Below are 227,234 nucleotides of genomic sequence, written 5' to 3'. Positions count from 1 at the left end.
TTTTGATGCCGTCCTGGTGCATTTCGCTCCAGTGTGCAATCCAGCCGACCGTACGCGCCATGGCGAAAATGACGGTGAACATGGAAGACGGGATACCCATCGCTTTCAGGATAATGCCTGAATAGAAATCGACGTTCGGGTAGAGTTTTTTCTCGATGAAATACGGGTCATTCAGCGCGATGTGTTCCAGCTCCATCGCCACTTCCAGCAGGTTGTCTTTCAGATCCAGCTCTTTCAGCACTTCATGACAGGTTTCACGCATCACGGTGGCGCGCGGGTCGTAGTTTTTGTAAACACGGTGACCGAAGCCCATCAGGCGGAATGAATCATTTTTGTCTTTTGCACGTTTCACAAATTCTGGAATGTGATCAACGCTGCTGATTTCTTCCAGCATTTTCAGTGCGGCTTCGTTGGCACCGCCGTGAGCAGGCCCCCACAGCGACGCGATACCGGCGGCGATACAGGCAAACGGGTTAGCGCCAGAAGAACCGGCGGTACGCACGGTCGAGGTTGAGGCGTTCTGTTCGTGGTCAGCGTGCAGGATCAGAATGCGGTCCATGGCACGTTCCAGAATCGGGTTCACTTTGTATTCTTCACATGGCGTAGAGAACATCATGTGCAGGAAATTCCCGGCGTAAGAGAGGTCGTTGCGCGGGTAGACGAAAGGCTGGCCGATGGAATATTTGTAGCACATTGCGGCCACGGTCGGCATTTTGGACAGCAGACGGTAGGCGGCGATTTCGCGGTGACGTTCGTTTTCGACGTCAATGGAATCGTGATAGAACGCTGCCAGCGCGCCGGTCACACCGCACAGGACGGCCATCGGGTGAGAATCACGACGGAAACCGTGGAACAGACGGGTGATCTGCTCGTGCACCATAGTGTGACGGGTCACATTGGTTTTGAATTCTTCGAATTGCTTCGGCGTTGGGGTTTCACCGTTTAGCAGCAGGTAGCTGACTTCGAGGAAGTTGGACTCTTTTGCCAACTGATCAATCGGGAAGCCACGGTGCAGCAAAATCCCTTCGTCACCATCAATGTAGGTGATTTTGGATTCGCAGGATGCGGTAGACGTAAAACCGGGATCATAGGTAAAAAGGCCTTTTGAACCGAGGGTGCGGATATCAATTTCATCCTGGCCCAGCGTGCCGGACAGCACATCCAGTTCAATCGGGTCGTGACCTTGTAGGGTAAGTGTCGCTTTCTTATCAGCCATTTACAGTCTCCTTAGCGCCTTATTTTTAAAAATCGATAACAACAGAAATGCCTGGAAGCGACGCCTTGTAAGGTCATTATTATTATCAGCCTTAACTCTGCGATCGTATGGGAAGGGAACGTAGAGCTGAGTCGAATCGCAGTCTCAGACTGCTCTGTGACAAACAAGCGGCGTTTCATCGTTGTTAAAGATTCGGTAAATCATTACTGTTCTGTCGCTCAGTACCTGTGAAGAGTATGAGGATTTACACAATCACCACTTTTGCATAACTTGGCCCGACAGGGAAGACCCCGTCTTACGATTGTGTGATCCACTGATTCTCTTAATACTTTCCCCTTTTTGGTGCGTCAGGGTAACGCCGGTATGTGCTCAGTATCACAGTCCTTCAGGGATGGGACATATGTAATGGAAATGTTGATCAAATGTCAAACTCGATAATTTATTTTGTGCGATTTGTTGAATTTGGGAGCTAACTCACTGTTTCGCAGAAATGTGAATAAAGCATTTGTAGGGCAATTGTAATGGGAATGTGATCAACCTATACTTCAACGAGGTCTCCGGGCAAACCCTGAAGTAGGAGCACCCAGCGTTGTTTTCTGAGCATTTTACGTTTCCCAAACGCAAAACTTTGAAAATGCATCACGCGCCGTTTAAGCACATTGGATGTCGTTGTTTGAGCGCGAGGGATGAAGGCTAAACAGTCTTAATGCTGTCTGACACTGCTCCAGACCGGAGGAAGTAAAATAATAAGAGCTGTGTGGGCAAAACCGTGAAAAAACAAAGACCTGTCAATCTGGATCTGCAAACGATCCGGTTTCCCGTTACTGCGATAGCGTCCATCTTACACCGAGTCTCTGGCGTAATAACCTTCGTCGCCGTCGGTATCCTCCTCTGGCTGTTAGGCCTGTCTCTCTCTTCTCCTGAAGGGTTTGCGCAAGCGGCTGCCATCATGAATAGCTACGTCGTCAAATTCATCTTTTGGGGAATACTTACTGCGCTGGCCTATCACGTCTGCGGTGGCATCCGCCACTTGCTGATGGATTTTGGCTATATCGAAGAGAGTTTGGCTGCCGGTACCCGTTCTGCCCAGGTGGCAATCGGTCTGACCGTCGTGCTGTCAATTCTGGCTGGAGTCCTCGTATGGTAAGCAACGTTTCTGCATTAGGACGCAATGGTGTGCACGACTGGTTGTTGCTGCGTGCTTCCGCGATCATCCTCACCCTTTACATCCTTTATATTCTGGGCTTCGTGGTTCTGGCTCAGGAACTGACTTTTGATGTCTGGCATGGCTTCTTCTCTTCCTCCATCACCAAAGTATTCACACTGCTGGCGCTGTTGTCGATTTTGATTCACGCGTGGATCGGCATGTGGCAGGTGTTAACGGACTATGTCAAACCGGTAGCTGTTCGGCTTGTGCTGCAACTGGCCATTGTCGTGACGTTAGTGGTTTACCTACTTTACGGAACAATTGTTGTTTGGGGAGCGTAGTAAATGAATCTGCCAGTCAGAGAGTTTGATGCTGTGGTGATCGGTGCAGGTGGCGCCGGTATGCGTGCAGCATTACAGATTTCACAAACGGGCCAGTCCTGTGCCCTGATTTCCAAAGTCTTCCCGACCCGCTCGCATACGGTGTCAGCGCAGGGCGGTATTACCGTTGCGCTGGGTAACACCCATGAGGACGACTGGGAATGGCATATGTACGACACCGTAAAAGGTTCCGACTACATCGGTGATCAGGACGCCATTGAATATATGTGTAAAACCGGGCCAGAAGCGATTCTGGAACTTGAGCACATGGGGCTGCCTTTCTCCCGTCTTGAAGACGGTCGTATTTATCAGCGTCCGTTTGGCGGCCAGTCGAAAAACTTCGGCGGCGAACAAGCGGCACGTACTGCGGCAGCGGCCGACCGTACCGGTCACGCATTGCTGCACACGCTGTATCAGCAAAACCTGAAAAACGGCACCACGATTTTCTCCGAATGGTATTCACTGGATCTGGTGAAAAATCAGGACGGCGCGATCGTCGGCTGTACCGCCATCTGCATCGAAACCGGTGAAGTGGTGTATTTCAAAGCCAAAGCGACCGTGCTGGCGACCGGCGGCGCGGGCCGTATTTACCAGTCCACCACGAACGCCCATATCAATACCGGTGACGGTGTGGGTATGGCGCTGCGCGCAGGCGTGCCGGTGCAGGATATGGAAATGTGGCAGTTCCACCCGACCGGCATCGCCGGCGCGGGCGTTCTGGTCACAGAAGGCTGCCGTGGTGAAGGCGGTTATCTGCTCAATAAAGACGGCGAACGTTTCATGGAACGTTATGCGCCGAATGCGAAAGACCTGGCCGGTCGTGACGTGGTGGCGCGTTCCATCATGATCGAAATCCGCGAAGGTCGTGGCTGCGAAGGTCCGTGGGGCCCGCATGTCAAACTGAAACTCGATCATCTGGGTCGTGAAGTGCTGGAATCCCGCCTGCCGGGTATTCTGGAACTGTCCCGCACCTTTGCTCACGTTGATCCAATCAAAGAGCCGATTCCTGTTCTGCCAACCTGCCATTACATGATGGGCGGTATTCCGACCAAAGTGACCGGTCAGGCGCTGCGTGTGAACGAGAAGGGCGAAGACGTGGTGATCCCAGGTTTGTTTGCGGTCGGCGAAATTGCCTGTGTTTCCGTACACGGCGCAAACCGTCTGGGTGGCAACTCACTGCTGGATCTGGTGGTGTTTGGTCGCGCCGCTGGCATGCACTTGCAGGAATCGATTGCCGAACAGGGCGACAGCCGCGATGCGTCTCAGGACGATATCGATGTCTCTCTGGAACGCCTGAACCGCTGGAACAACACCCGTTCAGGTGAAGATCCGGTGGCGATCCGCAAAGATCTGCAAGCCTGTATGCAGAATAACTTCTCGGTCTTCCGCGAAGGCGATGCGATGGCAGAAGGGCTGGAACAGCTGAAAGTGATCCGTGAGCGCCTGAAAACGGCCCGTCTGGACGATACTTCAACAGAATTCAACACGCAGCGCGTGGAATGTCTGGAGCTGGATAACCTGATGGAAACCGCGTTTTCAACGGCTGTCTCCGCCAACTACCGCACCGAAAGCCGTGGCGCACACAGCCGCTTTGACTTCCCGGATCGTGATGATGCGAACTGGTTGTGTCATACGCTGTATCAGCCGGAAACCGAGAGCATGACACGCCGTGAGGTGAACATGCAGCCTAAGCTTCGCGCGGCGTTCCCGCCGAAAGCGCGTACTTACTAGGGCGTGAGCTGGGACATTATATGAAACTCGAATTTTCGATTTATCGCTATAACCCGGACGTCGATGACGTGCCGTACATGAAAGACTATGTGCTGGAAGCTCAGGAAGGGCGCGACATGATGTTGCTGGACGCGCTGATTTTGCTGAAAGAGCAGGATCCGACGCTGGCCTTCCGCCGTTCGTGCCGTGAAGGCGTGTGCGGATCTGACGGTCTGAACATGAACGGGAAAAACGGTCTGGCCTGTATCACGCCTATATCGACCTTGCGTCATGGCAGCAAGAAAATTGTTATCCGTCCGTTGCCCGGCTTACCGGTTGTCCGTGACCTGGTGGTGGACATGGGGCAATTCTATAAGCAGTATGAGAAGATTAAGCCTTACTTGTTGAATGATGGGAAAAATCCTCCGGCGCGTGAACATTTGCAGATGCCGGAAGAGCGCGAAAAGCTGGACGGATTGTACGAATGTATTCTCTGCGCCTGCTGCTCGACGTCATGCCCTTCCTTCTGGTGGAACCCGGACAAGTTTGTCGGTCCGGCAGGTCTTCTGGCCGCTTACCGTTTCCTCATCGACAGCCGCGACACTGAAACACAACCGCGTCTTGACGATCTGAACGATGCTTTCAGCGTATTCCGCTGCCACAGCATCATGAACTGTGTGAGTGTGTGTCCGAAGGGGCTGAATCCGACCAAAGCCATCGGTCATATCAAGTCGATGCTGCTACAACGCGGTGCCTGATGAGATAAGCCACGCGACAGCGGGAACTCAGGTTCCCGCTTTCTTTAGTTACAAATGCAGTAACTGAGGCGCTGATAGCAAATAAGTAAATTTTTAATAACAAAGTAGCAACAAGTGCAACAAAGTTGCGCCTGACTGGAGTAAGATAGTCGGGTAAAAATCAGGGGCATCAATCTCAGGCGTATTTGCACTAAGAAGGAGGAAAGACAGCAGGGCAACTTCACAAGTCAGTCACGCGCATGGCGGATTTTTGAAGGTTCCTTGAAGAGCCAAACGCTCAACCAACGAACTGTTTTAGTAAGGAAAACCGTTTTACCGCGGTGTATCACGGTCATTATTATTAACCACGGCGAAAACTAAAGCTTCAAAGCTTAAGGGATCACGATGCAGAACGGCGCAATGAAGGCCTGGCTGGATTCCTCCTATCTGGCGGGTGCAAACCAGTCTTACATAGAACAACTCTATGAAGACTACTTAACCGATCCTGGTTCCGTTGACGATAGCTGGCGTTCAATTTTTAAACAGCTACCAACAGTGGGTGTGAAACCAGAGCAACTCCATTCTCAAACACGGGACTACTTCCGCCGTCTGGCGAAAGACGCGTCACGTTATAACTCCTCCATCAGCGATCCTGAAACGGATGCCAAGCAAGTTAAGGTGTTGCAGTTAATCAATGCCTTCCGCTTCCGTGGCCATCAGAACGCAAACCTTGATCCGCTCGGCCTGTGGAAACTGGACGATGTGCCTGATCTGGACCCTGCGTTCCACCATCTGACTGAAGCTGATTTCCAGGAAACCTTCAACGTCGGTTCTTTTGCCATTGGCAAGGAAACCATGCAGCTCGGCGAGCTGTATAAAGCCCTGAAGCAAACCTATTGTGGCTCCATCGGTGTGGAATATATGCACATCACCAACACCGAAGAGAAACGCTGGATCCAACAGCGTGTCGAATCCGTGGCCGGTCGTGCGAATTTCACTGATGAAGAGAAGAAAACGTTCCTGAAAGAGCTGACCGCAGCAGAAGGTCTGGAACGTTATCTGGGCGCGAAATTCCCCGGTGCCAAACGCTTCTCGCTGGAAGGCGGCGATGCTCTGGTGCCGATGCTGAAAGACATGATCCGTCACGCGGGCAAAAATGGGACGCGTGAAGTGGTGCTGGGTATGGCGCACCGTGGTCGTCTGAACGTGCTGATTAACGTGCTGGGGAAAAAACCTCAGGACCTGTTTGACGAGTTCTCGGGCAAACATAAAGAACACCTGGGTACCGGTGACGTGAAATACCACATGGGCTATTCGTCTGATGTGGAAACCGAAGGCGGAATGGTTCACCTGGCGCTGGCGTTTAACCCGTCGCACCTGGAAATCGTCAGCCCGGTGGTTATCGGTTCCGTTCGTGCACGACGTGACCGTCTGGACGAAGCGCGCAGTAACATGGTTCTGCCTATCACCATTCACGGTGACGCGGCAATTACCGGCCAGGGTGTGGTTCAGGAAACGCTGAACATGTCACTGGCTCGTGGTTATGAAGTGGGCGGTACCGTGCGTATCGTCATTAATAACCAGGTGGGCTTTACCACCTCGAATCCAAAAGATGCGCGTTCTACTGATTACTGTACTGATATCGCGAAAATGGTGCAGGCGCCGATTTTCCACGTCAATGCGGATGATCCGGAAGCCGTGGCTTTCGTCACCCGTCTGGCGCTGGATTTCCGCAACACCTTTAAACGTGACGTCATGATCGATCTGGTTTGCTACCGTCGCCACGGCCATAACGAGGCCGACGAACCAAGCGCAACCCAGCCGCTGATGTACAACAAGATCAAGAAGCACCCGACCCCGCGCAAAATCTATGCCGATATCCTGACTGAGCAGAATGTTGCGAGCCTCGAAGACGCCACGGAAATGGTCAATCTGTACCGTGATGCGCTGGATGCCGGTGAGTGTGTGGTGGAAGAGTGGCGTCAGAACGATATGCACACTTTCACCTGGTCGCCGTATCTGAACCATGAGTGGGACGAAGCTTATCCGAACAAGGTTGAGTTTAAACGTCTGCAGGAACTGGCGCGTCGCGTCAGCCATGTGCCGGATGCGATCGAAATGCAGTCACGCGTTGCCAAGATTTACGGCGACCGTAACGAGATGGCCGAAGGGAATAAGAAGTTTGACTGGGGCGGTGCCGAGAACCTGGCGTACGCCACACTGGTTGACGAAGGCATTCCTATCCGTCTGTCCGGTGAAGACACCGGCCGCGGCACCTTCTTCCACCGCCATGCGGTGATCCATAACCAGAAAAACGGTTCGGTGTATGTGCCGTTGTCGAACATTCATAACAGCCAGGGCGAATTCAACGTCTGGGACTCCGTGCTTTCCGAAGAAGCGGTGCTGGCATTTGAATACGGTTATGCCACGGCTGAACCGCGCACCCTGACCATCTGGGAAGCGCAGTTCGGTGACTTCGCCAACGGTGCGCAGGTAGTGATCGACCAGTTCATCAGCTCCGGCGAACAGAAATGGGGCCGTATGTGTGGCCTGGTGATGCTGCTGCCGCACGGCTACGAAGGGCAGGGCCCGGAGCACTCCTCCGCGCGTCTGGAACGTTATCTGCAACTTTGCGCTGAGCAAAACATGCAGGTGTGTATCCCGTCGACCCCGGCACAGGTTTACCACATGATCCGCCGTCAGGCTCTGCGCGGTATGCGCCGTCCGCTGATCGTGATGTCACCGAAGTCTCTGTTACGTCATCCGCTGGCGGTTTCCACGCTGGACGAACTGGCTAACGGCAGCTTCCTGCCGGCGATTGGTGAAGTGGACGAACTGGATCCGAAAGAGGTTAAGCGCGTCGTGATGTGTTCAGGTAAGGTCTACTATGACCTGCTGGAACAACGTCGTAAGAACGAAAAAACCGACGTCGCGATCGTCCGTATCGAGCAGCTGTATCCGTTCCCGCACAAGGCAATTCAGGAAGTGCTTGAGAAATTCTCACACGTTCATGATTTCGTCTGGTGTCAGGAAGAGCCGCTGAACCAGGGCGCGTGGTATTGCAGCCAGCACAATTTCCGTGAAGTGATTCCTTTCGGGGCTTCTTTACGTTACGCAGGACGCCCGGCCTCTGCCTCTCCGGCAGTCGGCTACATGTCCGTTCACCAGAAGCAGCAGCAAGATCTGGTTAACGATGCGCTGAACGTTAAATAACCGCGTTGGCGTCAGTTAACTAAATGGAACATAAGAAGGATTGATAATGAGTAGCGTAGATATTCTGGTCCCTGACCTTCCTGAATCCGTTGCGGATGCGACGGTTGCCACCTGGCACAAAAAACCGGGCGACAGTGTTGAGCGTGACGATGTACTGGTAGAAATCGAAACCGATAAAGTGGTTCTGGAAGTCCCGGCGAGCGAAGCGGGTATTCTGGACAGCATCATCGAAGACGAAGGCGCAACGGTCATTTCCCGTCAGATTCTGGCGCGCATTCGTCCGGGTAACAGCTCTGGCAAACCAAGCACCGAGAAAAGCTCCGATAAAGAAGCGACTCCTGCTGCACGCCACACAGCTGCGCTGGAAGAAGAGAGCAACGACGCCCTCAGCCCGGCTATCCGCCGCCTGATTGCCGAACATTCTCTTGATGCCAATGCCATCAAAGGCAGCGGTGTGGGCGGACGTCTGACCCGTGAAGACGTTGAGCAACATCTGGCAAAAGCTAAAGAGGCAAAACCTGCCGCCGCACCGGCCTCCGCGCCTGCTGCTGGCAACGATGCTCCGGCACCGGCTTTGGGTTCACGCAGCGAAAAACGCGTACCGATGACCCGCCTGCGTAAACGCGTGGCCGAGCGTCTGCTTGAAGCGAAAAACAGCACTGCGATGCTGACAACCTTCAACGAAATCAACATGAAACCCATCATGGATCTGCGTAAGCAGTACGGTGATGGTTTCGAAAAACGTCACGGCGTGCGTCTGGGCTTCATGTCCTTCTATCTGAAAGCCGTGGTTGAAGCACTGAAACGCTATCCGGAAGTGAATGCTTCTATTGATGGCGAAGACGTGGTTTACCACAACTACTTCGACGTGAGCATTGCGGTATCGACGCCGCGTGGTCTGGTTACGCCGGTTCTGCGTGATGTGGATACGCTGGGCATGGCTGACATCGAGAAGAAAATCAAAGAGCTGGCGATCAAAGGTCGTGACGGCAAATTGAAAGTGGAAGAGCTGACCGGCGGTAACTTTACCGTGACTAACGGCGGCGTCTTCGGCTCCCTGATGTCTACCCCGATCATCAACCCACCGCAGAGCGCGATCCTGGGTATGCACGCCATTAAAGATCGTCCGATGGCAGTCAATGGTCAGGTGGTGATTTTGCCAATGATGTATCTGGCACTGTCCTACGATCACCGTCTGGTGGATGGCCGCGAATCCGTCGGCTTCCTGGTGACCATTAAAGAGATGCTGGAAGATCCGGCTCGTCTGCTGCTGGACGTTTAGTCCCCGGTTGCGGTAAGTAAAAGAGATCTCGACCCTCAGTGGCGCGGTTCGCCGTGTCACTGATAAAGCCCTCCTACTGAATAAGAATGGATAGAACATCATGAATTTACATGAGTATCAGGCGAAACAGCTTTTCCTGCGCTACGGCCTGCCAGCACCATCAGGCTTCGCCTGTTCCACCCCGCGTGAAGCGGAAGAGGCTGCATCGAAAATCGGTGCCGGTCCGTGGGTGGTAAAATGTCAGGTTCATGCCGGTGGTCGCGGTAAAGCGGGCGGCGTGAAAGTCGTGAAAAGCAAAGAAGAAATTCGTGCTTTCGCAGAACACTGGCTGGGCAAACGCCTGGTCACTTACCAGACAGACGCACAGGGCCAGCCGGTTAACCAGATCCTGGTTGAAGCAGCCACTGACATCGATAAAGAACTGTACCTCGGTGCGGTAGTCGATCGCAGCTCCCGTCGCGTGGTGTTCATGGCGTCTACTGAAGGCGGCGTGGAAATTGAGAAGGTGGCGGAAGAAACCCCACACCTGATCCACAAAGTGGCACTGGATCCGCTGGCAGGTCCGCAGCCGTATCAGGGCCGCGAACTGGCATTCAAACTGGGTCTGACCGGTAAGCAGGTTCAGCAGTTCACCAAAATCTTCATGGGTCTGGCGAACATCTTCCTTGAGCGCGATCTGGCGCTGATCGAAATCAACCCGCTGGTGGTCACTACCGCGGGTGACCTGATCTGCCTCGACGGCAAACTGGGTGCAGACGGCAACGCCTTGTTCCGTCAGCCAGAACTGCGCGAAATGCGCGACCACAGTCAGGAAGATGCCCGCGAAGCGCAGGCTGCGCAGTGGGAACTGAACTACGTTGCGCTCGACGGTAATATCGGTTGCATGGTCAACGGTGCCGGCCTGGCAATGGGTACCATGGACATCGTGAAACTGCACGGCGGCGAACCGGCTAACTTCCTGGATGTTGGCGGCGGCGCGACCAAAGAGCGCGTGACCGAAGCCTTCAAAATCATCTTGTCAGATGAAAAAGTGAAAGCTGTCTTCGTCAACATCTTCGGCGGTATCGTTCGTTGCGACCTGATCGCCGACGGTATCATCGGTGCGGTGGAAGAAGTGGGCGTCAGCGTGCCGGTTGTGGTACGTCTTGAAGGTAACAATGCCGAGCTGGGTGCCAAAAAACTGGCAGACAGCGGTTTGAACATCATTGCAGCGACCAGCCTGACAAATGCGGCTCAACAAGTAGTCGCGGCAGTGGAGGGGAAATAATGTCCATTTTAATCAACAAGAACACCAAAGTTATCTGCCAGGGTTTCACCGGTAGCCAGGGGACTTTCCACTCCGAACAAGCCATCGCTTACGGAACAAAAATGGTCGGCGGCGTAACGCCGGGCAAAGGCGGCACTGAGCATCTGGGTCTGCCGGTGTTCAACACCGTGCGCGAAGCCGTAGAAACCACCGGCGCGACGGCGTCTGTGATTTATGTTCCGGCTCCGTTCTGCAAAGACTCCATCCTGGAAGCGCTGGATGCAGGTATCAAACTGATCATCTGTATCACTGAAGGCATCCCGACGCTGGATATGCTGGTCGTGAAGATGAAGCTGGATCAAAGCGACGCGGTGATGATCGGGCCAAACTGTCCGGGCGTTATCACTCCTGGCGAATGCAAAATCGGCATCATGCCGGGACACATTCATCTGCCGGGCAAAGTGGGCATCGTTTCCCGCTCTGGTACGTTGACCTATGAAGCGGTTAAGCAGACCACGGACTACGGCTACGGCCAGTCAACGTGTGTCGGTATCGGCGGTGACCCGATCCCTGGTTCTAACTTCATCGATATCCTGAAATTGTTCCAGGAAGATCCACAGACTGAAGTGATCGTGATGATCGGTGAAATTGGTGGTAATGCGGAAGAAGAAGCGGCTGCATACATCAAGGCACACGTGACTAAACCGGTTGTGGGTTATATCGCGGGTGTGACTGCGCCAAAAGGCAAACGTATGGGCCACGCTGGCGCCATCATTGCCGGTGGTAAAGGCACTGCGGACGATAAATTCGCCGCGCTTGAAGCCGCTGGCGTGAAAACCGTTCGCAGCCTGGCTGATATCGGCGAAGCGGTGAAATCACTGCTGCCACAGTAGGAAAAATGCTCTCCGCGGGTAAAAATCCTGGCGGATGAGGCAAAACAACGTTTCGACATGTTGGTCACCTTCGGGTGACCTTTTTTATTGCTGCTATAATGTTTAACAATAACTGATTTCAGTCATTTTTATTAACAACGCACGATAGGTTCATTGAGAATAAAAGGTTAATAAATAGGATTGCTAAAGTAGCAATTTGGATATTATCGCCAACCATACAAACACAATTAATTAACAATAAAGTCATCAATAAAGACTATTGAAACTCACAAGTAACATCCTGAAATATTTTTTCGAAATTTGCTGCCACTAATATAGAAATAAACAATGAGATAGGCTTAAATTGCGTCAGATCAATTTCAGCGCATGAAGCAGATCTGCACGCTAATTGACCTGTACGCGTAAATCCGCTTTGGGTCACTAAAAAACCTATTTATTGTGTGGAATTAGTGGCGTAACATATTGGCTCTGTAACATCAGTTTTTTGTATGTTTACTTTCCCCGAAATTTCTCCCGTCCGCCAGGCCCGGTTCGAGGCTTAAAGGCGAGTTTTTTTCCGGGGTTCAGAATGCCTGCGAGAGGGCGTATCCGCCTGATTTTCGGTATGTCTGTTCTGCACACATTTGATTTGAATTCTGGTAGTCATGAGGCGCAACGGGCAACCGTTTCGTCAGAGATCGCAAGTTGGGGTCTTCCTCCGAGGAGCAAGGGGTCAAGATGTTTGATATCGTTGAACTGTCGCGTTTACAGTTTGCTTTAACAGCCATGTACCATTTCCTATTTGTCCCATTAACGCTGGGTATGGCGTTTTTACTGGCAATTATGGAAACGGTTTATGTGCTTTCGGGCAAACAAATCTATAAAGATATGACCAAATTCTGGGGCAAACTCTTTGCAATTAACTTTGCATTGGGCGTTGCCACCGGGTTAACCATGGAATTCCAGTTCGGGACTAACTGGTCATATTTCTCACATTACGTCGGTGATATCTTTGGTGCGCCTCTGGCGATTGAAGGTTTAATGGCGTTCTTCCTTGAATCTACATTAGTTGGCCTGTTCTTCTTCGGTTGGGATCGACTTTCAAAAGTTCAGCACATGACCGTGACCTGGTTTGTCGCGCTCGGTTCGAACTTATCCGCTCTGTGGATCCTGGTGGCGAACGGCTGGATGCAAAACCCGATTGCATCGACCTTCAACTACGAAACCATGCGTATGGAAATGGTCAGCTTCTCCGAGCTGGTGCTGAACCCGGTTGCGCAGGTTAAATTCGTTCACACCGTAGCGTCAGGTTATGTGACGGGTGCGATGTTCATTCTGGCTATCAGCTCTTACTACCTGTTAAAAGGCCGTGACATCGGTTTTGCGAAGCGTTCATTCGCCATCGCAGCCAGTTTCGGTCTGGCTGCCGTGCTCTCCGTTATCGTGCTGGGTGATGAATCCGGTTATGAAATGGGTGACGTGCAGAAAACCAAACTCGCCGCTATCGAAGCCGAGTGGGATACCCAGCCTGCACCTGCCAGCTTCACGCTGTTCGGTATGCCGAATCAGGATAAAATGGAAAATGAATATTCTATTCAGATCCCCTACCTGCTTGGCCTTATCGCGACGCGTTCTGTGGACACGCCGGTCACCGGTCTGAAAGACCTGATGGCGCAACACGAAGTGCGCATCCGTAACGGGATGAAAGCCTACACCCTGCTGGAAGAACTGCGTTCAGGTAACACCGACCCGAAAGTGCGCAGCGACTTCGAAAACGCTAAGCAGGATCTGGGCTACGGTATGTTGCTTAAACGCTATACCGACAATGTGGCTGATGCGACCGACGTCCAGATTCAGAAAGCGACCAAAGATTCTATCCCACGCGTCCTGCCGTTGTACTTCGCCTTCCGTATCATGGTTGCCTGCGGCATCCTGATGCTGGTGCTGATTGGTCTGTCCTTCCTGGCCGTTGTTCGCGGCAAGATTGGTCAGAAACGTTGGTTGCACCGCGCGGTGTTCCTCGGCCTGCCATTACCGTGGATTGCAGTGGAAGCGGGTTGGTTTGTGGCGGAATACGGTCGTCAGCCTTGGGCGATTGGTGAAGTGTTACCGACTGCGGTTGCACACTCTTCGCTGACGGTAGGTGATGTGCTGACCTCAATGATTCTGATTTGTGGCCTGTACACCCTGTTCCTGATCGCTGAAATGTTCCTGATGTTCAAATATGCACGCCTGGGCCCAAGCAGCCTGAAAACGGGCCGCTATCATTTTGAACAAACTCCAGCGCCACTTGAGCAAACTCGGTAAAAGGGAGTCGAATTATGTTTGATTATGAATCGCTAAGGTTCATCTGGTGGGTGCTGATTGGCGTGCTGTTTATCGGCTTCGCAGTCACCGATGGGTTTGATATGGGCGTGGGCATCCTGGTGCGGATTATCGGTAAAACCGATACTGACCGCCGGGTCATGATTAACGCCATCGCCCCGCACTGGGACGGCAACCAGGTTTGGTTGATCACCGCAGGCGGCGCGTTGTTTGCCGCCTGGCCGATGGTCTACGCTGCTGCATTCTCCGGCTTCTATGCCGCGATGGTGCTGGTGCTGTGTGCTTTGTTCTTCCGTCCGCTGGGCTTTGACTATCGTTCAAAACTGGACAGCGCGCGCTGGCGTGGCATGTGGGACTGGGGCATCTTCATCGGTAGCTTCGTGCCTGCATTAGTGTTCGGTGTGGCATTCGGTAACCTGCTGTTGGGTGTGCCGTTCCATATCGACAACGATCTGCGTCTGTTCTATACCGGCAATCTGTTTGGCCTGCTGAACCCGTACGGTATTCTGGCCGGTCTGGTCAGCCTGACCATGCTGATCACCCAGGGCGCAACCTATCTGCAAATGCGTACCGTGGGCGAGCTGCACCTGCGTACCCGCACTGCCTCGCAGATTTCTGCGCTGGTGATGATGGTGTGCTTCCTGCTGGCAGGGATCTGGTTAGTAAAAGGTATTGATGGTTTCACCGTGACATCCGTAATGGATCACGCGGGCCCGTCTAACCCGCTGCGCAAAACGGTTTCTCATGAAGCAGGCGCATGGCTGGCTAACTACAATAAGATGCCAGGCCTGTGGGCTATTCCGGCTCTTGGCGTGATTCTGCCACTGCTGACTATCCTGTTCTCACGCATCAATAAAGGTGCACTGGCGTTTATCAGTAACTCACTGACCATCGCCTGTGTGATCCTGACGGCGGGTATCACGATGTTCCCGTTCGTGATGCCATCCATCACTGAGCCAAATGCCAGTCTGACCATGTGGGATGCGACATCCACACTGCTGACGCTGAGAGTGATGACCGTTGTAGCCTGTATCTTTGTGCCTCTCATCCTGATTTACACCTCATGGGCGTATTACAAGATGTTCGGTCGCCTCGATAAACACTACATCGAGAACAACAAGCATTCGTTGTATTAAGGAGAACACCATGTGGTATTTTGCCTGGATCCTCGGCACCTTACTGGCTTGCTCGTTTGGTATCATTACCGCGCTGGCGTTTGAGCACAGCGAAGCCAATAAAGCTGCGAAAGAAGAGAAGTAATGAGTGTGATCGCGGATAAGCTCTACGCCGTCACCGACAAGGGCCCCTTGCGGGCCCTTTCACTGGTGATGTCACTGCTGCTTGCCGGCTGCGTTTTCTGGAAGCCGGGCATGTTTGCCTCGTCGACCAGCCAGCTGGAAGTCTGGCATGGGATCATTCTGATTTGGGCCGTGTGCAGCGGCGTTATCCACGGTGTCGGGTTTCGCCCGCACAAGTCGTTGTGGAAAGCGTTCTTTTGCCCTCTGCTGGCCATGATTGCGTTGGCTGCCGGTCTGTTTTACTTCTTTAGCTGACTTTTATTGTCGATTAAATACACAGATTTACAGTAAAACTCCTATGGGCCGTTCTGGCCCATAATTATTTTCATTCCAGCAATGCAACCCATTCCCAACCCCAGTCCTCTTGAGTATAGTAGTGCCGTCAAATTGCATTACGGGATGTAGAGTGAGTAATTCGTTGTTCCGATGGCCGGTTCGTGTCTACTATGAGGACACAGACGCGGGAGGTGTGGTCTACCATGCCCGATACGTCGCCTTTTATGAAAGGGCTCGCACAGAGATGTTGCGCCAACGCAATTTTCACCAGCAGCAGTTGCTGGGAGAACACGTCGCTTTTGCTGTCCGCCGCATGACGGTCGAATACTTTGCACCAGCTCGTTTAGATGACATGCTGGATGTTCAGAGTGAGATTACGTCCATTCGCGGAGCTTCTCTTACTTTTGCACAACGAATTCTTGATTCGCATGGAAACCTTCTGAGTTCTGCAGAAGTGTTAATTGCGTGCATTGATCCACACCAAATGAAGCCACGTGCGCTTCCTAAGTCTATTGTCGCGGAGTTTAAGCAGTGACTGACATGAACATGCTTGATTTATTTTTAAAGGCCAGCATCCTGGTTAAGCTGATTATGCTTATCCTGGTGTGCTTCTCTGTCGCGTCTTGGGCGATCATCATTCAACGTACGAAGGTACTGAATGCCGCCACCCGTGAGGCAGAAGCGTTTGAAGATAAATTCTGGTCCGGTATTGAGCTTTCCCGTTTGTATCAGGAAAGCCAGGGCCGTCGCGAAACCCTGAGCGGGGCAGAGCAAATCTTCCATTCCGGTTTTAAAGAGTTTGCGCGTCTTCATCGTGCGAACAGCCATGCGCCTGAGTCTGTGATTGAAGGCTCTTCACGCGCGATGCGTATTTCCTTTAACCGTGAACTCGAATCCCTTGAAATGCACATTCCTTTCCTCGGTACCGTCGGTTCAATCAGCCCGTATATCGGCCTGTTTGGTACGGTCTGGGGGATCATGCACGCCTTTATCGGTTTAGGTTCTGTGAAACAAGCCACCTTGCAAATGGTTGCACCGGGTATTGCAGAAGCACTGATTGCCACCGCAATTGGTTTGTTTGCTGCTATCCCGGCGGTTATGGCGTATAACCGCCTCAACCAACGCGTAAACAAGCTTGAGCAAAACTACGATAACTTCATGGAAGAATTTACGGCCATCCTGCACCGTCAGGCTTTCTCTCGCGAAACCAGCAGTAACTAAAGGGGGAGAGTATGGCTCGTTCACGAGGTCGTCGTAACCGTCGCGAAGGTAAGTCGGAGATCAACATTGTTCCGCTGCTGGACGTACTGCTGGTTCTGTTACTGATTTTTATGGCAACAGCCCCCATCATTACCCAGAGCGTGGAAGTGGATCTGCCAGACGCGACGGATTCCAAAACGGTATCCAGCGATGATAACCCGCCAGTGATTGTTGAAGTCTCTGGCGTGGGGCAATACACCATTGTGGTGGATCATCAGCGTATGGAACAGTTGCCTGAACAGCAGGTTATCGCGGAAGCGACCAGCCGAATTCAGGCCAATCCGAAGACAGTCTTTCTGATCGGCGGTGCAAAAGACGTGCCTTATGATGAAATCATCAAGGCGCTGAATATGTTGCATCAGGCCGGTGTGAAATCTGTCGGATTGATGACACAACCTATCTGAGGATAGGTAATTTGTAACACTTATTTGAAACCCGGCTTTCCCTGCACTGTTAAAAAAGACGACAGGCAACGAAGGAACCCGGGTTTTTAGTAATCCTGTCTTGGGAAATCTATTTTGGTAAAGGCAACTGCAACTGAACAAAACGATAAGCTCAAACGCGCCGTTATTGTTTCGGTCGTTCTGCATATCATCATTATAGGCCTGCTGATTTTGGGATCGCTGGACGAAGATACCAGCATGAGTGGCGGCGGTGGCGGTAGTGATATTTCCGCTGTGATGGTCGATCCGAGTGCCGTGGTTGATCAGTACAATCGTCAACAGCAGCAACAGGCTGATTCCCAACGTGCTGCACAAGCGCGTCAGAAAAAATCAGAACAGCAGGCTGAAGAGTTACAGCAGAAACAGGCCGCAGAACAGCAGCGCCTGAAAGAGCTCGAAAAAGAACGTCTGCAAGCGCAGGAAAATGCGAAACAGCAGGCGCAGGAACAGGCCCAGCAGCAAAAGCAGTCCGAACAAGCTGCTGAGCAAGCGAAAGAACAACAGAAACAAGCAGAGGCTGCTGCCGCACAAGCGAAAGCTGAAGCCGCCAAAGCAGCCGCACAGGCGAAAGCGGATGCCGCGAAAGAGGCGGCTAAAGCACAAGCTGACGCGCAGAAAAAAGCCGCTGCGGATGCTAAAAAAGAAGCAGAGGCTGAAGCTTCTGCCGCCGCCGCTGCCGCGAAGAAACAAGCCGAAGCAGATGCGAAGAAAGAAGCAGCTGCCGAAGCTAAAAAAGCCGCGGCTGCCGAAGCCAAAGCTCAGGCTGCTGCGGATGCGAAGGCACAAGCTGACGCTGATGCAAAAGCTGCCGCTGATGCCAAAGCGTCGGCTGCTGCGGAGAAAAAAGCGGAAGCTGCCGCTGCAGCCAAGAAAGCTGCAGCCGATAAAAAGGCTGCTGCTGCAGCAGCTGCCAAAGAGGCGGCTGATGCGAATAATTTATTTGATGGCCTCGCCGACTCTAAAAATGCACCGAAAGGGGCAACGGGGGGCGGTGCTTCTGCTCCGGCAGGGAAGGGCACTCAGAAAAAGGCAGGCGCATCAGGTGCAGATATTGCGAACTATGGTAGCCAGATTAAGGCCGCCATTGAGAGCAGATTCTATGACGCGTCATCCTATGCAGGTAAAACCTGTTCGTTGCGCGTTAAAATGAATCCGGATGGCTCGCTTATCAGCGTGTCGGCGGAAGGTGGGGATCCTGCACTTTGTCAGGCAGCGCTTGCCGCGGCCCGACAGGCGAAGTTCCCGAAACCGCCTTCTGAAGCAGTCTATGAAGTCTTTAAAAATGCTCCGATAGATTTTAAACCGTAGAAAGACGAAAATAATTTCTTTTCAGATTTTTACGATAGATTGCAGGGTGTAATTCTAGTTTTGTATGCGTTGGTTTGTTAAAATTCTGCTAAATTATCGCGGGCAGATACGTCCAGATAAGGGAGATACAATGAAGCAGGCATTTCGAGTAGCGTTCGGCCTTTTAATGATGTGGGCATCTGTAGCACATGCAGAAGTTCGTATCGAAATCACCCAGGGTGTGGATTCGGCTCGCCCGATTGGCGTTGTGCCATTCAAATGGGTTGGTCCAGGTACACCACCTGAAGACGTTGGTGGCATTGTTGCTGCTGACTTACGTAACAGCGGCAAGTTTAACCCTATTGATGCATCTCGTATGCCACAGCAGCCGTCCACCGCAGCAGAAGTCACGCCTGCCGCCTGGACCGCCCTGGGTATTGATGCGGTGGTTATCGGTCAGGTTCAACCTGCTGCCGATGGCAACTATGTAGTGTCTTATCAGTTAGTTGACACCTCTGGCGCACCTGGCACCGTTCTGGCACAAAACCAGTACAAAGTGACCAAGCAATGGCTGCGTTATTCTGCCCATACGGCCAGCGATGAGGTATTTGAAAAACTCACTGGCGTGAAAGGCGCATTCCGTACCCGTATTGCTTACATCGTTCAGACTAACGGCGGCAAGTTCCCGTATGAACTGCGCGTTGCTGACTACGACGGTTACAACCAGTTCGTTGTTCATCGTTCACCAGAACCATTAATGTCACCGGCCTGGTCCCCAGACGGCAGCAAACTGGCTTATGTGACCTTCGAAAGTGGCCGTTCTGCCCTGGTTGTGCAGACGCTGGCTAATAGCAATATTAGACAAATTGCCTCCTTCCCACGTCACAACGGTGCACCTGCGTTCTCTCCGGATGGCAGCAAACTGGCTTTCGCCCTGTCTAAAGACGGTAGCCTGAACCTGTACGTAATGAATCTTGGCTCTGGTCAAATCAGCCAGGTGACTAACGGTCGCAGCAACAACACCGAACCAACCTGGTTCCCGGACAGCCAGAACCTGGCGTTTACTTCGGATCAGGGCGGTCGACCACAAGTTTATAAAGTGAATATTAATGGCGGTGCGCCACAACGTCTGACCTGGGAAGGTGCTCAAAATCAGGACTCTGACGTCAGTGCAGATGGCAAGTTCCTGGTAATGGTAAGCAGCGCCAGCGGTACACAGCACATCGCTAAACAAGATCTGGCAACGGGAGCCGTTCAAACATTGACGGACACGTTCCTGGATGAAACGCCTAGCCTCGCACCAAATGGCACCATGGTTATTTACAGCTCTTCACAGGGTCTGGGTTCCGTGTTGCAGTTGGTATCGACTGATGGACGTTTCAAAGCGCGTCTTCCGGCAACTGATGGACAGGTCAAATTTCCTGCCTGGTCGCCGTATCTGTGATGCATATACAACTATGTATGGCAAAAAATTATAAAAGGATCGAATAGATGCAACTGAACAAAGTTCTGAAAGGGCTGATGCTGGCATTGCCTGTACTGGCAGTCGCTGCTTGTAGTTCTCACAAGAACGCAGACAACGACCAATCAGGTATGGGTCTGAACACCGGCGCTGGCACTGAAAACGCAAACATGTCTTCAGAAGAGCAAGCACGTCTGCAGATGCAAGAATTGCAGAAAAACAACATCGTTTACTTCGGCCTGGACAAGTACGATGTGTCTTCTGAATTCGCTCAGATGCTGGATGCACACGCAGCTTTCCTGCGTAGCAACCCATCTTACAAAGTGACCGTAGAAGGCCATGCTGACGAACGTGGTACTCCTGAGTACAACATCGCGCTGGGCGAACGTCGTGCTACTGCAGTTAAAATGTACCTGCAAGGCAAAGGCGTTTCTGCAGACCAAATCTCTATCGTTTCTTACGGTAAAGAAAAACCAGCTGTACTGGGCCATGACGAAGCGGCATACGCCAAAAACCGTCGTGCCGTACTGGTTTACTAAGAGAATAGTATGAGCAGTAACTTCAGAACTCACTTGTTGAGTCTGTCGTTACTGGTTGGCGTAGCGGTCCCATGGGCCGCTACTGCCCAAGCGCCAATCAGTAATGTCGGCTCAGGCTCGATTGAAGATCGGGTCACCTCTCTGGAGCGTATTTCTAACGCTCACAGCCAGCTATTAACTCAACTCCAGCAACAACTTTCTGATTCCCAACGTGATATGGATACTCTTCGTGGTCAAATCCAGGAGAACCAGTATCAGTTGAGTCAGCTTGCTGATCGCCAGAAGCAGATCTTTAACCAGATGGACAGCTTAAGCCAGGGTAATGCCGGAGCCGCCAGTACGGGCGCTGCTGCAGCCACAGGTGATGCGTCTGGGTCTGCTGCTGCAACGCCGGATGCGGGGGCTGCACAAGCGCCTGCAAGCACCGGTGACGTGAACAGCGATTACAATGCTGCGGTTTCACTGGCGCTGGAAAAGAAACAGTATGATGAAGCCATTGCGGCTTTTCAGAGTTTCGTCAAAAAATATCCTGATTCGACTTATCAGCCTAACGCCAACTACTGGTTAGGACAGTTGTATTACAACAAGGGTAAAAAAGACGACGCTGCATATTATTTTGCAGTCGTGGTCAAAAACTATCCTAAGTCTCCAAAAAGTTCTGACGCAATGTTCAAGGTTGGGGTGATCATGCAGGAGAAAGGTCAGGCTGATAAAGCCAAAGCCGTCTTCGCACAGGTCGTGAAACAGTACCCAAATACCGATGCGGCAAAACAAGCTCAAAAACGTTTATCTGCAAACTAGTTCTTCATTCAGGTCTGGAAAATGTACATATCGTGCATTTTCTGGGCTTGAGTGTGTGAAACGCCATCAGTTAGCACTCTTTCTGAAAATTAAAGTTGCACTGAAAAGTTAAATAAGTAATATATGCCGCCGTTGCCCAGACAACTCCAAACGGCTAACGCTGTCAGAGATTTAGGCAATATGCAGTAGGTTTAGAGGGGCCGTTAGCTCAGTTGGTAGAGCAGTTGACTTTTAATCAATTGGTCGCTGGTTCGAATCCAGCACGGCCCACCACTTTCAAAGTGGACACAGTAGTGAAGTAGTGCAGGATGAGAACCATGGGTTCGAGCCGAGCGAAGCGAGACGACAACGCGCAAGCGTTGCCCGCAGGGCGAGGTGAAACCGAGTCAATCCAGCACGGCCCACCAAATCTAAACCATTATTGCATGTGGCTTGCACACCAACTGCAAGACACGAAGGCAGACGAAAGTATTCAGGAAGGGCCGTTAGCTCAGTTGGTAGAGCAGTTGACTTTTAATCAATTGGTCGCTGGTTCGAATCCAGCACGGCCCACCACTTTTATAGTGGAAACTGTAGTGAAGCAGTGCAGGATGAGAACCATGGGTTCGAGCCGAGCGAAGCGAGTCGACAACGCGCAAGCGTTGCCCGCAGGGCGAGGTGAAACCGAGTCAATCCAGCACGGCCCACCACTTTTAGGTGTAACCCCTGAAGATTTTGAAAGCCATTAGTAAATCAGTACCCAGCATTTAGATGGGCCGTTAGCTCAGTTGGTAGAGCAGTTGACTTTTAATCAATTGGTCGCTGGTTCGAATCCAGCACGGCCCACCACTTTTGAAGTGGATAATGTAGTGAAGCAGTGCAGGATGAGAACCATGTGTTCGAGCCGAGCGAAGCGAGACGACAACGCGTAAGCGTTGCCCGCAGGGCGAGGTGAAACCGAGTCAATCCAGCACGGTCCAACCCTCTAAATTGCAGAATTCAGAAAAAAGCGCCTTTTGGCGCTTTTTTCGCATCTGACGCCCGAAACTTCCTTCCATCGCGGTCTTCGTTTTTCCTGTAATTTGCTCAAACCTCGTCTCTTTTAAGTCCAGTAAACATTTTAAGCTCTACGTCTATAATTTGGACGACTTCACTCGTGTTTTACGGTATTTTGTTTAGCATACAAAACTACTCTGCTTCATCATGAACCAGAGAGTGGCTTCCCGCCTTCAGGCATATGGCCTGACTGAATGAGATGACGAGTATGAGCGAAACATTGGATCTGAATGCGACGGTTTATCCTTTCCCCCCGAAACCCGCCGTTCTGAATGCAGATGAAAAGACTTTCTATAAAGAGAAGATCAGAAAACTGCTAAAAGAACGTGATGCCGTGATGGTGGCGCATTATTACACCGATCCTGAGATTCAGGCGCTGGCCGAGGAAACTGGCGGTATCGTCGCGGACTCTTTAGAAATGGCGCGTTTTGGCAGTCAGCATCCCGCTTCCACGCTGCTGGTAGCCGGCGTGCGCTTTATGGGCGAAACGGCCAAAATCCTTAGCCCTGAGAAAACGGTGCTGATGCCGACGCTCAATGCCGAGTGCTCGTTGGATCTCGGTTGTCCGGAGCAGGCGTTCTCAGATTTTTGTGACCAGCATCCTGACCGCACCGTGGTGGTCTACGCTAATACCTCTGCGGCGGTAAAAGCACGCGCCGACTGGGTGGTGACATCCAGCATCGCGGTTGAACTTATTGAGCATCTGGACAGTCTGGGTGAAAAAATCATTTGGGCGCCGGACCGTCATCTCGGAAATTACGTACGTAAACAAACGGGTGCCGACGTGTTGTGCTGGCAGGGGGCCTGTATCGTCCATGACGAGTTCAAAACACAGGCCCTGACCCGAATGAAAGGTTTGTACCCGAATGCCGCTGTGCTGGTGCATCCGGAGTCTCCACAGGCGATCGTAGACATGGCTGACGCCGTCGGTTCTACAAGCCAGCTGATTCAGGCAGCCAGGACGTTGCCAAACAAGCAGCTGATTGTGGCGACCGATCGTGGAATTTTCTACAAAATGCAGCAAGCATGCCCGGACAAAGAATTGTTCGAAGCCCCGACGGCGGGCGAGGGCGCAAGCTGCCGCACCTGTGCGCATTGTCCGTGGATGGCGATGAATGGCCTGAAAGCCATTGCAGACGGGCTTGAGTCCGGCGGTGCACAACATGCTATAGAAGTAGATGAAGCGCTGCGGGTGAAATCGCTGATACCGCTGAACCGTATGCTGGCGTTTGCGGCGGAACTGAAATTACGCCCTCAGACGAAAGCGCTCTAAGCCACAGCTTTGTAACTGTCGAAAAGGAAATGTGCAATGATGGATTTTTTAAGTACCAGCAATATCCTGGTGCATATTCCGCTGGGAAAAGGCGGATATGACCTGTCATGGATCGAAGCTGTCGGTACACTCTTTGGCTTATTGTGCATCTGGTATGCCAGCAAAGAGAAACTGATCAACTACCCGTTTGGCCTTATTAACGTCACGCTGTTTGCGATCATCTTCTTCCAGATCCAGCTTTACGCAAGCCTTTTGCTTCAGGTGTTTTTCTTCGGTGCCAATATTTACGGCTGGTACGCCTGGAGCCGTCAGACGGCAGATCAACAGGCAGAGCTGCAAATTCGCTGGCTGCCACGTGGAAAGGCGGTGGTGTGGGGCGTGGTTTGCCTCGCGGGTATTTTACTGATGACGTTCAACATTGACCGTGTATTTGCTGCGCTCACGTTGCTGGCCGTCAATCTGATGCAGGCGTTAGGGCTGAATGTTCAGATGCCGGAATTGCAGCCGGATGCTTTCCCGTTCTGGGATTCCTCCATGATGGTGCTGTCGATAGTAGCGATGTTGTTGATGACCCGAAAATACGTCGAGAACTGGCTGCTGTGGGTGGTGATAGACGTGATAAGCGTGGCGATATTCGCCTATCAGGGCGTGTATGCCATGGCGCTTGAATATGTGCTGCTCACGCTGATCGCGCTGAACGGTTCATGGTTGTGGATCAAAAGCGCGAAGCAAAACGGTTCACTGCCGCTGCAAACGACCTGAGTTCCTTGCATTAGAAAAACGCCTCCGGGCGGAGGCGTTTTTCTTTATGAAACAACTGACAGTCAGTGATGATGTGCGTGGCTATGACCGTGATGATCGTGTCCCGCGCTGGCGGCAGGCACTTCGTTAATCACACAATCTGGCGTTTCACATGTACCGTACTCCATCTGTATCGTTGCATGGCCAATGCGACATTTTTCCAGTAAGTGATGCTGAATACGGTCAAGTAGTGCGTCGTGGTCATGTGGCGGAACGACCTGAACATGCAATGTCATCAGCCGCTGCTCGCCAATCTGCCAGACGTGAACGTGATGCACATTGCGCACTTCGGGAATGCTCTGCGACAGGTCCCTGCGCAGTTGCTCGATATCGATTTCCTCCGGCGTCCCTTCCAGTAACTCGTGGAAACTCTCGCGCAGTAACCGCCACGCATTACTCAGCACTAAACAAGACACCAGCACAGACAGAATCGGGTCAATCGGCGTCCAGCCGGTATACATGATGATGAGCGCTGCACCGACCGCACCAATCGATCCGAGCAAATCTCCCAGTACGTGCAGCGCGGCAGCACGCACATTGATATTGGCTTTTTCTTCACCCTGATGCAGAAGCCAGAATGCCAAAATATTGGCAAAAAGCCCGGCAATGGCGATCACCAACATCGTAGTGCCCATCACCGGCTGCGGATTGAAGAAACGGGCAATCGCCTCCCAGACAATCAGCACGACAATCACCAGCAGCGCTGCCGCATTCACGAAAGCCGCCATGGTGGTCAGGCGCAGATAACCAAAGGTATGTCGCGAGTTAGGCTTACGTTTAGCGAAACGTACCGCCATCAGCGCTACAAGCAGTGCAGCGGCGTCGGTCAGCATGTGTCCCGCGTCGGCCAGCAGCGCCAGCGAGCCGGAAATTAAACCGCCGATCACTTCCGCCACCATAAAGGTGACGGTGATTAAAAACGCCAGCAACAGACGGCGGCTGTTTTTATCCTGAGGTAAAAAAGAAGACATAGTTGTATTCACAAAGATGATGAATAGAGGGGATTACAATAACGTAATCTTGAGGTGTTGCAAGAAGGGGAAAGGGCAAAAAAAGAGGAACCGAAGTTCCTCCTGTTCAGCATTGCCGGGGCGGGAATTAGTTACCCGTGGCTTTAGACTGGTTAGTGCCTGGGACCTGATCCGGACAACGGCCGTCCTTACACATGGCTTTTTTATGGTCGACTGTTTTCTTACTCATGTTGTGAGTTTTGTCAGTCGTTTTGTGCGTTTTTTTATGGACTTCATCAACGGGTTTATTGGTTTCGTTGATTTTGCTGTTATCGACACCTTTAGGTGCGATTTTCTGAATTGAACCCGGGCTGTCTGACTGATTTGCTGCGCCGTTATTTGAACCAGCGTCTGTGCCTTCTGCAAGCGCGGCACCTGAAGTCAGGGCCAGAGCTGCGGTAAAAAATGCGATTGCGAACTTATTCATATTGTCATCTCCATTATTCCAGAAGGATCCGTCGTCGTTTTTTGTGAACTCTTAAAGCCTAGCTAATGAATTCATGTCCTGAATCAAAATGAGACTATTCGTAAGTGTAAAAGTAGATTTACACCGTCACCCAATACGGCTAGATTGAACGCGGTCAGCGTTTCGCTTCGTCTCTTATGAATACCCGAATGGAACAGTTATGAATTATCAAAACGACGATTTACGTATTAAAGAAATTAAGGAACTTTTGCCACCTGTCGCCTTGCTGGAAAAATTTCCTGCGACAGATAAAGCGGCGAAAACAGTCTCTCAGGCACGCAATGCCATTCATAAGATTCTGAAAGGAAACGATGATCGTCTTCTGGTTGTGATCGGTCCCTGTTCCATCAATGATCCCAAAGCCGCCAAAGAATACGCCGCCCGCCTGATGAAAATGCGTGAAGAACTGCAGGGCGAGCTGGAAGTCGTGATGCGTGTTTACTTCGAAAAACCGCGCACGACCGTTGGCTGGAAAGGTCTGATTAACGACCCGCATATGAACAACAGTTACCAGATTAATGATGGTTTGCGCATAGCACGCAAATTGTTACTGGATATTAATGATACCGGCCTGCCTGCGGCGGGTGAGTTCCTGGACATGATCACCCCGCAATATCTGGCCGATCTGATGAGCTGGGGCGCAATTGGCGCGCGTACCACCGAGTCTCAGGTTCACCGCGAGCTGTCCTCCGGGTTGTCCTGTCCGGTCGGTTTCAAAAATGGTACCGACGGCACCATTAAAGTGGCGATCGATGCGATCAACGCCGCGGGCGCACCGCACTGCTTCCTGTCGGTCACCAAATGGGGTCACTCCGCCATTGTGAATACCAGCGGAAATAACGACTGCCATATCATTCTGCGCGGCGGCAAAAAACCAAACTACAGCGCGCAGGATGTGCAGGAAGTGAAAGAAGGCCTGAAAAAAGGCGGTCTTCCGGCGCGTATCATGATCGATTTCAGCCATGCCAACAGCAGCAAACAGTTCAAAAAGCAGATGGAAGTCTGTGAAGATGTTTGTGCGCAGGTCGCTGGCGGCGAGCAGGCTGTCATGGGCGTGATGGTCGAAAGCCATCTGGTAGAAGGTAATCAGAATCTCGACAGCGGCGAGCCGCTGGTTTACGGCCAGAGCGTAACGGATGCCTGCATCGGCTGGGAAGATACCGAAGTGCTGCTGCGCAGCCTGGCTGACGCGGTAAAAGCGCGCCGCGGTTAATTCCACTCTCTGAATTGCCTTTACAAGCCCCGTCTGTTTTGCGGGGCTTTTTATTATCAGAACGCGCCTTACAGCTCGCAGCGCATATCCATGCAACGCAAATCAGCCTTCGCCATCTCAGAGCGGTACAGACTCTCTTTTACCAGACTGAACCCGTTCTTCTTATAGAATTCAAAAGCATTGGGCGTGGAAGCCAGCGTCAGCGCTCTGAACCCCCTGGATTTCGCCTCGGCTTTTATGGCCTCAAGGATTTGCGTGGCGAGGCCTTTCCCTTCGAATTCCGGCAACGTAAAAATCGCTTCAACACTGCCATTTTTCAGATCGAGAAAACCGGTTGCCGCGGGCGTATCTTGCCCGTGCGCGTACGCGACGAAAAACGGGTTTTCCTCAATCGCTTTCCGGTAGCCGGGAGGCATTTGATCCGGCGTCCACGCCATGACAACCCCGGCATCATAAGTATTGTGACATCCGTGGCGGATAGCCCGGTTACGGATGCCCCACAGTGTTTCTGCTTCATCGGGTGACGCGAGTCTGACGGGCATAGGTTTCCTCCTGCGGGTGCACAGACAAAAAAGGCACGCTTTCGCGTGCCTCTGTCAGTTTTTCTGCGTGACGCAGAAAACGCGAAATTACTTCGCTTTACCCTGGTTTGCCACGGCCGCTGCTTTCGCTGCGATTTCGTCGGCATTGCCCAGATAGTAATGTTTAACAGGTTTGAAGTTTTCGTCGAATTCGTAAACCAAAGGAACACCAGTAGGGATGTTCAGTTCCAGAATTTCGTCTTCACCCAGATCATCCAGGTATTTCACCAGAGCACGCAGGGAGTTACCGTGTGCTGCGATGATCACGCGCTCGCCGCTTTCGATGCGTGGTTTGATCACTTCAGTCCAGTAAGGGATCACGCGTTCGATGGTCAGCGCCAGGCTTTCAGTGGTCGGCAGCTCTTCCGGTTTCAGTTTTGCGTAACGTGGATCGTGGCCTGGGAAACGCTCGTCGCTTTTTTCCAGTTCTGGTGGTGTCACGGCAAAGCCACGACGCCATTGTTTAACTTGCTCGTCACCGTATTTTTTCGCGGTTTCAGCTTTATCCAGACCCTGCAACGCACCGTAGTGACGTTCGTTCAGTTTCCAGGATTTCTCAACCGGCAGCCATGGCTGATCCAGTTCGTCCAAAACGCTCCACAGGGTATGGATGGCACGTTTCAGCACAGAGGTGTAGGCGAAGTCAAAGTGGAAGCCTTCGTCTTTCAGCAGTTGACCGGCCGCTTTTGCTTCGGTACGGCCCTTCTCGGACAGTTCAACATCATGCCAGCCGGTAAAACGGTTTTCTTTGTTCCACTCACTTTCACCGTGTCTTACCAGTACCAGTTTGGTTACAGCCATAGCTAAACTCCTCAGTTAACTGAATTTTCAATGATAACAATTATCATTATAGGGTCTTGGTATCCTCATCGGCAATCTGTATGTACGCTGATTGGCGGTGTGTCATACCGTTTGAGGTTAAACATAACGAATTTGCTGCGGGGATGTAAAACAAAACGCGCAGACGGTTGCCCGAACCGCGCATTTTGTCTAAAAGTGCAGCGTAATTAGCTGGCTTTTTTGAGGCAGGTACTCATGAACGTTTTACGCGCGTCGCCTTTAAGGTCTTGCTTCGCCGCATCGGCATTACAGGTTTTCATCTTCTTCTGCTGAGGATTCATTTTATCGTCAGTTTTAGCCTCTGCTTTCAGGCAATTACTCATGAATTTTTTGCGGTCTTCACCCTTGAGTGACTGCGTGGTGGCCTGCGAATTACAATCTGTCATCTTTTGACGTTGCGCAGTCTGTGCCGCAGAAGGGGTTTTGACCGGGTCGGCCGCCAGAGCTGAACCGGCGGTGCACAAGGTAGCCAGCAGGGTGAATAAAACAGGTAAGCGCATAACGAACTCCTTAATGAACGTCCTTTTCGCAGGACACCCCTTAAGCGTAGATGCGGCGGAAGTCTTTAGCTGAAAATGTGCTGATGCAGATGCGGGATGAGTCACAAAAAGGACAGGATCGGGCGATCCTGTCCCTGGGAATTACAGCGCGAAGAACTGATAAGTCGTGGCCGACTTATAGGGCTGCCCCGGTTTTATCCAGCAACTTGGCTGCGGCCAGGTGGCGTGATTGGGGCTGTCTGGCAGAAATTCACTTTCAAGCGCCACACCGCTGTAGCTGGCATATTCACCGCCGCTGCGGTTTGGCGTTCCGCCAAGGAAGTTGCCGCTGTAGAGCTGCAATGCCGGGGCTGAGGTGAAAACGCTCATCTGAACTTTACCGTCAGCGGACCATAAATGCGCCGCCGGGAATTCACCGGAATTGCAGGTACGGTTGAGCAAATACGCATGATCGTAGCCTTTCACACGTTGCTGATCGCGGTCGCTGAGGAAATCTTTCGCCAGTGTTTTCGGTGCATTGAAGTTCATGCCGGTGTTTTCCACCGTCGTCGGATCAGCACACGGAATCCCGTCGCTGTCGACCGGCAGGAAGCGATCGGCAAACAGCTGTAACTTGTGCTGGCGCGCATCGGTGCCTTCGCCATCAAGGTTGAAATAGGCGTGATTGGTCAGATTGACCGGACATAGTTTATCCACGGTGGCTTCGTAGCGGATTTCCAGACGGTTATCGTCGGTCAGCTGATAATGCACCGTGGCGGTCATATTGCCAGGGAATCCTTGATCGCCGTCGGCGGAAAACAGCTGGAAACTGATTTTCTGTGCGGTCCGGGAAAGGATCTTCCAGCGGCGCGCATGAAAACCTTCCGGCCCGCCGTGCAGCTGATGAACGCCCTGGTTGGCGACCACCAGATGCGGTTTACCGTCGATCTCAAACTGAGAACGGGCGATGCGGTTGGCATAACGTCCCACGGTCGCGCCAAGGTATGCGCTCTGGTTCATGTAGTCATGTGGCGACTCACAGCCGAGCAACAGTTCTCGTGTGGAACCGTCCGCCAGTGGCAGCGTGAAAGAAAGCCAGGTTGCGCCCCAGTCCATGAATGTGGCGGTGGCACCCGCCGAATTCTGTAGCGTTACCTGTTCAAACGGCTGGCCATCTGGGGCCAGCTGTGTGTTTTCAGGTTTTAACATACGCCTGCTCCTTGTGAAGCGGTGCAGACGTAGAAGGTTTCTTTCAGGCCGCTGTGCGCCTGATATTGCTGTTCAACCGCGTAACGGACTTTTTCCACCATGTCTTCCGGCACCAGCGCCACGATGCAGCCACCGAAGCCGCCGCCGGTCATGCGCACACCGCCTTTATCGCCGATCACTTCTTTGACGATGTCCACCAGCTTGTCGATTTGCGGTACGGTGATTTCGAAATCATCGCGCATGGAGGCGTGAGATTCCGCCATCAGTTCGCCCATACGTTTCAGGTCACCGCTGGCCAGTGCGTCAGCCGCTGCCAGCGTGCGGTCGTTTTCAGTGATAACGTGACGCGCACGGCGGGCCACCACCGGATCCAGCTCGTCCTGAATGGAGAAGAACAGGGCAGGGTCTACGTCACGCAGCGCTTTCACGCCGAAGAAGCGGGCCGCCACTTCGCACTGTTCGCGACGGGCGTTGTATTCGCTGTCCACCAGGCCGCGTTTCACGTTGGAGTTGATGATGACGACGGCTGCATTTTTCGGCATAGACACCGCGCGGGTTTCCAGCGAGCGACAGTCTATCAGCAGGGAGTGATTTTCCTTGCCGAGGGCGGAAATCAGCTGATCCATGATGCCGCAGTTACAGCCGACAAACTGGTTCTCCGCTTCCTGGCCGTTCAGCGCCAGCGCCACACCGTCCAGCGGCAGGTCGTACAAGGATTTCAGCGCCTGCCCCACCGCCACTTCCAAAGATGCCGATGAACTCAGGCCCGCGCCCTGTGGCACGTTACCGCTGATCACCATGTCTGCGCCGGAGAAATCTTTATTCCGCAGCATCAGATGTTTCACCACGCCGCGCACGTAGTTGGCCCACGGGTGCGTGTCGGAGTGCAGAATAGGTTCGTCGAGAGAGAAGCTGTCTTCATCGTTGTCATAATCGGCGGCGATCACGCGGATCGTGCGGTCATTACGCTGCGCGCAGGCGATCACTGTTTCATAGTCGATGGCACACGGCAGCACGAAGCCGTCGTTGTAATCGGTATGTTCGCCAATCAGATTCACGCGGCCCGGCGCCTTGATGGTGATGGTCGCAGGGTAGCCGAATTTATCAGCAAAGATTTCAAGGGTTTTAGTTTTCAGATTCATTGTTTTTCTCCGGCCTCACGATAATGGACATCACTCACCGCCCGCAGACGTTCAGCGGCTTGTTCCGCCGTCAGGTCGCGTTGGGTTTCAGCCAGCATTTCGTAGCCGACCATGAATTTGCGTACCGTGGCTGAACGCAGCAACGGCGGATAGAAGTGGGCATGTAACTGCCAGTGTTGGTGGTCGCCTTCGGTAAACGGCGCGCCGTGCCAGCCCATCGAATACGGGAAAGAACACTGGAACAGATTGTCGTAGCGGCTGGTCAGCTTTTTCAGGGCCAGGGCTAAATCACTGAGCTGTGCGTCGGTTAAATCAGTGATGCGCAGAATGTGTGCTTTCGGCAGCAGCAGTGTTTCGAATGGCCACGCCGCCCAGTAAGGCACCACCGCCAGCCAGTGTTCGGTTTCCACCACCGTACGGCTGCCGTCGGCCAGCTCACGCTGAGCATAATCGACCAGCATCGGCGAACCCTGTTGTTCGAGATAGGCACGTTGCAGGCGGTCTTCACGTTCAGCTTCGTTTGGCAGGAAACTGTTGGCCCAGATCTGGCCGTGCGGATGCGGGTTGGAGCAGCCCATTGCCGCGCCTTTGTTCTCGAAAACTTGCACCCATGGGTAGGATTTACCCAGATCAGCGCTCTGTTCCTGCCAGGTTTTCACCACATCGGTCAGCGCTTCTACGGAAAGTTGCGGAAGCGTTTTGCTGTGATCGGGTGAAAAGCAAATCACCCGGCTGGTGCCGCGCGCACTTTCCAGACGCATCAGCGGATCGGTACTTTGTGGCGCAAACGGTGTGTCTGGCATCAGTGCGGCAAAATCGTTGGTGAACACATGGGTGCTGGTGTACTGCGGATTCACATCACCGGTGACGCGGGTATTCCCCGGACACAGGAAGCAGTCAGGATCGTGCGCCGGCAGAACCTCATCCGAAACGGCTTCCTGCTGCCCTTGCCACGGGCGCTTGGCGCGGTGCGGGCTGACTAAAATCCACTGATCGGTCAGCGGATTGTAGCGACGATGTGGGTGATCAATTGGGTTAAACGTGGTCATAAAGATTCCTTAGTCCGCCTTAGTCTGGGTAACCTTGCGGGTTTTTCGACTGCCACAGCCAGGTGTCATTCGCCATATCTTCCAGCGTACGGGTGACTTTCCAGTTGAGCTCTTTTTCGGCTTTGGCCGGGTCTGCCCAGTAGGCCGGTAAGTCGCCGTCACGGCGTGGTGCAAAGGTGTATTTCACCGGTTTGCCGCAGGCTTTGCTGAAGGCGTTGATCACTTCCAGCACGCTTTGGCCGAAACCCGCGCCGAGGTTGTAAATGTGAACGCCGGATTTATTGTGCAGGGTTTTCATCGCCGCCAGATGGCCGTCAGCCAGATCGACAACGTGGATGTAATCACGCACGCCGGTACCGTCTTTGGTCGGATAATCATTGCCAAATACGGCAACGGACTCACGGCGCCCGACAGCCACCTGCGCGATAAACGGCATCAGGTTATTCGGCACGCCCTGCGGATCTTCACCCATCAGGCCTGACGGATGTGCGCCGACCGGGTTGAAATAGCGCAGCAGCGTCATGCTCCACTCCGGCTCAGCGCGCTGAACGTCTTCCAGAATTTGCTCGACCATCAGTTTGCTGCGGCCATAAGGGCTGGAAGGGTTACCGGTCGGGAAGTCCTCAACGTAAGGTGTTTTTGGCTGATCGCCATACACGGTCGCCGAGGAGCTGAAAATCAGGTTTTTGACGCCCGCATCGCGCATGGCTTCAAGAAGGACCAGCGTACCGGTGACGTTATTGTCGTAATACGCCAGCGGTTTGGCGACGGATTCGCCCACGGCTTTCCAGCCTGCGAAGTGAATCACCGAATGAATCTGGTTTTCGCTGAAAATTTTATCGAGGATCGCGCGGTCACGGATATCGCCTTCGTAGAACAGCGGCGTTTTGCCGGTGAGCGTGTTGATACGTTCAAGCACGCTGACTTTACTGTTGTGAAGGTTGTCCAGAATGACGGGTGTGTAACCCGCTTCAATCAACTGCACGCAAGTATGACTGCCGATGTAACCGCTACCACCTGTGACTAAGACGTACATAATCGCTCCCCGATGAGTATCAATGTTGCAACGATATCACGCTGCTAGGCTGAAAAAGGTGATCCATCCCCAATAAAATGGAATCGCTTACACAAACAGTTTATCACCTTTCCACGGCGCTAAACAGGTGATACCGGCGATATCGAAAGCGGAGTGTAAATCATCTCGCCCCACAACAGGCGGCTTGTGTAATCGATTACACTGATTGTTCAGCAGGGTTTGAAAACAGTTTCAGGGGAGAAAAAAGCAGGATGTCGTCAGAAAAGCGGCCTTCCGCAGCAGGAAGGCCGTGAGGGATTACAGCTGTTCTGTCTGATACCGGTAGATATCGCCGTCAGGTATAAAACTCAGGCGGTGAGTAATGCACTCAGGCGCATCTTCAGCGTGATGCGAAACAAACAGCAACTGGGTGTCACCTTCGCCAATCAGAATATCGACAAAGCGGCGCACCAGCTGACGGTTGATCGGATCCAGACCCTGTAACGGTTCATCGAGGATCAGCAGCGCAGGGTGTTTCACCAGCGCGCGGGCAATCAGGGCCAGCCGCTGTTGCCCCCATGACAAACTGTGAAAAGGCGTATCTCCGGCGCTGCCGCCGAGGCCGAGGAGAGTCAGCCACTGCGATGTGAGCAGGCGCTGCCGGTCAGAAACGGCCTGATAAATCCCGATGGAATCGAAGAAACCCGACGTAATGACGTTGCGCACGCTGCTGCTGACGCGGTAGTCGAGATGCAGGCTGCTGCTGACGTAACCGATATGGCGTTTGATGTCCCAGATGGTTTCACCGCTGCCACGACGGCGGCCAAAAAGCGTCAGATCGTTGCTGTAGCCCTGCGCGTGATCGCCGGTAATCAGGCTGAGCAGGGTGGATTTACCCGCTCCGTTTTGCCCGGTGATTTGCCAGTGCTGACCGGGGTCAACCTGCCAGCTAAGGTGATGCAGGATAGGTTTATCGTCGTATTGCACCACACCGTCGCGCAAAACGATCAGCGGGCAGTCTGCCGGCGGGCTCACGCGCATCGTCGGGTCTTCGGCTTCCGGTACCGCCATGCCGCTCAGGCTTTCACTGTGCGCCAGCTGCGCCACCAGGGCGTCGGCCATCACCTGTTCACGCGGGCCGAATGACGCCAGCGTGCAATCGGCCAGCACGCCGACGTGTTGAACGAACGGCGGAATATCGTCAAAGCGGTTCAGCACCAGCACCATGGTCTGCCCGTGTTCTGCCAGCGTGGCGAGCAACTGCGCCAGCTGGGCGCGGGCGTTGACGTCCAGACCGTCGAAGGGTTCGTCGAGCACCAGCAAATCGGGTTGTTGCATCAACACCTGACACAGCAGTGTTTTGCGGGTTTCGCCGGTAGAAAGGTATTTGAAGCGGCGATCGAGGAGTTTCTCAATGCCAAATTGGGCGGCGAGGGCGGCACAGCGCGCCGGATCTTTCACCTCTTCCTGAATGATGTCAGCGGTGGTGCGGCCGGTATCGTCCTCGCCTTCGCTGAGCAAATCGGTGTTGTTGCGCTGCCATTCATCGGCCACCAGTTTTTGCAGCTGCTCGAAAGAAAGCCTGACGATATGCGCAAAACTGGTCTCGCGCGTGCCTTTGAGAAGCGTCAAGTCACCGGCAAGCGCACGCGCCAGCGCGGATTTTCCGCTGCCGTTGGAGCCAACGAAGGCCCAGGTGTCACTCTGCTGCAGGGTCAGATCGGAAAGTGTGAGGGTTCGGGTATCGCTCAGGCGGAAAATACCTTGCGAGATGTGCAACGACGGCATGATTTATCCCTTTTTATGCAGGCATGTTATGTAAGAAGGGATAAGCGCTGCCGCCGTGCAAGTCAATTGACAATTCTGCAAAGTGTTAACGCTGATTCTGCAAGGATATGATTAACAGAGCATTTTTAGCACAGCGTGGCAAGAATCACTTTATCGTCATCAAACTGAGCAAACACAGACTGACCGGTCGCCAGCCGCAGACTGTCGGTATCCTGGTTCGGCACGGTGGCGCACAACGTCTCGCCGCCGGTGAGTTTCAGCAGCACCTCGCTGTTCAGTTCGCCGCGCTGAATATGGGTCACTTCGCCCGGTAATGCGTTATGCGGATTTTCTGCGCTGAGCCCGAGGGTGATCCACGGCGCTTTGATCAGCACCAGCACTTCTTTGCCGGGCGTCAGCGCCAGCCGGTCAGCACTTTGTTCGGTGATGGCGGCGCGGATCCGGGTTTTGCCATCAGCCAGCACCACATCAATATGCTGTTGTACCGTTTCGTGGCTGCGTTCCACCACGTTGCCGAAGAACTGATTGCGCGCGCTGGTCTGCAGGGAGAAGCGCGAAATGGCGGCCAGCAGGCTGTCGAGGGGCAGGGAATCTTCTTTAAGCACATCAAAAGCTTTTTGCTGGATGTGCGCCAGCAGTTCGTACAGTTGGATCAGCCGCTCACCGTAAGGCGTGAGGATCGCGCCACCGCCGCCTTTACCGCCGGTACTGCGCTCGACCAGGGTATCATCCGCCAGCTGGTTCATCTCGTTGATGGCGTCCCACGCGCTTTTATAACTGATACCCGCCAGCTTCGCGCCCTGGCTGATTGAACCGGTATGGCGTATCTGGCGCAGTAATTCCATACGACGCGGGTCAGCGAACAACCGCTCCCGCAGCTTGAGGGTTAACAGGATTTCAGCTTGCATGTCAGCTTCCTTAATGGACGAAGGGGCATTGTCGCCGTTAAACCGGTCTGCAGGCAAGTTGGCGAAATGCTAAAGTAATTGCAGCCCCGTGCTGTTATTATCCGTCACAGTCTGTAATTCAGTTTATGAACATCGCCGTGTTGTGCGATTCAGCCAGTCAAGTGAGGCTATCATGTTAGAATTAATCGAAAGTTTGGTATTCGCTGCCATCATGGTGCCGATCTTCATCGCGGTGATCCTGGGCCTGATCTGGGGACTGGGCGAAGTTTTCAACATCATTTCGGTCGTCGGCCACTCTAAAGAGTCCCGCAATAAGCCTCATTACTGATACCTGCAGTATTGATTCGAATAACCCGGCCCCTGTGCCGGGTTTTCTTTTTTCTAAGTGCAGTGAAGCAGACAGCCCTTGGAAAACTCTTCAGCGAAGCCAGATCAACAAACATCAAGTTCCTGCCATTTCCGCCGATAAATCAGATGACACTCCTTTTTCCTGCGCTATATTGTTGCGTACATAACGCATCTTCAAAAGCATGAATAACCCATAACAGGCGAGGAAAAATGATGAAAACTTCTTGGGCGAAATTATTAACGGCGACCGTGCTGGTAGCAGGTCTGAACGTTCAGGCGCAGGCCGCAGAGAAAATCACGGTGTTTGCCGCCGCGTCGCTGACTAACGCCCTGCAGGATATCGCCACGCAGTATCAGAAAGAAAAAGGCGTGCAGGTGGTGTCTTCTTTCGCGTCGTCATCCACTCTGGCACGCCAGATAGAGCAGGGTGCACCGGCTGATCTGTTCATTTCTGCCGATCAGCAATGGATGGATTACGCCATCGGCAAGCAACAAATTGTCGATAACACCCGTTATACTCTGCTCGGCAATGAGCTGGTGCTGATCTCGGCTAAAACCAGCAAAATCGATAAAGTCGATATCTCTGAAAAAACAGAATGGCTGAAACTGATTGGCGACAGCCGCTTAGCGGTAGGCGATCCGGATCACGTCCCGGCGGGCATTTATGCCAAAGAGGCGCTGCAAAAACTGGGTGCCTGGACCACGCTGGAACCGAAACTGGCGCGCGCCAGCGACGTGCGTGCCGCGATGGCGCTGGTAGAGCGTGAAGAAGCGCCGCTGGGTATCGTGTACGGCTCTGATGCCATCGCCAGCAAAAAAGTGAAGGTTGTCGGTATCTTCCCGGCTGCAAGCCATAAGCCGGTTGAATATCCGATGGCTATTGTTAAAGGCCATGAAAATCCGACGGTCAGCGCGTTTTACGATTATCTGAAAACGCCTGCTGCCGCTGAGATCTTCACCCATTATGGATTTACGCCACGCAAATGATGTTGAGTGAATATGAGTGGCAGGCGGTATTTCTCAGTCTGAAAGTATCGAGCCTGTCCGTAGTTTGCAGTCTGCCACTTGGTATTCTGATGGCGTGGATTTTGGTCCGCTGCCGTTTTCCCGGCAAATCCCTGCTCGACAGCATTATCCATCTGCCACTGGTGTTACCGCCGGTGGTGATTGGCTATTTGCTGCTGGTGGTGATGGGAAGGCGCGGCGTGGTGGGCGAGTGGTTGTACGCGTGGTTCGGATTCAGCTTCAGCTTCAGCTGGCACGGCGCGGTACTGGCTTCTGCCGTCGTTGCCTTCCCGCTGATGGTACGTGCCATCCGCCAGTCGCTGGAAGCCGTTGACCCCAAGCTGGAACTCGCCGCCCGGACGCTCGGCGCCTCACCGTGGCGGGTGTTTTTCACCATTACCCTGCCGCTGTCCGTTCCTGGCGTGATTGTCGGCGTGGTGCTGGCATTTGCCCGCTCGCTGGGAGAATTTGGCGCAACCATTACCTTCGTCTCCAACATCCCTGGTGAAACCCGCACCATTCCGCTGGCGATGTACACTTTGATTGAAACCCCCGGCGCAGAGGGCGCCGCCGCGCGGCTTTGCGTGCTGGCTATCCTGTTGTCACTGGCGGCATTACTGATTTCTGACTGGCTGGCAAAGCGCAGCCGAACGCGGCTGGGAGGCTGACATGCTGGAACTGGATTTCAGTCAGCAACTGGGTGAGCTGAATTTACAGGTCACACAAACCTTACCGGCGCAGGGCATTACTGCCATTTTCGGGTTATCCGGCGCAGGGAAAACCTCGCTTATTAACGCCATCGGAGGGCTGACAAAACCCGACAGCGGCCATATTTCCCTGAATGGCCGTCTGCTGTCAGATGTGCAGGGCAAGATTTTTCTGCCGCCGGAAAAGCGGCGTGTCGGTTATGTGTTTCAGGATGCGCGGCTGTTCCCGCACTATCGGGTGAAGGGAAATCTGCAATACGGCATGGCGGCGTCGATGCGCGGCCAGTTCGACAGTATTGTCCGTTTGCTGGGCATTGAAGCTTTGCTCGACCGTTTTCCGCTCACACTTTCCGGCGGAGAAAAGCAGCGCGTCGCCATTGGCCGTGCGTTACTCACCGCACCGGAAATTTTGCTGATGGATGAACCGCTGGCTGCGCTGGATCTTCCGCGTAAACGCGAACTCATGCCTTATCTCGAACGGCTGGCGCAGGAAGTCAGTATTCCGATTTTATACGTGACGCACAGCCTGGATGAAATTCTGCGGCTGGCGGAAAAAGTCCTGGTGCTGGATGCCGGTAAGGTATTAGCGATGGGCACTCTGGAAGAGGTCTGGGCGAGCAACGTGATGCGCCCGTGGCTGCCGAAGGAAGAACAAAGCAGCGTGCTGAACGTCAGCGTGCTGGAGCACCATCCGCGTTACGAAATGACCGCGCTGGCGATCGGCGATCAGCGTTTGTGGATAAGCAAAGTGGACGAAGAACCGGGCACGCCGTTGCGGGTGCGGGTCAATGCCACCGACGTTTCGCTGGTGCTGCAACCGACCGCCAATAACAGCAGCATTCGCAACGTACTGCCCGCGCAGGTGCTGGAATGTCTGGAGGTCGGCAATCAGGTGGAAGTGAAACTGGCGATGGCCGGACACGTCATCTGGGCGCGTATCACGCCGTGGGCGCGGGACGAGCTGATGATCCGCGCAGGCCAGTGGCTGTATGCGCAGATTAAAAGCGTGTCGGTCAACCGTTAATCTTTTGGCGTATTGAAGTTTTCATACAGGCTCAGAACCTGCTCGGCGAAATCGTCGTCAATAATATAGAAATAGCATTCCGGTACGTTCAGCACGCGCGCGAAATGGCACAAGGTGTCGAAGTTCGGGCTGTACGTACCGCTCTCATATTGCGATACCCGCGAACGCGCGGTGCTTTCATCAATGCCTCCTAACACACCCAGTTTCTCCTGCGTGAGTTTGGCTTTCTTCCGTGCTGATTTCAGTCTGTGCGGGATCATAGTCAATAACCATATAAACTGTATTGACGTTATGTTAAGCATCCCTTAACATATTGTTGTTTAGAGTTACTGAACGACGTAACGAGAAAGTGTAGACCACATTTCAACGGCTGAACCTACAACAAAAGGAAGAACGATGAAAAAGGAAAGTGACTGGCATCCGGCGGATATCATTGCCGGACTGCGTAAACGGAAAACGTCGCTGGCCGCGGTATCCCGCGAAGCCGGATTAGGGTCTTCGACGCTGGCAAATGCACTGGCGCGCCCCTGGGCGAAAGGCGAAATGATCATTGCGAAAGCGCTGGGGGTGCCTCCGGCGACGATCTGGCCAAGCCGCTATTTCGATGAAGATCACCAGTTAATTCAGCGCCGCGTCCGGCCTGAAAAGCATAAGACGGAATGCTGATGTTCCGCCCGGCATGACATAAAAAAAGCCTTCCTCGTGGCGGAGGAAGGCTTTAACGGTGTCTATGTTGACAGGTGTGAACGCGGGATCAGTTCAGGACTTTACTGCGGATAACCTCCGCGATGCCCGGCGTTTCATGGTCGCCAATCACCAGCGCGGCTCGCTCTTTAATGGCATCGACCGCATTGCCCATCGCGACGCCCAGCCCAACGTTTTCCAGCATGCTGAGATCGTTAAAGTTATCCCCGAAGGCCACCACATCCTGCATGCTCATGCCCTGAGATTCGACCCACTCCTGCAAACGACGGCCTTTGCTGTTCCCGCCTTTGGCGACGTCCACCTGATCGTGCCATGACCACTCGCAGGCCAGGCCCAGTTCATTTTCTGCCTGAGCGGCAAAAGTGTGCAGCGCATCCAAATCCTGATGTGAGGTGGCGAATTTCCACACGGACTGCGCTTCATCGGCCGCGTCCCGCAGGCTGTTGACGTGAACGATGTTCGGGCGCTGGCCTTCCGGCAGGGTTTCACCCCAGGCGATAGAACGGCTGACGTGGCCGCTCGGCTGCTGATAAAGCATGGCATCATCCACATACAGCAGGCCATGAATGCCGTGATATTCCAGCAGGTCGACCACTTTTTTGGCTTTCACTTTATCCATCGGGTCGGAGGTCAGAACCTTACGTGCCTGATAATCATACAGATAGGTACCGTTACAGCAGATAGCCGGTGTATCCAGCTGTAAGGCCTGGTAAAACGGATGAATCGCGACGTGATGGCGTCCGGTGACGATGACCACTTTGATTCCCTGTGCGCGGGCGTCGGCCAGCGCAGACAAAGATTCCGGCAGAATACGTTTTTGACGGTCGAGCAACGTACCGTCGAGATCAAGTGCGATGATGCGATAAGTCATGGGCAGTCCATCATAAAGTGAGAGGATCGAAGAAATTATCATCATGTTACCGTGTTAAGCCTGCTAATTAAACCTGCAAACCCGCCATACTTGTGCAGTGAATGCCCTGCCGGACGGCCAACAGATTTAGGGCATGGCTGCTGCCGGGTTGTTGGGTTATCCTGAACTACGCTTTCAAATCTAATGAGATTTAATAAGGAGTTGTGATGAAGCAAGTTGTCTACGTTGCCAGCCCTGATAGCCAGCAAATCCACGCTTTTCGTTTAGAGGACAAGGGTGAACTGAGCCTGCTGCAAACCGTGGAAGTGCCGGGGCAAGTACAGCCGATGGTGATCCATCCTGACGGTCACCGTCTGTATGTGGGTGTGCGTCCTGCATTTGGCGTGCTCACTTACCGTATCGATCACGAAGGCAAACTCGAAGAAGCATCGATGGCCCCGCTGCCGGGCAGCCCGACGCATCTGGGTATCGATCTGCAAGGGCGCTTTGTGTTCTCCGCCTCCTACAGCTTCAACAACGTCAGCATTCATCCGCTGGATGAGCAGGGCCACGCGCTGGCACCGACGCAGGTTCTGGAAAATATTCAGGCTCCGCACTCTGCCAATATCGATCCGACCAACCAGTTGCTGATGATCCCGGCGCTGAAAGAAGACCGCATCCGTCAGTTTGATTTCAGCCAGCAGGGCGAGGCGACGCCGCATGAATCCGCCGAACTGCGCACGGTGGAAGGTGCCGGTCCGCGCCACATGGCTTTCCATCCGAACCACCATTTCGCCTACTGTGTGAACGAACTCAACAGCAGCGTGGATGTGTATCAGAAAGACGTGACCAGCGGCGAATACCGTCAGGTGCAGACGCTGGGCATTATGCCTGCTGATTTCACCGGCACCTGCTGGGCAGCAGACTTGCACATTACGCCGGACGGCAAATTCCTGTATGCCTCTGACCGCACGGCCAGCCTCATCTCGGTGATGACCGTATCAGAAGACGGCAGCGAACTGACGCTGGCGGGGCATCACGCGACACAAACACAGCCGCGCGGTTTCAACATCGATCACAGCGGTCAGTTTGTGATCACTGCCGGTCAGAAATCCGACGCTATTGAAGTGGCGAAAATTGATCCGGCAAACGGCCAGCTGACCACGCTGAAAACTTACCCGGTGGGCAAAGGCCCGATGTGGGTCAGTATTCTGGACATTCGTGGCTGAGACTGAAGGCTAAACAAACCTCAATCAATGCGTCAGGCTTATGATTCATTTTGTGCAGGTGAATAATACCGTCAGGTAATAATGATCAAGCCCCTGTATTAAGGGGCTTTTTTATCCCTGAGCTTCCCGTGCTATTGTTAAGACTTATTTTCATCTCCCTCTAAATATTGTGCCTATCAGGTCGATAACTCTCCCGCTATTCACTCATTCTGTGCTGGCCTTGCCACCTCAGAGTCAGTCCTTTTGGTCAATCAGGGAGAAGAAAATGAATGTACTTTCAGGGATCGCTGGCCCCGTTCGCCACGCCACTATCGCTAATAAACTGGGAGCCGGTTTCGCACTGGTGTTGCTTCTGGGCTCGCTCGTAGCGGTATCCGGGATTTACCATCTGACCCGTATCAATGAGCGGGCAGAAAAAGTGACGCTGCTCAAAACCGTCAATGATCTGCTGAGCAGCGCGAAATTTTCCCGCCTGTCCTACATGGCGACCAAAGATCCGAAGTTTGTCGAAGAGAACGCTCAGGCGCTGGATAAACTGGAGGCCAGACTGGCCGAGGTCGCCGCCTATACGTGGGACGAACAGGATCAGCCTCTGGAAGAGGCGATGCCGGAAAACATCCGTCGTTACCGGGAAAGCTGGCAACATACGCTGAATCCTCCGGCCGGAAGCGACGCGCAAGACATCGCCGCGCAACTCGCCGCCGCCGGGCTGGCGCTGACCTCAGCATCCAACACGATGCTCGATCATGAAATTGCCAACACCCATCATGAAGTCAGCCAGACCATCACAGAAATGGTGGGCATTGTCATCGCCACCATCATTGCAGGGGCGTTGATTTCATGGCGGATGACCCGCCAGCTGACCCTGCCGTTGCGCCGGACGCTGGCGACGGCGGAGCGCATTGCGGCCGGTGATTTGACTATGCACAACGCCAGCCACAGTTTTGATGAAGTCGGGCAACTGAGCCGCGCCATCGAAGGCATGAACAAGAATCTGCACGGGATCATCGGCAATATCCGCGAAGGCGTGACGCAGGTGTCGCGTGCATCCGGTGAAATTGCTGCCGGAAATATCGATCTGTCGGCGCGCACCGAAGAGCAGGCGGCGGCATTAGGGCAGACCGCGGCCAGCATGGAAGAGCTGACTTCTACGGTAAAACAAAATGCCGATAACGCCACGCAGGCCAGCCAGCTCGCATCCGACGCCGCAGACACCGCTGCACGCGGGGGCAAGCTGGTGAGTGATGTGGTGGGTGTCATGAAAGAGATTGCCGTCAGCTCGAAGCAGATTTCCGAGATAACCACCGTGATCAACGGCATTGCTTTCCAGACCAACATTCTGGCGCTGAATGCGGCGGTTGAAGCGGCGAGAGCCGGTGAGCAGGGGCGGGGCTTTGCGGTTGTCGCCAGCGAGGTGCGCAGCCTGGCACAGCGCAGCGGGCAGGCGGCGAAAGAGATTGAAGGGCTGATCCAGAAGTCCGTCGCCAACGTGAATAACGGGTCGCAACTGGTCGCTAAAGCGGGTGACACCATGGAAGAGATTGTCGGATCTGTCCGTCACGTTACGCAGATTATTCATGAAATTGCATCGGCGTCGGATGAGCAAAGCAGGGGGATCAGCCAGATTGCGTTGGCCGTAGCGGAAATGGATACCGTCACCCAGCAAAACTCGGCGCTGGTGCAGCAGTCAGCCAGCGCGGCGGCATCACTGGACGAACAGGCGGTGACGCTGGAACGAACGGTGTCCGTCTTCCGTCTGGGTAACGAAGCGCAGTAAGGTCATCTCTGAACGAAAAAAAACCGCCGGAGGCAACCCCGGCGGTTTTTTCATCGCATCAGACTGAATTACTTCGCAGGCTGAGTCAGCACGTTGTTGTACTGCCACAGGCGGTTGAAGTTTGTGTCGTTCAGGTTGCGCTGCTGTTTTTCATCTTTCGGCACATTGCCCGCGAACGGACGGCCTGAGAATGCTGCTGCGCCCCAAGGGTTCATCTGGTCGTAGCTGTTGTCGAAGCTGCTGTCGCGGATAACCAGCTGGCTGCTGGCACCGTCCACATCCCACGCACGGCCCATTTTCGCTTTCGCTGCCTGCTCGAAACCACGGTCGCCGGTCAGATTACTGTCGATGACCAGGAAGCCATAAGGCGCATTGGCCGGAGTATTCGGGGCGAAGACAGACGCTTCTTTCACGCCACGGCTGCTGACGGTGTGGAATTCCACATGGTCAAACACCGCAAGGGCACGGCCAAACACGTAATCCACATCACCCACGATCAGGCTGTTGTGCACGTAAGCGCGGCTGTAACGGTTGTTGTCCGTTTCATTATGGATGTTGGCGGTATTGACCATATAGGTGTTCTGACGGCCAATCAGGCGCACGTTATCGATCACCACATTGTCGCCATCGGCGCGCAGCGCCACGGCGGAATGATCGCCTGCGTCAACGGTGTCGAGGGTGGCATTACCGATCGTCAGGTTTTGCAGTTGCAGGCCGTTGCTTTGTGACCAGACGGTGGCAGAACAGCCGGTGCCGATAGTGTCGGTGGTCAGCGTTGCGCAGTTTTTATACATGTAGAATGCACGATCGCCTGGCAGGAACTGGCCGTTAGGGCTGACGGTTGCACGGTAAGTTGCCGGTGTGCTGGCCGCTTCCAGACCCTGAGACAGGGTGACGTCAGAAGGGCTGGTGCCTGCACCGAATAAGGTGACTGGCGGAGAACCTGCCGGAATGTAAACCGCGCCGTTATAGGTGCCTGGCAGGATCTTGATGAAGATGCGTTCACCGTGGTTACGCACGGCCAGCGCTGCGTTCACCGCCAGCTGTACGTTAGTGTATGCCGCGCCGTCGGTACCCAATTGCGGGCCGACCACGAAGTCTGTTTTTACGCCATCCGTGCTGGCCAGTTTAGGGAACCAACCCTGTTTCTGAACCTGCAAAGAAGGGCCGCCAAAGGCCAGATAATTTTTTGTTGTGAAGTTGGCCGCTTCGTCCGCAGATAACACGGGCAGGGACGCGGTGCCCGGAGCAACCTGGCTCGATAAGCCTTCGTGGCTGCTGCTACATGCCGCCAGGAACAGGCTGGCTGACAACACAGCGCACGCGCGCGACAGGGTGGAAATATTCACTGTGACTGACTCCTTGATGAAGAACATTATTCTTTTTTTAAAAGTTGCGGTGAAAGCCGCAATAAAAAACGGTGGTCAGCAAAACTGACCACCTTTTCTGGTTCTTTTATACCACAGGAATCAGCTGTATATCACTGTCAGTGATGCTTTGCCGAGCGTATGGAAGTGCACGTTGAAACCGAGGTAGGCACCGCTGGCCTCTTCGTTGACGTCGAGGTGTTCCACATCGAGGGCATACACGGTGAAATGGTAGTGGTGATGCTCGCCCTGCGGAGGTGCTGCGCCGCCGTATCCGGCCTTGCCGAAGTCCGTACGGGTTTGCACGGCACCGGCAGGCAGACCGCCTTTGCCGGAACCTGCGCCCTGCGGCAACTCGCTGACGTCAGCCGGAATATTGGCGACGCCCCAGTGCCACCAACCGGATCCGGTAGGCGCGTCCGGGTCATAGCAGGTGATCACAAAACTTTTGGTGCCTTCCGGTGCGCCGGACCAGGCCAGATGCGGTGACAGATTGTCGCCGGTGTAGCCCATACCGTTGAAGACCTGCGTTTCCGGCATTTTCTCGCCGTCGCGCAGATCGTTACTGGTCAGTGTAAATGCCATAAAACCCTCATCTGATAGTGTGTCGTTGTTCGTCAGATTACTTGCCAGCTGCCTCAGCGCCCAGCATTTTCAACAATGCCTTAGCAACGGCGGTTGAAGAGGCCGGGTTCTGGCCGGTGATCAGTTTTCCGTCGGTCACGGCATAAGAATGCCAGTCGGCCGCTTTACTGTAATCCCCGCCATTTTTTTTCAGCTCATCTTCTACCAGGAACGGCACGATGTCGGTGAGGCCCACGCCATCTTCCTCGCTGTTACTGAACCCGGTGACGCGCTTGTCCTTCACCAGCGGCGTGCCGTCTTCCAGCAGAACATTGCGCAAAACGCCCGGCGCATGGCAGACGGTGGAAACCGGTTTGCCCGCTTTCCAGAATGCCTGAATTAACGCGATGGAATGCGCATCTTCTGCCAGATCCCACAACGGGCCGTGACCGCCCGGATAAAACACCGCATCAAAGTCTGCGGCGCTGACGTCGGCGAGTTTCACCGTCGTGGCCAGTGCGTGCTGCGCCTCTTTATCCTGCCGGAATCGGTCGGTGGTTTCTGTCTGGGCGTCCGGCTCATCGCTTTTCGGATCCAGCGGCGGCTGACCGCCTTTCGGTGAAGCCAGCGTCAGCGTGGCACCCGCATCCAGAAATTCATAATAAGGCGCGGTGAATTCTTCCAGCCAGAAACCGGTTCTCTTGCCGGTTTCGCCGAGTTTATCGTGCGATGTCAATACAATCAGTAATTTCATGTTACCTCCTGTGGACGTCAGCAGGGATTAATCCTGCCCGACACGGACAACCAGTTTGCCAAAGTTTTTCCCCTCAAGCAGCCCGAAGAATGCCTGCGGTGCGTTTTCCAGACCTTCCACGATATCCTCGCGGAATTTCACTTTACCGGCCTCAAACCATTCGCTCATTTGCGCCGCGAATTCATGATAACGGTGGCCGTAATCATCAAAAATAATGAAACCCTGCATACGCAGGCGTTTCTTAAGGATAGTCCCGGTCAGCAGCGACAGACGATCCTGCCCCTCATTCAGGCCGGTGGCGTTGTACTGTGAAACCAGCCCGCAGACCGGAATACGCGCTTTGGTGTTGAGCAATGGCAGTACAGCATCAAACACCTCGCCGCCGACGTTTTCAAAGTACACGTCGATACCGTCCGGGCAGGCGGCTTTCAGGCGCTTATCCAGATCGGGTGCGCGGTGATCCAGACATTCGTCGAAACCGAAATGCTCAACGGCGTAACGACATTTCTCTTCACCCCCGGCAATACCGACCACGCGGCAGCCTTTGATCTTGCCGATCTGCCCGACCAGCGAACCGACCGGGCCGGTCGCCGCAGCCACAACCAGCGTTTCGCCTGGCTTAGGTTCGCCGATATCCAGCAGGCCCATAAAGGCGGTAAAGCCCGGCATACCCAGCACACCCAGCGCCAGGGAAGGTTGTTTCAGCGCCGCGGCTTCCAGTTTCTTCACGGTTTTGGCGTCTGCCACCGCGTAATCCTGCCAGCCGGTGCTGCCGACCACCAGATCGCCGGTTTTGAAATCCGGGCTGTGAGATTCGACCACGCGGGAAACGGCGCCGCCGGTCATCACTTCACCGATTTGTACGGGCGCAGCATAAGAAGGCGCATCGCTCATACGGCCGCGCATGTACGGGTCAAGTGAAAGCCACACGGTGCGCAGTAATAACTGACCGTCTTTGGCCTGCGGTAAAGGGGCTTTTTCGAGGCGGAAATTTTCGTCAACGGGTTTACCGTGAGGGCGTGAAGCCAGCACGATGCGGCGGTTTTCGGACTGTAATTGAGGCATACCTGTTCCTTTCCGTTTGCGTATAAGAGCGTTAAAAATTCAAACAATAGGGAATAAGTATAGGACGCGAAGTCATTTGCGCATAAAGCGGTTGATGCTGTACCTGGCTAAGTCAGACGATTCTGCATCAAAGTGTGATCATCATCTTTTCCTATGATACCCGCCGGGAAATCCCTTTGCCCGGGAGAGGTACACAGGTATGTTTGGTAAGATTTTTGACCAATTGCTCCATCTTATCTTCAAGATTAATAAGCATAAAAAAGGGATCACGATGCGTAAAACAACACTGGCACTCAGTGCCGTTTGCCTGATGCTCAGCCTGAATCACTCTGCGGTTGCCAAAGAGTCCGCTCCTGCGCCGCTCTATCCGGGCGTCAACGTGGCGCAACTTGCGCAGCAGTCGCCGGTACACTGGGTATCCGTCGCACAAATTGAAAACAGCCTGCAAGGGCGCGGGCCGGTGGCGGTCGGGTTTGATATTGATGATACGGTGCTGTTCTCTTCGCCGGGCTTTTATCGCGGGCAACTCGAGTTCTCGCCGGGCAAACAGGATTATCTGAAAAACCCGCAATTTTGGGAAAAGATGAACAACGGTTGGGATGAGTTCAGCATGCCGAAAGAAGTGGCGAAAGGTCTGATTGCCATGCACATCAAACGCGGTGACAGCATTTATTTCGTCACCGGCCGCAGCGAAACCAAAACCGAGACGGTCACCAAAACCTTGCAGGAAGATTTCCAGATCCCACAAGACAAAGTGAATCCGGTGATTTTCGCCGGTGATAAAGCAGGGCAGAACACCAAAACGCAGTGGCTGAAAGACAAGCAGATCAAGATTTTCTACGGCGATTCAGACAACGACATCACCGCAGCGCAAGCCGCAGGTGCCAGGGGCATCCGTGTTCTGCGTGCGTCTAACTCAAGCTATAAACCGCTGCCGCAAGCCGGCGCCTATGGCGAAGAAGTGGTGGTGAATTCGGAATACTGACGGGCAGTAAAGCCGCAACACAAAGCGTCAGCAGATAATGCCAGTTGATCATGTCAACTGGCATTGGCTCGAAAATTTACTTCACGCTCACATCAATATCGCCGAAATATTTCTTCGACAGCGTTTGCACGGTGCCTTCCTGCTTCACTTTGGCGATGGCTTTGTCGAGTTTCTCTTTGGTGGGGGTATCGCCTTTACGCAGACCGAACGCAATGCCGCTGCCGAGGATCTTATCGTCACGCACGGCGTCACCGACAAATCCGTAATCTTTTCCGTCCGGACGGGACAGGAAACCGGTCTGACCGGCAGGAGCCAGCACTAATGTGCCGTCAAGCCGGCCCGAGGAAAGATCCAGATAAACCTGGTTCTGATCCTGATATGACACCACATCCACGCCTTCAGGTGCCCAGTGCGCCTTCGCATAACTTTCCTGAATCGAACCCTGTAACACGCCGATGTGTTTCCCTTTCAGCGAGTCAACGACAGGCAGCAGGCCGGAGTCTTTTTTAGCGATCAGTTTGCTGGGTACGCGGTAAATGACGTCCGTGAAATCAATGGCCTGACGGCGTTTTTCGGTGACGTTCATTGCGGAGTTAATGGCGTCAAATTTTCGTGACTGCAGGGCGGCAATCAGGCCATCGAAAGAGGTGTCGTACCATTCGCATTTTACGCTGGCGGCAGCGCAGACGGCGTTGCCCAGATCGATATCAAAACCCTGTAATTCGCCGGTGGCGCTTTTAGATTCGAACGGCGGATATTGCGCTTCCAGGCCAAATTTCAGCGTGGAACCGTCAGCCAGTGCGGAGAAAGACGCCACGGCGCAACCTAACAGTAATGCGATGTTCAATTTTTTCATTATTCACAATTCCCCAGCGTGATGCAGATAAATACAAAGGCTCAGACGCGACACAGGCGGCGTGCGCCTTCATACAACGTGTCGTTATCTTTGGCGAAACTCAGGCGGATAAGCCCGGTGGGTTTGTTATTGCTGTAAAACGCCGACAGCGGAATCGTCGCAATCTGATGATCACGGATCAAACTCAGCACAAATTCGTCGTCGGAGAGCGGGCTGAAATGGCTAAAACGCGCCAGCATAAAGAAACTGCCACGGCTGGGCAGTAATTCAAAGCGGGATTCACTGAGCGCGTCAGCCAGCAAATCACGCTTTTGCTGATAGAAATCTGCCAGCCCGAGATAACTTTGCGGATCCGCCATCGCTTCGGCGAAGGCGACCTGCATCGGCGTGTCGGCGGAGAACATCATAAACTGATGCACTTTGCGGATCTCATTCATCAGTTCTTCAGGCGCCAGGCAGTAACCGACGCGCCAGCCGGTGACGTGATACGTTTTGCCGAACGACGACACAATGACGCTGCGCTCCGCCAGTGGCGGGTGGCAGGCCATGCTCTCGTGGCGTTCGCCATCAAACACCACGTGTTCGTAAACTTCATCGGACAAAATGATGATGTCGGTGTTTTCCGTCAGCGCGGTCAGGCGTTCAATGTCGAAATCGGAAAAGATGGCGCCGGTCGGGTTGTGCGGGCTGTTGATGATGATCATTCGCGTGCGGCTGTTGATTGCACTCGCCACCTGATCCCAGTCGATGCTGAAATCTTCCATCGACAGACTGATAGCGACCGGTTTTGCCCCCTGCAATCGCACAATCGGCGCGTAACTGTCGAACGAGGGTTCGAAGTAAATCACCTCATCGCCCGGATGCACCAGCGCGCTGATGGCGGAGTAAAGCCCTTCGCTGGCGCTGGCCATGACCGTGACTTCCGCATCCGCGTCATACTGGCAGCCGTAAAGTGCCTCGACCTTCGCCGACAACGCATGGCGCAATGCCGACACGCCGCTCATCGGGGCATATTGGTTATGACCTTCACGCATGGCTTTGGTCACGCTGTCGATAAGCGACGGCTGACAGGAGAAATTCGGTGCGCCCTGCGACAGATTAAGGGCATTGTGCTCGGCGCTCAGCTGACCAATCACCGTAAAAATGGTGGTGCCGACGTCCGGTAATTTTGACTGCGGTAACAGTGCGCTTTTCATGGCAGACTTCCCAAAAATTCAGGCCAGACGGCCATCAGTAGGTCAAAACAGGTGTTCAACGATTAAGCAACAGTTCCCCTGTGCCGACAATAGAAAATTTGTCATACTCGCTATGAGTTTTCGTCATGGCTTATTGCAGTTTTAACGAGGTATGTGTGGCCCTTTCTCCTGAACTGTCGCATCTCAATGCGCTGAATTTACCCTCGCTCAATGTGCTGAAAACCTTTGCCGTCGTGGCGCAGACGCTGAATCTGACTCACGCCGCCACCCTGCTGCACATCACGCAGGGCGCGGTCAGCCGTCAGATTACCGGGCTGGAAGTGGCGCTGGGCTATCCGTTATTTTTACGTCAGGCGCGCGGATTAACGCTGACCCCGCGCGGCGCACAGCTGTTGCCACCGGTACAGCAGGCGCTGGCACTGATGGGGGATGCCCTGAAACGTGTCGGTTCTCATCCCGATACCTTACGCATCAAATGCCCGACCTGTTCCATGCGCTGGCTGTTGCCGCGGGTGATCCAGCTGCAAAACGACCGGCCTGATATGCGTATTGAGCTGACGGCGTCGATTGCTCACGGTGTGGATTTCAGCAATGAACATTTTGACGCGGCGGTCATTTTTGGCCGCCCGCCGGAGTCACCGCGCCGCGCACATCATCTGTTTGATGAAGTGCTGACGCCGGTGTGCACGCCAGATTTTTTACCGCGTCACAACGGGCATACCGAAGTCGCCGATCTGGCCGATAAAACCCTGCTGCATCCGACACGCGATCGTCGCGACTGGCTGATGTGGCTGCGGGAAGAGGGGGTGCAGAGCCTGCCGTCAGGCAAATCTCAGCATTTTGATACGCTGGATCTGGCGATCAATTCGGCGTTACAGGGGTATGGCGTGGCGATCGGGGATCTGACGCTGATCGAAGATGATTTGCAGGCGGGCAGGGTGATAGCACCTTTCCCGCTGTGTGTCGCAAGCGGCGCAGCTTACACCCTGTTGTATCCGGAAAATCCTACGCCCGCGCTGACCGTGGCGATAGAGTTTCTGACCGAAGAAGCGCGGCTCAGCCGTGAGAAACTGAGCGCGCTGCTTTCCACCTCTCATCGCCTGGTCAGCGCTTTGTAGCGTTGCTTTCGCAGGCGTTAATACAGCGCCGCCAGCGCACCGGCAATCGCGCCGGTAAGCCGGGTCAGTTCGGCGGATGAGATGATGTAAGGCGGCATCAGATAAATCAGTTTGCCAAACGGACGGATCCACACGCCTTCGGCCACGAAGTGTTTTTGCAACTGCGCCATGTTCACCGGCTGATGCATCTCCACGACGCCGATCGCGCCAAGTACGCGCACATCCGCCACCGCCGGGTGTTCAGCCAGCGGCTGCAATTCGGCACTCAGTTGTTTTTCGATGCTGAATACCTGCGCCTGCCAGCGGTTTTCCGACAACAAGTGCAGGCTCGCATTGGCGACCGCGCAGGCCAGCGGGTTGCCCATAAACGTCGGGCCATGCATAAAGCATCCGGCCTCGCCGTTACTGATCACATCGGCCACATGACGGGTCGTCAGCGTGGCGGAAAGCGTCATGTAACCGCCGGTCAGGGCTTTGCCGAGACACAAAATGTCCGGCGAAATCCCCGCGTGATCGCAGGCGAACAGCTTGCCGGTGCGGCCAAATCCGGTAGCGATTTCATCGGCAATCAGCAGCACGCCGTACTCATCGCACAAGTGGCGCACGCGTTTGAGATACAGAGGATGATAAATCCGCATCCCGCCTGCGCCCTGTACCACCGGCTCTAAAATGACCGCCGCGATCTTGCGGTGATTCTCTTCCAGCATTCTGGCGAACGGTGCGATATCCGCCTCGTCCCACTCCCCGCCAAAACGGCTTTGTGGCGCATCGGCAAACAGATGCTGCGGCAGGTATCCCTGATACAAACTGTGCATCGAATTTTGCGGATCGCACACCGACATCGCGCCAAACGTATCGCCATGATAGCCGTTACGCAGCGTCAGCAAGGTCTGGCGTTTTTCACCGCGCGCCTGCCAGTATTGCATCGCCATTTTCAGCGCCACTTCGACCGCCACAGAACCGGAATCCGCCAGAAAAACGCATTCCAGCCCGGCCGGCGTCATCTCAACCAGGCGGCGCGACAGGGCCACCGCCGAAGGATGGGTGATCCCGCCAAACATCACGTGGGACATTTTGCCGATTTGTTCGATCGCCGCCTGATTCAGCTGCGGGTGATTATAACCGTGGATCGCCGCCCACCAGGACGACATGCCGTCCACCAGCTCGCGGCCATCGGCGAGATGCAACATGACGCCCGAGGCAGATTCGACCGGATAGGCAGGCAGCGGTTTGGTCATAGACGTATAAGGATGCCAGATGTGGCGCTGGTCGAACTCGAGATCGGCGGGGTTCATAAAAGAGTCCTGCGGTGAATAAGTTGTAAACCAAAAAATATAATTATCGTTGACCGTAAACTAAAACGAATCGAGAATGGTTGACAGTATACCGACCATAAAAACGTTCACGAAACATTTATTTTGGAGTTGTCGCGATGACCACCCGCACCCAATGGACGCTTGAGAAGACTCAGGCACTGTTTAACAAACCTTTTCTGGAGCTGATGTTTGAAGCTCAGCAGATCCACCGTCAGCACTTTGATCCGCGCCAGGTGCAGGTCAGCACCTTGCTGTCGATCAAAACCGGCGCCTGCCCGGAAGACTGTAAATATTGCCCGCAGAGTTCCCGTTACAAAACCGGGCTGGAATCAGAGCGTCTGATGGAAGTCGAGCAGGTGCTGGAATCGGCGCGTCAGGCGAAAGCCGCCGGTTCCACCCGATTCTGCATGGGCGCCGCGTGGAAAAACCCGCACGACCGCGATATGCCCTACCTTGAACAAATGGTGCAGGGCGTGAAAGAGATGGGGATGGAAACCTGCATGACGCTCGGATCGCTCAATACCACACAGGCGCAACGTCTGGCGCACGCCGGGCTCGATTTTTACAACCATAACCTGGATACCTCGCCGGAATTTTACGGCAGCATCATCACCACCCGCAGTTATCAGGAACGTCTGGACACGCTGGCGGAAGTGCGCGGTGCCGGCATTAAAGTCTGTTCCGGCGGGATTGTGGGTTTGGGTGAAACGGTGAAAGACCGGGCCGGTTTGCTGATGCAGCTGGCGAACCTGCCGGTGCCACCGGAAAGCGTCCCGATCAACATGCTGGTGAAGGTCAAAGGCACGCCGCTGGCGGATAACGACGACGTCGATCCGTTCGATTTTATCCGTACCATTGCTATCGCGCGCATCATGATGCCGCAATCTTACGTGCGCCTTTCCGCAGGCCGTGAACAGATGAGCGAGCAGACGCAGGCGATGTGCTTTATGGCCGGTGCCAACTCCATCTTCTATGGCTGCAAATTGCTGACCACGCCAAACCCGGCGGAAGACAAAGATTTAATTCTGTTTGGCAAACTGGGGCTGAACCCGCAGACCTTCGAAACCGAGATGGGCGATAACCAGCAGCAGGCCGCGCTGGCTGAACAGCTGGTTCATGCGGATACGCCACAGTTTTATAACGCTGCCGTCTGACCCATGAGCTGGCAAACGCGGATCGACGCCGCGATTTTGGCCCGTCAGCAGGCCGCCGCTTTCCGAGTGCGGCAGCCAAACCGGGGCGGCAGCGCGCGCTATCTGACACAGGGCGACCGCCGCTATCTGAACTTCTCAGGTAATGATTATCTGGGGTTGAGTCAGGACGCTGAGGTGATCGCCGCCTGGCAGCAGGGCGCGGCGAAATATGGCGTCGGCAGTGGCGGTTCCGGGCACGTCACCGGCTACAGCGATGCGCACGCAGAGTTTGAGCAGCAACTGGCAGCCTGGCAGGGCTATCCGCGCGCGCTGCTGTTCATCTCCGGTTTTGCTGCCAACCAGGCGATTCTGGCGGCGCTGATGCAAAGTGAGGATCGCGTGCTGGCCGACAAACTCAGCCATGCTTCCTTGCTGGAAGCCGCCGCCCATGCGCCTTCGCAACTGCGTCGTTTTCATCACAATCAGCCGGGATCCTTACAGCGCTTGCTGGAAAAACCGGTGAGCGGGGAAACGCTGGTGGTGACCGAAGGCGTGTTCAGCATGGACGGCGATGCCGCACCGCTGGCAGATCTGCATAAGCTGTCCCAGGCGCATGGCAGCTGGATGATGGTCGATGATGCGCACGGGGTGGGCGTTATCGGCGAGGAAGGGCGGGGAAGTTGCTGGCAGCAGGGCATTCGGCCGGAACTGCTGGTGGTCACCTTCGGTAAAGCGTTCGGCTGCAGCGGAGCGGCGGTATTGTGTGATGATGCGACCGCAGATTACCTGTTGCAGTTCGCCCGTCATCTGATTTACAGCACCGCAATGCCCGCCGCACAGGTGTGTGCGTTACAGGCATCGCTGGCGCGGATCCAGCAAGACGACGGCCTGCGTGATAAACTGGCCGCCAATATTGCCCGTTTTCGTTCAGGTGCCGCCGGATTGCCTTATAAGCTGACCGGCTCGCAGACCGCGATCCAGCCCGTTATTGTGGGCGAAAATCAGCCCGCGCTGGATCTGGCCGCCAGGCTGCGCGAGCGCGGGTTGTGGGTCAGCGCCATCCGTCCACCGACGGTACCGCCGGGCAGTGCGCGGTTGCGTATCACGCTGACGGCGGCGCACGGACCTGAAGATATCGATTTTTTGCTGGAGTCCCTTCATGGGTGCAGTCACTGAATTAGTGAATAAACAAGCGGTGGCCGACGCGTTCAGTCGTGCCGCCATCAGTTATGAAAACGCCGCACAACTGCAGCGTGACGTGGGGGAGGAATTGCTGTCTCTCGCCGCGCCTTATCTGAAAATGTACGGTCTGGACGGGACAGGGAATACCGTCGTGGATGCAGGTTGCGGCACCGGTTATTTCAGCCGCTTCTGGAAAGCGCAGGGGCAGAATGTCATTGCGCTGGATCTCTCCGAAGGCATGTTAAACCGCGCCAGGGAACTGGATTCGGCTCAACAGTATGTGCCAGGCGATATCGAGCGTCTGCCGTTTGCGGATAACTCTGTCGATATCTGTTTCAGCAATCTGGCCGTGCAGTGGTGCAATGCATTGCCCCGTGCGCTGGAAGAGATGCACCGCGTGACCCGCAACGGCGGGCTGGTGCTGTTTTCGACGCTGGCGGAAGGTTCGCTCAATGAGCTGGCCGCTGCCTGGATGAAAGTAGACGGACGTCGTCACGTGAACAAATTTCTCACGCCGGACAAAATTGCCGAGGCCTGCGCGCCGTATCGCCATGAAGTCACCTTCAGCGATCACATTGCAGAATTCCCGGACGTGATGTCGCTGATGCGCTCACTAAAAGGCATCGGCGCGACGCACATTAAAAATGGCCGCATCGGCGGGCTGGGTGGCCGGGAGCGCCTGCAATTGCTGGAAAAACACTACGTTCGCCGCGACGGCATCCTGCCCCTCAACTACCGGCTGGTCTACGGTATTTTGCAGGTCGAAGAACTGATCCCACGCTGATCAACTCCTCCCCTGTGAAGGGGAGAGAGCTAAACCCACATCAGATTTTTAGCAGAATAAATCATGACAAAATACTTCATCACCGGTACCGACACTGAAGTCGGTAAAACCGTCGCAACTACCGCATTTTTACAGGCCGCAGCGCGTGCCGGACACACCACCGCCGGGTACAAACCGGTGGCTTCTGGCAGTGAAATGACGCCGGAAGGAGCGCGCAACAGTGACGCGCTGGCGCTGCAGGCGTTCAGCACTGTGGGTTTACGTTATGACGAAGTGAATCCGTGCACCTTTATCGAACCGACCTCGCCGCACATCGTCAGCGAAATTGAAAAGCGTCCGATCGATCCGGCGGTGTTATCGCAAGGGTTGCGTCACCTCGAACCGCTGGCTGACTGGGTGGTAGTGGAAGGCGCAGGCGGCTGGTTTACGCCGCTCACCGCCAGTTATACCTTTGCCGACTGGGTGAAGGCTGAACAGTTACCGGTTGTGCTGGTGGTCGGTATGCGCCTGGGGTGTATCAACCATGCCGTGCTGACCGCGCAGGCCATCGCACACAGCGGTTTACAGCTTGCGGGATGGATAGCCAACGATATACAGGAAACGGGGAAGCATCATCAGGCATATATCGATACGCTCACGCGTATGCTGCCTGCGCCACTGCTGGGCGAGATCCCGTACCTGTTAACCGGGCCTGACGGTAATCTGGGGCAATATCTCGATCTGACCCGCCTCGGCCACACTGAGCGTTAAAACCGGCAGTCAGAAGGTCAGATAGTCTTTGACCAGCGTATCGTCGAGCTGTGCCAGCGTGCCCTGCGCGACGTTACGCCCGCCATCAACCAGACAGAACCGGTCAGCGACGGTGCGGATAAAGGGCAGCTTATGGCCCACCAGCAGCAGCGTCAGGCCGAGATCACGGTTAAGACGGTGAATGATATTCCCCATATTCGCTGCCATCGCCGCGCTGGTGTGCTCGGTCGGTTCGTCGAGGATCAGCAGTTCCGGCTGCTGAACCAGCGCGCGGCTGATCGCCAGTTGCTGTTGCTGGCTCTCATCCAGCTCTCCCGCCTTGCGTGCTCCCATCTCCTTAAGTACCGGAAACAGGTCGTACACCTGCTCAGGCACGCGACGCGTCTTATTCCGGCTGGACATCATGGCAATTTGCAGATTTTCATCGACGCTCATCTGCGAAAAAATCTGCCGCCCCTGCGGCACGTAGCCAATGCCCATCTGCGCCCGGCTTTCTACCGGCAAATTCAGCAAACTTTGCGGTTCTTCATTGGCTGATTGCCAGAAAATCGCGCCGCTTTTCACCGGCAGATGCCCCATGATGCAGTTAATCAGCGTGGTTTTCCCCACGCCGTTTCTGCCGATAAGCCCGGTACATTGCCCGCGATAAAGCTCGAGATTGATATCCCAGAGAATGTGTTTTTGACCGTAATACTGATTAACTGATTTTACACTTAACATCAGACCTCCCTCGCTCACGGAGCTTTCCGCTGAACATCACTTTGACGGCCACTGTCATTTTTCTGACATTTTTATTCCACTGTTTGCACCTTACGCAGCGGAATGCTTCATAAAATCTCTCACAGCAGGGAATTTGCAACTCTCAGGCCAAGTTTCTTGTGGTGACAATAAAAAGAGAAGTTACCGGGCTGTTAACGCGGCAGCGGGCAGGGATTTCGGATTATTCATAAGCGTTGCTCAGGTTTTGATGTGGTTCACAGTGCATATGGAGAATAGCGCTGCACTTTGCCAGTGCCGGGTTCACTGATTTTGGTGCAAGAGGGCGGGGCATATTTTGTTCAGCCGTCCTTCAGAGTTGGGGTTTTGGTTTTTGCAAGAAACTTACGCCCTGAAATTCAGTCAAAATAGGCATAAATAAGGTGATAAAAAAGATAAAAAATAACTAAAAAAGACCACTCAGGGGTCCCGGATGCCTAAATGAGGTTTTTTACTAACTCCCGCTGTATGCGGCGCGCTGTGACTTATCCACTATTCCTGTGGATAACCTTGTGCATGAGAGTGAGAAAAGATGCTACAGGCGAGACGGGACGCGGGTTGCGCTCGGTTTGCCCGTATTCGCAGCTTTTTCATGAAGTGATTTATTATCAACAGGTTAGTTAAAAGCAATACGGTCACAATTCTGTCGTCTTTACTGTGTCAGTTTTCGTCAACCTGTTGTCAGTAAGTTATCAGATGATAAATTTTGAGGATAAATGTCATCTGATGGTGAAAAGAGGGGATTGTCATCACCTAAAAAAGTGCAGGTAAGGCAACCGGTTAAGCCTTGTGTGAAGAATAGTCATTGGAGGCTGGTTTTATATACAGTATTATAGCGGCGGTAAAAATCAAGAGTGGCAAAAAGCGCGGAGTCTTCCATACTCATTCACCGCCCACGGTCTTGTTCTTTTAGAATGGTCTTGTGCGTTTTCTTCTTCAGTCAGGTAGCCCGTCATGAGTAAAGTGTTCAAACTGCATTCCGAATTTAAACCATCAGGCGATCAGCCCGACGCGATACGTCGTCTCGAAGAGGGGCTGGAGAACGGCCTGGCCCATCAGACGCTGCTCGGTGTAACCGGCTCCGGCAAAACCTTTACCGTGGCGAATGTGATCGCCGATCTGAACCGCCCGACGATGGTGCTGGCGCCCAACAAAACGCTGGCCGCACAGCTCTACGGCGAAATGAAAGAGTTCTTCCCGGACAACGCCGTCGAATATTTTGTCTCTTACTACGATTACTATCAGCCCGAGGCGTATGTCCCGAGCTCTGACACTTTTATCGAAAAAGATGCCTCGGTAAACGAACACATTGAGCAGATGCGTCTTTCGGCCACGAAAGCACTGCTGGAGCGTCGCGACGTGATCGTGGTGGCGTCAGTGTCGGCGATTTATGGTCTGGGCGATCCGGATCTGTATCTCAAAATGATGCTGCATCTGACCAAGGGCATGATTATCGATCAGCGCTCTATCCTGCGCCGTCTGGCCGAACTGCAATACGCCCGCAACGACCAGGCGTTTCAGCGCAGTACCTTCCGCGTGCGCGGCGAAGTGATTGACGTCTTCCCGGCGGAGTCAGACGATCTGGCGGTGCGCATTGAGCTGTTTGATCAGGAAGTTGAGCGGCTGTCGCTGTTTGATCCCCTGACCGGTCAGGTTCAGCATGAAGTGCCGCGTTTCACCATCTACCCTAAAACGCACTACGTGACGCCACGCGAGCGTATTGTGCAGGCGATGGAAGACATCAAAATCGAACTGGCCGACCGGCGCAAAGTGCTGCTGGACAACAACAAGCTGCTGGAAGAGCAACGTATCAGCCAGCGCACGCAGTTTGATCTCGAAATGATGAATGAACTGGGCTATTGCTCCGGTATCGAAAACTACTCGCGCTATCTTTCTGGCCGCGGGCCGGGCGAGCCGCCACCGACGCTGTTTGACTATCTGCCCGCCGATGGCCTGCTGATTGTCGATGAATCCCACGTCACCATTCCGCAAATCGGCGGCATGTACAAAGGCGACCGTTCGCGTAAAGAAACCCTGGTGGAATACGGATTCCGTCTGCCGTCCGCGCTGGATAACCGCCCGATGCGCTTTGAGGAATTCGAAGCCGCCGCCCCGCAAAGTATCTACGTCTCGGCGACGCCGGGCACCTATGAGATGGAAAAATCCGGTGGCGATGTGGTGGAACAGGTGGTGCGTCCGACCGGTCTGCTCGACCCGCTGATTGAAGTGCGCCCGGTAACGACTCAGGTTGATGACCTGCTGTCTGAAATTCGCAAACGTGTTGCCATCAATGAGCGTGTGCTGGTCACTACGCTGACCAAACGTATGGCGGAGGATTTGACCGAGTATCTGGAAGAACACGGCGAGAAGGTGCGTTACCTGCACTCTGACATCGATACCGTGGAGCGCGTGGAGATCATCCGTGACCTGCGTCTGGGCGAATTTGACGTGCTGGTCGGCATCAACTTACTGCGTGAAGGGCTGGATATGCCGGAAGTGTCGCTGGTGGCGATACTCGATGCGGACAAAGAAGGCTTCCTGCGTTCGGAACGATCGCTTATCCAGACCATTGGTCGCGCGGCGCGTAACCTTAACGGTAAAGCCATTTTGTACGGCGACCGCATTACCAAATCGATGGCAAAAGCTATCGAAGAAACAGAGCGACGCCGCGCCAAACAGGAGCAGTACAACCTGGAAAACGGCATCACGCCGATGGGCCTGAACAAAAAGATTTCCGACATTCTGCAACTCGGTCAGCCAAAGACCAAAAAGAACAAAGACAAGCGGGATGCCGAAGCGGCGCAAACCTTCAAGTCACTTACGCCAAAAGCGCTGGAGCAGCGCATCAAAGAGCTGGAAAGCAAGATGTATGCGCATGCCCAAAATCTGGAGTTCGAAGAGGCAGCCAATACGCGCGACGAACTGCATGCCCTGCGCGAACAGTTTATCGCCGTTTCGTAAACTCCGCCGCGCGCAGTGCCGGCAACGAACAAAAGTGCTAGACTGCGCGCCCTGAATTTTGTTGAGTGAGCTTGCTGATGACTGATACACCACAAAACCCCGGTGCGGCGAAAGATCCGCTGCACGGCGTCACGCTGGAAAAACTGCTGACAACGCTGGTGGATAACTTCGGCTGGCCGGCGCTGGCTTCGCAGGTGAATATCAACTGCTTTAAAAGCGACCCAAGTGTGAAATCCAGCCTGAAATTCCTGCGTCGTACCCCCTGGGCGCGCAAGGAAGTCGAAACGCTGTATCTGGATTTTATCGAAGGCCACTTGCGTCCTGACATGACCCGCAGCAAACGCCGCACACCACTGTCTGCGCAGGCGCCGCAAAAACCTAAAGTCAGCACCGCCAGCCCCGCGGCTGACAGCCCGTGGAATAACCATCCGCTGGTGAAAAAGTAATTCAGGTTTTTCTTTTGAGGGGAAAAGATTGTGGCAGAGCAAAATGTACTGATTGTCGTGGACATGCAAAATGGCGTTTTTGCCTCTGAACGGAGGGATCGTGCCGGACGTGTTGAGCAGATTAACCGTCTGATTGACCAGGCCGGTCGCGTTATCTTTATCCAGCACGCTGAAGGCGACATGAGCGAGGGCAGTGCGCTGTGGGATCTGCTGCCGGAACTGCATCGCCCGGATGACGCGATTTCCGTAACCAAGACGGCCTGCGACTCGTTTTACCGCACCGGGCTGGAGGCGGTTCTCAAAGACCTGCAGGCCACGCGCTTTACGGTGTGCGGTTGCGCGACCGATTATTGCGTTGATACCACCATCAAAGTCGCGGCCAGCAAAGGCTATGCGGTTACCGTCGCTTCGGATGCCCACACTACCGGCGACCGGACGCACGTGACGGCGAAGCAACTGATCGCCCAGCACAATGAGGTGTGGCAAGAACTGTCGGTACCGGGCAATCCGGTGACGGTGAAAACCACGGCGCAGATCATCGCAGACTGGCAGTAACGCATTCCCCCGATTCTGATATGACAAAGGCCGCATTGCGCGGCCTTTGTGTTTTTGATGGGGCTGGGTTTTATTGCATCTTTTGCAGCGCTTCTTCCAGCGCCATTCGCAGCATTTCGCGATCATGGCGATACGGAATATCGCTGGCTTCCAGCGGGCTTTGAATAACCAGATGCTCAGTGGCGCAGTGGCCTATCTGCACTTTGGGTCCGACAATCGCGGCATCGGCGCGGCGGCCAATACGTTTCTCAATCATCTCCAGTTTATCGTCAAGCGTCAGGGATGCGGCGGCGACGCTCAGTTCTTTGCCCAGATTACCGATATACACAATGTGCGCGCGGCTGCGCCGCAGGGCCGAGGTGAGATCGTTCATCAGTAACAGCGGCATCAGGCTGGTGTAAAAACTGCCCGGCCCGATCAGGATCAAATTGGCTTCGGCAATCGCAAGTAATGCTTCACGCGTGGCCGGAACCTGCGGTTCAAGGCGCAGTTCGCGCGGTGTCTGCTGAAGTTTATCAACATTCACCTCGCCATGAACCGTTTCACCGTCGGCGTCGATGGCCGTCAGATCCACCGGATGCTCTGACATCGGGATCAGCTCCGCATCAACTTTGAGCAGGCTGCGCACCAGATTGATGGCTTCCAGCGGGCGCACGGTCAGATGATCCAGCGCGCGCAGCATCAGATTGCCGAGATTGTGGCCGTCCAGCTCGCCCTGACCGCTGAAGCGGTATTCAAACATCGCCGATGCCAGGCTCGGTTCAGTGATCAGCTGATTCAGACAATTGCGCATGTCGCCCCAGGCGATACCGCCCACCGAGCGGCGGATACGGCCGGTCGACCCGCCGTTATCCGTGGTGGTTACAATGCCCGTCAGGCGTGGCCCAAGGGCGGAAAGCGAAGACATCACGCGGCCAAGCCCGTGGCCTCCGCCTAATGCCACCACCCGGTCGAGATCGGCTAAAGTTCTGTTGCGCATAATTTCCTTCTGAAGCGGGTGAGGGAGTCTGTTTCCTGCTGCGGATTTTACATAATTTTGCAACAAGATGTTATCACTTCACCGTTGTCTCACTGTATTCAAAAACCAGTGCTTTTGGCGTTGAAAATGCGGCTTTTTGTAGTGAAAAAACGTTATATATCAAAATACATAACGAAAAACCATCTTGGTGATCCGGACTTTGCGGCGTTAGAATATGCGCCGTTACCCGAGTTCATGGCTTCTGCAAAGAATGCAATGAATCAACTCCTAGCCTTTGTTCCTAAGTTGCTTTCTGACGATTTTCCCACAGAAACAATATGGTGCGCTGGCCGTGACGAACGTCACCAGGGTGCATGGCAGAAATGCCCGCATCTCCCGTATTTGGAAAGGTGTTTAAGGTGCTTCAACTTACTGATGCTTTTGCCCGCAAGTTTTATTACTTGCGGCTGTCGATCACCGACGTGTGCAATTTCCGTTGCACCTACTGTCTGCCGGACGGTTACAAGCCGCACGGACACAGCAATAAAAGTTTTCTCTCGCTCGATGAAATTCGTCGGGTCAGCCGCGCGTTCGCCAATCTGGGAACGGAAAAAGTGCGCCTGACCGGGGGCGAACCGTCGCTGCGCCGCGACTTCTGCGAAATCATTGCCGCCGTGCGCGAAAACCCCTCTATCAAAACCCTTGCGGTGACCACTAACGGTTATCGCATGGCGCGTGACATCAGCAAATGGCGTGATGCTGGGCTGACCAACATCAACGTGAGCGTTGACAGCCTCGATGCCCGCCAGTTTCACGCCATCACCGGCCAGGATAAATTCCGCGAGGTGATGGACGGCATTGACGCTGCCTTTGATGCCGGTTTCAGCAAGGTGAAAGTCAATACTGTGCTGATGCGCGATGTGAATCACGCCAGTCTCGGTACCTTCCTCGACTGGATAAAAACCCGCCCGATTCAGCTGCGTTTCATTGAACTGATGGAAACCGGCGACGGCGGAGATTTATTCCGTAAACACCACGTCTCCGGCGAAGTGCTGCGCGAGCAACTGGTGCGTCAGGGCTGGCAGTTACAGATCCGCTCCCGCAGCGACGGCCCTGCGCAGGTCTTCAGCCACCCGGATTACCTCGGTGAAATCGGTCTGATCATGCCGTATGAAAAAGACTTCTGCGCCAGCTGTAACCGCCTGCGCGTATCTGCCACCGGTAATCTGCATTTGTGTCTGTTCGGCGAGCAGGGTATTGCGCTGCGCGATTTACTGGCCGACGACATGCAGCAGGACGACCTGATGGACCGCATTCAGGGCGGCCTCAGCCGTAAAAAACAGACTCACTTCCTGCATGAAGGCAATACCGGCATTACCCAGAATCTGTCGTTTATCGGCGGCTGAATCCGGTACTAATCGTTTAAGGAGCAAACTGATGAGCAAAGCCAGTAAAGATTTTTTGCCTTTATCTGTCGCGATCATGACGGTGTCTGACCGCCGCACCGATGCTGAAGACACGTCCGGGCATTACCTGAAAGAAGCCGTGACCGAAAGCGGTCACCACGTCGTCGCACAGCACATCGTCAAAGAGAATATTTACAGCATCCGCGCGGTGGTTTCCGCATGGATTGCGGATGAAAAAACCCAGGCGATTCTGATCAACGGCGGTACCGGTTTTAATGCCGGAAATAACACCCCGGAAGCGCTGAAACCGCTGTTTGACCGCGAAATCGAAGGCTTCGGCGAGCTGTTCCGCATGGTGTCATTCGAAGATATCGGCACCTCGACCATTCAGTCACGGGCCATTGCGGGCATAGCCAATCAGACCGTGATTTTCGCCATGCCGGGCTCCCCCCGCGCCTGCCAGACTGCCTGGGATAACATCATTGAAGCCCAGCTCGACGCCCGTCAGGGCCCGTGCAATTTCACTCCACATTTGAAGAAATAAGCATGTCAGAACTCACACACATTAACGCTTCCGGCGACGCCCACATGGTGGATGTCTCCGGTAAAGCTGAAACCGTACGCGAAGCCCGCGCGGAAGCCTTTGTTGAGATGGCGGAAAGCACGCTGGCTATGATCATCAGCGGCAATCACCATAAAGGTGACGTGTTCGCCACGGCGCGTATCGCCGGCATTCAGGCGGCAAAAAAAACCTGGGATCTGATCCCGCTGTGCCATCCGCTGTTGCTGACCAAAGTAGAAGTGAATCTGGAAGCGCAGCCGGAACATAACCGCGTGCGCATCGAATCCCGCTGCCGTCTGAGCGGTAAAACCGGTGTGGAAATGGAAGCGCTGACGGCGGCTTCTGTGGCCGCGCTGACCATCTATGACATGTGTAAAGCGGTTCAGAAAGACATGGTTATCGGCCCGATCCGCCTGCTGGAAAAAACCGGCGGCAAATCCGGGGATTTTAAGGCGGAAACTCAGGCAGAAGGTAAGGCGGAGCTATGATCGACATTTTATTTTTCGCCCAGGTGCGCGAACTGATCGGCACTTCTGCGCTGCAACTGCCGGCGGAATTTCCGACCGTAAATGATTTACGTCAGTCACTTGCCGGGCGGGACGACCGCTGGGCACTGGCGCTGGAATCGGGAAAACTGCTGGTGGCGGTCAATCAGACGCTGACCGACATGGCGCATCCGCTGAAAGCCGGTGATGAAGTGGCATTCTTTCCGCCGGTGACCGGAGGCTGAGATGGAGCAGACCAAAATTATCGTCGATGCTGCCCGGTTTAACGTCGGCGACGAGTACAACTGGCTGGCGCAATCTGACGCTGATGGCGCTGTGGTGACCTTTACAGGCAAAGTGCGTAATCACAATCTGGGTAATCACGTCAGCGCGTTAACGCTGGAGCATTATCCTGGCATGACCGAAAAAGCGCTGGCTGAGATTGTCGCCGAAGCCCGCAGCCGCTGGCCGCTGCAACGGGTGTCTGTTTATCACCGCATCGGCCCGATGTTTCCGGGCGATGAAATCGTGTTCGTCGGCGTGACCAGCGCGCATCGCAGTATGGCGTTTGAAGCCACTGAATTTATTATGGATCACCTGAAAACGCGTGCGCCGTTCTGGAAGCGTGAAGCGACGGAAGAGGGCGACCGCTGGGTGGATGCCCGTGACAGCGATAAAGACGCTGCCGCGCGCTGGTAAATCGCGCCTCAACCGCATGCAGACCGTCCATGCATTTCTGTCTATCTGTGATACGCTTTAAAAATCGGGAGGCTGATTCAGCCTCATTTTCGTCCTCCATGCAAAAGGGTAATCATCATGGATCGATATCCACGCAGTAACGGTTCAATTGTTGAACGCGCGAATACCGGCATTCAGGCTTATATGGCGCAAGTCTATGGCTGGATGTTCTGTGGTTTGCTGCTGACCGCATTTGTGGCCTGGTATGCTTCCGGTTCTGAAAAAATAATGAGTTTTGTTTTCTCAAGCCAGATTACTTTCTTCGGTCTGATCATCGCGCAGCTGGCGCTGGTCTTCGTGATTTCCGGCATGGTGAATCGCCTGAGCGGCACGGTCGCGACCGGCCTGTTCATGCTGTATTCGGCGCTGACCGGCCTGACGCTTTCCAGTATTTTCCTGGTTTACACCGGCGACTCTATTTTCGGCACCTTCATTGTGGCAGCCGGGATGTTCGGCGCGATGAGTGCGTACGGTTACGTGACTAAGCGCGACCTGACCGGTATCGGCAGCATGTTGTTCATGGCGCTGATTGGTCTGGTTCTGGCGTCACTGGTGAACATGTGGCTGAAAAGCTCTGGCCTTGCCAACATCATCTCTTACGCCGGTGTGCTGATCTTCGTGGGTCTGACCGCCTATGACACTCAGAAGCTGAAAAATATGGGCGCGCAGCTGTCCGCAGACGACCGCGATAACTTCCGCAAATATTCGATTGTTGGCGCGCTGACGCTGTATCTGGATTTCATCAACCTGTTCCTGATGCTGCTGCGTATTTTCGGCAACCGTCGTTAAGGTTTTTGATTGAAAATAAAAAGGGACACTGAGAAGTGTCCCTTTTTTTATGCCTATGGCCGTGGCATGGGCGGCTTTGAACACTTTTAGAAAGCTGAAAATTTTTAAATCAACAAGTTACCCCCTTTCCCAATGACCTAACCCGCCCCGGATACCCGGTTACGGTATTCTGATCCGCCCCGTCGGTACCTGCCGAAAACTCCACCACACCTGAACCGTATTAAACAGCACCAGAATCGCTGTGACGATAAACACCCAGCGGAATCCGAGCAGCGCCGAGGCGCTCGAACCAATCAGCGGGCCTATGACATTACCGAGGTACATGAACGACTGGTTGTAACCGAATATCCGGCCGGTCACCTGATCGCTGCTGTATTTCACCAGCAACGCCTGCACGGCGGGCATCAGTGCGCCATCGCCGAAACCCAGCATGAAACGCAGGATGCCCAGCTGCGTCGGCGTATTAATCAGCGCCATCAGACAAAACAGAATGAAACAGAAGACCAGGGCGGCGATCAGAATACGGTGCGCGCCGATGCGGTCGCCGAGCTTGCCGAGCTTAGGTGCGGCCATCAGGGCGGAAACGCCCGGCACGGCGGCAATCACGCCGCTGATAAAGGCGATGTTACTGGTGTCCGAGGAGAGTTCGCGGATAAACAGGGTGAGGATCGGGCTGATGGACCCGTTGGCTAACTGGATCATCATGGTGGTCACGAACAGGCTGACAATCAGCCACGGATAGGGCAGCGTGGTGAAGACGGCTTTGCCGCTGAGCCGGTTGGCTTTGGTGACCGGTACCACGCGCTCTTTAATCAAAAACAGCGTGATCAGAAAACTGATAAACAGCATGCCACTGGTGACGAAAAACACCGTGCGCAAACCGAGATGATCCGCCATAAAACCGCCCAGCAACGGGCCGATGATCACCCCGGAAACCTGGCCGGTTGAGAGTGTTCCCAGCGCCCAGCCACTTTTATCGCGTGGCACCTGCGAGGCGACCAGCGCCATGGCGTTGGGAATGTAGCCGGACGTCAGCCCCATCAGCGTGCGCAGGATGAACAACTGCCAGACGTTGGTGGCGAAACCCTGCAACATCATCACGATAGCCATGCCGAGTGCCGCACGCAGCAGCATCAGCTTGCGGCCTTTGCGGTCGGCAAGGCTGCCCCATAACGGCGCGACAATCGCCGAAACCAGAAAGGTTCCGCTAAAGACCAGACCCGACCATAAACTCAGAGATTCGTGAGAAGTGACGCCCAGCTGTTCGATATAAAGCGGTAAAAAAGGCAGGATTTGACTCATCGCCATGCCGGTGAAAAAACACCCCAGCCAGACGGAGATTAAATTTATTTTCCAGGTTTCCATGGTGCTGCGGTGCGGCCTTAAGCAGAGAAAGGGAACTCTCAGCAGCATAGCAAGCTAATCCCCACTGCGGAGTTCAAAAAGTGGGAACGTATTGATAAGGTGAATAATTGATTATCCTGTATCAAAGTTTCTGGATATATCGGTAGAAAATCCGGTCACATAATTTCACCTGCGTCTGTGACTGACATCACTGGTTACAGCCAAAAGGAGATTATTTCACGCGAAGCGGCGTTCTGTGCTATTATCGCCCCAACTGGCGCACTGCAGTTTGTGCCGAATCCTCGTGGTAATGCCTCATTTGCCTCGTCTGATCATCCACTCTTGAAACTGCACCGAACCCCGTTCGGGTTAGAGTGGACTGGAGCTTTTCCTTATATGTCATTTGATTCCCTCGGCTTAAGTGCCGAAATTTTGCGTGCTGTTGAAGAACAGGGCTATCGCGAACCTACGCCTATCCAGCGTCAGGCTATTCCTGTTGTGTTGCAGGGTCGTGACCTGATGGCCAGCGCGCAGACCGGTACCGGTAAAACCGCTGGTTTTACTCTGCCGCTGCTCAATATGCTGAGCCATACCAATGCGCAATTCAAAGGACGTCGCCCGGTTCGTGCGCTGATCCTGACCCCGACCCGTGAACTCGCGGCGCAGATCGGTGAAAACGTCCAGGCTTACAGCAAATACCTGACCTTGCGTTCGATGGTGGTATTTGGTGGTGTGAGCATCAACCCGCAGATGCTGAAACTGCGCGGTGGTGTGGATGTGCTGATCGCAACGCCGGGCCGTTTACTGGATCTGGAACATCAGCGTGCTGTTGATTTATCTCAGGTTGAAATTCTGGTGCTCGATGAAGCCGACCGCATGCTGGACATGGGCTTTATTCACGACATCCGTCGCGTGCTGGCCAAACTGCCTGCCAAGCGTCAGAACCTGCTGTTCTCCGCCACTTTCTCTGATGAGATCAAAGGGCTGGCGAGCAAACTGCTGACCAACCCGGCCTCTGTCGAAGTGGCACGCCGTAATACCGCGTCAGAGCAAATTGATCAAACGGTTCACTTTGTTGATAAAAAACGCAAAAGAGAACTGCTGTCACAGATGATCGGTGAAGGCGACTGGAAACAGGTGCTGGTGTTCAACCGTACTAAACACGGTGCTAACCATCTGGCCGAACAGCTGAATAAAGACGGCATCACTGCCGCGGCGATTCACGGCAACAAAAGTCAGGGCGCCCGTACCCGCGCACTGGCCGATTTCAAAGCCGGCTCAGTACGCGTACTGGTTGCGACGGATATCGCGGCACGTGGCCTGGATATCGATATGCTGCCGCACGTCGTGAACTATGAACTGCCAAACGTACCGGAAGATTACGTTCACCGTATCGGCCGTACAGGCCGTGCAGAAGCCACCGGTGAAGCGGTGTCTCTGGTGTGCGTAGACGAACATAAACTGCTGCGTGACATCGAGCGTCTGCTCAAGCGTGAAATTCCGCGTGTCGCACTGCCAGGTTATGAACCAGACCCAAGCATCAAAGCTGAGCCGATCATCAATGGTCGTCAGGGCAGTGGCGGCGGCGGCGGTCGTGGCGCACCACGTCAGGGCCAGCGTCCGGGCGCACCGCGCTCCGGTGCTCCACGTTCTGGCGCTCCGCGTCCGGGCGGCAGCAGCGCGCGCAGCGGTACTTCTGAAAACCGTGGCTCCGGTGAAAACCGTCCGGCCCGTGCGCGTCCTGCACATGCAGGCCAGCGTCGCAGCGGTCCTGCGGGCAGCGGCAACAAGTAACGCTCCCCGACAGTCCGATGCTAAACCGCCTTCCATGAAGGCGGTTTTTTTTTGCCTGTTTTTCGTTAAGCGCCTGCCGTCAGGGGGTGATCACATACGCACAACGGCGTGCACCCTGCAAAATATGCTCGGTGCGTTCGACGCTGGCGCAAAGCACGTTGCTGAATACGTCACGTTCGGCCCGGCAGAATCCCTGACAGGTCGCGGCCGCGGCACAAATCGGACAGTGGTTTTCGACAAACAGATAACTGCCGTCATCCTGCAGCGTCCAGTCCGCCATATACCCTTCACGGGTGCGGATCTCCGTCAGCCTTTGCAGTCTTTCCTCCAGTGAATTCGCCCCGTTCATCGCCAGCTGGTAATTATCCTGCGTCAGATTTTCCCGCGAGGTGATCAACTGATCCAGCGCAGAATCACCCAAAGAAGTGCGGATAAGCTGTAACAGTTGTACAGTCAGATCGGCGTGTGCATCGGGGAAATGTGCATGTCCCTGTGCGGTAAGTTGCCAGAACTGTGCCGGACGCCCGACGCCCTGCGAGACAGATTTAGCTTCCACCAGACCTTCTTTCGCCAGTTTGACAAACTGCTGCCTCGCCGCTTCGCCGCTGGTGCCTAACAGATGACCGGCGTCGCTGGCCTGTAATTCCCCGCGGGTTTTGAGCAACGTCAGGATGCGTTCAGCCACGCTGTGCCTGACCAGATTGTTATTTTCCAAGTCACTGCTTGACATATTACCTCGCCGGGTTCTAGATTACGTAAAACATATTCCAAGTGATTTCTTGTTTTAATCATACCATAACCACAACATGCTTCAATGCGTGGACAGCACAAACCAAAGGGATGCAGAGAAATGTCGGAAAGTCAGAGCGGATGGTCGGATTTATTCAGCGCGGAAAACCGGGGAAGTGCCATTACCCTGAGCGCCGGAGTCGCGCTTTACGCCACCAACAGTTACATCGTGATCACGATTTTACCGTCCGTCGTGCAGGATATCGGCGGGCTGGCGTGGTATGCGTGGAATACCACGCTGTATGTGGTGTGTTCGATCCTCGGCTCCGCGTTATCTGCCCGGCTGATGCGCACCGCCGGGCCACGCGGCAGCTATCTCACCGCCACCGCGATTTTTATCGCCGGAGCGGCCATTTGTACGGTGGCGCCGAGCATGCCGGTGCTGCTGCTGGGGCGGGCGTTACAGGGGCTCGGAGGCGGATTCCTGTTCGCGCTTTCCTACGCGATGATCAATCTTCTGTTTAAGGAATCCCTCTGGCCGCGCGCGATGGCGCTGATTTCCGCGATGTGGGGGATTGCCACGCTGGTGGGCCCGGCGATTGGCGGGATTTTTGCGGAGCTGCACGCCTGGCGCTGGGCATTTGGTTTGCTGCTGCCGCTGACATCGTTGTTCGGTTTTTGGGTCTGGCGGCTTTTACCAAAATCTCAGCGGGTGAAACAACCGCAAGAACCGCTGCCGCTGATGCAACTGGCGTTGCTGACTGGCGCGGTGCTGGTGGTGTCTGCGGGTAGTTTGTCCACGCACGGCCTGGTTAATCTTCTCGGATTTGGGGTTGCGGTCCTGATGATGCTGATTCTGCGTCACCGGGAATTTACCGCCGATGTCCGGTTGTTACCGCGTGATGCGCTGCGTACTTCATCGCCGCTGTACGGTTTATATCTGGTGATGACGTTACTGATTATCGGTCTTGGCTGCGAACTCTTCGTGCCTTATTTGCTGCAACATCTGCACGGCCAGACGCCGCTGGCCGCCGGGTACATTACTGCCGCCGCCGCCGCGGGCTGGACGCTCAGTGAAGTGGCCAGCTCAGGCTGGACGGGGCGTCGCGCCGATAACGCCATTATCTCGGGGCCGCTGATTCTGGCCGCCGGTTTGCTGTTATTGCTGTTCACGGTGCCGGTGGCTTTCGGGATGCCGTGGCTGAATATCAGCGGTGTGGTGCTTGGCCTGACGCTGGCCGGATTCGGGATCGGTCTGGGCTGGCCGCATCTGCTGACCCGCGTGCTGCAACAGGCTCCTGAAGAGGATCGCGAAAAAGCCGGTGCATCGATAACCGTGGTGCAGTCGTTCGCCGCCGCGCTGGGGGCCGCACTGGCGGGCACCGTGGCGAACTTTGCCGGGGTGAATCAGGGCGATGCCGGTGCGTCCAGCGCCGCGTTCTGGATGTTCCTGCTGTTCGCTGTTCCCGCTTTGCTGGCCGTGTGGATTGCCTGGCGTTCGGTGAAGGCGCGGCAGGTGCAGAGTGCCACGCAGACGCACCTTGACCGCGATTTATCACAGGGGTAATTGCCGGAAGACGGGCCTTGCGTTACTCTTGCGCGTCATTTTTAAGGGTTGAACTGCAATGCGCGTATTACTGGCTCCGATGGAAGGTGTACTTGATCCCCTGGTTCGTGAACTTCTCACCGAAGTGAACGACTACGATTTGTGCATCACTGAGTTTGTGCGTGTGGTTGATCAACTGCTGCCCGCCAAAGTCTTCCATCGTCTGTGCCCCGAATTACATCACGACAGCCGCACGCCTTCCGGTACACGGGTTCGCGTGCAGCTGCTCGGCCAATATCCTGAATGGCTGGCAGAAAATGCCGCGCGTGCCGTAGAACTTGGATCATACGGCGTCGATCTCAACTGCGGTTGTCCGTCGAAAATGGTCAACGGCAGCGGCGGCGGGGCGACCTTGCTCAAAGATCCGGAGCTGATTTACCAGGGCGCGAAAGCCATGCGCGCGGCGGTTCCCGCGCACCTGCCGGTCACCGTGAAAGTGCGGCTGGGTTGGGATTCTCTGGACCGCAGCTTCGAAATCGCCGATGCGGTGCAACAGGCGGGCGCGACCGAACTGGCCGTGCACGGGCGCACCAAAGAAGACGGCTATAAAGCGGAGCGTATCAACTGGCAGGCGATCGGCGAAATTCGTCAGCGGCTGAGTATTCCTGTTATCGCCAACGGCGAAATCTGGGATTACGCCAGCGCTCAGGCCTGTATGCAAACCACCGGTTGCGATGCGGTGATGCTGGGGCGCGGCGCACTGAATCTTCCCAATCTCAGCCGGATGGTGAAATACAACGAACCGCGTATGCCGTGGCCGGATGTGATGACGCTGTTGCAAAAATATACCCGTCTTGAAAAGCAGGGCGATACCGGGTTGTATCACGTGGCGCGCATCAAACAGTGGCTGGGATATTTGCGAAAAGAGTACGACGAAGCCTCGGAGTTATTTACTGAAGTGCGCGTGCTGAAGACGTCGAAGGACATTGCCGAACGCATTAACCGGTAGTGTCACTCCATGACTTCTCCGCGCGACAACGCTTAAACAGGGAGAAGTATCATGGAAAACAACGATATCGGTCTGAGTCACATTGCTTTTGCGGTGAAAGATCTTGATGCCAGCATCAGGTTCTACCAACAGTTTGCCGACATGAAAGTCGTCCACCGGCGCACGGATGCCAGACCCGTGGCATGGCTCAGCGATATGACCCGCCATTTTGCCATCGTGCTGGCCGAAGACCCTGAAAACACCGACACCCGACTCGGCCCGTTCGGTCACCTCGGTGTCGCCTGTGCTTCCAGAGAAGCGATGGATGCCAGACTGGCCGAGGCACGCACTGCGGGCGTTCTGCGTCAGGAGCCAACGGATTCCGGCGCACCGGTCGGCTACTGGGCATTTCTCGATGACCCCGATGGCAATACGCTTGAACTCTCTTACGGGCAGGAAATCGGTTATCTGATTGAATCTAAACCGACCTTGTAATGACCTCTCCAGGTTAATCATTGAAATAAACGAACAGGATAGCGAATTACGCAGCCGGATTAACAGGCTGCGTAATTCGTTCAATGATGAATATCCAATGCATTGTTTGTAAACATAATCAATATAGTAATTTAGCGCGGTGACTTTTTTAAAGGCGAAATTATTTATCATATCCAAGGGTTATTATTTATAAACTCGAATGGTATTCTTTTCTGGTGAATCAAGGTTTTAAATTCAGATGGTGAATTTAAATAGATCATCTATATATAAATATTGATTTATTAAGCATGCGACAGACGAAGGACTGATAATTAAAAAGGAGTGACTTGTGAAAAGACCATTAAAAATATTACCACTAAAAATTATTAAAACGCATGAGCAGCCGCAGTATCTGAAAATGTTATCTCATGGCGTCTGCTATGTTCATGGATCCCACAGCGGGAGCTTCGCCGGTCTGGTGCGCTTCCGGGCTTTGCTGAGTATGGAAGAGATCGATGGCACCGGCTGGTTTGCCCATCACTCACTGACGTCAGGAGAAAGAGGCTATTCTGTCGAGAATATTTATAAGAACCAGCCCATTTCTAAAGGCGTAAGTATGAATTATTTGCAGAATTATTTGGAAAGCGCAGGTAATTATTCATCAATGGGGTTAACCGGTCAGAATTTCCCTGTGTTGTATGGGTTAAATCAGGCGGTGGCTGTTCATCCTACGTTTATTGACCATCCCGTCAGTCAGGGGGGCATTAATATTGATTTTATTGCGGCGATATACGTACCCGAAGTGAATGTCATTGACGCAAAAAACCAGCTGACGAATATCCCGCGCCTGCAAAAATTGGTCTATCCCCTTCTGTAACCGATTTTCCCTTCCGCAACGTTCACCCCGTACGTCTGTGACTTCTGTGGCGAGTGTTCACTTACTCGCCAATCCACGGTTTGCGGGGAGGGGTGACAGACTTTGTGACAAATAGATTTGCAAATTGCGAGTGCTAAGACTATTCGCCTAACTTATAATTCGGCGGCTGTTTCGACATGATTTTATGACAACTTTCTTAAATACAGAGCAATGCATGTGAAAATCCGTCTTCTGGTTCTGAGCTTATTCGCCTTAAATACAGGCATGTTGTCTGCCCCAGCCGCGCTCGCTGCAAAGCACGAGCAGGCCGTCGCCCCGATGGTTCAAATTGCTTCAGGCAGTGCCATGGTGGTTGATCTTAAAAGCCACGAAGTGATTTACTCGCGAAATCCGGATGAGGTGAGGCCGATTGCCTCCCTGACCAAACTGATGACCGCCATGGTGACGCTGGATGCGAAACTTCCGCTCGACGAAGTCATCAATATTGATATCAGCAATACCCCTGAAATGCGTGGCGTCTTCTCCCGCGTGAAACTCAACAGTGAAATTACCCGCCGTCAGATGATTCAGCTGGCGCTGATGTCTTCAGAAAACCGCGCGGCCGCCAGTCTCGCGGCGCACTATCCGGGCGGTTACAGCGCTTTTATTAAAGCAATGAATGCCAAAGCCAAATCGCTGGGCATGACGCATACCCGTTACGCCGAACCGACCGGCTTATCGCCGCGTAACGTCTCCACCGCGCGCGATCTGACCCGTTTGTTGCTGGCTTCGCAACGTTATCCGCTGATTGGCGAACTGAGCACGACCTCTGAAAAAACCGCCGTGTTCAGCCATCCGTCTTATGCACTGCCTTTTCGGAATACTAACCATCTGATCATGAACCCGTCCTGGAGCATTCAGCTGACCAAGACAGGTTATACCGATGACGCCGGGCACTGTCTGGCGATGCGCACTACCATCAATGGCAAACCGGTGACGCTGGTGGTGATGGATGCCTTCGGGAAATTCACCGCCTTCGCCGATGCCAACCGTCTGCGCACCTGGATGGAAACCGGTAAAACGGTGCCTGTTCCGCAGATTGCGAAAAACTACCGTAAACAGAAAGATCAGCAGAAGTCGCAGCCGAGCGTGGAAGAGGCTCAGGACTGATTTACGCGTCAGCCTGAGTCGCGCAAAAGCGCGTTGATGAGCAGAAATCAGATGAAAAAAGTCCGGCGCAGTGGCCGGACTTTTTCTTTTGTGCGCAGAAACGTTCAGACGTGCCGATCAGAAGATCAGTTTAAATACCCCTGTCAGGGTCAGTAAGCCGACGATAAAGATAATGGCGATAATCCACAGAATAATTTTCATATTTTTTCCTTAATCTACTCTTAGTCTTCACCGGCCTGATGTGCTAAGCCAATGATATTTCACCTTGAGTATAGCCACTCTTTCGGTTTTCGCCTTTTTGTTGCCTGTTACTGAGACACGGCGGCCCGCAGGCCACAAACCGGTGCGGTGAGCGGCGTCCCGATCTGTGTCAGTTCTGCCGCACCGGTCATCGAAGCCTGAGCCAGCGCCACGCAGGCAGCGCCTTGCCGGTAAGCGGTGTCGGCGGCAGCGGCAATCGTTTGCAGATAGCCCGCCAGATTTCCCTGCTTAAATTTCTCCCATGCTCCCGGTACCAGCCGGACCTCCAGCACTGCCAGCGGATGCTTTTCTGCCTGTTCAAACAGCCGCCGGGTGGTCTCCAGGGTAGTTTCCACCGCGCAAAGCACCACCACGTTTCCCGGCGTTTTCATCGCCTGCTCTGCCAGCGCCTTATCCACGCGAAAAACCGGTGCCGGGCTGCTTTCGTTTGCCAGCGTGGCCGCAGCCCCGAGCGTTGAGCAGGTCAGCAGCACACGGTCTGCATGGGTGGCAAGGCTGCGCAGGAGTTGTGCAGTTTGATGTTGCAAATCCGCCGTCATGCCGCCAGTGCTTTCCGCCGCAGCCAGTAAATCTGGCCGGGAGAGATGCGTTATTTCATGATGATCAAGCCCAAGCTGGCGGGCGGCGTTATCGAAAACGGCAATATTACTGTCGGCGGTGTGTAAGCAGGTGATGCGCATAGCGGCCTCCTTGAGAGATTCAGCCTTTACGTTAACGGTTTGTGGGGGGAATGGGGAGTGGCTGGCGGCGGTTAAAACGCGTTACCGGGTGTTCTGGCTGCCCATAAAAATCATAATGCATTGATAAGAAATAACTATTTTATTCAGCACTCCGTCTTTCCCGCGGGCATAAACGGGGTCAACAATAACTGGCGACGGGATCGAGATGCAGGGCGGATATGCTGCGAAGTCGGTTATAGCGGTTAAGTTTGTTTTCGTGTAACTCACCACCGTTACCGCCACGCGTAACATGCTAATTTATCTGGAGTTATTTCTTTGCTCAATGCAACGACCTCAAACATAGATACATTAAAATCGGTGTGTTAAACGAGCAATAAATTGATTTGAGGTGGTTATTTATACAGTGCACACTGGTTGCAGATTAAGGATATCTGAACAGGGAAACGCATGTGAGGGATAACCAACTATGTATCAGCTCAGCACAATGGATATATCGCCCGTCAACCCGACGCTCTATTTCCCAGGCGCACCAGCCTGGCCGGAAGCACCCAAGGAGAAATCGCTGATGGAAAAGCTTTTGCAAAATCAGATCAACAGTATTGAAAAGCAGGGAATTAAAACCGGTGAGGAACTTGCCGGACTGAATTTGCGTGTGGGGAAGGTGGAACAGCAGGTCAGTCAACTGACCGACATGGTCACGGATACTCACCTCCGTGTCGGCAAGCTGGAACACCAGATGGTCACGCTCACTGAAACCGTGACAGATATGGGGGTGCGTCTCGGGAGAACCGAGCAGAGCGTCGCCCGCATCGACGGACACCTGCTGAGGATTGACGATCATCTGGTCCGAATCGATAACCAGTTTGAGCGTGTAGATGAGCGTTTTGACAAAATCGATCAACGGTTTGAAAAGGTAGACGAACGCTTTGTAAAAATTGAAGCTTCCCTGAGCGGGATGCAGGCCATGTTTTATGATCTGATGATTCAACAGACCCGTTGGATTATCAGCATGATGCTGGTGCTGGTTGGCTTGACCTTTAGCGCGGCACGCTTTATTCATTAAAGGCGACCCAAGGCGGCCGATGATCCTTCATGCAGAATTGGCCGCCTCTGCAAAATCAACAATAACGGCTATAATTTAGACAGGTCGCCACCTTCCTTGTGCCTCAGTGAAACGGGCATTCCCGAAGGTTTATCACCGCACGCCGCTGGCGGCTTTCGGCGTACAAGGGGGTGTTTCATGGTAAATCATGTCTGGGGACTGTTGTCCCATCCAGGTCCCGAACTGCAACAAATCCAGCGTGAACGGGAAACCGTTTCACATGTGTATTCTCATCATGTTCTTCTGATGGCGCTTATTCCGGTTGTCTGTTCCTTTATCGGAACCACGCAGCTTGGCTGGAATTTCGGTGACGGGCAGAAACTGCTGGTTTCCATGTTCACCGCGTCCTACATCGCCGTTATTTTTTATGTTCTGATGCTCGGTGCTGTCGCCCTGATGGGGCGAATTATCTACTGGATGGCGCGTCGCTATGACAGTCGTCCGACACTCAACAACTGCATCGTGTTTGCCGGTTACGTCGCCACACCGATGTTCCTCAGCGGGATCGTCGCGTTATATCCGATGGTCTGGCTATGCCTGTTCGTCGGTATTATTGGTTTGTGCTATAGCGGATATCTGCTGTATCTCGGTATTCCGAACTTCCTGAATATCGACCGCCGCGAAGGCTTCCTGTTCTCCAGTTCAACTCTGGCCATGGGTGTTCTGGTTCTTGAGCTGCTGCTCGCGCTGACGGTGATAATGTGGGGTTACGGAACTCAGCTATTTTGATCTGCACTGCTCCCTCTCACTGCGAAGGGGAGGGAGCAACAAACTAATCCCGCATAATCCATGCACCAGGATTTGTTATTCCTGCCAGTTTTTCAACTTACTGGTTTTTCCTATTCCCGGATTGAAGCTGTTGGTGGGATCGGCCTGTTGGTAGAAGGCTTTCAGGTGCGGTTTCGCCATATACAGATGCCCGACGTTATGCTCGGCCGGGTACTCCGCGCCTTTGGCGTCGAGAAGCTCAAGCATCCTATGTTTCAGCGCCTTGCTGTTCGCGCCTTTTTTGACGATGTAATCCTGATGGAAAACGTGGCACATGAAATGGCCGTAATACAGTTTTGCCACCAGCTGGTTATCGATATCCTCCGGCAGGGTTTCAAACCATTCACGGTCATTGCGTCGCAGCGCGATGTCCAGTGCCAGAATGTCCTCCACCTCTTTTTCATGCACTGCGTGATAACGCACCGCGGCACCCGCTGCGGCGAAGCGATGCAGGAAAGCTTTTTTACCTTCATCGGCAGAACAAATAAAGAAATCGCCCTGACCGTCACTGAAGAATCGGGTCAGGAAGTTTCTGGCCTCATCAATGCCCTGACCTGACATTTTCAGCAGCAGATGATGTTCAAAACGATCGCGGTATTGTTTCATCCGTGGAGGCAGATGATTGGGCAGGGCTTTGCTCAGGCATTGCATGACGCGGTCGCTGAAGTTTTTCGGCAGAAAAGGCACTTTGCTGGCGTGGGCATCGAATTTACCTTTGGCGGTAAACATATCCGGCATTTTATCGGTGCCAAGTTTGTCGATCATCATGAAGGTGTCTTTGCCATAGACTTCGGTGATATCGAAAATGTCACGATGCATGTATTCGCCCGCAACAGGCAGATGAGTGAAGTCACGCAGGATCTGACGGCGCAGTTCAGTGAGGACGGCGGTGTCATTGGTGCCGATGTAAAACACCTGCTGCTGGGTTTCTGCCGGGAAAGTGTCGAGGCGTACCGCAAATACCGCCAGCTTTCCGGCACAACCTGAGGCCTCAAACAACCGGCGCTGATCGGCGTTAAAGCGTGACGGCGTATCTGCATCCACTTCACGAACGCGTGAGGCGTATTCGTTATCGGAGGCCAGCCGCTTATCGTGCAGGATATCGGTTTCAAGATATTCCGCTTTTTCCAGACGCGTCAGGATCTCCTCAGGCGTATCACCGAGGTTGATGCCCAGATGATTAATCAGCTTCAGCTCTCCCTGCTCATCTATCTGTGCGTAGAGTGCCATTTCGGTATAGGCCGGGCCGCGTTTGACCAGCGAACCGCCGGAGTTATTGCAGATCCCGCCGACAACGGAGGCACCGATGCAGGATGATCCGATCACCGAGTGAGGTTCCCGGTTGTATGGCTTGAGCATTTTCTCCAGCTTATAGAGTGTGCTGCCGGGAAAGCCTATCACCTGATGGCCGCCGTCGAGCAACTGGATCTTATCCAGCTTCAGCGTACTGAAAATCACAATGTCGCGGTCGTAATCGTCCCCGCTGGGCGTCGAGCCTTCGGTCAGGCCGGTATTGGCAGCCTGCATGATGACGATTTTATCGGCCGCGATGCACACTTTCAGCAGTTGCCACTGTTGCAGCAATGTCTGCGGGAATACGACCGCCAGCGCTTTGCCTCCGCCGGAGCGAAACCCTTTACGGTAGCGCTCGGTGTTGCTGTCACCGGTCAGAACATGGCGGATGCCGGCAATCTCTTTCAATGCGGCGATGAGTGTCTGATTATCCATTTCATCTTCCTTTTTTGACGTGATGCGCATTTGGCACCCCTACAATCATAGACTTATTCCCGCGCTTTTTTGTCATGCGCTGTCCATTAAATCGTCATTGATGTGTCATAAAACTCGCGCTTAATGAACGCCAGATAATGAAAGCAACCGAGAGACAGCATCATGGCGCAAGCACAACTTAAGCTGGCACAGGCTGAATATCCTCAGGCCGGGACACAGCATCTGAACAAAGTACTCGACGTCAAAGGCCTGGTGAAATCCTACAAATCCGGCCAGCGGGTTCTTGATGACATTAATTTTGATCTGCACGCCGGTGAGTTTGTCGCGGTGATTGGCCGCTCCGGTGCAGGGAAATCTACGCTGCTGCACGTTCTCAATGGCACCATTCCGTTAACCGACGGCAGCGTGGTGTGTCATTACGAAAATGGTGAACAGCAGGAGCTTGCCGGGCTGACCGGCAAAGCGTTGCGCCGCTGGCGTTCCGGTTGTGGCATGATTTTTCAGGATTTTTGCCTGGTACCGCGTCTGGATGTACTGACTAACGTGTTGCTCGGGCGTCTGAGCCATACTTCAACGTTCAAATCATTCTTTAACCAGTTTAACGACGAAGACCGCGCCCGGGCGATTTCCCTGCTGGAATGGCTGCACATGTTGCCGCATGCGTTACAACGCGCCGAAAATCTTTCCGGCGGGCAGATGCAGCGGGTGGCGATATGTCGCGCACTGATGCAAAACCCCAAAATTTTGCTGGCCGATGAACCCGTTGCTTCTCTCGATCCAAAAAATACCCTGCGCATCATGAATGCACTGAAAAAAGTCAGCGAAGAAAATATCGCAGTGATGGTGAATTTGCATTCCGTCGAACTGGTGAAAGATTATTGCACCCGTGTTATTGGCATTGCGAAAGGGCAAATTATATTTGATGGTCATCCTGATCAGTTAACTGACGGGATCCTGCATCAGTTATACGGTGAGGAACATGAAGCCGTAGCGGTTTAATTATAAGACTCAATTTTGGCACGCTTTATTTCTACTTTCTCTCAATCTACACAAGGTTACCATTACATGAAGAAGTTATTACGTCTGGCAGTCTTTGTTGCAGGTTCCTTTACCGCAATGCACGGCATGGCAGAAGATGCGCCTAAAGAACTGAACTTAGGTATTTTGGGCGGGCAGAATGCGACTCAGCAAATCGGGGATAATCAGTGCGTCAAAGATTTCTTCGATAAAGAATTAAATGTGGATACTAAACTGCGTAATTCCTCCGATTATTCAGGTGTTATTCAGGGTTTATTAGGCAAGAAAGTCGACATGGTATTAAGTATGTCTCCGTCGTCTTTCGCGTCGGTTTATATTAATAACCCGAAAGCAGTGGATCTGGTGGGTATTGTGATCGACGATACTGACAAATCCCGCGGCTATCACTCGGTTGTCGTGGTCAAAGCCGACAGCCCGTACCAGAAAATTTCTGATCTGAAAGGTAAATCCTTTGGCTTCGCTGACCCGGATTCCACCTCCGGTTACCTGATCCCGAATCAGGCGTTCAAGAAAGAGTTTGGCGGCACAACGGATAATAAATACAACAACTTCTTCTCCAGCGTTACCTTCTCCGGCGGCCATGAGCAGGACATTCTTGGCGTGCTGAACGGCCAGTTCGAAGGCGCGGTGACCTGGGCTTCAATGATTGGTGACCGTGAAACCGGTTATACCTCAGGGGCATTCAACCGAATGATCCGTATGGACCATCCGGATCTGATGAAGAAAATCCGTATCATCTGGGAATCTCCGCTGATCCCTAACGGCCCGATTTTAGTGCGCAGCGATTTGCCACCGGCATTTAAAGCCAAGCTGGTTTCTGCCATCAAGAAACTGGATAAAGAAGACCACGCCTGCTTCGTGAAAGCCGTCGGCGGTAAACAACACATCGGTGAAACGTCGCTGGCGGAATATCAGCAGATAATCGATATGAAGCGCGAGCTGACTAAAGGCGGTCGTTAATCCGTAGTTTCCTCCTCCTTTTCAGGGGGAGGAATTATTATTATCTGTAAACCGGAAATATTATTTTGAATAAAGATTTCAATCGTTATTATCAGCAGGTGCGCGGGAAACAAAAGCGTGAAGCGCTGATCTGGTCAGGATTGATGCTGGTTTTATATCTTTGGTCAGGCAATGTTTCCGAGCTAAATCTGAAGACCATTATTGTTTCCGCGCCGAGTTTTTTTGATTATATCGGTGAAACGGTGCCGGTATTGCACTGGCCGTTGTTATTTGCTGATGGTCATACTGAAGGATCTTTTGCTTACTGGGGTTACCGGCTTAATATTCAGTTGCCGCTGATCTGGGAAACTATTCAGCTGGCACTTTCGTCGACGATTTTATCCACCGCGCTGGCCATTATTCTGGCATTTCTTGCCGCCAATAATACCGATTCGCCAAAATGGATAAAATTCAGTATCCGCACGTTTGTCGCTTTCTTACGCACCATGCCGGAACTGGCCTGGGCGGTGATGTGCGTCATGGCTTTTGGCGTGGGGGCAATCCCCGGTTTTATCGCGCTGACATTACATACCGTTGGCAGCCTGACCAAATTGTTTTACGAATCCATTGAAACCGCCTCGGATAAACCGGTGCGTGGCCTGCGTGCCTGCGGCGCAGGGCGCCTGCAGCGCATGCGTTTCGCCATGTGGCCGCAGGTGAAACCGATTTTCCTGTCTTACAGTTTTATGCGCCTTGAGATCAACTTCCGTCAGTCCACCATTCTCGGGCTGGTCGGTGCCGGTGGCATCGGGCAGGAACTGATGACCTCAATCAAACTCGACCGTTATGATCAGGTCAGCATGACCTTACTGCTGATTATCTTGGTGGTATCGATAATGGATTATCTCTCAGGAAAACTGCGCAAAAGCGTTGTGGAGGGCACTTTCTGATGTTAACCGATGCGCTTGAACCTCATGTTGTCAGCAGCCTGAAACAACAGCACGGACATTTGTTTGCTGCGCAGCGCCGCTATCTGCGCTACCTCGCGATACTGGCCGTGGTGATTACGCTGTATTACGTCTACTTTTTCAGTTACTTCGGCATTCCGTGGAGCGAAGTGATGCGCGGCAGCCGTGAAGTCGGGCGCTATTTCCTGCGCATGTTCGTCTGGCACAACGTCTCCGAATGGCCGTTTATGTACTATTTTTCGCAAATTGGCATCACGCTGGCGATAGTCTTTGCCGGCACGATCACCGCCTCTTTCCTGGCATTGCCGTTGTCATTTCTGGCTGCGCGAAACGTGATGAACACTCCCTTGCTCAGACCTGTTTCGCTGATCGTTCGCCGGCTTCTTGACGTGCTGCGCGGGCTGGATATGGCGATCTGGGGGCTGATTTTCGTTCGCGCCGTTGGTATGGGGCCGCTGGCAGGCGTGCTGGCGATAGTGATGCAGGATTTAGGGTTACTGGGCAAATTATTCGCCGAAGGGCATGAAGCCGTGGAACGCTCGCCAAGCCGTGGCCTGCGGGCGCTGGGCGCTTCACCGCTGCAAACCCACCGCTTTGGTATCTTTACCCAGTCGTTCCCGACCTTCCTTGCACTGTCGCTGTATCAGATTGAATCCAACACCCGTTCTGCCGCGGTGCTCGGCTTTGTCGGGGCAGGGGGGATTGGCCTGGTGTATGCGGAAAATATGCGGCTGTGGAACTGGGATGTGGTGATGTTTATCACGCTTATTCTGGTGGCTATCGTCATGATCATGGACAAGATTTCCGCGATGCTGCGGGCGAAATATATTCAGGGTGAAGAGATAGCGCTGTTTGAGCCTGAAGTGCGGAGATCGAAAACGCCGGTCGAGCTTTACCGGCCATAAAAAGCGGAATAAAAAAGGCGGCGTCCTGTTGGATGCCGCCTTTTTCGTTTCAACCGCGTCAGTTTTTACTCGTCAAAAAACCAGTAACCCTGATTCACCAGATCGGTGAGTACAGCGATAAACTCCGGATCCTGTACCGCGTTCCCCAGCTCATTTTTACTGATGCAGGTGTAACGGCACAACGCATCGGCCGCCTTCACGTTATCGGTTTCCAGCGCTTCGCTGTTCACGAAGAAACGCCCACCCACATTCAGCACGCGCAGGCCGCTGAGACGGGTCAGGCTGTCGCCCTGCGTCAGGGCATCGACAATTTCGTGAGCTTCAAACGGCGGTTCAGCGGGAGCGATGTCCAGTTCATGGCGAGGCGTGGTGGCGAAGCGTCCGAACCATTGTTTAAAGGATTCCGGCTCATTGATAAGCTCGTGCATCATATTGCGCACACGATCCAGTTCGTATTCTTCAACTTTGCCCACATGCTCGCGCAGTGTCAGATCCGGGTCGCTGTAGTGGTTGCCACCGAGATCGTTTTCCAGCGCATAGTCCGCAAAGCTGCTGATGAAATCACGGGTGTTCGGGCCACGAAAACCGACGGAATAATTCAGCGCCGTTTCATGGGTGAAACCGTCATGCGGGAAGCCTGGCGGAATATACAGAATGTCGCCAGGTTCCAGATCTTCATCAATGATTGGCGTGAAAGGATCGACGTGTAATAACGCCGGATGCGGGCAAAACTGGCGCATCGGCAAAGCATCTCCCACACGCCAGCGGCGGCTGCCCATGCCCTGAATGATAAATACGTCATATTGATCGATATGCGGGCCGACACCGCCGCCCGGCACGGAATAGGAGATCATCAGATCGTCGAGACGCCAGTCAGGCAGTACCCGGAACGGGCGAACCAGTTCGGCAGAAGGCGCGTGCCAGTGGTTAACCGCCTGCGCCAGCAATGACCAGCCGGTTTCACCCAAATTATCGAAATGTTCGAAAGGCCCGTTGCTCGCCTGCCATTGCCCGTTCTTATGGCTGACCAGGCGGCTGTCCACCTCAGGTTCCATCGCAAGGCCGGCTAACTCATCCGGAGTGATCGGATCGACAAAGTTTGTGAACGCTTTTTTGATAATAACAGGTTGTTTTTGCCAGTATTTTTCTAAAAACTCTGGCCAGTCGAGATTGAGTTCATACGCCATGTGATTCACCAGTGGAAAGACAAACAGCCCCGATTATAGAGAGGCTGTATGCAATACCGCTTTGTCGTGGGTCAAGGCTACCCGTCATAATTCAAACCGCAGGGGCGTTGGCGACATTCAGTCACCCGAATCACTGGCATCAGTCAGCTCATCGGGTTTCCTTCGCTTGCGGCCTTCCTGCCGCCTGAATTATTTTGGGTACAGAACTCTGGTTGAAATAGTTACGATTTCGCAGCCAGCACGACCAGTTTCTGGTTCACAAATTCTTTGATCCCCAGATCTGACAGCTCGCGACCAAAACCTGAGCGCTTAACCCCACCAAATGGCAGTTCAGCGGCGGTGTCTGTCGGTGAGTTGACATATACCATGCCGGTTTCAATCTGGCTTGCCAGCTTACGGGCACGGTCCATGTCTTTGGTGAAGACCGAACCGCCGAGGCCGTAGTGCGAGTCATTGGCAAGTTTCACCAGTTCCTCATCATTTTTCACCACATACACCTGGGCGACCGGGCCAAAGAACTCTTCAAAATATGCCGGATTGTCGCGGGTAATGTGCGTCAGAATCGTTGGCTCGAAGAAATTACCCGGATTGTCTGTCACCTTTTTACCGCCAAAGTGCAGTTTCGCCCCGTGTTTTACGGCGTCATCCACCTGCTTGCTCAGCGTTTTCACCGCATCGGCAGAGGACAACGGGCCCAGCGTGGTGGATTTATCCAGCGGATCGCCCATCTTCAGCGCTTTAAAGTGATCGGTGAATTTTTTCAGGAATTCATCGGCGACTTTTTCATGAATGATGAAACGTTTGGCCGCGGTACACACCTGACCTGCGTTGGAGATACGTGCCTGCGCACCGGCTTTAGCCGCTTTATCGATATCCGCATCGTCGAGCACGGCAAACACGTCGTTCCCGCCCAGCTCCAGCGTGGATTTTTTCAGCTTACCGGCAGCACGGGCTGCGACCACGGCACCGGCTTTTTCCGAACCGGTCAGCGCCACGCCCTGAACTCGGTCATCGTCAATGATTGACGCGACCTGATCCTGCGAAATAAACAGGTTGGTATAAGCACCTTTAGGCGCACCGGCTTCGGTCACCAGTTTTTCAAAGGTTTCCGCACAGTGCGGCACAATGCTGGCGTGTTTCACAATCACGCTGTTACCGGAAGCCAGGTTCGGTGCCAGAACACGCATCAGCTGGTAGAACGGGAAGTTCCACGGTTCGACGGCCATGATCACGCCGATAGGATGGTGCTCTACCCAGGCTTCACCCAGGTCTGACTTATAAGGCACAGGTTTGAGGAATTCTTCCGCTTTTTCGGCATAGAATTTCGCAATGTCTGCGCAAATTTGCACTTCGCCACGGCTTTGCTCAATAAGCTTGCCCATCTCGACGCTGACAATTTTGGCCAGTTCATCGACGCGCGATGACATGATTTCCGACAGCTTATGCAGGACTTTCACACGTTGCTGGATATCGCCCTGTGCCCAGTCGGATTTGTACAACGCATGGGCGGTGGCCAGCGTTTCCTCGACCTGCTTATCGTTGTGCGTCTGGTATTCTTTGATGAGTTTGTTGTTGAACGGATTTATCGTTTGATATGGCATGTGGTGCTCCTTGTTTTGTGGCGCGCCGCTTTAAAAATCAGCCGCGCGTTGGAATTGAGGTGCGTACGCCTTTCTGCGTTATGTTTCCGCTGTCTCATTCGAACAATAAGCATAGTCGATAAAACGTGAAGTCTGTCGCACAGACACCTCCGGCAACACAGTCTTTTCACCGTATTTTGGCTGCCTGCTTACAGGCCACAGCCCGCGAGGGCTGCGGGCTGTCTCTGAGATTAATCGTCTTTACGTAACTTTTCTTCCAAAGCCGGTTTTGTCTCCCGTGGTTTTGTTTTAGCAAGCGATTGATAAATTAAGCGCTCACTTTTATGCTGGCTTTCCTTGTTTTCCGACACTGAGAAATTCATGAAGCTTGATGCGATTCCGTTTTGCACCACCGACTGGCGCGAGGTCACGCCGACTCAGCATCCGGGCGATGTGGGGATGGCGCTGTGGCGCACCCAGAAATTTGGCGATATACGCGTTCGCATTGTGGAATATTCCGCCGGTTATGAAGCAGATCACTGGTGCAGCAAGGGCCACGTTCTGTTTTGTCTGGAAGGTGAATTGCACACGCGCCTGGAGGATGGCCGCACGTTTACGCTTTCTCCGGGGATGAGTTATCAGGTGGCGGACAATGCAGAGGCGCATCGTTCATCGACGCCGGTTGGCGCGAAATTATTTGTGGTTGACTAGTTTTAAGCCAAAACGTTAACAGAAAAATTCGCTGCCAGCCCTCACGCTGGCAGCAAGGAGCAGCAGGTGAGTAAATTACGGGTAGGCATCATTTTTGGTGGTAAATCGGCAGAACATGAAGTGTCATTGCAGTCGGCGAAAAACATAGTCGATGCCATTGATAAAAAACGTTTTGATGTGACGTTATTGGGTATTGATAAGAAAGGCGAATGGCATATTAATGATGCCAGCAACTACCTGATCAACGCTGAAAACCCCTCGCTGATTGCCCTTAACCGCTCGAATAATCAGGTCGCGCTGATCCCCGGTCAGACCGAAAATCAGTTAATCGAAACCCACAGCGCCAGTGCGTTGTCGCAGGTGGATGTGATCTTCCCGATTGTCCACGGTACGCTGGGGGAAGACGGCTCTTTGCAGGGTTTACTGCGCATGGCGAATATCGCGTTTGTCGGCTCCGGCGTTTTAGGGTCGGCAGTCAGCATGGACAAAGACGTGACCAAGCGTTTGCTGCGCGATGCCGGGCTTTCCGTCGCACCATTCGTCTGTCTGACCCGCGCGAATCGTCAGAAAAACACCTTTGCCAGTGTTTCGCAGCAACTCGGTTTGCCGTTATTTATCAAACCGGCGAATCAGGGATCATCGGTCGGTGTGAGTAAAATCAGCGATGAGGCCGGTTACCTTCGTGCTCTGGATGACGCGTTCAGCTTCGACCATAAAGTATTGGTGGAGTCGGCAATCAAAGGCCGCGAAATTGAATGCGCGGTATTAGGCAACGATCATCCGCAGGCCAGCGTGTGCGGCGAAGTGATCCTGCATGACGACTTCTACTCTTACGATACCAAATATATCAATGAGTCCGGCGCATCCATCGCTGTTCCCGCGGATTTGCCACCGGAAACACACGACCGCATTCGTGCAATCGCATTACAGGCATTTCAGGTACTGGAATGTCGCGGCATGGCGCGGGTCGATGTCTTCCTGACGGAGCAGGGTGATGTGGTGATCAACGAGATCAATACCTTGCCGGGCTTCACCAATATCAGCATGTACCCGAAACTCTGGGCAGCCAGTGGTTTAGGTTACACTGACCTGATCACCCGCCTGATTGAACTGGCGCTGGAGCAACATCAGCAGGACAACCAGCTCAAAAGCTCGGCTAACTGACCGGCGGGTTTTACGGGAGTATGAAGAAGGCAGGGAGATCTCTGCCTTTTGTGTTTTGTGATGCTAATTACGCCCGGTAGCGCCAGAGCAGAAGGGCGACACCGGCCAGACTGGTGAGTGAAACGCTATAAAGTGCTGTCGCGGCCCCGGTATTTTCTGCCAGATATCCGGCAATGCCGGTAGCGATAGCGGCAATGAACACCTGTCCGCGCCAGGCGAGGGCGCTGGCCCGCGCAACATCCGCGTCCTGAAAATGTCTCAGTACGCCGAAAGTCCCCAATGCAAACACCACGTTTGAGGCCAGATGCGCAATGAAGATGAGCGCCAGTGCGGCAAGCGGCCATAAGGCAACGTGCGGTAACAGAAAATATCCGCCCAGAAACAGCGTCAGACATAACAAAAGCCGCAGATTGCTGGCGCCGTAATGCCGCAGTTTATCTGCATTGAGCAGCAGCGGGCCGCAAAGTTGCCCCAGACTGCGCGCAAACAACAACGGCAGTGCCAGGCTGGCCGTATCCTGCGGTTGCATTTGTTGCGCCAGAGCCGGTAACAATGCCATCGCCGGAGAACCCACCGCCGCGAGTGCCGGTAGCAGCAAGACGCTTCGTTTTTGCAAAGGCGTAAACGTTTTCCAGTGTAGGAACGGTTTTGCATCGGTGTCAGGCGGGGCAGCAGTGGGGGAACACGTTTTGAAGAGGGCTAATGATCCGGCCAGCAGAGCCGCAGAGGCTGCAAAACTCAGCGCATCCAGGGCCAGCAGGCTAAGCGGTGAAAACAGATCAAACAGTAAAATGCCCAATCCTGTGCCAAGCAATACCTGCGCCGAAAAAATCAGTGTTTCAAGCGCCGTGGCCGCCGGCAGTTCTTCAGTGCTAAGTCCGCGTTTGAACAACAGCGTCAGCGCCGGATAACTCATGCCGCTAAATAAAGCCTCCGCAGACTGAACGGCCAGCAGTGCCGGGATATTATGCGTAAGCACACCATACAGCGGCATTATCAGGGCCAGCATACCGAGTAATTCACACAGGATCAGAATGCGCAGCGGTGACATTTTCCGGCAAAGTCTTTCGCCCCAGACACTGCCGAAAAAACCGGGCAGCGTTGCGAGCATATACGCGAGTGTCAGTGTCGCGGGCGAAGCCTGCCAGCGCAGCAGCTGACCAAAAACCACTACCTGCGTCAGACCATTTCCGAGCGAGGATAAAATAAAGGCACAACCCAGCAGACGCAGCCAGCGGTGACTGCGTAATGCGCGTATCAGCGCATGCAATAGCGAATTCATGAATGAGATTCTCATCTGAAATAACAGAAACCCCCGTATTGCCTGGAGGCAACAGGGATATAAAAACTGTCAGCGATGAGAATTCGTTACATTGGAATGAAGAACCTGAATGGAAACGTAAGACAAAAATGTAGCACAAAAAGAAGGGGATGAAAGCGTGTGAAGTGATTTGTCGGATCGCAGGCACGAAAAAGGCGGCAAACGCCGCCTCTTCTGCTTACTGCCTGCTTATACCATCAGACTTATTTGTACAGTTCAGCTGTACCGTACAGATGATTGTCGCCTGACGCACCGATGATGCGGTAAGAACTTGCACCGGCTTCGCTGGCTTTAGCACTCAGTTTGTTCTGCAGGCTGGTCAGGCTGTTACCTGCTGTTGCGCTGACAACACCGATTGCTTGCTGATCTGCTGGTGCAGACTGAACTTCAGTTGCTGCCAGCGTTGAGAATGAAGCGGTAGCCAGTGCGAGAGCGGCAAGAGTCATAGTGATGTTTTTCATAATATTTTCCTCAATTCGTTTTTTAAGCTTTGCCCGGCGTTGTTACCAACGTTCATTTATTGTGCAAAGCTGTCTTCTGTCCGATTTAGCATTTAAGTTATTAATGGATAATTTAAATGCTGATTACCCTGGTGCTAAGGTCCTGCGTGCTTATTTATACAGCTCAGCAGTACCGTAAAGATGGTTGTCACCGGAAGCACCAATGATGCGGTAAGAACTTGCACCGGCTTCGCTGGCTTTCGCGTTCAGCTTGTTCTGCAGGCTGGTCAGGCTGTTACCGGACGTGGCGCTAACCACACCAATGGCTTGCTGACCTGCCGGAGCAGACTGAACTTCAGTCGCGGCCAGGGTGGAGAAAGAAGCGGTAGCCAGTGCGAGAGCGGCGAGAGTCATAGTGATGTTTTTCATGATGTCTTCCTTTTGATTCTGTTTATCAGCAGATGATTATTCAGTCCGACGTTATTAATTAACGTTCGATAAGTAAATCTTAGACCTGGATCACATTCTGCGCAACTTATTTATTTATTAATCGTTAACTAATTGTGCGGAACAATCTGCTAACGCGTTCATCATTCTTATTTGTAGATCTCAGCAGTGCCGTACAGATGGTTGTCACCGGAAGCACCGATGATGCGGTATGAACTTGCACCGGCTTCAGTGGCTTTTGCATTCAGTTTTGACTGCAGGGTACTCAGGTCACCATTAGATGAGGCACTGATGGTACCGACGACTTGCTGGGAAGCGGGTGCTGACTGAACTTCTGTTGCTGCCAGTGTTGAGAAAGACGCGGTGGCGAGTGTCAGTGCTGCGATGCTCATTGCGATAGTTTTCATGATGTTTAATCCTGTGCGTTATTTTTTGGTCGGGGCCACTTGTTCAGAGGCCTCAGTTTTCAGGTCAACGTTATTTATTAGTTAACGTTCGATAAGTAAATGTTAGAGGTTGGCGACAGTTTGTGCAAGATGTTTTTTTAATGAGCGTTAACTTATTGTGCTGTGACAGAGATCACATGAAAAGGCCGGTTTGTTTGGTTTTCGTTAATTTTATGTTTTTAAACTACTTCCCCGCACGAATGAAAACTGCTTATCCAATTTTGTGCTGAATGAATCATTAATGATCGCTAGGTTAATGGTTGGTTCTGACGGGGGAGGGTGTTAAAACTGGGGGCGTTCTTACCGGAAGAGTAAAAGATAAGGCGACCAGGGCCGCCTTATCGTGATTCCTGCGCTGAGAGTCAGTCGTCAGTCGCCCGGTTCTTCTAATAGTAGATAGAAGCGGGTGTATGACCAGAGGCTGACGGAGCAGGTGGCTGAGTCGGAGAAGTTGAAATACGGCCTTGTGAGGTTTTTTTACTCACATAGGTACCGGGTTTGCAGTAATTGCTGTCCCCGGTCACATTGACCATGGCCACTTCCTGACTCAGTAAAGGCATCATGATAACCTGCTGTGCGGCAACATTGGCAACCGGGACAGCGGTTAAAGCCATAACTGCAAGAAGGATTTTAAGATTACTCATGATGTTACGTCCTGGGTGTGTTACGTGTAAAAACGCTTATAGCTTGTGCAGCTTTGCGGGTTTGAGTGATTTTCTTATCGCTCGATAATTAAATGATAATCTCCGCTGGACTTGTGCGCAACTATTTTTAATAATGATCGTTAAGTTATTTTTATAACGAATAGTTTTAACAACCATAATCACAATGGTGATGGAAGGAGGGTGTATGAGCACTGAACAGACGGCTTTGGTCCGGAAAAGTCGCGGTCGCCCAAAACAGTTTGACCGTGGAACTGCTCTGAGCAAGGCCTTGAATTTATTCTGGCGCCACGGCTATGAGGCCACGTCGCTGGCGGATCTGGTCGAAGCGACAGGTGCAAAAGCGCCCACGCTGTATGCCGAATTCGGTAATAAAGAAGGGCTATTTCGCGCAGCCGTTGAACATTATCTGACTAACTTTTACGAAAAGAGCTCATGTTTATTGAGCAAAACAGATTTGTCCGTCGAAGAAACCATCGGCCAGTATCTGCGGGCTATCGCGGAGCTGTTTACAGACTGCGACACGCCGAGCGGCTGCTTTATGATCAGCGCCTCGTCCGGGATGTCTTCATCCTCTGCGGATATCGCAGAAATGCTGCGCGCACGCCATCTCTCTCAGGAACGCTCATTGTTTGAGTTCTTTGAGAAAAGAAAACAGGCTGGCGAAATGCCCTCTGTGACTGACAGCGCACTGCTGGCGAAATACCTCGCCTGTACGATTCAGGGCTTCTCGGTTCAGGCACGCGATGGCGCCTCTTCCGCCCAGCTGAATCAGCTGATTGACGTAGTCATGAACATCTGGCCACAGCTGAGCAGGGCAACGGTAGTCAGCACTGCTGCGCATTGATGAGTCCTGATGCATGGGTAAGAAAGAGAATTGAACGCCAGGTGCTGAGTCTTTCGGGCCTGGCATCCGGTGGTATCGATTTTGAACATCCGCCGGGCGATCCGGGGCTGTTTGGCCCGGAAAGCGTGACCTGGCGGGTGCATGGCGATTTTACTTCTATGCTGTGCGGCGGCGTCAGTGCCTTACTGTTGCAGATGCTTCATCCGCTGGCGCTTGCCGGTGTCTGGGATCACTCCTCATTTCGTGAAGACATGCTTGGCCGCTTGCGGCGCACCAGCCAGTTTGTTTCCTGCACCACCTTCGGACCGACGCGCGATGCCAATGCGTTAATCGAAAAAGTAAAATCCATTCATTTACGTGTGACCGGCACGGATGCTTTTGGCACGCCGTATGCCGCCAGTGACCCGCAGTTGCTGGTCTGGGTACACGTCACCGAAGCCTACAGTTTTCTGCAATCCCATCTTCGTTACCGCAATCCGGCACTCAGTCTGGACGATCAGAATCGTTATTATCAGGAATTCGCCCGTGTGGCGGAAAGTCTGGGTTCTGCCAACGTTCCGGACAGCGTGGCAGCCGTAGAGGCTTATCTGCAGGCCATGCGCCCGCAGTTACGCTGTGATGAACGCACGCGGGAAGTGGTGAGATTGTTGCAAAATGCCCCCGCCCCAAGCCGTCTGGCAAAGCCGGTTGGCAGCCTGATGATTCAGGCGGGCATAGAATTATTGCCTGACTGGGCGGCCAGGCAACTGGGTATTTCCATTTTCAGGCCGAAACGTCAAATGTTGCGTTTCGCCATCCGCCGCATTGCCAGCGTGCTGCGCTGGGCGGTAAGAAACGGCTCATGGCACCGCGCCATGCGCCGTATGGGACGTCTTAACTGAGCGTTACAGGTGCGGATACACACCCGGTCCAATCGGTAATCCGAGCAGATACCAGCCCACCAGCATCAGCAGCCACACCACGAAAAACACAATCGGATACGGCAGCACCAGCGAATAATAGGTGCCGAGTTTCGCCTCTTTGATGTACCGCTGGAGGAATCCGAGGAACAGCGGCACAAACGGCGACATCGGCGCAAGCGGGATCACCGAAGAATCCGCCACGCGGAACACGATTTGCGCGAACGCCGGGTGGAAGCCGAGCAGCATAAACATCGGCACAAAAATCGGAGCCAGAATCGACCAGATGGCCGAGCCGCTGGCGATAAACATGCACAGCAACGCCGAGAGGAAAATCAGCCCGAGGAAAGCCGGAATGCCGGTCATGCCCAGATTTTCCAGCACATCCGTCAGCCCGATCGCCATGAATTTCCCCATGTTGCTCCAGTTAAAAAATGCCACAAACTGGGAGAGCGGGAACACCATCACAATAAAACCGGCCATCGATTTCATCGGATCCACCAGCAGGTCCGGCACGTCACTGGCGCTGCGAATTTGCTTTGTCACCATGCCGTAAGGCACAGAAATCACGAAGAAGAACAAAATGATCAGCGGCACAATGCCCTGAATAAAGGGCGAAGGAATGATGCCGCCGGTTTTCGGGTTGCGCAGCGGTGCGGCTTCAGGCACCACCAGCAACGCCACCAGCGCGATAAACACCAGCGCCGCAATCCCGCTCGCCATCAGGCCGCGGTTCTGTTCCGGCGTCAGCTTTTTCATCTCTTCATTGCGCTCGCCCTGATACACCGGCAGGCGCGGTTCCACGAATTTATCCGTCAGAACGGCGCCGACAATGGTCAGCAGGATCACCGACGCTGCCATAAAGTACCAGTTGTCGATCACGCTGACCTGCACCGCCGGATTAATGGCTTTCGCCGCTTCGGTACTCAGGCCGGAGAGCAACACATCGGTGGTCACAATCAGCAGATTGGCGGTAAAACCGCAGCCGACCCCGGCAATGGCGGCCAGCAAACCGGCCACCGGATGACGCCCGACCGCGAGGAAAATCAGCGCGCCCAGCGGCGGCATCACCACCAGCGCGGCGTCGGAAGAAATGTGGCTGAAGAAGGCGATAAAAATCACCATATAACTGGCGTAACGGGCATTCACTTTGGAGGCCATTTTGTACATCAGGCTTTGCAGCAGCCCGACACGTTCCGCCAGCCCGGCACCGATCACCAGCGCCAGTATTGAACCCAGCGGGGTAAATCCGCTGAAATTCTTGATGACGTTTGGCAAAATCCACTGAATGCCTTCCACACTCAGCAAATTTTTAACCTGGATGATTTCGCCGTTGCTCGGATTTACCGCCGTAATATTCAGCCATGAAATCACCGCACTCGCGACCATCAGCACGGCAATCAGATATACAAACAATAAAAACGGGTTGGGAATTTTATTACCCACACGTTCAACCCACTGGAGAAATCCTCCCGGACTCTGGCCGGAATCTTGCGCCTGAATACTCATCTGTTAACCCTCTGTCGTGTTTGTCTTTTTTTATATTTATGCCGCTCATGCGTGCCGGAACGGGGCGCGCATGAGCGGGTTCCTGCTGATGATTTACTTCAATGGTGAAGGTTTTACGCCCGCCGGGATCGGGCAGTGATACGCACGCCGTGCGCGTTGTGCGTCGCGCTCTTTCTGGCAGGCCGCCAGTAAATCCGGCTGAGTGAACAGGTCTATGGCGGTCGATGACATGACTTTTGCCGCCAGACACATGCCTTTATGGGCGATAGAGGTACGCCCCTGCGACACAATCTGCCAGGTATGCAGCGGCGAACCGACCGCAAAACACGGGCTGAAACACTGCGCGGTGGGCACCAGCCAGCTGACATCGCCGACATCCGTTGAGCCGTAGAGGATATTGCCGTTCGGGGCATACGGCGCAACGGCGTCTGTCAGCGGGGAATGGCGCAGGGTTTCGGCGAATACCACGCCTTCTGCGCCGCTGGTACGGGAAATATTCAGCAGATTATTATCGATATCCTGATCGCTCAGCGTGGCGTGAATCGACGCCGCAAACGCCCGCTCTTCGGCGGTGTAATGCGGCGTGCCGAAAGCCTGCACGTACTGATACATCGCGCTTTCCAGCGTACGGTTTGGCACATAGTTGGAGCAGGCTTTATCGAAACGCATCGACATCTGTGTGCCGGTCATCAGCGCCGCGCCTTTGGCGATATCCACCACGCGCTCGAAAATCGCCTGCGCCTGATCCATTTGCGGTGCGCGCACCAGATACAGCACCTCGGCATCGGCCTGCACCACGTTTGGCGAAATCCCGCCTGCGTTGGTGATGGCGTAATGCAGGCGTGCCTCCTGAATAATGTGCTCGCGCAGGAAGTTCGCCCCGGTATTCATCAGCGTCAGGGCGTCCAGCGCGCTGCGGCCGAGATGCGGTGCGGCGGCGGCGTGTGAGGACACGCCTTTAAAGCTGAACGAGGCCTGAATATTGGCCAGCGTCTGGTTGCTGAACATGCCGCTGTAGGTTTCCGGGTGCCAGGTCAGCGCGGCATCGACATCATCAAACAGCCCTTCGCGGGCCATAAAGGTTTTGCCGGAACCGCCTTCTTCGCCGGGACAGCCGTAAAAACGCACCGTGCCCTGAATGTTTTCGCGCTCCATCCAGGCTTTCACCGCCAGCGCGCCGCCGAGTGCGGCGGTGCCCAGCAGATTGTGGCCGCAACCGTGGCCGTTACCGTTTTCCACCAGCGGCTGCGCCACGTCGCAACCGGCTTTCTGGCTTAAACCGGCCAGCGCATCGAATTCGCCGAGCAGGGCGATCACCGGTTTGCCGCTGCCAAAACGGGCAATGAACGCGGTGTCCATGCCGCCGACGCTGCGCTCAACGACAAATCCGCTGGCTTCCAGTGTGTCGGCCAGCAATGCCGAGGAGAACGATTCTGCAAAGCGGGTTTCAGGGTGATCCCAGATGGCATCACTGATTTTCGCCAGTGCAGGTTGCTGGTTATCGATAAAATCATTGATAAAACTGACGATATTGTGTTGATCCGCCATCAGTTCTCTCCTTTGAATTCAGCGATGTTCAGCGCCAGCGCCGCCAGCGTTTTAATGCCCTGAGTCATCACTTTTTCATCGAAATCAAACAGTTCATTGTGATGGCCTGCGCTCAGATCGGTGCCGAAAATCACGTAAGAGGCTTCGCCGCCGCGCGATTTGACCCGCTCCATCATATAGGTGGCGTCTTCCGAACCGGCTGCGCCTTCCTGACGGTCAATGATTTGTTCGAACTCGCCGAGTTTTTCCGCCTGACAGTGGATGTAATTCACCCAGGCAGGCGTTGGCGTGCTGCTTTGCGCCGCGCCCATCAGTCTGATGTCGAATTTCACCTGATGCATTTCGGCTGCGCCGGAAATCACTTTCAGCGCCTGCTGATAAATAAATTCGTTCACTTCATTGGTCGTGCCGCGCGTTTCCACTTTCATCGTGGCGCTGGAAGGCACCACGTTACGCCCGGTACCGGCCTGTAAAACGCCGACATTGATGCGTGAATCACCGCCGCTGTGGCGCGGGATCGCGTGTAACCCAAGCGTTGCCTGCGCCGCTGCCAGCAGGGCGTTACGGCCGTCTTCCGGTTTGCCGCCGGCGTGCGACGCGACGCCGGTGAAATGCACGTCCAGCTTGGTGGTCGCCATAAAGGTATCGTTACCGCAAACGATGTGATTCGCCGGTACGCCGGTGCCGATATGCACGGCGGTGAAATACTGCACGTCGTCCACCACGCCTGCTTCCACCATGGATTTCGCGCCGCGCGTGCCTTCTTCGGCAGGCTGGAAAATCAGTTTGATGGTGCCGCAGAGCTGGTCGCGCATCTGCATCAGTACCTCCGCCAGCCCGAGGCCGATGGTGGTGTGACCGTCGTGGCCGCAGGCGTGCATCATGCCGTTATTGGCGGACGCAAACCCTTCGCGGAACGGACGATGCCCATCTTCCAGCACCTCACACAAATCCAGCGCGTCCATATCGACACGAAAACCCATCACCGGGCCGGGACGCCCGGTGTTCAGCGTGGCGACAATGCCGGTGAAACCGCCGGAAAAATGCGGCATCCAGCGGGCAATCGCCCCCTGTTCCAGCGCGCGCTGTTCCTGTTCGGCTAATACGGCGGCGGAGGGCAGACCCATCCGCGACTGCGCGTCGATCACCTCTTTGCCCAGTTGCAGCGAATAGCCGAGCTTTTCGAGACGATCGGCCACCAGCGTGGAAGTGCGAAATTCCAGCCAGCCGGATTCGGCATATTTGTGCAAATCACGGCGTTGCTTTTGCAGGGAAGGGAACAGCTGTTCTACGCGTTCAGAAATCTCATTTACCATCACGGACTCTCTTATTTTCACAGACATGCAGGCTTTCTGCGGCGGGAGGCAGAAAGGAGGAAACCTAAATCTGGAGGGGACTTGCCGGCCTTAGATGATTTTCAATGTACATAAAGCAATCAGGGCATATAAGATGCCAAAATCTTCTTAGTGATAGTCAGGGGTTATCAAAGAATCTCATGCCATCACAAATTAAAATGCATCAACTGAGGGCGTTTGTGTCCGTCGCGCGTCATGGCAGTATTCGTGCCGCGAGCCGGATGATGAATCTTTCTCAGCCCGCACTGACCAAATCGATTAAAGAGCTGGAAGAAAGTCTCGGGGCAAGATTGTTTATCCGCCGCCGTCAGGGGGTGACGCTGACCGACTGTGGCGAGGGGTTTTTCAAGCGTGCAAGCCTGATTCTGGAAGAGCTGCGGGTGGCGCAGGAAGATATTACCCAGCGTCTGGGGGGCACCAGCGGTAGGGTGAATATCGGGGTCGGTGCCAGCATTGCGCGCACCGTTATGCCGGAAGTGATTGACCGTTTTCACCGCGAATTCCCCAATGTGAAGGTGCGCATCGCCGAAGGACAGCTGGTGTCGATGATCCCGGAGTTGCGGCAGGGCGAGCTGGATTTCACCGTCAATACCTATTATCAGGGCCCCTTTGATAACGAACTGTTATATGAAAAGCTTATGGATAAAGAGTATCGCGTGGTCGCACGGCGCGGGCATCCGATGCAAAACGCACGTTCAATGAAAGAACTCTTGCACTGCGACTGGACCTTGCCCACCCCGCGCGGCAGTTACTACAAACTGCTCAGCGAAGTGTTCAGTGAAATGGACGCGGAGCCCAATATCAGCGTGATTTGCGAGACGTTTATGTCCTGCACCAGCCTTATCGCCAAAACGGATTTCCTCAGCGTGTTGTCGGTGGATGTGATAAGCGATCCGGTGATTGGTCAGAGTCTGGTGGCGCTGGATCTGGATGTTCCGCTGCCCACAGCGACCTTTTATCTGATTCAGCGGCGCGACACGACGCTCACCCCGATGTCGGCACATCTGGCGCAACTGTTTCGTCTGTATTGCCGTTAACCGCCTCATTTTGTGAAAAAAGCGCCTGTTTCGATGATTTATCGGGGATTTTTGGGAATATTGCCCGTTATCGGGCTTGCTTATACGTTCTACACTGGCCATCACAGGGAATAATAAGCTTCCTAATATTGCCGAGGTCATATGCGCCAGTCCGACATTGTTGCTGAAGTCAGTAACGACAAACAAACCCTGACCGCGCTGGTCGAGCAGGATAACCGCGTGGTGTATTTCTACATATTCGCCCGCGAGGATTTGCGCGACCGTTTTCCGAAAATGCGTGCCTGCTGGGTGCGTAACCTGGTGCCTGCGCCGGTAAACGATGACACGCAGGCGATGGAGCACGGCATATCGCCGATGCTGGCGGCGCAATACTGCCGCAATCTGGAGGGCGAAGCGCCGCTGGATCCGTCGCAGATCCAGATCTTATGGAACGAAAGTGATGACGGTGCCGCGTTGTGGTATCAGGGTTTGCTGCTGGCGGTGATCCCCGGCTGGAGTTTGTATATCGATCATTCGGTGTGTTATTCCGCCGGCTGCATCAAAGAGAACCCGCTGACCTTCCCGCTGGGTTCTGCCTCAACCAACACGCAGTGCGAACTGGCGGAAAAAACCCGTCTGTTCTGGCGCGACTGGCAAAATGAGTTCAGCAACCCCTGGCCGAAAATCCAGCGCAAGCTGCTGGAATCTTATGAAGACCGTTTTGGCCCCTCGCTGAAATACTATCTGATCAATCAGGGCAGCTGGCCGCCGATGGCGATTTCCCAGCATGAGGATGACGAGAATTACTATTTCTTCACTGTGGGCATGAGCATCCGCCCGATGCCGCAAATCGATATTATTTTCAATGATGAAGCCGAAAAGCACCGTCGTATCGAACTGGCGTTTTCGGTCGGTAAAGAGTACGTCAGCGAAGAAAATGCCGTGCAGATGGCGAGCGCGCTTTCCGGCTATGCGCAGGTGCCCTGGACCACCCTGAGCTGGCTCGGTGAAGGCCACACGCTGATGTCACCGATGGCCCCGATGGGTTTCGAAGGCCACGTGATCTCCTCTGCCTTGTGCGGACCTGCGGACAAAATGCGTCTGCCGAAAATTTACGGCGACCCGGTGAATCAGTTTTGGGTATCCCCGGTGTTTACCAGCGAAATGGAGTTTGCCCAGAGTAAACCGAATGGCGGATTCGAGCTGGTGGCGGCGATGATCGAAAGTGGCGTGGGGTATGTTTTTGCGCCGAGAAGCGCGGTGATTTGATGCGTTGAGTTAGCCGCTCAACACTGGCTTTAAGGTCAAGACCGTGGGCTCGCCGCCCACACTGGCCCAAAGGACGCGTAAGCGCGCGCCCTCTGGACTCCCGCGCTTTTTTCACTGCGCGCTCCGCTCGCTGGCTATGTTTCAGGTACCGCAGCGATAGCCGCAAATCCCGCCGCTGCGCGGTTCCCTTCGTTCGGGCTACAACCCGCGCAAAAAGACGCGCGGTTTTGCGCCTCTCCTCCGGCGGAATTTTGGAACCGGCCTCAGGCTATTACTTCACAACCTCACTGATTTTGATTTGAAAAGCCAACGGGAATGGGTTTTGAATTTAAGATCGTGCGGGCGATTCAGAAATCTTGCTGAGTGAGAGGTTGCAGACCAGAGGCTGCAAACCCGAAACGAAGGCACCGCGCAGCGGCAAGATTTCCAGCCTGTCGCCGTGCTACCTGAAACATAGCCAGCGAGCGGAGCGCGTGTTGAAAAAGCGGGGAGAGATCCAAGAGAGGGAAAGCACTTCCCTCTCTTGGGCGGTTTCGGCGCAGCGTGATAAGTGATCACCGCACGTAAGAAACCGAAATTTTCTCGTTCTGAACTGATTAAGCCGCCTTAATGCCCGGCTTCGGCATTAAAATCCTCAGCATCGACATCATATCCCGATGGTTCCCACCGTATCGCGGTCAGCACGATCAATCCCGCCAGCGGTGCTAACGCGATCACCCAGAAGACGCCGGTGCCCAGTGCCGCAGAAAGTACCGGGAACAGGAACAGGGAAAGCGTTGAGCTGGCGCGCATCAGCGTCTGGTTGAAGCCGACGCCCATGCCGCGCAGGGAAGTCGGATAACTCAGCGAGGCAAAAGTCATGGTGTGCGAGCCGGGTCCGAAACCCTGACCGAACAGGAATAATGCCAGCATAGCGATGGAGATCGCCGCTTCACCGCCGTCTGCCGGGCGGCCCACCAGCGCGAGGCCGATCATCGCCACCAGCTGGCAGGCGTAACCGGCGTAGGTCATTTTCCATGCGCCAAATTTCGACACGTAACGCACCGCAATCAGCCCGCCGACGAAGGCAAAGCACAGGTTCAGACCGAGTGAAAACAGAATGGTGCTGATCATCGACTGTTGCAGGAAGCTCGATAAAATCACCGGCAGCCCGAACGCCACGGCGTTATAAGCAAACGACGAAGCCACGGCGGTGACGGTCGCCAGCACGGTGCGGCGCAGGTAAATGCCCTGCAACAGCGTGCCGTAGTTGCGCCATGCGGCTTTGCGCACTTTTACCTGCGGCGTTTTATCCGCATCGTCAGCAACAACGGCATTGATGTTATAAGACTTGCGCAGGATAGCCGCCGCACCTTGCAGGTCGCCCTGATTGGCCGCCCACACCGGCGATTCATTCATATAACGGTGGCGGATGGCGATAATCAGAATGGCAGGCACCGCGCCGAAACCGAGGATCAGACGCCACAACCAGTCGGTGTGCGTGGCGGGCAGCACCGCATACAGCAGCAGTACCAGCAGATAGGAGACGCTGATGGCGGCGTACCACGTCGGGCACCACATCGCCACGCGCGAGGCTTTATTGCCGCGCCCCTGCAGTTTTGAGAACTCCGCCAGAAACGCCATCGCCACCGGCAAATCGATGCCCACGCCCAGCCCCATTACAAAACGCGAGCCGCCCAGCACCCATTCATTTGGCGCAAACGCACAGGCCAGCGCCGCAATCACGAAGAAGAACATGTCGGCCATGAACACGCGGTAACGGCCAATTTTGTCGGTCAGATACCCACCGAACAGTGCGCCGACAATCGCCCCGAAGGTGATCGCCGAGGCCACAAAGCCTGCGCCGGAAGGCGTCAGCCCGAACTGGCGGGTGATATCTTTCATGCCGAAGGCCAGCGCGCCGAGATCGTAAGCGTCGAGGAAAACGCCGCCCAGTGCGATGGCAATCACCACGCGCGCGTCGCTGAGTTTCGCGGCGCCGCGGTTAACTAACTGCGTAATATCGGAGGCGGAACGGATCACCACCGGTTGATCAGACGCCGCATCCGCCGCGCCGGAGTACCCTGAAGAGGCGGCGGGAGAGGCCGCAATAGAATCAGACATGGTTTTGTTTACGCTTTTTGACAAAAAAACCAGCATAGAGGCGACGTGATGCCGGTCACAAGTCCTGATTACCCGAGACATCACATCAAATGGCTATAACTTAAAACAAAGCGATCTAAGCCTGCGCTTAAAACCCCTCATCAGTTCACCTCCCGCCTTCTGCACGCTGTGCCAACCGGCATTATCCATTTCGCAGATTAGCTGTGCAGCAATACGCATTTCCCAGGCCGGTTACGCCCTGCTTTTATAACTCACCATCAGACCCCTTACCCAAAATTGAACTATCCTTGTCAGCACGCTGTTTTCACTGATGAAAGCTAATTTGCCAGACCGTCGCCCGGCGACATACACCCAAAAAATCAAAAAGAGGACTTACCATGACTGCAAGAACAGGGCGGATGCGGGGAATGACCGCAGCATTGCTGGCGCTGTCGGCAATGAGTTTCACCGCACATGCGGCGGATGAGACGGTGCGCGTGGGGTCGAAAATTGATACCGAAGGATCGCTGCTCGGCAACATCATTATTCAGGTGCTGGAAGCTAACGGCATCAAGACCACCAACAAGCTGCAACTGGGTACGACCAAAGTGGTGCGCGGCGCGATCTCTGCCGGTGAAATTGATATCTACCCGGAATACACCGGTAACGGTGCTTTCTTCTTCTCAGACGAAAAAGACCCGGCGTGGAAAAATGCGCAGGCCGGTTTCGACAAAGTGAAAAAGCTCGATTACGACCAGAATAAAATCGTCTGGCTGGATCCGTCCCCGGCGAACAATACCTGGACCATCGCGGTGCGTAACGATCTGGCGAGTGCCCATGGCCTGAAATCACTGGCTGATCTGGGCAAATACATCAGCTCCGGCGGCGATTTTAAACTGGCGGCGTCGGCAGAATTTATCGAACGTCCTGATGCATTACCGGCGTTTGAAAATGCCTACGGCTTCAAGCTGAATCAGGCGCAGCTGCTGTCACTGGCGGGCGGCGATACGGCGGTCACAATCAAAGCCGCAGCGGAAAAAACCTCCGGTGTGAATGCGGCGATGGCTTACGGTACTGACGGCCCGGTGGCCGCACTCGGCCTGCAAACGCTGGAAGATCCGAAAGGCGTTCAGCCGATTTATGCACCTGCGCCGATCATCCGTGAGGCCGCGCTGAAAGCCCATCCGAACATTCCGGCGCTGCTGAAACCGGTCTTCGCTTCGCTGGATACTAAAACGCTGCAAACGCTGAATGCGAAAATCGCGGTCGGCGGGCTGGATGCGAAGAAAGTCGCGGCGAAGTATTTGCAGGAAAAGGGTTTCGTTAAAAAATAATCGGGCAGTGACGCCCAGAGCACGGCCTGCGTGTCGTGCTCTCCGGACTCAGGTACTGTTTTGACTCATCATTCATTCGTCAAAAACCGCGTGCTGCTGACGCTGGTTTTGCTGCTTTTGCTGGCCGGTTATGGCCTGGCATTTCTCAGCCATGCGCCGAACCGGCTGGTGTCGGGGCAGGGCATTTCATTAGTGACGCTGCTGCACGGCAGCTCCACGCTGATTTTGCTGCCCGCGCTGTTACTGCTGGCGGCGGCCTTCCTCACGTTATACGGAAAACATCACCTGCTGGTGATGTTGCTGGCGGAAATTCTGCTGGCGGCGCTGGTGTGGCTGGCCGGGCACAGCGCAGTGCAGCTGACCGGTGGCGATGAGGACAGCATTGCGCGCACGTCGCTTGGCGGCGGTTTCTGGGCTGCCTCGGCGCTGTGTCTGCTGATCGCCTCTGACGCCATCTCCCGGTTTACCCGCAACCACAGCCTGCGGATTGTGCTCAACGTCCAGATGATATTGCCGGTAGTGTTGCTGCTGGCGTACGGCCAGCTGGCCGAACTTTCATTGTTAAAAGAATACGATAACCGCTCCGACGTGTTTAACGACGCCTTGTGGCAGCATCTGGGCATTTTGTCCGGCACGCTGCTGCCTGCGGTGCTGATCGGCCTGCCGGTCGGTTTGTTCTGCCACCGCTCACCGCGCTGGCGCGGCGCTGTGTTGTCGGTGCTCAATATTATTCAGACCGTGCCGTCGATCGCCCTGTTTGGCCTGCTGCTTGCGCCACTGGCCGGGCTTGCGAAAGCACTGCCGTGGCTGGCGGAACATGGCATCAGCGGTATCGGGCTGGCACCGGCGATTATCGCGTTGGTGTTGTATTCGCTGCTGCCGCTGGTGCGCGGCGTGATCGCCGGGCTGGATTCGGTGCCGGAAGCGGTGATCGAGTCGGCGCGCGGCATGGGAATGAACCGGGTTCAGATATTTTTCCGCGTACAACTGCCCATTGCTTTGCCGGTCATTCTCACCGGCATCCGCATTGTCGCGGTGCAAACGGTGGGTATGGCGATGGTCGCGGCGCTTATCGGCGCGGGTGGCCTCGGTGCCATTATGTTCCAGGGATTACTCAGCAGTGCACTGGATCTGGTGCTGCTTGGCGTCATCCCGGCGGTGCTGATGGCGGTGGTCGTCGACAGCCTGTTTAAATTCGCAGTCTCACTACTGGAAACTTCACGCAGATGATTCATTTCAAGCAGGTTAGCAAACACTTTGCCGGAAAAGCGGTCGTGCGCGATCTCACGCTGGAAATGGCCAAAGGCGAATTCACGGTGCTGATCGGTACGTCCGGTTCCGGAAAATCCACCACGCTGAAAATGATTAACCGGCTGGTGGAGCACGACCGGGGGGAAATTCTATTTGCCGGTGAACCGATAGAAAAATTCCGCGCGCAGGATCTGCGCCGCCGGATGGGCTATGCGATCCAGTCGATTGGCCTGTTCCCGCACTGGACGGTCGAGGAGAATATCGCCACGGTGCCGCAACTGCTGAAATGGCCGAAGGCGAAAATCCGCGACCGCGTGACCGAGTTGTTGTCGCTGCTCAATCTCGATCCGAAACAGTTTCGTCAGCGTTATCCGCATCAGCTTTCCGGCGGGCAACAACAGCGCGTCGGCGTGGCGCGTGCGCTGGCGTCTGACCCGGAAGTGTTGCTGATGGATGAACCTTTCGGCGCGCTTGACCCGGTGACCCGCGCCACGTTGCAGGAAGAAGTGGCGCGCATCCATAAAATGACCCACCGCACCATTGTGCTGGTGACTCATGATATTGATGAAGCGCTGACGCTGGCCGACCGCATTGTGCTGCTTAACGACGGGCAGGTGGTGCAGCAGGGAACGCCGCTGGAGTTGCTGACCAAACCAGCGACGCCGTTCGTGCGCGATTTCTTTGGCGGCAGCGACATGGGCATTCGTCTGCTGTCGTTGCAGGATGTCAGTTCGCGTACCCGCCACGGCGAGCACTATACCGGCAGCCAGAAACCGCTGCGGGCGTCGATGAGCCTGAGTCAGGCGTTGTCTGCATTTGTCGCGCAGCAGGCTGCGCAGCTGCCGGTGGTGGATGAGCAGGGGCAACCGGTCGGCGTGTTGCATTTTGCCGATCTCACCGCGCAAAGGAGTGAGGCATGAAACGAGGTTTACGGCGGGTCATCACCGATCCCTTACCCTGGTTGTTCGCTTTATTGCTGGCGCTTATCTTCGGCATGACCTCGCTCGGCGGGGTGTTTCACTGGATGTTTCCGCAACTGAGCCGGCCGGTTTATCAGCAGGAAAGTTTTGCCTCGCTGGTGGCCGCGCATCTGATGCTGGTCGGCATATCCAGCCTGATTGCGGTGGTGATCGGCGTGGCGGCGGGGGTTGGCGTTACGCGCCCGGCGGGAAAAGAATTTCGCTCACTGGTGGAGACACTGGTGGCGATGGGGCAGACCTTTCCGCCGGTGGCGGTGCTGGCCGTGGCGGTACCGGTGATGGGGTTCAGCGAAAAACCGGCGATCATCGCGCTGGTCCTTTACGGCTTGCTGCCGATATTGCAGGGAACCATTGCCGGAATTGAATCCGTGTCTGCCTCGGCGCGGGAAATTGCCCAGGGTGTCGGCATGAGCCGCTGGCAGATGTTGCGTAAAGTGGAGATTCCGCTGGCGGCACCGGTGATCATCGCCGGGATCCGGACTTCGGTTATCATCAATATCGGCACGGCGGCGATTGCCTCGACGGTCGGCACATCGAGCCTTGGTTCACCGATCATCATCGGGCTGAGCGGCTTCAACACCGCCTATGTCTTGCAGGGTGCGGCAATCGTCGCGCTGCTGGCGATTTGCGTGGATATGCTGTTTGAACGCTGGAGCCGCTGGTTACACCGCTGGCAGCAGCGGTCAGCAGACGAATCAGTTCGCTGACGCAGAGGGTGGCGCAGGCACCACGGACGGGGCATCGTTATCGCTGACCGGTTTGGCGTCATCCTGAATAACCACGGCGTAGCCTGCAACCATCACGCCACCGATCGCGCCAATTGCCATCAGACCAAACAATGCGATAAATAATTTTTTGCCAAGCGAGTTCATGTGCAGTACCTCAGAAAATGAGTCGGGAATTATAAATTGTTTCGTTACCCCTGCAACACACTATTCATGCGGCGATTACTTTATCGCTGATCTCAGCGCATGTTTTGTCATATGCAGAAACTTTTTAGCAACATTTTGATGCGATCGCACAGATTTCCTTGCCGTTAATCAGGGCAATAGCGTTAACTGTCTGCCTTCGTTATCACGCTAATAAGTTACTCCTATGCCTTCAGTCTCCCGTTCCTTGCTGCCGTTAATCGCTGCTTTGTTTGCGCTGTATTTTATCTGGGGTTCTACCTATTTTGTGATCCGCGTCGGCGTGGAAAGCTGGCCGCCGCTGATGATGGCCGGTCTGCGTTTCTTTCTCGCCGGCTGTGTGATGTTCACTTTTCTGCTGCTGCGCGGGCATAAGTTTCCCGGTCTGAAACAGTGGCTGGCCGCCGGTGCGGTGGGTATTTTGCTGCTCTCGGTGGGCAATGGTCTGGTGACTGTCGCGGAACATATGCAGGTGCCGTCCGGCATTGCGGCGGTAATGGTGGCGACCGTGCCCCTGTTTACGCTGTGCTTTAGCCGCCTGTGGGGGATGCCGAACAGCCGTCTGGAATGGACCGGCGTGGGCATTGGCCTGTTCGGGATTGTGCTGCTCAATACCGGCAGCAATCTGGGGGGCAATCCGTGGGGCGCGGCGCTGATTCTGCTGGCCTCGATAAGCTGGGCATTCGGTTCAGTATGGAGTTCGCGTCTGCCGCTGCCAGCAGGCCTGATGGCCGGTGCGGCGGAGATGATTGTCGCCGGCGTGGTGTTGCTGATCGCCAGCCAGATAAACGGCGAGCACCTGGCCGCCACGCCTTCGCTGCACGGCTTTCTGGCGCTCGGTTATCTGATTGTGTTCGGCTCGATGATCGCCATCAGTGCGTACATGTTCCTGCTAAAAACCGTACGTCCGGCCCTCGCCACCAGCTATGCCTACGTCAACCCGATCGTCGCCGTTCTGCTCGGCATTGGCTTCGCCGGTGAATCCCTGTCACCGGTCGAATGGGTCGCGCTGGGGATTATCCTGTGCGCGGTGCTGCTGGTCACACTGGGGAAATTTGTCTTCGGACGAAGGAAATCGGTCATTAAGGAAGTGAAGGTTTAACCGAAAGCCGATGTGTTTTACTCCTCCCCTTTGCAGGGGAGGAGGCAGACCTATTTCTTCTCAAAGAACAACGTCACCCGCGCCACTTCTACGCCGAATTTTTTCAGCGAGGTGACGTTAAACAGGTGCTGTTCATCCTGCTGGTAAATCCAGTCATCGAACGTCAGGCGGTAGGTGCTGCCGCCTGATTTGACGTCCATCACGTAGTTCCAGTTAAACGCATTGCCCGCCGACTGGCCTTTTGCGGTGCCTATAATGTCGCCGGCGGTGCCGGTGTAGGTGCCGTCAGCCAGTTTGCGGATGTACCAGACGCGGGTCTGTTTCTCGCCATCGTCATAGACAAAATCTTCATGCAGCGTCAGGGTGTCGGCAACCACATCGCCGCGAATTTTCACCGCAAAACGCCGCGTTTGTTTGTGGGTGTAATCCTGCACCATGCCGTAAGCCACGCTGTCACCGCTGAAATAAGTGAAAATATCCAGCTTGGGTTGCGTCTGTGCGTAATCTTTGATGTCGGCGCTGCAACTGGTGAGTAACAGCACGCAGGCTGTCATCAGACCGAGAAAACCTTTGCGCAGAACAGAGCGGGAAACTGTCATAAAACCTCCGGTCGGATGAACCTTAATCTGACGCCGATGCGCCGATGAGCTTGCTGCGTAAATCAGGATACTGCGTGGCGGGAGAGAGCCAGATCGCCAGAAACGCATCGCGAAACGCCGGGCTGAAGGTGTCGCCGACGGGCGCTGTCATCACGCTGTTGGGGGCGCGGCTGTAAAACTGACCGCCTTTTTCAGTGGCGAGAAAGACGATCTGGCTGCCATTACTGACATCCGGCCAGGTCTTTTCAACGGCTTCCAGCCAGCCATTTTTTTGCGCCTCACTGTCGATGCCCAGTTTTTGCCACTGTTCTTCAGTGGCTTTGGTCAGCTCCTCGCGATCAATGCTGCGCAGATAATCAATAACCAGTGCCTGCGGCCATTTTTGCGCCTCATATTTCCCCCCCGGTGTCAGTAATGAGGAGTGATAAACCTCGAACGGCCCCCAGGTTAAAGTGGCGCGGCCAACCTGTTGCCACTGCGTCCAGGGCGTGGAGGCAAACGCAGAGAAGGAAAGCATCAGTGCCAGTGCTGCCGTTAACATACGTCTCATGGTCTTCTCCTGTGCAGTAAAACCGGCAGGCTGATAAGCGGCAGGAACACCGCCCAGCCCGCCGCCATCAGCAACCAGACGTGAGCGGGAGAGGCGAGAAGTTCCATCGCCCCCAGACGCATACCGATGAAATACGCCAGCGGGCCGCTGACCGCGCCGAGCGGGATCAGCCAGTACCAGGCGAACTGTAAATAGCCCAGAAGCCACAACCACCACGCGCTGAAACCCAGCCACAGCGCCATCATCCAAGGCGGGACGCCGGTCGAACCGGTGAACTCAAACAGCCCGAGAATGCACCAGACAGAATCAAGAATAATGCCCAGCGTGCAGGCCACCGCCACCCATAACCGGCGGCGTGACGGTGTAAACGCCAGCATCAGAAAACTGCTGATCAGCAGAAAAACAATAACGCGTTCGCGCCCCCACACGGCCAGTGTCCACCAGGCATCAAAGCCCAGCGTCAGCAGCCAGAAGCGCAGGGTGCTCATGCGCGCCGCTCGGCGATAAGCTGCACGGTGCTGATGGTGCGGGCGCGGAATCCGGCCTCGCAGTAGCACAGATAAAACAGCCACAGGCGGCGGAAACGTTCGTCCTGCGCGCCATCCAGCTGGGCATTCCAGTAACGTTGTACGCGTTCACGCCATTCATGCAGCGTGCGGGCATAGTCGAAACCAATGTCGAACAGATCGCGTACCACCAGGCCGGTGCAGCGGGTCATGGTGTCGTTCATGGCGGTGATGGAAGGTAAAAAACCGCCGGGAAACACGTAACGCTGAATGAAATCGACGTTGCGGCTGTAAGAGGCATAACGCTGATCGGCAATGGTGATCGCCTGAATGGCCATGCGGCCGTTCGGCTTGAGCAGGGCGTTGCAGCGTTTGAAAAAGGTTTTGAGGTAGCGTTTGCCGACCGCTTCGATCATCTCTATCGACACCAGTTTGTCGAACTGCCCGCGCAGCGCGCGATAGTCTTCAAACAGCACGGTGACGCGACCGGTCAGACCGGCCTTTTCAATGCGCTCACAGGCATAGTCGTACTGCTCGCGGGAAATCGTGGTGGTGGTGACCTGACAGCCATATTCACGGGCGGCGAATTCCGCCATCGCTCCCCAGCCGGTACCGATTTCCAGCAGGTGATCCCCTGCATGCAGGTGCAGCTGATCGCACAGACGACGCATTTTTGCTTCCTGCGCCTGTTCCAGCGTCATCTGAGGTTCCTGATACCAGGCTGACGAATAGAGCATTTTCTCATCGAGAAAACCCTGGTAAAAATCGTTGCCCAGATCGTAATGGGCAGAAATATTTTTGCGTGCCTGCGACGGACTGTTGCGGCGGAAAAAGTGGATCAGGCCGTTAAGCGGCGCGGTGACCCAGCTCAGGCGGGCCTCGAGCTTATCAACCAGTTTGAGGTTTTCCGCCAGCAGTTGCAGCACGGTGGTCAGATTGGGCGTCGTCCAGTCGCCGTCAATATAACTTTCACCCGCCGCAATGCTGCCGCCGAGCAAAACACGGCGGTAGGCGCGCAGGTTGTGTACTTCGATTTCCCCCTGCAGCGGCGCGGTCGGGTCACCAAAAAACAGCGAATTCTCGCCAGCTTCCCGCAGGGTCAGACCGGCACCCTGCAGCTGTTTTAACACGCCGAGGATCAGTGCGCGTGCAGCCTTGCTGCGCCGGTTCGTCGCCCCTTCGCGGGCGAGTTGCACTTCGGGTTGGCTCATGATCAGTCCTTATCAACAGGAGGATGAGAATAAACAGGTGCCCGTTTCAGCCACAGTTTTACCGCCTGCCAGTAAATGGTCAGGGCGGTTTTCGCGGTCATGAGGGGCAGTCGCCACAATTGCTTACGCAGCGCCTCGCGGGTCAGCGGCAGCGCCCTGAGCGACAGGGCAGCATCGAATTCACGTTCTTTGCGGTGATTTTCGATAGTGATGTGTAACTCTTTTCCGGGTGGGGTGAGACGCCAGTGATAGACCATGTCCATCGGATTAAAGGGCGACACATGAAAGGCTTTCGGCACCGGTTGCGAGCCGTCAGGGAGCACGGCGTAGGTGTGGCGTTCGTTCCAGGGCGTATTACGTACTTCGGCCAGCATCCAGCGCAAAATACCTGCCTTATCATACAGGTAGTAAAAATTGACCGGATTGAAATAGCAGCCGAAATAGCACAGCTGGCACAGCAACATCACCCGGCCATCCGGGCGTTCTCCGGTCAGTTCGGCAATCCGGTCCTGCGCTTTGGTTTTGATGTCGCCGCCGCCGAGATAATCTTTGCGGCGAAAGCTCGCCGCTGAAAACCGCTCAAGGCGGATGCCCACGGCGGGGAGTTGATCCAGCTCGTCAAGGTCGATCAGCGGCATGAAAATGTCGTAGTCGAAGCGGTGATCGACCGGCGTAAACCGGCGATGGCGCACCGTGCCGACGTACAGCGTGCTGTTCATGACGCGGCCTGCTCAGAGGTCCGTTGTTCTGCTTCACGGCTGAGTTGCAAATCCAGTTGCGCGACCACATCGCGGGCGCTGTTGACACCGTCTTCATGAAATCCGTTGTACCAGTACGCGCCGCAAAACCAGGTGCGGTGCTGGCCGTTAATGCGAAAACGCTGTTGCTGCGCGTGGTGACTTTCCAGATTGAGCACCGGGTGCATGTACGTGGTGCGGAAAAGCACCTTGCTTTCATCAATCGGCGTCAGCGGATTGAGCGAGACGCAGAAAGTGTGTGGCGCATCCAGACCCTGCAAGATATTCATGTTGTAGGTCACGCTGGCGCGGCGGGTGTGCGCCGGGCTGGTATCGCGCATATCGGCACGGGTGGAGGATTTCAGCGAATTAGGTAACTGATAATTCCAGCTCGCCCACGCGCGCTTTTCACGCGGCAACAGATGGGTGTCGGTGTGCAAAATCACGTCGTTGGCCTGGTACGGCAGCGAACCGAGTATGGCGCGTTCATCCGCCGTGGCGCTGTCGCCTAAAATCGCCAGCGCCTGATCGGAATGGCAGGCAAAAATCACCTGATCATAGGTTTCTTCGCCGCGCGCGGAGTGCAGCGTCACATCGTAAGTGCTGCGGGTGATGGCAGTCACCGGCGTATGGGTTCTGAGGGTCACGCTGCGCGGTAATTTTTCGTGCATCCGGCGGATATATTCCCGCGAGCCGCCCGGCACCACCATCCACTGCGGGCGGTTAGCCACATCCAGCAGGCCGTGATTGTCGAAAAAGCGCAGGAACATCGACAGCGGAAAATTCGCCATGTCGTTCAGGGAAGAGGACCAGATCGCCGCGCCCATGGGCAGCACATAGTGCAGGGCGAAAAACGGGGTAAAGCCGTTCTGATCCAGCAAGTCAGCCAGCGTATCTTCATCGTTATGCGCATTGAGCAGACGCGCCTTGCACAGTTTATTAAAGCGCAGAATTTCTAGGATAAACCGCCAGAACTGTGGCTTAAACAGGTTACGCCGTTGGGCAAAAAGGCTGTTCAGCGAGTGGCCGTTATACTCCATCCCGCTCACCGGGTTACGCACCGAAAAACTCATTTCGGTGGTCTGGCCTTCAATGCCCAGCTCTTTCAGCAGGGCAATAAAATGAGGATAGGTGCGGGTGTTGTAGACAATAAAACCGGTGTCGATGGCGTACTCTTTGCCGTCGCACACCACGTCCTGCGTGGCGGTGTGCCCGCCCAGCGTCGCCGCGGATTCATACACAGTAATTTCACAGTCAGGCTGACGCTGCGCCAGTAACCACGCACAGCTGAGGCCGGAAATACCGCTGCCGACGATCGCCACTTTTGTTGTCATCTTATCTCACCATTTTTCGGCTTAACCATTTTTGCACGCCCACCGGCAGCAATGCGGCCGCCTTCAGTAAATGGGCAAAAAGTGGCGGGAAGGCAATTTCACTGGCTCCGTGCGCCAGCTTTTTACGGATGTGCGCCGACGCCTGACTGACGGTGACCATCATCGGCATCGGAAAGTCATTGCGTGAGGTCAGCGGGGTATCGACAAAGCCCGGCTGGATCAGCGAAATGTGAATATTGCGCGACATCAGATCGACCGACAGCGAACGGGCGAGATACGCCAGCGCCGCTTTGGAGGCGCCATAGGCTTCGGCGCGGGGGAACGGCAGCAAGGAGGCGGTCGAACCGACCAGCGCCACGCGGCTGCCGGGCGCTAAACCGGGCAGCAGGGCATCGAGGCAGTTCACCGGCCCCATGAAATTAGTGTTGATGACCCGTGCGACTTTTTCAGCTTCCACCACGCCGTTATCCAGGTATTCACAGGTACCGGCGCAGAGGATCACCAGATCGGCCTGCACGCCCTGAAGTGCCTGACGCGTTTGTGCCAGATCGGTGATATCAAAACTCAGCGGGACGATAAGCGGGCTGTGCCCGGCAACGGCATCGAGTTTGCCGCCATCGCGGCCGCAGGCCGTGACTTCCCAGCCTTCATCAGCGTAATCCTGCGCCAGTTGCTGACCGATACCCGAACTGGCACCGGTGATCAGTACGCGGCGCATTATTTCAACCTGGCTTTGATGGCGCGAACGGCACCGCCGAGCATCGGGACGTGCTCGTAAATCATGGCACCGAGATCGTAATAATCGCGCTGATAAATGATGCGGTTTTCGGCAAGGCGTAAATGGCTTGCACCGTTAAGAGACATCGCCTGACCTTTTTTCAGTGAAGGGTGGGAATACTCCATACGCCAGAACAGCGACGCCTCTTCGCCCTGAATCAGCGGGGGCTGAATGTCAAAGCGGCAGTAATTCACTTTTTTGAGCAGTTGTGCGAAGTATCGCTCAAGGGCATCTACGCCGTCGTAATGGGAGACCGGATCGATAAACACCACGTGCGGGTGATAAATGCGCGAAAGCTGGGGCAGCAGGCTCATGTCCAGATGACGGTAGAATTCACACAGTCGCGTCAGGACATCGGCTGAAAGAGGGGGTTCAGGAAAATGTTTAATCATTATTTTTCCTTAAATTTGTGTATCGGAACAACCGTCTCATCATCGGCAACTGCACAGATTTCAGCCTCTTCGTGACTTCCTGTCTCAGCCGCCAGCAGCACCGATGCGCTGCCAAGCAGGTAAATTGTCAGACCCTGATCGACCCACTGCGCCATGCGTAAACGCTGAATTTGCGTCAGTTTTCCTTCCGCCCACAGGTAGACTTCATCGCACAGCACGTTTTCCAGATGCGGGTCTTCGAGATGACCGGGCAGAACCTCCACCTGCATCCCTTCTTCACACCGCACGATGGCTTCAAGCCACAATTCGGTGGTATCGATTGCGCCCCAGCCCAGCAGCGCAGCCCGCACCCCCGGACGTTTACGGGCGGCATTCATGCACATCACCGCATGTTCGATCACCAGGCCATCGAACAGACTGCGCAGGGTGCGCAGGCGGTGATCGCCGGGATTGAGCCGGGCGCGCAGCGGGCGAAATACATTGTTCACCAGCGCCGCAGCGGGATATTCGCGCCCGAGTTCAGTTATCACCTGACGCACTTTCTGGCTCTGGCCTCTTTGCAGGGCCGTCAGCAAACGGTGCTCGGATTCCGACCAGTCGCCTGACACCGCCTCAACTTTACCTTCCAGCAGGGATTTCACCTGACCGACCGGGATACCCCGTTCAATCCAGCCTAAAATGGTGCGGATGGTGTCGAGATCTTCATCATTAAACAGCCGATGGCCGCCTTCGGTACGCTGCGGTTTGAGCAGGCCATAACGGCGCTGCCATGCGCGAAGCGTGACCGGGTTGATACCACAAATGCGAGCAACCTCGCCGATGCTGTAAAGTGACATGTGTTGGCCCAAATATTCATAAAACTAATGTTAACTCTAGCGTCTCGTCGCAAAGTTGTACAACTTTATTATTTTTGTACAACTTACCTAATACTAACGGATTACATTATATTAACTTGCCTGTTTCCCTGATAAGAGATAATTTCCCTGTATTGAGAAATCAGGCGGGGTAATGAAATGGAGAACGGGCAGGAAAGTCACGATCTGCGCCTGGCAGAAAGGCTGGCGGAATTACGCATCGCACAGGGCTGGTCGCTGGAGTCTCTGGCGCAGCGCACGGGGATCAGCCGGGCAACGCTTTCAAGGGTGGAGCGGGCAGAAACCAGCCCGACGGCGTCTGTGCTGGGTAAACTGAGTGCGGCCTACGGGCTGACCACCTCACGGCTGCTGATGGCGCTGGAAGATAATCCGCCAGAACTTATCCGCGCCGCACAGCAACCGGTCTGGCATGACCGCGAAACCGGCTTTGAGCGCCGTTCTGTGTCTGCACCGGCGCCGGGATTTCGCGCGGAGCTGATTGCCGGGCATCTTAAAGCCGGTGCCACGATTGTCTACGATTCACCGCCGGTTGCGGGTCTTGAGCAGCACATCTGGATGCTGGAAGGGCTGCTCGATTTCACACTGGATACGCGCAGTTACCGGCTCGAACCGGGCGACTGTCTGCGTTTTCATCTTCATGGTTCCTCCTCTTTTTATGTTCCGGGCCCGGCCGATGCGCGTTATGCCATCGTTATCACCCGTCCTTAAACTCTGTCAGAAATAAGGCTTAACTCTATGCAAAGTGTCAGTGAAGTAGTGATCAGTGAAGTGCAGGGCGGTGCATTGACGGTGGACGATCTGGAGACGTTAGCCGATACGCTGATGCAATCCGTCGCGCTGGGGGCGAGTATCGGTTTTGTACTGCCGTTTGGGTTTGTGCAGGCGCAGGCGTTTTGGCAAAAGTTGTTACCCGCTTTCGAGCTTGGGGAGCGGCGTTTGCTGGTGGCGCGGCTTGACGGGATCATTGTCGGAACGGTGCAACTGGTGGTTGATCAGCCTGCCAACGGCGCACATCGGGGCGATATCGTCAAACTGATGGTGCATCCCGACGGACGTCGCCGGGGCATTGCCCGCCAGCTGATGGCCTGGGCAGAAGCGCTGGCGCGGGTGGAAGGGAAAACGCTGCTGGTGCTCGATACCGTTACCGGCAGCCCGGCGCAGACGTTATATGAGGATCTCGGTTTTGTGCTGAGCGGCACAATTCCGCATTACGCGATGTCCACCACGGGGATTCTGGAATCCACGAGTGTGATGTATAAGGTGCTGGTTTAATCAAGGTCAAGTTCAAGTTCAAGTTCAAGTTCAAGTTCAAGGTCGTGGGCGTCGGCCCACACCGACTTGGGGGGGGCTTATCGCCGCCACCCCCAAGACCCCCAGGCTCTTTCACCGCGCGCTGCCGCTCGCTGGCTATATTTCAGCACCCCCGGCGATTGCCGCAAAATCCCGCTGCTGCGCAGTCCCCTCCCGTCGGGTTCCAACCCGCGCAAAAAACGCGCGGTTTTCCACCACTCCTCCGGCGTGATTTTTGAGCGCGGCTGGGAATTTTTAGGTCGAAACCTCACCCTTTTTGATTCTTTGAAAATCAAAAGCGGTCAGGAGTTTTCAGGTCGTCACCTCATCTTCTCAGATTGGTTTTTTTTGAGAGTTAGATGGCGCGCTCAAAAATCTGGCCGACCGGGGGTTCGAGACGCAGGGCTCGAATCCCGCGGGGAGGGAACCGCGCAGCGGCAAGATTTTGCGCCACATTCGGGAGTATCAGATCATGTCCGTCGACCCAGCGGCAGCGCTGGTTTAAAAAAAGCGAGGAGAGTGCAGAGAGGAAAAGCAATTTCCTCTCTGCTCGGTTTCGGCGCGAAAAGCCAGGTGAGCACCGCTATTGAAAAACCGAAATGTTCACGGTTTTGACCAGACCGTATCCGATATCTAATATCCGATAACCAATTTTACTCCGGCAACAGCCCCCTAAACCCCTGTGTCGGATCATTACCTTCAACTTTCCGCTTATCCTGCCACAGGTTCATCCGCGATCTGAGTGAGCCGTTAAGCTCATCATGCACCTGCTTAGCCGCTTCAGATTCAGGATTCAGCTCCAGTACAAACTCCATAAATTTACCGGCGATGTAACGATTTTTCTTAACGCCGGTGCCGGTCAGCCACGCCATGCCGAGGGTATAGGCCGCTTCGGCGCGATCGGGATGATCTGCGTTGTGCAAAATCTCCGGCAACCACTGCTCGGCCGCCTGACGTTTTTGGGCGTCTGAACCGTTATCAAGGGCACAACTCGCGCGCCAGTAGGCGGCAGATAAATGCCCCGCATCCATCGCACGCTGATACCACTGCATTGCCTGCTCGTAATCGGGTTCACCACCGAGGCCTTCGCGCAGGGCGTTTGCGCAGGTAAACATCGCCGGAACCATGCCGGAACGTGCTGCGCTCAGCACACAATCCATGGCGTTGCTGTCGTTGTGATACTGCGCGGGGACGTCCTGATGCCAGGTGTTGCGATAGAAAAAATACAGCTCATAACAGTGGATGGCGCTGCCGTGACGCGCCATTTCGGTCATCAGGAAATGCGCTGCATCCAGATCGTCATTGATCGCCATATCGTGTGCCAGCGTCACCAGATCTTTTGCGAAACGATCGTCGCCGGATTGCTGCATCAGCGACCAGGCGTGATCCATCAGCCCTGCGCACAGTTCCGGTTTTGCCGGTAAGCCGTATAAACCGTATCCGAGCGCGGCGGCGGCAAAGGCCACCAGCGTCGGGTGAGTCGCCTGGCTGAGGGCGCGGGTCAGCAGCGCCGTCAGCACCGGCATGCCTTCTTCGTGGCCGTTCGCCAGCACCGCACGGGAAATAAACATCGTGGCGAAATCTCCCGGCATGGCCTGCGGGCTGACGGCAAACAGTTCCTGATAGACGGCTAAACCTGCCTGATCGTCATCCTGCCAGTAGGCCACGCAGATTCCGGCCAGATCCAGCAGGCGGATACGCGTGGCCGGATCAAGAGACTGCGCGAGGAGTCCGGCAAGACGCTGTTGTAACTCAAGGGCGCGGGGCGAATCGCGGTCGGCGATATCCCCGGAGAGCGCATCGCACAGGGCGTTGGCGCGAAACTGATTACGTTCTTCTTCGCTGAATTCCGCACACAGCGGGCTGTCGATGATTAACATCTGCTGTTCATCGCTGCCGCCCCAGAAGGCGGAATGGAAAAGCAGATAAGACTCCATGGTGCCGACGTCGGCATGACGCACGGACATCGCCATGCGCAGCCAGTGATCCACCGGTTCTTCATCCGGTTTGCGGGTGTCCTGCAACGCCACCGGTAACGTCTGCGGCCACTGTGTCGCCGGTTCGAATCCGAGCGCATGAATGTGGGCGACGCCGGCCTGCCAGATTTCGCTGCCCTGAATCGAAAACTTCTCATGCAAGGGCAGCGGAACTTCACCGGCAAACAGAGATTTTAGCCAGTAGGGTTCACCGAATCCGCCGCTGAGATTCATCATATGGCGGAAGGCGTGCGTCGGGCGCTGATGCAATTCTGTCGCACGTAAAAAAGCCAGCACGGCGTAATCACAGCACAGCTGAGCACCGAGCCACTGGTGATCTTCCACTTCCTCACCGGCCGCTGTCTGGCGAATCAGCCAGGCGTTTTCATGCCAGACCATGCCGAGCAAAACGTGGGCGTGGTAACTCTGCGGACATTGCTGCGCCCAGTCGCTGAGAATTTCCAGCGCATTAAGCGGTGGAGTCTCGCTGCCGGTAAATAAGGTTGCGGGATGCATCAGCAGCCCATACACGGAATCCCCTTCAGTCTGATTCTGCCATCCACGCATCAGTGACAACAGCCACTCGTCGAGTTTCAGAAAACGGCGGGTTGCCAGCAGCATTCTGGCTTTGGATAGGGTGTCGGACTGATCCTGGTGCGGCATGAGTTTCCCTGAACGGTTGAGGAGCCTGAACTATCGTATAAAGAAGGTATTACGTGGCAACGCAGTCTAACGTTGTTATGCGCACAGGTCAGCGAGATTGCTCTGACTTTAGGTAGATCCCTTCATGCTTGCCGTGGCGAGGAGGCGGTGTCGCGTCCCGCAGCGGAAATTATGCTGGCTATAGTAACGGATCCGCTCCTGAGTGACGAACAAACCCTGCACAATTTAACGCTGAATAAACCGGCATTATTCCCGGTCTATTTCGGTATTTAGATATCGAATATTAATTAAATGGCTGTCTGAAATAAGGAGAAAGAGTGAATTAATTATGGAGGAAGAATGTCAATATGTGTAATAACCACCCGCGTTTAATATCACGCCACGCAACCATTAATCTGGAAGCAAAAAAAAACCGACCACAAAGGGCCGGCTGTTGTTTCCACAAAACGGGGGATGAGGGTAATTCAATAACAAATAATGATGATAGCGAGAAGAAGTATATATTATTGCTTGGCGTTTGCTTTATCACTTAGTGCGGTAATTATTTGGACTAAAGCAATGATTTAATTGAATTAAATTCTAATTTAGCTTTGCGTGCTTTAATTTAACAAAAATAAACAGACGTAAATTGCCTCTTTTTTAATATTTTGTCACGTCTATCAATAAATAAGAAATGTCTTAACTAACTTCGTATCATTTTCTTTCTGGCTTATTCGTCGTTATATCCAGAGAATGGGGTTGCCATGTCGGGCCAACAATTCTTAAAAAAGTTTTACCTCAGTAAAAAAGAAAAAACGATACTTTACATTCAGTGGCGCGGCTCGACACCTATCGAGGATAAATATAATGAAACTCCGTATTCTTTCGCTCATGATCCCTGCGTTATTGGTCGCAGGATCAGCCAGTGCGGCAGAAGTTTACAATAAAGATGGCAACAAACTGGACCTCTACGGTTTAGTTGACGGTTTACACTATTTTTCCAACAACGCGGGTTCTGACGGCGATCAGAGCTACATCCGTTTAGGCTTCAAAGGCGAAACGCAAATCACCGACCAGCTGACCGGCTACGGTCAGTGGGAATATCAGGTTCAGGCTAATCAGGCAGAAAGCTCTGACGATGGCGATCGCGCATTTACCCGTTACGGGTTTGCGGGTCTGAAATTTGGTGATATGGGGTCATTTGATTACGGTCGTAACAACGGCGTGCTGTATGACGTGGCCGCCTGGACCGACATGCAGCCTGAGTTCGATGGTTCCACCTACGGCGCGGATCAGTTCCTGTTCCAGCGTACTAACGGCGTCGCGACCTACCGTAACGATAACTTCTTCGGCATGGTGGATGGCCTGCACTTTGCCCTGCAATATCAGGGTAAAAACGACAGCGGCGGCGGTGAGCCGGGTACCCGTGATGTGCTGACGCAGAACGGTGACGGTTACGGCATGTCTCTGAGCTACGATATTGGCGCAGGCGTCAGCGTGGCGGGTGCCTTCTTTAACTCCGACCGTACTGACGAGCAGAATTCCGCACCGGGCATTATGGGCGAAGGTAAAAAAGCGGAAGGTTACACCGGGGGTCTGAAATATGACGCCAACAATGTGTACCTGGCGGCGATGTTCACTCAGGCATATAACGCTTCCCGCTTCGGTTCTACCGATTCAGAAGCTTACGGTTATGCCAACCAGTCTCAGGCGTTTGAAGCCTACGCCAGCTACCAGTTCGACTTTGGGCTGCGTCCGTTCGTGGCGTATAACCAAACGCGCGGTAAAGATTTAGGCACAGACCGTCTGGGCAACAACTATCAGGATCAGGATCTGGTGAAATTTGTCGATCTGGGCGCGAGCTACTACTTCAACAAAAATATGTCGGCCTACGTTGATTACAAAATTAACCTGATCGACAGCAGCACCTTCACCGATAACGCCGGTATCAATACCGATGACGTGACGGCGGTGGGTCTGGTGTATCAGTTCTAAGCGTGCCTTTCTCAGACACAGAATGACGCTCAGGATGATAAAAAAGCAGTGAAAGCGTGAGAAAAGCGCGGCCCTTACCGGCCGCGTTTTTTTATGGGCGCTGAACTACCGGGGCTGCCCGGTAAAAGCCACCAGCGTGGCTTTGAGCATGGAAAGCACTTGCGGGATGTTGCGGTTGATTTGAGCGGTCACAATGGCGCCGTCGGTTATCATCGCAATGGTCTGAGCGCTGAATGCACGCTCCGCGCTTTCAGGAAGACAGGCCGCGATGGCATCGGCCATCTGCTGTTTATGGCTGGCCGCGACGTCGAGCACCTGCGGCAGCGGTTCCGAAAATTCCAGGGCGCTGTTGATAAACGCACAACCGCGAAAATCCTCAGACTCAAACCATTCGGCCAGCGTTGCCGTCAGCGCCAGCGGAAAATCGCCGGCACACGCGTCCATTTCCTGCGCCAGTTTTGCCTCAAACCACGTCATCCACCGTTCATGCCGGTAATCGAGAAATGCGCTGACCAGCAGATTCTTACTGGCAAAATGACGATAGAACGTCACCTTGGTCACCTCGGCTTGCCTGATGATGAGGTCAATCCCCGTGGCGCGGATCCCTTCGCGGTAAAACAAGTCATGGGCGGTCAGTAAGATGCGGTCACGGGCGGGCAGGGCAGAACGATCGACAGACATTGAAAAAACCTCTGGAAATGAATGCATCGATTGTAGACAACTCTGTCTACATGCGCTAGGCTTTTGTGTAGACAGAGTTGTCTACATCCTTTCTTCCACATGAGGTACTTATGTTAACTAAACCGCCGTTACCCCCCTTTAGCCGTGAAAGCGCAATCGAAAAAATCCGTCTGGCGGAAGATGCCTGGAACAGCCGCGACCCGGTGCGGGTCAGCCAGGTTTACTCGGCGGATACCCGCTGGCGAAATCGCAGCGAATTCGTGAACGGGCAGGATGCCGTGGTGGCTTTCTTACAACGTAAATGGGCCAAAGAGCTGGAATACCGGCTGATCAAAGAGTTATGGGCGTTTGACGGTGCGCGGATTGCGGTGCGTTTTGCTTATGAATGGAAAGATGATTCGGGTAACTGGTTCCGCAGTTTCGGTAATGAGAACTGGGCGTTCAACGAGCAGGGACACATGTTTGAACGTCACGCCTGTATCAATGATTTACCGATTCAGGAAAGTGAACGCAAATTCCACTGGCCGCTGGGGCGCAGGCCGGATACGCATCCGGGCCTGACGGAGATGGGTTTTTAACAGCCTCAGGCTGATTTCTGGTGGATCAGATGCAGCGGCGGAGAAACATCGAGTTTGATGTCGGGGTTTTGGCGGAATTCATGCGGCGTTATATTAAAACGCTTGCGGAACATGTAGGTGAAATGCGACTGCGAGCCGAACCCGAAATCCATTGCGATATCAAAAATCGGTGTTTCACTGCTGCTCAGCTGATAAACAGCACTCGCCAGACGACGTTCCCTGATGTACTTCCCCAGAGAAATGCCCGTCGATTCCTTGAACAGTTTTTGCATGTGCCAGAGCGAATAGCCGGAGTACTCAGCCAGTTCTTCCAGATGGATCACACGGCCCAGATGGCCTTCGATCCATTTGCTGAGTGCGCTGACGATTGCGAGATGAATGTCTTGAGCCATAACCAGTCTGTATTGATGTCGAATAGGCCTATTATACACGACTTAGCGATGATGGCGTGGCAGGTCTTGCGGATGAGAAGGGTTCACAAAAATGGCCCGCAGATCAGAACTGCGCGTGCAGCCTGACGGGCCATGATTTACCGCAACAGCATCCAGTGAATTAATCTGGCAATGCCATCGTCCAGAAGTACGATCCCGACGAGAATAAGAACGATCAGAATAATAAAGTTCTTACGGGTTGGCATAGGGATACCTCAGTTACCAGGGGCCGCTGCCCTGCATATTCAGCGCAATAACACCCATACAGACCACTACAAATACCAGCAAAACGATAAATAGCCGCTTCATTCTTTTCTATCAGAGCCTGAGCTCTTCCTCCAGCGTGGGGCTAACCTGCAAATGACGTCACTTCTGTGCTGAAAACCTGTGTGTTTACCAGCATCAGTTTTACCAACAAATCACGCGCACGTTAACCCTATTTACCGCACAAATCCAGTGACAGCGCTGCTGCGGCGCTATCCCTCGGTGGCCGGACGTCTCACCAGATCGGTTTTCTGACCGCCGTTAATGACAGTGGTCGGCGGCGTTTCAGGCACCAGCGCATCCGGGGCGATATTCATGTGATTGAGGACTTCGCCCATGATTTGCCCGAATATCGGGCCAGCCACTGAACCCCCGAAGTGTTTACCGGCCTGCGGATTGTTGACCATCACCACCAGCGCCACGCGCGGATTACTGGCCGGTGCGACACCGGCCGTATAGTTGATGTAGCCGCCGTCATATTTGCCGCTGCTGCCCATTTTTTCTGCCGTACCGGTTTTGATCGCTAAACGATAACCAGGAACCGCGGCACTGAGGCCGGAGCCGCCGGGCAGGGCGTCGCTTTCCATCATATGAATGACGGTTCTCACCACGTCAGCAGACATGATCCGGGTACCCAGTACCGGAGGCGTCACTTTGGTGATCGACAGCGGGCGATAAATCCCTTCTGAGCCAATCGTGGCGTACTCGCGGGCGATTTGTAGCGGCGTCACGCGCAGGCCATAACCGAACGAGAAGGTGGCGCGCTCGATGTCTGCCCAGCGTTCACGGTGCGCCGGGAAATAACCGCTGCTTTCGCCGCCGATACCCAAGTCTGTGGGTTTGCCCAGCCCGAACGACTGGTAGAGTTGCACCAGCACGTTGGCCGGCATTGCCAGAGCGATATGGGACACCGCGATGTCGCTGGATTTTTGCAAAATACCGGTGATGGTCAGGGCAGGCCAGTGGCCGACGTCTTTGATCAGGTGGCCGTTAACGGTGTAGGGGTGGGTATCGAGAACGGAATCAGGGCGGATCATCCGCCGTGCCAGACCGGCCATCACCACCAGCGGTTTCACGGTAGAACCTGGCTCGAAGCTGTCACTGATGGCGACGTTACGCATGTCTTTGACCGCGACACCGGCATAGTTGTTCGGGTTGTAGGAGGGGAACGACGCCATCCCTAAAATTTCGCCGGTATTGACGTCCACCAGCACGGCGGCGCCAGATTCCGCCTGGTTGAGCAGAACGCCGGTGCGCAGACGCGAGTAAAGAACGTACTGCATAAAGCTGTCGATGCTCAGATTGATGGTCGGCGGTTGTTGCGGAGCGACCTCTTTGAGCACGCCAATGACGTTACCGTGGCGATCCTGACGGTATTCACGCATTCCCGGCTTGCCTTCCAGCAGCGCATTGAACCCTTTTTCGATGCCGTTCAGCCCTTCATTGTCGGTGCCAACCACCCCGACCAGGTTGGCCGCGGCTTCGCTCATCGGGTAGTAGCGGCTGTCATCGTGAATACTGCTGATGCCGCCGAGATGCAACTGACCGATATCTTCGGCAATGCCTTCTTCAATTTTGCGACCAAGGTAGACAAAGCGGCGCTGCGGATCGCTGTTGATGGTTTGCTGCAACTGCGAAAGCGGCATATTGAGCGCAGAGGCCAGATATTGCCATTTCGGACTGTTCAAATCGCTGTGCAATTCGAGGATGCGGAACGGGTCGGCCACGATGTCTTTCGATGCGACGCTTAACGCCAGCGGGTGGCCGTTACGGTCGGAGATCGTGCCACGTACGGCAGGAATGACGTTGGAACGCAGCGAGCGGGAGTCGGCTTCTTTCTCGAGCATCGGCTGATTCAGCAGCTGTAAATATCCCACCCGGCCAAGCAGAAGTGCCATACAACAGACGATGCCCAGACAAATCAGCGCAAAGCGCTTGGCATAAAAGTGGGGTTGGGCGCTGGATTTTTTTGAGCTCGGTGGCATGGCGGTTTCGCAAAGTCATGAATGCATTTGAAGCGAAAAGCGAGGAGGCGGGGACAATAAAAACCGGATAATTCTCTCCAGTCTGTACCCAATATAATGCGACTCATCGCTCTGATTGATAATGAATTTCGTATATCACCGACATCTTATATTAAGCCAAAGGCATGGATTGTTTATTTCAATTGCGCTTTGTAAGCAAGTGCAACGGCAAAGCCCGTTTTTATTCCACCGACAGCCATTCATCCGCTTCTTCGAACATTTCCTCTAACATTTGATTTAATTGTGAGCGTTCCTGCTTACTGGCCCCGTGGGTATTCAGGCCGTTCGCCTGCATAGGCTTCACTTTGACTTCCGCGTCAGGAAACATTCGGTGAACACGTTTCGCCAGCTCGGCTTCAATTTTTTCACTGGCGTTTGGGATGCCGGAGACATTCCGTTTGTCAAAAATCAGTTCAACCCGCATAACTTTCCTCGTGATTATTGTGTGTGATTAACTGGCTAAATATACAGTAACTGACCGGTCTGCTCTAGCGATTTTTGACCCTGGAGGTGGAATCAGATTCACCTTTTTCAGCGTAAATTCATGTAATTCGCCAACCATAACCCTTGTGAATGTTTTCCTGGCCGCTAGAATGGCGGCGAACTGTACGAGGGAAATGTGGATAAACAACGGCGTTCAGCACTGATTTTCTTTTGCCTGGCCTGTCTCGTCATACTGACTTGTATGACGCAGCGCATTGCCGGGCTGAACGCGTTATCTGCCATTTTGAATCAGCCTCTTGTGACGCAACCCACGTCTTCTGCACTGGCTGAAAAGCCTGCCGGGGTGGAAACCCTCCCCACACCCTGCGAACTGAGCAGTAAATCACTGCTTTCTGTTCCGCCTCTCCTCCTGGAATTTGCGTTGCTGGCGCTGAGCCTGCTGCTGGCCTTTTTGTCACGCGGCACGATGGCAGCCATTCGCTTACGTCTCCCCGACGCCGTGCCGGTGCCCCGATTGCGGGTGCATCTGCGGCTGTGCGTTTTCCGGGAATAAAAATACACCTGCGTTGTTCAACGGAAGGTGACCTTTTTATTTTTGGAGAAAATCTATGCGAAGTTTATTCAGGGCGGCGTTTGGCTGCTTTCTGATGCTCTGGCTGCACGCCGGAACAGCAGCCGATTCCGGCTGGCTGCAAAGTCCGCAAAATACACATGCCAGGGTGCGTTTACAGGCGCAGCCTGCGGATGGCATGGCCGGCGAAACCCGAATGCTGCTGTCGGTCAGTCTGGGAAAAGGCTGGAAAACCTACTGGCGCTCGCCCGGTGAAGGGGGCATTGCGCCGTCCGTCAGCTGGGAAAGCGAGGCTGTCGCCGGTGCCGTGACCTGGTTCTGGCCGACGCCGTCGCGGTTTGACGTGGCGGGCATCACCACGCAGGGCTATCACGATAACGTCGATTTGCCGCTGATCATCAGCGCTCAGGTGCCTGAGAAACTTGCCGGTACACTGACGCTGCCGGTGTGCAGCAACGTCTGTATTCTGACTGATTTTCCCTTCAGCCTTGAGCCCGGCGCGGGCGCTGACCGTGAGGATTTTGCCCGCCAGTTTGCCATCGCAATGGGAAAAGTGCCTATTGCACAAGGGCTGACAGACCGCGCCTCGGCAGGTTATCGCACGGGCAGCCTGCTGATTTCTGCTCATCGCGAGCAGGGCTGGCAAAACCCTGAGCTGTTTATTGATACGCTCGACGGCAGTGCGTTTGGTAAGCCGGTCGTGAAGGTGGACGGGGCGCAGTTACAGGTCACGCTGCCGGTGACTGACGAGTGGGGCGATGTGGCCGGGGATCTGCGCGGCAAAAGCGTCAGCGTGGTGCTGGCAGACAGCGGCCTTGCCCAGCAGCTTAACCTGAACGTCGGGGCGCTGCCCGCGCCCGCAGGCCGCGGTGCGGTGCTGTGGCAGATCGCGCTGATGGCGCTGGCGGGCGGATTTATTCTCAATCTGATGCCGTGCGTGTTGCCGGTGCTGGGGATGAAACTCGGCACAATTTTGCAGGTGGAACACCGTGACCGGCAACGCGTCCGGGTGCAGTTTCTGGCCTCATCCGCCGGGATTATCACGTCGTTCCTCGCGCTGGCGTTACTGATGACGGTGCTGCGCGCCACGAATCAGACGCTGGGGTGGGGCATTCAGTTTCAGAACCCATGGTTTATCGGGCTGATGGTGACGGTCACCGCGCTGTTCACCGCCAATCTGCTGGGCCTGTTTGAGATCACGCTGCCTTCCCGCCTGACCACGCGGCTGGCGACGCAAAAACGCAGCGGTTTAGCCGGTCATTTTGCCGAAGGCGCCTTCGCCACCTTGCTGGCAACGCCGTGCTCTGCGCCGTTCCTCGGCACCGCCGTGGCTTTTGCGCTGGCGGCTTCGTTGCCGGTGTTGTGGGGATTATTTCTGATGCTGGGAATGGGCATGAGCCTGCCGTGGCTGATGATCGCCCTCTGGCCGGGGCTGGCGTTGCGGCTTCCGCGCCCTGGCCGCTGGATGCTGCGTGTGCGGATGGCGCTCGGTGCGCTGATGCTCGCGGCCTGCCTGTGGCTGCTCAGCCTGTTGCAAAACCATCTGCCCGAACGCGGGGCAATGGTCATCGCCGGGGTTCTGCTGCTGATACTGGTGGTGGCCAGCGCACGTCGTTATGGCCTGCGCGCTGCGGCAATCGCCAGCGGTGCCGGGCTGGTGGTGGGGCTGGCGCTCTTCTTCAGCCTCTCCTGGAACGCCGGTATCCACCCCCCGCGGGATGAAATTCGCTGGCAGCCGCTGTCAGAGCAGGCGATTCGTGATGCGCTGGCAGAGAAAAAAGTGGTGTTTGTGGATGTTACCGCTGACTGGTGTGTGACCTGTAAAGCCAATAAATACAATGTCCTGCTGCGTGATGATGTGCAGCAGGCGCTGACGGACAAACAGGTCGTCGCCCTGCGCGGTGACTGGAGTTTGCCATCGCCCTCCATCAATGAATTTTTGCAAAAGCGCGGCAGCGTCGCCGTACCCTTCAATCAAATTTATGGCCCGCAGCGGCCTGATGGCGAGATTCTGTCGCCGCTGCTGACCCGCGAAGCCGTGTTAAAGGGGCTGAAAAATGCCCAGGGAACTGAATAATGAAAATGTTAATGCTGATACTGATGATGGTGATGTCGCCCGCTGTGCTGGCGATGACGCCGGAAGAGACGCTGTTCAACAATCCGGCCACGCCGCACTTTGGTGCCAAAAATCCCCGGCTGACGATCGTGTCATTTACCGATTACAACTGCCCGTACTGCAAACAGTTTGATCCGCTGCTCGCACGCGTCGTGAAGGAAAATCCGCAAGTGGCGGTGGTGATCAAGTTGCTGCCTTTTCGCGGTGCCAGCTCGATCATTGCCGGTCGCGCGGCGATGACCGTCTGGGAGCAGCATCCGGACAAGTTTCTGGCTGTACATCAGCGCCTGATGTCCAAAAAAGGGCCGCATGACGAGGCCAGTGCCGTGGAGGCGGTGAAAAGTGTCGGACTGGCGCCGATCACCGTTACGCCAGCCAGTTATCTTGAGCTGAAAACCAACGTGGAAATCGCGGAAGTGCTGGGCATTCAGGGGACGCCAGCCACGATCATTGGCGATCAGCTGGTGGCGGGTGCGATCAGCTGGGAAGATCTGAACAAACTGGTGAAAGAGCAGCTGGCGAAGGCACAACATGACAAAACTTAAGCGCCGGTTACGCGAAGGGGCGGTGATGGCGCTGCTGATCCTTGCCGTGACGTCCGGCATGGATTTTCTGCGGGCGCCGCAGGCTCCGGCGAATTTCGGCAATCAGGCCCTGCAAACTCTGGAGGGGCAACGCATCACGCTGCTCGAACAAAGCCAGCAGCGGCCGCTGCTGGTCTACTTCTGGGCGACGTGGTGCGGGATCTGCAAGATGACCACGCCGGGGGTGGCAACGCTGGCGCAAGAGGGCGGGAATGTGATCACCGTGGCGCTGCGTTCGGGCGATGCGGCAAAAATTCAGCAGTATCTGACCGCGAAACATTCCGTCATGCCGGTGGTTAATGATCCGCGCGGCGAGATCTCGTCGCAGTGGGATGTGGGCGTGACGCCGACGTTTGTGATCATCAGCAAAGGCGAGGTGGTCAGCACCACCACCGGCTGGACGTCTTCATGGGGGCTGAAAGCCAGACTATGGTGGGCGGGGCTGTAAACCGCCCGCGCCACTGACAAACAAAAAGGCCTTCACTGACGCATCGGTGAAGGCCTTTTTCTCAACGCAGGCTAATCAGTTAGCCAGGAAACGTTTCTCGTCTGTCAGTACCTGCAGCAGCAGGCTGAGTTCAGGTTTCTGATCTTTAATGTGTTTGCCGTTGGCGTCGAAGGCGCGGTAATCCCCGTCGCTTTCCAGTTCCAGCGTCTGGTCCGGCGTGGTAATGACCAGCGTGCCATCGTCACTGGTGGTCACCCAGTTGTGGCGACGTTTCGCAGCAAACAAATCTTCACCCTGCGAGTAATCCGCCGGCGATGTGGTGACGTGCAACAGGCGCTGCATCAGCGTGGTCATCACATCGGCATGTGCCGTCAGCTTATCGATATTCTGTGCCGGTGTGCCCGGCCAGTGAATGATCAGCGGCACCTGCAACTGCTGGCGGTTCATGGCATTGCCTGAACCCCAGGTACCGTTCTCATTGAATTCAATGCCGTGCGACGCGGTGATCACTACCACGGTTTTATCCAGCTCACCGCGATCTTTTAGCGATTGCAGGATAGCCGTGATTTGCTGATCGACGCTTTGCGCGCCGCGCTGGTAACGGTGAATAAAGGTATTCCCCACCGGCACGCTGTCGCCGTTCTGACGCAACGAAGCACTGATGCCGTTCAGATTCACGTAGGAGAACCACGGGCCATTGCCGCGCACGTTCAGCCATTGTTGCCACTGCGCCACCGTCTGTTGATCGGACTGTTTCACCGGCGCTGGCAGCGTAAAGTCGGTCAGTAATGCCTGACGGTACAGCGGATTATCAAAGCCGTCGGAGGCAAACAGGCCAAACTCGTAGCCCTGCTGTTCCAGCGAGGTCACCAGCGCAGAAGGTTTACGGGCAGCGAGAATGCCCTGCATATACGTCGGCGAGATGCCGTAGAACAGGCCGAACTGGCCGGTATCATCACGATTACCGGAGCTGAAATGCTGCTCAAAACGGATGTTCTGTTTGGCAAAATCGTTCAGTGCAGGCATGTCCTTATCCAGCGTGGAAGTATGCACGCCGTCCAGCACCACCATCAGAAGATTGTATTTGGTGCCGGTATTGCGGAACGTGATGCTGTTGAGCGGGTATTCCACCGCCAGCGCTTCCGGATTTCCCTGCTCGATAAGGCGCCGCTGGTACTCTTCGGCGTTCAGCAGACCATGTTTTTCAAGGAATTTGCGCGCGGTCATCGGGTAAGAGAGCGGCAGATTTGAACGCTGCATGGTGATCGGGCGATAGAAATTGGCATCCGCCCAGATATACATCAGGTGCGAAGCAAAGAAGCTGACGATAAACAGCACGACGATGGGTTTGGCAAAATTGCGGCGGTTGAGGCTGCGCAGCTTTTGCCATGCCCAGGTACCGAACAGCATTTCGAGCAGGAAAATCACCGGCACGGCAATAAACATCAGCTGCCAGTCGCGCGCCATCTCGCCCCGTCCGGGGTTGACGACCAGTTCCCAAACCACAGGATTGATGTGCAGGTGGAAACGGGTAAAGACCTCGGTATCCACCAGCACCAGCGTAAGCCCGGCAGTCGCCAGTATCGCTGACAGGAACCGCAACAGCCTTTGCGACATCACCACGAAGGTCAGCGGGAAGATGATCAGCAGATAGGCGGCGAAACCGATAAAACTGAAATGCCCAAGCCAGCTGACCAGCGCGTAAATGCGCCCTTGCAGGGAAGAAGGCCAGTCAGAAACAAACAGGTAGCGGCTGCCGATCCCAAGAATGAGCAGGATATTAAACAGGGCGAACCAGTGCCCCCAGCTGATCATCTGGGAAACTTTTTCGCGATAGCGCTGACTATTTGTCACCATGAGAGGTATTGGGCAAGTAATGGATTAATGGGCTTTATCTTCTCTTATCGACGCTTGCAAGGCATTAGCAAAAGACTGTGATAACGCTTTGCGCTGTGCAGGAGCGACGCTGGTATTAATCAGGTTAGTCACCATATTGCCCAGAACCATCAGAGAAAGATCGGTTGGGGCGCGGTGCTTTTCAAGAACGGTTGCCAGCTCGGAAAGGAGCTGTTCAACATGTTCGTCACTGTAACGGGATGATTGTGCCATAGAGTATTGTGCTTCTTGATCTGACAAAGTCCAATATCTTAGCTGATCACGGCATCAGTTTCCGCATTTTTATAACGGAGATAACGTTCCGGTATTGATCGCATCTATTAATCAGTGTTTCAGCGGCGGGAGTGGTTGCGGCTTTGGCGCTTCAGTGTTTGAATACGCCCCGCAGGCAAACCCCCCTTATACGGCTGCATTTCTAACAGGAGAAAGTCCCCATGAGTCTGGATATCGAGCAGATCGCTCTGCACCAGTTGAACAAACGCGATGAGCAAACGCTGGATGTTGTGCTGCGCGACACGCTTTTGACGCCAAATGCTGCCGTTGATGAAATGATGGCGGAATTGCACCGCGTCTACAGTGCAAAAAGCAAAGCGTACGGTCTGTTCAACGAAGACAGCGAGCTGGCCGTTGCACTGCGTGGCTGCCGCAAAGGGGACGATGATTTCCTGTCATTCAGCCGCGCCGCCACCGGCCGCCTGCGTGACGAGCTGGCTAAATATCCGTTCGCCGAAGGCGGCGTGGTGCTGTTTTGCCATTATCGCTTCCTGGCGGTGGATTATTTACTGGTCGCGGTGCTGAACAGCCGCAGCAGTATGCGCGTGAATGAGCAACTGGATGTGAGCAGTATTCATTATCTGGACATCAACCATGCGGACATCGTGGCGCGTGTCGATCTGACCGAATGGGAAACCAATCCTGAATCCACCCGTTATCTGACGTTCCTTAAAGGTCGGGTAGGGCGCAAAGTTTCTGACTTCTTCATGGATTTCCTCGGCGCGTCCGTGGGTCTGGACACCAAAGCGCAAAACCGTGGTTTGTTACAGGCGGTGGATGATTTCTGTACCGAAGCGCAGCTCGATAAAAATGAGCGTCAGAATTACCGTCAGCAGGTTTACACCTACTGTAATGAGCAGTTGCAGGCAGGCGAAGAAATCGCCCTGGATGATTTGTCCGAAGAGCTGCCGCCGTGGAATGACAAGAAATTTAAAGAGTTTACTCAGGAGCAGGGATACGCGCTGGAAGAGACGTTCCCGGCGGACCGCAGCACCCTGCGTCAGCTGACCAAATTCGCCGGCAGCGGCGGCGGTCTGAGCATTAATTTCGATGCCATGCTGATGGGCGAACGTATTTTCTGGGATCCGGCGACCGATACGCTGACCATTAAAGGTACGCCACCCAATCTGCGGGATCAGTTGCAGCGTAAAAGCGGGAAGTAATTCCCGATCCTCTCCCTGGTGAAAGGGGAGAAAAGCTGAACAGCGCCCAATAAAAAACACCGCCTGAGCGGTGTTTTTTATTTGTTCTCGCACGGCGTCCCGATGCGCAACAACTCAGTCAGCGATTAAACGCGAACGAAGTCGATGTGAGCCAGTTTTGGCTTGAACGGGTGGCGCTGAACAGCCTGAACTTTAACTTTGGTTTCTTTACCGTCGACAACCAGAGTAATAGCTTCAGAGTAGAACTCCGCTTTAACTTCCATGTTCTTAACAGAATCATGGTCCAGTTTGATTGAAACTGGAGCAGCTGAGCCACCGTAAATGATAGCTGGGAATTTGTTTTCTAAACGCAGGCGGCGGCTCGCACCTTTGCCCTGCTCTGCTTCCGGACGTACTTCAACATTGATAGTGAACATTGTATGTTTCTCTATTAGCACTACTTCTAAGATTTGCCCCGCCACCTGCGACCGAGTGACGAGTTGAGTATTACGGCTTCCACACAAGGCGAAAGCGGGCGGTATGATACCGGAGCAGGGCGGTGGCAGCAATATAAATAGCCAGGATCCGCTTATTTACTCACCCGCGCAGTTCGTTGGCACGCCGGTATCGCCCCTCATAATCAAACATTTTCTCCCGCACCTGCCAGAACTGACCCTTCATGCGGGCCACCACGAAATCCGGGTGGCGCAGTAAAACCTGCAGCGCGACGATATCCGCCGCCGTCTGCCATTCCAGCGGCACACCCGGCGCGCGCTGGTGAGGGCGCAGGAAATTGTGCAAAAACGCCATGCGTTGGGCGGGCGTGCTGAGACGGTAACGTTCGGAGACATCCGCACCGTCTTCATCGTAATAGGTGATTTTCAGCCATTCACCTTTATCGTCGCGCCCGTGTTCCAGATTCATGCCGCTGCAGCGCAGCACCAGCGCATCTTTCAGGCGCAGTGCGGCTTTCAGCATATCGTCCGGATCGACCAGAATTTCCTGGCACTGGTGGCAACGCCGCGCGGCGATATCGTTTTCCGCGCCGCAGTGCGGGCAACTTTTAAAGCGGAAACGGAAATCGCACTGCTCGCGGTTGCCCTCGTCATCTTCCAGCACGCCCTGACAGCGGCGGCCAAAATGTTCGATGATCGTGCCGTCTTCGGTGGTTTTCCCCCAGAAGATATTGGCGAAGCCGCAGGCGGGGCAGAAGACCTGCACCGGTTTGTTATCGCCCGCCGGTTTATGGCTGCCGACTTCCGGCGTGAAAAGATCGTGCGGGTTTCCGGCGTAATCGAGGATCAGGCAATCGGTTTTACCCGGCGCCAGACGCAGCCCGCGCCCGACGATTTGCTGATACAGGCTGACCGATTCCGTCGGACGCAAAATGGCGATCAAGTCTACGTGCGGGGCGTCAAAACCGGTGGTCAGCACTGAGACGTTCACCAGATAGCGTAACTGCTGCGCTTTAAATGCCGTGATCAGCCGGTCGCGTTCGACGGCGTGCGTTTGGGCGCTGATAAGCGCCGCCTCGCCTTTGGGCAGCAGGCCAAAAATCTCACCGGCATGTTCCACGGTGGAGGCAAAAATCATCACGCCTTTGCGATCCTGCGAGAACTCCACGATCTGGCTGATGATGTGTGGCGTGATACGTTTTTGCTGGCGCAGTTCGTTGTTCAGATCTGCTTCGCTGAACAGCCCGTTGCTGTTGGCCTGCAACCGGCTGAAATCGTAACTCACCACCGGCATATCGAGCCGCTCAGGGGGCACCAGAAAGCCGTTTTTGATCATGTAACGTAAAGGCAGTTCATAGATGCAGTCGCGGAACAGGCTGTTGGCATCGCCGCGCACCATGCCCTGATGGTGGTACTGATAAATCCAGCCTTTGCCGAGACGGTAAGGCGTGGCCGTCAGCCCGAGCAGGCGCAGGCGCGGGTTTTGCGCTTTCAGGTGGGTAATGATTTGCTGATACTGACTGGTGTCATCGTCAGAAATGCGGTGGCATTCATCGACGATCAGCAGGGAAAACTCACCGCTGAACGCGGCCAGATTGGGGGCCACGGACTGCACGCTGCCGAACACCACTTTACCGCTGCTTTGTTTGAGGTTCAGCCCGGCGGCGAAGATATCCGCTTCCAGCCCGTAGGACAGGTATTTACTGTGATTCTGGGCCACCAGTTCTTTCACATGCGCCAGCACCAGCACACGGCCACGTGCGACGCGGGCGAGTTCGGCAATCACCAGGCTTTTTCCCGCGCCGGTAGGCAGTACGATCACCGCCGGTTCATCGTGCTGACGGAAATGACGCAGCGTGGCGTCCACGGCATCTTGCTGATAGGGGCGGAGCGTAAAAGCAGTCACGGGTCGGCCATCACCTGTTCATTTACATGTTAATAAATACAGTGGTGGAGTATGCCAAGAAATCTGCCGCATGGCGATGAGCAATCAAATCACGCCGTGGGAATGTGTAGCCTGCTTATTTTTATGCTTTCCTCCTAGGATGCGTCGCTAAGCGCGGCTATACTCTCTGTCTCAATGCGGCAGTGCATCTGCCCCCTCGAAGTAATAATCACGTTTTGCAGTTATTGCGAATTGAAAGTATTACGAATCGAACAACCCTGAACCCTGTCAGTTGCTTGAATGCGGCGGCGGGGTCTTGTGTTTTATCAGTAACGCGATCACTCAGATCGCCATGTAAGGCAAGCCGATCCAATGCGTCTGGACAAGTTTTTATCTCAGCAATTAGGTGTAAGCCGCGCGCTCGTTCTGCGTGAGCTTCGCAACAAACGTGTCACCGTTGACGGTGAAATCGTCAAAACCGGCGCGATGAAAATCAGCCCCGAGCAGCGTGTCGAATTCGACGGTAACGTGCTGGATCAAATCACCGGTCCGCGTTATTTCATGCTTAATAAGCCGCAGGGCTATGTCTGTTCCACCGATGATCCCGATCACCCGACCGTGCTGTACTTCCTCGAAGAGCCGGTGGCGTACAAACTGCATGCCGCAGGGCGTCTGGATATCGACACTACCGGTCTGGTGTTAATGACCGACGACGGCCAGTGGTCGCACCGCATTACGTCTCCGCGCCATCAGTGCGAAAAAACCTATCTGGTGACGCTCGAAAATCCGCTGGCGGATGACACTGCCGCACAGTTTGAAGCGGGCGTTCAGCTGCACAACGAAGATTCCCTGACCAAACCGGCACAGCTTGAGCAAGTCGATGAGCGCGTGGTGCGTCTGACCATCAGCGAAGGCCGTTACCATCAGGTTAAACGCATGTTTGCCGCCGTGGGCAACCACGTTGTGGCACTGCACCGCGAACGCATTGGCGGGATTGTGATGGATGAAGATTTGGAGCCAGGCCAGTATCGTCCGTTAACTGAGCAGGAAATTGCCAGCGTTGGCATGCCCCCGCGGTAGTTTTTTCATTATCTGATTAATTTGGTGGTGAACGTGCAGGAAAAACCGGTATCCCATATTGGATTAATTTTCATTCTGGGATTGATATCGATGCTGATGCCATTGGCTATCGATATGTATCTGCCAAGTATGCCCGTGATTGCGCAGGAATATGGTGTTCCGGCGGGCAGTGTGCAAATGACCCTCAGCGCGTATGTGCTGGGTTTTGCGATAGGGCAGCTGTTTTACGGGCCGATGGCAGACAGCCTCGGGCGTAAACCGGTGATCTTCTGGGGCGTGATGATCTTTGCGGTGGCGGCCGGAGCCTGTGCGATGGCGCAGTCGGTCGAGCAACTGGTCTGGATGCGTTTCCTGCACGGCTTAGCCGCAGCGGCGGCCAGCGTGGTGATCAACGCTCTGATGCGCGATATGTTCACCAAAGACGAGTTCTCGCGGATGATGTCTTTCGTGGTGCTGGTGATGACCGTCGCGCCGCTGCTTGCTCCGATGCTGGGCGGCGTGCTGATGGTGCTGTTCAGCTGGCACGCGATATTCTGGGCGATGGCCATTGCGGCACTGATCGCAGCGACGCTGGTCGCGGTGTACATCAAAGAAACATTACCCAAAGAGCGAAGACAAAAATTCCATTTACGCACCAGCGTGGGCAACTTTGTCTCACTGTTCCGTCATAAACGCGTGCTCAGTTATATGCTGGCGAGTGGTTTCTCCTTCGCCGGGATGTTCTCTTTTCTCAGCGCCGGTCCGTTTGTCTATATCGAGCTGAACGGAGTTTCACCGCAGAATTTCGGCTTTTACTTTGCGCTCAATATTGTGGCGCTGGTGATCCTGACGCTTATCAACAGCCGTAACGTTCGCCGCGCAGGTGCCGTCAAAATGTTCCGTTTTGGCCTGTTTGTGCAGCTGGCGATGGGTATCTGGCTGGTCGTGGTTTGCCTGCTCGGTCTGCCGTTCTGGGCGATGGTGATGGGCGTGGCGGGGTATGTCGGCGTGATTGCCATGGTGACGTCTAACGCCATGGCGGTGATCATGGATGACTTTCCGCATATGGCCGGTACCGCGGCCTCTCTGGCCGGGACGATTCGTTTCGGCACCGGTGCGGCGATTGGTTCCATTCTGTCACTGTTTACCGCGAAAAGTGCCTGGCCGATGGTCGGTTCAATGGCGTTTTGCGTGATTGCGGCCACCTTGCTGTACCTGTACGCGAGCCGCCCGCAGCCCCAAAAAGCATCATAAGAGCCGTAGCAGACGCGACCAAAAATAAAGGCTGGCTAAATAGTATTATTTAGCCAGCCTTTTTCTGCCGTTCAATATCAGTAAGTCAGCTTACTTTTGATTAAAGGTATTAAGCCGCTCAATACTGGATTTATACCCCAGTACCACATATGCCACCTGTGCCTCGACACCGGCGATCAGTGCATCTCTTTCTTCGGGCGTGATTTTATTTTTACGCGCAGCAAGCGCGACTTTCTGCATGGACTGCACGGCTTCATCCATCTCTTTCTGGAAGACTTTGACTGCCTCCAGCGTGGGCTCATTCTTTACCACTGTCAGCGCCTGATCGGCAGAATCACGGATAGCCATGAATTCTGCCGGGGTCGTTATGTTGTCTTTATCTATGCTTTTCAATGCACTGTCTAATTCAGGGTGTGATGTTTTTAGCGTTAAAGTCATGTTTATCTTCAGAGCGTAAAGTTAACTGCGAAGGACTTACGATCAGAGATTAGTACAAAATTTAACCGCGTATTATATAAAGTCTAAAAATTTGACTTTACTTCACCAATAATAATGCTTACCTGAATAATCATTATCATTTATACGAATTACCCCTGCATCAGGGCGACGTAATGATCAACCGGTAATGGGCGTATTTATGCTTTTCGTCTTGCGGCTTATCCGCATCCGGGCATATTCATCCGCCATCGCTTTGGCTTTCGCGCCAGGGATAAGCGCCATGTCGCACTCTTTCGGCAGTAACGTGGTGACCGCTGCGGCAATCAGTAATGACGCCACCAGCGCGTAAATCGCGGTGCTCTGACCGTACAGGCTGACCAGTACGCCGACCAGATACGGCCCGCAGAAGCCCCCTAAATTCCCCAGACCGTTAATCACACCGCGCGCGCTGCCTGCCACTTCCGGCGTGGTCACTTTGCCCGGAATGGTCCAGAAGGCGCTGGTGGCGGCTTGCAGGAAGAAACCGGCACCGACCAGGAAACCGTAGGCCGCCATGATGTTATGGCCGAATGCCACCGACGCCGCCAGACAGGCTGCAAAACCACACAGCGGCAGGGCGATAAACATCCGGCGTTTGCCGGTCTTATCGGACATCACCGACATCGCCAGGATCCCCAGCATGGTGCCCACGTAAGGGATAATCGCCAGCATACCCACCGAGCTCATGTCGCCGCCGGTGAGGTTTTTCAGGATAGTCGGCAGCCACAGGGTGTAACCGTAGATCCCTGTCTGGTAGAAGAAGTTAATGATGATCAATTTGACGATAGAACCGTTGCGGAACACCTCTTTGAGCGGCGCATTGTTCACCGGCGCCAGTGCCCGGAGGGCGTCGCGTTCGCGGTTCAGCTCGGTGACCAGATAGTCGCGTTCGCGCTCTGACAGCCATTTGGCTTCTTCCGGACGGTCGCTGATAGTGAACCACCAGAAAATCATCACCACGAAAGACAATGCCCCTTCAATGATGAACAACCAGCGCCAGTCGAGTGTATCCAGAATCAGGCCGGACAGCGGCGCGGTGATCATCCCGCCCAGCGGCGCGAACATCAGCACGTACGCATTGGCGCGGCCACGTTCTTTATCCGGGAACCAGTTGCTGACCATGGTCAGCACCACCGGCAGCATCCCGCCTTCGGCCACACCCAGCGCAAAGCGCAGGAACAGCAACTGATATTGATTGGTAATAAAGCCGGTCAGGATGGAGATCACCGCCCAGGCAATCAGCGAGCAGGCGATAAACTTACGTCCGCTGCCGTGAACCGCCAGGCTGCCGCCCGGAACCTGCAGGAATAAATACCCGATAAAGAATATACCGGCGGCCAGACCGGCCATTGATGCGGTAATGCCTAATTCAGCGTCCATTCCGCCGGGCATGGCGAAACTGATATTAACCCTGTCCATGAAAGAAATAATACAGGCGATAAGGATGGGAGCGATGACGCGTAACCAGCGGGCCTTAGGAATCTTATTATTCATATTCTTTCCTCTGTGTAGGGGTATCAGGCGATGCCCTAATAAAAGCATTTTGAGGAAAGTATTTCGTGACATGAGTCACGTTGAATTATGTTAAGAAAAGGTGTTACTTCTTACGTGATCCCACGCCTTATTTCAGGCGTGGACAAACGAAGGGTGACAGGGCAAAAGAAGAGGAAATACCCGGTTAAATGGTGCCGCCAAGCGAGATGCGGTAGTGCAAATCGACCCGCTCAATGGTAGGCAGGTTATTGATTTTTTTAAGTAATATTTCAGACACCACTTTACCCATTTCAAAGCGCGGCGTGATGACACTGGCCAGCAGCGGCGTGGTGGCCAGCCCGATATCCAGCCCGTGGAAACCGGAAATCGCCATGTCCTGCGGCACGCGGATGCCTAATTTCAGGCATTCCTGTAACACGCCGACCGCAATATCGTCATTGGTGCATAAGATTGCATTGGTTTGCGGATCCAGCTGGCGCGCCATTGCCAGCATGCCTGCGCCAATAGACACCGACGAGACTTTATTTGGCGTGATATGCACCGGCGTCAGCCCGCGTTCATTCATTGCGCGGCAATATCCCTGATAACGTTTCTGATCGCGGGCATCAGACATCGAGCCGAAATAGACCACATGCTGTTTGCCGCTGGCGAGCAGCGTGGTGGCCATGTCGTAGCCGGCCTGCTGATTGTCAAACCCTACGGCGATCCGGCCATGGCTATCATCCAGATCCATCACCTGTGCCACTGGAATATCCGCCGCATTCAGGTACTTATCGGCTTTCAGCGTATGGACGGAATCCGTCAGGATAAGCCCCGCCAGCTGATAACCCAGCAGGTTGATGATGTGCTCTTCTTCGCGCTCTTTGCTGTAATCATAATTGACCACCAGCGTCTGGTAGCCCTGTGCCGAGGTCACCGATTCAATACCGGCCAGCAAATCGGAGAAGATCTGATTATTAAACGACGGCACAAGAATGCCGATGCGCGGCGCTTTGGCCGGTCCCCGCGCCTCTTCCAGCGGATATCCCACTTCCTCCATCACCCTGGTGATGCGCTCGCGGGTTTCAGGAGACACCTTTTCCGGCGTGCGCAGAAAACGGCTGACCGTCATCTTGGTCACATCTGCCAGTTGGGCGATATCCTGTAGTGTCACGCGCTGATTTCTCATGCGGAATGTTCCTGGTTGTGCCTGCAAATAGTCCTGATTATTGAAACAGAAAGCGCCGTGAATTGTTATCAAAATGATGATGATCACACGAAGGGTAACAGCGTTTTTTAACATCCTTCAAAGTGATCTGCATCACAGTTTGCCCGCGCCTAAAACGTTGTAGTGTGGCTAACGCTTCGAACCGCTTCCTCCATAAGGCCAATGCTATGACAAATCTCTTCTCACTGGATAACAAAAAGATACTGGTCACCGGATCCACGCGCGGTCTGGGTTTCCTGCTGGCGAAAGGGCTGGCGCAGCACGGCGCTGAAATTATCGTCAACGGTACCCAGCAGGCGTCCACGCAAAAGGCGGCCGAAGCCCTGCGGGCGGAAGGTTTTATCGCCCATGCCGTTGCGTTTGATGTCACCAGCAGTCAGGCGGTGAATCAGGGGATTGATCACATTGAAAGCACCATCGGACCGATCGATGTGCTGATCAATAACGCCGGGATCCAGCGCCGTCACAAATTCACCGAGTTTCCGGAGAAAGACTGGGACGACGTGATTGCCGTGAATCAGAAATCCGTGTTTTTGGTTTCTCAGGCAGTGGCGCGTTACATGATCCCGCGCGAGCGCGGCAAAATCATCAATATCGGTTCGATGCAAAGCGAGCTGGGCCGCGACACCATCACGCCTTACGCCGCGTCAAAGGGCGCGGTGAAAATGCTGACCCGCGGCATGTGTGTTGAGCTGGCGCGCTACAATATTCAGGTGAACGGCATCGCGCCGGGCTATTTCAAAACCGACATGACGCAGGCGCTGGTGGATAACAAAGAGTTCTCCGACTGGCTGTGTAAACGCACACCGGCAGCGCGCTGGGGTAACCCGGAAGAGCTGGTCGGCGGCGCAGTTTATCTGTCATCCCGTGCCTCAGATTTCGTCAACGGGCATCTTTTATTCATTGATGGCGGCATGCTGGCCGCGGTGTAGAAGGAAGCGAGATGAGCACAGAAAACGCGAAAATTGCTTTAGTCACCGGCGGCGGGAGTGGCATTGGCCTGAGTGCCGCGAAGGCGCTGGAAGCGATCGGTTTTACCGTGATCCTGGCCGGGCGCAATAAAGAAAAGCTTGATCAGGCGGTGAAGTTATTTTCAGCGGGGCAGGCGGTGGCGCGGCAACTGGACGTTACCAGCCCGCAGTCGGTCGCCGCGCTGTTTCAGGATATTCAGGAAACCTTCGGGCGGCTGGATGTGCTGTTCAATAACGCCGGTAACAATGTGAAGGATGTGCCCATCGACGAACTGCCGGTGGAAGACTGGCTGTCGGTGATCAACACCAATCTGACCGGCGTATTTTTATGTACGCAGGCGGCGGTAAAACTGATGAAACAGCAATCGCCGCAGGGCGGGCGCATCATCAACAACGGCTCGATTTCGGCGCAGTCTCCGCGCCCGAATTCTGCGCCGTACACCGCCAGCAAACACGCCATTACCGGTCTGACCAAATCCACCGCGCTGGATGGGCGCGCGTTCAATATTGCCTGCGGGCAGATTGATGTGGGCAATGCGGCGACGGACATGGGCAATAAAGCGCTGGCGGGCAGAATGCAGGCCGACGGGCATATCGCCGAAGAACCGGTGATCCCGGTGGAACGTGTCGGTGAGGCGGTGGCATTTATGGCCGGTTTGCCGCTTGATACTAACGTGCTGACCATGACCGTAATGGCGAGCGCGATGCCGCTGGTGGGCAGAGGGTAAGCTAAGTTTCTGACATAAAAAAACGGCCCTTAAGCAGGGCCGTTTTGCATTGCATTGAACGAATTACGCCGCTTTCGCTTTGCGTTTGCGTCCGAGCCAGAAAATCAGCACCAGCAGAATCACCACGCCTGCCACCATCGCTGGCGCCATGAACGGCTGGAGTTTTGCCAGCAATGTGACCGGCCCGCCGGCGCGTAACACCGCGACATCCTGCGCGTTAACCTGCACGCCCGCGTTGCCGTAGTTCTTCAGCACGTAGTTGGAGATATCGGCAATCTGCTGATCGTCGAGCTGACCGACATACGAACCCACGCCAAATTTCGGCATCAGCACATGATGGTCGCCGACCTGGCGATCCACGCCGTACAGAATGGCAGAAATCAGGTTTGACGCGTTGCCCAGACCGGTAGCGGTGTTGTTAAACAGCGACGGGTACGCCTGATTCTTGCTGCCGGAGCCGTCCGGCTGATGACAGCTGGCGCAATAACCGCTGAACAAGGCCGCACCGTTATCGATGGTTTTGTTCGCGTTATACGGATGCGCGCCGCGCAGGCCTTCTTCCACGTTTACCGGCTTACCGAAAGTATCCGCTGCCTGCGTATCCCGCGGGTCGCGCACCGGTGTGCTGTTTTTCAGGTAGAAGGCAATCGCGTTCAGATCCGTGTCAGACATGTATTGCAGGCTGTTTTGCACCGCTTCTGCCATGCCGCCTGCCGCCTGATTTTTCCCGGCGGTACGGCCGGTTTTCAGGTATTCCACCAGCTGATCCTGCGACCAGTTGCCGATACCGCTGACCGGATCAGAACTGATGTTCGGTGCATACCACGGGCCGACCATACCGCCCGCCAGCGGTTTATCGGTCACTGAACCCATCATCAGGTTACGTGGCGTGTGGCAGGTATCACAGTGACCGGCACCGTTGACCAGATACGCGCCGCGGTTCCATTGCTCGCTTTTCGACGGATCCGGCTTAAACGGCGTGCTGTCGAGATACATCATGTTCCAGCCCGCCATCGCAATGCGCATGTTGAACGGGAACGGCAGGGCGGTTTCAGTATTCGGTTGCTCGACCGGCTTCACCCCTTGCAGGAAGTAGACGTAAAGCGCGTGCATGTCGGCATCGCTCATGTGGCTGTAAGAGGTGTAAGGCATGGCCGGATACAGGTTTGCCCCATCCGGACGAACGCCTGCACGCACCGCGCGGGTAAACTGTTCTTCGGTGTAATTACCGATACCAAACTGCTTCGACGGTGTGATGTTGGTGGTATAAATCGTGCCCATCGGCGAGTGGATTTCATAGCCACCGGCAAACGGCTTACCGCCTTCCGGCGCGGTATGACAGGCCTGACAGTCAGCGGCTGTCGCCACTTCCTGACCCTGACGGATAAGCTCCGCCTGATTGTCCTGTGCCGCAGCGAATCCGCAAAACGAAGCACTTAACACGCCGGCAACAAGGATTTTTTTCATGCTGCACCTGCCAGTTTTTTCGCCATGTCATCCGCCGCTTTCAGGCCCAGTGCGGCCATGGTCAGCGTACTGTTCACCACGCTGGAAGACGGGATCGCACCGCCGCCCGGCAACCACAGGTTCGCGTGGTCATGCGCACGGCATTCACCGTTGACCACGGAATCCTTCGGATCGCTGCCCATGATGGTGCCGCCCATGATGTGGTTGTTGGCGTTCAGGCTGGTGGTGATGTTGAATTCTTCCGCCATAAACAGGGAACCGATGTGTTCCAGCTGCTTATGTGCGGCTTCGGCACCTTTACGCACGTAATCGCCAACGTCGTAATGAATGTCCGGGCACGGCAGACCGTGCGGATCTTTGCGGGTGGTGCTCAGGGTCAGGCGGTTATTCGGATCCGGCAGCGGTTCCAGGCTGATGGACAAATCCACGCCAAAGATGGAACGGCGGCGGATCTCTTCATCCAGCTCTTTCCCCACCAGCCCCATCTGCAACGCTTTAGACGTTGCCGGGATTACGCGGCTGATATTGTTGAGGATCATTTTGTTGGCTGAATACTCTTTGCGGAAATCGCCATCGCGGGGGCCGACCAGGCAGCTGCTCTGCGCCGGACCACGGCCAATCCACAGGGGTTCTTTGGCGATAAACGTACAGTGGAAACCGGAGTGATCCATCATGTTACGGCCAACGTGATCGGACGAGTTGGCAATCCCGTTCGGGTTCTTTTCGTTAGCTGCCATCAGCAGCAGACGCGGGGTTTCGATACCGTTACAGGCCAGTGCGAACACTTTACCGGTGGCTTTGTGCGATTTTTTATCGCTGTCCAGCCAGTGAACGGCGGTCACATTGTTGTTTTCATCGGTGTCGATTTTGTAGACCACCGCTTCGGCCAGTACCACGGCACCTTTGTTTTCGGCGCGTTCCACGTGGGCAATACCGTTATACATGGCACCGATCGGGCAGATGGGCTGGCAGTTGTTGTTACCGCAACAGGTCGGGCGACCGTTCCACGGGCGGGTGCTGCGGCCCTGCGGGATCGGCACCGAACGGTAACCGTGCGGGTTCACGATTTCAGCGAAACGGGTGTCGCCGTAACCGTACGGCACCTGCTCCATCGGATAGGGTTTGCTGCGCTCGGAAGGGGATTGCAACGCCGGATCATTCGGGCCTGCTACGCCAATTTCTTCTTCTGCGCGGCAGTAATAAGGTTCGAGTTCATCATAGGAAATCGGCCAGTCACGACCCACGCCGTATAACGTTTTCATTTTGAAATCGTTAGGAACGTGACGCCAGCAGGACGCCGCCCAGTGCCAGGTGGTGCCGCCGACGGTGCGCAGATAGCCTTGCTTGAAGCTGCCCGCGCTTGGGCCGGTCAGATGGACATAATTATTTTCCGGGAAATAGAGCGGCGCGGGGGCGTTTTCTGACTGCGGGTAAAGTCCCTGGAAATCAGAACCGGCACGGTTGTCGAACGGCATATTGCGCCAGTTCTCTACGGCCTGCGCACGTTCAATACGCAGACCGGCTTCCAGCACCAGTACGGAATAGCCCTGGCTGACCAGCTGATCGGCGATCATGCCGCCCACGACGCCGGAACCGACAACGATCACATCAGCAGACGCATCGCCGTCTGCGGTAAATTCGGGTTTTTTCATCAGGCTTTGCTCACATCAGCAGATTCAGAAATGTTGGTAAAACGGTCGGCGTTCATGGATTCAGGCATCGCGGCGTCAGGCGGCGCAGCGGTGAAGTACAGCGGACCGTTACCGCAGTAAGTCGGCACGATCAGGCCGTCGCTTACCGGGCGATACATCAGTGCATCTTTATACGATATTAAAATGGAATCGGTACCATGGCCGACTGTGCCGGTGTACCAGGCGGTGACGATCAGCGTCACCAGATCACCCAGGCCTTGCTGGCGTGCGGCTTCCTGCAAGGCTTTGGCGGATTGCCCCGGTTTGACCAGCGCATGCAGCTGAGTGACCTGCGCGGCGAAATCCGGATGCGAGCGGTGGAACGCGTTGAAAATCTGCGCGGAAGCACCTTCGCTGATATTTTTATGTTCCGTGATGGCCTGAGAGATCAGGTAGAACTGACCGAAAATAACCGGCGACGCGGTGGCCGTCTCTTTTTCAGCCAGGCTCAGGAACGGAAAGCCGAGCAGGGTGCTGGCAACCATTGCGGAGGTTAAACCTTTCAGCAGTTGACGACGACTGAAACCGGTTCCATTAGCAGTGACATTGCTTTCCATGATTGAAGGATCGTTTTCCATCTCATTTCTCGCTGGGTTGGGTGTGAGCCAAATGACTCAGGAATGCGTAATAAAATGACTTTTAGTGATATTTATCAGAAGGTTAAGGCGGGAGGCTTTCATCCTGACAGGTGATATCAGTAATAACGATGCGGATGATAAGCCAATAATAGGGGTTTTGTGCAAACAAATTGTGCGGATTTATTAACATTAGATCACGAATTTAACGTATTATGCGCCGCACTGAAAGCTGTAACCAGATGGTTCATTTCACAATGAAATAGCTGACAGCCTCACACATTTTTTACTGCGAATAACCTTTATATGACTGATAAGTAATAAGTTAATCTGCCGCTTATTTTTAAATACTCACACCATATGTAAATTTTATGTAAACAAATAGAAGTTAAAAAGTAGCCACCAATGCTTAAAATGGTTGTTAAATAAGGCGAAAAAGGTTACAAAGAAGCCAAAATGAGATCTGGCTCCCACAAACGTCGGGAGCAGACAAAACAAGGCTACTGTCAGCTGGCTGGCTTTTGATTACGTTAATTTAATGTTAATGATTTGAGCATTAATTGGGCAAAGCGGCGTCTGTCGTCTATAACTGGTATAGATGTTACGCATTTGCAGGTGAAGTGTATAAATCATTATCTGGGGAATCCCGTGAATAATATCCAACTTTCGGTAGTACACCGTTTGCCGCAAAGTTATCGCTGGATGTCAGGTTTTGCCGGTATCAAAGTTGAACCGATTCCGCTGCCTGGCAACGATGAAGATAACAATCTGATTGGCCTGAAATTGCTCAGTCATGAAGGTGAGTTTGCCTGGCAGGTGATGCACCAGCTGACTAATGCGCTGGAAGATATTCAGGTGAAAGCTGCGATCGTTGAAATCGACGGTGAGCCTTGTCTGTTCGTGCATCGCGAAGATGAAAGCGCCACGCTCTGTTGCCTGAAAAATATTGGCGCGGCCATCGCCGAATCGATTACCGCACTCTATCCGTTCTGACCGCCTGACGTGTTCCCCTGTCAGGCGCGTCGTCCCGCCCGTTCGCTATTCCAGGCCTAAGCGCTTCACACCACCGGTTTATCAAACGCATCCGATGCGGCCAGCAACTCCCGCGTGTAAGCCTGCTGCGGTGCGTTGAAAATCTGCTCACAGTCTCCCTGTTCCACGACTTCCCCATTTTGTAACACCATCAGCTGATGACAGAGTGCGCGCACGACGTGCAAATCATGGCTGATGAACAGATAGGTCAGGCCGCGACGCTGTTGCAGCTCGCTGAGGATCGCCAGGATCTGCGCCTGCACCGATTTATCCAGCGACGACGTAGGCTCATCCAGAATCAGCATTTCCGGCTGTAAAATCAGCGCGCGGGCGATGGCGATGCGCTGACGCTGGCCCCCGGAGAATTCAGTCGGGTAACGGTGACGGGATTGCGGATCCAGCCCCACGTCTTCCATGGCGCGGATCACCTCTTTTTCACGCTCTCCGGCGCTCACTTTTCGGTGTACCAGCAGGCCTTCGGCAATGATTTGCCCGACGGTAAAACGCGGGTTCAGCGCCGAAAAGGGATCCTGAAACACCACCTGGATCCGGCTGCGAAAGGGCAGCATTTGCTGACGCGAAAAAGTATGCAGCGGCTGCCCGTCGAACCAGATTTCACCCTGTGACTTCAGCAGGCGCAGCAGCGCCAGCCCGGTGGTGCTTTTCCCTGAACCGGATTCGCCCACCACGCCGAGACTTTCCCCGCGACGAAGACGGAAACTGACCTGATTCACGGCATGTTTGATGCTCACTGTGCGGCGCAGCAGACCGCGTTTGACCGGAAATCCGACCGCAAGATTTTTCACCTCCAGCAGAACCGGCGGCTCGCCCGTCAGCGGCTGCGGGCGGCCCTGTGGCTCGGCCTGCAAAAGCTGGCGCGTGTACGGGTGATGCGGCTGGCTGAACAGGCTGGCGCGCGGTTGCTGCTCCACCACGCGGCCATGCTGCATCACCGCGACGTTATCTGCCAGGCGGCGCACGATACGCAGATTGTGGGTAATAAACAGCATTGCCATGCCCATTTCCTGCTTAAGCTCATCGAGCAGCGATAAAATCTGCGCCTGTACCGACACGTCCAGCGCGGTAGTCGGTTCATCGGCAATCAGCAGTTTTGGCCGGGTCAGCACCGCCATCGCAATCATCACCCGCTGGCGTTCACCGCCGGAAAGCTGGTGCGGGAAATCTTTCAGGCGCGAGGCGGCCTGACGGATACCTACCCGGTCAAGACAACGGACGATCTCGTTGCGTGCTGCTTCACCGCGCAACCCGCGATGCAACATCAGCACTTCGGCGAGCTGTTTTTCAAGGGTGTGCAGCGGGTTGAGCGACACCATCGGTTCCTGAAAGATCATCGAAATCTGGTTGCCGCGAATACTTCGCAGCGTACTTTCATCCGCATGCAGTAAGGATTTTCCGGCAAACAGAATGTCCCCCTGCGGATACATCACCGGCGGCGAGGACAACAGGCGCAGCACTGACAGCGCCGTGACACTTTTGCCGGAGCCCGATTCGCCCACCAGCGCCAGCGTTTCTCCGGCGCGGAGAGTCAGCGACACATCGCTCACCACTTCGCGCGCTTCACCGGCCTGACGAAAGGCCACGCTGAGATTTTTAATGTGTAAAAGAGGAGTGTCTGTCATCTCAGCGCGCCTCATGATGTTGTGCGGACGGATTAAAGGCGTCGCGTACCGCTTCACCAATGAAAATCAGCAGAGACAGCAACGAGGCCAGTACCACGAAGGCGCTGATGCCCAGCCACGGGGCCTGTAAGTTGTTTTTGCCTTCCATCAGTAACGTGCCGAGAGAGGGCGAACCGAGCGGCAGGCCAAAACCGAGGAAATCCAGTGAGGTCAGAGACGTTATCGACCCGCACAAAATAAAGGGCAGATAGGTGAGGGTGGCGACCATCGCATTCGGCAGCATATGCCGCAGCATAATGGACCGGTCGCTGACGCCCATTGCCTGCGCCGCACGAATGTAGTCAAAATTTCGGGTGCGCAGGAATTCCGCGCGCACCACGCTGACCAGCGCCATCCAGCCGAAGAGAATACTGATCAACAGCAGCCACCAGAAACTTGGCTGCACCACGCTTGCCAGAATGATGATCAGATAGAGCGTGGGCATGCCTGACCACACTTCGATAAAACGCTGGCCGAGCAAGTCAATCATGCCGCCATAATAGCCTTGTACGGCGCCGGCCATGACCCCGATGACGGAGGTCAGCGCGGTCAGAAAAATGCCGAAGAACAGTGAAATCCGCAGGCCGTAAAGAATTTGCGCCAGCACATCGTGCCCGTTGCTGTCCGTGCCCAGCCAGTTTTCTGCCGAGGGTGGGGAAGGGAAAGGCTGTGTGGTGGCAAAATTAATCGACTTAAAACTGCTGCGGATCGGTGCCCAGAGCACCCAGCCGTGATCGTCGAGCTGTTTAAGCACGAACGGATCCTGATAATCGGTCGGTGTTTCCAGTTCACCGCCAAAGGTGGTTTCGCTGTAGTTCATCATGAAAGGCACGTACCAGTGCCCCTGATAGCGCGCCAGCAGCGGTTTGTCGTTGGCCAGTACGTCAGAAAGCAGGGCCAGCGTGAACACCACCAGAAAAATCCACAATGACCAGAAACCGCGGCGGTTCTGACGAAAACGCGCCCAGCGCGCCTGGTTCACCGTGCTTAAATGACGTGGCATCAGTGGCGGCCCTCAAAGTCGATACGCGGGTCAACCAGCGTGTAGGTCAGATCGCTGATGATGTTCAGCAGCAGCCCGATCAGCGTGAAAATATAAAGCGTGCCGAACATCACCGGGAAATCGCGCTGGACGATGGCGTCATAGCCCAGCAGCCCTAATCCCTGCAATGAGAAAATCACTTCGATCATCAGGGAACTGGTGAAGAACATGGTGATGAAAATGGCCGGAAAACCGGCGATCACCAGCAACATCGCATTGCGAAACACATGGCGGTACAGGATCTGCTTCTCGTTCAGCCCCTTGGCGCGGGCGGTCACCACATACTGTTTACCGACTTCATCCATAAAGGAGTTTTTGGTCAGCATGGTCAGGGTGGCAAATCCGCCAATCACCGTCGCCACCACCGGCAGCGTGATATGCCACAGGTAATCGGTGACTTTGCCGTACCAGGGCAGGGTATCGAAATTCGGCGAGGTCAGACCGCGCAGCGGGAACCAGTCGAGGTAGCTGCCGCCGGTGAACAGCACAATCAGCAGAATGGCAAACAGGAACGAGGGAACGGCGTAACCGATAATAATCAGTGAACTGCTCCAGGTATCGAATTTCGTGCCGTTGCGCACAGCTTTACGAATACCCAGAGGAATCGACACCATATAGATAATCAGCGTGCTCCATAAGCCAATGCTGACGGAGACCGGCAGCGCGCCTTTCACCAGCCCCATGACCGAGGATCCACGGAACAGGCTGTCGCCGAAATCAAAGCGCACGTAATTTGCAAGCATCTCGAAGTAGCGCACATGCAGCGGTTTATCAAAACCGAAGCGCCGGGTGATTTCAGCGATGACTTCAGGATCCAGCCCGCGCGCGCCACGGTACTGGCCTTCGCCAAACTGCGCGACGCCCGGCGAGGCTTTGCCATTACCGGTGTCTCCGCTTGCACCGGGAAGCCCGCCGGAATGCCCCATCTCAATGGCGGCAATCGCCTGATCAACCGGGCCACCGGGCGCAATCTGCACGATGAAGAAGTTGATGGTAATGATCGCCCACAGCGTCGGGATCATCAGGAGTAGTCGTCTTAACAGATAGGCGGCCACAGCAGGCTCCTCAGCGGCGTTGCGCAGGTAAACGGGCTGCGCGGTTAACGTCATACCACCAGGTATCGAGCTCCATTCCGTTGGACGGGGTGATGGCTGGCATTGAGAATTTATCCCAGTACGCATAACGCTCGTGATGGGTGTACCACATCGGGATCATCAGCATATTCCAGGTGAGTACGCGGTCCAGCGCATGGCCCAGCGACAGCAGTGCCTCGGGTTTGCCCTGGTTGGCGGCGATTTCATCGGTCAGTTTGTCGATAGCCGGATCGCTCACGCCAGACTTGTTGTAGGTCGAATCCAGGAACCGGGTATTCCAGTAAAGTTGCAGATCGCTGCTCGGGTACGACGTGGCGGGATAAACGGTCGGCAGCATGTCGTAATCACGCTGGCGCATACGGCGCACGAACTGCGAGTTATCCACTTCACGGATCGACATCTGAATGCCCAGCCGCTGCAAATTATGCTGGAAGGGCAAGACGTATTGCGCGTTCCCGCCAGCCGGCAGCAGTAACTCAAACGTCAACGGTTTGCCGGTTTTGCTGTTGACCAGCACCTGATTTTTCACTTCCCAGCCCGCCTCTTTAAGCAGCGCGGTGGCTTTGAGCAGGTTGGTGCGGTCATTGCCGCTGCCGTCAGAACGCGGCGGCTGATACAAGGTGGTAAAGACTTCTGCGGGCACTTTATTTTTCAGCGGCCCTAGCCAGGCCAGTTCAGCCGAGTTCGGATAATCTTTGGCGGCATATTCGGTATTTTGAAAATAACTGTCCACCCGCTGATAGGCACCGAAATAGAGTGCCTTGTTCATCCAGTCAAAATCGAAAGCGAGCGTGATCGCTTCGCGCACCTTGCGGTCAGCAAATTGCGGGCGATGAATGTTGAACGCCAGCCAGCGCGTATCCTGTGCCGCCTGATTTTCCTCATCGGCTTTGACGATAAAGTTTTTGCTGAAATTACCGCCCTGATATTGCGTCGCCCAGTTTTTCGGCGAGCTTTCCATGCGGAAATCAAACGCGCCGGATTTAAAAGCTTCCAGCGCCACATTGTCGTCGAGGTAATAGTCGTAGCGGATGGTGTCGAAATTATAGCGGCCACGGTTGACCGGCAAATTGGCCGCCCAGTAGTCCGGCACGCGGGAATAAGTGATGTACTGCCCGAGTTTGTAATCGCTGATGCGGTAAGGCCCGCTGCCCAGCGGCGGGGTGTTCAGCGGCTGGTTGAATTTGTGTTTTTCCCAGAATGCCTGCGGCAGGATCGGTAAACCGAGCAGGCCGAGCATCATGTCTTTATCCGGCTTTGGCAGTACGATGCGCACGGTCAGACGCGAAATGGCTTTCACTTCGACGCCTTTATACACCACGCGGAACTGCGGCACGCCCTCGGTCATGAATTTCGTAAAAGAGAAGGCGACGTCGCTGGCGGTGATCGGCGTGTTGTCGTTAAAACGGGCGCGGGGGTTGATATCCACTTCGACCCAGCGATACTCGCTGTCGTAGCGGGCGGAGTCGGCGATCAGCGGGTAATAGCTGCCGATTTCATCGCTGGAGGTGGTGAACAGGCTGTCATAGAGAGAGCCGCTGCGTATGGCCGGGTTGCCGCGTGAGGCGAAACGGTTGAAGTTATCGTAGGTGCCGATGGCGGCGAGCGTGATTTGTCCCCCTTTAGGTGCAGCGGAATTGACGTAATCAAAACTGCTGAAGTTGGACACGTATTTGGGTTCGCCCAGAATCGCGAACGCATAACTGTCCTGAATAACTTCAGCCTGAGCACCGAGGCTCAGCAGGCATAACGCTGCGGCAAAAAAGCGAGATAACATCCTGAATCTGCACTCCTGTGATGACAACAGCAAGATGCGGCTTACGCGCGGGCTGTCGTTCAGTGATGATCAATGAATGGCTAAGGCCTTGTAACGCGCCAGTTTTTGGCACTTTCCCTGATTTCGGCCTTTTTATCATATTCAGCGACAGACGCCTAAAAGAAAAATAATGCGGCAGACCGCCACCGGTGGCGGTTCAGATGTGATAACAGGCCTCTTTTTCATTGAAGTCACGGGTAAACGCCAGAAGCGCGGTGACACTCAGCGGCTTGCTGTACAAAAAACCCTGCAAATAGGTCACGCCGTGGTTTCTCAGATACTCTGCCTGCTGGTGGGTTTCCACGCCTTCGGCCACCGTTTTGAGTTTCAGTTCCTCAGTCAGCCTGAGCACGGTATCAAGCACCGGCGCAATCAGGGTCTTTTGATCAATCGACATGACAAAACCCCTGTCGATTTTAAGGTAGTCGAGGGTGAATTTTTCCAGATAGATCAGGGCGCTGTGGCCGGTGCCGAAATCATCAATGGCGATTTCAATCTTATGGCGGCGCAGCCAGTTGAACTCGCGCATCGCCCCTTCGGTATCAATCATTCCCCGCTCAGTGATTTCAAACACAACCTGAAATGCATTTTCCGGCAGAGCCTCAATGAAGTTTAAGACGTCATCATGAAAACTGACTTTATTCATGTGGTGCGGGGAAATATTGATGCTCAGCTTGGCTTTATCTGCAAACGCGCGCGCCAGTTCGTGGGCATCAGCGGCGACCAGCATCATCATATGTTGGGTCAGCGGGACAATAAGCCCCTGAGTTTCCGCATAGCTGATGAACATATCAGGAGGAATGCGGCCTTCGATCGGATGCTGCCAGCGCAGCAGGGCCTCGACTCCGGTGACTTTCATGCTGCGGGCTTCCACCACCGGCTGATACTCAACAAAGAATTCTTTGTTTTTCAGCCCGCGCAGGATTTCTCTTTCGACGTTATGGCGGATAAGCAGGCTGTGATAAATCAGCACGTACACCAGTATGCTCAGCAGCAGACCGCCGAGCAGCGTAAAGCGGATGTTGTCGCCCGTCAGGGAAGGGGAGTAGAGGCGGATAGTAAAAGGATAATCGCCCCCCTGTATCTGCGTGAAATGGCTTGTTGGCATCTGGCTGACCGGTATCAGCCCCTCCTGGGAGGACACCAGCGCCACATCGCCGACCAGCAGGGCAAATCCGCGATAACCCGAACCAGGCTGGGCAAAAAGCATATAAGGCGACAGCGTCAGTTCCAGCGTGGCGATCACCCCGTCATCAAATGACCCCGCATTACGCTGCCAGACAATGATCACCGGACGGTTGGGCACCGCAGGCGTGCCCATTTGCAGGCTGACGGCCATCGGTTTGGTGAAATCAATGCCATGCAGCGTGGAATTGGCCGGAACGTGCTGGTTTCCCGAGGCTGACGAACAATACACCATGCCGTCGCGCACCAGCTGGAAATCGCGCACACCGATACTGAAAGCGGCATCACGGTTAATTTCGCTGGCAACGGACGCGCAGCTTTCGGTCGTCAGTAAACCCACCCGGCGCATGGTATCGGTGAGCTGATGAAAATAGCGGTTGCTGAATTGCCCGGTTCTTTTGGCAATCTCATTTTGTTCGAGGGAGTTATTGGCTTTAATGACGCTTAATGTGATGAGGGTAAATAAGATAAAAAATATCACGGAGAAAAAAAGACTTTTTTTCAAATAACGGCGTTTGGGTAATACGCTGTGCGTAAGCGCCGCTTTTAACCCCATATGAGAAGCCCTTTTTTTGACTGATGAAATCAAAGTATAACGTAGCCAAAAAAACAGCAGCTTTTTATTACCGGTTATTCCAGACATAAAAAAACGCCATCCGGAGATGACGTTTTTTTATTCGCTTGGCATAGAACAACAAGAGCTAAATCATGGGGTAACGGTTAACCGTTAGCCAAAACGCGTCTTGCTTCACGATAACGTGTATTCCAGTAAGTCTCTTTCAGATTGGAAATCATCACACCATTGCTGGTTGATGCATGTACAAACTGATCGTTACCTAAATAAATACCGACGTGACGGCCTGTCGAACCTGCGCGGAACAGAACCAGATCACCCGGACGCAGTTTAGTGCGCTGGATTTTCTTGCCTTTCTCTTCCTGTTCATAGGTAGAACGAGGTAAATCCATACCAAATTGTTCGCGGAATGTTACCTGGACGAAAGCTGAGCAATCGATACCACGCTTGCTGTCACCACCTAACCGATAACGAACGCCTTTCCAGTCAGCATACTGATCCATAATTTTGGATTTTACGTTGACGCTGCGAACCATTGCTTCGAATTCATCCTGAGAGGCTTGCAGTAGAAGACCGTCTTTGTCATTTACTGCACGCATATCAGTTTGCGCGTTTTCTGTGTTCGAAGAATGTGTACCACTACACGCAGTGAGAATAATTGCTGCGCCAATCGCGGGAATTATCCGCGTGATATATCTCAGAAAAGGTTGAGACTTGACCATTATTGTTGTTATCCCTTGCTGTCCTTAACGATGTAATCGTTATTAAAATTGCCAAACGAAGCGAGACTACCCGCCGCGCACAGTCGGGACAAACACTGGAATGATAAAATGTGCGTCAGAGCACGTTTTTATCTTGAAACCCGGTGTTTTTGCCACATTTCTGTGCAGGCGAATTGGAGATTACCGTAATGAATAGGGGATTGCGAGAGGTATTATGAGATTTTTTATAAGAAATTGTGATGTAAGCCGATGTAAGTAAAGATGTAAAAAAGGATGGGTTATTTTTATGCTAATTTGGATTAAAACCGCATCACAAGCGGGTTGCACCGGCCTTTTTCAGCTAAGTATATCTGGGATTTGTCTTAAAAAATGGCCCACCTGCCGTTCAGTTTCAGGCGAGCCATAATTAAATGATATGCATCAATGCATCACGGGTTTTTGCTAAGCATTTTATTACCGGGTAATTTTCTTTCCAGCCAGTTAATCAGCATGTCACTGGCAGGCGTCATCAGCCACCAGCTGGCCCCTACCAGCACGACGGACATCGAACCGACCGCAATATCGGTAAACCAGTGCGCACCAATCATCACGCGTGGCAACGAGAAGATAACGGTGATCAGCACGGCAACAGCGAAAGCGCCCTTGCTCAGATAGCGCAGCATAAAGCAGGAGAAAATGATCAGCATCATGCCGTGGTCACCGGGGAAGCTGTCCGCAGAGGCATCTTTGGTCGGAATGCCGGTCAGTTTACTCACACGGTTAACATCCGGGAAACTTAGCGACGGGCTTTTATGGCTCACCGGCAGCAAATGACCCAGCTGGTTAAGCACCACGGCGGTCAGGAGCATCACGAACCCGATAATCACCAGGCGGCGGCGCCCCCGGGTATCCTCTTTCAGGAAGAAGCACAGGTACAGGGCACCCATCGCCAGCAGCGAAATAACATCAAAGGCGCGGTTATTGGTTACCGCCACCAGATGCAGGAACCAATGGTCTGTTGCCAGGTGCTGATTGAAGAAGAAGAAAATCGACTTATCAATCGGGAACCAGAAACCATGATTTGCCGGCAGATAAAAGGATAAAAACAGTGCAACGCCTAATACGTTGAGTATCAGGATTGCGGGGATATTTCGGCGCCACATAAATGTTAACCTATACTTAGCAGGGTAATGAATAAATTAGTCAGCGTTAACTTAATCCTTACAACCTAAACGAACCTTCAACAAGAGTGATTGTAGTTCATTCCATTGCGCAACATCTCGTGTAATAAGCTCAATTCTGCTGTCTAACGGCGCCGCCGGTTTGGTTTCAATATGCAGGTCGTCTCCCTGACGGTTTATCAGCAGTGTCCCTTCCTTTATGCGCATGATGCCTTTCACGCGATCTACCGGTGCCTGACGCGCCCAGTCGAGTATGCCCGCGGTATCAAATTGTGTTTCGCCATCAAATATCCAGCCACAGCTGGTATAGCCGTCGGCCTGATTGAGCGCCCGGCGCCAGCGCTGGCTACCCGGCAGGCTCAGCGCTGCCAGCCCGCGTTGCGGGGCATGAGCATGATGATGTTTACCTTCCGGCAGTGTGACCTGATTCAGACGCGGCAAATCCAGCAGGGCAGGGTCGATGGCGCCTTGCGACGCAACCACCAGCTGACGCCCGCCGCCATGAGTGGCGAACCACGTTTCCAGCGCCTGTTTATCCTGCGCCTGCGCCACATCGGCTTTATTCGCGACGATCACGTCGGCGGCAGCCAGCTGGTCGCGGAAGTTTTCATTATCGATCACCCGCTGATCGCTCAGCTGCCGGGGATCCATCAGGCATAACGTGGCGTTAAGCGTGATCCAGTTGTTGTAAACCTCAGAGGTGAGCAGGGACAGGATTTGCTTCGGATGCCCAAGACCGGTGGGTTCGATCAACAGGCGATCAGGTTTCGCCTGCTGCAATAACATGTTTAACCCCACCTGCATCGGCAAACCGTTCACACAACACATACATCCGCCGGGAATTTCTTTCAGCACGGCACCGCTGTCAGCGAGCAACGCGCCATCGATGCCAATCTCACCGAACTCATTCACCAGCACCGCCCATTTTTCACCCTCGGGTTTTTGAGCCAGTAAATGGCGCAGCGTGGTGGTTTTACCGCTGCCGAGAAAGCCGGTAATCAGGTTAGTTTTGGTCATGACTGCATCCCTCTGTAAAAAAATTCACCGGACAATGTGCAATGGGCGTTAAAGAAAATCCAGCATTGTGCCGATTATTGTTCAGTACCGCGTAATTCTGATGGCTTTTCCTCCGATATTTTCGTTTGCGTAGTGCGAAATCGGTTAGATGTATTAATGTTAAATTGAAGTTACGCAATGATTAAAAAAACCAATTTACAGATGAGGGTATGACCATGAACAGCATCAGATGGACACTGTTTTTGGGATTGTTAGCCTCAGGGATGACGCAGTTTGCCAGCGCCGGAAGTACCGGCAAGATTAACTTCTACGGTGCCATTGTTGATGGCGGATGCAGCTTTACGACCGGTGATCAAAAGGTTACCAGCAAATGTGACCGTGGCGGGAAGACCGTCAGTCAGGTCCGCACTCTGGATGCGACACAACCCCAGGCCTATACGTTGCCGCTGTCTCTGGGCCATGTGAGCACTGAGCACATTAAAAACGATCCCCGTCTGACCCTCATGACGGTGACCTATAACTGACAGTTAAGATTTACTTAATAATTCCGCTGCGCAATGTCCTGAGCCGCCGGTTTTCTCACACCGTTCTGGCCGGACACCCTGAAAACTGGCAGGCCCAATTTTGATCGGGCCGTCAGTTTTCAGTTCTCATTCTGTTCGCCTTATCCCCGCATGTTATAATTTTCCCTCTTAATTCAGGCATTCTGGCAGCGGCTTGCCGTCTTTTCAGATGTCAGACCAATTGTTCGACAGGGGCAAGATTATGCGACTTTATCAGGAGATTGGCGGCCATTTACGCCGTGATATCCATGCGGGGAAATATGCCCCCGGCGACCGTCTGCCGCCTGAACGCGAAATTGCTGAATCCTTCTCTGTCAGCCGCAGCGTGGTGCGGGAAGCGCTGATCATGCTGGAACTGGAAAAATGGGTGGAAGTGCGTAAGGGCTCCGGCGTGTATGTGCTGCATCCTGCTGAAAACAGCCCGACAGAGACGGCAGATACCGGTTACGGTCCCTTCGAATTGCTGCAGGCGCGGCAGTTGCTGGAGGGGGAAATTGCCGCTTTTGCCGCTATGCAGGCCACTAAAACCGATATTCTGCAAATGCGCGATGCCATTGATGCCCAGCGCGATTGTATTGAACGCGGCGTTTCAGATGATGTGGAAGATCAGCGTTTCCACGGCTTGCTGGCGCAGGCCTCGCAGAACAGCGTTCTGGTTAAACTGGTGGATGATTTGTGGCTGATCCGCCAGCGCAGCCCGATGTGGCTGGGTATTCATCAGCACGTTGTCGGGAAAACCCACAGCCAGCTCTGGTTGCAGGATCATCAGACCATTTTGCAGGCCGTGCTGCGCCGTGATCCGAAAGCGGCTAAGCAGGCGATGTGGCAGCATCTGGAAAATGTGAAAGATATGTTGTTGCAGGTGTCAGATGCGGATGACCCTGCATTTGATGGTTTCTTATTTTCCTCCGTTCCCTCCGAACTCAACGACTGAAGACCCGTCCCCATAAAAAACGGCTGCCGCAGCAGCCGTGATTTTCTCTACTTTTACGGTTAGCTGACGTACTTCGCCACGGCTTTTTTCGCGCCCACGCGTTGCAGATCGGCATAAGCCGCCAGAATTGCCTGCACCACTTTTTCTTCGTGCGGCAGTTGCTCGCCAAACACCGCATTCAGGGCCAGCAGGGCTTTCACGCGTTCTTCGCCGTCTGCGGTTGAGGCCACGATGCTGGCTAAGGTATCGGCCATCGGATCTTTAATCTCAATCGGCTGACCCGCATCATCCGTCCCGCTGATGTAACGCATCCAGCCCGCCACGCCCAGCGCCAGCAGTTCATAAGAACCGCCATTTTTCACATGCCAGCGGATAGAATCGAGCATACGTTGCGGAAGCTTCTGCGTGCCGTCCATCGCGATTTGCCAGGTGCGGTGCTTGAGTGAAGGGTTGCTGTAACGTGCGATCAGGCTGTCCGCATAGGCGTTGAGATCGACACCTTCCACGCTCAGCGTTGGCGCCTGTTCTTTCAGCATCAGACGGTGAGCTGCCGTTTTGTAATGTGCATCTTCCATACACTCGTTGATGTGCTGATAACCGGCCAGATAGCCCAGATAAGCCAGGAATGAGTGGCTGCCGTTCAGCATGCGCAGTTTCATCTGTTCGAAAGGCAGAACGTCGGACACCATCTGCGCCCCGGCTTTTTCCCAGTCAGGACGACCGGCGACAAAGTCATCTTCCACAACCCACTGAATGAATGGCTCACAGGCGATTCCGCAGGGATCGGTGATGCCGCCCAGCGCTTCGGTGATCTCGTCGAGAGTCGTTTCGGTCGCGGCGGGAACGATGCGATCCACCATGGTGCTCGGGAAAGAGACGTTCGCTGTGATCCATTCCGCCAGCTCAGCGGAGCGTGCTTTCGCCATGCCCAGAACGGCATTTTTTACGACCAGACCGTTCTCCGGAATGTTATCGCAGCACAGAATCGTAAAGCCAGGCAGATTGCGCTCATGGCGCAGGCGTAACGCTTCAACCAGTACACCCGGCGCGGTACAGGGTGCCTGACCGCCTGCCAGATCCTGCTGGATTTTCGGGTTTTGCAGATCCAGTTCACCGGTGCCAGGCTCAATGCAATACCCTTTCTCGGTGATGGTCAGTGACACGATGGCCACCTGCGCTTCCGCCAGTTTTTCGATGACCGCTTCCAGCCCGTCAATGATGCCGTGCACCGAATCATGGGCGGAACCGACAACAATGGCCTGATTTCCCTCTGCACCTTTTTCCAGCACGGTGAACAGGTGATTTTGCTGACGCAGCGCGTTGATCAGGCTTTCATTGCCAAACAGGCTGATTTCACAGATGCCCCAGTCGCCGCCCTGTAAATTCAGCACCCGGTTGGTCAGCAGCGCCTGGTGGGCGCGGTGGAAGGCGCCAAATCCGAGGTGAACAATGCGGCTTTTCAGCGCATCACGGTCGTAAGCAGGCAATGACACGGCTGCGGGCAGGGACGCTGTGGCAATAGTTTTCATGCAAGACTCCAGGCAAGTCAGAAAATAAATAATTGGTCAGGCCAAATTGGGGCTGTTTACCCGTCAGTTCAATTTCATGCTGGATAAAGCGACGATTTAAGCCGAAATCAGGGCTTTGAGTGTAAAGTCATATGATAGAAAGGGGAATTGGTAAGTCCGGATGGCCTCTCGTTTTGTGAAGTAGATCGAGAGTCTGGAGCATTTAACGCAAAGTTTCAGCCAGGTCTGGCGCAATAAAAAAGGAACGCCGTGGCGTTCCTTTGAAGAGCAATGTGCCGGGATGATTAATCCGCGCGGCCCATATAGCGACGTTCGGCAATATGAATGCGGATTTTGTCGCCGGAGCTCAGGTATTCCGGCACCTGAATGTTCAGGCCGGTAGCCATCACGGCAGGTTTGGTTCGTGAGCTGGCGGAAGCCCCTTTAATACCCGGCGCGGTTTCTACAATTTCCAAATCCACGGTTTGCGGCATTTCCAGCGCCAGCAGCTGGCTGTCGAGGGTCAGAACCTGCATACCCTGCAAACCTTCTTCAGGGATAAACAGCAGTTCTTCTTCGATCTGCGCTTTGTTGAAGGTGTAAGGCGTGAAATCTTCATCATCCATAAAGATGTATTCGTCGCCATCGACGTAAGAGAAGTTCACTTTACGGCGGGTCAGGGTGACGGTATCGAGAATGTCATCGCCTTTGAAACGCTCTTCCACTTTGCCACCGGTACGAACGTCGGAGAAACGCATTTTGTACAGGGTGCTGGCACCACGGGCGCTTGGGCTTTGAACATCGATATCTTTTACCAGCAGCAATTTGCCGTCGTAGTTCACAACGAAGCCGCGTTTAATTTCGTTAGCACGTGCCATATAAATACCTGTCGAGATAAAGGGGGAAATAATTTGCGACACGTTACCCGCGCCGCTGATTTCAGGCAAGCAGATAGCGCAAAAAGAGTCGTGAAAACCCGCATTATTGCGCATCTCTGTGGGGCAGCCAGCCGGTATCAAACTTGTTGGGTCAACAGTGTTAAAGAGTAGTAAATATTTCGCTGGTGGCGCATGAAAGCGCCTGCTATTGTCGCGCCTCAAAACCAGGCCTGAGGAGGCTGTTGATGGACTGTCGTACTGATTGCGGAGCCTGTTGCATAGCGCCTTCAATTTCCAGCCCGATCCCCGGAATGCCGGACGGCAAACCCGCCAACACGCGTTGCATTCATCTGGCGGATAACTTCCTGTGCAACATTTTTACGTCGCCGCTGCGTCCGAAAGTCTGCGCCAGTTTGCAGGCCAACCGCGAGATGTGTTTTACCCATCGCGACCAGGCCCTGACCTACCTGATAAAGCTTGAAGCGGATACTGCGCCCTGAGCGGTGATATCAGCTTTTCGCCGCCACCGTTTCCGTGACCGGATCATCCACATTTTTCACATTCCAGATACACACCACCGACCCCACCACCATTGCCAGCGCGGCGTAAAACACGGCGTGATAGGTCCAGAACTGCGCAATCACACCCGCAAGCGACCCGGCGAGGATCCAGCCAGCACGCGTAGAATTCGTAAACAGCGTAGTGGCCGCACCGGCCTGACCCGGCATCAAATCCTGAAAATAGAGCATGCCGATGCCGGCCAGAATGCCGATGAAAATCGCGTTCAGCAGCTGTAAAGCAATCAGCATCATGGCGCCGGTGGTAAACAGCAGGCATCCGTAGAAAATCACGCCGGCGATCACGGCGAGGCGCATCAGAAAACGCTTACCCAACTGCCGTGCCAGATAACCGGCAATCAGCATGGTGGGGATTTCCAGACACGCGGCGCTGCCCATCAGCACGCCCGCCAGTTTTTCCGGCAAACCTAATTCGCGCACCACATACAGCGGCATATTGATCAGATAAATGCTGTTGGCTGCCCACATCAGCGAGCAGGCGATGAATAACATCAGCGTGTCGCGGCGGTTGCGGCGCGGGGCTTCCAGCGTCGCGGAGGTCTTCACGCGCGCTTTTGGCATCGAAGGCAAAAAGACATACACCATCGCGCCACACACCAGAAACGCCAGCGTGGCAGCGCAGTACATGAAGGTAAAACCGAAGCCCATCGACAACGCAAACGCCAGCGGCGGGCCAACCACCCATGCCAGTGAAACCTGTGCGCGCAGGATGGAGCTGAACATCACGGCTTCGCGGCCCGTTTTTTCCGCGTGTTCCCGTGCCAGCGCGAACATCTGCGGGTTGGCTGTGGAGCCAAAACTCGACAGCAATACCCCGATAAACAGCAGAATAAAGTAGTTACGGTTGAAGGCGAACAGCACGCAGGCCAGCGCGCCCAGCAGGCAGCAATAGAGGATCAGCGTTTTGCGATCGCCGCGTTTATCCGACCAGGTGGCCAGCAACTGGCTGACAAAAATGCCGATCACTGCGCTGCCGGTAAAAAAGATCCCGACCATGAAGGGGCTGACGTGCACCTGAGAGGTCAGAAACAGGCTGAGCGTGGGCGTCTGTAGCGCACCGGCAATGCCTGTCAGAAAGGCAATGATCAGGAATGCGGTCGAGGTCATGTCAGGCAAACGGCGGGCTGATGCTGTAGAAATTCGCATGTGTATAACTGAACCAGAAGTAGGGGGAGGGACGAAATTTGCGCGAATGTTACGTCAGTTTAAAAAAAACAAAAACAGGTTTTGATCATCAAAAATGTAAACCTGAGTGAATTTGCCATACTGAATAATAAAACCGCATTTTGTGTTAAAAATAACCGCAAGAGGGTCCGGGATGTCATGTTCAAATACCGGTCAGCTTGCTTCAGCTTTGGGTTTTTTCGTCTGACGAAAAACGCGTCAGCCTGACTTCAGCATTTGCGTTAAGTTATTCGCGCCAGGCGTTCTGAATAAAGGAAACTGTGCGTGGCATCAAAAAATCATCACGTAGAATCAGGGAATGCTTGCTTTAAAAACGAGCCCGATTAAGACTTCCTGAAACGTTTCAGCGTTACCGATTTCGACAACGTAATCTGGTGGCGCTCCTTTTTTCTCAGTAAAGCTGAAACGATTCAATTTCAGCAGGAGAGGAGAATTATGTTCCAACTGTCACAGCAAGATATTCACCTCGGTGCCGCAGCCAGCGATAAGCAGGACGCCATTCGCCAGGTCGCCGCAGCACTGACACAGGCCGGTCGCGTCAGCGAAGGTTATGTCGACGGCATGTTAGCCCGTGAACTGCAAACCTCCACTTACCTCGGTAATGGCATTGCGATCCCTCATGGCACCACGGATACCCGTGATTTAGTGCTTGATACGGGTGTTCAGGTCTATCAGTTCCCGCAGGGTATTTCCTGGGGTGAAGACCAGACCGCCTACATCGTTATCGGCATCGCGGCGCGTTCTGATGAACACCTCAGCCTGCTGCGTCAGCTTACGCACGTATTAAGCGACGACAGCGTGGCTGAACGCATGGCGAAAACAGATTCAGCTGAAGAACTGCGCAGCCTGCTGATGGGCGAAAAGAATGCCGCTGAATTCCTGTTTGATACTCAACTGATCGCAGTGGATGTTGCTGCTGAAAACCTGATCACCCTGCAGGCGCTGAACGCTGGCCGTCTGAAACAGATTGGCGCGGTCGATACTGCCTTCGTCAGCGACGTCATCAGCCGTAAACCGCTGAACCTGGGTCAGGGCATCTGGCTGAGTGACAGCACGGAAGGCAACCTGAAAAGTGCTGCCACCCTCAGCCGCGCTCAGCAGGCATTCGATCTGGACGGTGAAAAGGTGGCGATGTTGCTGACCATTTCCGTCGCCGACGATCAGCCGCTGAACCTGCTGAATTACCTGAGCGATCTGCTGATTGCCAACAAAGCTGAACGTCTGCTGACGGCAGACGCGGTAGGCGTGCTGGCATTGCTGACCAGCGAAGTGGCAGAAGAAGCCAACGTGCTGAGTGCCGAATACGTTATCCGTAACGAACACGGCCTGCATGCACGTCCGGGTACCGCCTTAGTCAACGTGATCAAGCAATTTACCAGCGAAATCACCGTGACCAACCTTGATGGCAGCGGTAAACCTGCCAACGGCCGCAGCCTGATGAAAGTCGTGGCGCTGGGCGTGAAAAAAGGTCACCACCTGCGCTTTACCGCCAGCGGTGAAGATGCCGAACTGGCACTGAAAACCATTGGTGAAGCTATTTCTGAAGGTCTTGGGGAGGGCGCATGAGCCGCAGAGTCGCCACAATTACCTTAAACCCGGCGTACGATTTAGTGGGCTATGTGCCTGAAATCGAACGCGGTGAAGTCAATCTGGTGCAAACCACCGGTCTGCATGCCGCAGGTAAAGGCATCAACGTAGCGAAAGTGCTGAAAGATCTGGGCATCGACGTCACCGTTGGCGGTTTCCTCGGCAAAGAAAATCAGGACGGCTTCCAGTTGCTGTTCAGCGATCTGGGCATCGCGAACCGTTTCCAGGTGGTCAATGGCCGGACCCGCATCAACGTCAAACTGACCGAAAAAGATGGCGAAGTCAGCGACTTCAACTTCTCTGGTTTTAACGTGACGCCAGCAGACTGGGAACGTTTCGTGACCGACTCCCTCTCCTGGCTGGGTCAGTTCGACATGGTTGCCGTCAGCGGAAGTTTGCCAGCGGGCGTCGATCCTGATGCTTTCACCGACTGGATGAAGCGCCTGCGCGCCCAGTGCCCTTGCATCATCTTCGACAGCAGCCGTGAAGCGCTGGTCGCCGGTCTTAAAGCTGCGCCATGGCTGGTTAAGCCAAACCGTCGTGAACTGGAAATTTGGGCTGGCCGTAAATTGCCAGAACTGAGTGACGTGGTAGAAGCCGCGCACGCCTTACGTGACCAGGGTATCGCCCATGTGGTGATTTCTCTGGGTGCAGAAGGTGCCTTGTGGGTTAACGCATCCGGTGCGTGGATTGCCAAACCGCCAGCCTGTGAAGTCGTCAGCACCGTCGGTGCCGGTGATTCCATGGTCGGTGGTCTGATCTACGGCTTACTGATGCGTGAATCCAGTGAACATACGCTACGACTGGCCACTGCCGTTGCCGCCCTGGCTGTCAGCCAGAGTAATGTCGGTGTCACCGATCGTCCGCAGCTCGCGGCGATGATGGCCCGTGTTGATCTGAAACCCTTTTAATTCGCAGGAGGCAGAATGAAAACGCTGCTGATGATAGACAGTTCGCTGGGACAGGCCCGGAGCCACCTGGCGAAAAATTTGCTCGCTGCTGCCGTCGCAAAAGCCGGGCACTCGTTGGTTGAACAGGCTGCTGAAGCTGACATCGTGATCGTGGCCGGTGAAACCGTGCCGAACGACGCGGCGCTGACCGGCAAAAACATTTACACCGGTAACGTGGCGGATGCGGTGCGTGAGCCTGATGCTTTTGTGCAACGCGCACTGGCTGAGGCAAAACCGTATGTGGCGCCTGCGGCCGTTGCCGCCGTTTCTGCACCGGCTGCTGCGGGTCCGAAACGTATCGTGGCAATCACGGCGTGCCCGACCGGCGTAGCGCATACCTTTATGGCTGCTGAAGCCATTGAATCCGAAGCCAAAAAACGTGGCTGGTGGGTGAAAGTGGAAACCCGCGGTTCCGTGGGCGCAGGCAATGCGATTACCCCGGAAGAAGTGGCAGCGGCCGATCTGGTGATTGTCGCGGCAGACATCGAAGTGGATCTGGCGAAGTTTGCCGGTAAACCGATGTACCGTACCTCTACCGGTCTGGCACTGAAAAAGACCAAGCAGGAACTGGACAAAGCGCTGGTTGAAGCTGAGCTGTTCCAGCCAGCCACTCAGGGCAGTGCGTCCACCAGCAAGAAGAAAGAAGCGGGCGGCGCAGGCCCATACCGTCACCTGTTGACCGGCGTGTCTTACATGCTGCCAATGGTGGTTGCCGGTGGTTTGTGTATCGCGCTTTCCTTCGTGTTTGGTATTAAAGCGTTTGAAGTCAAAGGCACGCTGGCGGCAGCACTGATGCAAATCGGTGGCGCTTCAGCCTTCGCGCTGATGGTGCCGGTTCTGGCCGGTTTCATTGCCTTCTCCATCGCTGACCGTCCGGGTCTGACACCGGGTCTTATCGGCGGTATGCTGGCGGTGAGCACCGGTGCCGGTTTCCTTGGCGGTATCATTGCCGGTTTCCTGGCGGGTTATGTGGCGAAGGCCATCAGCGGCAAGCTGAAATTACCGCAAAGTATGGAAGCCCTGAAACCAATCCTGATCATTCCGCTGGTGGCGAGTCTGATTACCGGTCTGGTGATGATTTACGTTGTCGGTACGCCGGTCGCTAAAATTATGGCGGGTCTGACGGCGTGGTTGCAATCTCTGGGTACTGCCAACGCAGTTCTGCTCGGCGCAATCCTTGGTGCGATGATGTGTACCGACATGGGTGGCCCGGTCAACAAAGCCGCTTACGCCTTCGGCGTAGCACTGCTGAGTTCATCCGTTTATGCACCTATGGCCGCCATCATGGCTGCCGGTATGGTGCCACCGCTGGCGATGGGTCTGGCAACGCTGCTGGCGCGTCATAAGTTTGAGCAAAGCGAGCGTGAAGGCGGTAAAGCGGCGCTGGTGTTGGGTCTGTGCTTTATTTCTGAAGGTGCGATTCCGTTCGCCGCCCGTGACCCAATGCGTGTTCTGCCATGCTGTATCGCTGGTGGCGCACTGACCGGTGCTCTGTCGATGGCATTCCATGCACAACTGATGGCGCCACACGGTGGTCTGTTCGTTCTGCTGATCCCAGGTGCTATCACACCGGTTCTCGGTTATCTGGTGGCGATTATCGCCGGTACGGTTCTGGCGGGCGGTGCTTACGCCATCCTGAAACGTTCAGAAGTTGCTGTAGCGGCTAAAACCGCCGCATAACATCAGATTGGGTAGTGAATGAAAAAGACGCGACGTGAAAATGTCGCGTCTTTTTTTTTATTGCCTTGGCCGGGCAATGGGGCGGCGTTTTCTTAAATAGAGAACATTTCGGTTTCTCAATAGCGGTGCTCGCCTGGCTTTTCGCGCCGAAACCGGGCAGAGAGGAAAGTGCTTTTCCTCTCTGCACTCTCCTCGCTTTTTTTAAACGCGCGGTGGCGCTGGCCCGACGGGCATGCCGGTGGCGCTCAACATTGCGTTAAACCGTGAACATTTCGGTTTCTCAATTGCAGTGCTCACCTGGCTTTTCGCGCCGAAACCGAGCAGAGAGGAAATTGCTTTTCCTCTCTGCACTCTCCTCGCTTTTTTTAAACACGCGCTGCCGCTGGGTCGACGGACATGTTCTGATAGTCCCGAATGTGGCGCAAAATCTTGCCGCTGCGCGGTTCCCTCCCCGCGGGATTCGAGCCCTGCGTCTCGAACCCCCGGTCGGCCAGATTTTTGAGCGCGCCATCCCACTATTTTTAAAGATAAAACCCAATCTGATCGCTTTTGATTTTTAAAGAATCAAAGTGAGTGAGGTGACGACCTAAAAATCCCCAGCCGCGCTCAAAAATCACGCCGGAGGAGTGGTGGAAAACCGCGCGTTTTTTTGCGCGGGTTGAAACCCGACGGGAGGGGACTGCGCAGCAGCGGGATTTTGCGGCAATAGCGGAGGGTGCTGAAACATAGCCAGCGAGCGGCAGCGCGCAGTGAAAGAGCCTGGGGGTCTTGGGGGTGGCGGCGATAAGCCACCCCCAAGTCGGTGTGGGCCGACGCCCACGACCTTGACCTTGACCTTAACGCCAGTTCAGGCGACAAGCCCTTGACCTTATTCTTCCCTGAATTGAATCCCCACCCCTAATGCATCCGCTGCGCGCACGGTGATTTGCGAAGTATGATCAGCAAACGCGATTTCCCCGACGCGTAAACTGTTGCGTACCGCATCCAGTGATCGCGTGGCAAACTCCAGCCCGATCATCCGGGCGCTGCCATTTTCGCCTTCCGGCACAATGCCAAATTCTGCGGTGGCTTGCTCCGGCGTGACAAACCGTACGCTGGCGCGGCCTGCGCGCAGGATCACTTCTTTGGGTCTGACGTCCAGTGCGCTTGCACCGAATAACTCGCCATAGACCTGCGCGGCCTCATGCGGATTTTCTGCAGAAATCACAAAGCCTGTGATATCAGCGACGCCGTTCGGGTGGTTTTGCCATTCATTGCGCCACACCAGTTCCGGCGTCAGGTGGTGGCAGAAGAAACTGCGGCCATTCGGCACGCGGGTGGCGGCCAGCGGCACGGTGCGGAACCGCGCATTTGGCGAGGTGCCGTCGTTGAGCGCAACGGGACGGAAGAATTCTGCCGGTGGTGAGCCGGCAATATTTTGCTGCTGCAGATGTTGGTACACCGCCGATGAATCCTGCGTTTTCCAGACCAGACCACTCAGCCCGAGCGGTGCCTGCCACAGGTCGGTGCGGGTGTGAGCATTACCCGGCTCGTAGCCCAGCAGTTCGAGATAATTATCGCCAAAAATCGCCAGATGATTACTGGAACCGAGCGAGTGATGGCCGCGCGGCGTGAGGTGAAAACCCAGCCTGCGAAATTGCTGCTCGGACTGATTCAGCTGCTCGGCAACGTTAATCACCACATGATCAAGCTGCGGGCGAAGAGGGTGTGAACGTTGTGCTTCAGTCATTGAAGGGTTCTCCCAGCGTTAACATCAGACGGTTTGCCCAGGCGAAAAAGGCCGCGGACTGCGCCAGATCGACAATCTCCAGCTCATCTAAACCCTGTTCGCGCAGCGCCGCAATGTGCTGTTCTGTAGCGACCGGTGGCGTTGCGGAAAGCGCGGCAGCGAAATCAATTTCGGCCTGCCAGCGCGGGGACTGTTCTTTGCTGAGAATGCCGCCCGGCGGGGTGTCGATCAGGCGCTGGACGTCTTGCGTCTGTTTGGAAAGCTGGCTGGCTTTGCGCGCATGCACCGACGCGCAGTAAATACAGCCGTTGATTTTGCTGGCGACCGTCGCGGCCAGTTCGCGCTCTTTGCGCGGCAGCCCGCCGGAGGTGTAGAAAATGCCTTTGTCGGTCAGCGTGCGCTGTTCGAGAACCGGCAAATTGCGGCCTAACAGGCGGAAATAATCGGAATCGGTATGGCCGAATTTCGCCAGGGTCGCCTGCTGCGCCTCATCAAAATCTTCCAGTTTTTTTGCCGGGATCCACGGTTCCCAGCCGAGTTCTTCCTGGGTAAACGCCTGCGGCGCATCACGGCCGCTGTGGATATTGGGTTCGGTACGCCAGAACGCAGCACCGACCGGTTTACTGCTGCCGTTCTCCACCGGTTTGCCGCCAATCAGCCGGTAGCTGCGCAGTACGCGGCTCTGGAAACTGACGAAAGCGATCAGCTGCGACAGCGTGACTATCGCATCCACCGACCAGCCGGCTTTTTTCAGCGCCTGCAAATGTGCGGGCGTGGCGCTGGCGGGTTTGAAACTCAGACGTTCGCCGTGCGTCAGCGCAGCGTCGAGACGGGCGGTTTCGTCGATGTCCGGCAAATCCTGCAAGCGTTCGGAATAGTGATTGGTCAGCTGCGAATCACCGTGCCAGCGGGCGACGTTTTGCGCTAAACGCAGGCGCTCAGCCAGCGAAAAATCCACGCCATCCTGTTCAGTAAACAGCGCGTCATAGCTGCCCTGCGCGTGACGGGTGGCGGCGTCGCGGGTGTCGCGGGCCTGTTTCAGCGCAGAATCAGGGGCGATGTCAGCCAGTTTTTCCAGCAGGTCGGTCGAATAGGATGTCATAAGGTTTCCCGTGAAAATGAAGTATTGGCGGAAGAGGTGGAGACACTGCGCTGCGGCGTGCGGCGAACCCAGCCGAGCGCGGGCGCAACGTGACGGGCAATCAGTTCGATGGAACGTAAAATATACGGATGCGGCGGATCGATGGAGTGCACCTGAAACGCCAGATCGGTGACGCGGGCCAGCGCGGTATCGGCCTGCAACGTCGCGGTCACCTGCGCCGCTGTGCCGAGATGCACGTCGAAGGTGCGGATGTAATCGTCGAGCGTATCGCCCCTCACAATCTGTCCGCTGGCACGGTGATTTTCGGCCTGACGGCGTAAGCCTTTTTGCGCCAGCTCACGCGCTTCATCGCCGTTTTCGGTGACGAACGCGGTACGCGAGCCCATGATGCGTGGCGCAACGCCGTCCGGCAGGGCATCGAGATAGGCATCAATAATCGGGTTTTGCAGCTCGTCGAGGCGCAAATCTGGTGCATCCGCCGGGCGTGGCTGGGTGCGCGAAAGCATCAGGCCGTCGCCGGATTTACCCGCACGCGCGCCGCCGTCAACCGAGAATGTTGCCTGCCAGACGCGGTTCGCCAGCTGCGGTGCCGCCGGGTACAACCGGTTATCGGTGCCCGCCAGCGGTTCTCCGCGCCAGGCGGTGAGCAGGGTTTGCAGATTGTTGCCAAAAGCTTTGCCGCGATCCTGACTTTCCAGCCCGAACGGCGGGAATGACGTCGGCGTGCCGCCCGAGCCTAAACCGATTTCAAGCCGTCCGCCGGAAAGTAAATCCAGCACGGCAGTGTCTTCGGCGACGCGCAGGGCATTCTCCATCGGCAGGGTGATCACGCCGGTGCCGAGACGGATAAAGCGGGTATGTGCCGCCACCTGTGCGAGAAAAACCAGCGGCGCAGGCAGGCCGCCTTCCGCCTCGTGAAAATGGTGCTGCGCGACCCACGCGGAATCAAAGCCTAACTGCTCGGCGTGAATGATTTGTTCGGTCGCCAGCCGGTAACGTTCCTGCGCGCTGGTGTTGTCCAGCAGGCGGGTGAAAAATCCAAGACGTTTACTGCTCATAATGTCCCTCTTTTCTTTTTTCATGTGCTGAATCAGGCGGCGCGGTGGCGGCCCGGGATTGCGTCGATCAGCTGGCGGGTGTAATCGCTGGAAGGCAGGGCGAAAACGTCCTCAACGTTGCCGGAATCCACCTGCTGTCCGCGGTTTAACACCGAGACGCTGTGCGAGATTCGCCGGACGGTCGCCAGATCGTGCGAGATAAACAAATAGGTCAGGCCGAGGGAATCCTGTAACTGCGAAAGCAACGTCAGGATTTGCGCCTGCACGGTGACGTCGAGAGCCGACGTGGCTTCGTCGAGGATCAGCACTTTCGGCTCTAAAATTAACGCGCGCGCAATGGCCACCCGCTGGCGCTGGCCGCCGGAAAGCTCACGCGGTTTGCGGCTGAGCAATTCTTCCGGCAGCGCCACGCGGCGGGCGATATCCAGCACCCGTTCACGGCGCACGGCAGCCGGGATTTTTTCGAAATTCAGCAGCGGTTCTTCAATCACGCTGAACAGCGTTTGCGACGGATCCAGCGAGGCGAACGGGTTCTGATACACCAGCTGGATTTTCCTGCGCAGCTGGCGCAGCGGTTCACCTTTCAGGCGCGTGATGTCTTCGCCGTCGATCAACACGCGTCCGCTGTCCGGTTTCTGAAAACCGAGCAGAATGCGCGCCAGCGTGGTTTTACCGGAGCCGGATTCACCCACCAGCGAATGCGTGGTGCCGCGCGGAATGCTGAATGACACGTGATCGACAGCGCGGAACGCCGCCTGATGTTTGCCGCCCAGCGTGAAATCATGAGTGATATTTTCCACCACCAGCACCGGATCTTCAGCCGCACGGATCTGGGCGCGGAGACGGCCTGAAAGGGCAGGGACGTCGGCGAACAGCTGGCGGGTGTAATCACTTTTCGGTGCGCTCAGCACTTCGGCGGTGATGCCCTGTTCCTGCACTTTGCCGTGACGGAACACCAGCAGCCGGTCGGCGCGTTCGGCGGCAATCGCCAGATCGTGCGTCACCAGCAGAACGGCGGTGCCGAACTCGCGGCGCAGTTCGTCGATCAAATCCAGAATGCGTTTTTGCACCGTGACGTCCAGCGCGCTGGTGGGTTCGTCGGCGATGATCAGCGCCGGTTTCAGCGCAATCGCAATGGCGATCAAGACGCGCTGTTTCATGCCGCCGGAAAGTTCGTGCGGATACTGCTTAGCCCGCTGTTCCGGATGCGAAAGGCCGACGCGGGAAAGCAGTTCCACCACGCGGGCGTCGCGCTGTGCGCGCGGCAGTCGCTGATGGATATCGAGAATTTCTGCCACCTGCGAACCGATGGTTTTCACCGGATCCAGCGAGCTGGTCGGATCCTGCGGTATCAGGCTGATGCGCGCACCGCGCAGGGCGTCGAGACGGCGCTGCGACCACTGGCTGATGTCGGTGCCATTGAGGCGAATTTCGCCCTGTTCGATATGACCATTTTCCGCCAGCAGGCCGATAATCGCCTGCGCAGTCGTGGTTTTCCCCGAGCCGGATTCACCGACCAGCGCCAGCACTTCACCGGCGTGAATCGAAAACGACACGTTATGCACCACCGGTTTGCCGTCATAGGCGATGGAAAGATTGTCCAGTTCGAGAACCGGCGGAGCGTCATGCGTAAAAGTGGCCTGTGCGTTCATCGCGTTCTCCTGCGTAATGACTGGCTGATGCGGTTGGCGGAAAGCACCACTAACACCACCACCACGCCGGGGAAGGTGGTTAGCCACCAGGCGGTGGAGATGTAGTTACGGCCTTCGGCAATCAGCAAACCCCATTCCGGCGTCGGCGGCGGGGTGCCGTAACCGAGGAAACTCAGGGTGGAAATGGCGAGAATGGCGCTGCCGAACTGCAATGCGGAAAAGGCGATCACCGAGGTCAGCGAGTTGGGCAAAATGTGCCGCCACAAAATGGAGAAGAAGGAACCGCCGCTGCCGTACGCCGCTTCAACGTAATCGCTGTGACGCACCAGCACCACTTCGGCGCGTGCCAGACGGGCGAAGTTGGCGACCGACGTGACACCGACGGCGATCGCCGCATGCACCGTGCCGAAGCCGAGCAAAATAATCACGCTCAGCGACAGCAGCAGGCCGGGAATTGACAGCAATACGTCGTTGATGCGCATGACGATGGCGTCCACCAGACCGCCGGTCGCGCCCGCCGCCAGCCCGAGCGCAGTGCCGAACACCAGCCCGAGCGCCACGGCGACCAGCGCGCCGGAAAGCGAATGCGACGCGCCGTAGACAATGCGCGCGTACACATCGCGGCCAAGCTGATCCGTGCCCAGCCAGTGTCCGGCCTGCGGAGCCAGACGCTGCGCACCGGCAATCCCTTCGGTGCCGCTGTAGCTGGTGAATAAGCCGGGGGCGATCGCCCATAAAATCACGGTCGCCATCACCAGCCACGCGAGGATCAATCCCGGTTGCAGGCGGGCGGGTTTCCAGCGGCGGCGCTGTGTGAGCGGTAATGAAAGCGTGCTTTTGCCAAGCGGTAAGCTGCTCATGCGGTGGCTCCCCGTGAGTTTTTAGACGCAGACGCTTTAAGACGCGGGTCGAGAAGCGGATACAGCAAATCGACCACTAAATTGATGCCGACGAAAGCGGCGGCGGAAATCACCACAATCGCCTGAAGCACCGCGACATCCTGATTATTCACCGCCTGCTGCGTGAGTTGTCCGAGGCCGTTAAGCCCGAACACCGTTTCGGTGATAAGCGCACCGGCAATCAGTTCGCCAAACAGCAAACCGGCAATGGTCAGCGCCGGAAGCAGGGCGTTGCGCGCCACATGACGCCACAACACGCCGCTGCGGCTGGCCCCTTTGGCGCGGGCGACGGCGACGAACGGCTGGGTTTGTACCTGATCAATGCTGCGGATAAGGATCTGCGCCAGCGGCGCGGAAATCGGCACCGCCAGCGTAATAATCGGCAAAATCAGCCCGACCCATTCACCCGGATTAATCACCGGGATCCAGCGCAGATGGAACGAAAAGAACTGAATCAGCGCGATGCCCAGCCAGAAGGTTGGAATGGAGATAAACAGCGACGGCAGCGCCTGTAAGGCATTTTTCAGCCAGCCGAAATGCAGCAGGCTGGAGAGAAACGCCAGCGCAAAGGCCACCACGGCGGCCAGTGCGAAACCGATCAGCGCCAGACGCAGCGTCGGCGGGAAGTTGCTGCTGAGTAATTCAGTCACCGGTACGCCAGCCTGAATCGAATAGCCCAGATCCCCGCGCAGAAAATTGCCCAGCGTATGCAGATATTGTTGCAGCAACGGCACATCTGCGCCGTACGCAGCACGCATATCGGCGATTTGCGCCGGGCTTAATCCCATGTCCGGATTCTGGAATTTAATCAGGATCGCGTCGCCGGGCAGCACCTGCAACAGGATGAAGGAGACGGTAAACGCCGCCCACAGCACCAGCAACGCCTGCCCGAATCGACCGCTCACGTATCGGCTCATGATTTACTCCCCGTCAGTTAATGCTTTTCCAGCCACGCGCCGTAGAAGCTCGGACGCCCGACCGCTTCAAAGCTCACGCCTTTGAAATAGGGCGCACCGGCAAACACCTGCGGCTCTTCGAAAATCGGAATGACATACGCCTGATCGAGCAGATAGTTCTGCACGTCGCCGGTCAGTGCCAGACGTTTTTTCGGATCCACTTCGGCAGAAATGGCCGTCAGCAGGTCGTTAAGTTTGTCGTCGCGAAAGCTTTTCACCTTGCTGCTCAGGCCGCCTTTTTGCAGCAGCGCATCACGGTTAGTCGGGTAGAAAGAGCTTTTGATAACGTCCGGATCGGCGCGTCCTACTTCCACCACGTTAGCCGGGGTTTTCTCCGGATCGAGGTTATCCGCCACGCGGCTGCCCGCGTCGCCCGCCAGAATATTGAGCTTCGCACCGACCTGGCTCCATTGCTGCGACACCAGCTGCAACACCTCTTTGTTCTGCGGTTGTGGCAGCGATTCATAGATGGTCAGTGACAGCGTTTTGCCGTCTTTCTGGCGGATGCCGTTCGGGCCCGGTTTCCAGCCCGCTTCATCAAGCAGCTTTTTGGAAAGCGTCGGGTCGTAAGTCAGTTTGTTGCTCAGATCAACATAACCGGCCGCGGTTTTGGCAATCACCGAGGTGGCCTGCGGGTAGTTTGGCGAGAACAGCGTATCAACCACCTGTTTGCTGTTGGTGGCGTGCAGCAGCGCCTGACGCACTTTCAGATCAGACACCAGCGCGTTATCGGGGCGGAACGAAATGCTGTCGTTGACGCCTTTGGTTGGCGCGGCATAAATCGGGAAATTCTGGTCTTTGGCCTGTTTCTCGTCATAGGCCTGAACCTGACGGATGAAATCCGCCTGACCCGCCAGCAGCGCGCCGATACGCACGCTGTCTTCGCCGGTGACGATCACTTTGATGCCGTCGAGATTGGCGCGGCCCTGCTGTTTGAGGTTTTTCGGCCCCCAGTTGTAATCTTTACGCGCGGTCAGATCGACTTCTCGCCCAAGCGTTTCTTTGCTGACCACGAACGGGCCGGAACCGATGATGTGCGTGGCATCGCCCAGCGCATCAAAATTGCGGTCCAGCGTGCTCAGCGACACCAGCCCGGAGCCAATCGTCGCCGTGCCCTGCAGGAAGCCCGGCGAGGACTTTTTGAAATAGAACTTCACGGTTAGCGGATCAATCACTTCGCTGTGGTCGTAGTTGTTGATGACTTCAGACACCGGCAGGTGGTGATCTTTGTTGCCCAGACCGTAGGTATCAAAGTTTTTAGCCACCGCGCTTGCATCGAGCGGCGTGCCGTCGGAGAAGGTCACACCCGGACGCAGCTTGAAGGTGTACTCGGTTTTATCGGCGTTGAAGGACCAGGATTGGGCGATCCAGGGTTCAATCTCCAGCGTTTTCGGGTTCTGGTAGGTCAGTTTGTCGGTGATCTGATTAAGGATGCCGCCGTTCGGGTAGAAGCCGCCTGCGGGCGGATACAGGTTGGTGTGCGCCTGCTGCTCAAGATAAATCAGCGTGCCACCCTGAACCGGTGTGCCGTCAGCGGCGATGGCGGAAAACGTGCTGGTGAGAAGTGCCCCTAAAGCCAGTGCGCGGGTGATCGCGTTTGCCCGGCGAATGTTTTGCATAGTTAAACCCTTTTTCTTATTAGCAGATGAATCACTTTTCCGTTCGCATAGAACGAAAGTGCTGGACCCATAACAAACCAATTTAAAGGGCAGGTGAACGAAGGAATTTAGCAATGGTTAGCTGGAAACGGCATTAGGGGAAACGGACGGGAGGCAGAAAGAAAAAAACCAGCGGCTAATCCGGACGGGTGGACCGGCTAACCGCTGGCGATCATCAAAAATGATGAGCTAAGGAGAAACTGAGGTCGTCAGTGATCTTTTAATGCAGCTTCTGTGCCAGTTTTTATTTCCGGCTGCGTTTTGACCTGCTGGCTGCGGCTCAGGAAGGCATTAAGCAAAATCGCGCCGAAGGTCGCCGTGCCGATGCCGCCCATGCTGAAGCCGCCGAGGCTCAGGGTAAAGTTGCCTGCGCCCAGTACCAGCGTGACCGCGACCATGATCAGATTGCCGTTAAGCCCCAGATCCACCTGGTTTTGTACCCAGATGCGGGCACCGGCCACAGCGATTAATCCAAACACCACAATTGACGCGCCACCGAGCACCGGCCCCGGAATGGTGTGGATCAGTGCACCAAATTTGGGCGAGAAGCCCAACACAATGGCAACGATGGCCGCCGCGACAAAAATCAGCGTGGAGTAGATTTTGGTCACCGCCATCACGCCGATGTTTTCAGCGTAAGTGGTCACACCGGTACCGCCAGCAGATGCTGAAAGTAAGGTTGCCAGACCGTCGCCGACGAACGCGCGGCCCATGTACGGGTCGAGGTTTTTGCCGGTCATGCCCGCCACTGCTTTAATGTGGCCGAGGTTTTCGGCGACCAGAATGACCGCCACCGGCGCAATCATCAGCATGGCGTGCGAGCTGAACACCGGCGTGGTGATCGTCGGTAAACCAAACCACGGCGCCTGCGCCACGGCGATGAAATCCACCGGCGCGCCCAGCCCGAGGCCGTTGGTGATCACCATATAAATCAGGTACGCCGCTACCAGCCCGAGCAACAGCAACAGGCGCTGCACCAGACCACGGGTGAAGACCGCCACCGAGCCGATACAGAGTATGGTCATCACCGCCATCCAGCTGTCAAAAGACGATGCCGACACGCTGTTAATGGCAATCGGCGCCAGATTCAGGCCAATCGCCATCACCACCGCACCGGTCACCACCGGCGGCATCAGGCGTTCGATCCAGCGCGTGCCGACGGCCATCACCACAAAGCCGATCAGCGTATAGACGACGCCGCAGGCAATAATCCCGCCCAGCGCCACGCCGATATTCGGGTTCGCGCCGTGGCCGCTGTAGCCGGTCACCGCAATCACCAGCCCGACAAACGCGGCGCTGGAACCGAGATAACTGGGCACACGCCCGCCAACAACAAGGAAGAACAACAGGGTGCCGATGCCCGACATCAAAATCGCCATATTGGCGTCAAAACCCATCAGCAATGGCATTAAAACGGTGGCACCAAACATCGCCACCGTATGTTGCAGCCCCATGATCACCGTCGATCCAAACGGCAGCCTTTCATCCGGCGCGATCACCGCGCCATCCAGATTACCTTCTCTTTTACGCCATTGTGGAAACCAGGAGGTATTTGCCATGCTGTAAGTCCCTAATCAGGTTGAGTTAACAGGCTGTCTGACGCATCAGCGGGTGATAGCGCCGGTCGAAATAAACCAGTCCGTGGCTGTCGTCGTTACGTCGTAATGCAACGGCTTCACAAAACAAAATGTCGTGAGTGCCGACGCTGGTAATTTGCGTGACCTTGCAGTCAAACGACACCAGCGCATCGGTGAGGATCGGGGAGCCGGTGGCGAGACGCGCCCATTCGGCGGCGTCAAAGCGTTGCTCCATCGGCGTTTTGCCGCCGAATAAATTGGACAGTGACTCATGGCAGTCTGCCAGCGTGTTGACGCACAGCACCTGATTCTGGGTGAATGCCGCGTGCACCGACGCCGAGCGGTTCAGGCACACCAGCAATGTCGGCGGCGTATCGGTGACGCTGCACACGGCGGAGGCGGTAAAGCCTGCCCGCCCGCCGGGGCCGTCGGTGGTGATAATGTTGACGGCGGAGCCGAGGCGCGCCATCGCATCGCGGTACTCTTGCTTTTCAACGACGGCTTGCTTCTCAACGACGGCGTTTTTATCAACAGCGGCTGGTTTCTCAATAGCGGCGTTTTTATCAACGGCAGTGAATTTTTCAGCAACAGGCATATCGGTTGCTGACAATGTGGCGTTCAGGGTTGATGGCATGGTCTGCTCCTCAGAATGAATCAGTGTGCTTACAGCACGCGACAGGCGCGGTCGAAATCAAGGCGCGGCGCGCGCGGATAGACTTTGCTGCTGTCGCCGTAACCGATGTTGATCAGGAAATTGGATTTCCAGCCTTCCTGCGCCAGAAAGGTTTCATCGACCTTCGCGTTGTCAAAACCGGACATCGCGCCGGTGTCCAGCCCGAGCGAGCGACAGGCCATAATCAGATACGCGGCCTGCAAACTGCTGTTGCGAAAGGCCGTGTCGTGCGCCAGTTGCGGGCTGGAGGTGAACCACGAACGGGCATCGCCGGACGGGTACAGCTCAGGCAGCAGTTCGTAGAACGCCGGATCCCAGGCAATGATCGCCGTCACCGGCGCACTCATGGTTTTTTTCAGATTGCCGCTGGAAAGCGCCGGAGCCAGTTTCGCTTTGGCTTCCTGACTCTGAATAAATACGATGCGCACCGGGCTGCAGTTGGCGGAAGTTGGTCCCATGCGTGCCAGTTCATAAAGCGTTTTCAGCTGTTCGCCGGTGACGGGTTGATCCAGCCAGCCGTTGTGGGTGCGGGCTTCGGTGAATAACGTTGCCAGTGCGCTGGCGGTTAATGCTTCGGCCATGATGTCTCCGTGGGCAGGTGGCCGGACGGCGTGGCAGGGTTTTGCGATGAATGCCGCCTCAGCCAGTCCAGTAAAATCGGGTTAAAGGTTTCCGGGTCGGTCACGCTCATCGCGTGGCCGCCGTAGAGCATGTGGATGTGCTCGCCGTGAGGCAGGCGGGAGGCAAGATCGGCAGATTGCGACCACGGCACCAGCAAATCATCTTTACAGCTGAACGCCAGCGTCGGGGCGATCACTTGCCCGAGCGATTCCGTCAGGTCGGAAGCCATCAGCGCCTGCAGGCGGTGCAGCAGGTTTTCCATTCCCTGAAAATGCGCGACCTGATGCTGGCGCTCTTCCTGCAGTAAGGCTTCATTTTCAGAAAGCCAGTCGCCCGGATACAGAAACAGCGGCTGCGCCTGCACGTAGGCATCGACCCCGCTGTTGAGCAGCAAATTCTGCCGCACTTCAAAGCAGCGGCGGGTCTGGCTGTCGAGCCTGGTCCAGCCGTTAATCACCACCAGACTTTGCAACAGCGCCGGATAACGCAGGGCAAGATGCAGGCCGATAATGCCGCCGAGCGCGTGCCCGACTAAATGGCAGCGGCTGATGTCCAGTTCATTGAGCATGCCCGCCAGTTCATCGGCCATGTCTTCCATCCGGTAACCGGCGGGCACCGCGCCCTGACTGACGCCGGTGCCGTGCTGGTCGTACACCACCACGCGAAAATGCTCTGCCAGCATCGCCAGTTGCGGCTGCCAGAAGCCGCCGGAACCGCCCAGCCCCGAGGAGAGCACGACGGTTTCTGCATTCGCCTCTTTCTTACCCAATACCTTGTAATACATGCTGTTTCCTCAGGGTTTCAGGACGTGGCGGATTATTTGCCGATATGGGCAATCGAGGCGATTTCGATCAGCGCATCCGGTTTTACCAGCCCGCACTGAATGCAGAACCGCGCCGGTTTTTCGCCCGGAAAGTATTCGGCGTAAACCTGATTCACTGCGCCGTAGTTCGCCCAGTCGGTGATGAAAATCGAGTTCATGGTGACGTCATCCATCGTGCCGCCCGCGGTTTCGATCACGCTTTTGATGATCTCCAGCACATGACGGGTTTGCGCGGCAGCGTCGCCGACATGCACCACGTTATTGTCTTTATCAAACGGCAATGTACCGGAAACGTACACCACGCCATCGGCGAGGGTGCCCGGAACAAAAGGTGCCAGCGGAACGCCGCTGCCAGCCGGAATAATGGCGCTTTTAGGCATGGTTACTCATCCTTTTCAGAAAGCGGTCAGGCCGCGTTTTGTTCAGTGTTATAGCCCACCGCGTCGCAGAAATTGCGAACGCTGGACACCCAGCCAAAGAAGGTTTCAATGTTATAAATCGCCGCTTTCTGGGCGAATTCCGGCCCGGCCTGATGGGTCGCGTCTTCCAGCACCACGCCGAAATATTCGAGGAAGAATCCGTCGCGCAGGGTGGATTCGACGCACACGTTGGTGGCAATGCCGGTGAACACCAGATGATGGATGCCGTAACTGCGCAGCAGGCTGTCGAGCTGGGTATTAAAGAAGCCGCTGTAACGCGGTTTAGGCAGCACAATGTCGCCCGGCTGCGGCTGCAGTTCATCCACCAGGTCATAATCCCAGTCGCCTTTCGCCAGCAGTTTGCCCATCAGTTCAGGCCGTTTGCGCATGGTTTTCAGCGCATTGGATTTGTGGAAGTTTGGCGAACCTGCGCCTCCGGCTTCGACGTACTGATTGTCCCAGCCGTTCTGGAAGAAAATCACTTTGATCCCGGCGGCGCGGGCGGCAGCAATCGCCACTTTGATATTGGCAATCACCGGCGCGGTGGCGGAGACGTCAAAACCGGCCAGATCCAGATAACCGCCCTGTGAGGCGTAGGCGTTTTGCATATCCACTACAATCAGCGCCGTTTGCTGCGGCGTGAACGCAATGGCTTCAGGACGTGCTGTGAGGATCGTTTCCTCGCCGGTATTTTGGGGTTCGCGGCGGACCACGGTTTGATTCTCAACAACGTTCATCATGCGACCTCTTTATGCCCGATGCCGATGTGCTGGCGGGTTTTCATTAATGGCTGAATATAACGGCCAAAGTTTTCAATGCCTTCCACGAAATCGTCAAAGGTCAGCAGCACGCCACCGGCGCCGGGGACGGTGTCGATTTCGTCGAGCATTCTGGCGACGCTGGCGTAAGAACCGACCAGCGTACCCATGTTGATGTTGACCGCCGAAGTCGGGTCAGCCATCTGGCGAACGTTGGTATCGGCTCCGGATTTGGTGTCTTTACTGCTCTGGTCGGTGAGCCACGCCAGGGCATCCGCGTCGGCACCGGATTTATATAACTCCCACTTGGCGCGGGCGGCGGCGTCGGTTTCGTCGGCAATCACCATAAACAGCACGTAGGAGGAGACGTCGCGGTTTTCGGTTTCGGCCGCTGTTTTCATGCGCGCGGCGGTCGGCGCAAAGGCGGTCGGGGTATTGACGCCTTTGCCGAAGCAGAAGTTGAAATCAGCATGTTTGGCGGAGAAGGCCATACCGGCATCGCTTTGTCCGGCGCAGATGACTTTCATTTCGCTCTGCGGACGCGGGCTGACGCGGCAGTCGTCCATTTTGAAGAATTCGCCGTCCAGCGTGCAGTGGCCGGTGCCCCACAGGTCGCGCAGCACGCTGACGTATTCGGTCAGGTAGTCATAGCGGCGGGTGAAATAGTCATCGCCCGGCCACATGCCCATTTGCTCGTATTCCGGTTTCTGCCAGCCGGTGACGACGTTCACACCGAAACGGCCATTGGAGATGGAATCAATGGTGGCGGCCATGCGCGCGACGATCGCCGGGGGCATCACCAGCGTGGCGGCGGTGGCGTAAAGCTGAATGCGCGACGTCACGGCGGCAAGACCGGCCATCAGCGTGAACGACTCCATGTTGTGTTCCCAGAATTCGGTTTTACCGCCGAAGCCGCGCAGTTTGATCATCGAAAGCGCGAAATCAAAATGGTAGTGCTCCGCTTTCTGCACGATGGTTTTGTTCAGTTCGAAGGTTGGTTTGTACTGCGGCGCAGTTTCTGAAATTAACCAGCCGTTGTTGCCGATAGGAATAAAGACACCGATTTTCATAGCTCACCTCGATTGAAAATAAGTAATACCAAAACAAGGGCTTGCGAAAATCTCTGCGCGGCTTGAGTGCGTCCTGCGGGTTCCGAATTGCACCGTGCTGAAATCTCCTGACGGGAGAACTATTGCAAAGGGGATGCCAGTTTTTTAATTCTTATTATTTTCAGTGGGTTAAAAAGGATGCTGACAGGCAGGTGGAGCAAATGGTCTGTTTCAGACCATTTGGTCAAAACAAACTGCACATAAATCAGGCAGGAATGTGCGGAAATGGTGCAAATTTGTTAAATTTATAACCCTTTGTGGTTATCTGGTATTAGATGGTTTGTTGCTTTCATCATCCCGACGCATAGCGATAGTCGCTGGTATCCCCATTTGTTATGATTTCTGCCTTGCCGTTTGTCTCAGGGAGACATTGTGAAGCCAATGGATGAACATCCGCTGTCAGCCGTCGGGGAAAGTAAACCCCGTAAAGCCGCGGCGAAAGCCCCCACCCGCCGCTCGCGTGCCGTCGCCGCCAAACGGGGCAATATCATGGCCGCCGCGCTGGAATTTTTTTCGTTGTACGGTATTCATGGCACCAGTCTGGATCAGGTGGCAGAGCGCGCGGACGTGTCCAAAACCAATCTGCTCTATTACTTCCCGTCGAAAGAAGATTTGTATATCGCGGTGCTGAAAGGGCTGCTGGATATCTGGCTGGCGCCGCTGAAAGCCTTGCAGTCAGATCAGCATCCGCTGGAAGCCATCCGGGAATATATCCGCCTTAAGCTGTGCGTTTCGCGCGATCACCCGCAGGCGTCAAAGTTGTTTTGTCTGGAGATGGTGCAGGGCGCGCCGCTGCTGAAACAGGAACTGGGCGGCAGCCTGAAAACGCTGGTGGAAGATAAATCAGACGTGATCCGCGGCTGGATAAAAGCCGAATTGATCGCGCCGGTTGACCCGATGCAGCTGATATTTATGCTGTGGGCAACCACGCAGCATTACGCTGATTTCGGGGTTCAGGTGGAAGCCATTACCGGCAAAACGCTCAACGATCCTGACTTTTTCGAGCAGACCGTGAGTAACGTGCAGCGCATTATTACCGAAGGCATACAGCTTCGGGCTTAAAGAGGTCAGGATGGATTCGGTATCACAATTAGTATTGGGCGCGGCGGTTGGTATCGCGGTGATGGGCAAACGCACGCCGGTGTGGAAAGCGGCGCTGGCAGGCGCGGTGTGCGGCACCTTGCCCGATCTCGATGTGTTTTACGATCACGGTGACGCCATCAGCAATATGACAATGCACCGCACGGAAAGCCATGCGCTGTTTTATCTGACGCTGATTTCGCCGCTGCTGGCCTGGCTGATGGCAAAACTGTTCAGCGCCGGGCAGCATTTCTGGCACTGGTGGGGCGCGGTCTGGCTGGCATTGATCACCCATCCGCTGCTGGATCTGATGACTGTGTACGGTACCCAGCTCGGCCTGCCGTTCGCGAATTATCCTTTTGCGGTCGGCAGCATTTTTATCATCGACCCGCTCTATACGCTGCCGTTGATCATCGGCGTCGGGCTGGCGCTGTACCGCGAGCAGCAACGCGGGATCATGTGGAATAACGTACTGCTGGGCGTCAGTTGTTTATATCTGGCCTGCACCGTGGTCGAGCAGCATCAGGTGACGCGCCACGTGGGCGAGGAACTGCAACGTCAGAACATTGAAAGCACGCAGGTACTGGTGACCCCCACACCGCTCAATACGCTGGTATGGCGGGTTGTGGTGATGAATAAAGACAGTTACGGCGAAGGTTTTACCTCGCTGCTGCACCCGGATTCGCCGATCCGTTTCCGCTTTTATCCACGCGGTGAAGCCCTGTATGAAGCGCATAAAGATAACGCATTTATGGCCCGCGTTGCCTGGTTCAGCCACGGGTTCTTCAGCGTAAAAGAGCAGGGCGGGCATATTCTGGTCAGCGACTTACGCATGGGACAGGAGCCGGATTACAGCTTTGTGTTCGATCTCGGTGACATGAAAGCCGGTGCAGCACCGGAGCTGCCGGTGAAAGTGGCCTCAGCCAGACCTTCGGCCACAAAAATGTGGCAACAGTTCAGGCAGGCGCTGGACGTTGAGTGAACCTCACTAAAAAACAAAGGAGCCAAAAGGCTCCTTTGTTACATCAGGGCATTGTTCAGGCTTTCCGGCAGCGCAACCAATATCCGATACCCAAAATGACAAACCACAATGGCGTGACGATCAGCGCCTGACGGGTGTCATCCTGCAAGGTCAGCAGCACCAGCACGCAGGCGAAGAACGCCATACAGACCCAGCACATCACTTTACCCAGCGGCATTTTGTAGATTGACGCGTCGTGCAGTTGCGGACGTTTACGGCGGTAGACCAGATAAGAGCAGAGGATGATGGTCCAGACGAACATAAACAGAATCGCCGAAACGGTGGTCACCAGCGTAAAGACGGTCATCACGTTTGGGATCAGATAAATCAGCACCACACCGCCGAGCAGGCAGATACAGGAGAAGGTCAGGCCGTTTGACGGCACCGCGCGCGATGACAGTTTGCCAAACGCCTTCGGCGCATTGCCTTCCTGTGCCAGGCCGAACAACATGCGGCTGGTGGAGAACACGCCGCTGTTAGCGGACGACGCTGCCGACGTCAGCACCACAAAGTTGATGATGCTCGCCGCCGCCGGAAGACCGGCCAGCACGAACAGTTCAACAAACGGACTTTTATCGGCAACCACATGGCTCCACGGCGTGACAGACATAATCATGATCAGCGAGAACACGTAGAACATGATTATGCGCAGCGGGATCGCGTTGATGGCGCGTGGCAGCGATTTCTGCGGATCTTTGGTTTCGGCCGCGGTAGTCCCGACCAGTTCGATACCAACAAACGCGAACACGGCTATCTGGAAACCGGCGAAGAAGCCGCTGATGCCTTTCGGGAAGAAGCCACCGTCATTCCACAGATTGCTGAAAGAGGCGACGGTGCCCGCGGGCGTCTGGAAGTGGGTCAGTACCATCACCAGCCCGGCAATAATCAGCCCGACAATGGCGACGATTTTGATCATCGCGAACCAGAACTCCATCTCGCCAAACATTTTTACGGTAGCGAGATTCAGGCTGAGTAACAGCAAAACGCATAACAGCGAGGCTATCCATTGGGAAAGTCCGGGGAACCAGAATTGTGCGTAGGCGGTGATCGCCACCACGTCCGCAATGCCGGTCACCACCCAGCAGAACCAGTAGGTCCAGCCGGTGAAATACCCGGCCCATGGGCCAAGCAGATCGGCGGCAAAATCGCTGAAGGATTTGTATTCGAGGTTGGACAGCAACAGTTCGCCCATCGCACGCATCACGAAAAACAGCATAAAGCCGATGATCATGTAGACGAAGATGATAGACGGACCAGCCAGGCTGATGGTTTTTCCGGAGCCCATAAACAGACCCGTACCAATGGCGCCACCGATGGCAATCAGCTGAATATGCCGGTTGGAGAGATTGCGACGCAGACCTTCCGCGTTCTCTTCCTCCGGCTTAGCGAGGATTTTTGACTCTTCTTGCATGTTGTATTGATTCCTGTTTTTTTGCTTTTTGCGTATGAACTCCGCCATATCGCCTTTATTTCAACAAATTATGTTTTAAACCGTTGTTAATTTGACCGGCACTGGAACGACAGCGACGGGCTGACGATGTAATAGTAATGTTAAGCGCGCATTTATTATAACGGGCATGAAAAATGCCAATCGAAGAAATGTATCGTAATTTTTACATCGAGGATAACCGCGTGTTAAATAATCAGATGAGCGTGACTGCGGGGGAATAATAACGCTTTTAGGTGTGATGGGCTTCACAAATTTACGCGAGAATAACGGCAAAGAAAGTAAGGATAAGCGTTTGACATCACCGCTCAAGAGGCGAATAATCCGTCCCGTTGGGTCGTTAGCTCAGTTGGTAGAGCCGTTGACTCTTAATCAATTGGTCGCTGGTTCGAACCCAGCACGACCCACCAACATTCAGTAAATCAACGTGATAGATTTCCCCTCCGATCTTAAATTTTTATCCCTCTGCATTTTTTCTTCACCTTGTCAGCAGGCAATGCCTGAAAAAAATCATGCCGTCTTTATCGCATATAAATAAGCGCTGAGCGTGAGGGTTAATTGTAAATCGTGGAATAAGATTATTTGTCGTGTTGACGCGAAATACAGAGGGGGAAATAACAGGGAACGGTGCGTCAGGCCTCAATGTCTGAGGCCGGAACATTCTCTTTCGGATAGAAAAAATTAATACATAATTGTCGTATTAGGCTTATTACCATTTTTAAGTTGTTTTTGTACCCGCATGCACAGGCTGAAAATCAGCAGGTGAACGTGAGTGATAAAAGCACGTTCTTCGGTAAACTTGCTGCTGCGGAAAACCACCATTTCTGAACGGTTTTGTTTGGCCACCAGCAGCTCAATGCCTTTTTCGCGGAACTCGTCTTCATACGTCTTTACGATCCCGGCGGGTGCGATAAGTGTGTAGCTGTACATAGGTGTTTCCTGAATCTGAAGTGAACGTCGGGTCGGATAACTCTTAATTAGAGTATCAAATACGAGTGGACGGTGATTAGCAATTCGGGTGGCTGATTTTCGTACGAACATCACAGATTTGTCCCGGTTTTCAGGCTTCTCATTCCTGCCTGCCGAACTCCCACCGGTTTTTGTTGCCCGCGCCGCGCACGCTGCTATCATTCGTGCATAAACTCAGGGAGATAACGATGAAAAAAACACTGGTGGCCTTGGCTGCTTTACTCTTAGCCGGGTGCGCAAGCAATCCTTATGAACCGACCCTTCAGGTCAAATCCTCTTTCGCCAATGCCAGCACCAAGGCACCGGAAGGGCAAACGCACATCAGATTGCATCGCATCGATCAGTGGTCAATGATCCCGTTTGAAAAAACCTGCCCGCTGATTGTGATTCTCGATGGTCAGACCGTGGCTTCGCTGCATTTCAATCAGTTCGTGGACCTGAATGTGCCGAATGGGATGCGCAAGGTTGAAGTCCGTCTTGCCTGCGCGCTGACCAAAACCACCGGCGCCATCACAGTGGATGCGAAGGGGCAGAGCGTTGATCTTGAAACTGACCGCAGCATTTTTGGCACCTACAATATTCGTCTTAAAAGCGGCCAGTAAGCGCTCAGCAGAGGATATAAAAAAACCGCCGCGGCGGTTTTTTTTGTTTCTGAGGCGAAGGGCACAATCAAATGTAAGGTTTCGACCATTCCAGAATCTGATCGTGTTGCAGCGGACGCGAATAGTAAAACCCCTGCACGGAATCACATTGCAGCTCTTCCAGACAACGCAGCGTGTCATTGTCTTCCACGCCTTCGGCGACCACGTGATAGCTGAGCGCGTGCGCCATATCAATCATCGATTTCACGATGACTTTGCTTTTACTGTCGCGGCTGATGCCCTGAATCAGTGACTGATCCAGTTTGAGGGTGTCCGCCGGTATTTTTTGCAGGTAATTCAGGTTGCTGTAGCCGGAGCCGAAGTCATCCAGCGCAATACTGATGCCCATGTGCCGCAGGGCGTCGAGGGAGGCAACGGCGTGAGGATTATTCATCAGTGTCTGGGTTTCCAGACACTCAATTTCCAGCATGGAGGGCGAAACCTGATGCAGGATCAACGCGGTATGAATGCGCTGAACTAAATCCTGTTCCACCAGGTTATTGGCGGTCAGATTAATCGACACCTGAATTTGTGCACCGCGCTTTTGCCACTCGGCAATCTGCCTCACCGCCTGCGTAATCACCCAGTTCGTCAGCGGAGTGATAAGCGGCGTTTTTTCTGCCAGAGGAATAAATTCTGAGGGCGAAATGATGCCGAGCGTCGGATGATGCCAGCGGATTAACGCTTCGACGCCGTGGAATTTTTTATCCGCCAGCCGGATTTTTGGCTGATAGAGCAGATGAAAATCCTCGCAGGAAGACACCGTCGCCATCAAATCATTGAGCAGATTAAACGCACGCAACTGAATTACATCGGATTCGTGCTGGTACGGCATCACCAGACGGTTGTGACTTATCGCCTCATGCAGCGAAGACATGCCTTGTCGCATGATGGTTTCGGCGCACTCAGAGGTGGACGAAAATACCGTGTAACCGGCGTGGAGGCGCACGTTAATCGGGATGTCGCTGGTAATGCTTTGCTGAATTTTGGTCGCGGCGATTTCCAGTTGTCTGAACGTCTCTTCCTGTTCATCCCGCCGTTTGATAAGGGCGAAACGCCCGAGCATCAGGCTGTAGACTTTGTCGTTCTCGTTAAGCTCCGTGCGCAAAAATGATCCGACATCTTTCAGAATATTTTCGACTTTCGGAATGCCGATCGCACGGCCGATATCGTAAGCATACAAGGTGTCGAGCGTGTCGATCAGAATCAGCAAATAAGGCGTGTGATCAGAGGTTTTGATAAGCGTTGCGATGTCTTCCATCAATCGCTGGCGATTGGGCAGACGGGTCACGATATCCGTAAAACCGACGGAGCTGCGTGATTCAATAATATCGATGACGATGGCCGCGAGATCGGACAACATCTCGATCTCCTGCACGGTGAAATCGCGCGGCTGATTATCAATCAGGCACAGGCTGCCGATGGCAAACCCTTTGCGGGTGATCAGCGGTGCACCGGCGTAAAAACGCATACCTTTTTCGGCGGTGACAAGCGGATTGTCACTGAAACGCGGATCTTGTTCCGCATCGTTCACCACCATCACGGAGGCAGAACGAATGGTGTGATCGCAAAAGGCGATATCACGCGCCGTCTGGCTGATGGCCATATTGGTCTTTGATTTGAACCACTGGCGATGTTCGTCCACCAGGGTAATCAGGCACATCGGAATATCAAAAATCTGTTGGGTAAGGCGGGTAATCAGATCAAGCACTTCATCCGGATTGCTGTCCGCAATATTGAGGTTTTGCAGCGCCGAGAGCCGTTTTTTTTCGTTTAGATTCAGAACCCTTTTCATTCTGTACGACCTCTGATCGCCAACCTGGACGCGTTTAGTTATGCACTATAGCGTGAGTCTCATTCATTTATCATTTTCTTTTGTCCGTTTTGCGAGGGTTGCTGTCAGTTAGTCAGGCGCAGAAAGATAGCGTTTGCGTACTATGGATTTAACACAAGATTAACGCTGCCCACATGATAAAAGGAGAATCGTATGTTAAACGACCCGTCGCAAAAATATCGCCCCTTCCCGCAGGTGAATTTACCCGACCGCCAGTGGCCGGGAAAGGTACTCGATAAAGCCCCGCAATGGTGTTCAAGCGATCTGCGTGACGGTAATCAGGCACTCGCAGAACCGATGGATAATGCGCGTAAACGTCAGTTTTTTGATTTGCTGGTGAAATGTGGTTTTAAGCAGATTGAGGTGGCGTTTCCCTCGGCTTCGCAAACCGATTTCGATTTTGTTCGCGGGCTGATTGAAGACAAATTAATTCCGGATGACGTGGTGATTCAGGTGCTGACACCTTCACGGCCAGATCTGATTGCCCGTACTTTTGAAGCGCTGAAGGACGTACCGCGCGCGATCGTGCATTTATATAACGCCACCGCGCCGGTATTTCGCGAAGTGGTTTTCAATCAGGATCAGGCAGCCACGCGGGATCTGGCCGTTCGCGGCGCGCAGCAAATCCGTCAGCTTTGTGAGCAATATTCACAGACGAATTGGACGTTTGAATATTCCCCGGAAACCTTCTGCTTTACCGAACTGGAGTTTGCGCTGGAAGTGTGCGAAGCGGTAGCCGATGTCTGGGAACCGGGCACGTCGCGGCCAATGATCATTAATTTACCGGCCACCGTCGAAGTCAGCACTCCGAATATTTATGCCGATCAGATTGAATGGTTCTGCCGTCATTTCAGCCGTCGCGGGCAGGTTTCCATCAGCGTGCATCCGCATAATGATCGGGGAACCGGCGTCGCCTGTGCCGAGCTGGCAATGCTGGCGGGTGCCGATCGCGTCGAAGGCTGTCTGTTTGGCAATGGCGAGCGCACCGGGAATGTGGATATCGTGACGCTGGCGCTGAATCTCTATACGCAGGGTGTCGCGCCGCAGCTGGATTTCAGCAATTTACAGGCGATTGTCGAAGCGGTGGAAGAGTGTAATCAGTTGCCGGTTCATCCGCGTCACCCTTATGCCGGTGAGCTGGTGTTTACCGCGTTTTCCGGATCGCATCAGGACGCCATCAAAAAAGGCTTTGCTGCGCAGAAAACCGCAGAAAATGCAGTGTGGCGCGTGCCTTATCTGCCGCTGGATCCCGCGGATGTCGGTTGCAGTTATGAAGCGGTGATCCGCGTAAACAGTCAGTCGGGGAAAAGCGGTGCGGCATGGTTACTCGAGCAGAATCATGGCCTGAAACTGCCGCGCGGCCTGCAAATTGATTTCAGTAAAGCCGTGCAGCGGGATACGGATACGCACGGCAAGGAAATGAGCACCAGCGATATCTGGCGGCTGTTCCGTCAGCGCTACGGCCTGACCGAGCAACCGGTGGTGAAATTGCTGAGTTATGACATCCGCAGCGATGAGCAGAACGTTTGTCATTTCAACGCGCGTATCCGTTACCGTAATGAAGAGCAGAATATTACCGGCAGCGGCAACGGGTTGTTGTCCGGCGCAGTGGATGCGTTACGCCGTAGTTACGACATTCAGCTCGAGATTGGTGATTATCACGAGCATACGTTAGGGCATCAGAGCCACAGCCGGGCCGTGGCTTATGTGAGTTGCCAGGGTAAGCATGGGGAAACGTGCTACGGCGTGGGCATCGACAGTGATGTGTCCAGCGCATCTTTGCAGGCGCTGTTTAATGCGGCGGGCGGGATTCTGGCTGACTAAAATACTCACTCGGCGAAACGCCCAGTGAACGACGAAACATTGCACTGAAGGCGCTCGGGCTGTCATAGCCGAGCGCCAGCGCCACATCAATCACTGAATTTCCTGCCGCTAATTGCTGAAGCGCCTCGAGCAATTTAGCCTGACGCACCCAGTCACTGAAACGCAGACCGGTTTCGCGCTGAAAACGGCGGGAAAGCGTGCGGCTGCTGATGTTGAGGCGTTGCGCGACATCCTCCAGCTCCCATGATGCACTCAGATCACTGCAAATATGCTGGCTCAGCGCCAGCAGTTCCGGCTCTTGCGGTTCAGGTAAATGCAGCGGCAGCGTCGGCAAGAGGCGCAGTTCATCAAGCAGTAATTCCATGATGCGTTCATCACGGCCACCGGGCAGGTAGTCTGAAGGAAGTGTCAGCGAGACGAGAATGAGTTCACGCAGCAGCGGAGAAATCTGGACCACCTGACACTGAGCCGGTAAATCGGCGCGTGCCAGCGGATCGACGAAGAGAGTTCGGGCCTTTACACCCCCGATAAAACGCAGACTGTGCTCAACGTGGGCGGGTAACCAAACGCCGCGCCCCGGCGGAACCATCCAGGTGCCGAGCGCGGTATGCACTTCAACAACGCCACACAACGTATGGATCAGTTGCGAGCAGTTATGGCTGTGCGCAGGTTCGCTGTCGCCATGTTGATAATCAATGGCCAGCGGCACAATGGCCTGATACGGGGCGAGAACGTTATAATGCATGAATCAGTGATGTTTCTGGTTCTTAGCGTCTTCAACTGCCTGTTTTGCTTCTTCTGCCGCCTGTTGAATTTCTTCTTCAGTCAGTTGTTCTGAGACTTCAATCAGTTCTGCAAGGCCGTCACTAACGTGAACGTCGTCAGCTTTACTTTTGTTTTCTTTATTATTTTCGCTCATAACCGTTGTCCTGATGAAATGATAAGAGGGCGTAATTATAGCAGATTTCGTGCGGGGACGCGCTGGAAAGGCGGAGTCCGTCGGGCGACAGACTCCGGGAAAACATTACTGGCGGTAAGCGAATTTGATTTGTTGCAGGGAGTTTCTGAAGATTTCTGCCTGTTGTTCATCTTCCATCTGCGCAGCGTATTTTTCCATGTTCAACATGACCTTACCGGCATCAGCCTGACCGATAGCTTTCAAAATCAGGGTCAGAGTGGCTTTCAGGCAGGCAACTTCTGTCGCCAGGGTTTCAACGTTTGCTTCAGTGGTAAAATCGCAGTTACTCATTATTTCTCCTCAGGCAGGCTGCAAGGCAGCGCTCCCGACTTTATACAGTAAAAAGAAGGGGGTATTAACAGGTTGACCCGAAAGGGCGGGGTGCAAAGTGACAGCATTTTAGCATAGTCGCAGGTTTTAGGGCACTGACAGGGCAGACGCGGGTTAAAAGGAGGGGGCGATGCAACATTTAGCGAAACGAATAACGTGAGATAAATCCATTTCCCGGAAGTCAGTACAGAATACTAAACATATTTGGAACAGGACGTTTCGCATGTAAAAAGCTAAGTTTATTCTTATAAAAACCGCGACATTTCGTGCTATTGCAAATAATCATTGGGTATATCATAGATATATGAAATTGATGCTTTGCTGATTTAATCACCTTTCTTTAAAACACGTTATTTGAACCCAAGGAATGGTGAATACATTATTTTTTACAGGAAAAAAGATGTAGCTTGATACAGACCTTATTGTTTGATTCAAAATGCTTTTTTTCTGTATCATTAATACAGGTGATGGCAGTTCTCATTTACATTCAGCAAACTAGTTTTTTGCAGACATTTGTTGGTGAAGCCGGCGAGATAGAGTAAAATGCGCGGGCTATAATAAATAACCTGAATGCCTGATTTAAAAACACTATCGCTGTGCGCTAGTGGGGTAACTGAGTTGATGTTGGCTTCTTATTGCCACCTTCTCTTCTCTACGCTGTCTGTACATATTAATGTTTAATGCCTCTTATTGTGTAAAGGCCAGCGGAAGAACCTGATGGTGTGTCGCCCTTATTTTTTGGAGAATTCTCTTTGATTAGCGTTCTTCTTGTTGATGACCACGAATTGGTGCGCGCAGGGATCCGACGCATTCTCGAAGATATCAAAGGCATCAAAGTTGTCGGGGAAGCACAATGCGGCGAAGACGCCGTGAAATGGTGCCGTACCAATGACGTTGATATTGTCCTGATGGATATGAACATGCCGGGTATTGGCGGGCTGGAAGCGACGAAGAAAATCGTCCGTTTCTCGCCGGATATCAAGATCATCATGTTAACGATTTACACTGAAAACCCGTTGCCCGCAAAAGTGATGCAGGCGGGGGCTTCCGGTTATCTGAGTAAAGGTGCAGCACCACAGGAAGTGGTCAATGCTATCCGCCTGGTTGACTCGGGTCAGCGCTACATTGCGTCTGATATCGCGCAACAAATGGCACTCAGTCAGATTGAACCGCAGTCTGAAACGCCTTTCGATTCGTTATCAGAGCGTGAGTTACAAATCATGCTGATGATTACCAAAGGGCAAAAAGTGAATGAAATTTCAGAACAACTTAACTTGAGTCCTAAGACAGTTAACAGTTATCGTTATCGGATGTTTAGTAAATTAAATATCAGCGGCGATGTTGAGTTGACCCATCTGGCTATTCGACACGGTTTGTTCAATACGGAGACTTTATCAGGCAGTGAATGATGAGCGTTTCGACCCTAAAGCCTTTCTGAAAACGGTCACCAGCCAACCGGGCGTCTACAGGATGTATGACGCCAGCGGCACCGTAATCTATGTAGGTAAAGCTAAAGACCTTAAAAAGCGTCTTTCCAGCTATTTTCGTGTTCAGGTTTCCAGCCGTAAAACGGAAACTCTGGTCAAAAATATTGCGCAAATCGATGTCACCGTGACCCATACGGAAACCGAGGCGCTTCTCCTCGAACACAACTACATCAAGCTGTATCAGCCGCGCTATAACGTACTGTTGCGTGATGACAAATCCTATCCGCTGATTTTTCTCAGCGCCGATAACCATCCACGCATTACCGTGCATCGCGGTGCCAAGCACGCAAAAGGCGAGTATTTTGGGCCGTTCCCCAACTCCTATGCGGTGCGTGAAACGCTGGCGCTGTTACAGAAACTTTTTCCGATCCGTCAGTGCGAAAACAGCGTTTACAGCAACCGTTCACGCCCTTGTCTGCAATATCAGATTGGTCGGTGTCTCGGGCCTTGCGTGAAAGGTTTGGTCAGCGATCAGGATTATAAAGACCAGGTTGATTACGTGCGTCTGTTCCTCGAGGGGAAAGATCAGCAGGTTGTTACGCAACTGGTTAATCGCATGGAAGAAGCCAGTCAAGATTTACGCTTCGAGGATGCGGGGCGTATCCGCGATCAGATTCAGGCAGTGCGCCGGGTGACTGAGCGTCAGTTCGTTTCGGGCAACAGCGAAGATCTTGATGTTATCGGTGTGGCGTTCGAATCCGGCATGGCCTGTCTTCACGTTCTGTTTATCCGTCAGGGTAAAGTTCTGGGCAGCCGCAGCTACTATCCGAAAGTCCCCGGTGGCACCGACCTGGGCGAAGTGGTGCAAACCTTCGTCGGTCAGTTTTATCTCCAGGGCAGCCAGATGCGAACGCTGCCCGGCGAAATCCTGCTGGATTTCAGTCTGCCAGAGAAAGAGTTACTGGCTGAATCCCTGAGCCAGATAGCGGGTCGTAAAGTCCTGATTCAGAGTAAACCGCGCGGTGACCGCGCCCGTTATCTGAAACTGGCGCGCACTAACGCCTCCACGGCGCTGACCACCAAGCTGGCACAGCAGTCAACAATCCATCAGCGTATGGCTGAACTGGCGAAAACCCTTAATCTTGCGGAAATTAACCGCATGGAATGCTTCGATATCAGCCATACTATGGGCGAACAAACGGTCGCTTCCTGCGTGGTATTTGATAACAACGGCCCGGTTCGCTCTGAATACCGTCGTTACAACATTACCGGTATTACGCCGGGCGATGATTATGCCGCGATGAGTCAGGTGCTGACCCGCCGCTACAGTAAATCGCTGGATGAGAAAAAAATTCCCGACGTAATTTTTATCGACGGCGGGAAAGGGCAGTTAGGAATGGCGCTGGATGTGTTTCATTCGCTGGATGTGACGTGGGATAAATCAAAACCTTTACTGATTGGTATTGCGAAAGGTGCCGATCGTAAAGCAGGTCTGGAAACGTTATTCTTTGTGCCTGAAGGTGAGGGGATTGCCTTACCGTCAGATTCGCCAGCCTTACACGTTATTCAGCATATCCGTGACGATTCTCATAATCATGCCATTACCGGGCACCGTCAGCGACGTGCCAAGGTGCGGACTACCAGCGCACTTGAAGAGATTGAAGGCGTCGGGCCGAAACGACGTCAGGTATTATTGAAGTATATGGGAGGCATCCAGCCATTACTGAATGCCAGCGTCGAGGAAATTGCACAGGTACCCGGTATTTCTACCGCATTAGCAGAAAAGATTCATAATGCGTTGAAACACTAAAGCCGTTGTAGCAACATACTCATAATATCTAAACTGGACAAACAGTTACCTTCGCTATGCAATTTAATATACCGACGTGCCTCACCCTGTTCCGCGTTGCGCTGATACCTTTCTTCGTGCTCGCCTTCTATCTGCCATATCCATGGGCACCGATGGCCTGCGCGCTCATTTTTGTTTTTGCTGCCATGACAGACTGGCTTGACGGCTATCTGGCGCGCCGCCTGAAACAAACCACACGGTTCGGTGCGTTCCTCGACCCGGTTGCCGATAAGGTGATGGTGGCGATTGCGCTGGTGCTGGTGGCGGAGTATTTCCATTCCTGGTGGATAACGTTACCGGCTGCCACCATGATTGCCCGTGAAATTATCATTTCGGCGCTGCGCGAGTGGATGGCTGAAATTGGTAAGCGAAGCAGTGTGGCGGTTTCCTGGATTGGCAAAGTGAAGACGACAGCGCAAATGCTATCGCTGGTAGCCTTGTTGTGGCGTCCGGACAACATCGTTGTGGGTGTCGGTGTGGTCGCACTTTATATCGCGGCGGTGCTGACATTCTGGTCAATGTTCCAGTATTTGAACGCTGCACGTCACGATTTGCTGGAACCCTGATCAAACTGACGTAAAAAACGTCAAACGAGCGAAGGATGCAGATAATTTTATTGACTCATTCTCTCAGGTCAGTAGAATGCAACGCATCGGAAGGCAGACAGCAATGAGCCGGAAGATAGTTAAAAAAATCAGTACGTTCTGATTAAAGCGGGAATAGCTCAGTTGGTAGAGCACGACCTTGCCAAGGTCGGGGTCGCGAGTTCGAGTCTCGTTTCCCGCTCCAAATTTTATTAAACTGATCCTCGTAATTGGTTTAAGTGCAAGACAAGTAGTAAGATTTAAGGCGCGTTAACAAAGCGGTTATGTAGCGGATTGCAAATCCGCCTAGTCCGGTTCGACTCCGGAACGCGCCTCCAATTTTCCCGGAGCCCGGGTGGTGGAATCGGTAGACACAAGGGATTTAAAATCCCTCGGCCTTAGGCTGTACGAGTTCAAGTCTCGTCCCGGGTACCATGGAAAATTAGCTGAATAATCAAAAGCAATAAAGTAGTAATGTCGTTATAGCCACCTTCGGGTGGTTTTTTTATGTCTGAAATTCAGTCAGGCGTCGTGAGAAACACGCGTCTGATACCGATATGTTTAAATATAATAAAGGCCACTTCTAAGAGTGGCCTTTATGTTTTTACAGCAACACGACATCTTATCAGCCCTGAGACGAAATCATTCCCTCCGTGAGTATCCGGTGAGGTTTGCGCTGATCGTTTGTGTGAGATGTAGGAAATGCAGATTAAAACAGCCCCGAAGGGCGTTTTTTAGGGCTAAAATTCACCCGGTGCTTCTGTATTACTCAGTGCCCGGATAGATAAAGGCAGGTGGTAGTTCGGTTGGCTGGTGAAAAACGCCTGAAGCGCGACGCGTTTCTTCCGGTCTATCGAAATCTCTTCCATGGTTTTGCGGAAGATACTGTAACGGCCACATGATGTGCAGGTCACAGTAACAATTTTCGCCGACATATTCACCGACGTCTTATTCGTGTTTTGACACAACGGACACTCGTCTTGAGCGTTTACAACGGTAGAACTCATAAAACCTCCGGTTTTACTTAGAGCGGCCAGTAGTCTAGCACAAAAAGGCGGCAGTTACTTAACGATAAATAAATTATCAGTGGATTTCAGCCGCGACAAGGTGTAGGGAGCGTTCAACCATTTGAAGAAATGGGAAAAACCTCAAAGTGTGCATGGGTAATTTATTGTTCATTATTATCCCTTTGATTCACGCAACGCACCGGTTTGCGGCCAGATGGCTGCGAAGGTATAGTGGCGTGCTGCGAACCGGAAAGCTGAGATAACATCATGGAAAATAAGCGTGAAGACAGGATCCAGCGTCTGTTGCTGGCACTAAAAAAGACCGACAAAATTCACCTGAAAGAAGCGTCTTTACTGCTCAATGTTTCCGAAATGACTATCCGGCGTGATTTGAGCAGCGACCCTGCGCCGGTTATCCTGCTCGGCGGTTATATCGTGATGGATCCGAAAAATAACCCGGCGACGCATTATTTTATCAGTGAACAGAAAATGCGCCAGGTGGCGGAAAAGCGTCGCCTGGCCGAAAACGCAGCCAGCTTGATACTCGATAATGACACGGTATTTTTCGACTGCGGAACCACCATGCCGTATGTCATCGAGAGTATCCCCGAGGCGAGGGTATTTACCGCGATCTGTTATTCGCTGAATACTTTTCTGGCGCTGCAGGAAAAACCTCACTGCGATGTGATTTTATGCGGCGGCGCGTTTAAATCCAGCAACAGTATTTTTACGCCAATTGGTCGCAGCAGTGAGCTCGATTTTATCCGGCCAACGAAGGCGTTTATCTCAGCCGCCGGTGTGAGCATCGAACACGGGGTGACCTGTTTTAATTTTGATGAACTGCTGATGAAACATCAGGCGATGGAGCGATCTGCGCAGAGTATTTTAGTCGCCGACAGCAGTAAGTTTGATCAGGTGCGACCGGCGGCGATCGCACCTTTAGCCCGTTTCAATACTCTGGTCAGCGATGCCAGACCGCCGCAGGCTTACCTTGATTTTTGCCAGCAGGCAGACATCACACTCAATGTCTGAACCTTTCAGCGAATGGCCGGGATCTTCTCGACCGACTGATAAAACACCACTTCCCAGATGCCGGTTTTAGTGCCATCACTCAGGTAATGTTCAAAACAGGCTTTGCCATCCGGCCGGTAATGATTGCTGGCCAACAACTGACTATAAAATTCCCGCCAGGCGTGTTCAAAATTACCGTCCGTGATGGTGGTGTGATAGGCCGCATAGGTGCCACCGGGTAAGGTTTGCAGTGCCAGCCCGTCAGCGTCATCCAGTATGAAATTATCAGCCACACACACGGAAGGATCCGCCCGCAATGCCTCGGCTGGCGTGGTATCGGGGTTATCGTGAAACCATGTCAGCCATTCTGTGTGTGGCTGATGGTGTCGTGCGACCCATTTCGTCAGCTGCTGAAAACCGCTGTGGATTGACTCCTTGTATGGCCCGACCACCCGGTAACTCACCAGTTTTTTAGCCGGTCTTTCTACGATTAATAGTGCCACGATGTTCTCCTTTTATCTGACATGAACAGAGAGAATTCCATGATGAAAATATCAGTGACGCAAATGCCAGCTATAACAGTTTCCCGTTTTGAGGCCGGTAACTGCTCTACGCGCTATAACAGTTGTCATGATAAAATAACATTATCAGATTGCATTATAGTCGTGACTGCAACGAGGTTATGAAATGGACGTGATCAAAAATGTATTAAATAGTGAAATTGACCGTATCAACCGTCAGGAAGGTCGTGACGGCAGGGCGCGCGTCAACGTTGAGTTTTTTGTGAAGCATCCCTGGCTGTGTCTCGCGATGCTGGTGGGGTATATTGCCGTCGGTATTGTGATGTATGTTTCACCTTATATGGGTATCGGCTGGTTTATCGGATTCACAGCTTTTCTGGTTTTCATGTCCGCTATGTTGCTGCTGGAAATCAAACCGGTCTACCGCTATGAAGATATCGGTGTGCTGGATTTGCGTGTCTGCTACAACGGGGAGTGGTATTTCAGCCGCGAATTATCTGAAGATGCAGTACGGCAAATTCTCAGCGCTGAGAGCGTGAGTGCCGGAGTTAAAAACCGCATTGAGTCGATCGTGAAAAACAAAGGTTTTGTCGATTTTTACGATGTATATGATCTGGCGCGCCTCGAGCATCAGCAGCCCTCAACACTGAACAGCGTTCAGCTAGCGCACTAATTGCCCCCATTCACATGGCTTCCGCCCATGACGTCACCCCGTCAGCTCTGATAAAATAGCGGCTGGATATACATTTTTTGTATGAATCGTCGATGCACAGGACGAAACACACTGTATGTTGAGCCGTTACCGGAGCTGCCGTGGAACGAATTAAACTGACTATTCATCATCTTCACAAAATCGTTTCGGGTGAAAAACAGGATGCGCAGGCTGTCGCACGCATTTATGCTGGCGAACATTTGCTGCTGACTGAAACCATGACCGGGCAAGCTCTCCACTATAATCGCTATATCAAGGCTGATGATGACAGCGGGAAACCGTTACGCGTGGAGTGGGAGTGCGACGGATTCGCAGAAATGTCGGTTTCCCGTGCAGAAGTCTGTCCGTGCTGTGGTGGCGACGAGCTTCACGGTTGAGAATACAGAGAGAGCAAAAGCTGAGGTGAATGATGAAGTTTATCAACAACGAAGTGGAATACCGTAAGTGGATAATGGATGAAATTTTCCAGGCGAGCGCGGTAAGTGAAACCTCTGAGTTTGCCGATCAGGAAGTCGATGATTTTATTTTCGATGCCAGGCCGCTGTCATACCCTTGTGTCGCGGTGATGATCCAGACACCGGGAGAGCCGGGCGTGTGCGAACCGCGGTTTGTCTACAAAGAGCAGATTTTTGAGTGGGCGCATCAGATGGGTTTTGGATTCGACAGCTAACTCCGACCTAAATTTCCTGCCAGCCCTGAGCATGGCTCAGGGCCCAATCATGCTCCGACAGTCGTTAGCCCTCAGACATTTTTCCTGTCGATCTTTTCTTCACCCCAGAACAGATGGTCTTCCTTCGTTTTGGCGAAGGCGATCGGTAACACTTCATCGTTCCCTTCTTCCCAAATTTTCTGCGCCAGCGTTTCATCATTCTTGGCAAGCTCAAAAATAGCTTCGGCGATTTCGTGAGAGGTTTCACGGGTGTTGGCCCAGGCTTTGATGTTTGACGTTGTCATCAGGTTCTCCTCGTAAGAGTTCGCAAATAGTGTCTTAGGAACACCAGAATAATCATTATAACTATGGTTTCCGTGAACCACTTTTGCAAACTCTGGTGATTTTTTGTGCTCTGAGCGGGGGCAATAAAAGCGTCATCAGGGCACAAAAAAGGCGTCAGATGTATGCCAGTGTCGTTTATAATAAGGGCGATTTGAACATTTAAGGTGATGAACATGAGCGACGATATTTTTGATTTTGACATTGATGCTGCACTGGTGTCCGCGGAAGAAAAAGCGGCTGAGAAAGCAGCAGCAGTGCCTGAGGCTGTTCAGGATGAAAGTGACTGTGAAGGCTGCAAAATCTAAATTTTGCCCCGAAGTACAGTAAAACAAGAAACCGCTTCGGCGGTTTTTTTGTGTCTGACATTTATGGGCGTTCACGTTTTTTTCACCGAATCTCCTTTACTGACATAGCGTTGCGCAGTCATCTCCCTCAGCCCTTTTTGACGCAAATGTAAGGATAGCGAAAGGACATTTTTTTTGGGATAAATTCCTATAGAACAGGAAGATAGCGGGAGGTAATTTGTCACCACCTGATAAGCAGGTCGTGAGGTTTATAATGAAAAAACTGATTCTTGTTCTCGCCGTTTTGCTGACTTTGCCGGCTCTCGCGCACGCAAACGTCGAGCTGGGGGTGAACATGCCGGGGCTGTCACTGCATATTGGTGACCGCGACCCGCGCGGATATTATTGGGATGGCGGAGACTGGCGTCCGCCGGGCTGGTGGGATGAACATTATCGTGATGAGGGGCGTGGACACTGGGTGTATTACGAACCCGCTCCGCCACCGCCGCCACGCTACTGGCACCATGAACACTGGCATGAAGGTCCGCCACCCGGTTACTGGCGTGACGGCCCTCCTGGGCACTGGCGCGATGGGCCACCGGGACACTGGCGTGAAGGGCCACCTCCCGGTCGCTGGTAAAGCAAGAGCGACAGAACAGACCACACAGAATTAAACAAATTTTGGGAACAGGGTTGGCGGTGGTGATGCAAATGCATCCCTAACGTCAGTTCTGTTCCTTTTACGTTTTTATCACGTCAAAAATCGATTGTTACTTTGGTAATTAATTGATTAAAAATATGTGAATACAAAAATACATTAATAAGATTTATGGAAATGACGTCCATTTTAAAATAATTAATCAATGAAGCCCGTAAACAGGCATTTAGGACGGATTGCAGCTTGCTAACTGCAATTAATATGTTAATTTTCTGTTATGTGAAATCAGCAATGGATGGCCCGAACGCAACGCGTGCCTGATCTCATATTCAGTATTTTAAGGAAGCTTTTCATCAGGTGCGTCAGACTTATTTTACTGTGAGCTCCTCTTATGCACTTGATTAAAAATGATTTTGAATACCGTTCCTGGATGCTTGAAGCCTATTTCCGCCAGGATAATATCTACGGTGATACCCTTCTGACCGAAGAAGAGATGGAAGATTTTCTTTTTGACTCCCGCCCGCAGGAATATCCTTGCCTCGGCATGGTGACACCGTCAAAACAGAATCCTCTGGACAGCGATATCATGTTTTTCTATCGCAACAACATTAATGACTGGGCGATGTCCATGGGCCTGATGAATAGTTAACAGGCGGATTGCTCAGAGATAAAAAAAGCGCCAGAGCGGCGCTTTTTGCATTTTATCGCCGGGGATTAATTTCCGCGAACTTCGACCAAAACAGGGCAGGGCGCATGGGCGATAACGTCAGCGCTGACGGAGCCTTTCATCATACGACCGAATGCCGAGAGCTGACGGTGACCGATGACGATCACCGATGCATGAATTCTTTTGGCTTCGCAGACCAGCGCTTCCCCTGCGTCACCGATAATCAGATTCCCTTTAGCCTTGACCCCTGCCAGCTGCAGCGTTTTCAGCGCATTACCCACCACAGCGCGTGCAGTATTTTGTTCTTCTTCTGCGGGAGGATAATCGATGATTTCACCGGGAACATCACCATTATCTTCAAGTGCATAGGATTCATCGATACAGCAGGTGACATATACCGTTGCCTGATGGCTGCTTGCCAGCTGACGGGCAAGATCGACGACAACGGCGGATTGTTTAGAGCCATCTACGGCCAGCAAAATAACATCAAACACGGTCACTCCTGGGTTTAGTTGTTTTGGCTCAACTTACCAATTTCGCCAATCAATGCGTTTTTGCAATCAAGCAGGGCTTCGCGGATTTGTGCTTCTTTTGCCTCACGGCGCGGGGTTGGAAAAAGCACCGAAACTGAGTAGCGACCCAAGATGGTGTCGATGGCCACAGCCAGCGTCGAAACGCCGTCTACGGTTTCGCCGTTTTCCATTGAGATCCCGCTTTCACGCACGTCTGCAATTTTTTCCAGCAGAGAATCGAGAGTGCGCACGGTATGTTCGGTGGCCGGTTCCAGCACATCCCCGACCAGCGCGCGGATCTCTTCATCTGTTTTGAGTGACAAAAGTGCCCGTCCGCCGGAGGTACTGTAAATAGGCAGATTCAGACCCACTCTTGGCACCACGCGTAATTCCCGCTCAGCGACAATGCTGTGAATGTTGGCTATCTGGCGGCCACTGGCGCGCCCCAGTGAGACGGTTTCATCGGTCATTTCGCTGAGCTGACGAAGAAACGGTGAGGCAATGGCGATGACATCGGTATGCACCGTCGACACCAGCTTAAGCAGTGTTGGCCCGAGCCTGACGCCGCCGCTGCCTTCGGATCGCACCAGCCCTTCCTCGGCGAGTGCAGCGACGATGCGTTGAACGGTGGAGCGGGGCAAATCGACATCATTCGCGATCGCGCCAAGGCTCATCCCGTGTGGATGTTTCCCCAGCGCATTAAGAATGGTTGCCGCGCGTGAAATCACCTGGATCCCGCCGCTGCGTTCTTCATCTCCTGCTATGTCCTGTGCCATCAATTCTCCTTTGTCACCGTGGGGTGATCCTTACCAAAGCTGTACTGCCAATGTAATGGCTGGGCGGTCTGAAAACAATTTTAATCACATTGCAATACAGTGCACCGTATTATAGTATTTAAGCATGTACCGCATTGTGGTGCAATGCATCGAAATTAAAGTGATAGCGATCGCATTCCCCTCTGTGTTGCCCCACACCTGCCTTTCCACGGTCGGCGTATCAATGATTATGCGTCGATGTTAATGAGCGAAATGATGAACCCATCGGACACACCCGCATCTGCCCCCGGCAGTGCCGCGCAGCCCGTTCCGCCGGCCTTTACTCTGAGGCTGGTGATCGGATTACTCGGCGTATTAATTGCCTCGCTGTGCTCGGGCCTTAACGATCGTGTCACTGATATCGCGCTGGCCGATGTACGTGGCGCGTTGAGTATCAGCAGCGATCAAGGTTCCTGGCTGATTGGTGTTTATCAGGCTGCCGAAGTGGCGGCGATGATGCTTGCCCCCTGGTTTGCCATGACCTTTTCGCTGCGTCGATTTACGCTGTTTGTCACCTTCGGTTTTTTGCTGCTGGCCGCATTACTGCCTTTCGCGCCTGATTTGCCGGTATTCATTGCCTTGCGCACCGTGCAGGGCATATTCGGCGGGGCGTTGCCGCCGTTGCTGATGACGGCTGCTCTGCGCTTTATGCCGCCTCATTACAAGTTATACGGGCTGAGCGCCTATGCCCTGACGGCGACATTTGGTCCAAATATGGCCACTTCTTTAGCTGCCCTCTGGACAGACTATGTGGGCTGGGAATGGGTTTTCTGGCAGGTCATCCCGCCTTGTCTTCTGGCAATCATCATGGTCGGTTATGGCATTCCACAGGATCCTCTGCGCTTCGAGCGTTTTAAACAGATGGATAAGGTGGGCATGCTGACAGGGTGCAGCGGCATTTCCCTTCTGGTGCTGTCATTGCAACAGGGAGAGCGTCTGGACTGGTTCAACTCTCCGCTGATCACGCTGATGTTTTTTGCCGCGCTGGCACTGCTGACAATTTTTCTGGTCAATGAATGGCACCATCCGCTGCCTCTCTTCAAATTACAAATGCTCAAACGCCACAATCTGGCCCACGGGTTGATCACGTTGTTTGCGCTGATGTTCCTGTTTTTATCGGGCTCTGCGCTGCCGTCCAGTTACATGGAACAGGTCGGCGGATTCCGCGCCGTCCAGGTGGGGCCGCTGGCGCTGACCATCGGGCTGCCGCAACTCTTACTTGCGCCGCTGGTGGCGTTTGTACTCACCATCCGCCGCGTGGACAGCCGCTGGGTGCTGGCCTGCGGGCTGGGGCTGATCGGTGTTTCCTGCTATCTGGGCACGTACATGACCAGCGCCTGGGCGCGGGATAATTTCTATCTGATTCAGATGATGCAGGCGTTAGGCCAGCCGATGGCCGTTTTGCCGATTCTGATGAGTGCGACCAGTGTCGTTCAGCCGCAGGAAGGACCTTTTGCTTCGGCGATGTTCAACACCACGCGCGGTCTGGGCAGCGTGATGGGCGGTGCGATGTTGGGCGTTTTTGTCAGCCACCGGGAACAGTTTCATTCCAACGTATTGCTTAACCACGCCGGTAGCGTGAGCTATCTGCTTTCACAGCCTTACGGCGGCGAAAGCAGTTTCCTTGCACCGCTCAACGGCGACGGAACGGCGATCTCGACCGAAGTGATCACCCAGTTTTCCAGGCTGGTGAAAAAGCAGGCGCTGGTGCTGGGGCTGGCAGACACCTATCTGGTGATCATCGGGCTGGCGCTGTTGTTGATCCTGCTGGCGGCCATTTTGCCAAAGCGTACCTATCCGCCGCAGTCGCTGGTGAATCGTTCCTGAACCATCAGTGACCTGACCCCGTCATTACCAAAATATGTGCATTTCTTTATAAGAAAAAATGAGAGAAAAGAATCATGATAAAAAAATTACCCGTTCGCCTGAGCTGGCTGGTCGCCGCCCTCGTCGTGATATTGCTGGCTGGGATGGCCTTCTGGATATTGACCGGTGAGAGCAACCCTGGCACGGATGATGCCTTTGTTTCTGCGGACTCCACGCTGGTCGCGCCAAGGATTTCCGGCACCATCACTCAGGTGTATGTGCGGGATAATCAGGCGGTGAAAGCCGGGGAAGTGATGGCGCGCATTGATGACCGGGATTATCGGAATGCGGTGCTGACGGCGGCCGCCAGCCTTGAAACGGCGAATGCCAAAATGCTCAGCCTGACTGCCCAGTTAGCAAAACAAGAGCAAACTATTTTGCAGGCACAGGCGCAGGTGAACGCCGACAGCGCCGGGATTGCCTATGCGCGCCAGAGTGCTGACCGCTATAAACGCCTGCTGCAAAATGGTTCAGGCACCGCCGACGCGCGGGATGAATCAGATGCGAATTTGCGATCAAAACTGGCCGCTCAGCAAAGTGATATGGCGGCGGCGCAGGCGGCGATAAAACAAATTGACGTGCTTAAAGCCGGACAGGCGGAAGCTCAGGCGGCAATCGATTCAGCCGCAACGGCGCTGGCCCAGGCGAAATTGAATCTCTCGTACACAGAAATCACAGCACCGGTTGACGGTATTGTCGGGCAGCGTTCCCTGCGCATCGGCGGTTATGTCAGTGCGGGCTCCCGCGTTCTGGCCGTCGTTCCGCTTCACGAGGCCTATATTGTGGCGAATTATCTTGAGACACAGTTAGGGGATGTCAGAGCCGGTCAGGCTGCAGACATAAAAGTTGATGCACTGCCGGGCCTGGTGCTGAAGGGAAAAGTGGACAGTATTTCTCCGGCGACCGGTGTGACCTTTTCTCCCATATCCCCGGACAATGCCACCGGGAATTACACCAAGGTGGTGCAACGTCTGGCAGTAAAAATTGTGCTGGAACCCAATCAGCCCGATGCGAATCGTCTTAAAGTGGGCATGTCAGTGATTCCGACGATCATTACCGCTGAACGATAATTCAGTCGCCGGTCATCCGAACTGAATAAAAAAGGCGGCCCTGCGTGAGTGCGGGGCCGCCTTTGTTGATCTTCCGTCCGGCATTATAAAACGATCATGAAGCCTGATTTTGCGGCGGGGTAGGGCCGGTTTCATTCTTTTTAGCCACATGCTGCGGTTTGCCTGAGAACAGGAAACGCAGGAGCGGAATACGTTTATGCACCTCATAAAGCACAAAGGCGATACCGAACACGAACACCAGACCCAGCCAGAATCCCATCCAGTCGCTGTGAATTTTTGGAGTAATAAACGCACCATAAATCAGCGTTAACGGGTGGTGAATCAGGTAGATGAACAAAGAGGAGTTCACCAGGTAAGTGATCCACGGTGCCTGGAAGTTCAGCAGATAGTGGCTGAAGGAGAACACCACGTTCACCATCAGGATACCCAGCAAGGTGGTGACAATGGCGTCAATCTCCATCGAGTACAGCTGCGGGGTGTTCACGTGCTGATTGAACATGTAAACCGCAAACAGCAGGAGGCTCACTACCCCGGCGGTAGCCGATGGCTTGATGAACAGTTCCTTTAACCATGAGAACTTATAAGCAAAAGCGCCAATAATGAAAAATGGCAGATAAAACAACGTCTGCATCACGATAAAGTTAAAGGCACCGTTGGAAAGTAAATCCGGCGCGAAAAGATACAATGCACGGTTAAAGGTCGCATAAATTAAGCCGATAAATAAAAATAAGATTGAGAGCTTTCCTAAACTGTTTGTTCGGCTTTTAATTAATTGAATGCGATTAGTCTTAATTTCTTTTATGAATTTAAACAGGTAAAAACAAATGCTGGTGAGAATAACCAAGGTTAACAGGAACCATAAATGGGACACTAATTCCCAGACGGTGATGTTAATTTTCTGATAGAGCCCCATTGTGCTCCAGTCGGAAAATTTGCTGGTGTACTTCATCAGGAAATAGAGTTGCGGCAGAGTAATCAACGGGAATGCGGCAGCCAGCGGGATGGCAACCCGTTCAAGACGCACCTTAAGCCACTGGTGCGAGTCATACCGCTCGTAGAGCATATAAGAGAAGTAGCCTGAGATAACGAAGAACACCTGCATGCGGAAGGCGTGGATCACGTCATTGAAGATCGTCAGGCCATGCGAGGGTATTGCACTGTTTACCGCCCAGATATGACTGGAGTAAATCAATGATATATGGAACGGAATACCCAGCAGCATCAAATATGCGCGGATGGAGTCTAAAAAGAACTCACGTTGTGGTTTTTGTGGTTTCATCACGTATCCGTTGTATGCAGCTCATCCTAATTTTAGAGCGTAATTTGTCTTTAGGTTTATTTTCTCAGGTAACCAGAAATGAACGTGACTGACAATAGTATTACTCCGAACCTCAATCAGGCTTTCTTATAGGACAAGTTTCCATAGCCTGTGTTTCAACGAATTGATATCCTTGTACCCTGTTGCGCTTAAACGGTTCTTCAATGAATGAACCATCGACAGCTCAGGTTGTCGGAAACCTGACACTTCTCATGAAACAGTGACAGCAATTGCCTTAAGCGCGCTTAAAGGAGACAAGGTGTCGGATAAAAATTTTTCCATAGGGTCACGTATGATCAAAGTCCGTTTGCTAAGTGCCGCAGTGTTGATGGCCATGTTCACCTCATCTGCCTGGGCTTTTTCTATTGACGATGTTGCAAAACAAGCGAAAGCATTAGCCGATAAAGGCTACGAAGCGCCTAAAAGCAATTTACCGTCCCAGTTCCGCGATCTCAAATTCGCAGACTACCAACAAATTCAATTCAATCATGACAAAGCGTACTGGAAAGACCAGAACACGCCTTTCAAGCTTGAGTTCTACCACCAGGGGATGTACTTCGACACTCCGGTGAAAATCAATGAAGTGACGGCTAACGCAGTCAAAGAAATTAAGTACAGCCCGGACTACTTCAACTTTGGCAACGTCAAACATGACGCTGACTCAGTGAAAAACCTCGGCTTTGCCGGTTTCAAAGTGCTTTATCCGATCAATAAAGCAGACAAAGATGATGAAATAATGAGTGTGCTGGGTGCCAGCTACTTCCGCGTCATCGGTAAAGGCCAGGTGTATGGCTTGTCTGCCCGTGGTCTGGCTATCGATACCGCACTGGCATCGGGCGAAGAGTTCCCGCGTTTCCGTGAATTCTGGATCGAACGTCCTAATCCTGATGAAAAGCATTTAGTCATTTATGCCTTGCTGGATTCGCCGCGTGCGACCGGTGCTTACCGCATGGATGTGTATCCAGGTAAAGAAGCGACCGTAGACGTGCAGTCTAAAGTTTATCTGCGCGATAAAGTGGGCAAACTAGGCGTCGCTCCCCTGACCAGCATGTTCCTGTTCGGTGCAAATCAGCCGTCTCCGGTGATGAACTATCGTCCGGCGCTGCATGATTCCAACGGTCTGTCCATCCACGCCGGTAACGGTGAGTGGATCTGGCGTCCGCTGAACAATCCAAAACATCTGGCCGTCAGCCAGTTCTCCATGGAAAACCCGAAAGGGTTCGGCTTGTTGCAACGCGGCCGCAGCTTCTCTAACTTTGAAGATTTGGACGACCGTTACGATCTGCGTCCGAGCGGTTGGGTTGAAACCAAAGGCGACTGGGGTAAAGGGAAAGTTGAGCTGGTAGAAATTCCTACCGCCGATGAAACCAATGACAACATCGTCGCCTTCTGGACGCCGGATCAGTTACCTGATGCGGGTAAACCGCTGAACATGGACTACCGTCTGCACTTCACTATTGAAGAAGACAAATTGCATGCACCCGATCTGGCGTGGGTCGAACGTACCATGCGCTCAACCGGTGATGTTAAGCAGTCAAATCTGATCCGTGAACCAGATGGCAGCGTTGCCTTCCTGGTTGATTTTGTCGGTCCAAACCTCAAAGCCCTGAAAAGTGATACGCCGGTGGCGTCTCAGGTCAGCGTAGGCGACAACGGCGATCTGGTTGAAAACACTGTCCGCTATAATCCGGTAACCAAAGGCTGGCGTCTGACGCTGCGCCTGAAAGTGAAAGATCCGAAGAAAGCGATCGAAATGCGCGCTTCTCTGGCCAATGGCGATAAAACACTGAGTGAAACCTGGAGCTATCAGCTGCCTGCAAATGAATAAGTCAACGCACTCTACACATGATTACGTAGAAGCTTTGCCGCTTACTGAAGAACAGAAAGCGGCGCTCCTCCAGCAGCTTCCGGCTGCTGAAGGGGAAGCTTTTGCCACCGTGCACCGGCGCTTAGGCGCCGATGATACGGCTTCAGCGGTTGCCGCTGCGGCTGACATCGATGCGCCTCTGGCCTCGGTGAAAGCGCGCGTAGGCGGCAGCTGGCCTTACGCTCTGGAAAAGGGCTCGCTGGATGAAGTGGATAACGAAGGCCGCACCATCGCCAGCGCTATGCCACCGGTTAAGCGTTCCAGCATGTTCCCTGATGTCTGGCGCACCAACCCGGTAGGCCGTTTCTGGGACAATCTGATGGGGCGCAGCGCGGCTTCCCGTCACCGCGCCTCCGAAATGCCTGAATCCGAAAAACGCTGGCGTCATGCCGGTTCCGTTCGCCGTTATATCTTGCTGGCTCTGATGCTGGTGCAAACGGCGATCGCTACCTGGTACATGAAAACCATCCTGCCTTATCAGGGCTGGGCGCTGATCGACCCCGCAGATATGTTGAATCAGGACTGGCAACAGTCTGTGCTGCAATTGCTGCCTTATGTGTTGCAGACCGGTATTCTGGTGCTGTTTGCCATTTTGTTCTGTTGGGTATCGGCCGGTTTCTGGACCGCACTGATGGGCTTTTTACAACTGCTCATTGGCCGTGATAAATACAGCATCACGGCGTCCACCAAAGGCGACGAGCCGCTGAACCCGAATAACCGTACCGCGCTTATCATGCCGATTTGTAACGAAGACGTGGAGCGCGTATTCGCGGGCCTTCGTGCAACGTACGAATCCGTGAAAGCGACCGGTGATTTGGATCAGTTTGATATCTATGTCCTGAGCGACAGCTATGACCCGGATATCTGCGTGGCTGAACAGAAAGCCTGGATGGAAGTCTGCCGCGACGTAGACGGCCATGGCCGTATCTTCTATCGCCGCCGCCGTCGCCGTGTGAAACGCAAAAGCGGAAACATTGATGACTGGTGCCGCCGCTGGGGCGGGGAATATGCCTATATGGTGATCCTCGATGCCGACAGCGTGATGAGTGGCGAATGTCTGACCGGTCTGGCTCGTCTGATGGATGCTAACCCGAATGCCGGTATCATCCAGTCTTCGCCAAAAGCGTCCGGAATGGATACGTTGTATGCGCGTTGTCAGCAGTTCGCTACCCGCGTCTACGGCCCGCTGTTTACCGCGGGTCTGCACTTCTGGCAGCTGGGTGAATCCCACTACTGGGGGCACAACGCCATTATCCGCGTGAAACCTTTCATCGAGCACTGTGCGCTGGCACCGTTGCCGGGTGAAGGTTCATTTGCGGGCTCCATCATGTCGCATGACTTTGTGGAAGCGGCACTGATGCGTCGTGCGGGCTGGGGTGTCTGGATCGCCTACGATCTGCCGGGCAGTTATGAAGAGTTACCGCCAAACCTGCTGGATGAGCTGAAACGCGACCGCCGCTGGTGCCATGGTAACCTGATGAACTTCCGCCTGTTCCTGGTGAAAGGGATGCACCCGGTTCACCGTGCGGTGTTCCTGACCGGTGTCATGTCGTATCTTTCCGCACCGTTGTGGTTTACGTTCCTGGCCTTGTCTACCGCCTTGCAGGTGGTGCATACGCTGATGGAACCGCAGTACTTCCTGCAACCTCGCCAGCTGTTCCCGGTGTGGCCGCAATGGCGTCCTGAACTGGCAATCGCCTTGTTCTCGACCACCATGGTGCTGCTGTTCCTGCCAAAACTGCTGAGTATCGTCCTGATCTGGGCGAAGGGTGCGAAACAGTTTGGTGGCGGTTTCCGCCTGCTGATGTCCATGCTGCTGGAAATGCTGTTCTCGGTTCTTCTGGCCCCTGTGCGTATGCTGTTCCACACCGTCTTCGTGGTCAGTGCGTTCCTGGGCTGGGAAGTGGTCTGGAATTCACCGCAGCGTGACGATGATGACACGCCGTGGGGCGAAGCCTTCAAACGTCACGGATCTCAGCTGTTGCTGGGTGCTGTCTGGGCGGCCGGTATGGCCTGGCTGGACTTGCGTTTCCTGTGGTGGCTGGCGCCAATCGTCTTCTCTCTGATCTTGTCGCCAATCGTCTCAGTCTTGTCGAGCCGTGCAACGCTTGGGATTAAGAGTAAGCGAGCCAAACTGTTCCTGATCCCGGAAGAATACGATCCTCCGCGCGAACTGGTCGCCACCGAGGAATACCTCAAGCTGAACCGTGAACGTAAACTGCAAAACGGCTTTATGCACGCAGTGTTTGATCCGGCATTCAACGCACTGGCCTCCGCTATGGCCACATCACGCCACCTGCTGCGCGATGCGGTTGAAAACGGACGTCGCGCTCATCTTGAGCAGGCGCTGAAAACCGGGCCGAAAGATTTGGGCAAAGCCGATCGCCTCATTCTTCTGAGCGATCCGGTGCTGATGGCGCGTTTACACTCTGCGGTCTGGACGCAACCTGATCAGCAAGCGTGGGGCGAGTATTACAGTAAGTTGCCGCGTAATGCGCAGGCCTTCCCTGAAACTCAAACGCTGGAAGTTAAACCGGCCTGAGTTGACGTAAAGGGGCAGTAAAGATAAACGGACAGTATGTCATTTGCATACTGTCCGTTTTTTTATGGTGTGAAGTTCAGTGACTCTTTAACCCGCAGCGTATAAAATTTTACTTTGTCTTAACATGGCCGGTCTTAACGCGCATGCTAAGCTGACAGCGCTATTCAGCGCTCAACGGAGTGCTTCATTTGATTCAATTTGACAGGTTGTGTGAGTGATTAATCGGGGTGTTTTTCGCGGGTCTGTTCTGGCTTTGCTGGCCGTCACGCTCTCGGGATGTGGCAGTATCATCAGCCGCACGGTGCCGGGGCAGGGGCATGGCAATCAGTATTATCCTGGCGTGCAATGGGACCTTCGGGACAGTCCGTGGCGTTATGTCACTGTGATCGACGTTCCGCTGTCGATGATTGTCGACACCTTCATGCTGCCAGTTGACGCCCGCCACGGGCCTTACAATTAAACGTCAGTCGATGTCACGGCCCGGATAATCGTCTTCGTCATCCCACTCTTCTGCTGCTGCCGCACCTTCTTCGGTGTCGGTTTGCGGTTCGTGCTGGAATTCCCCTTCATCCCATTCGTACAGCGTCGCCTCTTCCAGCCACTCTTCTTCTAGTTCGATGACGTCGTAATCCTCATCGAAAATGGCCTGTGCAGCTGCACCGCTGCGGAAGGTCAGCGCATCAATGGATTCCCCTTCGGCGCTGAGAAATTCTGCCTGCCACATGATGTCGCCATCCTGCATGATGTATTTCTGCAAATTGAACTGATCGGGAAGTGGCTCTTCATCGCCCTGGATCCTGTCCTGCGCGGCTTCGAGAAATTCTTCGCGGGCGGCATCAATAGCTTCTTCAAGCGTTGCGTATAATGACATACTTTCTCCTGTGATCATTTTGTATGATTAGTGAAGGATAGACCAAGTTTGTCGAGGGTAAAAAAAATGGCGATAAAAAAAATTAAGTCTTATTTATACACTCGTATCAGTAGCTTGCAGCAGCAAGCGGGTTATGGGATTGAGCGTCAGATTAACACTGTAATGGATTTTCTTTCTGAAGCGTCCCTGCCCGCTGGCTTGGGTTATGAGCTTGATCCAAATGACTACGAATTGCTTGAAAGTGATTTAGGGAAGTCAGCATATAAGGGACACAACTTCACTAAGGGGGAACTCGGACGTTTCAAAGAAAAGGTAGTTAAAGGTGAAATTACCGAAGGGATTTTACTAATCGAGAACGTTGATAGGTTTTCCAGATTACCTGACTACGAGGCTATCGAACATTTTAATGCTTTGATCAAACGTGGTATTGACGTGCTTGAGGTTGAAAGCGGGCAAGTATTCAGTACAAAACTTGATGGAACACTTTCTAAGCTTGCTGTTTCAATTGAAAGGTCACATCAAGAGAGTAAACGTAAAGCCCGATTGACGACACGTAATTGGGAAAAGATGAAAAGAAACGCCCTTGAAACAGGGAAGGCATTGAAAAATAATTGCCCTAACTGGTTATCTATTAGGGATGAACAATATGAAATAGATGAATCAATGGTAGCGACAATGAAAGTAGCCTTTAAACGTTTTGCGGAAGGTTATAGTGCTGCTTCTGTTGTGCGGTTTATGAATGATAGTAATCAGCTGATCAACGATCGAAAATGGAACACTATGAGCATCTATCATATGTTCCGTAATCGTCGTTTGATTGGATATATTGATAAAGTAAAATATTACCCCGCAGTTATTGAATTAGAATTGTTCAACCGCGTTCAAAGCATGATTGGCAGTTCTAATAAAAGTCAGAAGACCACCCAACATCAGAGAAGTATTTTTAACGGTATAACGAAATGTGCACTTTGTGGATCAGGGATGATTGTTCATTCTACAGGGAAGGGTATTCTGTATCTTCGATGTATTGGGGAGCGTAGCCAGAATGGTTGCAAGAATGGATTAATAAGGTATCCTGTTGTTGAGAGGATATTACTGAATCATATTAATAAATTAGATCTATCGAGAATTTATAATTCAGGAAATGATGTAAGTGTTATTGGAGAACTACATAATAAATTAGCATCACATAATCATTCAATACAGGAATATCAATCAGAATTGGAAGGTGCTGATGATATTGTTGTGTTGCAATTAGCTCGAGTACTAAAAAAACTAAATGCAGAACGTGATGAATTAGCATCTAAGATTGCTGGACACAATCTTACCAGTTATGAAAAAGTAGATTATGATATTGAATCAATAGTGAATCAAGAGAACTGTGAGTTGAGGCAGAAAGCTAATATAGAATTAAAAAAAATAATAAAACAAATTCAAGTGCAAAGACGGGGTGATGAAAAAGTACTCTACCTTATAAATATTCACTACTACACTGATGTTCTAAAACACGTACTTGTTATGAATAATAGTGGTAGCTTGATTAGTGAGATAACTATAACCGAAAAAGAAAATGAACGTATCTATCAAGTTAGAGAAGATGGTGAAACCGTGTTCAAAGTAGAGTCAGATGGAGATGCATGGGTATTAAATGCAAGTAGAAACAAAAAAATTGATGATCTACTCACCTACATAAACGTGATGATGGTAGGAAGAGAGCCAGAGGGATTTGTATACCAACTAAATGAAGATCAGATTGAATGGATTGATTGAAAAATTTTTATTGAGGTTTATATCTATCTCTTTAAGAAGTCAGTACTACTAAGCGTATGAAGGTAAGTCAGATTCAGTACCTACAAAACTTACTGATTATGAAATCGAATTAGTGAAAATGATTAATCCCCATTTCTAAAGATAATTACTAAATACTATCATAGATGAACAGGGAGGTTCTTATGATAGGTTGGATAGTAACGACAATAGTATTACTTATAGGGTGGATAGTACTAATACTTGGTTTACTTCCGTATGTGTTTATATGTTTCTTGGTAGTGTTATTTCTTTCAGTAGTTGCAGAATTCATATTTAATATCTTAACGGTATTCTCTGGAGATAATAAATAAAATAGAAGAAAAATGAAACGTGTCAAGATTTTTTGCTATAATCTTGGGGCGAAATGCAGTTTATACGATATAATAGAAAAAATAATTTCCAAAATCCTCCTTTTGAAAAACGTCTGCGATATGGCGTTTTTATTTGGTCGAAATTTATGGGAATTTGTTTAACAAAAGGATCTAAAATGAAAGATAAAAAAACTATATCGGTAGGAATAAGACTTACCGAAGCACAAGATAAATTCTTACAGAAGAAAGTAGATGATGGGGAGGTGAAAAGTAAAAGTGCGGCAATACAAGAAATAATTAACAAGGCAATGATTTAAAAACTACTATCACGGATTGATAGTAAATTACAAAAAAAGGATTTTCTATGTTAGATAATAAAAAATGGTTATGGACTGGTACAGAAGAATATTACGTTTCTGAATTCGGTGATATTTATAATAAGAAGTATGAAAGATACATTAGTACACCAGTGAATGTAGAAACAGGATATAAGTACTTTTCTATGGGAGGTAAATCAAGAAATGTTCACGAAGTAGTATGCACTACTTTTCACGGTGTTAAATCACATCCAGATTTAACGGTTGAACATCGCAATAGGATTAAGACTGATAACCACCGTGATAACTTAATGTGGGCTACGCAATCACAAAACAATAATAATAGAGTACATAAAGGTACTAAAGCACCACTACTAACCAATCATGAATATATGCTTTTGATCAATGAATATGCCACAGGTAAACACTCTTTGAAGGGTATCAGGGATTGGGCAAACGTTCAATTCAATAGATATTCTGAAAAAATGGTTTACTGTAAAATTATGTTAGGCAAAAGTTATACTAAGTGGTTCTGTGATTTACCATCAGAGCTAAGAAAGAAAATACGAGAAATTACCAAATCTAATACAACTAACTTCACTAAGAAGAACTAAGGAACTATGGGTAGTGTTATGAGGATTTCACAACCCGTTTTTAAGAAAGGAAATTATTATATGAAAGCAAGTAATGACGAATTTAAAGCCATTCAAGGTGGCTTTAGTAACTATAAGAAAGATCTAACGATCGAAGCAAAAAGACTAATCACCGATACGATTAGTGAAGCAATGAAGAGTAGTAATAAAAATTACTCTGCGGCAAAGGTGTACTATGTCGTGTATAACGCAGCTACTCTAAATTTCGACGGCGTGAAGTACTGGCTACAACGCTACTACGCTACACACAGGGCGGAAGAACTACCACAGGACGCAACTATACGTAAGTACGTTACAGTAGTGAAGAAAGTCGCTACATCACTTGTAGACGCTCACACGCAGGGTATAAAGCTATTCAAGGAAGCCGAGGAAGGGAAGCACTATATGAATGAAGAACAACAGTATCAGATTGCACACTTGATGGATGAAGGTATGGCAATGGAAGATATTATTGAAGAAATAAAAAAAATGATGTTGTAAAAACGAGAACGATTGGTTCTTGTCTGGGGCGTTTGGTTCTCGTTTTGAATATTTTGATAACCAGAAAGTGCATAAAATATGCATAAATCAGGTATTTTATGCTATTTTAGTGCATGGTATAGGTATTTTATGCACGGTTCATGCGGTTCATTTCAAAACGAGAACTTATATAATATAACCCATACCCATTACTTTTATGTATACGAGACTTACATATTTTCAGTCTCATAGAGCCTAACTCCCTTCGGTCGTCAGTCTCTGTAAAACCAACAATAAGATCATACTTGCGTTTTTGCCAGTCCCTTACGGGAAGTCAAAGAACGCCCGTTTTTTGGTCTTTCGACTACTGAAGAAGCGAAAGCAAATAAGTACTTACCCAATAGCAACTACTTCAAAGGGATTTGGCAAGTATTCGGAAGTCGCCAGCGAGACACCGTCACGCAGTCCTCCACGAGTTACTTTGAGAATTATCGGGCTATTGAAGCTCTGGTTGACCGGCAACCAAGACCTAATAGTTGAATTCCATGATGGTTAAACTCGAATAAATACCATTTACAAAATAGAGGGTTATAATACTAAGTGGTGTTTTGTGCTGAGTAGTGTAGTTCTAAATAGTATATTATTCTGAAAATAACAATAGAAAAGAAGAAAATATAACGAAAGGTTTGCCTGATGAAATGGGAATTAATGATAGGCCATCTAACATTTTTTTTCGTGAAAGTCAATATTCAATATTACTGCTTCGCACCCACAGGGGCAAATAATTCAACTTAAGATAATATAATATCAATCAGAATTAGATTCGTCAAATTTTCACTCCTCTATCTAACTTAAGTCAAATTGACGGGGTTCATTCCAGCCTTTAACATATCCCTTGTCCGGCATGTGCCGTGACATTTATCTAACTAATAACTAGGAGTAAAAAATGAATATTTCATGCCCACATTGCAATACAGAACATACTATAAATCTTGTTTCCGCGTATAAAATCGCTGGGCCGGGGGAGTATACTTACATATGCAATACTACCGGTTTACCTTATACAGTTGAAATAAGTACTCATAAAGAAACTAAAACACACTGCCCACATTGTAATGGAATACATTCACTTTTACCTGTTAGCAAAATGAAGAATGCGAATGGTGAGTTTCAATACATGTGTCCGACTGAAAACAAGTTTTATTGTACTAAGTAATAACATTTCAGATTTAGTCAATTACAATTGAAATCCAAGAATTAGATCATTCTAATTTCAGGTATTCTATTGCCTATACTATATAGCTAATATATGTGCTATGAGATGAAAAAATCCCCACCAGACTATAAAAGCTGGTGGGTAAATATACCAATTAAAGGAAATATTATGAATACACGTAACTATAAAATTGAAGCAAATGATACAGAGTTTCATTTTGCAGAAATCTTTAATACTGATGAAGATGGTAATATCATTGAGATAATACTAACTAGTCCAAGGATTTCGTATAAATGGCAACCCGAATGTTACACAATTAAAGCCATTGACAATTCTTTTGTAATTACAAATCAAGACGTCTTTGGCTTACGAGTAATTGGTGATGTTAACGATTACATTGTCATGGATGCAAAAACTAACAATAACTTCGAAGCAGAATTAAAAAGGTTTAAAGAGCAAACTGACCTACAAAGGGGTTTTTATCATTTTGTAAATGCACGTACTTAATGGGTTTAGATAAATACATAGAAGGGTTAGATATTCTAGCCCACTATGGAGTTTATGAAATGTTAAGAATAGAATATCAAACATACGATGATGGTACTTACTACTATCTCTATGTAACCAATTCAATCAGGATAGAAACAGATGGTGTCAATGGGTTTACACTAGAACTACGCGATGGCACAGTAAGAAAAATAGCAGATCCAGAAAAGTACTTAACCTTAGAAGATGATGAGTACTTTAATGAATCATTAATCAACGAGCACCTGGATACAGTGATCGAAGCGGTGAAAGTACTTTTTTCTATCAAAGGTTTTTAGAACCAACAATAAAAAGTTCATGAAGTGTTTTATTTGAATTATAGATATATTTTTTCCCCTCGCTGAAAACTTCGAATATTTTAGCAGTTATCATTGGAGAGGATTTTAATGATTTAAAAGATCTTTTTCTCATGAAATCAAATTCATCTTTTCTCAAGCCTTTTAAATCACAAACTGTAATTGATATATGAGTCATAATCATTTCAACTCTAATGAGCAAATTAGAGTTAACATTATTAAATATTTCGTTAGGATAACAATTGAATATTGCCATTATACGTAAATTATTAGTTATGTCATTAGTTGTGCTTGTTAAATTTAATTTAATGTTCTCTAGTTCCTCAATAAGATTATCTATCACCGATGGTATGTAGCAATTATCAATACTTAAGAATTTATTATCTATAATTTCGAATTTTGATTTCAATTCATCTAGTTGGTTAAAAAGTTGAATGTAATTTTTTGCTATCAATGTCTTTTGTATTTCGTATGAGTCATCTCTATACTTATTATCTTGCCATTTAGAATAGGCTATAATCGCCAAGCCTAATGTCAACAGGCTAGACAATGCACTTACAAAATCTGAAGTACTACCAAAATCCATATCATGCCCTTTATTAAAAGTAGGGAGGATTATAGCTATAAACACAGCTACTATCCCTATTAATAAATACTCAACCTTACGCATAGGCACCAAGCCCTTTAAATTGTTTTCTTGCATGATACACTAAAACCTCTGGTAGCTAGTACTCGCTCATGAATACGGGGCGTTGAAGTGGGCGAGTACTAGCTAACCTTAAAACGGTAACTCCCGCTGGTCTAAAGATCCATCTTCTTCATGCATTGCTAACAAATGTTTTTCTCTAGAAATAAATGACGTTCCAGCCAATACGCTATCAATCGGTTCGTTAAGGATCAGAGCATACATATTATGATACGTCCTTCCAAACCAAAATAGCCCATCTTCACGCTGAAAGAATACAATTTCACCGTCAACGATGTGATCCATACCAGTACCGAAGTATACAACCCTCATACTTTCCCTGTCATGAACAAAGTACTGAATACCGCTTTTCTGAAAGGGATCAAAACCATCTTTAATACCCATAGGCACCTCCACACAGTAGTACTGTGAATATATACAGTACTTTGTGTGGTGTCCAGCATCAAATTATTAGTATGATATCAATCAAGAAGTTAAATAAGTTTAGCCGATCGATTGGCACGATACGCAAGGTTTTATCAATAGATAATACCGATCATAAATGTATTATTGATCGGTAATAGCGATCAATGTATGGTTTCTAATACATATCACTGATGAAGAACACCAGATGCTAAAGCTATGCATTGCGGTAGAAACATATTCGATTGCCGAACCCATCACCAGTACTAAAGGAAAGCTGTTAGGCGTCGAGTTGCTTACAAGAATTGATACAGGCGGCATTACAGAAAGTGAATTCGATATGGAGTATTTCATAGCCAGGCTAACGGAGGATTCGAAGCGTTCACTTCTACTTAGCCAGCTTGAGGAAGTACAGGCAAAGGCACAGTTTTTCATTGAGTACAGATTGTTGTGCAGCATCAATATAGATTTCGATATGGCTCAGATCATCCTTAAGGATACTGAGGTAAGTACTCTACTTGGTGCGTTGCCATTCGTGAGACTTGAGATCTCGGAACGGTTCCCGAATCTGTCAGATGGTATGAAGAACCCACTATTGAAAGAACTCAGCCAACGTTACCCGCTATGGCTGGATGATCTTGGAGCTGGAAACGCAAATCTTGAAGCCCTTCAATCGGGGGTGTTTGAGTGCGTGAAGGTTGATAAAAGATTCTATTGGAACAACTGCAATTCTTTGATGTGGCCGATCATCATAAAAAACATAAGCCAGTACTGCGATCAAATCATTATCGAAGGTGTAGAGAATCAGCATCAACTTTCAAAGATAAGCCAAGGTATCACCGGCATACAGGGATATATATATAAATCAGTACCATTCTCAAAAGTAGAAACTTTGATCTAATACATCGAACAAATAAAATAAAAGGAAAAACTATGTTCAAGAAATTACTTATTGCCGCTCTATTACTCGTTACAACCGCCTGTACTTCACATCACGGCTTTATGGATAGGGCAGTAGTAGGTTATGTAGATGGAGGTTCACAGCCCGTTGTGATGTTCCCTGTAGGTGTTAGAAACGGCGTAATGCTATATAAACCACAGTTCAGTAGTGATTGCGGGAAAGTCTATAACAGTGACTATCAAGCAGACAACACTACGACTAATTGCTATGTCCGTGAATCACGTATCAATGGATTACATTCATACAATCAACATATTGGTAAAGATTCTGCCAGTACTGCCGATACTAACCCAGCAGGTTTAGAGGGTGCAAATTCCCCCTCACATATTCCCGATAACATCTAAGGACGGTTATGCGTACAGGTACTAAAATTTTGTTGGTAATAGTGGCGGTTGCTTGTTTCTATCAGTTCGTTGATAAGAGTCCATCCAAAAGGAAATCAGCAGAAACCCAACTATCAGAACAAGAACTACAGGATGCAAAAGACTTTGCTCAGGCATTGGTACAGCGTAATGCAAAGTGCGATAAGGTAACGGCGTTTAGTAATGCTAACTTTGCTGGTAGGGTAGATATCTGGTGTGATAATCAGAATCACTATGTGATCACTAAGCCTAATGAACGATGGATAGTTAAGGCTCAACAATAAGGACGTTATATGAATAAATTATTAGTAGTACTATCTTTGCTCACTGTATCGATGCAGGCGAACGCCACTCGTTATCTTTGTATCGTAGCTATGGAACGTGGACATTCATCATTCTTCGCTGACACTAACACTGCTAAGAAAGACCCGAAAGGATGGTTATTCCACGAAGTGTTGCCCAACGGTCAATATGTAAACTATGGTATTCTTAAAGACAGTGGGGAAGGTGGTATTGCATTCTATGACTCGAAGACTAAAGAGCAAATTGCTAAAGGTACATTAAGCTGCAAACCTACTGGCAAGTAATAATATCCCCACAGCCCACTACTCACAGTGGGCTTTTTGTTTCCTAAATACCCATATAGACAACACAGGGGTATTCATATGGAAATCTTCAAACACTATTCAAAGGGTACAGTCATTATAGATTCAGAAGGTAACTACACAGGTTACTATCCTGATCGTAATGAGAAGCTACTCAACATTCATATCAAGACTAATACAATCAACATATACATCTATGCTGATGCTATCGCTATCTACCATAAGAACCTTAGTATGGTGTATGAACATTCATTCAGGGTAGGACGTTGGCAGCACTCAATAGACGCACTACAAGAGTACAAGAATAATGAACGCAATATGTTATTACATATGGATAGTTCCCTACGTGAATTGGTATATCAGCACAGTGTGGAAGGTATGCCGATCAATGATTACTATTCACTTCAACTAATCAATACACATCGAGTGACGCGGGACTAAATACAGTCAGCACGACGACAATCATTATCCTCGTTGTATGCATTGTTTATGCACTTTAATGAATAACAGGGTAGTGCTGTAGTAATGGTACACACGCTAGATTGCATTTACGAGATAATTAAAATAATAATAAAATCACATAAGTGCATGAAATATATAGATATTTTGTAGGTTCCCCTACGATTTTAAAAGCAAAGCGAGTTTTCAGCCACGCATTATATTAAATATATATGCAAAAAAATGCATGGCCGCACCGCATTTCAGATTACAGCAAATCCTATTTTATTATTCTCACAAGAACAAACAAGATCTTCAGGACAATCACATAACTTTAAAACTTCATGATAACCATGATCCCATTCATTAACATAATTTTTAATTTTATCGATACTACGATCAGTGCAGTTTAAATGGAAGCCTACGCACCAAAAGGATCTTTGATCAATGATGCAGGACTTTATAGCACTAATTTTTTTAATGTCTCTTTCAAAACCGTTAATCAGGCTCTGTACATTCTTAGTACATTTCAATTCTAAAAAAATGTACGCATTATGTTTGGTTCTTTTCTTTCTAAAAGCCACGTCAATAAACATGTTATAACGATTCTTCAACTTTCTATTATCTGGAAATGCCACTATTTCTCTACTTACCCTTATACCTTCGATATTAGACATGTAATGCTGGATTTCAAATTGGAGCCATTTTTCCCAGTCGTTTATTTTATTCATACATATATAACGCAATTTAGCTTTAATCGTTTCATTTTTGATAAATTGATCCATGATAACTCTTACGGTAACTGCATCGGCTTTCAATGTCATAACTATTCCTTAATCATTCAAATCTCTATTAATGTATTATCGGCAATTTGTATAAATACTTTAATAGAAGAGGTATAAAAATATGATAAGTAATAGAGCATTAGCAAAGCAGTATGGTTACGATGAAAGTACCGTTAGACAGTGGATTGAAAAAGGGATGCCAATCGGTGAGAGTGTAGATGAATTAAAAACACGAAGTTGGATTGTTGAGAATATTTTAAATCCATTACGTAATACAGATATTAAAGAACAGATCGAACAAAAGCGACTTGAAAAGATCACAGCAGAAACTGCATTAACAGTTATTGAACTTGCCGAGAAAGAAGAAACGGTTATCAGTACTGAATATGTTGAGACAGTACTTACAGCATATCTTCACCAAATAAAAACATCTATTCGTTCTATTCCAAATAGAATCTATCTTGAATTATTTGCAATGACTGATGCTAAAGATGTACGCGATAGGATTAAAGATGAAATAGATAAAACATTATATGAGTTGGGTCAAATGGATTTTGAACAACTGCCAGAGGACACGGAAGTATTAGATGAAGACGAACAAACAGAAATTGAAGAGTCTATTATTAAAGATTCAGAAGACAATCCAGCCGCCGAAGATTCAGAAGATAAGTGATTACGTTCAGGAAGTAATGGTACTTCAGGATGGACCGAGTGCAGGACTTCCATTTATTCCATTTGAATTTCAGAAAGAACCAATGGATATAGCTCAGGAACGTAGTACTAAGAAAATAGTTATACAAGCATGTAGTCAACTTTTAAAAACGCAAGTAATGACGGCAATATCTATAAACACAATGGCTAACGATCCTAAGAACTTTGCATTCGCAAGTAGTTCAGCAGACGATATTAAAAAGTTTAAAACTGCAAAGTTTGAATCTGTAGTTGAAGCAAGTCCAGAACTAAAGAAACTTATAACAGATAAAGCAGATAAGAATGCTACCAACTCAGCAAAACAAACAGAACTAAAAAATGGTACTAACATATTCTGGCTTAACCTTAATACTCCAAACAATCTACGCGGATTAACATTAGCTACTATCCTATGTGATGAAATTTCAGGTGTAGAGATCGGGGCACAAGGTAATCCAATTAAATTAGCAGAAGCCCGTACAAGTACTTTCGGTGATGATGCATTAGTTGTACTTGCCAGTACTCCACTATTCAAGAATGATTTAATCAATGCTGAATTCAATCTAAGTGATCAAAGATATTGGTATATAATTCACAAGTGCGGGCATGAATATAAATTTGAATGGGAACAAGTTAAGTTCCAATTTAAACAAATTGATAAAGGCCGTGCTATCCCTGATTCAAAGACTGCTAAATTATTGTGTCCACACTGTAATGAACATATAGATGAACATACACGCCACCAGATGGTTAACGCTGGTCGATGGATTGCTACTAATCCAAACGGTGAGAAGGGTGTAGTGGGCTATCAGATCAGCCGTATGTATTCACCACTTAATACTATTGAAGAAATGGTAGGTAAGTACGCCGATGCCCTGTATTCATTCAACTTACAGACATTCTATAACAATGAATTAGGTGAAGTCTTTGAAGATGAGTACCAGAAAGAAGTAGATGTTATAGCATTGGAAAATACACGTGATGATACATTCAATATTCACAACTTACCCGAAGAAGCACTTGGTATTACTATTAGTGCAGACCAACAGTTAGACCGCTTGGAAGCTACTGTAATAGCATTTAGTGAAAAGGATGTATGGGTACTTGGTCATGAATTTTTTTACTCACACGATTGTACGAAGATTGAAGCACCGGCATGGAATGAACTTGATCAATTCTGTAGACAGTCGTTCAAGACAGTAACAGGGCGTGTACTACCTACGCTGGCGGTATTTGTCGATAGTAGTAATGGTAACGCAACAGATACGGTAAAACGCTTTACAGGCCGTTGGAGTAAGTATCACTCGATCAAGGGTTCAAGTAGTACTACATCCCCATTGTTCAAGAAGTCCACAGAAGCAGGTTACAAACTTCAAATACTCAACGTACATGAAATGAAATCAACCATCAGGCAATTACTAAACCATATGCTTAGTGATACACCTGAATTAGCACCTACTCGTTTACATTTCAGTAGTTCACTACCACACGATTACTTTGAACAGCTAACAGCCGAAGAACTAAAACCACGTGGTGGTAAATTGCAGTGGAGACTAAAGCAGGGACAGAAAAGAAATGAAGCATTGGACTGTTTAGTATATGCCTTGATTGCACGTGAATACTCAGTAAGTAAATTAGGTACATCACAACCATATAGAAAACTTCGTATGCATAAAGCTGAAACACGTGATGAAGTACAACCAACTTTAATAAATAAAGAAGAAACTAAACCATTACCAGTACAACAACCTACGAAGAAAGCAATATCAACGCGACAACCAAGGAAGGGAAATAACTGGTTCGGTAAATAAGGAAATAATAATGGCAAGTCTTTTACCAGAAAAGATCTATATACCTACAAACCCATATGATTTATCCGTAACAATTCCAGCTAATAGTAGTTTAGTAGTTAATTATCTATCTACCGGTAAAAGTATTACTTTGAATAATACTAATTCTATTGAACAGGTAATGACTCTACCGCTTGAGATTGAAGGTGGTTCAGATAAATTATTTTGTGTATCTATTTCGGGAACAACTGTTACTAACTTTGTAAGTGAGGTAATCAACCCTGCTAAGTACACAAGTGAGTACTCAAAACTAATCACATTAATTAATGAAATTGATGCTGTTATTGAAAATCGTGTAATGGGTGGTGGGGTTTATAGTACAACAATTAACAATAAAACTTTGATTAGCGAAACACTAACTAATCTTGAGAATATGCGTATACGTTATATTAAACGTGCAAATGCTTTATGGGCAATGATGAATGATCTGCCTGCTAATGGTAATGGTCGTCCTTTCAAGAGTATAACAGTTTTTCGTGATCCTAATTATCCTAACAGATGGGGTACACGATAATGTTTTGGAATAAAAAACAACAACAAAAACCAGAAGAACTAATTAAGCAAAAACGAAACTCTAAACCTAAATCAAAACTATTCGATACACCACAACAAACTCTAAAGCGTGACCTACAGGCCGTGCGTGGTATGAGTACTCCGGTGATTAGTTTTGGTTTCACGTCTGGTACTGGTTCACAGAACTTAAACAACTTGATCCGCTGGTTCTTGAGTGATTGGCGTAATGCTTCACGTGAGGCAGTACTAAAGAATCCATTAGGCCGTAAGTACATGAACCTATCAGTAGATGGTGTTATCGGTGCTGAAGGGGTTTACGTTAAGCCAAGTCCAGTAGCTGATTATATGTCCCAGGATGAAGTACATAATCTAAGCCAACAACTTGAAAAACGTTTTGACCGTTGGGCATATGATGCAGATCGTTTTAGTCTCGATGGTTCAATGACTTTCGACATTTTCCAACAGACTATTGAAAAGATCCGTGTACAGGATGGTGAATGTTTCATTCGTATGCATAAGATTAACGGTACTTTGAAATTAGAGATACTTGATGGTGCCCGATTAACTCAACTTAATAACCAATGGTTAGATAATGGTAATTACATTTCTAATGGTATTGAGTTTGATAAGAACCATCGTCCGGTGAATTATAACTTTTGTATCTACAATCCTATTACCTATACATACGATGCAACAGCATTTGAAGTAGTACCGGCAAATGAAATCTATCATTACTTCATTGCTGATCAAATGGGTCAGGAACGCGGTATTCCAGATATGATTAGTACTTCTAAAACTATGGAAGACCTAAAGAACTTCACAGAAGCCGCACTTGTAGCTAAACGTATATCTGCATCTACTACTGCATACATAACCAATAATAATAATGATACAGACCAAGTAGATCTAATTGCCGGTGAAGATGATAGTACAGCTACCTATACCGAATATCTTGAAGCAGGTGCAGTGTTTGAACTTGGTAAAAACCAAGATATTAAAACTGTTAATCCACAGGCTGGTGTAGATCGTATTGGTGAATTCACAAGTGAACTGATGGATCAGATTGCTATGGGTTTAAACGTTACTAAACAGTCCCTAATGGGCAGTACTGCCGATGCCTCATTCTCAGCAGCTAAGTTAGCAGAACGTTTACAGGCAACTACTTTCCGTACACGTACTAATGTACTAATCAGTAAAGTTCTTAAGCCTATCTATCTTGAGTGGTTGAAGAATGAAATGGTAAATAATAATAGTCTTAATCTTTCTTTTTCGGATTTTGATGATCTTAGTTGCTGCCGTTACATTCCAGTAAAACCAATCAGCTTAGATCCTACTAAGGATATTCAAGCTGAAATTATGCTATTGGATGCAGGACTTAAATCTAAAACTCAAATCATTAGTGAAATGGGCGGTGATCCACGGGTAACGATGGAAGAAATAGAAAAGGAACAAGAACAAAATAAGGAAATAGAATCAAATGGATTTGAATCTAAAGGACCAGAAACGGGATCTAACGATTCCAGTACGGGCGATTGATACAGATTCTCGAACTATCGAAGTAGCATTTTGTAGTGAACTTCCCGTGAGTCGTGAGATTGACGGGCAACTATATTATGAAATTCTATTATGTGGTGAAGAGAATGTTGATCTTTCCCGTTTGAATAATAAAGGTGCAGTACTCTTTAATCACGATAGAGATAAGCTAATTGGTGCAGTAGTTGAAGCACATATGGATTCTGACCGTGTAGGCCGTGCAACTCTTAAAATAAGTAATGTTGGCCTTGGCAGTGAAATGT

The 227,234-nt window shown here is 53.1% G+C and carries 225 protein-coding genes, 7 tRNA genes, 3 other RNA genes, 1 pseudogene and 1 riboswitch (2 of these 237 cut by a window edge); of the genes and pseudogenes, 132 read left to right on the top strand and 104 right to left on the bottom strand.

The window, feature by feature from the left end; all coding sequences use genetic code 11:
* Positions 1-1,216, bottom strand: the 5' portion of a protein-coding gene (locus ACO0U8_RS04895) for a citrate synthase (protein ID WP_056771627.1). The gene continues 68 nt to the left of window position 1, outside the view; 1,216 of the gene's 1,284 nt are visible here — the first part of the coding sequence; its start codon is at positions 1,214-1,216; its stop codon lies beyond the left edge, outside the window.
* A gap of 757 nt (positions 1,217-1,973) precedes the next feature.
* On the opposite strand from ACO0U8_RS04895, the gene sdhC reads away from it, so the two are divergent.
* The 27 genes from sdhC (at position 1,974) to pnuC (ending at position 24,564) form a co-directional block, all read left to right on the top strand.
* Complete coding sequence (gene sdhC / locus ACO0U8_RS04890) at positions 1,974-2,363, top strand: succinate dehydrogenase cytochrome b556 subunit (protein ID WP_056771631.1); 390 nt, start codon at positions 1,974-1,976, stop codon at positions 2,361-2,363.
* A complete protein-coding gene (gene sdhD / locus ACO0U8_RS04885) occupies positions 2,357-2,704 on the top strand; it encodes a succinate dehydrogenase membrane anchor subunit (RefSeq protein WP_095921202.1) in 348 nt (115 codons plus the stop codon). The genes sdhC and sdhD overlap by 7 nt, the downstream gene beginning before the upstream one ends.
* A gap of 3 nt (positions 2,705-2,707) precedes the next feature.
* On the top strand, positions 2,708-4,474 hold the full coding sequence (gene sdhA / locus ACO0U8_RS04880) for a succinate dehydrogenase flavoprotein subunit (protein WP_056771638.1): 1,767 nt from the start codon (positions 2,708-2,710) through the stop codon (positions 4,472-4,474).
* A 20-nt stretch (positions 4,475-4,494) separates the two neighbouring features.
* Positions 4,495-5,211 (top strand): succinate dehydrogenase iron-sulfur subunit, encoded by a 717-nt coding sequence (locus ACO0U8_RS04875; RefSeq protein WP_056771642.1) that lies wholly within the window; start codon positions 4,495-4,497, stop codon positions 5,209-5,211.
* Positions 5,212-5,595: 384 nt separating this feature from the next.
* Positions 5,596-8,403, top strand: a complete 2,808-nt coding sequence (gene sucA, locus ACO0U8_RS04870) for a 2-oxoglutarate dehydrogenase E1 component (protein ID WP_056771644.1) — start codon at positions 5,596-5,598, stop codon at positions 8,401-8,403.
* A gap of 46 nt (positions 8,404-8,449) precedes the next feature.
* Positions 8,450-9,685: a 2-oxoglutarate dehydrogenase complex dihydrolipoyllysine-residue succinyltransferase gene (odhB, locus tag ACO0U8_RS04865; protein WP_056771647.1), complete on the top strand. Its 1,236-nt coding sequence runs from the start codon at positions 8,450-8,452 to the stop codon at positions 9,683-9,685.
* Positions 9,686-9,785: 100 nt separating this feature from the next.
* Complete coding sequence (gene sucC / locus ACO0U8_RS04860; RefSeq protein WP_056771651.1) at positions 9,786-10,952, top strand: ADP-forming succinate--CoA ligase subunit beta; 1,167 nt, start codon at positions 9,786-9,788, stop codon at positions 10,950-10,952.
* Positions 10,952-11,824 carry a succinate--CoA ligase subunit alpha gene (gene sucD / locus ACO0U8_RS04855; RefSeq protein ID WP_056771654.1) on the top strand — a complete coding sequence of 291 codons (873 nt, stop codon included), beginning with the start codon at positions 10,952-10,954 and terminating at the stop codon, positions 11,822-11,824. Before sucC ends, sucD begins: the two co-directional genes overlap by 1 nt.
* A gap of 717 nt (positions 11,825-12,541) precedes the next feature.
* Positions 12,542-14,110, top strand: coding sequence for a cytochrome ubiquinol oxidase subunit I (gene cydA, locus ACO0U8_RS04850; protein ID WP_122095862.1), 1,569 nt, complete (start codon positions 12,542-12,544; stop codon positions 14,108-14,110).
* A 14-nt stretch (positions 14,111-14,124) separates the two neighbouring features.
* Positions 14,125-15,264, top strand: coding sequence for a cytochrome d ubiquinol oxidase subunit II (gene cydB, locus ACO0U8_RS04845; protein ID WP_056771659.1), 1,140 nt, complete (start codon positions 14,125-14,127; stop codon positions 15,262-15,264).
* A gap of 10 nt (positions 15,265-15,274) precedes the next feature.
* Positions 15,275-15,388: a cytochrome bd-I oxidase subunit CydX gene (cydX, locus tag ACO0U8_RS04840; RefSeq protein WP_013576433.1), complete on the top strand. Its 114-nt coding sequence runs from the start codon at positions 15,275-15,277 to the stop codon at positions 15,386-15,388.
* Complete coding sequence (gene ybgE, locus ACO0U8_RS04835; protein WP_056771661.1) at positions 15,388-15,681, top strand: cyd operon protein YbgE; 294 nt, start codon at positions 15,388-15,390, stop codon at positions 15,679-15,681. Before cydX ends, ybgE begins: the two co-directional genes overlap by 1 nt.
* 151 nt (positions 15,682-15,832) lie before the next feature.
* Positions 15,833-16,237 carry a tol-pal system-associated acyl-CoA thioesterase gene (gene ybgC, locus ACO0U8_RS04830; RefSeq protein WP_056771664.1) on the top strand — a complete coding sequence of 135 codons (405 nt, stop codon included), beginning with the start codon at positions 15,833-15,835 and terminating at the stop codon, positions 16,235-16,237.
* Positions 16,234-16,923, top strand: a complete 690-nt coding sequence (gene tolQ / locus ACO0U8_RS04825) for a Tol-Pal system protein TolQ (RefSeq protein ID WP_056771666.1) — start codon at positions 16,234-16,236, stop codon at positions 16,921-16,923. Before ybgC ends, tolQ begins: the two co-directional genes overlap by 4 nt.
* Before the next feature lie 11 nt (positions 16,924-16,934).
* Positions 16,935-17,366 (top strand): colicin uptake protein TolR, encoded by a 432-nt coding sequence (gene tolR, locus ACO0U8_RS04820; protein ID WP_013576429.1) that lies wholly within the window; start codon positions 16,935-16,937, stop codon positions 17,364-17,366.
* A gap of 114 nt (positions 17,367-17,480) precedes the next feature.
* Entirely contained in the window at positions 17,481-18,713 is a 1,233-nt protein-coding gene (gene tolA / locus ACO0U8_RS04815) for a cell envelope integrity protein TolA (RefSeq protein ID WP_056771668.1), read from the top strand.
* A 130-nt stretch (positions 18,714-18,843) separates the two neighbouring features.
* The gene (gene tolB, locus ACO0U8_RS04810; RefSeq protein ID WP_056771671.1) at positions 18,844-20,136 is read left to right on the top strand and encodes a Tol-Pal system beta propeller repeat protein TolB; all 1,293 of its coding nucleotides are present in this window, start codon (positions 18,844-18,846) and stop codon (positions 20,134-20,136) included.
* A 47-nt stretch (positions 20,137-20,183) separates the two neighbouring features.
* Positions 20,184-20,693 carry a peptidoglycan-associated lipoprotein Pal gene (pal, locus tag ACO0U8_RS04805; RefSeq protein ID WP_056771674.1) on the top strand — a complete coding sequence of 170 codons (510 nt, stop codon included), beginning with the start codon at positions 20,184-20,186 and terminating at the stop codon, positions 20,691-20,693.
* 9 nt (positions 20,694-20,702) lie between these two features.
* Positions 20,703-21,494 carry a cell division protein CpoB gene (gene cpoB, locus ACO0U8_RS04800; protein WP_056771676.1) on the top strand — a complete coding sequence of 264 codons (792 nt, stop codon included), beginning with the start codon at positions 20,703-20,705 and terminating at the stop codon, positions 21,492-21,494.
* A gap of 197 nt (positions 21,495-21,691) precedes the next feature.
* Positions 21,692-21,767, top strand: a tRNA-Lys gene (locus ACO0U8_RS04795).
* A gap of 14 nt (positions 21,768-21,781) precedes the next feature.
* Positions 21,782-21,901: non-coding RNA, RtT sRNA (locus tag ACO0U8_RS04790), on the top strand.
* Positions 21,902-21,973: 72 nt separating this feature from the next.
* Positions 21,974-22,049 (top strand) — tRNA-Lys (locus ACO0U8_RS04785).
* Positions 22,050-22,063: 14 nt separating this feature from the next.
* Positions 22,064-22,183: non-coding RNA, RtT sRNA (locus tag ACO0U8_RS04780), on the top strand.
* 63 nt (positions 22,184-22,246) lie between these two features.
* Positions 22,247-22,322 (top strand) — tRNA-Lys (locus tag ACO0U8_RS04775).
* A 14-nt stretch (positions 22,323-22,336) separates the two neighbouring features.
* Positions 22,337-22,456, top strand: a non-coding RNA gene (locus ACO0U8_RS04770) — RtT sRNA.
* 281 nt (positions 22,457-22,737) lie between these two features.
* Positions 22,738-23,802: a quinolinate synthase NadA gene (nadA, locus tag ACO0U8_RS04765; RefSeq protein WP_122095859.1), complete on the top strand. Its 1,065-nt coding sequence runs from the start codon at positions 22,738-22,740 to the stop codon at positions 23,800-23,802.
* 39 nt (positions 23,803-23,841) lie between these two features.
* On the top strand, positions 23,842-24,564 hold the full coding sequence (gene pnuC, locus ACO0U8_RS04760) for a nicotinamide riboside transporter PnuC (RefSeq protein WP_421670673.1): 723 nt from the start codon (positions 23,842-23,844) through the stop codon (positions 24,562-24,564).
* A gap of 62 nt (positions 24,565-24,626) precedes the next feature.
* On the opposite strand, the gene zitB is transcribed toward pnuC, so the two are convergent.
* Entirely contained in the window at positions 24,627-25,574 is a 948-nt protein-coding gene (zitB, locus tag ACO0U8_RS04755; RefSeq protein ID WP_421670396.1) for a CDF family zinc transporter ZitB, read from the bottom strand.
* A 127-nt stretch (positions 25,575-25,701) separates the two neighbouring features.
* On the bottom strand, positions 25,702-26,040 hold the full coding sequence (locus tag ACO0U8_RS04750; RefSeq protein ID WP_056771685.1) for a protein YbgS: 339 nt from the start codon (positions 26,038-26,040) through the stop codon (positions 25,702-25,704).
* 199 nt (positions 26,041-26,239) lie between these two features.
* Between ACO0U8_RS04750 and aroG the strand changes: the two genes are divergently transcribed.
* The gene (gene aroG, locus ACO0U8_RS04745) at positions 26,240-27,292 is read left to right on the top strand and encodes a 3-deoxy-7-phosphoheptulonate synthase AroG (RefSeq protein ID WP_056771688.1); all 1,053 of its coding nucleotides are present in this window, start codon (positions 26,240-26,242) and stop codon (positions 27,290-27,292) included.
* Between the two features lie 68 nt (positions 27,293-27,360).
* On the opposite strand, the gene ACO0U8_RS04740 is transcribed toward aroG, so the two are convergent.
* The 9 genes from ACO0U8_RS04740 to modE form a co-directional block, all read right to left on the bottom strand.
* A complete protein-coding gene (locus tag ACO0U8_RS04740; RefSeq protein WP_421670395.1) occupies positions 27,361-27,834 on the bottom strand; it encodes a GNAT family N-acetyltransferase in 474 nt (157 codons plus the stop codon).
* Between the two features lie 87 nt (positions 27,835-27,921).
* Positions 27,922-28,674, bottom strand: coding sequence for a 2,3-diphosphoglycerate-dependent phosphoglycerate mutase (gene gpmA / locus ACO0U8_RS04735; protein ID WP_056771695.1), 753 nt, complete (start codon positions 28,672-28,674; stop codon positions 27,922-27,924).
* Between the two features lie 206 nt (positions 28,675-28,880).
* Positions 28,881-29,213, bottom strand: a complete 333-nt coding sequence (locus tag ACO0U8_RS04730) for a PsiF family protein (protein ID WP_056771698.1) — start codon at positions 29,211-29,213, stop codon at positions 28,881-28,883.
* A gap of 141 nt (positions 29,214-29,354) precedes the next feature.
* Positions 29,355-30,401, bottom strand: a complete 1,047-nt coding sequence (gene galM, locus ACO0U8_RS04725) for a galactose-1-epimerase (RefSeq protein WP_421670394.1) — start codon at positions 30,399-30,401, stop codon at positions 29,355-29,357.
* Positions 30,395-31,543, bottom strand: a complete 1,149-nt coding sequence (gene galK, locus ACO0U8_RS04720; RefSeq protein WP_421670393.1) for a galactokinase — start codon at positions 31,541-31,543, stop codon at positions 30,395-30,397. Before galK ends, galM begins: the two co-directional genes overlap by 7 nt.
* Positions 31,540-32,592 (bottom strand): galactose-1-phosphate uridylyltransferase, encoded by a 1,053-nt coding sequence (gene galT / locus ACO0U8_RS04715; protein WP_421670392.1) that lies wholly within the window; start codon positions 32,590-32,592, stop codon positions 31,540-31,542. The genes galK and galT overlap by 4 nt, the downstream gene beginning before the upstream one ends.
* A gap of 19 nt (positions 32,593-32,611) precedes the next feature.
* Positions 32,612-33,628 carry a UDP-glucose 4-epimerase GalE gene (gene galE, locus ACO0U8_RS04710; RefSeq protein WP_056771711.1) on the bottom strand — a complete coding sequence of 339 codons (1,017 nt, stop codon included), beginning with the start codon at positions 33,626-33,628 and terminating at the stop codon, positions 32,612-32,614.
* A 297-nt stretch (positions 33,629-33,925) separates the two neighbouring features.
* Positions 33,926-35,395 (bottom strand): molybdate ABC transporter ATP-binding protein ModF, encoded by a 1,470-nt coding sequence (gene modF, locus ACO0U8_RS04705; RefSeq protein WP_421670391.1) that lies wholly within the window; start codon positions 35,393-35,395, stop codon positions 33,926-33,928.
* 125 nt (positions 35,396-35,520) lie between these two features.
* Positions 35,521-36,303 carry a molybdenum-dependent transcriptional regulator gene (gene modE / locus ACO0U8_RS04700; RefSeq protein WP_421670390.1) on the bottom strand — a complete coding sequence of 261 codons (783 nt, stop codon included), beginning with the start codon at positions 36,301-36,303 and terminating at the stop codon, positions 35,521-35,523.
* A gap of 172 nt (positions 36,304-36,475) precedes the next feature.
* Here modE and ACO0U8_RS04695 point away from each other — a divergent pair, with 172 nt between their 5' ends.
* The 4 genes from ACO0U8_RS04695 (at position 36,476) to modC (ending at position 39,387) form a co-directional block, all read left to right on the top strand.
* Positions 36,476-36,631 (top strand): AcrZ family multidrug efflux pump-associated protein, encoded by a 156-nt coding sequence (locus tag ACO0U8_RS04695; protein WP_072158040.1) that lies wholly within the window; start codon positions 36,476-36,478, stop codon positions 36,629-36,631.
* 233 nt (positions 36,632-36,864) lie between these two features.
* Entirely contained in the window at positions 36,865-37,638 is a 774-nt protein-coding gene (gene modA / locus ACO0U8_RS04690) for a molybdate ABC transporter substrate-binding protein (RefSeq protein ID WP_056771724.1), read from the top strand.
* The gene (gene modB, locus ACO0U8_RS04685) at positions 37,635-38,324 is read left to right on the top strand and encodes a molybdate ABC transporter permease subunit (protein WP_122095850.1); all 690 of its coding nucleotides are present in this window, start codon (positions 37,635-37,637) and stop codon (positions 38,322-38,324) included. Before modA ends, modB begins: the two co-directional genes overlap by 4 nt.
* Position 38,325: 1 nt before the next feature.
* Positions 38,326-39,387, top strand: coding sequence for a molybdenum ABC transporter ATP-binding protein ModC (modC, locus tag ACO0U8_RS04680; protein ID WP_421670389.1), 1,062 nt, complete (start codon positions 38,326-38,328; stop codon positions 39,385-39,387).
* On the opposite strand, the gene ACO0U8_RS04675 is transcribed toward modC, so the two are convergent.
* Positions 39,384-39,647 carry a helix-turn-helix domain-containing protein gene (locus tag ACO0U8_RS04675; RefSeq protein ID WP_056771734.1) on the bottom strand — a complete coding sequence of 88 codons (264 nt, stop codon included), beginning with the start codon at positions 39,645-39,647 and terminating at the stop codon, positions 39,384-39,386. The genes modC and ACO0U8_RS04675 overlap by 4 nt on opposite strands.
* A gap of 136 nt (positions 39,648-39,783) precedes the next feature.
* Between ACO0U8_RS04675 and ACO0U8_RS04670 the strand changes: the two genes are divergently transcribed.
* The gene (locus tag ACO0U8_RS04670) at positions 39,784-40,053 is read left to right on the top strand and encodes a helix-turn-helix domain-containing protein (RefSeq protein WP_056771737.1); all 270 of its coding nucleotides are present in this window, start codon (positions 39,784-39,786) and stop codon (positions 40,051-40,053) included.
* Between the two features lie 88 nt (positions 40,054-40,141).
* On the opposite strand, the gene ACO0U8_RS04665 is transcribed toward ACO0U8_RS04670, so the two are convergent.
* Positions 40,142-40,963: a pyridoxal phosphatase gene (locus ACO0U8_RS04665; protein ID WP_122095848.1), complete on the bottom strand. Its 822-nt coding sequence runs from the start codon at positions 40,961-40,963 to the stop codon at positions 40,142-40,144.
* Positions 40,964-41,169: 206 nt separating this feature from the next.
* Here ACO0U8_RS04665 and pgl point away from each other — a divergent pair, with 206 nt between their 5' ends.
* A complete protein-coding gene (pgl, locus tag ACO0U8_RS04660) occupies positions 41,170-42,171 on the top strand; it encodes a 6-phosphogluconolactonase (RefSeq protein ID WP_421670388.1) in 1,002 nt (333 codons plus the stop codon).
* A 265-nt stretch (positions 42,172-42,436) separates the two neighbouring features.
* Positions 42,437-43,948: a methyl-accepting chemotaxis protein gene (locus ACO0U8_RS04655; RefSeq protein WP_421670387.1), complete on the top strand. Its 1,512-nt coding sequence runs from the start codon at positions 42,437-42,439 to the stop codon at positions 43,946-43,948.
* A 68-nt stretch (positions 43,949-44,016) separates the two neighbouring features.
* Here ACO0U8_RS04655 and ACO0U8_RS04650 read toward each other — a convergent pair whose 3' ends face one another.
* From ACO0U8_RS04650 to ACO0U8_RS04635, 4 genes are all read right to left on the bottom strand, one after another.
* A complete protein-coding gene (locus tag ACO0U8_RS04650) occupies positions 44,017-45,297 on the bottom strand; it encodes a putative acyl-CoA thioester hydrolase (RefSeq protein ID WP_421670386.1) in 1,281 nt (426 codons plus the stop codon).
* Positions 45,298-45,417: 120 nt separating this feature from the next.
* Positions 45,418-45,900: a kinase inhibitor gene (locus ACO0U8_RS04645; protein WP_122095845.1), complete on the bottom strand. Its 483-nt coding sequence runs from the start codon at positions 45,898-45,900 to the stop codon at positions 45,418-45,420.
* Between the two features lie 37 nt (positions 45,901-45,937).
* On the bottom strand, positions 45,938-46,633 hold the full coding sequence (locus ACO0U8_RS04640; protein ID WP_390974731.1) for a type 1 glutamine amidotransferase domain-containing protein: 696 nt from the start codon (positions 46,631-46,633) through the stop codon (positions 45,938-45,940).
* A 27-nt stretch (positions 46,634-46,660) separates the two neighbouring features.
* The gene (locus ACO0U8_RS04635) at positions 46,661-47,698 is read right to left on the bottom strand and encodes an NADP-dependent oxidoreductase (protein WP_056771762.1); all 1,038 of its coding nucleotides are present in this window, start codon (positions 47,696-47,698) and stop codon (positions 46,661-46,663) included.
* A 271-nt stretch (positions 47,699-47,969) separates the two neighbouring features.
* Between ACO0U8_RS04635 and aphA the strand changes: the two genes are divergently transcribed.
* A complete protein-coding gene (gene aphA, locus ACO0U8_RS04630; protein ID WP_122096111.1) occupies positions 47,970-48,683 on the top strand; it encodes an acid phosphatase AphA in 714 nt (237 codons plus the stop codon).
* A gap of 76 nt (positions 48,684-48,759) precedes the next feature.
* Here the strand turns inward: aphA and ACO0U8_RS04625 are convergent, their stop codons facing one another.
* Positions 48,760-49,539 (bottom strand): ABC transporter substrate-binding protein, encoded by a 780-nt coding sequence (locus tag ACO0U8_RS04625; RefSeq protein WP_421670385.1) that lies wholly within the window; start codon positions 49,537-49,539, stop codon positions 48,760-48,762.
* A gap of 41 nt (positions 49,540-49,580) precedes the next feature.
* Positions 49,581-50,735 carry a methionine aminotransferase gene (locus ACO0U8_RS04620; RefSeq protein WP_056772034.1) on the bottom strand — a complete coding sequence of 385 codons (1,155 nt, stop codon included), beginning with the start codon at positions 50,733-50,735 and terminating at the stop codon, positions 49,581-49,583.
* Positions 50,736-50,890: 155 nt separating this feature from the next.
* Here ACO0U8_RS04620 and ACO0U8_RS04615 point away from each other — a divergent pair, with 155 nt between their 5' ends.
* Positions 50,891-51,853 carry a LysR substrate-binding domain-containing protein gene (locus tag ACO0U8_RS04615; protein ID WP_217204905.1) on the top strand — a complete coding sequence of 321 codons (963 nt, stop codon included), beginning with the start codon at positions 50,891-50,893 and terminating at the stop codon, positions 51,851-51,853.
* A 17-nt stretch (positions 51,854-51,870) separates the two neighbouring features.
* On the opposite strand, the gene bioA is transcribed toward ACO0U8_RS04615, so the two are convergent.
* Positions 51,871-53,148 carry an adenosylmethionine--8-amino-7-oxononanoate transaminase gene (bioA, locus tag ACO0U8_RS04610; protein ID WP_421670384.1) on the bottom strand — a complete coding sequence of 426 codons (1,278 nt, stop codon included), beginning with the start codon at positions 53,146-53,148 and terminating at the stop codon, positions 51,871-51,873.
* A 137-nt stretch (positions 53,149-53,285) separates the two neighbouring features.
* On the opposite strand from bioA, the gene bioB reads away from it, so the two are divergent.
* The 4 genes from bioB (at position 53,286) to bioD (ending at position 57,018) form a co-directional block, all read left to right on the top strand.
* A complete protein-coding gene (bioB, locus tag ACO0U8_RS04605) occupies positions 53,286-54,323 on the top strand; it encodes a biotin synthase BioB (protein ID WP_056771775.1) in 1,038 nt (345 codons plus the stop codon).
* A 3-nt stretch (positions 54,324-54,326) separates the two neighbouring features.
* Positions 54,327-55,478 (top strand): 8-amino-7-oxononanoate synthase, encoded by a 1,152-nt coding sequence (gene bioF / locus ACO0U8_RS04600; RefSeq protein ID WP_421670383.1) that lies wholly within the window; start codon positions 54,327-54,329, stop codon positions 55,476-55,478.
* The gene (bioC, locus tag ACO0U8_RS04595; protein ID WP_056771782.1) at positions 55,462-56,268 is read left to right on the top strand and encodes a malonyl-ACP O-methyltransferase BioC; all 807 of its coding nucleotides are present in this window, start codon (positions 55,462-55,464) and stop codon (positions 56,266-56,268) included. The genes bioF and bioC overlap by 17 nt, the downstream gene beginning before the upstream one ends.
* Positions 56,269-56,331: 63 nt before the next feature.
* Entirely contained in the window at positions 56,332-57,018 is a 687-nt protein-coding gene (gene bioD, locus ACO0U8_RS04590; RefSeq protein WP_221298055.1) for a dethiobiotin synthase, read from the top strand.
* A 9-nt stretch (positions 57,019-57,027) separates the two neighbouring features.
* Here bioD and ACO0U8_RS04585 read toward each other — a convergent pair whose 3' ends face one another.
* Positions 57,028-57,738 (bottom strand): ABC transporter ATP-binding protein, encoded by a 711-nt coding sequence (locus ACO0U8_RS04585; protein ID WP_056771787.1) that lies wholly within the window; start codon positions 57,736-57,738, stop codon positions 57,028-57,030.
* A 990-nt stretch (positions 57,739-58,728) separates the two neighbouring features.
* Between ACO0U8_RS04585 and uvrB the strand changes: the two genes are divergently transcribed.
* From uvrB to ACO0U8_RS04570, 3 genes are all read left to right on the top strand, one after another.
* A complete protein-coding gene (gene uvrB, locus ACO0U8_RS04580; protein WP_056771790.1) occupies positions 58,729-60,735 on the top strand; it encodes an excinuclease ABC subunit UvrB in 2,007 nt (668 codons plus the stop codon).
* Positions 60,736-60,812: 77 nt separating this feature from the next.
* Positions 60,813-61,181: a VF530 family DNA-binding protein gene (locus ACO0U8_RS04575; protein WP_056771793.1), complete on the top strand. Its 369-nt coding sequence runs from the start codon at positions 60,813-60,815 to the stop codon at positions 61,179-61,181.
* Between the two features lie 30 nt (positions 61,182-61,211).
* Positions 61,212-61,736, top strand: a complete 525-nt coding sequence (locus ACO0U8_RS04570; RefSeq protein ID WP_421670382.1) for an isochorismatase family protein — start codon at positions 61,212-61,214, stop codon at positions 61,734-61,736.
* A gap of 70 nt (positions 61,737-61,806) precedes the next feature.
* Here ACO0U8_RS04570 and ACO0U8_RS04565 read toward each other — a convergent pair whose 3' ends face one another.
* On the bottom strand, positions 61,807-62,715 hold the full coding sequence (locus tag ACO0U8_RS04565) for a gluconeogenesis factor YvcK family protein (RefSeq protein WP_421670381.1): 909 nt from the start codon (positions 62,713-62,715) through the stop codon (positions 61,807-61,809).
* A gap of 252 nt (positions 62,716-62,967) precedes the next feature.
* Positions 62,968-63,123: riboswitch (molybdenum cofactor riboswitch) on the top strand.
* On the opposite strand from ACO0U8_RS04565, the gene moaA reads away from it, so the two are divergent.
* The 6 genes from moaA to ACO0U8_RS04535 all read left to right on the top strand — a co-directional run bounded on the left by moaA (position 63,114) and on the right by ACO0U8_RS04535 (position 66,674).
* Positions 63,114-64,100 (top strand): GTP 3',8-cyclase MoaA, encoded by a 987-nt coding sequence (gene moaA / locus ACO0U8_RS04560; protein WP_136376660.1) that lies wholly within the window; start codon positions 63,114-63,116, stop codon positions 64,098-64,100. Its footprint overlaps the riboswitch before it by 10 nt.
* Before the next feature lie 31 nt (positions 64,101-64,131).
* Positions 64,132-64,644 (top strand): molybdenum cofactor biosynthesis protein B, encoded by a 513-nt coding sequence (moaB, locus tag ACO0U8_RS04555; protein WP_421670380.1) that lies wholly within the window; start codon positions 64,132-64,134, stop codon positions 64,642-64,644.
* A gap of 2 nt (positions 64,645-64,646) precedes the next feature.
* Positions 64,647-65,150 carry a cyclic pyranopterin monophosphate synthase MoaC gene (moaC, locus tag ACO0U8_RS04550; protein WP_056778229.1) on the top strand — a complete coding sequence of 168 codons (504 nt, stop codon included), beginning with the start codon at positions 64,647-64,649 and terminating at the stop codon, positions 65,148-65,150.
* Positions 65,147-65,392: a molybdopterin synthase sulfur carrier subunit gene (gene moaD, locus ACO0U8_RS04545; protein ID WP_056778232.1), complete on the top strand. Its 246-nt coding sequence runs from the start codon at positions 65,147-65,149 to the stop codon at positions 65,390-65,392. The genes moaC and moaD overlap by 4 nt, the downstream gene beginning before the upstream one ends.
* A 1-nt stretch (position 65,393) precedes the next feature.
* The gene (gene moaE, locus ACO0U8_RS04540; RefSeq protein ID WP_421670379.1) at positions 65,394-65,846 is read left to right on the top strand and encodes a molybdopterin synthase catalytic subunit MoaE; all 453 of its coding nucleotides are present in this window, start codon (positions 65,394-65,396) and stop codon (positions 65,844-65,846) included.
* 117 nt (positions 65,847-65,963) lie between these two features.
* Positions 65,964-66,674, top strand: a complete 711-nt coding sequence (locus ACO0U8_RS04535) for a Bax inhibitor-1/YccA family protein (protein ID WP_056778240.1) — start codon at positions 65,964-65,966, stop codon at positions 66,672-66,674.
* A gap of 159 nt (positions 66,675-66,833) precedes the next feature.
* On the opposite strand, the gene ACO0U8_RS04530 is transcribed toward ACO0U8_RS04535, so the two are convergent.
* Positions 66,834-68,039, bottom strand: a complete 1,206-nt coding sequence (locus ACO0U8_RS04530; protein ID WP_122095832.1) for a multidrug efflux MFS transporter — start codon at positions 68,037-68,039, stop codon at positions 66,834-66,836.
* Positions 68,040-68,414: 375 nt separating this feature from the next.
* On the opposite strand from ACO0U8_RS04530, the gene rhlE reads away from it, so the two are divergent.
* Positions 68,415-69,812 carry an ATP-dependent RNA helicase RhlE gene (rhlE, locus tag ACO0U8_RS04525; protein WP_056778248.1) on the top strand — a complete coding sequence of 466 codons (1,398 nt, stop codon included), beginning with the start codon at positions 68,415-68,417 and terminating at the stop codon, positions 69,810-69,812.
* Positions 69,813-69,891: 79 nt separating this feature from the next.
* Here rhlE and ACO0U8_RS04520 read toward each other — a convergent pair whose 3' ends face one another.
* A complete protein-coding gene (locus ACO0U8_RS04520) occupies positions 69,892-70,542 on the bottom strand; it encodes a helix-turn-helix transcriptional regulator (RefSeq protein WP_056778253.1) in 651 nt (216 codons plus the stop codon).
* 120 nt (positions 70,543-70,662) lie between these two features.
* Between ACO0U8_RS04520 and ACO0U8_RS04515 the strand changes: the two genes are divergently transcribed.
* From ACO0U8_RS04515 to pbpG, 5 genes are all read left to right on the top strand, one after another.
* Positions 70,663-72,108: an MFS transporter gene (locus tag ACO0U8_RS04515; RefSeq protein WP_183846252.1), complete on the top strand. Its 1,446-nt coding sequence runs from the start codon at positions 70,663-70,665 to the stop codon at positions 72,106-72,108.
* A gap of 58 nt (positions 72,109-72,166) precedes the next feature.
* Complete coding sequence (gene dusC / locus ACO0U8_RS04510) at positions 72,167-73,096, top strand: tRNA dihydrouridine(16) synthase DusC (protein WP_122095829.1); 930 nt, start codon at positions 72,167-72,169, stop codon at positions 73,094-73,096.
* A gap of 51 nt (positions 73,097-73,147) precedes the next feature.
* Entirely contained in the window at positions 73,148-73,570 is a 423-nt protein-coding gene (locus ACO0U8_RS04505; RefSeq protein WP_421670378.1) for a VOC family protein, read from the top strand.
* 328 nt (positions 73,571-73,898) lie between these two features.
* Positions 73,899-74,426, top strand: a complete 528-nt coding sequence (locus tag ACO0U8_RS04500; RefSeq protein WP_421670377.1) for a hypothetical protein — start codon at positions 73,899-73,901, stop codon at positions 74,424-74,426.
* Positions 74,427-74,636: 210 nt separating this feature from the next.
* Entirely contained in the window at positions 74,637-75,575 is a 939-nt protein-coding gene (gene pbpG, locus ACO0U8_RS04495; RefSeq protein WP_056778269.1) for a D-alanyl-D-alanine endopeptidase, read from the top strand.
* Between the two features lie 308 nt (positions 75,576-75,883).
* Here pbpG and ACO0U8_RS04490 read toward each other — a convergent pair whose 3' ends face one another.
* Positions 75,884-76,516 carry an aspartate/glutamate racemase family protein gene (locus ACO0U8_RS04490; RefSeq protein WP_421670376.1) on the bottom strand — a complete coding sequence of 211 codons (633 nt, stop codon included), beginning with the start codon at positions 76,514-76,516 and terminating at the stop codon, positions 75,884-75,886.
* Between the two features lie 466 nt (positions 76,517-76,982).
* On the opposite strand from ACO0U8_RS04490, the gene ACO0U8_RS04485 reads away from it, so the two are divergent.
* Both ACO0U8_RS04485 and ACO0U8_RS04480 read left to right on the top strand, forming a co-directional pair.
* Positions 76,983-77,579: a hypothetical protein gene (locus tag ACO0U8_RS04485; protein WP_421670375.1), complete on the top strand. Its 597-nt coding sequence runs from the start codon at positions 76,983-76,985 to the stop codon at positions 77,577-77,579.
* A 177-nt stretch (positions 77,580-77,756) separates the two neighbouring features.
* Positions 77,757-78,347, top strand: a complete 591-nt coding sequence (locus tag ACO0U8_RS04480; protein WP_056778278.1) for a Yip1 family protein — start codon at positions 77,757-77,759, stop codon at positions 78,345-78,347.
* A gap of 75 nt (positions 78,348-78,422) precedes the next feature.
* Here the strand turns inward: ACO0U8_RS04480 and dld are convergent, their stop codons facing one another.
* The gene (gene dld / locus ACO0U8_RS04475) at positions 78,423-80,114 is read right to left on the bottom strand and encodes a D-lactate dehydrogenase (RefSeq protein ID WP_122096110.1); all 1,692 of its coding nucleotides are present in this window, start codon (positions 80,112-80,114) and stop codon (positions 78,423-78,425) included.
* 162 nt (positions 80,115-80,276) lie between these two features.
* On the opposite strand from dld, the gene phnC reads away from it, so the two are divergent.
* The 4 genes from phnC to phnE (ACO0U8_RS04455) all read left to right on the top strand — a co-directional run bounded on the left by phnC (position 80,277) and on the right by phnE (ACO0U8_RS04455) (position 83,964).
* The gene (gene phnC / locus ACO0U8_RS04470) at positions 80,277-81,113 is read left to right on the top strand and encodes a phosphonate ABC transporter ATP-binding protein (protein ID WP_183846262.1); all 837 of its coding nucleotides are present in this window, start codon (positions 80,277-80,279) and stop codon (positions 81,111-81,113) included.
* A gap of 66 nt (positions 81,114-81,179) precedes the next feature.
* On the top strand, positions 81,180-82,112 hold the full coding sequence (gene phnD, locus ACO0U8_RS04465; protein WP_421670374.1) for a phosphonate ABC transporter substrate-binding protein: 933 nt from the start codon (positions 81,180-81,182) through the stop codon (positions 82,110-82,112).
* Positions 82,113-82,177: 65 nt separating this feature from the next.
* Positions 82,178-83,041, top strand: a complete 864-nt coding sequence (gene phnE, locus ACO0U8_RS04460; protein ID WP_421670373.1) for a phosphonate ABC transporter, permease protein PhnE — start codon at positions 82,178-82,180, stop codon at positions 83,039-83,041.
* Positions 83,041-83,964 carry a phosphonate ABC transporter, permease protein PhnE gene (phnE, locus tag ACO0U8_RS04455; protein ID WP_421670372.1) on the top strand — a complete coding sequence of 308 codons (924 nt, stop codon included), beginning with the start codon at positions 83,041-83,043 and terminating at the stop codon, positions 83,962-83,964. Before phnE (ACO0U8_RS04460) ends, phnE (ACO0U8_RS04455) begins: the two co-directional genes overlap by 1 nt.
* Positions 83,965-84,029: 65 nt before the next feature.
* Here phnE (ACO0U8_RS04455) and ACO0U8_RS04450 read toward each other — a convergent pair whose 3' ends face one another.
* Together ACO0U8_RS04450 and ACO0U8_RS04445 are read right to left on the bottom strand one after the other, a co-directional pair.
* Positions 84,030-85,151 (bottom strand): cupin domain-containing protein, encoded by a 1,122-nt coding sequence (locus tag ACO0U8_RS04450; protein ID WP_122095820.1) that lies wholly within the window; start codon positions 85,149-85,151, stop codon positions 84,030-84,032.
* Positions 85,152-85,372: 221 nt separating this feature from the next.
* The gene (locus tag ACO0U8_RS04445; RefSeq protein ID WP_122095819.1) at positions 85,373-86,752 is read right to left on the bottom strand and encodes an NAD-dependent succinate-semialdehyde dehydrogenase; all 1,380 of its coding nucleotides are present in this window, start codon (positions 86,750-86,752) and stop codon (positions 85,373-85,375) included.
* 360 nt (positions 86,753-87,112) lie between these two features.
* On the opposite strand from ACO0U8_RS04445, the gene ACO0U8_RS04440 reads away from it, so the two are divergent.
* Both ACO0U8_RS04440 and ddlA read left to right on the top strand, forming a co-directional pair.
* Positions 87,113-87,442 (top strand): DHCW motif cupin fold protein, encoded by a 330-nt coding sequence (locus ACO0U8_RS04440; protein ID WP_056778304.1) that lies wholly within the window; start codon positions 87,113-87,115, stop codon positions 87,440-87,442.
* Between the two features lie 66 nt (positions 87,443-87,508).
* The gene (gene ddlA / locus ACO0U8_RS04435; protein WP_421670371.1) at positions 87,509-88,606 is read left to right on the top strand and encodes a D-alanine--D-alanine ligase; all 1,098 of its coding nucleotides are present in this window, start codon (positions 87,509-87,511) and stop codon (positions 88,604-88,606) included.
* Between the two features lie 67 nt (positions 88,607-88,673).
* Here ddlA and ACO0U8_RS04430 read toward each other — a convergent pair whose 3' ends face one another.
* From ACO0U8_RS04430 to ACO0U8_RS04410, 5 genes are all read right to left on the bottom strand, one after another.
* The gene (locus tag ACO0U8_RS04430; protein ID WP_421670370.1) at positions 88,674-89,888 is read right to left on the bottom strand and encodes an MFS transporter; all 1,215 of its coding nucleotides are present in this window, start codon (positions 89,886-89,888) and stop codon (positions 88,674-88,676) included.
* A 242-nt stretch (positions 89,889-90,130) separates the two neighbouring features.
* On the bottom strand, positions 90,131-90,388 hold the full coding sequence (bhsA, locus tag ACO0U8_RS04425) for a multiple stress resistance protein BhsA (RefSeq protein ID WP_056779142.1): 258 nt from the start codon (positions 90,386-90,388) through the stop codon (positions 90,131-90,133).
* Between the two features lie 150 nt (positions 90,389-90,538).
* The gene (bhsA, locus tag ACO0U8_RS04420) at positions 90,539-90,796 is read right to left on the bottom strand and encodes a multiple stress resistance protein BhsA (RefSeq protein WP_413529359.1); all 258 of its coding nucleotides are present in this window, start codon (positions 90,794-90,796) and stop codon (positions 90,539-90,541) included.
* Positions 90,797-90,963: 167 nt separating this feature from the next.
* The gene (gene bhsA / locus ACO0U8_RS04415; protein WP_056778325.1) at positions 90,964-91,221 is read right to left on the bottom strand and encodes a multiple stress resistance protein BhsA; all 258 of its coding nucleotides are present in this window, start codon (positions 91,219-91,221) and stop codon (positions 90,964-90,966) included.
* Between the two features lie 425 nt (positions 91,222-91,646).
* On the bottom strand, positions 91,647-91,904 hold the full coding sequence (locus ACO0U8_RS04410) for a hypothetical protein (RefSeq protein ID WP_122095817.1): 258 nt from the start codon (positions 91,902-91,904) through the stop codon (positions 91,647-91,649).
* A gap of 205 nt (positions 91,905-92,109) precedes the next feature.
* Here ACO0U8_RS04410 and ACO0U8_RS04405 point away from each other — a divergent pair, with 205 nt between their 5' ends.
* Positions 92,110-92,769 carry a TetR/AcrR family transcriptional regulator gene (locus tag ACO0U8_RS04405; protein ID WP_183846274.1) on the top strand — a complete coding sequence of 220 codons (660 nt, stop codon included), beginning with the start codon at positions 92,110-92,112 and terminating at the stop codon, positions 92,767-92,769.
* Positions 92,769-93,650, top strand: a complete 882-nt coding sequence (locus ACO0U8_RS04400; RefSeq protein WP_056778336.1) for an oxygenase MpaB family protein — start codon at positions 92,769-92,771, stop codon at positions 93,648-93,650. Before ACO0U8_RS04405 ends, ACO0U8_RS04400 begins: the two co-directional genes overlap by 1 nt.
* A 3-nt stretch (positions 93,651-93,653) precedes the next feature.
* Here ACO0U8_RS04400 and abgT read toward each other — a convergent pair whose 3' ends face one another.
* From abgT to ACO0U8_RS04385, 3 genes are all read right to left on the bottom strand, one after another.
* Positions 93,654-95,177 carry a p-aminobenzoyl-glutamate transporter gene (gene abgT / locus ACO0U8_RS04395; RefSeq protein ID WP_122095815.1) on the bottom strand — a complete coding sequence of 508 codons (1,524 nt, stop codon included), beginning with the start codon at positions 95,175-95,177 and terminating at the stop codon, positions 93,654-93,656.
* A 93-nt stretch (positions 95,178-95,270) separates the two neighbouring features.
* A complete protein-coding gene (locus tag ACO0U8_RS04390; protein WP_421670369.1) occupies positions 95,271-96,725 on the bottom strand; it encodes a M20 family metallopeptidase in 1,455 nt (484 codons plus the stop codon).
* Positions 96,725-98,041: a M20 family metallo-hydrolase gene (locus ACO0U8_RS04385; RefSeq protein ID WP_421670672.1), complete on the bottom strand. Its 1,317-nt coding sequence runs from the start codon at positions 98,039-98,041 to the stop codon at positions 96,725-96,727. Before ACO0U8_RS04385 ends, ACO0U8_RS04390 begins: the two co-directional genes overlap by 1 nt.
* A 179-nt stretch (positions 98,042-98,220) precedes the next feature.
* Between ACO0U8_RS04385 and ACO0U8_RS04380 the strand changes: the two genes are divergently transcribed.
* Together ACO0U8_RS04380 and ACO0U8_RS04375 are read left to right on the top strand one after the other, a co-directional pair.
* On the top strand, positions 98,221-99,117 hold the full coding sequence (locus tag ACO0U8_RS04380) for a LysR family transcriptional regulator (RefSeq protein ID WP_056778350.1): 897 nt from the start codon (positions 98,221-98,223) through the stop codon (positions 99,115-99,117).
* A gap of 141 nt (positions 99,118-99,258) precedes the next feature.
* Positions 99,259-100,365 carry a suppressor of fused domain protein gene (locus ACO0U8_RS04375; protein WP_056778354.1) on the top strand — a complete coding sequence of 369 codons (1,107 nt, stop codon included), beginning with the start codon at positions 99,259-99,261 and terminating at the stop codon, positions 100,363-100,365.
* A gap of 606 nt (positions 100,366-100,971) precedes the next feature.
* Here ACO0U8_RS04375 and ACO0U8_RS04370 read toward each other — a convergent pair.
* On the bottom strand, positions 100,972-102,468 hold the full coding sequence (locus ACO0U8_RS04370; RefSeq protein ID WP_122096108.1) for an MFS transporter: 1,497 nt from the start codon (positions 102,466-102,468) through the stop codon (positions 100,972-100,974).
* Positions 102,469-102,866: 398 nt separating this feature from the next.
* Here ACO0U8_RS04370 and osmF point away from each other — a divergent pair, with 398 nt between their 5' ends.
* The 4 genes from osmF to ACO0U8_RS04350 are packed head-to-tail and all read left to right on the top strand — an operon-like array spanning position 102,867 to position 106,719.
* Positions 102,867-103,781, top strand: coding sequence for a glycine betaine ABC transporter substrate-binding protein OsmF (osmF, locus tag ACO0U8_RS04365; RefSeq protein ID WP_371414303.1), 915 nt, complete (start codon positions 102,867-102,869; stop codon positions 103,779-103,781).
* A gap of 60 nt (positions 103,782-103,841) precedes the next feature.
* The gene (locus tag ACO0U8_RS04360) at positions 103,842-105,011 is read left to right on the top strand and encodes an ABC transporter permease (RefSeq protein ID WP_421670368.1); all 1,170 of its coding nucleotides are present in this window, start codon (positions 103,842-103,844) and stop codon (positions 105,009-105,011) included.
* On the top strand, positions 105,008-105,952 hold the full coding sequence (locus ACO0U8_RS04355; protein ID WP_056778360.1) for an ABC transporter ATP-binding protein: 945 nt from the start codon (positions 105,008-105,010) through the stop codon (positions 105,950-105,952). The genes ACO0U8_RS04360 and ACO0U8_RS04355 overlap by 4 nt, the downstream gene beginning before the upstream one ends.
* Positions 105,949-106,719, top strand: coding sequence for an ABC transporter permease (locus ACO0U8_RS04350; RefSeq protein ID WP_217204873.1), 771 nt, complete (start codon positions 105,949-105,951; stop codon positions 106,717-106,719). The genes ACO0U8_RS04355 and ACO0U8_RS04350 overlap by 4 nt, the downstream gene beginning before the upstream one ends.
* Before the next feature lie 63 nt (positions 106,720-106,782).
* Here the strand turns inward: ACO0U8_RS04350 and ACO0U8_RS04345 are convergent.
* A pseudogene (locus ACO0U8_RS04345) lies at positions 106,783-106,884 on the bottom strand (hypothetical protein); the annotation flags it as partial.
* A 223-nt stretch (positions 106,885-107,107) separates the two neighbouring features.
* Between ACO0U8_RS04345 and yedA the strand changes: the two are divergent.
* Positions 107,108-108,022, top strand: a complete 915-nt coding sequence (yedA, locus tag ACO0U8_RS04340) for a drug/metabolite exporter YedA (RefSeq protein ID WP_421670367.1) — start codon at positions 107,108-107,110, stop codon at positions 108,020-108,022.
* Positions 108,023-108,072: 50 nt separating this feature from the next.
* Here the strand turns inward: yedA and ACO0U8_RS04335 are convergent, their stop codons facing one another.
* Genes ACO0U8_RS04335 through ACO0U8_RS04295 form a run of 9 tightly spaced genes read right to left on the bottom strand, consistent with a single transcriptional unit; the run spans position 108,073 to position 114,965 of the window.
* Positions 108,073-108,621, bottom strand: coding sequence for a DUF3833 domain-containing protein (locus ACO0U8_RS04335; RefSeq protein ID WP_421670366.1), 549 nt, complete (start codon positions 108,619-108,621; stop codon positions 108,073-108,075).
* 22 nt (positions 108,622-108,643) lie between these two features.
* Positions 108,644-109,171, bottom strand: a complete 528-nt coding sequence (locus ACO0U8_RS04330) for a hypothetical protein (protein WP_421670365.1) — start codon at positions 109,169-109,171, stop codon at positions 108,644-108,646.
* Positions 109,168-109,659, bottom strand: a complete 492-nt coding sequence (locus ACO0U8_RS04325) for a DUF2878 domain-containing protein (protein WP_217204870.1) — start codon at positions 109,657-109,659, stop codon at positions 109,168-109,170. Before ACO0U8_RS04325 ends, ACO0U8_RS04330 begins: the two co-directional genes overlap by 4 nt.
* A complete protein-coding gene (locus ACO0U8_RS04320) occupies positions 109,656-110,888 on the bottom strand; it encodes a class I SAM-dependent methyltransferase (protein ID WP_421670364.1) in 1,233 nt (410 codons plus the stop codon). The genes ACO0U8_RS04325 and ACO0U8_RS04320 overlap by 4 nt, the downstream gene beginning before the upstream one ends.
* A 2-nt stretch (positions 110,889-110,890) precedes the next feature.
* Entirely contained in the window at positions 110,891-111,607 is a 717-nt protein-coding gene (locus ACO0U8_RS04315) for a DUF1365 domain-containing protein (RefSeq protein ID WP_056778383.1), read from the bottom strand.
* A complete protein-coding gene (locus ACO0U8_RS04310) occupies positions 111,604-112,959 on the bottom strand; it encodes an NAD(P)/FAD-dependent oxidoreductase (protein ID WP_421670363.1) in 1,356 nt (451 codons plus the stop codon). The genes ACO0U8_RS04315 and ACO0U8_RS04310 overlap by 4 nt, the downstream gene beginning before the upstream one ends.
* A gap of 1 nt (position 112,960) precedes the next feature.
* A complete protein-coding gene (locus ACO0U8_RS04305; RefSeq protein ID WP_122095803.1) occupies positions 112,961-113,677 on the bottom strand; it encodes an SDR family NAD(P)-dependent oxidoreductase in 717 nt (238 codons plus the stop codon).
* Entirely contained in the window at positions 113,677-114,129 is a 453-nt protein-coding gene (locus ACO0U8_RS04300; protein ID WP_122095802.1) for a nuclear transport factor 2 family protein, read from the bottom strand. Before ACO0U8_RS04300 ends, ACO0U8_RS04305 begins: the two co-directional genes overlap by 1 nt.
* Positions 114,129-114,965 (bottom strand): MerR family transcriptional regulator, encoded by an 837-nt coding sequence (locus tag ACO0U8_RS04295; protein WP_056778397.1) that lies wholly within the window; start codon positions 114,963-114,965, stop codon positions 114,129-114,131. Before ACO0U8_RS04295 ends, ACO0U8_RS04300 begins: the two co-directional genes overlap by 1 nt.
* Positions 114,966-115,142: 177 nt before the next feature.
* Between ACO0U8_RS04295 and ACO0U8_RS04290 the strand changes: the two genes are divergently transcribed.
* Both ACO0U8_RS04290 and ACO0U8_RS04285 read left to right on the top strand, forming a co-directional pair.
* Complete coding sequence (locus tag ACO0U8_RS04290; RefSeq protein ID WP_122095801.1) at positions 115,143-115,712, top strand: helix-turn-helix domain-containing protein; 570 nt, start codon at positions 115,143-115,145, stop codon at positions 115,710-115,712.
* Positions 115,713-115,739: 27 nt separating this feature from the next.
* Positions 115,740-116,276 carry a GNAT family N-acetyltransferase gene (locus ACO0U8_RS04285; protein ID WP_421670362.1) on the top strand — a complete coding sequence of 179 codons (537 nt, stop codon included), beginning with the start codon at positions 115,740-115,742 and terminating at the stop codon, positions 116,274-116,276.
* 671 nt (positions 116,277-116,947) lie between these two features.
* Here the strand turns inward: ACO0U8_RS04285 and ACO0U8_RS04280 are convergent.
* Complete coding sequence (locus ACO0U8_RS04280; RefSeq protein ID WP_136375353.1) at positions 116,948-118,933, bottom strand: DUF4034 domain-containing protein; 1,986 nt, start codon at positions 118,931-118,933, stop codon at positions 116,948-116,950.
* Between the two features lie 846 nt (positions 118,934-119,779).
* Between ACO0U8_RS04280 and ompC the strand changes: the two genes are divergently transcribed.
* On the top strand, positions 119,780-120,907 hold the full coding sequence (ompC, locus tag ACO0U8_RS04275) for a porin OmpC (RefSeq protein WP_056778409.1): 1,128 nt from the start codon (positions 119,780-119,782) through the stop codon (positions 120,905-120,907).
* Positions 120,908-121,012: 105 nt separating this feature from the next.
* Here the strand turns inward: ompC and ACO0U8_RS04270 are convergent, their stop codons facing one another.
* Positions 121,013-121,588, bottom strand: a complete 576-nt coding sequence (locus tag ACO0U8_RS04270; protein WP_421670361.1) for a TetR/AcrR family transcriptional regulator — start codon at positions 121,586-121,588, stop codon at positions 121,013-121,015.
* A 110-nt stretch (positions 121,589-121,698) separates the two neighbouring features.
* On the opposite strand from ACO0U8_RS04270, the gene ACO0U8_RS04265 reads away from it, so the two are divergent.
* Positions 121,699-122,166 (top strand): DUF1348 family protein, encoded by a 468-nt coding sequence (locus ACO0U8_RS04265; RefSeq protein ID WP_421670360.1) that lies wholly within the window; start codon positions 121,699-121,701, stop codon positions 122,164-122,166.
* Positions 122,167-122,171: 5 nt separating this feature from the next.
* Here the strand turns inward: ACO0U8_RS04265 and ACO0U8_RS04260 are convergent, their stop codons facing one another.
* The 3 genes from ACO0U8_RS04260 to ACO0U8_RS04250 form a co-directional block, all read right to left on the bottom strand.
* Positions 122,172-122,558: a helix-turn-helix domain-containing protein gene (locus ACO0U8_RS04260; RefSeq protein ID WP_056778417.1), complete on the bottom strand. Its 387-nt coding sequence runs from the start codon at positions 122,556-122,558 to the stop codon at positions 122,172-122,174.
* Positions 122,559-123,073: 515 nt separating this feature from the next.
* Positions 123,074-124,846 (bottom strand): penicillin-binding transpeptidase domain-containing protein, encoded by a 1,773-nt coding sequence (locus ACO0U8_RS04255; RefSeq protein WP_122095796.1) that lies wholly within the window; start codon positions 124,844-124,846, stop codon positions 123,074-123,076.
* A 220-nt stretch (positions 124,847-125,066) separates the two neighbouring features.
* Entirely contained in the window at positions 125,067-125,309 is a 243-nt protein-coding gene (locus ACO0U8_RS04250) for a DinI family protein (protein WP_056778422.1), read from the bottom strand.
* Between the two features lie 195 nt (positions 125,310-125,504).
* Here ACO0U8_RS04250 and ACO0U8_RS04245 point away from each other — a divergent pair, with 195 nt between their 5' ends.
* The 4 genes from ACO0U8_RS04245 to ACO0U8_RS04230 are packed head-to-tail and all read left to right on the top strand — an operon-like array spanning position 125,505 to position 129,048.
* The gene (locus ACO0U8_RS04245) at positions 125,505-125,882 is read left to right on the top strand and encodes a copper resistance protein (RefSeq protein WP_421670359.1); all 378 of its coding nucleotides are present in this window, start codon (positions 125,505-125,507) and stop codon (positions 125,880-125,882) included.
* Positions 125,883-125,937: 55 nt separating this feature from the next.
* Positions 125,938-127,977, top strand: coding sequence for a protein-disulfide reductase DsbD family protein (locus ACO0U8_RS04240; RefSeq protein ID WP_421670358.1), 2,040 nt, complete (start codon positions 125,938-125,940; stop codon positions 127,975-127,977).
* Positions 127,977-128,561: a DsbA family protein gene (locus ACO0U8_RS04235; RefSeq protein ID WP_056778432.1), complete on the top strand. Its 585-nt coding sequence runs from the start codon at positions 127,977-127,979 to the stop codon at positions 128,559-128,561. The genes ACO0U8_RS04240 and ACO0U8_RS04235 overlap by 1 nt, the downstream gene beginning before the upstream one ends.
* A complete protein-coding gene (locus tag ACO0U8_RS04230; RefSeq protein WP_421670357.1) occupies positions 128,548-129,048 on the top strand; it encodes a protein disulfide oxidoreductase in 501 nt (166 codons plus the stop codon). Before ACO0U8_RS04235 ends, ACO0U8_RS04230 begins: the two co-directional genes overlap by 14 nt.
* A 75-nt stretch (positions 129,049-129,123) precedes the next feature.
* Here the strand turns inward: ACO0U8_RS04230 and yejM are convergent, their stop codons facing one another.
* The gene (gene yejM / locus ACO0U8_RS04225; RefSeq protein WP_056778439.1) at positions 129,124-130,905 is read right to left on the bottom strand and encodes an LPS biosynthesis-modulating metalloenzyme YejM; all 1,782 of its coding nucleotides are present in this window, start codon (positions 130,903-130,905) and stop codon (positions 129,124-129,126) included.
* 24 nt (positions 130,906-130,929) lie between these two features.
* Positions 130,930-131,157, bottom strand: coding sequence for a YejL family protein (locus tag ACO0U8_RS04220; protein ID WP_056778441.1), 228 nt, complete (start codon positions 131,155-131,157; stop codon positions 130,930-130,932).
* 221 nt (positions 131,158-131,378) lie between these two features.
* Between ACO0U8_RS04220 and yejK the strand changes: the two genes are divergently transcribed.
* Complete coding sequence (yejK, locus tag ACO0U8_RS04215; RefSeq protein WP_056778446.1) at positions 131,379-132,380, top strand: nucleoid-associated protein YejK; 1,002 nt, start codon at positions 131,379-131,381, stop codon at positions 132,378-132,380.
* 125 nt (positions 132,381-132,505) lie between these two features.
* On the opposite strand, the gene rplY is transcribed toward yejK, so the two are convergent.
* Entirely contained in the window at positions 132,506-132,796 is a 291-nt protein-coding gene (gene rplY, locus ACO0U8_RS04210) for a 50S ribosomal protein L25 (RefSeq protein WP_056778449.1), read from the bottom strand.
* Positions 132,797-132,956: 160 nt separating this feature from the next.
* Complete coding sequence (locus tag ACO0U8_RS04205; RefSeq protein WP_217204858.1) at positions 132,957-134,720, bottom strand: DEAD/DEAH box helicase; 1,764 nt, start codon at positions 134,718-134,720, stop codon at positions 132,957-132,959.
* A 351-nt stretch (positions 134,721-135,071) separates the two neighbouring features.
* On the opposite strand from ACO0U8_RS04205, the gene rsuA reads away from it, so the two are divergent.
* Both rsuA and ACO0U8_RS04195 read left to right on the top strand, forming a co-directional pair.
* Complete coding sequence (gene rsuA / locus ACO0U8_RS04200; RefSeq protein ID WP_056778457.1) at positions 135,072-135,779, top strand: 16S rRNA pseudouridine(516) synthase RsuA; 708 nt, start codon at positions 135,072-135,074, stop codon at positions 135,777-135,779.
* 33 nt (positions 135,780-135,812) lie between these two features.
* Entirely contained in the window at positions 135,813-137,012 is a 1,200-nt protein-coding gene (locus ACO0U8_RS04195; RefSeq protein ID WP_056779147.1) for a Bcr/CflA family multidrug efflux MFS transporter, read from the top strand.
* A gap of 90 nt (positions 137,013-137,102) precedes the next feature.
* On the opposite strand, the gene ACO0U8_RS04190 is transcribed toward ACO0U8_RS04195, so the two are convergent.
* The 3 genes from ACO0U8_RS04190 to ACO0U8_RS04180 form a co-directional block, all read right to left on the bottom strand.
* On the bottom strand, positions 137,103-137,360 hold the full coding sequence (locus tag ACO0U8_RS04190) for a hypothetical protein (protein ID WP_122095792.1): 258 nt from the start codon (positions 137,358-137,360) through the stop codon (positions 137,103-137,105).
* A gap of 267 nt (positions 137,361-137,627) precedes the next feature.
* Entirely contained in the window at positions 137,628-138,983 is a 1,356-nt protein-coding gene (locus ACO0U8_RS04185; RefSeq protein WP_056778464.1) for an MFS transporter, read from the bottom strand.
* A 184-nt stretch (positions 138,984-139,167) separates the two neighbouring features.
* A complete protein-coding gene (locus tag ACO0U8_RS04180; RefSeq protein ID WP_421670356.1) occupies positions 139,168-140,151 on the bottom strand; it encodes a LacI family DNA-binding transcriptional regulator in 984 nt (327 codons plus the stop codon).
* A 206-nt stretch (positions 140,152-140,357) separates the two neighbouring features.
* Here ACO0U8_RS04180 and idnO point away from each other — a divergent pair, with 206 nt between their 5' ends.
* On the top strand, positions 140,358-141,122 hold the full coding sequence (gene idnO / locus ACO0U8_RS04175; RefSeq protein ID WP_056778472.1) for a gluconate 5-dehydrogenase: 765 nt from the start codon (positions 140,358-140,360) through the stop codon (positions 141,120-141,122).
* 11 nt (positions 141,123-141,133) lie between these two features.
* Positions 141,134-141,889 (top strand): SDR family oxidoreductase, encoded by a 756-nt coding sequence (locus tag ACO0U8_RS04170; protein WP_421670355.1) that lies wholly within the window; start codon positions 141,134-141,136, stop codon positions 141,887-141,889.
* A gap of 63 nt (positions 141,890-141,952) precedes the next feature.
* On the opposite strand, the gene ACO0U8_RS04165 is transcribed toward ACO0U8_RS04170, so the two are convergent.
* From ACO0U8_RS04165 to ACO0U8_RS04155, 3 genes are read right to left on the bottom strand one after another with little or no spacing between them, the layout of a single operon-like run.
* Positions 141,953-143,356, bottom strand: a complete 1,404-nt coding sequence (locus ACO0U8_RS04165; RefSeq protein ID WP_421670354.1) for a c-type cytochrome — start codon at positions 143,354-143,356, stop codon at positions 141,953-141,955.
* Positions 143,353-145,008: a GMC family oxidoreductase gene (locus ACO0U8_RS04160; RefSeq protein WP_414071382.1), complete on the bottom strand. Its 1,656-nt coding sequence runs from the start codon at positions 145,006-145,008 to the stop codon at positions 143,353-143,355. Before ACO0U8_RS04160 ends, ACO0U8_RS04165 begins: the two co-directional genes overlap by 4 nt.
* Positions 145,008-145,625: a sorbitol dehydrogenase family protein gene (locus ACO0U8_RS04155; protein ID WP_183846333.1), complete on the bottom strand. Its 618-nt coding sequence runs from the start codon at positions 145,623-145,625 to the stop codon at positions 145,008-145,010. Before ACO0U8_RS04155 ends, ACO0U8_RS04160 begins: the two co-directional genes overlap by 1 nt.
* 645 nt (positions 145,626-146,270) lie before the next feature.
* Between ACO0U8_RS04155 and ACO0U8_RS04150 the strand changes: the two genes are divergently transcribed.
* Positions 146,271-146,615, top strand: coding sequence for a YejG family protein (locus ACO0U8_RS04150; protein ID WP_056778487.1), 345 nt, complete (start codon positions 146,271-146,273; stop codon positions 146,613-146,615).
* Positions 146,616-146,680: 65 nt separating this feature from the next.
* Here ACO0U8_RS04150 and yejF read toward each other — a convergent pair whose 3' ends face one another.
* From yejF to ACO0U8_RS04110, 8 genes are all read right to left on the bottom strand, one after another.
* Entirely contained in the window at positions 146,681-148,294 is a 1,614-nt protein-coding gene (gene yejF, locus ACO0U8_RS04145) for a microcin C ABC transporter ATP-binding protein YejF (protein ID WP_421670353.1), read from the bottom strand.
* 1 nt (position 148,295) lies between these two features.
* On the bottom strand, positions 148,296-149,336 hold the full coding sequence (locus ACO0U8_RS04140; protein WP_414071380.1) for an ABC transporter permease: 1,041 nt from the start codon (positions 149,334-149,336) through the stop codon (positions 148,296-148,298).
* Positions 149,336-150,430, bottom strand: coding sequence for a microcin C ABC transporter permease YejB (yejB, locus tag ACO0U8_RS04135; RefSeq protein ID WP_122095784.1), 1,095 nt, complete (start codon positions 150,428-150,430; stop codon positions 149,336-149,338). The genes ACO0U8_RS04140 and yejB overlap by 1 nt, the downstream gene beginning before the upstream one ends.
* A gap of 10 nt (positions 150,431-150,440) precedes the next feature.
* Positions 150,441-152,246 carry an extracellular solute-binding protein gene (locus tag ACO0U8_RS04130; protein WP_421670352.1) on the bottom strand — a complete coding sequence of 602 codons (1,806 nt, stop codon included), beginning with the start codon at positions 152,244-152,246 and terminating at the stop codon, positions 150,441-150,443.
* Positions 152,247-152,442: 196 nt separating this feature from the next.
* Positions 152,443-153,951 (bottom strand): cyclic di-GMP phosphodiesterase, encoded by a 1,509-nt coding sequence (locus ACO0U8_RS04125; protein ID WP_421670351.1) that lies wholly within the window; start codon positions 153,949-153,951, stop codon positions 152,443-152,445.
* A 239-nt stretch (positions 153,952-154,190) separates the two neighbouring features.
* Positions 154,191-154,766 carry a bifunctional murein DD-endopeptidase/murein LD-carboxypeptidase gene (mepS, locus tag ACO0U8_RS04120; protein ID WP_056778505.1) on the bottom strand — a complete coding sequence of 192 codons (576 nt, stop codon included), beginning with the start codon at positions 154,764-154,766 and terminating at the stop codon, positions 154,191-154,193.
* A 428-nt stretch (positions 154,767-155,194) separates the two neighbouring features.
* On the bottom strand, positions 155,195-155,908 hold the full coding sequence (locus tag ACO0U8_RS04115) for a phosphatase PAP2 family protein (RefSeq protein ID WP_122095783.1): 714 nt from the start codon (positions 155,906-155,908) through the stop codon (positions 155,195-155,197).
* Positions 155,909-155,959: 51 nt separating this feature from the next.
* Positions 155,960-156,943, bottom strand: a complete 984-nt coding sequence (locus tag ACO0U8_RS04110) for a CobW family GTP-binding protein (RefSeq protein WP_136375148.1) — start codon at positions 156,941-156,943, stop codon at positions 155,960-155,962.
* Between the two features lie 215 nt (positions 156,944-157,158).
* Between ACO0U8_RS04110 and ACO0U8_RS04105 the strand changes: the two genes are divergently transcribed.
* Together ACO0U8_RS04105 and ACO0U8_RS04100 are read left to right on the top strand one after the other, a co-directional pair.
* A complete protein-coding gene (locus tag ACO0U8_RS04105; RefSeq protein ID WP_421670350.1) occupies positions 157,159-157,467 on the top strand; it encodes a hypothetical protein in 309 nt (102 codons plus the stop codon).
* Positions 157,468-157,708: 241 nt separating this feature from the next.
* On the top strand, positions 157,709-158,440 hold the full coding sequence (locus tag ACO0U8_RS04100) for a GntR family transcriptional regulator (protein WP_056778516.1): 732 nt from the start codon (positions 157,709-157,711) through the stop codon (positions 158,438-158,440).
* 59 nt (positions 158,441-158,499) lie between these two features.
* Here ACO0U8_RS04100 and ACO0U8_RS04095 read toward each other — a convergent pair whose 3' ends face one another.
* Together ACO0U8_RS04095 and yeiP are read right to left on the bottom strand one after the other, a co-directional pair.
* Entirely contained in the window at positions 158,500-159,969 is a 1,470-nt protein-coding gene (locus tag ACO0U8_RS04095; protein ID WP_421670349.1) for a mannitol dehydrogenase family protein, read from the bottom strand.
* Between the two features lie 284 nt (positions 159,970-160,253).
* On the bottom strand, positions 160,254-160,826 hold the full coding sequence (gene yeiP / locus ACO0U8_RS04090; protein ID WP_056778524.1) for an elongation factor P-like protein YeiP: 573 nt from the start codon (positions 160,824-160,826) through the stop codon (positions 160,254-160,256).
* A gap of 245 nt (positions 160,827-161,071) precedes the next feature.
* Here yeiP and ACO0U8_RS04085 point away from each other — a divergent pair, with 245 nt between their 5' ends.
* Positions 161,072-161,326 (top strand): YkgJ family cysteine cluster protein, encoded by a 255-nt coding sequence (locus ACO0U8_RS04085; RefSeq protein ID WP_421670348.1) that lies wholly within the window; start codon positions 161,072-161,074, stop codon positions 161,324-161,326.
* Positions 161,327-161,335: 9 nt separating this feature from the next.
* Here the strand turns inward: ACO0U8_RS04085 and ACO0U8_RS04080 are convergent, their stop codons facing one another.
* The gene (locus tag ACO0U8_RS04080; RefSeq protein ID WP_183846339.1) at positions 161,336-162,550 is read right to left on the bottom strand and encodes a sugar efflux transporter; all 1,215 of its coding nucleotides are present in this window, start codon (positions 162,548-162,550) and stop codon (positions 161,336-161,338) included.
* A 474-nt stretch (positions 162,551-163,024) separates the two neighbouring features.
* Here ACO0U8_RS04080 and fruB point away from each other — a divergent pair, with 474 nt between their 5' ends.
* From fruB to fruA, 3 genes are read left to right on the top strand one after another with little or no spacing between them, the layout of a single operon-like run.
* The gene (fruB, locus tag ACO0U8_RS04075; protein WP_421670347.1) at positions 163,025-164,155 is read left to right on the top strand and encodes a fused PTS fructose transporter subunit IIA/HPr protein; all 1,131 of its coding nucleotides are present in this window, start codon (positions 163,025-163,027) and stop codon (positions 164,153-164,155) included.
* On the top strand, positions 164,152-165,087 hold the full coding sequence (gene fruK / locus ACO0U8_RS04070) for a 1-phosphofructokinase (RefSeq protein WP_056778537.1): 936 nt from the start codon (positions 164,152-164,154) through the stop codon (positions 165,085-165,087). The genes fruB and fruK overlap by 4 nt, the downstream gene beginning before the upstream one ends.
* 15 nt (positions 165,088-165,102) lie before the next feature.
* Positions 165,103-166,806, top strand: a complete 1,704-nt coding sequence (gene fruA / locus ACO0U8_RS04065; protein WP_056778542.1) for a PTS fructose transporter subunit IIBC — start codon at positions 165,103-165,105, stop codon at positions 166,804-166,806.
* Positions 166,807-167,674: 868 nt separating this feature from the next.
* Here fruA and ACO0U8_RS04060 read toward each other — a convergent pair.
* The 14 genes from ACO0U8_RS04060 to rutA form a co-directional block, all read right to left on the bottom strand.
* Positions 167,675-168,535, bottom strand: coding sequence for a VOC family protein (locus ACO0U8_RS04060; RefSeq protein ID WP_421670346.1), 861 nt, complete (start codon positions 168,533-168,535; stop codon positions 167,675-167,677).
* Complete coding sequence (locus tag ACO0U8_RS04055; protein WP_421670345.1) at positions 168,528-169,637, bottom strand: alkylhydroperoxidase domain protein; 1,110 nt, start codon at positions 169,635-169,637, stop codon at positions 168,528-168,530. Before ACO0U8_RS04055 ends, ACO0U8_RS04060 begins: the two co-directional genes overlap by 8 nt.
* Entirely contained in the window at positions 169,634-170,695 is a 1,062-nt protein-coding gene (locus ACO0U8_RS04050) for a putative FMN-dependent luciferase-like monooxygenase (RefSeq protein ID WP_421670344.1), read from the bottom strand. Before ACO0U8_RS04050 ends, ACO0U8_RS04055 begins: the two co-directional genes overlap by 4 nt.
* Positions 170,696-170,727: 32 nt before the next feature.
* The gene (locus ACO0U8_RS04045; RefSeq protein WP_421670343.1) at positions 170,728-172,347 is read right to left on the bottom strand and encodes a dipeptide ABC transporter ATP-binding protein; all 1,620 of its coding nucleotides are present in this window, start codon (positions 172,345-172,347) and stop codon (positions 170,728-170,730) included.
* Positions 172,344-173,207 carry an ABC transporter permease gene (locus tag ACO0U8_RS04040; protein WP_056778557.1) on the bottom strand — a complete coding sequence of 288 codons (864 nt, stop codon included), beginning with the start codon at positions 173,205-173,207 and terminating at the stop codon, positions 172,344-172,346. Before ACO0U8_RS04040 ends, ACO0U8_RS04045 begins: the two co-directional genes overlap by 4 nt.
* Entirely contained in the window at positions 173,204-174,163 is a 960-nt protein-coding gene (locus tag ACO0U8_RS04035; RefSeq protein ID WP_122095775.1) for an ABC transporter permease, read from the bottom strand. Before ACO0U8_RS04035 ends, ACO0U8_RS04040 begins: the two co-directional genes overlap by 4 nt.
* Before the next feature lie 17 nt (positions 174,164-174,180).
* The gene (locus tag ACO0U8_RS04030) at positions 174,181-175,821 is read right to left on the bottom strand and encodes a TIGR04028 family ABC transporter substrate-binding protein (protein ID WP_421670342.1); all 1,641 of its coding nucleotides are present in this window, start codon (positions 175,819-175,821) and stop codon (positions 174,181-174,183) included.
* A gap of 248 nt (positions 175,822-176,069) precedes the next feature.
* Entirely contained in the window at positions 176,070-177,419 is a 1,350-nt protein-coding gene (rutG, locus tag ACO0U8_RS04025) for a pyrimidine utilization transport protein G (RefSeq protein WP_421670341.1), read from the bottom strand.
* A 25-nt stretch (positions 177,420-177,444) separates the two neighbouring features.
* Positions 177,445-178,071 (bottom strand): NADH-dependent FMN reductase RutF, encoded by a 627-nt coding sequence (gene rutF, locus ACO0U8_RS04020; protein ID WP_421670340.1) that lies wholly within the window; start codon positions 178,069-178,071, stop codon positions 177,445-177,447.
* Between the two features lie 29 nt (positions 178,072-178,100).
* Positions 178,101-178,691, bottom strand: a complete 591-nt coding sequence (locus tag ACO0U8_RS04015; protein WP_390974864.1) for a malonic semialdehyde reductase — start codon at positions 178,689-178,691, stop codon at positions 178,101-178,103.
* On the bottom strand, positions 178,676-179,515 hold the full coding sequence (gene rutD / locus ACO0U8_RS04010) for a pyrimidine utilization protein D (protein WP_056778571.1): 840 nt from the start codon (positions 179,513-179,515) through the stop codon (positions 178,676-178,678). Before rutD ends, ACO0U8_RS04015 begins: the two co-directional genes overlap by 16 nt.
* 32 nt (positions 179,516-179,547) lie before the next feature.
* Positions 179,548-179,934 (bottom strand): pyrimidine utilization protein C, encoded by a 387-nt coding sequence (gene rutC / locus ACO0U8_RS04005; RefSeq protein WP_113878315.1) that lies wholly within the window; start codon positions 179,932-179,934, stop codon positions 179,548-179,550.
* Positions 179,935-179,960: 26 nt separating this feature from the next.
* Entirely contained in the window at positions 179,961-180,713 is a 753-nt protein-coding gene (gene rutB, locus ACO0U8_RS04000; protein WP_200930309.1) for a pyrimidine utilization protein B, read from the bottom strand.
* On the bottom strand, positions 180,710-181,801 hold the full coding sequence (rutA, locus tag ACO0U8_RS03995) for a pyrimidine utilization protein A (RefSeq protein WP_056778579.1): 1,092 nt from the start codon (positions 181,799-181,801) through the stop codon (positions 180,710-180,712). The genes rutB and rutA overlap by 4 nt, the downstream gene beginning before the upstream one ends.
* 411 nt (positions 181,802-182,212) lie before the next feature.
* Here rutA and rutR point away from each other — a divergent pair, with 411 nt between their 5' ends.
* On the top strand, positions 182,213-182,902 hold the full coding sequence (gene rutR / locus ACO0U8_RS03990) for an HTH-type transcriptional regulator RutR (RefSeq protein ID WP_056778582.1): 690 nt from the start codon (positions 182,213-182,215) through the stop codon (positions 182,900-182,902).
* A gap of 10 nt (positions 182,903-182,912) precedes the next feature.
* Positions 182,913-183,902 carry a metal-dependent hydrolase gene (locus tag ACO0U8_RS03985; RefSeq protein WP_421670339.1) on the top strand — a complete coding sequence of 330 codons (990 nt, stop codon included), beginning with the start codon at positions 182,913-182,915 and terminating at the stop codon, positions 183,900-183,902.
* Between the two features lie 55 nt (positions 183,903-183,957).
* Here the strand turns inward: ACO0U8_RS03985 and cycA are convergent, their stop codons facing one another.
* A complete protein-coding gene (gene cycA, locus ACO0U8_RS03980; protein ID WP_056778588.1) occupies positions 183,958-185,352 on the bottom strand; it encodes a D-serine/D-alanine/glycine transporter in 1,395 nt (464 codons plus the stop codon).
* A gap of 370 nt (positions 185,353-185,722) precedes the next feature.
* Here cycA and ACO0U8_RS03975 point away from each other — a divergent pair.
* A tRNA-Lys gene (locus ACO0U8_RS03975) sits at positions 185,723-185,798 on the top strand.
* 271 nt (positions 185,799-186,069) lie between these two features.
* Here the strand turns inward: ACO0U8_RS03975 and ACO0U8_RS03970 are convergent.
* Positions 186,070-186,318, bottom strand: coding sequence for a hypothetical protein (locus ACO0U8_RS03970; protein ID WP_056778590.1), 249 nt, complete (start codon positions 186,316-186,318; stop codon positions 186,070-186,072).
* Positions 186,319-186,545: 227 nt separating this feature from the next.
* Between ACO0U8_RS03970 and ACO0U8_RS03965 the strand changes: the two genes are divergently transcribed.
* On the top strand, positions 186,546-186,959 hold the full coding sequence (locus tag ACO0U8_RS03965) for a hypothetical protein (protein WP_056778592.1): 414 nt from the start codon (positions 186,546-186,548) through the stop codon (positions 186,957-186,959).
* A 67-nt stretch (positions 186,960-187,026) separates the two neighbouring features.
* Here the strand turns inward: ACO0U8_RS03965 and ACO0U8_RS03960 are convergent, their stop codons facing one another.
* On the bottom strand, positions 187,027-188,793 hold the full coding sequence (locus ACO0U8_RS03960) for a sensor domain-containing phosphodiesterase (RefSeq protein ID WP_421670338.1): 1,767 nt from the start codon (positions 188,791-188,793) through the stop codon (positions 187,027-187,029).
* Positions 188,794-188,985: 192 nt separating this feature from the next.
* Here ACO0U8_RS03960 and leuA point away from each other — a divergent pair, with 192 nt between their 5' ends.
* Entirely contained in the window at positions 188,986-190,656 is a 1,671-nt protein-coding gene (gene leuA, locus ACO0U8_RS03955; protein WP_122095765.1) for a 2-isopropylmalate synthase, read from the top strand.
* Here leuA and ACO0U8_RS03950 read toward each other — a convergent pair.
* The 3 genes from ACO0U8_RS03950 to ACO0U8_RS03940 form a co-directional block, all read right to left on the bottom strand.
* Positions 190,625-191,401, bottom strand: a complete 777-nt coding sequence (locus ACO0U8_RS03950; RefSeq protein WP_122095764.1) for an AraC family transcriptional regulator — start codon at positions 191,399-191,401, stop codon at positions 190,625-190,627. The genes leuA and ACO0U8_RS03950 overlap by 32 nt on opposite strands.
* Positions 191,402-191,404: 3 nt before the next feature.
* Positions 191,405-191,575, bottom strand: a complete 171-nt coding sequence (locus tag ACO0U8_RS03945) for a hypothetical protein (RefSeq protein ID WP_162997847.1) — start codon at positions 191,573-191,575, stop codon at positions 191,405-191,407.
* Between the two features lie 105 nt (positions 191,576-191,680).
* Positions 191,681-191,905, bottom strand: coding sequence for a DUF2594 family protein (locus tag ACO0U8_RS03940; RefSeq protein ID WP_056778602.1), 225 nt, complete (start codon positions 191,903-191,905; stop codon positions 191,681-191,683).
* A 791-nt stretch (positions 191,906-192,696) separates the two neighbouring features.
* Here ACO0U8_RS03940 and uvrY point away from each other — a divergent pair.
* The 6 genes from uvrY to ACO0U8_RS03910 all read left to right on the top strand — a co-directional run bounded on the left by uvrY (position 192,697) and on the right by ACO0U8_RS03910 (position 196,239).
* Positions 192,697-193,353 (top strand): UvrY/SirA/GacA family response regulator transcription factor, encoded by a 657-nt coding sequence (gene uvrY / locus ACO0U8_RS03935; protein ID WP_013576296.1) that lies wholly within the window; start codon positions 192,697-192,699, stop codon positions 193,351-193,353.
* Positions 193,346-195,181: an excinuclease ABC subunit UvrC gene (gene uvrC, locus ACO0U8_RS03930; RefSeq protein ID WP_072158130.1), complete on the top strand. Its 1,836-nt coding sequence runs from the start codon at positions 193,346-193,348 to the stop codon at positions 195,179-195,181. Before uvrY ends, uvrC begins: the two co-directional genes overlap by 8 nt.
* Positions 195,182-195,237: 56 nt before the next feature.
* Positions 195,238-195,786: a CDP-diacylglycerol--glycerol-3-phosphate 3-phosphatidyltransferase gene (gene pgsA / locus ACO0U8_RS03925; protein ID WP_056778604.1), complete on the top strand. Its 549-nt coding sequence runs from the start codon at positions 195,238-195,240 to the stop codon at positions 195,784-195,786.
* A 147-nt stretch (positions 195,787-195,933) separates the two neighbouring features.
* Positions 195,934-196,009 (top strand) — tRNA-Gly (locus tag ACO0U8_RS03920).
* Positions 196,010-196,068: 59 nt separating this feature from the next.
* Positions 196,069-196,142 (top strand) — tRNA-Cys (locus ACO0U8_RS03915).
* An 11-nt stretch (positions 196,143-196,153) separates the two neighbouring features.
* Positions 196,154-196,239 (top strand) — tRNA-Leu (locus tag ACO0U8_RS03910).
* Positions 196,240-196,544: 305 nt separating this feature from the next.
* Here the strand turns inward: ACO0U8_RS03910 and ACO0U8_RS03905 are convergent.
* A complete protein-coding gene (locus ACO0U8_RS03905; RefSeq protein WP_056778632.1) occupies positions 196,545-196,811 on the bottom strand; it encodes a hypothetical protein in 267 nt (88 codons plus the stop codon).
* A 267-nt stretch (positions 196,812-197,078) separates the two neighbouring features.
* Between ACO0U8_RS03905 and deoR the strand changes: the two genes are divergently transcribed.
* Positions 197,079-197,843, top strand: coding sequence for a DNA-binding transcriptional repressor DeoR (gene deoR / locus ACO0U8_RS03900; RefSeq protein WP_122095762.1), 765 nt, complete (start codon positions 197,079-197,081; stop codon positions 197,841-197,843).
* Between the two features lie 5 nt (positions 197,844-197,848).
* Here deoR and ACO0U8_RS03895 read toward each other — a convergent pair whose 3' ends face one another.
* Positions 197,849-198,325, bottom strand: a complete 477-nt coding sequence (locus tag ACO0U8_RS03895; protein ID WP_056778638.1) for a GyrI-like domain-containing protein — start codon at positions 198,323-198,325, stop codon at positions 197,849-197,851.
* A gap of 184 nt (positions 198,326-198,509) precedes the next feature.
* On the opposite strand from ACO0U8_RS03895, the gene ACO0U8_RS03890 reads away from it, so the two are divergent.
* The 3 genes from ACO0U8_RS03890 (at position 198,510) to ACO0U8_RS03880 (ending at position 199,725) form a co-directional block, all read left to right on the top strand.
* Positions 198,510-199,016: a YlaC family protein gene (locus ACO0U8_RS03890; RefSeq protein WP_056778642.1), complete on the top strand. Its 507-nt coding sequence runs from the start codon at positions 198,510-198,512 to the stop codon at positions 199,014-199,016.
* A gap of 140 nt (positions 199,017-199,156) precedes the next feature.
* Positions 199,157-199,432, top strand: a complete 276-nt coding sequence (locus tag ACO0U8_RS03885; protein WP_056778646.1) for a hypothetical protein — start codon at positions 199,157-199,159, stop codon at positions 199,430-199,432.
* A 29-nt stretch (positions 199,433-199,461) separates the two neighbouring features.
* Complete coding sequence (locus ACO0U8_RS03880; protein WP_235533458.1) at positions 199,462-199,725, top strand: hypothetical protein; 264 nt, start codon at positions 199,462-199,464, stop codon at positions 199,723-199,725.
* Between the two features lie 71 nt (positions 199,726-199,796).
* Here ACO0U8_RS03880 and ACO0U8_RS03875 read toward each other — a convergent pair whose 3' ends face one another.
* Positions 199,797-200,009, bottom strand: a complete 213-nt coding sequence (locus ACO0U8_RS03875) for a YccJ family protein (protein WP_056778653.1) — start codon at positions 200,007-200,009, stop codon at positions 199,797-199,799.
* Between the two features lie 213 nt (positions 200,010-200,222).
* Here ACO0U8_RS03875 and ACO0U8_RS03870 point away from each other — a divergent pair, with 213 nt between their 5' ends.
* The 3 genes from ACO0U8_RS03870 to ACO0U8_RS03860 all read left to right on the top strand — a co-directional run bounded on the left by ACO0U8_RS03870 (position 200,223) and on the right by ACO0U8_RS03860 (position 201,640).
* Entirely contained in the window at positions 200,223-200,354 is a 132-nt protein-coding gene (locus ACO0U8_RS03870) for a hypothetical protein (protein WP_256370271.1), read from the top strand.
* A gap of 253 nt (positions 200,355-200,607) precedes the next feature.
* Complete coding sequence (locus ACO0U8_RS03865) at positions 200,608-200,973, top strand: DUF2502 domain-containing protein (RefSeq protein ID WP_056778656.1); 366 nt, start codon at positions 200,608-200,610, stop codon at positions 200,971-200,973.
* Positions 200,974-201,382: 409 nt separating this feature from the next.
* Positions 201,383-201,640, top strand: a complete 258-nt coding sequence (locus ACO0U8_RS03860) for a hypothetical protein (RefSeq protein WP_056778659.1) — start codon at positions 201,383-201,385, stop codon at positions 201,638-201,640.
* A gap of 65 nt (positions 201,641-201,705) precedes the next feature.
* Here the strand turns inward: ACO0U8_RS03860 and ACO0U8_RS03855 are convergent, their stop codons facing one another.
* Together ACO0U8_RS03855 and ACO0U8_RS03850 are read right to left on the bottom strand one after the other, a co-directional pair.
* The gene (locus ACO0U8_RS03855; RefSeq protein ID WP_421670337.1) at positions 201,706-202,152 is read right to left on the bottom strand and encodes a universal stress protein; all 447 of its coding nucleotides are present in this window, start codon (positions 202,150-202,152) and stop codon (positions 201,706-201,708) included.
* 14 nt (positions 202,153-202,166) lie between these two features.
* The gene (locus tag ACO0U8_RS03850; protein ID WP_122095758.1) at positions 202,167-202,946 is read right to left on the bottom strand and encodes an IclR family transcriptional regulator; all 780 of its coding nucleotides are present in this window, start codon (positions 202,944-202,946) and stop codon (positions 202,167-202,169) included.
* 252 nt (positions 202,947-203,198) lie between these two features.
* Here ACO0U8_RS03850 and ACO0U8_RS03845 point away from each other — a divergent pair, with 252 nt between their 5' ends.
* Positions 203,199-204,812 (top strand): MFS transporter, encoded by a 1,614-nt coding sequence (locus ACO0U8_RS03845; protein ID WP_421670336.1) that lies wholly within the window; start codon positions 203,199-203,201, stop codon positions 204,810-204,812.
* A 74-nt stretch (positions 204,813-204,886) separates the two neighbouring features.
* On the top strand, positions 204,887-205,921 hold the full coding sequence (locus tag ACO0U8_RS03840) for an HlyD family secretion protein (RefSeq protein ID WP_421670335.1): 1,035 nt from the start codon (positions 204,887-204,889) through the stop codon (positions 205,919-205,921).
* 94 nt (positions 205,922-206,015) lie between these two features.
* Here the strand turns inward: ACO0U8_RS03840 and mdoC are convergent, their stop codons facing one another.
* A complete protein-coding gene (gene mdoC, locus ACO0U8_RS03835) occupies positions 206,016-207,200 on the bottom strand; it encodes a glucans biosynthesis protein MdoC (protein WP_056778670.1) in 1,185 nt (394 codons plus the stop codon).
* Positions 207,201-207,531: 331 nt separating this feature from the next.
* On the opposite strand from mdoC, the gene ACO0U8_RS03830 reads away from it, so the two are divergent.
* The 3 genes from ACO0U8_RS03830 (at position 207,532) to ACO0U8_RS03820 (ending at position 212,108) form a co-directional block, all read left to right on the top strand.
* Entirely contained in the window at positions 207,532-209,067 is a 1,536-nt protein-coding gene (locus ACO0U8_RS03830) for a glucan biosynthesis protein G (protein WP_056779164.1), read from the top strand.
* Positions 209,060-211,648 carry a glucans biosynthesis glucosyltransferase MdoH gene (gene mdoH / locus ACO0U8_RS03825; RefSeq protein ID WP_136376638.1) on the top strand — a complete coding sequence of 863 codons (2,589 nt, stop codon included), beginning with the start codon at positions 209,060-209,062 and terminating at the stop codon, positions 211,646-211,648. The genes ACO0U8_RS03830 and mdoH overlap by 8 nt, the downstream gene beginning before the upstream one ends.
* A 214-nt stretch (positions 211,649-211,862) precedes the next feature.
* A complete protein-coding gene (locus ACO0U8_RS03820) occupies positions 211,863-212,108 on the top strand; it encodes a YceK/YidQ family lipoprotein (protein WP_056778675.1) in 246 nt (81 codons plus the stop codon).
* A 3-nt stretch (positions 212,109-212,111) separates the two neighbouring features.
* On the opposite strand, the gene ACO0U8_RS03815 is transcribed toward ACO0U8_RS03820, so the two are convergent.
* A complete protein-coding gene (locus ACO0U8_RS03815) occupies positions 212,112-212,519 on the bottom strand; it encodes a MysB family protein (protein ID WP_421670334.1) in 408 nt (135 codons plus the stop codon).
* Positions 212,520-212,585: 66 nt separating this feature from the next.
* Between ACO0U8_RS03815 and ACO0U8_RS03810 the strand changes: the two genes are divergently transcribed.
* The 6 genes from ACO0U8_RS03810 to ACO0U8_RS03785 all read left to right on the top strand — a co-directional run bounded on the left by ACO0U8_RS03810 (position 212,586) and on the right by ACO0U8_RS03785 (position 218,108).
* Positions 212,586-214,289 carry a recombinase zinc beta ribbon domain-containing protein gene (locus ACO0U8_RS03810; RefSeq protein ID WP_421670333.1) on the top strand — a complete coding sequence of 568 codons (1,704 nt, stop codon included), beginning with the start codon at positions 212,586-212,588 and terminating at the stop codon, positions 214,287-214,289.
* Between the two features lie 526 nt (positions 214,290-214,815).
* The gene (locus ACO0U8_RS03805; protein WP_421670332.1) at positions 214,816-214,956 is read left to right on the top strand and encodes a hypothetical protein; all 141 of its coding nucleotides are present in this window, start codon (positions 214,816-214,818) and stop codon (positions 214,954-214,956) included.
* Positions 214,957-215,003: 47 nt separating this feature from the next.
* Complete coding sequence (locus tag ACO0U8_RS03800; RefSeq protein ID WP_421670331.1) at positions 215,004-215,570, top strand: HNH endonuclease; 567 nt, start codon at positions 215,004-215,006, stop codon at positions 215,568-215,570.
* A 60-nt stretch (positions 215,571-215,630) separates the two neighbouring features.
* Entirely contained in the window at positions 215,631-216,089 is a 459-nt protein-coding gene (locus ACO0U8_RS03795; RefSeq protein WP_421670330.1) for a hypothetical protein, read from the top strand.
* A 1,363-nt stretch (positions 216,090-217,452) separates the two neighbouring features.
* A complete protein-coding gene (locus ACO0U8_RS03790) occupies positions 217,453-217,791 on the top strand; it encodes a hypothetical protein (protein WP_421670329.1) in 339 nt (112 codons plus the stop codon).
* On the top strand, positions 217,791-218,108 hold the full coding sequence (locus ACO0U8_RS03785; RefSeq protein WP_421670328.1) for a hypothetical protein: 318 nt from the start codon (positions 217,791-217,793) through the stop codon (positions 218,106-218,108). Before ACO0U8_RS03790 ends, ACO0U8_RS03785 begins: the two co-directional genes overlap by 1 nt.
* On the opposite strand, the gene ACO0U8_RS03780 is transcribed toward ACO0U8_RS03785, so the two are convergent.
* The gene (locus ACO0U8_RS03780; protein WP_421670327.1) at positions 218,095-218,829 is read right to left on the bottom strand and encodes a hypothetical protein; all 735 of its coding nucleotides are present in this window, start codon (positions 218,827-218,829) and stop codon (positions 218,095-218,097) included. The genes ACO0U8_RS03785 and ACO0U8_RS03780 overlap by 14 nt on opposite strands.
* Positions 218,830-218,904: 75 nt before the next feature.
* On the bottom strand, positions 218,905-219,216 hold the full coding sequence (locus ACO0U8_RS03775) for a hypothetical protein (protein WP_421670326.1): 312 nt from the start codon (positions 219,214-219,216) through the stop codon (positions 218,905-218,907).
* A 226-nt stretch (positions 219,217-219,442) separates the two neighbouring features.
* On the opposite strand from ACO0U8_RS03775, the gene ACO0U8_RS03770 reads away from it, so the two are divergent.
* The 5 genes from ACO0U8_RS03770 to ACO0U8_RS03750 all read left to right on the top strand — a co-directional run bounded on the left by ACO0U8_RS03770 (position 219,443) and on the right by ACO0U8_RS03750 (position 221,603).
* A complete protein-coding gene (locus tag ACO0U8_RS03770; RefSeq protein WP_421670325.1) occupies positions 219,443-220,135 on the top strand; it encodes an EAL domain-containing protein in 693 nt (230 codons plus the stop codon).
* Between the two features lie 32 nt (positions 220,136-220,167).
* A complete protein-coding gene (locus ACO0U8_RS03765; RefSeq protein ID WP_421670324.1) occupies positions 220,168-220,539 on the top strand; it encodes a hypothetical protein in 372 nt (123 codons plus the stop codon).
* Between the two features lie 8 nt (positions 220,540-220,547).
* Entirely contained in the window at positions 220,548-220,841 is a 294-nt protein-coding gene (locus ACO0U8_RS03760) for a hypothetical protein (RefSeq protein WP_421670323.1), read from the top strand.
* Positions 220,842-220,850: 9 nt separating this feature from the next.
* Positions 220,851-221,144 (top strand): hypothetical protein, encoded by a 294-nt coding sequence (locus tag ACO0U8_RS03755; protein ID WP_421670322.1) that lies wholly within the window; start codon positions 220,851-220,853, stop codon positions 221,142-221,144.
* Positions 221,145-221,222: 78 nt separating this feature from the next.
* On the top strand, positions 221,223-221,603 hold the full coding sequence (locus tag ACO0U8_RS03750; RefSeq protein ID WP_421670321.1) for a hypothetical protein: 381 nt from the start codon (positions 221,223-221,225) through the stop codon (positions 221,601-221,603).
* Positions 221,604-221,863: 260 nt separating this feature from the next.
* Here ACO0U8_RS03750 and ACO0U8_RS03745 read toward each other — a convergent pair whose 3' ends face one another.
* The gene (locus ACO0U8_RS03745) at positions 221,864-222,424 is read right to left on the bottom strand and encodes a hypothetical protein (RefSeq protein ID WP_421670320.1); all 561 of its coding nucleotides are present in this window, start codon (positions 222,422-222,424) and stop codon (positions 221,864-221,866) included.
* Between the two features lie 82 nt (positions 222,425-222,506).
* Here ACO0U8_RS03745 and ACO0U8_RS03740 point away from each other — a divergent pair, with 82 nt between their 5' ends.
* The 5 genes in view from ACO0U8_RS03740 to ACO0U8_RS03720 are tightly spaced (at most 16 nt apart) and all read left to right on the top strand, a layout consistent with a single transcriptional unit that may run on beyond the window.
* Positions 222,507-223,058 carry a hypothetical protein gene (locus ACO0U8_RS03740; protein ID WP_421670319.1) on the top strand — a complete coding sequence of 184 codons (552 nt, stop codon included), beginning with the start codon at positions 222,507-222,509 and terminating at the stop codon, positions 223,056-223,058.
* 16 nt (positions 223,059-223,074) lie between these two features.
* Positions 223,075-224,886 carry a terminase gpA endonuclease subunit gene (locus tag ACO0U8_RS03735; RefSeq protein WP_421670318.1) on the top strand — a complete coding sequence of 604 codons (1,812 nt, stop codon included), beginning with the start codon at positions 223,075-223,077 and terminating at the stop codon, positions 224,884-224,886.
* A gap of 10 nt (positions 224,887-224,896) precedes the next feature.
* Positions 224,897-225,439 carry a hypothetical protein gene (locus tag ACO0U8_RS03730; protein WP_421670317.1) on the top strand — a complete coding sequence of 181 codons (543 nt, stop codon included), beginning with the start codon at positions 224,897-224,899 and terminating at the stop codon, positions 225,437-225,439.
* The gene (locus ACO0U8_RS03725) at positions 225,439-226,974 is read left to right on the top strand and encodes a phage portal protein (protein ID WP_421670316.1); all 1,536 of its coding nucleotides are present in this window, start codon (positions 225,439-225,441) and stop codon (positions 226,972-226,974) included. The genes ACO0U8_RS03730 and ACO0U8_RS03725 overlap by 1 nt, the downstream gene beginning before the upstream one ends.
* Positions 226,916-227,234, top strand: partial view of a phage major capsid protein gene (locus tag ACO0U8_RS03720; RefSeq protein WP_421670315.1) — the beginning only. It continues 1,610 nt past the right edge of the window; only the first 319 of its 1,929 coding nucleotides appear in the window; its start codon is at positions 226,916-226,918; its stop codon lies beyond the right edge, outside the window. The genes ACO0U8_RS03725 and ACO0U8_RS03720 overlap by 59 nt, the downstream gene beginning before the upstream one ends.

The sequence above is a fragment of the Rahnella sp. EDr1-12 genome (genome assembly GCF_049206505.1).
Classification (GTDB): domain Bacteria; phylum Pseudomonadota; class Gammaproteobacteria; order Enterobacterales; family Enterobacteriaceae; genus Rahnella; species Rahnella rivi.
The sequence above is the reverse complement of the archived record's forward strand: the minus strand, read 5'-3'. Positions and strand labels throughout refer to the sequence as shown.

Bases quoted from the DNA above. Each gene is read 5' to 3' on its own strand.
- sdhD (WP_095921202.1), top strand. From the start codon at position 2,357: ATGGTAAGCAACGTTTCTGCATTAGGACGCAATGGTGTGCACGACTGG.
- sdhA (WP_056771638.1), top strand. From the start codon at position 2,708: ATGAATCTGCCAGTCAGAGAGTTTGATGCTGTGGTGATCGGTGCAGGT.
- ACO0U8_RS04875 (WP_056771642.1), top strand. From the start codon at position 4,495: ATGAAACTCGAATTTTCGATTTATCGCTATAACCCGGACGTCGATGAC.
- sucA (WP_056771644.1), top strand. From the start codon at position 5,596: ATGCAGAACGGCGCAATGAAGGCCTGGCTGGATTCCTCCTATCTGGCG.
- odhB (WP_056771647.1), top strand. From the start codon at position 8,450: ATGAGTAGCGTAGATATTCTGGTCCCTGACCTTCCTGAATCCGTTGCG.
- sucC (WP_056771651.1), top strand. From the start codon at position 9,786: ATGAATTTACATGAGTATCAGGCGAAACAGCTTTTCCTGCGCTACGGC.
- sucD (WP_056771654.1), top strand. From the start codon at position 10,952: ATGTCCATTTTAATCAACAAGAACACCAAAGTTATCTGCCAGGGTTTC.
- cydA (WP_122095862.1), top strand. From the start codon at position 12,542: ATGTTTGATATCGTTGAACTGTCGCGTTTACAGTTTGCTTTAACAGCC.
- cydB (WP_056771659.1), top strand. From the start codon at position 14,125: ATGTTTGATTATGAATCGCTAAGGTTCATCTGGTGGGTGCTGATTGGC.
- cydX (WP_013576433.1), top strand. From the start codon at position 15,275: ATGTGGTATTTTGCCTGGATCCTCGGCACCTTACTGGCTTGCTCGTTT.
- ybgE (WP_056771661.1), top strand. From the start codon at position 15,388: ATGAGTGTGATCGCGGATAAGCTCTACGCCGTCACCGACAAGGGCCCC.
- tolR (WP_013576429.1), top strand. From the start codon at position 16,935: ATGGCTCGTTCACGAGGTCGTCGTAACCGTCGCGAAGGTAAGTCGGAG.
- tolB (WP_056771671.1), top strand. From the start codon at position 18,844: ATGAAGCAGGCATTTCGAGTAGCGTTCGGCCTTTTAATGATGTGGGCA.
- pal (WP_056771674.1), top strand. From the start codon at position 20,184: ATGCAACTGAACAAAGTTCTGAAAGGGCTGATGCTGGCATTGCCTGTA.
- cpoB (WP_056771676.1), top strand. From the start codon at position 20,703: ATGAGCAGTAACTTCAGAACTCACTTGTTGAGTCTGTCGTTACTGGTT.
- nadA (WP_122095859.1), top strand. From the start codon at position 22,738: ATGAGCGAAACATTGGATCTGAATGCGACGGTTTATCCTTTCCCCCCG.
- pnuC (WP_421670673.1), top strand. From the start codon at position 23,842: ATGGATTTTTTAAGTACCAGCAATATCCTGGTGCATATTCCGCTGGGA.
- zitB (WP_421670396.1), bottom strand. From the start codon at position 25,574: ATGTCTTCTTTTTTACCTCAGGATAAAAACAGCCGCCGTCTGTTGCTG.
- ACO0U8_RS04750 (WP_056771685.1), bottom strand. From the start codon at position 26,040: ATGAATAAGTTCGCAATCGCATTTTTTACCGCAGCTCTGGCCCTGACT.
- aroG (WP_056771688.1), top strand. From the start codon at position 26,240: ATGAATTATCAAAACGACGATTTACGTATTAAAGAAATTAAGGAACTT.
- ACO0U8_RS04740 (WP_421670395.1), bottom strand. From the start codon at position 27,834: ATGCCCGTCAGACTCGCGTCACCCGATGAAGCAGAAACACTGTGGGGC.
- gpmA (WP_056771695.1), bottom strand. From the start codon at position 28,674: ATGGCTGTAACCAAACTGGTACTGGTAAGACACGGTGAAAGTGAGTGG.
- ACO0U8_RS04730 (WP_056771698.1), bottom strand. From the start codon at position 29,213: ATGCGCTTACCTGTTTTATTCACCCTGCTGGCTACCTTGTGCACCGCC.
- galM (WP_421670394.1), bottom strand. From the start codon at position 30,401: ATGTTAAAACCTGAAAACACACAGCTGGCCCCAGATGGCCAGCCGTTT.
- galK (WP_421670393.1), bottom strand. From the start codon at position 31,543: ATGAATCTGAAAACTAAAACCCTTGAAATCTTTGCTGATAAATTCGGC.
- galT (WP_421670392.1), bottom strand. From the start codon at position 32,592: ATGACCACGTTTAACCCAATTGATCACCCACATCGTCGCTACAATCCG.
- galE (WP_056771711.1), bottom strand. From the start codon at position 33,628: ATGTACGTCTTAGTCACAGGTGGTAGCGGTTACATCGGCAGTCATACT.
- modF (WP_421670391.1), bottom strand. From the start codon at position 35,395: ATGCCGTCGTTGCACATCTCGCAAGGTATTTTCCGCCTGAGCGATACC.
- modE (WP_421670390.1), bottom strand. From the start codon at position 36,303: ATGCAAGCTGAAATCCTGTTAACCCTCAAGCTGCGGGAGCGGTTGTTC.
- ACO0U8_RS04695 (WP_072158040.1), top strand. From the start codon at position 36,476: ATGTTAGAATTAATCGAAAGTTTGGTATTCGCTGCCATCATGGTGCCG.
- modA (WP_056771724.1), top strand. From the start codon at position 36,865: ATGAAAACTTCTTGGGCGAAATTATTAACGGCGACCGTGCTGGTAGCA.
- modB (WP_122095850.1), top strand. From the start codon at position 37,635: ATGATGTTGAGTGAATATGAGTGGCAGGCGGTATTTCTCAGTCTGAAA.
- modC (WP_421670389.1), top strand. From the start codon at position 38,326: ATGCTGGAACTGGATTTCAGTCAGCAACTGGGTGAGCTGAATTTACAG.
- ACO0U8_RS04675 (WP_056771734.1), bottom strand. From the start codon at position 39,647: ATGATCCCGCACAGACTGAAATCAGCACGGAAGAAAGCCAAACTCACG.
- ACO0U8_RS04670 (WP_056771737.1), top strand. From the start codon at position 39,784: ATGAAAAAGGAAAGTGACTGGCATCCGGCGGATATCATTGCCGGACTG.
- ACO0U8_RS04665 (WP_122095848.1), bottom strand. From the start codon at position 40,963: ATGACTTATCGCATCATCGCACTTGATCTCGACGGTACGTTGCTCGAC.
- pgl (WP_421670388.1), top strand. From the start codon at position 41,170: ATGAAGCAAGTTGTCTACGTTGCCAGCCCTGATAGCCAGCAAATCCAC.
- ACO0U8_RS04655 (WP_421670387.1), top strand. From the start codon at position 42,437: ATGAATGTACTTTCAGGGATCGCTGGCCCCGTTCGCCACGCCACTATC.
- ACO0U8_RS04645 (WP_122095845.1), bottom strand. From the start codon at position 45,900: ATGGCATTTACACTGACCAGTAACGATCTGCGCGACGGCGAGAAAATG.
- ACO0U8_RS04640 (WP_390974731.1), bottom strand. From the start codon at position 46,633: ATGAAATTACTGATTGTATTGACATCGCACGATAAACTCGGCGAAACC.
- ACO0U8_RS04635 (WP_056771762.1), bottom strand. From the start codon at position 47,698: ATGCCTCAATTACAGTCCGAAAACCGCCGCATCGTGCTGGCTTCACGC.
- aphA (WP_122096111.1), top strand. From the start codon at position 47,970: ATGCGTAAAACAACACTGGCACTCAGTGCCGTTTGCCTGATGCTCAGC.
- ACO0U8_RS04625 (WP_421670385.1), bottom strand. From the start codon at position 49,539: ATGAAAAAATTGAACATCGCATTACTGTTAGGTTGCGCCGTGGCGTCT.
- ACO0U8_RS04620 (WP_056772034.1), bottom strand. From the start codon at position 50,735: ATGAAAAGCGCACTGTTACCGCAGTCAAAATTACCGGACGTCGGCACC.
- bioA (WP_421670384.1), bottom strand. From the start codon at position 53,148: ATGAACCCCGCCGATCTCGAGTTCGACCAGCGCCACATCTGGCATCCT.
- bioB (WP_056771775.1), top strand. From the start codon at position 53,286: ATGACCACCCGCACCCAATGGACGCTTGAGAAGACTCAGGCACTGTTT.
- bioF (WP_421670383.1), top strand. From the start codon at position 54,327: ATGAGCTGGCAAACGCGGATCGACGCCGCGATTTTGGCCCGTCAGCAG.
- bioC (WP_056771782.1), top strand. From the start codon at position 55,462: ATGGGTGCAGTCACTGAATTAGTGAATAAACAAGCGGTGGCCGACGCG.
- bioD (WP_221298055.1), top strand. From the start codon at position 56,332: ATGACAAAATACTTCATCACCGGTACCGACACTGAAGTCGGTAAAACC.
- ACO0U8_RS04585 (WP_056771787.1), bottom strand. From the start codon at position 57,738: ATGTTAAGTGTAAAATCAGTTAATCAGTATTACGGTCAAAAACACATT.
- uvrB (WP_056771790.1), top strand. From the start codon at position 58,729: ATGAGTAAAGTGTTCAAACTGCATTCCGAATTTAAACCATCAGGCGAT.
- ACO0U8_RS04575 (WP_056771793.1), top strand. From the start codon at position 60,813: ATGACTGATACACCACAAAACCCCGGTGCGGCGAAAGATCCGCTGCAC.
- ACO0U8_RS04565 (WP_421670381.1), bottom strand. From the start codon at position 62,715: ATGCGCAACAGAACTTTAGCCGATCTCGACCGGGTGGTGGCATTAGGC.
- moaB (WP_421670380.1), top strand. From the start codon at position 64,132: ATGAGCAAAGCCAGTAAAGATTTTTTGCCTTTATCTGTCGCGATCATG.
- moaC (WP_056778229.1), top strand. From the start codon at position 64,647: ATGTCAGAACTCACACACATTAACGCTTCCGGCGACGCCCACATGGTG.
- moaD (WP_056778232.1), top strand. From the start codon at position 65,147: ATGATCGACATTTTATTTTTCGCCCAGGTGCGCGAACTGATCGGCACT.
- moaE (WP_421670379.1), top strand. From the start codon at position 65,394: ATGGAGCAGACCAAAATTATCGTCGATGCTGCCCGGTTTAACGTCGGC.
- ACO0U8_RS04535 (WP_056778240.1), top strand. From the start codon at position 65,964: ATGGATCGATATCCACGCAGTAACGGTTCAATTGTTGAACGCGCGAAT.
- ACO0U8_RS04530 (WP_122095832.1), bottom strand. From the start codon at position 68,039: ATGGAAACCTGGAAAATAAATTTAATCTCCGTCTGGCTGGGGTGTTTT.
- rhlE (WP_056778248.1), top strand. From the start codon at position 68,415: ATGTCATTTGATTCCCTCGGCTTAAGTGCCGAAATTTTGCGTGCTGTT.
- ACO0U8_RS04520 (WP_056778253.1), bottom strand. From the start codon at position 70,542: ATGTCAAGCAGTGACTTGGAAAATAACAATCTGGTCAGGCACAGCGTG.
- ACO0U8_RS04515 (WP_183846252.1), top strand. From the start codon at position 70,663: ATGTCGGAAAGTCAGAGCGGATGGTCGGATTTATTCAGCGCGGAAAAC.
- dusC (WP_122095829.1), top strand. From the start codon at position 72,167: ATGCGCGTATTACTGGCTCCGATGGAAGGTGTACTTGATCCCCTGGTT.
- ACO0U8_RS04505 (WP_421670378.1), top strand. From the start codon at position 73,148: ATGGAAAACAACGATATCGGTCTGAGTCACATTGCTTTTGCGGTGAAA.
- pbpG (WP_056778269.1), top strand. From the start codon at position 74,637: ATGCATGTGAAAATCCGTCTTCTGGTTCTGAGCTTATTCGCCTTAAAT.
- ACO0U8_RS04490 (WP_421670376.1), bottom strand. From the start codon at position 76,516: ATGCGCATCACCTGCTTACACACCGCCGACAGTAATATTGCCGTTTTC.
- ACO0U8_RS04485 (WP_421670375.1), top strand. From the start codon at position 76,983: ATGTATCAGCTCAGCACAATGGATATATCGCCCGTCAACCCGACGCTC.
- ACO0U8_RS04480 (WP_056778278.1), top strand. From the start codon at position 77,757: ATGGTAAATCATGTCTGGGGACTGTTGTCCCATCCAGGTCCCGAACTG.
- dld (WP_122096110.1), bottom strand. From the start codon at position 80,114: ATGGATAATCAGACACTCATCGCCGCATTGAAAGAGATTGCCGGCATC.
- phnC (WP_183846262.1), top strand. From the start codon at position 80,277: ATGGCGCAAGCACAACTTAAGCTGGCACAGGCTGAATATCCTCAGGCC.
- phnD (WP_421670374.1), top strand. From the start codon at position 81,180: ATGAAGAAGTTATTACGTCTGGCAGTCTTTGTTGCAGGTTCCTTTACC.
- phnE (WP_421670372.1), top strand. From the start codon at position 83,041: ATGTTAACCGATGCGCTTGAACCTCATGTTGTCAGCAGCCTGAAACAA.
- ACO0U8_RS04450 (WP_122095820.1), bottom strand. From the start codon at position 85,151: ATGGCGTATGAACTCAATCTCGACTGGCCAGAGTTTTTAGAAAAATAC.
- ACO0U8_RS04445 (WP_122095819.1), bottom strand. From the start codon at position 86,752: ATGCCATATCAAACGATAAATCCGTTCAACAACAAACTCATCAAAGAA.
- ACO0U8_RS04440 (WP_056778304.1), top strand. From the start codon at position 87,113: ATGAAGCTTGATGCGATTCCGTTTTGCACCACCGACTGGCGCGAGGTC.
- ACO0U8_RS04430 (WP_421670370.1), bottom strand. From the start codon at position 89,888: ATGAATTCGCTATTGCATGCGCTGATACGCGCATTACGCAGTCACCGC.
- bhsA (WP_056779142.1), bottom strand. From the start codon at position 90,388: ATGAAAAACATCACTATGACTCTTGCCGCTCTCGCACTGGCTACCGCT.
- bhsA (WP_413529359.1), bottom strand. From the start codon at position 90,796: ATGAAAAACATCACTATGACTCTCGCCGCTCTCGCACTGGCTACCGCT.
- bhsA (WP_056778325.1), bottom strand. From the start codon at position 91,221: ATGAAAACTATCGCAATGAGCATCGCAGCACTGACACTCGCCACCGCG.
- ACO0U8_RS04410 (WP_122095817.1), bottom strand. From the start codon at position 91,904: ATGAGTAATCTTAAAATCCTTCTTGCAGTTATGGCTTTAACCGCTGTC.
- ACO0U8_RS04405 (WP_183846274.1), top strand. From the start codon at position 92,110: ATGAGCACTGAACAGACGGCTTTGGTCCGGAAAAGTCGCGGTCGCCCA.
- ACO0U8_RS04400 (WP_056778336.1), top strand. From the start codon at position 92,769: ATGAGTCCTGATGCATGGGTAAGAAAGAGAATTGAACGCCAGGTGCTG.
- abgT (WP_122095815.1), bottom strand. From the start codon at position 95,177: ATGAGTATTCAGGCGCAAGATTCCGGCCAGAGTCCGGGAGGATTTCTC.
- ACO0U8_RS04390 (WP_421670369.1), bottom strand. From the start codon at position 96,725: ATGGCGGATCAACACAATATCGTCAGTTTTATCAATGATTTTATCGAT.
- ACO0U8_RS04385 (WP_421670672.1), bottom strand. From the start codon at position 98,041: ATGGTAAATGAGATTTCTGAACGCGTAGAACAGCTGTTCCCTTCCCTG.
- ACO0U8_RS04380 (WP_056778350.1), top strand. From the start codon at position 98,221: ATGCCATCACAAATTAAAATGCATCAACTGAGGGCGTTTGTGTCCGTC.
- ACO0U8_RS04375 (WP_056778354.1), top strand. From the start codon at position 99,259: ATGCGCCAGTCCGACATTGTTGCTGAAGTCAGTAACGACAAACAAACC.
- ACO0U8_RS04370 (WP_122096108.1), bottom strand. From the start codon at position 102,468: ATGTCTGATTCTATTGCGGCCTCTCCCGCCGCCTCTTCAGGGTACTCC.
- osmF (WP_371414303.1), top strand. From the start codon at position 102,867: ATGCGGGGAATGACCGCAGCATTGCTGGCGCTGTCGGCAATGAGTTTC.
- ACO0U8_RS04355 (WP_056778360.1), top strand. From the start codon at position 105,008: ATGATTCATTTCAAGCAGGTTAGCAAACACTTTGCCGGAAAAGCGGTC.
- ACO0U8_RS04350 (WP_217204873.1), top strand. From the start codon at position 105,949: ATGAAACGAGGTTTACGGCGGGTCATCACCGATCCCTTACCCTGGTTG.
- yedA (WP_421670367.1), top strand. From the start codon at position 107,108: ATGCCTTCAGTCTCCCGTTCCTTGCTGCCGTTAATCGCTGCTTTGTTT.
- ACO0U8_RS04335 (WP_421670366.1), bottom strand. From the start codon at position 108,621: ATGACAGTTTCCCGCTCTGTTCTGCGCAAAGGTTTTCTCGGTCTGATG.
- ACO0U8_RS04330 (WP_421670365.1), bottom strand. From the start codon at position 109,171: ATGAGACGTATGTTAACGGCAGCACTGGCACTGATGCTTTCCTTCTCT.
- ACO0U8_RS04325 (WP_217204870.1), bottom strand. From the start codon at position 109,659: ATGAGCACCCTGCGCTTCTGGCTGCTGACGCTGGGCTTTGATGCCTGG.
- ACO0U8_RS04320 (WP_421670364.1), bottom strand. From the start codon at position 110,888: ATGAGCCAACCCGAAGTGCAACTCGCCCGCGAAGGGGCGACGAACCGG.
- ACO0U8_RS04315 (WP_056778383.1), bottom strand. From the start codon at position 111,607: ATGAACAGCACGCTGTACGTCGGCACGGTGCGCCATCGCCGGTTTACG.
- ACO0U8_RS04310 (WP_421670363.1), bottom strand. From the start codon at position 112,959: ATGACAACAAAAGTGGCGATCGTCGGCAGCGGTATTTCCGGCCTCAGC.
- ACO0U8_RS04305 (WP_122095803.1), bottom strand. From the start codon at position 113,677: ATGCGCCGCGTACTGATCACCGGTGCCAGTTCGGGTATCGGTCAGCAA.
- ACO0U8_RS04300 (WP_122095802.1), bottom strand. From the start codon at position 114,129: ATGATTAAACATTTTCCTGAACCCCCTCTTTCAGCCGATGTCCTGACG.
- ACO0U8_RS04295 (WP_056778397.1), bottom strand. From the start codon at position 114,965: ATGTCACTTTACAGCATCGGCGAGGTTGCTCGCATTTGTGGTATCAAC.
- ACO0U8_RS04290 (WP_122095801.1), top strand. From the start codon at position 115,143: ATGGAGAACGGGCAGGAAAGTCACGATCTGCGCCTGGCAGAAAGGCTG.
- ACO0U8_RS04285 (WP_421670362.1), top strand. From the start codon at position 115,740: ATGCAAAGTGTCAGTGAAGTAGTGATCAGTGAAGTGCAGGGCGGTGCA.
- ACO0U8_RS04280 (WP_136375353.1), bottom strand. From the start codon at position 118,933: ATGCCGCACCAGGATCAGTCCGACACCCTATCCAAAGCCAGAATGCTG.
- ompC (WP_056778409.1), top strand. From the start codon at position 119,780: ATGAAACTCCGTATTCTTTCGCTCATGATCCCTGCGTTATTGGTCGCA.
- ACO0U8_RS04270 (WP_421670361.1), bottom strand. From the start codon at position 121,588: ATGTCTGTCGATCGTTCTGCCCTGCCCGCCCGTGACCGCATCTTACTG.
- ACO0U8_RS04265 (WP_421670360.1), top strand. From the start codon at position 121,699: ATGTTAACTAAACCGCCGTTACCCCCCTTTAGCCGTGAAAGCGCAATC.
- ACO0U8_RS04260 (WP_056778417.1), bottom strand. From the start codon at position 122,558: ATGGCTCAAGACATTCATCTCGCAATCGTCAGCGCACTCAGCAAATGG.
- ACO0U8_RS04255 (WP_122095796.1), bottom strand. From the start codon at position 124,846: ATGCCACCGAGCTCAAAAAAATCCAGCGCCCAACCCCACTTTTATGCC.
- ACO0U8_RS04250 (WP_056778422.1), bottom strand. From the start codon at position 125,309: ATGCGGGTTGAACTGATTTTTGACAAACGGAATGTCTCCGGCATCCCA.
- ACO0U8_RS04240 (WP_421670358.1), top strand. From the start codon at position 125,938: ATGCGAAGTTTATTCAGGGCGGCGTTTGGCTGCTTTCTGATGCTCTGG.
- ACO0U8_RS04235 (WP_056778432.1), top strand. From the start codon at position 127,977: ATGAAAATGTTAATGCTGATACTGATGATGGTGATGTCGCCCGCTGTG.
- ACO0U8_RS04230 (WP_421670357.1), top strand. From the start codon at position 128,548: ATGACAAAACTTAAGCGCCGGTTACGCGAAGGGGCGGTGATGGCGCTG.
- yejM (WP_056778439.1), bottom strand. From the start codon at position 130,905: ATGGTGACAAATAGTCAGCGCTATCGCGAAAAAGTTTCCCAGATGATC.
- ACO0U8_RS04220 (WP_056778441.1), bottom strand. From the start codon at position 131,157: ATGGCACAATCATCCCGTTACAGTGACGAACATGTTGAACAGCTCCTT.
- yejK (WP_056778446.1), top strand. From the start codon at position 131,379: ATGAGTCTGGATATCGAGCAGATCGCTCTGCACCAGTTGAACAAACGC.
- rplY (WP_056778449.1), bottom strand. From the start codon at position 132,796: ATGTTCACTATCAATGTTGAAGTACGTCCGGAAGCAGAGCAGGGCAAA.
- rsuA (WP_056778457.1), top strand. From the start codon at position 135,072: ATGCGTCTGGACAAGTTTTTATCTCAGCAATTAGGTGTAAGCCGCGCG.
- ACO0U8_RS04190 (WP_122095792.1), bottom strand. From the start codon at position 137,360: ATGGCTATCCGTGATTCTGCCGATCAGGCGCTGACAGTGGTAAAGAAT.
- ACO0U8_RS04185 (WP_056778464.1), bottom strand. From the start codon at position 138,983: ATGAATAATAAGATTCCTAAGGCCCGCTGGTTACGCGTCATCGCTCCC.
- ACO0U8_RS04180 (WP_421670356.1), bottom strand. From the start codon at position 140,151: ATGAGAAATCAGCGCGTGACACTACAGGATATCGCCCAACTGGCAGAT.
- idnO (WP_056778472.1), top strand. From the start codon at position 140,358: ATGACAAATCTCTTCTCACTGGATAACAAAAAGATACTGGTCACCGGA.
- ACO0U8_RS04170 (WP_421670355.1), top strand. From the start codon at position 141,134: ATGAGCACAGAAAACGCGAAAATTGCTTTAGTCACCGGCGGCGGGAGT.
- ACO0U8_RS04165 (WP_421670354.1), bottom strand. From the start codon at position 143,356: ATGAAAAAAATCCTTGTTGCCGGCGTGTTAAGTGCTTCGTTTTGCGGA.
- ACO0U8_RS04160 (WP_414071382.1), bottom strand. From the start codon at position 145,008: ATGAAAAAACCCGAATTTACCGCAGACGGCGATGCGTCTGCTGATGTG.
- ACO0U8_RS04155 (WP_183846333.1), bottom strand. From the start codon at position 145,625: ATGGAAAACGATCCTTCAATCATGGAAAGCAATGTCACTGCTAATGGA.
- yejF (WP_421670353.1), bottom strand. From the start codon at position 148,294: ATGACAGACACTCCTCTTTTACACATTAAAAATCTCAGCGTGGCCTTT.
- ACO0U8_RS04140 (WP_414071380.1), bottom strand. From the start codon at position 149,336: ATGCCACGTCATTTAAGCACGGTGAACCAGGCGCGCTGGGCGCGTTTT.
- ACO0U8_RS04130 (WP_421670352.1), bottom strand. From the start codon at position 152,246: ATGTTATCTCGCTTTTTTGCCGCAGCGTTATGCCTGCTGAGCCTCGGT.
- mepS (WP_056778505.1), bottom strand. From the start codon at position 154,766: ATGGTCAAGTCTCAACCTTTTCTGAGATATATCACGCGGATAATTCCC.
- ACO0U8_RS04115 (WP_122095783.1), bottom strand. From the start codon at position 155,908: ATGTGGCGCCGAAATATCCCCGCAATCCTGATACTCAACGTATTAGGC.
- ACO0U8_RS04110 (WP_136375148.1), bottom strand. From the start codon at position 156,943: ATGACCAAAACTAACCTGATTACCGGCTTTCTCGGCAGCGGTAAAACC.
- ACO0U8_RS04105 (WP_421670350.1), top strand. From the start codon at position 157,159: ATGAACAGCATCAGATGGACACTGTTTTTGGGATTGTTAGCCTCAGGG.
- ACO0U8_RS04100 (WP_056778516.1), top strand. From the start codon at position 157,709: ATGCGACTTTATCAGGAGATTGGCGGCCATTTACGCCGTGATATCCAT.
- ACO0U8_RS04095 (WP_421670349.1), bottom strand. From the start codon at position 159,969: ATGAAAACTATTGCCACAGCGTCCCTGCCCGCAGCCGTGTCATTGCCT.
- yeiP (WP_056778524.1), bottom strand. From the start codon at position 160,826: ATGGCACGTGCTAACGAAATTAAACGCGGCTTCGTTGTGAACTACGAC.
- ACO0U8_RS04085 (WP_421670348.1), top strand. From the start codon at position 161,072: ATGGACTGTCGTACTGATTGCGGAGCCTGTTGCATAGCGCCTTCAATT.
- ACO0U8_RS04080 (WP_183846339.1), bottom strand. From the start codon at position 162,550: ATGCGAATTTCTACAGCATCAGCCCGCCGTTTGCCTGACATGACCTCG.
- fruB (WP_421670347.1), top strand. From the start codon at position 163,025: ATGTTCCAACTGTCACAGCAAGATATTCACCTCGGTGCCGCAGCCAGC.
- fruK (WP_056778537.1), top strand. From the start codon at position 164,152: ATGAGCCGCAGAGTCGCCACAATTACCTTAAACCCGGCGTACGATTTA.
- fruA (WP_056778542.1), top strand. From the start codon at position 165,103: ATGAAAACGCTGCTGATGATAGACAGTTCGCTGGGACAGGCCCGGAGC.
- ACO0U8_RS04060 (WP_421670346.1), bottom strand. From the start codon at position 168,535: ATGACTGAAGCACAACGTTCACACCCTCTTCGCCCGCAGCTTGATCAT.
- ACO0U8_RS04055 (WP_421670345.1), bottom strand. From the start codon at position 169,637: ATGACATCCTATTCGACCGACCTGCTGGAAAAACTGGCTGACATCGCC.
- ACO0U8_RS04050 (WP_421670344.1), bottom strand. From the start codon at position 170,695: ATGAGCAGTAAACGTCTTGGATTTTTCACCCGCCTGCTGGACAACACC.
- ACO0U8_RS04045 (WP_421670343.1), bottom strand. From the start codon at position 172,347: ATGAACGCACAGGCCACTTTTACGCATGACGCTCCGCCGGTTCTCGAA.
- ACO0U8_RS04040 (WP_056778557.1), bottom strand. From the start codon at position 173,207: ATGAGCAGCTTACCGCTTGGCAAAAGCACGCTTTCATTACCGCTCACA.
- ACO0U8_RS04035 (WP_122095775.1), bottom strand. From the start codon at position 174,163: ATGAGCCGATACGTGAGCGGTCGATTCGGGCAGGCGTTGCTGGTGCTG.
- ACO0U8_RS04030 (WP_421670342.1), bottom strand. From the start codon at position 175,821: ATGCAAAACATTCGCCGGGCAAACGCGATCACCCGCGCACTGGCTTTA.
- rutG (WP_421670341.1), bottom strand. From the start codon at position 177,419: ATGGCAAATACCTCCTGGTTTCCACAATGGCGTAAAAGAGAAGGTAAT.
- rutF (WP_421670340.1), bottom strand. From the start codon at position 178,071: ATGCCATCAACCCTGAACGCCACATTGTCAGCAACCGATATGCCTGTT.
- ACO0U8_RS04015 (WP_390974864.1), bottom strand. From the start codon at position 178,691: ATGGCCGAAGCATTAACCGCCAGCGCACTGGCAACGTTATTCACCGAA.
- rutD (WP_056778571.1), bottom strand. From the start codon at position 179,515: ATGTATTACAAGGTATTGGGTAAGAAAGAGGCGAATGCAGAAACCGTC.
- rutC (WP_113878315.1), bottom strand. From the start codon at position 179,934: ATGCCTAAAAGCGCCATTATTCCGGCTGGCAGCGGCGTTCCGCTGGCA.
- rutB (WP_200930309.1), bottom strand. From the start codon at position 180,713: ATGATGAACGTTGTTGAGAATCAAACCGTGGTCCGCCGCGAACCCCAA.
- rutA (WP_056778579.1), bottom strand. From the start codon at position 181,801: ATGAAAATCGGTGTCTTTATTCCTATCGGCAACAACGGCTGGTTAATT.
- ACO0U8_RS03985 (WP_421670339.1), top strand. From the start codon at position 182,913: ATGGATTCGGTATCACAATTAGTATTGGGCGCGGCGGTTGGTATCGCG.
- cycA (WP_056778588.1), bottom strand. From the start codon at position 185,352: ATGCAAGAAGAGTCAAAAATCCTCGCTAAGCCGGAGGAAGAGAACGCG.
- ACO0U8_RS03970 (WP_056778590.1), bottom strand. From the start codon at position 186,318: ATGTACAGCTACACACTTATCGCACCCGCCGGGATCGTAAAGACGTAT.
- ACO0U8_RS03965 (WP_056778592.1), top strand. From the start codon at position 186,546: ATGAAAAAAACACTGGTGGCCTTGGCTGCTTTACTCTTAGCCGGGTGC.
- ACO0U8_RS03960 (WP_421670338.1), bottom strand. From the start codon at position 188,793: ATGAAAAGGGTTCTGAATCTAAACGAAAAAAAACGGCTCTCGGCGCTG.
- leuA (WP_122095765.1), top strand. From the start codon at position 188,986: ATGTTAAACGACCCGTCGCAAAAATATCGCCCCTTCCCGCAGGTGAAT.
- ACO0U8_RS03950 (WP_122095764.1), bottom strand. From the start codon at position 191,401: ATGCATTATAACGTTCTCGCCCCGTATCAGGCCATTGTGCCGCTGGCC.
- ACO0U8_RS03945 (WP_162997847.1), bottom strand. From the start codon at position 191,575: ATGAGCGAAAATAATAAAGAAAACAAAAGTAAAGCTGACGACGTTCAC.
- ACO0U8_RS03940 (WP_056778602.1), bottom strand. From the start codon at position 191,905: ATGAGTAACTGCGATTTTACCACTGAAGCAAACGTTGAAACCCTGGCG.
- pgsA (WP_056778604.1), top strand. From the start codon at position 195,238: ATGCAATTTAATATACCGACGTGCCTCACCCTGTTCCGCGTTGCGCTG.
- ACO0U8_RS03905 (WP_056778632.1), bottom strand. From the start codon at position 196,811: ATGAGTTCTACCGTTGTAAACGCTCAAGACGAGTGTCCGTTGTGTCAA.
- deoR (WP_122095762.1), top strand. From the start codon at position 197,079: ATGGAAAATAAGCGTGAAGACAGGATCCAGCGTCTGTTGCTGGCACTA.
- ACO0U8_RS03890 (WP_056778642.1), top strand. From the start codon at position 198,510: ATGGACGTGATCAAAAATGTATTAAATAGTGAAATTGACCGTATCAAC.
- ACO0U8_RS03880 (WP_235533458.1), top strand. From the start codon at position 199,462: ATGATGAAGTTTATCAACAACGAAGTGGAATACCGTAAGTGGATAATG.
- ACO0U8_RS03875 (WP_056778653.1), bottom strand. From the start codon at position 200,009: ATGACAACGTCAAACATCAAAGCCTGGGCCAACACCCGTGAAACCTCT.
- ACO0U8_RS03870 (WP_256370271.1), top strand. From the start codon at position 200,223: ATGAGCGACGATATTTTTGATTTTGACATTGATGCTGCACTGGTGTCC.
- ACO0U8_RS03865 (WP_056778656.1), top strand. From the start codon at position 200,608: ATGAAAAAACTGATTCTTGTTCTCGCCGTTTTGCTGACTTTGCCGGCT.
- ACO0U8_RS03860 (WP_056778659.1), top strand. From the start codon at position 201,383: ATGCACTTGATTAAAAATGATTTTGAATACCGTTCCTGGATGCTTGAA.
- ACO0U8_RS03850 (WP_122095758.1), bottom strand. From the start codon at position 202,946: ATGGCACAGGACATAGCAGGAGATGAAGAACGCAGCGGCGGGATCCAG.
- ACO0U8_RS03845 (WP_421670336.1), top strand. From the start codon at position 203,199: ATGATGAACCCATCGGACACACCCGCATCTGCCCCCGGCAGTGCCGCG.
- ACO0U8_RS03840 (WP_421670335.1), top strand. From the start codon at position 204,887: ATGATAAAAAAATTACCCGTTCGCCTGAGCTGGCTGGTCGCCGCCCTC.
- mdoC (WP_056778670.1), bottom strand. From the start codon at position 207,200: ATGAAACCACAAAAACCACAACGTGAGTTCTTTTTAGACTCCATCCGC.
- ACO0U8_RS03830 (WP_056779164.1), top strand. From the start codon at position 207,532: ATGATCAAAGTCCGTTTGCTAAGTGCCGCAGTGTTGATGGCCATGTTC.
- mdoH (WP_136376638.1), top strand. From the start codon at position 209,060: ATGAATAAGTCAACGCACTCTACACATGATTACGTAGAAGCTTTGCCG.
- ACO0U8_RS03815 (WP_421670334.1), bottom strand. From the start codon at position 212,519: ATGTCATTATACGCAACGCTTGAAGAAGCTATTGATGCCGCCCGCGAA.
- ACO0U8_RS03810 (WP_421670333.1), top strand. From the start codon at position 212,586: ATGGCGATAAAAAAAATTAAGTCTTATTTATACACTCGTATCAGTAGC.
- ACO0U8_RS03805 (WP_421670332.1), top strand. From the start codon at position 214,816: ATGAAAGATAAAAAAACTATATCGGTAGGAATAAGACTTACCGAAGCA.
- ACO0U8_RS03800 (WP_421670331.1), top strand. From the start codon at position 215,004: ATGTTAGATAATAAAAAATGGTTATGGACTGGTACAGAAGAATATTAC.
- ACO0U8_RS03795 (WP_421670330.1), top strand. From the start codon at position 215,631: ATGAAAGCAAGTAATGACGAATTTAAAGCCATTCAAGGTGGCTTTAGT.
- ACO0U8_RS03790 (WP_421670329.1), top strand. From the start codon at position 217,453: ATGAATACACGTAACTATAAAATTGAAGCAAATGATACAGAGTTTCAT.
- ACO0U8_RS03785 (WP_421670328.1), top strand. From the start codon at position 217,791: ATGGGTTTAGATAAATACATAGAAGGGTTAGATATTCTAGCCCACTAT.
- ACO0U8_RS03780 (WP_421670327.1), bottom strand. From the start codon at position 218,829: ATGCAAGAAAACAATTTAAAGGGCTTGGTGCCTATGCGTAAGGTTGAG.
- ACO0U8_RS03775 (WP_421670326.1), bottom strand. From the start codon at position 219,216: ATGGGTATTAAAGATGGTTTTGATCCCTTTCAGAAAAGCGGTATTCAG.
- ACO0U8_RS03770 (WP_421670325.1), top strand. From the start codon at position 219,443: ATGCTAAAGCTATGCATTGCGGTAGAAACATATTCGATTGCCGAACCC.
- ACO0U8_RS03765 (WP_421670324.1), top strand. From the start codon at position 220,168: ATGTTCAAGAAATTACTTATTGCCGCTCTATTACTCGTTACAACCGCC.
- ACO0U8_RS03760 (WP_421670323.1), top strand. From the start codon at position 220,548: ATGCGTACAGGTACTAAAATTTTGTTGGTAATAGTGGCGGTTGCTTGT.
- ACO0U8_RS03755 (WP_421670322.1), top strand. From the start codon at position 220,851: ATGAATAAATTATTAGTAGTACTATCTTTGCTCACTGTATCGATGCAG.
- ACO0U8_RS03750 (WP_421670321.1), top strand. From the start codon at position 221,223: ATGGAAATCTTCAAACACTATTCAAAGGGTACAGTCATTATAGATTCA.
- ACO0U8_RS03745 (WP_421670320.1), bottom strand. From the start codon at position 222,424: ATGACATTGAAAGCCGATGCAGTTACCGTAAGAGTTATCATGGATCAA.
- ACO0U8_RS03740 (WP_421670319.1), top strand. From the start codon at position 222,507: ATGATAAGTAATAGAGCATTAGCAAAGCAGTATGGTTACGATGAAAGT.
- ACO0U8_RS03735 (WP_421670318.1), top strand. From the start codon at position 223,075: ATGGTACTTCAGGATGGACCGAGTGCAGGACTTCCATTTATTCCATTT.
- ACO0U8_RS03730 (WP_421670317.1), top strand. From the start codon at position 224,897: ATGGCAAGTCTTTTACCAGAAAAGATCTATATACCTACAAACCCATAT.
- ACO0U8_RS03725 (WP_421670316.1), top strand. From the start codon at position 225,439: ATGTTTTGGAATAAAAAACAACAACAAAAACCAGAAGAACTAATTAAG.